The following is a 230,686-nucleotide window of genomic DNA, read 5'->3' as shown; positions in this document are numbered from 1 at the left end:
ACCGGGTCCTCCCTCGCCGGGCCGTCCCTTCCCCTGCCGTCCTGCGTCCCCCGGTCCTCCGGTCCGCCGCCGTCCGGGGCCGGTCCGCCCGTCGGGCCGAGCCGTACCGCACCGGCCTGGCGCTCCGCCCGGACGGACTCCCGGCGGAGGTCGTCGACCGCCCGGTTGCGGGCCGTGGTGATGATCCAGCCCGCCGGACTCGGCGGCACGCCGTCGGCCGGCCAGCGCTCCACCGCCCTGGTGAAGGCGTGCTGGACCGCCTCCTCGGCGAGGTCGATGTCGCCGAAGCGGCGGACCAGTACGGCCACCGCGCGGCCGTACTCCTGGCGGAAGACCCGCTCGATCTCGGCGACGGCGGCCGGCCCACCGGGACCGGGACGGGTACCGGCAGCGGGACCGGCTCCCGGACGAGGGGCAGGAGCAGCGGGGTCGGGGGCGCCGGGGTCGGGAGCGCCGGGCCGGGGGTGCGGCATCGCGGCGGTCAGCCCTCGGGTCCGTCCTGGAAGGGCCGGACCTCGATCGGCAGGGTGGTCGCCCGGGCCGCGCGGCGGCCCCATTCGAGCGCCGCGTCGAGGTCGGGCGCCCGGATCACCCAGAACCCCCCGAGGTGTTCCTTGCCCTCGGCGTACGGGCCGTCGGTGGTGAGCATCGCGCCGTCCCGGACCCGCACCACGGTGGCGGTGTCGGCGGGGTGCAGCCCGCCGGTGAAGACCCAGGCCCCGGCCGCCCTGATCTCCTGGTTGAGGACGTCGAGGTCGCGCATCACCCGGTCGAGCAGTTCGGGCGCGGGCAGCTCGCCGTCGGGCTGGTAGATGCTGAGCAGGTACTGCTTCACGGCTCCTCCTCCGGTTGCGGCGGCCGGCACCGTGCCGGCCTTCCACCCTCTACACGAACGGCCGGCACGCGGATCGACACCCGTCGGCAAGATTTTCCGCGGCAACCCGGTCGGCCCATCGGCGGCCGGCCGACCGGGCCGGTCCCGCGACCCGCCCCGCGCGCATCCGGCCGTCGACCGGCCGTCCGCCCGCCACCTCCCTGACCGTCCGCCACCCCGCCTCCGGTGCGGGTCCGGCCCCTCCGCTCCCGGCACCCGGCCCGTTCGCTAGCTTGTTCGCTGCACCGGCCGCGGACGAGCCGCCGGGCCCAGCCGGAACCGTACGGAGACCAGCCCTTCCATGGACGCCACGCACGTCACCCCGGGGTCGCAGACACCCGGGGCGCAGCCCGTCACCACCTGCTACCGGCATCCGTCCCGGGAGTCGTACATCAGGTGCACCCGCTGCGAGCGCCACATCTGCCCGGACTGCATGCTGGACGCACCGGTCGGCCACCAGTGCCCGGAGTGCGTGAAGGAGGGCCACCGGAGCATCCGTCAGGCCCGCACGGTGTTCGGCGGGAAGCCGATCGGCACGCCCTTCCTGACGTACGTCCTGATCGCCGTGAACGTGCTGGTCTACGTCCTCGAACTGATCCGTCCGGGTGTCGTCGGCCGGTTCGACAGCCTCGGCCGGGGTGTGGTCGGGCCGGACGGCCTGCGGTACGTCGTCGAGGGCGATCTGCTGCCGCCGGGGTTCCACGAGATCGGGATCGCGCACGGCGAGTGGTACCGGCTGGTCACCTCGGGTTTCCTGCACCTGCCGCCCACCCAGGGGCAGTTCGGCATCCTGCACATCCTGATGAACATGTACTCGCTGTGGCTCTTCGGACGGGTGGTGGAGGAGCAGCTGGGCCGGGTCCGGCTGCTGGCGCTCTATCTGGTGGGCCTGCTCGGCGGGTCGGTCCTGGGGTACCTGATCGCCCCGGACGAGGCGGCGGTCGGCGCGTCCGGCGCGATCTTCGGACTGGTCGGCACGTACTTCCTGATGACCAGGAAGATGCACCACGACCCCCTCGGCGGCGGCCGGCAGCTGGTGGGGGCGATCATCTGGCTGGTCGCCTCGGCCGGCTTCACCTTCTGGCAGGGCCATCTCGGCGGGCTGCTGGCGGGGTTCGCGGCCGGCTCGGTGCTGGTGTTCGCGCCACGCAGGGGCCGGGTGCCGGTCCAGGCGGCCGGGGTGCTGGCCGTCCTCGGGCTGCTGACGGCCCTGGTGTTCGTGCAGACCGCCGATCTCGCCGGGCGCAGCCTCTGGGGCTGACCCCCGCGCATCCCGCAGGCCGCAGGCCCGTGGGCGCCGAGGACCGGACGGCCGGTCCCGCGCCCGCGGGCCTGCTGCCGTTGCGTTCCGGGGTGGAAGCCGGGTCAGCGGGCCGGCCCGCCGGGCGCACCGGGGGCCGAGGTCCAGCCCTGCTCCCGGCGCCGTTCGAAGCCGTCCAGCAGGAGGTCCAGGGCGAACTCGAACTCGAACTGGTCGTCGCAGCCCCGGCCGACCACGGAGTCGTCGTCGTGGGCGGTGGCCCCGGCCAGCTCCGTGACGTACGGGTACCGCTGCGCCAGCTGCTGGAACGCCGCCGCCTGCTCACCGGCCCGCGCGTCCGGCGCGGCGTCCGGCGCGGCGCCGGGCACCGCGCCGGGCGGGGCGTCGAAGACCTCCTGGGTGAAGCCGAGGATGCGGCCGCCCAGGGCGTGCATCACGTGGTGGGTGAGGTCGACCGAGAAGCCCCCGGTCCGGAAGAGGCCGATCACCGCGTCCATGTGGGCCAGCAGGGCCGGGGTGGGGCCGCTCCGGGACCGGATCACCTGGGCGGCCCAGGGGTGGCTGCGCAGCGCCTCCCGGGCCGCCAGGACCCGCCCGCGGACGGCGGCGCGCCAGTCGGCGCCCGGGTCCGGCGGATGGATCCCGCCGACCACCGCGTCGACCATGCCGTCCAGCAGCTCCTCCTTGTTGGCGACGTGCTTGTAGAGCGCCATCGGGACCACGCCCAGCTCCTGGGCGAGCCGGCGCATGCTGAGCGCCTCGATCCCCGTCGCGTCGGCGAGCGCGACCGCCGCGCGCAGCACCCGGTCCCTGCTCAGGGGGGCCCGGCGGGCCGCGTCCGTCTGCTGGGCCATCTGCTGGACTCCCTCGGTTCGACTGCCGGAGCGGTGCACCGGCTTGACGAGTGTACGGCGTACGCCTACCGTGAGTCCCAGGTGTACGCCGTACACCTTTCGAGGGGAGTATCCGGATGAGACCGACCCGACGGACCGCGACGGTCGCGGGTGTCCTGTTCCTTGTCACCGAGGTCACCGCGATCGGCGGCCTCGTGCTGTACGGCCCCGTCCTCAAGGGCGCCGACTACGTGACCGGCTCCGGCGCGGACGGCCGGGTGTTCCTGGGGGCGCTCTTGGAGCTGCTCCTCGCGGCGGCGGTCGTCGGCACCGGGGTCACGCTGTACCCCGTCCTGCGGCGGCAGCACGAGGGGGCCGCGCTCGGCTACGCCTGCGCCCGCCTGCTGGAGGCCGCCGTCATCGTCGTCGGCATCGTGAGCGTCCTGTCCGTGGTGACCCTCCGGCAGGACTTCGCTTCCGGCGCCGCGGGCCCCGACGCCGCGTCGGTGCGCACGGTGGCCCGGGCCCTGGTGGCGGTCCACGACCGGGCCTTCCTCCTCGGCCCCAACTTCGTGCTCGGAGCCAACACCCTGGTGCTCGCCTGCCTGCTGTACCGCTCACGGCTGGTGCCGCGGTTCGTGGCGGTGCTCGGGCTGGTCGGCGGGCCACTGATCTGCGCCTCGGCGACGGCCGTGCTGTTCGGCGTCTACGAGCAGGTCTCGACCGCCGGGTCGCTGGCGGCCCTGCCGGTGTTCGCCTGGGAGGTGACGCTGGCCGTGCGGCTGGTCGCCAAGGGCTTCGACCCCGCCGCCCCCGCCACCTCGGCCGGCCGACCCGTCCCCGTGGCCGCCTGAACGGCCCGGTGACCTGACGGCCGGGTGGGCCCGGCGGCCGGGTGGGCCCGGCGGCCGGGTGGGCCCGGCGGCCGGGTGGGCCCACCCGGGGCGGGAAGCACCGCAGGGCCGGCGGTCAGCCGTCCTCGCGCGGTGTGCGGAAGCCCGCCAGCAGCTGCTCGGCCGCCAGCGTCGCGGTCAGCCGGCCGTCCCGGACCTGCTGCTCCAGCAGGGGGGTGAGGCGTCGGACCTCGGGGTGCTCGCGGAGCTGGGAGAGCAGCTGGTCGTGGACCATCGCCCAGGTCCAGTCGATCTGCTGGTCGCGCCGCTTGGCCTCCAGCGAGCCGGTCGCGTCGAGGATCTGCCGGTGCTGCCGCAGCCGCTCCCAGAGCTCGTCCAGCCCGGAGCCGTCGCGGCCGCTGCAGGTGAGGACCGGCGGGTTCCAGGCCGCGTCCGGGGCCTGGAGCAGCCGCAGCGCGCCGGCCAGTTCCCGGGCGGCGGCCTTGGCGTCCAGCTCGTGGGGGCCGTCCGCCTTGTTGACGGCGACGATGTCGGCGAGCTCCAGGACGCCCTTCTTGATGCCCTGGAGCTGGTCGCCGGTGCGGGCCAGGGTGAGCAGCAGGAAGGTGTCGACCATCCCCGCGACGGTGGTCTCGGACTGGCCGACGCCGACGGTCTCCACCAGCACGACGTCGTAGCCGGCGGCCTCCATCACGACCATGCTCTCGCGGGTCGCCCGGGCCACCCCGCCGAGAGTGCCCGAGGTCGGCGAGGGGCGCACGAAGGCCGCCGGGTCGACGGCGAGCTTCTCCATCCGGGTCTTGTCGCCCAGGATGGAGCCGCCCGTCCGGCTGGAGGAGGGGTCGACGGCGAGCACCGCGACCCGGTGGCCGAGGCCGGTGAGCATGGTGCCCAGGGCCTCGATGAAGGTGGACTTGCCGACGCCGGGGACGCCGGTGATGCCGACCCGCACCGCGTTGCCGCTGTGCGGGAGCAGCTCGACCAGCAGGCGCTGGGCGAGCGCCCGGTGGTCGGGCCGGGTGGACTCCACCAGGGTGATGGCCCGCGCGATGTACGCGCGCGAGCCGTCCCGCACCCCCTGGACGTAACTGTCGAGATCGATCGCCCTGGCCATCGGCGTCAGCGGCCTACAGCTCGTGGCCGAGCTCGGCGGCCAGCGACTTCAGCAGGTCGTACGCGGCGTCCGGGATCACCGTGCCCGGCGGGAAGACGGCGGCGGCGCCGGCCTCGTACAGGGCGTCGAAGTCCTGCGGGGGGATGACCCCGCCGACCACGATGGTGATGTCGTCGCGGCCCGCCTCGGCCAGCGCGGTGCGCAGCGCGGGCACCAGGGTGAGGTGGCCGGCGGCGAGCGAGGAGACGCCGACGATGTGCACGTCGGCCTCGACGGCCTGGCGGGCGACCTCCTCCGGGGTCTGGAAGAGCGGGCCGACGTCGACCACGAAGCCGAGGTCGGCGAAGGCGGTGGCGATCACCTTCTGGCCGCGGTCGTGGCCGTCCTGGCCCATCTTGGCCACCAGGATGCGCGGACGGCGGCCCTCGGCCTCCTCGAAGGCCTCGACCAGCGCGCGGGTGCGCTCGACCGCCGTGGAGGGGCCTGCTTCGTCTCGGTACACACCGGAGATGGTACGGATCTGGCCGGAGTGGCGGCCGTAGACCGCCTCCAGGGCGTCGGAGATCTCCCCGACGGTGGCCTTGGCGCGGGCCGCGTCCACCGCGAGGGCCAGCAGGTTGCCCTCCAGGCCGCCGCCGCTCTGCGGGCCGGCCTCGGCGGAGGCGGTGAGCGCGCGCAGCGCGGCCTGGCAGGCCGCCTCGTCACGCTCGGCGCGCAGCCGGCGCAGCTTCTCGACCTGCTGGGTGCGCACGGAGGAGTTGTCGACCTTGAGGACGTCGATCTGCTCGTCGGTGGCGACGCGGTACTTGTTGACGCCGATCACCGGCTGGCGGCCGGAGTCGATCCGGGCCTGGGTGCGGGCGGCGGCCTCCTCGACGCGCAGCTTGGGGATGCCGGCGTCGATGGCCTTGGCCATGCCGCCGGCCGCCTCGACCTCCTGGATGTGCTCCCAGGCGCGGCGGGCCAGGTCGTTGGTGAGCTTCTCGACGTAGGCGGATCCGCCCCAGGGGTCGATCACCCGGCAGGTGCCGGACTCCTGCTGCAGGAGCAGCTGGGTGTTGCGGGCGATCCGGGCCGAGAAGTCGGTCGGCAGGGCCAGCGCCTCGTCGAGGGCGTTGGTGTGCAGCGACTGGGTGTGGCCCTGGGTGGCGGCCATCGCCTCCACGCAGGTGCGCGTCACGTTGTTGAAGACGTCCTGGGCGGTCAGCGACCAGCCGGAGGTCTGCGAGTGGGTGCGCAGCGACAGCGACTTGGGGTTCTTCGGCTCGAACTGCTGGACCAGCTTGGCCCAGAGCAGGCGGGCCGCGCGGAGCTTGGCGACCTCCATGAAGAAGTTCATGCCGATGGCCCAGAAGAAGGACAGCCGGGGCGCGAAGGCGTCCACGTCCATGCCGGCCGCCAGGCCCGCGCGCAGGTACTCCACGCCGTCGGCCAGGGTGTAGGCCAGCTCCAGGTCGGCCGTGGCCCCGGCCTCCTGGATGTGGTAGCCGGAGATGGAGATGGAGTTGTAGCGCGGCATCTTCTGCGAGGTGTACGCGAAGATGTCGGAGATGATCCGCATGGACGGCTGCGGCGGGTAGATGTAGGTGTTGCGGACCATGAACTCTTTGAGGATGTCGTTCTGGATGGTCCCCGCGAGCTTCTCGGGCGCCACCCCCTGCTCCTCGGCGGCCACGATGTAGAGCGCCAGGACGGGCAGCACGGCACCGTTCATGGTCATCGACACCGACATCCGGTCCAGCGGGATGCCGTCGAAGAGCTGGCGCATGTCGTAGATCGAGTCGATCGCCACACCGGCCATGCCGACGTCGCCGGTCACCCGGGGGTGGTCGCTGTCGTAGCCGCGGTGGGTCGGCAGGTCGAAGGCGACCGAGAGGCCCTTCTGGCCGGCGGCCAGGTTGCGGCGGTAGAACGCGTTGGACTCCTCCGCGGTGGAGAAACCGGCGTACTGGCGCACCGTCCAGGGCTGGTTGACGTACATGGTGGGGTACGGCCCGCGCAGGTACGGCGCGATGCCCGGGTAGGTGGCCAGGAAGTCCAGGCCCGCCAGGTCCTCGCCGGTGTACAGCGGCTTGACGCCGATGCCCTCGGGGGTCTCCCAGACCAGGTCGTCGACGTCCTTGCCGGTGGCCTGCTGCCAGGCCTCCCGCCACTGCTCGCCGGTGCTGCCCGGGGTGCCGGGCTCGTCGTCCAGGCCGATCTCGGTGAAGTCGGGGATCACCGTGCCGCTCCGATCTCGTCGAGGACCGAGGTGAGGACGGCGACCGCGTCGCAGCCCGCGAAGACGTATCCGTCCACCCCGGCCTTTTGGTACGCCTCGCGGTGCTCGCCCGGCTTGCCGGCCAGCAGCACCCGCCGCGCGCCGGCGGCCTTCAGGGCCGAGGCGACGGCCTCGGCGTGCTCGGCGTACAGCTTGTCGCCGGAGCAGAGGCAGGCCACGCTCGCGCCGCTGGCGGTGAAGGCCTCGGCCAGCGCGTCCGCGCCGTCGCCCTCGCCGGTCACCGTGGCCAGGCCGCCGGCCTGGAAGAGGTTGGCGGCGAAGGAGGACCGGCCGGTGTGCACGGCCGCCGGGCCGATCGCGGCCAGGAAGACGGACGGGCGCGCGCCGGCCGCGGCCAGCCGCTCGTCGGAGCGGGTGCGCAGCGCCTCGAAGGCCTCCGCGCGCCGGACCTTCGGCAGGCCGCCGGCCGGCGCCGGGCCGCGGTCGGCGGCCTGCTCGCGGACCACCGGCTGCTCGCCGAGGTTGGGGAACTCGCTGACTCCGGTGATGGGTTCGCGCCGGTGCGCGAGGTCGACCGAGCGCTCGGCCCAGGTGGCGGCGACGGTCTCGCGGATCAGCCCGGAGGTCAGGGCGGCGCGCTGGCCGCCGGCCCGCTCGATCTCCTGGAACCAGGCCCAGGCGGCCCGGGCCAGCTCGTCGGTGAGCTGCTCGACGTACCAGGAGCCGCCGGCCGGGTCGATCACCCGGGCCAGGTGGGACTCCTCCAGCAGGATCGACTGGGTGTTGCGGGCGATCCGGCGGGCGAAGGCGTCCGGCAGGCCGAGGGCGTCGTCGAAGGGGAGCACGCTCACCGCGTCGGCGCCGCCGACGCCGGCGGCCAGGCAGGCCACCGTGGTGCGGAGCATGTTCACCCAGGGGTCGCGCTCGGTCATCATCACGCCGGAGGTGACGGCGTGCTGGCGCTGCGCGGCCGCTTCCGGCGCGGCGCCGGCCACCTGGGCGACCCGGGCCCAGAGCCTGCGCGCGGCACGGAACTTGGCGATGGTGAGGAACTGGTCGGCGGTGGCGGCGTAGCGGAACTCCAGCTGCCCGCAGGCCTGGTCGACCGTCAGTCCGGCCGCGGTCAGCTCCCGCAGGTAGGCCACGCCGGCGGCCAGCGAGGCGCCGAGCTCCTGGGCCGCCGAGGCACCGGCGTCGTGCAGGGCGAGGGCGTCCACGGTCAGCGCCCGCAGGCCCGGGTGGTCGCGCACGCAGTCGACGGCCAGCGCCACCGCGTCGGTGAGGTGGCGGTCGGTGTCCTCGTCGTTGCCGGTGCGGGCCAGCAGGCCCAGCGGGTCGGCGCCGAGGTTGCCCCGGGCCTCCTGGGGCGGCACCTCGCGCCGGGCGTACAGGGCGAGCAACTGCCCGGCGGCGGCGACGAAGTCGGCGCCCGGGTCGAGCACCACGGACGCCAGGTCCAGGTAGACGCCCGTCAGGACCTCGTCCAGGGAGTCGACCGGCACACCGCCGGCCCCGACGGCCAGCCAGATGCTGGTGACGCCGTTCTCCAGGTCCGCGAGCACCGCCTCGTTCGACCGCCGGGGGTCCGGATGGGCGTGGCGCTGCCGCACGTCCCAGCCGGAGAGGACCGATCCCTGGGCCCGGCCGCCGCGTACGAACGGCGGGAAGCCCGGATGTCCGGGATCGGCCGCCGTGTCGTCGGCGGTGTACAGCGGGCGGGCGCGAAGCCCGTCCTGAAGCTCGGTGGTGAGGGCGTCCTCGGCCTGTGCGCCTTCGACGTTCTGCGCGCCTGACTTGCGCAGGACGCCTTCGACGAGGAGCTGCCATTGCTCGCGGGTTGCGTCCGGGAACTCGGCGGCCAGAGGGAGCCCTTCGGGCGGGACCGTCATGAGGGAAGATTAAGGTCCGGCGGCTCCGGGCTGCAGGGCCAATCGGTGTGACGTTGCCCTCCATGCACTCTGTGCTGCGGAAAGTGTCTCCGGGGCCCCGCAAGTCAGGGGTCGGCATAGGGGTTGCGATAGGGGTTCCGGCGGCTCCCGACCCCCGTCGGGCGGCCGGCGCGGTGGCTCCGGGCGCTCCCGGCACCGCCCGGCGAACCGGGTGGCGGCCCGGGCGTGTCGCCTCCCCGCCGGCGACGGGACCGCCCCGGCGACCGTCAGCGCCCCGCCTTCACGGCGACCGACTCGATGACGCCCCGCCAGGCCCTGCGGTACCCCTCACGGAGCGGGCCGCCGACGAGGTCGAGGACCTCCGAGGCCGCGGCGGTGAGCGCCGCGTGCTCCCCCGAGACGCACAGCAGCCGGTGCCCTTCGAGCAGGGCGCCGCCGAGCTCCGGGTCGGCCGCCAGCAGGCGTCGCGGCAGCCACTTGCCGCCGCCGGTCCACGCCCGGTGGTGGTCCAGCAGCAGATCGGCGGCCCCTTCGAGGACCACGGCCGCGACGGCCAGACGCTCGAACGGGTCGGCGGCGTCCGCCAGGTCGTCCAGCGCGTCGGTCAGCCCGTACCGCTTGGTCCCGACCGCCTCCGGTGCCAGCGGCGGGGGCCCCTGCCGGAGGTCCGCCTCGGCCAGCGCCCGGGCCCGGGCGGCCTCGCCCTGCGGGTCGGTGAGCACCAGGCCGTCCCGGTACATGTCCTGGAGCACGGCGCGCCGGGTGGCGGCGTCCGCCGCGAAGAGCTCCGCCAGCCCGGCCCGGGTGTGGACGAAGAGTTCGACCAGCCGGCCCTCGAAGCGGAGGGTCTCGCGGCGGGTCCCGGCGCCGTCCCGGACCAGCACCGCGATGTCGAGGTCGCTGCCGGCGGTGGCCCGGCCCCGGGCGGTGGAGCCGGCCAGCACCGCCGCCAGCGCGTCCGGGAACAGCTCCCGGACGAGGCGCCGGGCCTGCTCGACGGGCGCCGGGTCGACCGGTGCCCGGTCGGCGGACTGCGGGGCGGCGGGCTGCAGGGCGGTGGCGCGCGGGGCGGTGGGCTGCGGATCCATGCCCGGCAGGGTTTCACGGGACGCCCGCGACGGGCGACGGGAATTCCGCCGGGCCGGGGCCGCGCGCAGGGGTGCCGGCCCCCTCCGGAAGCGGATCCCCGGGCCGCCGCCCGCCCCCGAAAAGGAGTGCCGACCCGCCCGCTGCCCTGACTATCCTTCACCGACCCGACGTGATCGACGTCTTGTCCACCCCGTGAGCCCGGGAGCCGCCGCATGACCACCCCGCCCCTGCCCGCCCCCGTGGAGGCCGCCGTCCGGCGGGCCGCCGAGCACTCCTTCCCGTACTCCTGCGAGCGGGTCGCCGGCGAGCTGCTCGCCGTGCTGGCCGCCGCCGTGCCGGCGGGCGGCCGGATCCTCGAACTCGGGACGGGAGCCGGCGTCGGGCTGGCCTGGATCACCCACGGCCTGGCCGGCCGCACCGACACCACCGTGCTGAGCGTCGAGCAGGACCCGGACACCGCCGCGCTCGCCGCGAGCGCCGGCCTGCCCTCCTGGGCGACCCTGACCACCGGCGACGCCGAGGCCCTGCTGCCCGGGCTCGGCCGGTTCGACCTGATCTTCGCCGACGCCGAGGGCGGCAAGTGGTCGGGCCTGGACCTCACCCTGCGGGCGCTGGCCGACGGCGGCGTCCTGCTGCTCGACGACATGGACCCGGCGCGCTACGAGCTGCCCGAGCACCACCGGGCGATAGCAGGCGTCCGCGCCACCCTGGCGGCGGACGACGGGCTGGTGCTGACCGACCTCCCGGTGGGCACCGGGATCATCATCGCCACCCGCCGGCCGCGCTGAACCGGAGGCCGCAGCGCCGTACGGCCCACGGCCGCCGGCCCGGCCACCGCCGGCCGCGCCGTCACGCCGCTGCCGCCCGGGGCCCCGGGCCCGGACGGCGACGCCGCCGTCCGGGTGCACCTCGGCCCGGACGGGCGATCGTCGGTAGCACAGGGCGATGAGATGACTACTCTGCGAGCACGGCCTCTCACGGTGGCCGGAGTGGAGCGGAGGAGGCCACGGATGCGGATCGCAGTATGTCAGAACAAAGGCGGGTCCGGGAAGTCGGCGATGGTGGTGAATCTGGCCGCCGCGCTGGCCGAGGCGGGTGAGCTGGTGGACGTCGCCGACGTGGACCCGCAGGGGAACGCCTCGCGGCGGCTGGCGGCGCGCCCTGCCGCCGACCAGATGACCATCAGCGAGGCGATCAAGTGCGACGCCCTGGGCGCCGCCCGGGACGCCTACGTGCCCTGCGGCTGGGGCGGTGTGTACAGCGAGCGGATCAGGGTGCTGCCGGCCAGGTTCGAGCTGGAGAACCGGATCTCCGAGGCCGGCACGGTCGGCGCGGTGAAACGGCTCAAGCGGGCCCTGGCCGGCTGCGACGACCGGCGGGTCACGCTGCTCGACTGTCCGCCGTCGCTGGGCCACCTGACCCAGCTCGCGATGGTCGCCGCCGATGTGGTGCTGATCGTGGCCGAGCCCGAGTTCGACGGGATCGAGGGCGCGGTGCGGGTGCTGAACTTCGTCCGGGACCACGCCGACGACCTCAACAACCCCCGGCTGCGGGTGGCCGGGGTGGTGCCCTCCCGGGTCCGCTCCGGGCTCGGCGTGCACGACTTCCAGATCGCCGGACTCGACGAGTGCTTCCCCGGCCTGGTCTGGGCGCCGCACATCCGGGAGCGGGCGGTGGTCAAGGCCGCCGCGGACTCGGTCGCCCCGCTCCGCTCGCTCCGCACGGCCCCCGCCCGGGAGGTCGCGGAGGACTTCGACAAGCTGGCCGCGCAGGTCAGGAAGCTCATGGAGGTCGCCGCATGAACGAGCGTCCACGGCTCCAGCGTCCCGACAGCGCCGCCAAGCTGGCCGGGCCCGAGACCCTGATGATCGGCAACCGGCCCGGGCGGCGGCACCCCGAGGCGGGCCCGGGGGCGGGCGCGTCCCTCGGCGCGGCGGGTCGGCCGGCCGGTTCGCTGGCCGGCTGCACGCTGGCCGAACTGGAGGAACGGGTCGCCGCCGCGCAGGACCGGGGGGTCGACGCGATCCGGCAGGCCGAGGCCCAGTTCGAGGCGGACAAGCAGGCCGCGCACACCAGGTTCGCGGCGGACGCCGGCCCCGCCCTGTGGGAGATCCACGACCGGCGGCTCTACCGGGCCAGCCACGCCACCTGGGAGGAGTACCTGACCGAGCGCTGGAACCTGTCGCGGTCCTACGCCCACCGGTTGCTGGAGATGATCCCGGTCCAGGCAGCGCTGTTGCCAAATCCGGCTTTTGGCAACATCGTGCTCCGCGAGTCGCAGGCCCGGGTGCTGGTCCCGGTGCTGCGCGAACGCGGGCCCGAGCAGGTACGGGAGGTGGTGGAGAAGGCGATGGCCGGCGGCGGGCGGCCGACCGCCAAGGCGCTGACGGCGGCCCGGACCGAACTCGGCTACGCGCCGGCGGCCGCGCTGCAGTGGGAGGAGGAGCCGGCCGCCCCGGCCGAGCCGCCCACCGTGGACCAGGAGGAGGGCCGGCTGGCGCTCGGGGACCTGGAACGGCTGGCCGGCGTGCTGCGGGCGGCCCTGCGGGACCTGCCCGACACGCTGCCCGCCACAGCCGCGCGGTCCTTCCCGGAGGAGACCGCGACGGCCGTGGCCGACCTGCGCAAACAGGTCCGCCGGGCGGCCCGGATCATCGGCGCCGACCTGGTGGCCGGCGCCGCCGCCCCGGACCGGCGCCGCTGACCACCCCGCCGGGAACCCCCTGACGGCCCGTCCGCGCGGTACGGTCGGGCCATGTCCAGTGCCGCCTCCGGTGCCAGCGCACCCGAATCCCCCCGGTCCCCCGTCACCGCGGACGACGTGGACCGCGCCGTACAGCTCGCCGTGGGCGTCCTTCGCGGGGCGCCCACGGCCGGCGACTGGGACGCCCCGGCCGGGTCCCTCACCTGGGACTGCTGGGAGACCGCCGAGCACCTCGCCGACGACCTCTTCGCCTACGCCGTCCAACTGGGCCCCCGGCAGCCGCCACTGACCGGCGAGGTGCCCTTCGTCTGGGAACGCCGCAGCCCCGCCGGCCCCGCGAACGCCGTGCACGCCGACCGGGCGGCCGGCCCCGAGGGCACCCTGCAGGTGCTGGAGGCGTGCGGCGCGCTGCTGGTCGCCATGGTGCGCACCGCGCCGGCCGAGGTCCGCGCCTACCACGGCTACGGGATCGCGGACCCGGAGGGCTTCGCCGCGATGGGCGTGGTGGAGACCCTGGTGCACACCCACGACCTGGCGGCGGGCCTGGGCCTGGTCTGGGCCCCGCCCCCCGAGCTCTGCGCCCGGGCCCTGGCCCGGTTGTTCCCCGACGTCCCCGGGGACGTCGACCCCTGGCCCGCCCTGCTCTGGGCCACCGGCCGGGCCGACCTGCCCGGCCGCGCCCGCCGGACCGGCTGGCGCTGGTACAGCAGCCCCCGCCCCGCGTAGCGCTTCGTCGGGGGCCGGCACCCCACCCGGTCGTGCCCGGGGCGGGGGTGCGCCCGGACGGGCGAGCTGGCGCGGCCGCCCCGGCTCGTGCGATCCGCAGTCAGCGGCGGGCCTCGTCCGGGGCCAGGAGGCCCAGGTCGACGGCGAAGGCGGAGAAGGCGGGTGACACCGTGCGCCAACTGCACAGCCGCGGGTCCGTCCAGAAGTCGCTGCCCACGACACGGGGGTCCGCCGGGTCGGTGCGGTAGTCCAGCGCCAGCGCGACGTCGTCCCCGGGGACGCGGTTCACCGCGATGAGGACCGCCTGCTCCACGTCCAGCCAGGGCAGTTCCACCGGCGTCGCGCGGGCGCTGCCGCGCGCCTCCCGGAAGAAGTCGTAGGACGGGTCGTCGGCGAACATGTCCATCGAACGGGACTCCCGCCCCATCGCCACCGCACCGGGCAGGAAGCTGAGCGGGCTCTCGAACCACGGCACGACCTCGGCCAGCGTGGCCTCACCCGGATGCCGCCACCGGCCCCGGCCGAGCAGGGAGGTCAGCAGCGCGGGCAGGGCCGGTCCACGAACCGTCACGTTCCCCATGCGGGACAGCGTCGCACAGCAGGGACTGCCGCCGGCCACCGCCCGGGATCCGGCGCGACCGGCGCACTCCGGCCGCAGCGACCTGCCGGCCTCACCAACCGTCCGGCCATCGACATATGGCGATCGTCGCTCTAAGCTCCTCGCATGACCGACCGTCAATTACAGGAGCCGACCAGGCTCGTACTCACCGCCCTGGCCGACGCCCCCCGGCACGGCTACGCGATCATCCAAGAGGTGCTGGCCATCTCGGGCGGCCACAGCCGCCTCAGCACCGGCACGCTCTACACCGCCCTGGACCGGCTGCTCCAGCAGGGCCTGGTGCGGATCGAGAGCGAGGAGGTGGTCAGCGGACGGCTGCGCCGCACCTTCGCCCTGACCGGCCAGGGGCAGGACGTGCTGGCGCAGGAGGCCAGGCGCCTCAGGGCCGCCGCCGCCGAGGCCGAACGCCGGCTGGGCGCCCTGCGACCACGGCCGACGGGAGCGACCTCATGAACGACGTCACGACCGGCCCCGGCGCCCCGCGGCCGGGCCGTCTGCTGATCGGCCTCTACCCCGCCCGGTACCGCTCCGCGCACGGCGACGACATCTGCAGCACCTTCGCCGAGGCCACCGAGGGCCGGCCACGGCGTGCGGTGCTCCGGGAGTACCGCGACCTCGCCACCCATGCCCTGCGGCTGCGGCTGCGGATCGGCCCCACCGACCCGGCCGGTCGCGTCCTGGCCGGTGCGGCACCGGTCGCGCTCGCGCTCGCGGCCGGCTGCGCCCTGGTCGTCCTGCTGCCCGAGCTGCGCGAGCTGGTCCACCGGATCCGGTACCCCTACCCGAACCTCGGCCTCGGCTACGCCGTGCTGACCGCGGTCTTCCAGGTGGCCCTCACCGTGCCGTGGCTGCTCGCCCTCGGGATCGCCGTGACCGGCCGTTGGCGGGCCGCCCGGATCGTGGGGGTGGCGGCCGCCCTGCTCGGTGCCGGCGTGCTGAGCCTGGGCGGGCTGTACCCGTACATGGCGGGGCAGATGGCCGGCACGGCCCTGGTCGGCACGGTGGTGCTGCTCGCACCGGCCGGACTGGTGGACGTCTCGCAGCGGGGTCGGTGGGAGATGGCCGGACTCGCGCTCGCCGTCGCCGTCCCCATGATCGCGGCCGGTCGGTACGCGGCCCAGTACATGCCGCTGACCATGCTGGGCCTGCTGCCGATCTGGCTCGGCACGGTGACGGCGCCGGTCCTGCTGAGCCGGCTGTCCGGCCGCCGGACCGACCTGCTCCGGGCCGTGGGCGTCGGGCTCGGGACACTGCCCTGGCTGATGCCCCTCATCACGGTCGCCGCCTTCGACCCGCCGGCGCGTCTGCGCCCCTTGCTCGAGTACGCGGGAGCCTGTGCGGCCCCGCTCGGCACGGCCCTGGCGGTGGCCGGGGCGGTCCGGCTCGCCCGCCGGGTCCGGACCACCGGCCCCTCCGACCCGGCCTGACCTCGGCCCGGGGCGCTCGCGTCCACGTCCGCCCCCTCCCCTCTCCCGAACGCCGGGTGAAGGGGAGGGGGCGGGCGTACGTGTGCGCGGGCGCCCCGGCCAGCACGCCCCCGGGCCCGCGCCGCCCGCCCCCACGCGTCAGCCGGCCAGGAAGTCCTCCAGCGCGGCCGCGAACGCGACCGGCACCTCGTACATCGGGTAGTGGCCGGAGCCCGCCAGCGTCTCCAGTTCCGCGTCCGGGTAGTGGGCCAGCCAGGTGGCCCGCATCACGGGCTCGCCCAGCGCCACGTCGTGCTCGCCCACGAAGACCTTCACGGGCAGCCTGCTGCCGGCCACCTTGGCGGCGAAGTCCAGCGTGGTCCAGTCGGCCAGGTAGGCCGCGAAGGCCTCCTTGCGGCTGGTCGCCAGGGACTGCGCGGTCATCCGGTCCAGCCAGACCGCGCCCGCCCGGTTGCCGGTGACCAGGTCGAGGATGGCCCGCCGGTTGGCCGGCCGCTCGGCGGCCCCGTGGAACAGGTCGTGGGCGTCGCCCTCCAGGGGGTACGCGGAGGCCGGCACTGGCGCGACGCCGACCAGCTTGCGCACCCGGTGCGGCGCCTCGGCCAGCACCCGCTGCGCCGCCTTGCCGCCCATCGAGTGCCCGACCAGCGAGAACCGCTCCCAGCCGAGCCGGTCCGCGAGCGCCAGGACGTCCCCGGCGATCTCGGCCAGCGTGTAGTCGCCGGCCACGTCCGCCCGCTCGCCGTACCCCCGGTAGTCGAGGAAGGCGTAGCTGAAGGCGGAGCCGTCCAGGTAGTCCAGGAACGGGCCCCAGCCCGCGCTGGTGCCGAACCAGTCGTGCAGGACGACGACCCGGTTCGGTCCGGTGCCGACGAGGCGGTGATCGACCGTCATGAGGCTTTTCCTCCGGTGGTGGTGGAGTGGGCTTGCCGCAGGGACCTCTCCCCCGCGGCGGCCCGCACCAACCGCCCGTCGTCGCCGGACGTACCGGCGGCACGACGGAACGTCACCACCGTCGCCACACCCGGCCGCCCACCACGCGGCCCCCGGCCGCCCGGCCGTCACAGGGACAGCAGAACGGGCGGACGGACGGGCGGACGCTCAGACCGCCGCGGCGACGACCGGCCGGCGGGCACCGATCCGCGCGGCGAACTGGGCCAGGGTGACCAGGACGGCGCCGAGCACGCCGGCCACCGCGAAGGCGGTGAAGCCCAGGTCCTGCCGGCCCCCCGCGACCAGGCTGCCCGCCAGCGAGGGCCCGACCACCGCGCCGAACCGGCCGACCCCGGTGACCCAGCCGAGGCCGGTGGCCCGCTTGTCCGAGCTGTAGATCGCGTTGGCGGCGGCGTAGACCATCGTCTGGGCGCTGAACAGCCAGACGCCGGTGACACCGACCATCACATAGGTGGCGGCCAGCGGCAGATGGGAGTTGAGCAGCACCACGCCGACGGCGGTGAAGGCGAAGAACAGACCGGAGATCCTGGCCGGGCCGAAGCGGTCGGCGATCCGGCCGGCGAACAGCATCCCGACGATCCCGCCCGCGTTGACCACCAGCAGGAAGGTCACCGAGTCGGTCAGGCCGTACCCCGAGGCACGCATCAGCTGCGGAAGCCAGGTGCTGACCCCGTAGACCAGCAGCAGCCCGCAGAAGGACGCCGCCCACAGCAGCGGCGTGGCCCAGCGGAACCCCGGGCCGAACAGCGCCAGGATCGACTCCCAGCGGCCCTTGGCACCGGTCGCCCGCGACTCGGGCGCCACCGGTCGGGCCAGCCCGTAGCGGTCGGCCACCGCGTCCGCCTCGGCGCGACGGCCGCCCGCCAGCAGCGCCGCCGGCGACTCGGGCAGGAAGCGCAGCAGCAGCGGCACCGCCACCAGGGCAGGGGCGGCACCCGCCGCGAACACCCAGCGCCAGCCGTGCGAGGGCGCGATCGACAGGCCCAGACCGGTGGCCGCCATCCCGCCCGAGTGGTACGAGGTCATCAGCACGCCGGTGGCCAGCGCGACCTTCCCCTTGGGCGCGAACTCCATCACCATCGCCAGGCAGAGCGGCATCAGCCCGCCGAGGCCGAGACCGGCCAGGAACCGGCCGGCCCCGAACATGGTCACGCCGTTCGCCAGCGCGCAGACCGCCGAGCCGGCGGAGAACAGCAGCACGCTGACGGTGAGCAGCGGGCGGCGCCCGAGCCAGTCCGTGACGCTGCCCGCGACGAGGGCGCCGATCAGCATCCCGAAGGTGGTCCAGCTGCCGATGGTGCCGGCCACGCCGGTGGTGAGGCCGAGGCCGTGGTCCTTGAGCATGTACGGCATCACGGCGCCGTAGATGTTGACGTCCATGCCGTCGAAGAAGACCGACAGCCAGCAGAGCGCGAGCACGGGAGCCACCACGCGGAAGCCGCCCGCCGCCGTGACGTCGGCTCTCGCACTGGTCTTGAGCTGGGAAGATGCCATCCGGCACGACCTCTCTCGGGTACGTGGCCGCACGCTGCAAGCGGCGCGCGCACCGCAGCGCGGGCCTCTGGGTGCCCGCTCACCACCAGAAGATGCCAAGGGCCGATATCGTCCGCGTTTCGCCGCGATTCCCCGGGCGCCGTCCGGCCCGCGAGGCGAGAATGGATCCATGGCGGCACGGCTCGGCGAGGTGAGCGCACCCGCCCGGGTGGCCGGGCCGGACGAGGGCGTCACCGTCGAGGAGCTCGCGCTGGCGGCCCGCAACCACGGGCTGCCGCTGGAGGCGCTGCGCTACGACGTCACCCCGCCCGGACTGCACTACGTGCTGACCCACTACGACATCCCCGCCACGGACGCCGACGGCTGGCGGCTGACCGTCGGCGGTGCGGTGCGCGAGCCGCTGGTACTGGACCTGGACGCCCTGCGGGCCCGGCCGGCGGTCACCCGGCGGGTCACCATGGAGTGCGCCGGCAACGGGCGGGCCCTGCTCTCCCCGCGCCCGGTGAGCCAGCCCTGGCTGGTCGAGGCGGTAGGCACGGCGGAGTGGACCGGGGTGCCGCTGCGACTGCTGCTGGCCGAGGCGGGCGTCCGGCCGGCGGCGGTGGAGGCGGTCTTCACCGGCGCCGACCACGGCGTCGAGCGCGGGGTCGAGCAGGACTACCGGCGCAGCCTCCCGCTGGCCGTGGCCACCGGTGACGATCCCGAGGTGCTGGTCGCGTACGCGATGAACGGCGCGCCGCTGCCGCCGCAGCACGGCCACCCGCTGCGGCTGGTCGTCCCGGGCTGGTACGGGATGGCGCACGTGAAGTGGCTGCGGGACGTCACGCTGGCCGACCGTCCGTTCACCGGCTTCCAGCAGGCGGTGGCCTACCGGCTCCGGCAGGCGTCCGAGGAGGCCGGCGAGCCGGTCACCCGGATCGCGCCCCGCGCCCTGCTGCTGCCGCCGGGCTTCCCGGACTTCATGTCCAGGGTCCGGGTGGTGCGGCCCGGCGAGGTTCGGCTGGAGGGCCGGGCGTGGTCCGGCCACGCCCCGGTGACGAGGGTGGAGGTGAGTGCGGACGGCGGCGGCAGCTGGCGGGAGGCCGAGCTGGACCCGCCGCAGGCCGGCCACCCGTGGGCCTGGCGGCACTGGCGGCACCGCTGGACGGCCGCCCCGGGCCGGCATGTGCTGAGCGCCCGGGCCACCGACGCCCGCGGCCGCACCCAGCCGCTCGAGCAGCCCTGGAACCGCGGCGGGTTCGCCGTCAACCTGGTGCAGCGGGTCGAGGTGCACTGCCTGGACGGCGCCGCCGGGGAGCCGGCGGGCCCCTGACGGCGCGGGTCTGTCGGTGGTCTCCCGCACCATGGCGGTATGAGACTTCCCCGCGTTCCCTGCCCGGTGTGCGGCCGCCCGATCGCCGTGGCGCCGGTCGAGGCGATCGGGCTGGGCGCCGTCGTCGACCACAAGCAGGAGTCCCGCCGGCTGGTGCTCTGCCCCGGGTCGATGCGGCGGGTGCCGCTGTCCTGGCCGCAGGGGCCGGGCGGGCAGGGCGCCCCGGGCGGGCCAACGGCCGTCCAGCAGGCGCTGTTCGAGTGACCCGTGCCCCGTGCCCCGTGGTCGTCCCGAACCGTCCCGGCCCCGTCGCGGGGCGGGCGGGATGGGACGGCGGGTCGGTGAAGGGCGCCCGGGTCAGCGCGGGGTGGTCTCGCCCAGCCAGCCGAGCGCGGCGACCTGGATACCGGCCTGGAAGCGGCTGCGCGCGTCCATCCGGACCATCAGGTCGGCCATCATCCGCCGGATGGTGCGAAGCGAGACGCCGAGGCGCTGGCCGGCCCGCTCGTCGGTGAGGCCCTCGGCGAGCAGGCGCAGCAGCTCGCGCTCCTGGGCGGTGAGCCCGTGCGGGCCGCGCTGGACGGGCTCGCCGAGCGGGCGGGCCTGGTCCCAGAGCTGCTCGAACAGGGCCCGCAGGGCGGCGATCACGCCCGGGCTGTGCAGCAGCACGGCGCCCTTGCGCGGATCCTCCGGGTCGATCGGCACGATGGCCGTGGCGTTGTCCACCAGGATCATCCGCAGCGGGAGGGTGGGCAGGGTGCGCACCGCGCCGCCGAGACCGTGCAGCCAGCGGGCGTACTGGACGGTGGCGGGGTCGTTGCGGACGCTGTCCTGGTAGACGGTGCGCATCCGGACGCCGCGCTCCAGGGTCTCCTGGTCCAGGGCCCGGCTGGCCTCCATCACCTGCGGCGGCTGCGGTCCGCCGGGGGCGAGCGAGAGCACCTCGACGGCGGCGTCGGAGGCGAGCTGGACCAGCCGGTCGCGGACGTCGCCCAGGCTGGAGATCAGCTCGATGCCCGACTGGTTGGCGGGTGCGTGGACGCTGGCGTACTCGGCGATCAGCCCGGCCATCGCGGCCCGGCTGCGTTCGATCTCCTGCTGGCGCCGGGCCGCTTCGGCCTCCTGGCGGGCGAGCAGGGTGGCCAGGCCGAGTTCGGGGTTGACCGCGCGCCAGCGGTCCTCGGCCCCCGTGGGTCTGGTGAGGGCCAGGTCGGCGAGGTGGTCGAGGGCGGCCCGTACCTCGGGCTCCGGTGCCTCCAACCGGTCGGCGATGCCCTGGGTGTCCAGCTCGGGGTGCAGGAGCATGGTCCGGTACACCGCTTCGCCGAACGGGTCGAGGCCGATCGGCTGAGGCCCGCTCAACAGTCCGCCACCAGAAGTGCGGGACACATCACACCCTCCCCGTGACCGGAATGCTACCGGTCGATCTGACTGGCGGTCAGCGTATCGTCACATCAGCGAACATAGAACAGTCTTGCGGACAATCGCGACGGTCCGATGGACGAACTGTGAAGAGGCCCTGACAGCGGGCCGACGACCGGGCGACACCCGCGCACCGCCTCCCCCGGGCCCCGGTGGCACCGCCCGTCACCCCCGTGCCACCCCCGGGACCGTCGTCGCGCCCCGCCCGGCGGCGCCGCGCGGGCGGCATCTTGCTGCCAGGCGGCGACCTGACACCACCCGCGACTCTACGAACAGCCGACGATCCGTCAGTCTTGCGGATGTGTATGCGATTCGCGTCCACCTGGAGACGACGGGCGGCAGGCCGCTGCCCGGGTCGCCGGGGGCGCCCGCGGTACGGGACGGACTGGAGCGAAGGCTCCGCGGGCCGGCCCGGCTCAGCCACGCACGGATCCTGGTGACGCCCGCGGCCGTCGACGCGATGGTGTTCGTGGCCGCCCGCACCCTGCTGGAGGCGGAGGACGGACTGCGCACCGCCTGGGCCGAACTCACCGACCCGGACGGGCCGCTCAGCGGCTGGCACCTTCTGCACTGCGAGGCCGACTCCCGGCTCGCCCTGGGCCTGCACGAGCTGCCCAGCCACCCCTGACCCACATCCGTGCAGGTCAGGGCCGTTCGAGCCACCCGCTCACGAGTCCGGACAGGGTGGCCGGAGCTGGCCTCAGGGTGTCACGGCACTCTGGTGCCAGCTCCAGGTGCTGACACGGACACCCCCCGACCGCCACTCTCATGGTGTCGGCAGGAACGACGGACCGGACACCGGGACAGCAGCCCCCCACAGGGGCCCGGAACCGACCATCCGCCCCCGCCGCCGCAGACCACCGCGCCCCGGAAGCAGCCCGGGGCACAGCCGAACGCGAGAGGATCGGGCACCCCCATGTCGCAGAAGGTCCGTTTCATCACGATTGTCGCCCTGGGTTTCAGCGTCCTGACCGGCACCGCCGCCACCGTCACCCTGGCCGGCCCGAGCCAGGCGCACGCCACCGTCCTCACCGCCGACGGCGCCACCGGCGGCACGCCCGCCACCGCCGGCCAGCCCGTCACGCCCGGCAACCAGCCCGCCGCCACCGCCACCCCGTCCCCGCTGCCCACCGGCCCGCAGGACACCTGGGGCTGGGGCTGATCGCACCGTCCCACCCGCTCGCCCGACACTTCAACGCCACCGAGGTAGCCGGATGACCACCCTCCTGGACCAACCCCTGTACCACCAGGCCACGGCCGCGGACCGCGGGACCGCCACGGTGAGCGTGCTGCTCGCCGACGGACACCAGCTGTTCCGCTCCGGGCTCGGCGCCCTGCTCGACCGGGAGGCCGACCTCGCCGTGGTCGCCGAGTCCCCGACCGCCGAGGAGGCCGCCGCCGAGGCCGCCAGGACCAGGCCGGCCGTCGCCGTCCTCGACCCGGACATGCCCGGGCCCGGCGGTCCGGCCACCGCCGCGATGATCCGCGAGCGGGCCCCGGGCACCGCGGTCCTCCTGCTCACCGCCCAGTCGCGGACCGCGGACCTGCAGCGGGCGGTCGCCGACGGGGTCGCCGGGGTCCTGCTCAAGGACGTACCGCCGGCCGCACTGATCGCCGCCGTCCGCGAACTGGCCCGGGGCGGACGGGTGTACGACCCCCGGTTGGTGATGGACGTGGTCCGGACGGGCGGGGTGCCGCTCACCCCGCGCGAGCTCACGGTGCTCGGGCACGTGGCCGACGGCGCCACCATCAACGAGGTCGCCGCCGCACTGTCGCTCTCCCCCGGGACGGTCCGCAACTACGTCTCGGCGGCGATCGCCAAGACCCGCAGCCGCAACCGCTGCGACGCGATCCGGATCGCCCGCGAACGCGGCTGGCTCTGAGGCGACCCGCCCGGATCCACCCGGACATGCCGGTGCCCCGCCACTCCACGGCGGGGCACCGGCATGTCCGCGGCACGCCACGTCCGGCGTGTCACGTCCTGTTCCGTCAATCGCGGTCCCGTCGGCCCGGCCGGGGTCAGACCTCCCGGGCCTGGGCCACCATGTCGGTGAACCGGTGCGCGGTGCGCGGCACGTCGGCCGGGCGGCTGCCGATCAGGAACTCGCCGACCGAGGACTCCGCCGTCCAGTCCAGGCCGAGCGCGCGCGCCGCCGCGTCGGTGTCGCCCGAGCCGAGCCCGCACGGCGCCAGCCCCATCGCCGTCGCGACCAGGTACAGCGTCTGGTACACCACGCCGACGTGCTTGAGCGTCAGCGCGTAGGCGATCTGGCTGTACTTCCAGGACAGCCGGCCGAACCGGGAGGTGACGGTCAGCAGGACCTGCGGGTCCACCGTGCAGCCGGTCGCTCGCCAGGCCGCCGTCATCAGCTCGCGGAACGCCGCCTCGTCGGCCGGGCCGGCGAACGGGCGCGGCCGCAGCCGGTGGGCCGCCGCGTCGTAGCGGTAGACGCCCGGCACCAGGCCGTCGCAGCGCACCACCGACAGGTAGACCTCCAGTTCGCCGGTCGCCCCGCCGGCCGGGTAGGGACGGTCCACGATGTCGTAGCCGTGCGGGTCGGACGGGTCCCCCGGGATGATCCGGCGGACCCTCGCCACCCGGTACAGCAGCTCGCCCAACTGGTCCAGGGTGACCGGGGTGTCGGCGTACGAGCGGACCGAGCGGCGGCCCTCCAGCACCTCGCTGAGCGCCGGGTCGCGGGCCAGCACCGCGTCCCAGTCGGGGACGGGCAGGTCGATGCCGGTGCCGTCCTCACGGGCGCCGGTGCCGGGGATCGCCGGCAACTGCTCGACCTCCGGATGGGCGAAGACACCGCCGCTCGGGTAGTCGTGCCGGCCGGGCCGGCTGCGGGCGTGGAACAGCAGGTCGTGGAAGTCCCAGAGCGGCGGCTCGCCGGTCGCGCCGTCGTCCAGGAACCCGGCGCCCGCCAGCAGCCCGGCCAGCGCCTGCCCGGCGGCCGGCCCGATCCCGGCCAGCAGCGCGGCCTCGGCCACCGAACGGGAGGCGGTCACCGCGGCGACGAACGCGCCCGCCGCCGGCTGGTGCAGGGTCAGCCGGAACGGCGCCGTCGGGGACTCCAGTACGCAGGCCCCGGCGTGCTCCTCCGGCAGCCGGCGCAGATAGGCGAAACGGGACAGCACCACGCTGGCGGGCGGGCGGACCACCCCGGGCAGTCCGGCCGAGCGGGCGATCGGCACCGCGCTCGCCAGCGGCTCGCCGAACGCGTCGGCGAGGGTGGTGGTGACCAGGTAGGGGAACCGCTGCAGCAGGTGGAACAACCTCCCGCTGCCCGCGAGTTCGTCGACGTCGAGGTGGCTGTGGGTGAGCGCGGCAAGCCGCTGGACGGTCTCGGAGCCGAGCGCGTGCACCCGCTGGCGGCCCCAGGGGTGGCTGAGCTCCAGGTCGTCACCCTGCGCGGTGACGACCACCTCGGGGCGCAGCCGCAGCAGCGTGCGCGGGGCCCCGCCCTCGGTGGCGAGGTCGGGAGGCAGCTGTTCGGTCACGGTCATCGGGTACCTCTTTCCGGGCTGGGCGGGCCGCCGCCGGCGGGGCGGCGGCCCGGCGCGTGGTCAGATGAAGATCGGGACGGGGTTGAGCTCCTCCTCCGGCGTCGGCGCGTCGAGCCAGCCGAGGGCCAGCGGCACGTCGTACAGCCGGCCGGGCGCGAAGCGGGCCCAGAAGTGCCGCATCCCGGGGACGATCACCTTCGCCACCGGCAGGCCGATGTCGGGGCGGGTCTGGTCGAGCACCAGGAACTCCATCCCCCGCTCCTCGACCAGGCGCTGGGCGAGGGCCACGTCCTCGGCGAGGTCGTCGCCGGCCAGCTTCGCCCAGCGGGCCGGGCCCGCCGGGCGGGCGGCGGGGTCGGGCAGCAGGTAGGGCTGGTTGGCCACGGTCGCCGTGGTCCACCACCGCTTCTGCTCCGGGTCGGCGCCCGCGTAGGTGACCCGGCCCTCGGCGTCGCCCGCGACCGGGCCGAGGAACTGGTTCATCTCGGTGAGCGCCCGGGTGAGGGCGATGTGCGGGTCGAGGTGCGCGCCGAAGGCGATCAGCACGTCCTCGGTGGGCTTGTCGGTCCGGCGGGAGAACGCGCCGACCACCGGGATGCCGAAGTCTGTGGTGAGGTCGAGCGCCCAGATCTCCCGGCGCAGCCCCCGGTAGACCTCGCGGAGCTGGTCGATGTACGGGTCGCCGAAGGCGTCCAGGTCGATCGCGGGCCGCTGCACCCGGTTGTACCACCAGAGGGCGACGGCGTCCCGCTCGACCAGCTCCAGGAAGCCCTGGAGGGTGGCGTCCTCGAAGGAGGTGCCGGCCGCGCAGCCGTTGGAGTCGCCGGCCGCGAAGAAGCCGTCCCGGTGCCGGTAGCCGTAGTAGAGGGACATGGTGGGCAGCCAGCGGGTGCGCTGCTGGGTGAGCGACCAGGCCGGCGACCAGTCGATCCGGTCGCTCTCGCGGAACCGCTCGGGGACGGTGTTGAACATCGACGGGCTGGCGTTCCAGCGGCCCCGCTCGGCGAACTGGCGCTCGCTGTAGAGGAGGCTGGCGGCGGGGTGGATCGCGGCGTCGCCCAGCTCGGCGAAGGTGGCCCGGCGCCGGGCCTCGTCGCCCTGGAAGACCCCGGAGTAGCGCTCCATCGCCTCGCCGAGGGCGCTGGCCCGGGCCTGGACGTCGGTGCGGCCCTTGCCGCAGCTGACCGAGCGCAGGCCGGTGCGCAGCTGGCGCAGGTCGCCGCTCTGCCGGGACAGGTTCTGCCCGGAGACGTACACCCGCAGGCCGGTGGGGGTGCGGGCGGCGGGCACCAGCGAGGTCACCACGCCGGTGACCGGGGAGAGCTGGGGGCGGTAGCGCTCCAGCATGTCCTCCGGCGAGGCGGAGCGGTGGCCGCCGTCGGCGGTGAAAACCTTGGGGCGGCTCTCGAACCGCACCGGGGCCAGCTGGCGCTCCGCCATGATGCCCTCGTCGCCGCAGGCCCCGCACTGCGGGCGGCGCACCAGGCGGTGGCGCTCGGTCTCCAGCAGGACGGTGTCCAGGGTGAGCACCACCGGCTCGGCCGGCCGGACCCCGGCCAGCCACTTGGCGGCCTCCAGGGCGGCGAGCTGGACGCCGGTGGCGAGGGTGGGTGCCAGGTGGGCGCCGGCGGTGCAGATCGGCTCGTCCTGGCCGAGCCGGTGCTGCAGGTAGCTGAGCGACTGCCGGTTGGCGGACAGGCGGTGCGAGAGGCAGTGCCAGCAGCCGGTGGCGGCGCTGTCGCCGGCCGGGCCGGGGACGAAGACCGGACCGACCCAGAGGATCGAGCCGACCGGGCGGGCCAGCAGCCAGGGGCGGCCGCTCTCCCGGGCCTGGCGGTCGCGCTCGGCGAGGCCGGGGTGCAGGTAGTCCTCGGTGAGGGCGACGGTGAACTCGGCGTCCGGGTCGGCGGTCACGCCGGCGGCGGCGAGCGCGGCGAGGAAGGGCCGCGGGTCCAGGTCGCCGTAGACCTCGACCCGGGCGCGGGCGGTGCGCAGCGCCCCGGTGGCGGCGTCGCCGTCCAGGCCGGCCATCTCGAAGTACGCGGCGCCGGCCCGGTCCTCGGGCCGGCCGGAGGGGGCCAGGTAGCCGCCGGCCAGCAGCCGGTCGACGGCGGTGGCCACCTTGTCGGCGGGGACGGTGCCGTGCAGGGCCTCGCCGATCTGCTCGGCGGTGCGGGTGCCGTCCAGCAGCGGGGCGAGGGCCTCGGCGAGCTTGCCGTCGACCACCGAGACACCGCGCTCGGAGACCAGGTAGACGGCCTCGCCGTCGACGACGTACGGGGTGTAGTGACGCTTGAAGCCGATCGTGGGTTTGTCGGACATGGCGGTCCCTCGGGTTCTGGTGCGGCGGTCAGCGCAGGGTGGCGAGCGGGGCGGTGGCGGGGTCGAGCAGGCGCAGCAGCAGCAGGCCGACGGCGGCCGAGCCGTCCAGCGCGCCGAGGTTGATCCGGTCGTCCGCGGCCCGGTCGGAGTACCAGCTGCCGGTGGCGTCGTGGCGGGCGATCAGCTCGCCGACCAGCAGGGCGGCGGCCTCCCGGCCGTCGTAGAACGGGCCGGGCAGGGCCGAGTCGGAGGCCTCGGGCAGGGTGTGCAGCAGCCCGGCCTCGGCGGCGGTGAGCGCCTCGCCGGCGGTGGCGACGAGGTCCCTGGTGGTCCGGCCGGTGATCTGCCGGGCCCCCACCGGCGGGGTGAGCGCGCCGAGTTCGGCGGGGTCGACGATGCCGGCGCCGAGCGCGACGGCGGTGTCCAGGCAGGCCAGACGCCCGGCCCGGGTGGCGGTGGCGAAGCGGTGGCCGCGCAGCCGCTCCCGGACGGCGTCGGCGCTGGCCAGCAGGGCGGGCGCCTCGGCGACCGTCCGGGCCAGGGCGGCGGCGACCGAGTCGGCACCGGACGGGACGAGGTCCAGGAAGCCGTTGTCGGCCTCGTTCTCGGCGTCGGCGCCCCGGTCGGCGATCAGGTGGTCGAGGGCGGTGGCGGCCAGGGTCCGGATGCCGTCCTCGGTGGGGGCGTGGCCGGGGCCGGTGGCCCGGCGCAGCCGGAGCAGGTTGAGCAGCAGCCCGGCGCTGCCGAGCGGGGTGTCCGGGTGCGGGGTGCGCACCGGACGGCCGGGCCGGGCCGGCGCGGCGGCCGCCACGCCGAGCGCGCCGGGCACCAGCGCCTGGGCGGAGGCGAGGAGTTCGGGCGAGCCGAGCAGGCTGCCGGCCCGGGCGAGGGCGTGGATGAGCGAGCCGGGTCCGGCGAAGCCGCCGGGGACGGGAGTGCCGCCGGCCAGCCGGGTGTCGGCGGCGAAGGCGAAGGCCCGCGGGGCGTCCGGGTCGATCAGCCGGGCCGCGGCGGTCAGGGTGCGGTGGGCGGCGCGGTGGAAGCGGGGCTCGCCGGTGGCGGCCCAGAGTTCGGCGAACAGCACGGCCAGGCCGGGGGTACCGGTGACCAGGTCGGCGCTGAGCACCTCGACCTGGCGCAGGCCGGTGCCGGGGTACCAGCTCTGGCCGAGCCAGCCGCTGCCGCGCCGGTCGGCGAGGATCCGGTCGCCGATCCGCACCGCGTGGTCGAGCAGGTCCGCGCCGGTGGGCACGGTGGCCCGGGCGGTGCGGGCGGCGGCGGGGGCGGGGCGTTCGCTGCCGGCCCGGGCCGCGTCCACGCAGCCGCTGAGGACGGCCAGGTGCGCGTCCAGGTCGAAGTCGTCGAGCTCGGCGACCCGCTGCTGCAGGCGCTGCCAGCCGGTGCCGCGGAAGTGGCCGGGGATCTCCCGGCCGTCGGCGGTGAAGACCGAGGAGGAGGAGGTCAGCGAGCGGAAGAACGGGATGTCCAGCAGCCGGAAGGAGTCGAGTTCGGCGAGCACCACCTCCAGCAGGTCACCGCGGTCGCCGTCGCCGGCCAGGGCGGTGGTGGCGCCCTGCAGCGCGCCGGCGATCACCGTCTCGCGGGTCGCGCCGCTGTCCAGCGCGAGCGGGCTGGTCGAGGCCGAGAGGATCTTGTAACCGTCCCAGGTGTGGCGCCAGATGTAGCGCACCCAGATCCCCCGGAAGGCCGCCAACGGGCCATCGGGAGATGCGAGTTCCCCGCGCAGCCGGTGCAGCGCCCGGTGCATCTCGCGGTAGCCCTCGACGACCTCGTCGGTGTACTCCCACGGGTCGGCGGCCTCGGTGGCACCGGCCTCGGTGCGCAGCACCGGGCGGTAGGGCGGCAGCGGCAGGGCGGGCACCCCGGGGGCGACCTCCAGGCCACCGATCCGGGACAGGCAGCCGATGTCCAGGGCGTGCTTCTGCTTGGCCGGGGTCCAGGGCTGGAAGGCCATCGCGGTCCGCACCACGGTGGACTCCAGGTCGTCCAGCAGGCCGTGGTGCTCGGGGCTGATCGCCGGCGGCGTCTGCACCCGCGGGTAAAGCAGGCACTCCAGGTCGATCAGCGCCGGGTGCTCGCCGTCCGCGAGCAGGTTGTCGGCCCACAGGTCGCGGCCCTCCAGCAGCTGCACCAGCCGGACGGTCATGCCGAGCCGGCGGTAGAACCGGGCGAAGCCGCCGCGGTCGGCCACCGGACGGTGCGGGACGAGCTCCTCCCAGCCGTAGTCGCTGTCGCAGTCGGCGGCCAGCGAGGCGGCGTGGCCGTCGTCCCCGCGGTCGCTGCGGACCAGCACCGTGCGCACCGGGAGGTCCAGCGACAGCTCGCCGTTGAGCCGGCGGACCAGGTCCAGGTAGGCGGTGGCGTGCCGCATGTCCTTCGGCTTGTAGACCACGGCCTGGCCGCCGGCGAAGTGCAGCAGCGACACCGAGCGCCCGCCGGCGTGCCGGTCGCCCGCGTCGCCGCGGACCGACTCCAGCGCGCCCGGGTCCTCGCCCTGCCACATCCGCTCGACCAGCAGCGAGCGGTCGGCGGCGAGCCGGGCGAACAGCTCGGTCTGCACGTGCTGCCACTGCCGGCAGACCGTGCCGACCAGGTAGGCCAGCGCGGGCAGCCGCTCCAGCCGGGCCAGCCAGCCCTCCTGGGAGGTGTCCAGGCCGCCGGCGGTGTCCCAGTCGGTGGCGCGCGGGCGGCCGGTGGCGGCCTGCAGCTCGTGGCAGAACGAGAGGTTGCAGGCCTCGGTGAGCCGGGCGACCAGGGTGCCGGCCAGATCGGCGCGGGCCCGCTCGGAGACCGGGACGCCCAGGATGCCGCCGTTGCCGTGCGGCAGCAGCGCGTCGGCGGCCGCGGCGAAGGCGGCGGTGAGGGCGCCGGGCCCGGCCGTCCCGGGGCCGGCGGCGACCGGCAGCGTCCGCAGGAACGCGGCCAGCACCAGCGCCCAGCCGGGCAGCTTCGCCGGGTCGGCGAGGACGACGCCGCGCAGGCCCTCACCGAGCGGGCGGCCGGTTTCGGCGAAGTGCTCCAGCAGCACCGCGGCGCCGCCGTGCTGGCCGCCGGCCCGGCGCAGCCAGGTGTCGACCGCGGCGCCGCGGGCGCGGCGGTCCTCGTCCGGGTCGGGGGCGAAGAAGGCGCTGCCGTCCGGGCGGGCGGCGGCCCGTTCGTCGAACGGGGCGGCGGCGGCGACCAGGGCGCGCAGCCGCTCGTCGCCGCGGGCCGGGCCGGGCAGCAGCCGCTCGGCGGCGGGGACCGGTTCGTCGGTGCCGGGGTGGCCGTCGGCCGGGGCGGTGGCGCCGTCGACGGGGCGGAGCCAGGTCTGCAGGTCGAGCGGCATCTCACATCTCCTGGAGTCGGGCGAGTCGGGTGAACAGCGGGTCGTGGCCGAGTAGTTCGTCGTAGGTGCCGGCGGCCGTCAGTCGGCCGCCGGAGAGCACGTGGATACGGTCGGCGGTACGGATGGTGCTCAGTCGGTGGGCGATCACCACGCGGGTGCGGTCCAGTCCCGCGACGGCCTCGGCGACCCGCAGCTGGGTCGCGTTGTCCAGGGCGGAGGTGGCCTCGTCCAGCAGCAGGACGGCCGGCCGTCGGACCAGGGCACGCGCCAGCAGCAGGCGCTGCACCTGACCGCCCGAGAAGCCCTGGGCGTCCTCCCCGACCCGGGTGCCGAGACCGAGCGGCAGCCGGCGCAGCTCCTCGGCGATGCCGGCCAGTTCGGCGGCCTCCCAGACCTGGTCCTCGGTGACGTCGGTGTCGGTGCCGGCGAGGTTCTCCAGCAGCGAGCCGCGCAGCATCCGGCCGTGCTGCAGGACGGCGCCCAGCTGGCGCCGCACCAGCCGGGCGTCCAGCCCGGCCAGGTCCCGCCCGTCGTAGCGGACGGCACCGGACTCCGGCCGCTCGAAGCCGAGCAGCAGCCGCACCAGGGTGGACTTGCCGGCCCCGGACGGGCCGACCACGGCGACCAGCTCGCCCGGCCCGGCGTGCAGCGAGACGCCGTCGAGCGCGGGCGCGGCCGTTCCCGGGTAGCGGAAGGTCACCTGGTCCAGGGCGACCGCCCCGCGCAGCTCGCCGGGGTCGGTGAGCTGCTGCGGGCCGTCCACCGGCCGGATCTCGGCCAGGATCGGCCGGACCCGGTCCAGCACCGGTGCGATGCCGTAGGCACTGGCCGCGGCATGGGTGACCTGGCCGAGCGCCATGGCGACCTGGCCGGCCGCCACACCGGCCGCCATCAGGTGCCCGGAGGGTGTCGAACCGGCGGCCGTCGCCCCCGCCAGCAGGACCGCCAGCAGCAGCGGCTGGAGGGCGGCGGTGAGGGCGCCGGCGGCGGCGTCGGCCCGTTGGGCGGCGGCGTCGGCCCGCTTCTGTTCGGCGAACGGCACCGCCCACCGGGCGAAGGCCTGGATCTCCCGGCCCGCCGTCTGGATCTTGTCGATGCCGAGCAGCAGCCCGTACAGCACGCCGTGCAGCCGGCCGTGCAGTTCGAAAACCGTGCTCTCGTGGCGCTGGCGGCGGCGACCGAGCAGGAGCAGCGCCCCGGTCACCGCCAGCACGGCGAGCAGCAGCAGCCCGCCGAGCCAGGGATCCACCAGCAGCAGCACGGTGAGCCCGGAGGTGGCGAACACCGCCCCCAGCACCGCGCCGACCAGCACCTCGGACAGCGCCTGCCGGGCCTGGGCGACCGCGTTGGCACGATGCACCAGGTCACCCGTGGTGTAGTCGCGGAAGAACCGGGCGTCGTGACCGAGCAGACGGTCCCAGACGGCCGGTTCCAGCGCGCTCTGCACCCGCCCGGTGAGCCGGACGGCGGCGGTGTTGCGGACGATCACCAGCAACCAGGACGCCAGCACCGCGGAGCCCAGCAGCACCGCCAGCCAGCGGACCGGGTGCCGGTCCGCCGCCAGCAGGGCGGGCAGCAGCACCCCCGTGCTCAGCGGGATCAGCAGCCCGAGCAGCGCGGACACCAGGCCGGCCACCGCCAGCCGGCCCAGGTCCAGCCGGGCCCCCGGGACCGAGAGCACGAAGCGGGCGAGATCCGCCGGTGCCAGGTCCCCCGCGGGCAGCGGCCGGTAGAGCAGCAGCGCCCCCGTCCGCAGGGTGGCCGGGCCGGCCCCGGCCCCCGCCGGGTCGACCCGGCGGTGTCCGCCGCCCGGGCGCGGCACCAGGGCGACCGGGTGGCCGTCCTCCGCCGCGAACCCCACCATCGGGCCGGCCGTCCCGGCCGGATCCCCGCCGCCGTCCGCCCCCACGGGCAGCGTCACCGGGCGGTACCGCACCCCGGCCGACCGCAGCAGTACGGTCAGCGGGTCACGGGAGTTCCGCACGGCGGGCGGGAGTTCGGCCCCCTCCTGGCCTGCCTCGCCGGCCAGGCCCAGCGCCAGCAGCACGGCGCGGGCCTGCTCGGCCGGGTGCGAGGGGGCCGGCCGGGCGGCGGACGCCCGCCCCCGGCCGGCGTGCAGCGCGCCCACGGCGGCCGCCAGGGCCGATCGGTTGGCCTCGGCGGTGGCGGCGGCGGTCGTCGCCACCGGGGTCACCGGCCGGGTCGCCGTGGCGCTCATGCGTTCTCCTCCTTCTTCTGCTCGACGGGACGTACGGTCGGATCCGCCGCCGGCGCCCTCTCGGCCAGCAGCGTGCGGTACGGGCCGGGCACGGCGGCCAGTTCGGCCGGGGTGCCCTGCTGGACGATCCGCCCGCCCGCCAGTACCAGCACCCGGTCGGCGGCCTGGATGGTGCTGAGGCGGTGGGCCAGCACCAGGCAGGTGGTGCCCCGGCGCCGGAGGTTCTCGTTGACGGCGGCCTCGGTGTGCGCGTCCAGCGCGGAGGTGGCCTCGTCCAGGACCAGCAGGGCCGGGTCGAGGGCGAGCGCGCGGGCCAGTTCGAGCCGTTGGCGCTCCCCGCCGGAGAGGTTGCGGGCGTCCTCCTCGATCCGGCCGCCGTCCAACCCGCCCCGGCGGGCCACCAGTTCGGCGGCCTCGGCGTCGTCCAGCGCGCGCCGCAGGGCGTCCTCGCCGGCGGCCGGGTTCCAGAGCGTGAGGTTCTCCCGGACGGTGCCCTCGAAGAGCCTCAACTGCTGTTCCACGTAAGCGACCTGGCCGGTCACCACGGCACGGTGCCAGTCGTCGCGCGGCCGGCCGTCCAGCAGTACCTCGCCGCCCCACGGGCGCAGCACCCCGGCCGCGATCCTGGCCACCGTCGACTTGCCGCTGCCGCTGCCGCCCACCACGGCCACCCACTCCCCCGGACGGATCCGCAGCGAGATCCCGGAGAGTGCGGGCGGGCGGTTGGGGTCGTAGCCGAAGGAGACCTCCCGCAGCTCCAACTCGCCGGTCAGTCCGGCCTCCTGGTCACCGGATTCGGGATCCGGGGCGTCCAGGACGGGCGTCAGGTACGGGTCCGGCTCGGTGCTCTCGACATCCTCCAGCAGTGCGTTCTGCGCCCTGGCCATCGAGAACTCCGAACCTGTGCCGACCAGTTGCCCGACCGGCAGGAGGAACCCGTTCAGCAGCAACAGGAAGGCCAGCAGAGTGCCGGCCGACAGCGAGCCGCCGATCAGCAGCGAGGTGCCCGCCACCACCACCGTCGCGGTGGCCGCCGAGTTGAGCGCGCCGGGCAGCGACAGCGGCACGATCACCGCCGAGGTCACCCGCTGCCCGGTCTCCATCGCCCGGGCCTGCCAGCCCGCCCAGGAGCGGAAGAACGAGTCCTCCGCACCCTCCGCCTTCAGCGTCTCGATCGCCGACACCCCGGCGAAGGCCACCCCGTCGCGCTTGTACTGCTCGGCGTGCATCCGGTGCACCAGCCCGCCGCGCCGCCGCTCGGCGACCCGCAGGGCCAGCACGTCCAGCACCGCCACCACCACCGGCACGGCCGCCAGCCGCGGCTCCAGCCAGACCAGCGCGCTCAGGTGCACGGCGGCCGAGGCCACCGAAGCGGCGGCGCCGGCCGAGCGGTGCGACAGCAGCATGGCCAGGCCGTCGTTCATCTGGACCCGGGTCACCAGGCCGCCGAGCTGGCGGCGGTGGAAGAACGATCCGGGAAGTCTCAGCATCCGCCACAGGAACCCCGCCGAGGAGCGGGCCGCCATCGCCTCCAGCACCCGGTTGACCAGGCTCTGCTGGAGCCAGGTGCCGAGCAGCACGGTGGCGGCGACCACGGTGGCGGTCAGGGTGAGCGGCAGAGCCCAGGCGGTCGATCCGCCCAGCACCACCGAGGCCAGGTAGGCCCGGAGCAGGAAGGCCGCCGCGACGCCCGGCACCGCGAGCAGCACCGCGAGCAGCACCGCCAGCAGCAGCGGCCCGGCGAACGGGCGCATCCGCGCGGTCAGCGCCCGCAGCAGCGGGAACCGCCGGCCGCCCGGCTCGAAGTCCGGCCCGGGCTCGAAGCCGACCGCGATCCCGGCGAAGGAGTCCCAGAACTCCGCCGGGGTAGCCGAATAGGTGCCCAGCGAAGGGTCGTTGACGTGCACCCGGCCGCGCTTGACACCCTCGAAGACCGCGAAGTGCGGGCCGGTGACCAGCACCATCGACGGCACCGGCACCTGCTCCAGCCCGAGCAGCCGTCCCTCGCCCCGGACCACCCGGCGTCCCCGCGCCAGCAGCCCGTACCGGCCGGCCGCCCGGGCGACCGCCGCCGCGCTCACACCGTCCCGGCTCACCCCGCAGGACCGCGAGGCCTCGTGCAGGGTGACCCGGCGGCCGAACGCGCCGAGCACCACCGCGAGGCAGGCCGCGCCGCAGTCCTGCTCCTCCATCTGCGGCACCACCGGGGTGCGCAGGTAGCGGCGGGCCCGCGGGCGCCGGGTCCGGTTCGGCCGCTCCGGCGCCGATTCGCGCGCAGCCTCCCCGGTCTTCCCGGACTTCGCCGCCTTCTCCGCGGCGGCGGGCGCCACGGTCTCCCGTACGTCGAGGCTCACCGCTTGGCCCCCGTTCCGAACACGGCCTGGTACGGGTGGCGGGCCCCGAGGTCGACGGAGACCGTCAGCGGCACCGGCCCGGCCGACGGGCTGTCCGCGTCCGGCAGCAGGGCGTAGGCCGTCCACACCGGTGCGTCCCCGGTGGGCAGGCCGGGCAGCGGGACGGAGAAGCTCCCGGCCAGCGAGTCGGCCCGGGCCGGCAGCGGGTCCACAGCGGTGACGGTCGCCCGGACGACACCCTTCCCGGGGACCGGGACGAGCACCGTCCGGCCCGGCACCAGTTGGCCGGCCTGCTTGAGCGTGGTGGCGAACAGCCTCAGCGTCCGGGGCTGTTCGCCCGCGTCCAGCGAGGCGACGGCGGCGCCGGGCGCCAGCTCCGCGCCGGGCGCGGAGAGCAGCGAGGTGACCGTCCCGCCCTCGGGCGCCGGCACCGTCACCTCGGTCCCGTCGGCGGTCCGGAGCACCGCCAGCGGCTGGCCCCGGGTCACCAGCTGCCCGGGCCCGACCCGGTAGGCGAGCAGCGCGCCCGCACGGTCGGCCCGGACGGTCTGCGGCGCCTTGCCGTGCGCGAGCAGCGCGGGAAGGGCCAGGGTGTGCGGCAGCGTGCCGAACAGCGCCCAGCCGGTGCCCGCGCCGACCACCAGCAGCAGCGCGGCGGCGGCGGCCCACAGCCGTGCGCCGACCAGTCCGACCGGGCGGTCCAGCCCGGGTTCCAGGACGGCGGCGCCGCGGGGGGCGGACGCGGGTGCGGCGCTGCTGCTGGTGGTGCCGGCTGTGGCGGTGGCGGCGTCACCGGCCCGCGGGCCCGCCACCTCGGTCGATACGCTCACGCTCCTACCGCCGTCCGATCTCCGTCGCGGGCCCGGCGTGCCGTCCCTCGGTATGTCGTGCTCGGGTGTGTCCTGCGCGGATGTGTCCTGCGCGGATGTGTTCGGGCTCGGGGTGGCGCCGTCCGCCGGGCGGTCGCCCGGCAGGGCCTGCGCGGGCGGACGGCCCGGTCGCTTCCTGGTCGCCGCGCCGCTCATCCGCGCACCGCCCCGGCCAGTCCGGCGGGCTCCGCGAGGCGGTCCGCCCCGAAGGCCGCGCGCCCGGCGGGCTCCGGCCGGCCGTCGGCCCTGGGCGGGCAGCGCAACGGCAGCTCCCGCATCCCGCCGAAGACGAACTGGGTGCTCCACGGCACGGTGGCCGGCGTCAGCGGTGTGCCCAGCTCGCGGGTCTCCCCCGCCCGCGCCAGGCCGCGCAGCACGGCGGCGCCCGCCATCAGCGACAGCGGCGCGCCGAGGCAGTGGTGCGGACCGTGGCCGAACGCCAGATGGCGCAGCTCGGCCCGGTCCGGGTCGAAACGGTCCGGCTCGGCGAACCGGCGCGGGTCGCGGTTGGCCGCCGCGTAGAGCAGCAGCGCCACCCGGCCGGCCGGGATCACCGTGCCGCCCACGGCGACCTCCGCGGTCAGGGCGCGGGCGCTGGCGCGCACCGGGCTGCCGAGCCGCTGGGCCTCGTCGAACACCGCCTCCGCGCGCTCGGGCCGGGCCCGGAGCAGCTCGGCGAGGGCCGGCTCCCGCAGGAGCTGCCAGACCGCCACGGCCAGGCCGGAGGTCAGCGTCTCCAGCCCGTTGGCGAGCAGCATCACCACGAAGGCGAGCAGATCCTCGTGGTCCAGCCGGCCGTCGGCCCGGGCCACCGTCAGCCGGCTGATCAGGTCGTCGCCGGGGGCGGCCGCGCGGGCCGCGCAGAGCTCCTCCACGTAGTCGCGGAACTCCTCGAACTCGGCGTCCAGTTCGGCGATGCGCGCCGGGTCCGCCTGCTCGCCGAAGTCGTCGAGCAGGGAGCGGGCGACCAGCTTCGCCCAGCCGGTGACGCGGTCCTGCTCGGAGTCGGGGATGTCGAGGATGGCGCAGGAGACGGCCACCGGCAGCGGCACGGCGAGGTCGGCGACCACGTCGAAGGAGCCGGCCGCGAGCAGCGGGTCCAGCATCCGGCCGGCGGTGGACTCGATGCGGGCCCGCATCTGCTCCAGCCGGCGCGCGCTGAAGGCCGTGGTCGCCAGGCGCTTCAGCCGGGTGTGGTCGGCGCCGTCGCGCATCGGGAGCATCCGGTTGACGATCCGGGCGAGGGCGGTGGATCCGGCCCTGGGCAGGCCGACGGCGGTCGGGTCGACGGCCGTCCCGGGGTGCGTGAGGACGGTGATGATCTCCTGGTAGCCGGAGACCACGTGGACCCGGCCGAGGTCGAGCACCGGCGCCTCGGCCAGCAGCCGGCGGTAGAGCGCGGGTGGGTCCTGCTGCGCGGCGGGCTGCTGGATGAACCGCGCGAGCTCGTGCCGGAGGCTCTCCATGGCCCGGCTCTCCTTAACTACTGGTCTTCGGAAGGTTGTCGGCGACCCGCCCGACGGGGTCGATGCCCGGCGCCCGATCGGCCGGGACCCGCCCCGGTTCGGTGCGGAGGCGGAAACAGGGGTGCCGCGATGGCCCCGCCTTGACGGAACCACCGCGGCACAGGACCCGTTACTCCGCGGCGGTCTCGGCGGCCGCGTTGGACACGGAGGAGAAGCTGGAGACGGGGCAGGCGGCGCAGGCCAGCGAGCTGACGCTGATGCCACCGTTGACGGTGTCCAGCTCCTCGATCTCGATGTCGAACTGCTCGTTCGAGGTGATCTCGTTGTCGGCCATGATGGTCTCCCTCCGGGTGAGGCGCCGGCCCCGGCGGGGCTGGTCACCTTCGGCGCCATTTCGCTTTCCGGCTTTTTCTCCGGCTCGCTGGTGGCGATGAGAAAACTATGCACCCGGGGCACAGGAGTTCGTCAGTACGGGATGTCAGGAATTCACCTCTACAAAATGCCACACCCTGATCCATGACATTTTGAACCCCCTCTGACATGCACTGATGCCCTCTCTTGCGTTCACCGGTGGGCGCAGGTCACGCTGTATTCCATGACACTCACCACAGGCCCGGGAATTCCCGGGACACCGGCCGTGGAGGTGCGGGACCTGCACCGCAGCTACGGCGAATACGAAGCCGTGCGGGGAATTTCCTTCACGGTCGCGCGGGGCGAGCTGTTCGCCCTGCTGGGGACCAACGGCGCCGGCAAGACGACCACCCTGGAGGTGCTGGAGGGGTACCGCCCGCCGAGCTCGGGCACCGTCCGGGTCCTGGGGACGGATCCGTACGCCCGGGGCACCCTGGTCCGGCGCCGGACCGGGGTGATGCTCCAGGAGGGCGGCTTCTTCAAGGAGTTGACCGTCGCGGAGACCGTCGACTCCTGGCGCTCCTTCCTGTCCGGGGCCCGGCCCGCCGCCGAGGTGCTCGGCCAGGTGGGGCTCACGGAACGGGCCGGCACCCGGGTCGCGCAGCTGTCCGGCGGCGAACGGCGCCGTCTGGACCTGGCGTTGGCGGTGCTGAACGCGCCGGAGCTGCTGTTCCTGGACGAGCCGACCACCGGCATGGACCCGGAGGCCCGCCGGATCACCTGGCGCCTGGTGCAGGACCTCCGGGCGGCCGGTACGACCGTCCTGCTGACCACCCACTACCTGGAGGAGGCCCAGCAGTTGGCCGACCGGGTGGCCATCATGGACCGGGGCCGGCTGGCCGCGGTCGGAACGGTCCAGGAGGTGCTCTCCGGGCACCGCACCCGGATCACCTTCCCCTTGCCGCCCGGCCTCACCGCCGCCCAACTCCCCACTGTGCTGGGCGAGTCACCGGTGGTCGAGGACGGCACGGTGGTCTACACGGCGGCCCGGACCGCGCCGGCCCTGGCCGTGCTGCACGGCTGGGCGGCGAGCAGGTCGGTGGAGCTGGACGGCATCGAGGCGCGCAACGCCTCCCTGGAGGACGTCTTCCTGGAGCTGGCACACGAGAGGGCGGGAACCCGATGAGCAGTGCGACCGACAGCAGCGTGATCCGCGGCGGGGCAGCCGGCGGGGCGACCGGCGGGACCGATGCGGCCGGCCCGACGGCCCGAGGGGCGGAGGAGCGCCCCGGCGCGTCCGCCGAACGGCACCGTGAACTCGGCTGGCCGCAGTACGCGCGCGGGCAGTTCCTGCTCTCCTGGCGGGTGTTCTGGCGCAACCGGCGCTCCACGTTCATCGGCTTCCTGCTGCCGGTGCTGCTGAACCTGGTGGTGGCGGCGCCGCTGCGGGACAAGGAGATCGGCGGGGTGAACGCGGCGGCGTACAGCACCGTCGGGTTCATCGGCTTCGCGCTGGTGACCTCGTTCATCAACCTGCTCAACGGCGTCGTCGCCCGCCGCGACGACCTGGTGCTCAAGCGGCTGCGCGGCACCGAGGTCCCGGCGACGGCGATCTTCGCCGGGCAGTTCGGCGCGGCCGGCGCGGTGGTGCTGCTGCAGGTCCTGCTGCTGGGCGGCCTCTCGGTGGGGTGGTTCGGGGCGCCGCTGCCGGCCGACCCGCTGCTGTTCGTGGTCACGCTGGTGGCCGGCTACCTGCTCTTCGCGGTGCTGGCGGTGGCGCTCTCCGGGCTGACCCCGAGCGCCGAGGCGGCGCCGATGGTCGCCACCCCGGTGCTACTGGTCTGCATGTTCGCCAGCGGCGTGGTGGCGCCGCTCAGCTCGATGCCGCAGTGGCTGCAGGGGCCGGCCCACAACCTGCCGCTGGCACCGGTGGTGGAGACGCTGCGGACGGCCTGGTTCGGCCGCCCGTTCGGCGCCGAGAGCTGGTCGGGCGGCGCGCCGGCGCGGATCGACCTGCTGCACGGCTGGCAGCACGCGGCCGGCTCGCTGCTGCTGGTCGCGGCCTGGACGGCCGGGGCGGCGGTGCTGGGGCGGCGGCTGTTCCGCTGGGAGCCGCGCCACGGATGAGACCCACGGCCGGCCCCGGTCGCCGATGTGCCCGCCCGGCCGGTCGAGCGGCCGGGCGGACCCGCCCGCGACCGGGGCCCCCGCACGTCCGGGGCCCCCGGTCCTGGTCCTGCGCCGCCCGGCCCGTCCTGTCCCGGCCGACCGGCCGCTCCGCACGGCCCGCCCGGTCCGAAGCGCCCGGGCTCAGCCGAGGGTCCGGGCCGCCAGTTGCGGCTGCGGCAGCTGCCAGCAGTCGAGTTCGGGCAGGGCGAGCAGGATCGGCAGGTCGAACGGGCAGAACCCGCGGGTCTCCAGGTCGACCTCGATCTCCTGCCCGGCCCGGACCGTCACCGGGCGGCTCGCCCCGATGAACAGCGGCCGGCGGTTCCAGGGCAGCGGCTCGACGTCGCGCATCCCGACCACCGCGGCCCGCAGGTGCCACACGCCCTCGGCGACGCCGTCCAGCCGGAAGGCTCCCGGCCCGTCCAGGACGTCGCAGGCGACCGGTTCGCCCTGGACGATCGGGTCGCTGAAGGCCGCCACGTAGATCCGGGTCGGCAGCCCCACGTCGGGGACGCCGACCACGCCCCGCACCGCGCACGGCCGGTGGGAGGCGGCCGACCGGAAGGCGCCCGGCTCCCGGGGCATGCCCGCTCTCGCCAGCGTCCGGTAGCGGCCCGGGGAGAGCCCGACGCTGCGGGTGAAGCGGCTGGTGAAGGTACCGAGACTGTTGTAACCCACCTGGTAGGAGATGTCGGTGACGCTCAGTGGGGTCCGGAGCAGCAGGTTCTTCGCCTTGTGCAGCCGGATCGCGGACAGGAAGCGTCCCGGCGAGGTGCCGGTGAGCGTCCGGAACACCCGGGAGAAGTAGAACTTGCTCAGAATGGCGGTGTCCGCGATGTCGTCCAGCGACAGCGGTTCCTCGTAGCGCTCCCACATCGTCGCGATGGCACGCTCGACAGCGGCTTGCAAGACATCTCTTCCTTCCGTGCGAATCCGGGGGTATCCGTACGAACAAGGTGCTGCCGGCGCTCCGGGCCGGCGGTCAGCCGTCCTGCTGCATCCACGCTCCGACCTGGCGGGCGGCCGTCAGGCTGGCCCAGGCCGTCAGCCCGACCAGCGCGCGGTCGCCCGGCTCACCGGCGGCCCGGCGGAAGTCGGCGATCACGGTCTCGTCCACGGTGTAGGAGGCGAGGGCGGTCAGCAGCACCAGCCGGGCCGCCGGACGCTCCTGGGGGACGAGGGCGGCGACGGCCTGGTCGGCCCAGCCCCGGCCGAGCCCGGGCGGGCGGCCGTCCCAGCGCGCGAGGGTGTCGTGCAGCAGCTCCTGGACGGCCTTCGGCACGTCCGCGCGCCCGGCCTCCTCGACGGCGGCAGCGGCCCGGGCGAAGGCCGAGGCGATCACCGGGTTGCCCTCGGCCCAGGCGAGGTCGGCGGGCAGCGGGGCGGGCGCCAGCAGGTCCAGCGAGACGCCGGGCGCCGGCTCCGAGCGGGCGGAGGAGCGGATCAGCCAGGTCAGCACCCGCAGTACCGGGCGCAGCGAGCTCTCCGGTGCGCCGGGCGGCAGCGGCACCCCGCCGAGGAAGACGTTCACCATCCGGTTGAGGTACTGCATGATGACGACGGTGCCGAGCAGTTCGGGCAGTTGCCCGGACGGGAAGGGCCGCGGGTTCGCGGCCGCCGTGTCGCGGACGGCGCCCAGCCGGGCCCACTCGGTGACCTCGTCGAACCGCCCGGCCCCGCAATCGGTGGCGCGGCCGGGTGTCAGGCTGTGCAGGACGGCGGTGTGCATCCGCTCGCAGAACGGGCACTCGTTGGCCACCGAGACGGCGCACGCCACCGCCTCCTTGGCCGGCCGCGGGGCGGCCCCCTCCACCAGCATGGTCTCCCGCAGCATCAGCCAGCTGGCGGCGAGCGGGCCGGTCGCGGGCGAGTGGAGGGCGATCGGCGGTGCGAGCACCCCGAAGTCCCGTTCCAGCTCCCGGTAGACCTGGGCGACGCCACCGCGCGCCCGGTCGAAGCCGACCGGCTTCACATGGCGCACCTGCATCAGCGACAGACCTCGCAAGCGGGACTGGACAAACTTTCTGCGCACGGAACTCTCCCCGGTTCGAACGGTCAGCGGTCGATTCACGGCTTGCGTGCCACGGCACACCACATCGCCGGAGCCCCGGCCTGTTCGGCCACCGGCTCCGGACGCCACTCCCCAGGCGCCACCACTCCCGGCGACGCCAGTTCCAGATCCTCACCCAGCAGCGCCGCGACCTCGGCCCGGTCCCGGCGCACCACCTGGGTGCCCCAGCCGGGCAGCAGCAGCTCCAGCGCGGCGTCCATCGGCCCGGCCAGCTCGTGCGGCGCCAGGTGCCCGAAGGCCACCCAGCTGCCGGACGGGACGGCGTCCACCAGCAGCCGCACCAGGCCCGCCGGGTCCTCCTCGCCGGGGACGAAGTGCAGCCCGCCGAAGAGCAGCAGGCCGACCGGGCGGGACAGGTCCAAGGTCGCCGCGGCGTCCCGCAGGACCTGGTCCGGATCGCCCAACTCCCCCTGCACGTAGGCCGTCGGGCTGCGCGGCTGCTGCCGGAGCAGCCGCCGCGCATGGTCGACCACACCGTCGTCCCGGCCCACGTAGACCACCCGGGTGTCCGGGGACACCCGCTGGGCCACCTGGTGGGTGCTGCCCATGGTCGGCAGGCCCGCGCCGATGTGCAGCAGCTGCCGCACGTCCGCCCCGCCGACCAGGTGGCCCACGATCCGGCCGAGCGCGGCACGGGCCGTCCGCAGCTCGGCCCGCAGGTCACCGGCCGGCCAGGCGGTGCAGGCCCGCTCGGCGGCCGTCCGGTCGGCCGGCCCGTTGGCCGCACCACCCAGCAGGTAGTCCACGGCCCGCGCCAGACTGGGGATGTCGAACTCGTCGGTCACACCATTCCTCAGCTGAACTGTCAGGGGATCGGGAAGAAGGCGCGCACGAACTTCTCGAAGAGCCGGTCTCCGATCGTCCAGCGCATCCGGGGAAGCAGCCGCGAGGGCACCCCGATCCGGTAGCGGATCTGCGGGTTGTCGCTGCTCACGGCCTTCTCGATGACCTTCGCCACGGTCTCCGCGCGAACGGCCATCCGGCCGCGCCCGGTCGGGTGGTCGGTCTCGCGGTAGGCGCCGTGCCAGTCGACGAAGTACTGCCAGAAGTCGTCGTACAGGCCGGTCTTCTCCTGCCCGGACATCCCGAGGTCGGCCACCGACATCGGCACGAAGCCGCCGAGCACCGGTGAGGGCTCGATCAGCACCACCTTGATGCCGAAGCCGGACACCTCGTGCCGCAGCGAGTCGCCGATCGCCTCCAGGGCGTGCTTGGTGGCCTGGTAGTAGCCGCGGCCCGGGGTGGCGAACTGGCCGAAGATGGAGGACATGATGACCACCCGGCCGCTGCCCTGGGCCCGCATCCCGGGGAGCACCAGCTGGGTGAGCCGGGAGAGCCCGAAGACGTTGGTCTCGAACTGCCGGCGCACCTCCTCGATCGGGGTCTCGCCGATGGTGCCGTTCAGGCTGTAGGCCGCGTTGTTGATGAGGGTGCCGACCGCGCCGTGCTCGGCGGTGATCTTGTCCACCGCGTCGATCATCGACTGTTCGTCCGTCACGTCCAGGTGGAGCACCTGGATCCCCTCGGCCGCCAGGCCCGCCAGCGCCTCCAGGTTGCGGCCGGTCGCGTAGACCGGCCAACCGGCGCGGTGCAGGCGCAGCGCCGCGGCCTGGCCGGTGCCGGAGGACATCCCGGTGCCGGAGGAGGCGCCGGTCAGCAGGACCGCCCGGGACGGCGTCATCACGCCGCCGTCCCGGCTCCGCCGTCCGCACCGGCATCGGTGTCGGTGTCGGACTGCCGGGAGATCCGGCTGCGGGTCATCGCGGTGCCCAGGCCGAAGCCGTCCACCAGCCGGTTGATGAAGGCGAAGAGCCCTGCGGTGAAGACCGCCTCCAGCATCTCCTCGTTGCTCCAGCCGGCGGCGGCGACCCGGTCCCAGTCCTCGTCGGTGATCCGGTAGGCGCCGGTGCAGACCTGGGTGACCAGCTCCATCAGCGCCAGGGTCCGCTCGTCGAGCGGGAGTTCACCGGGCTTGTCGGCGGTGGCGATCGCGTGGGTCAGCTCCTCGCTGCCGCCGAACTGCGAGAGGAACCAGTTGTGGGTCCCGACGCAGTAGGGGCAGCCGTTGACCTTGGAACTCCAGGCGGAGATCATCTCGCGGGTGGCCCGCGGCAGCACACCGTCGTTGAAGACGCCGGTGTACCCGGTGATGAGCACCTCCATCAGATCCGGCCGGGTGGAGACCAGCCGAAACATATCGGGTACGAATGGGAGACCGGTCCTGCTCTTGATCAGGTCGTAGAGTTCCGCGGTCCGGCCGGTCGCCTCGGACTCCTCGATCAGCGGAACACGTGCCGCCGGACCCTGCTGCTCACCCATGGAAGTGACTCCTTCGCGGTGGACGGGACATTCACGAGCAACCCGATGTTGTCAGGGGCGCGCAGAGCGGTTGTCTCCTAAATTGCCCTCTTCCTTCAACCGTCCGATTCCGAAGTCGCATTTGCCACAGGCCAATTCGCCTTGCCCACCGATCGGCGCCGGCTCCCCCCGCCGGCCCCGGGACGCGAACGGCTCCGGCCCCGGGCGCTGTTCGTGCGCCCGGGGCCGGAGCCGACGGGACGGAAGTGAGGGGGCACCGCGGACGGGCGATGCGCGCGGGCGCACCGGCCCCGCGGGTGGTGCGTGGCCGGCGGGCGCGGCCACGGTGCGGGCCCGCGCCCGCAGCACGGGCCCGCGACCGAGCCACAGGCCCGGTCCGGCGGTCCGGGCCCGGTCCGATGACCCCTAGCGGGGTGTCCCGGGGCGGTGGGCCTCCCGTTCGGCCGCCTCCGCGATGCGCTTGACGGTGGCGAGCCGGCGGTCCCAGTCGGCCGCGAGGGTGGCCATCCAGCGTGCGGTGGCGTCCAGCGCGGCCGGCTGCACCGAGTACCGCACCTCGCGTCCCACCCGGACGCCGGAGACCAGTCCGGCGGCGTCCAGGACGCTGAGGTGCTTGACCACCGCCTGCCTGGTCACCGGAAGGCTTCCGGCGAGGGTGGTCGCGGTGACCTCGCCCCGGGCGGCGAGCAGGTCGAGCAGGCGGCGGCGGGTGGGGTCGGCCAGCGCGGCGAGCACGCTGTCGACCCCCTCGGCGGCGCCGGCGGGTTTCTCCGTCACACGGACGACTTTTCGACGCGGACCCGGAGTCCCGGCCCGGCCACCCGGGACCGGACCGGCTCCGGCCGCGCCTCGAACAGGGCGTCGTGTTCGATCAGCCGGCCACCCATGAGAGGGCTCCTTCACTGCCGCCAATGGATACGACTCCATAGTCGCACATCGGCCCCCCAGGAGCAACCTGGGAGTTGCACTCCGGGCGCGAACGGATTCCGGCGGCCGCCCGCCGTACCTCCCCCGGACCAGCACCGACCTGCACCGAACTCCACCGACCTGCCCCGGCGGTCGCCCTCGACCCGCCCCGGACCGGCGCCCCTGCGGCCGCCCTCGGCCCGGCGCGGGCAGCCCCGGCCCGCCTCATCCGGCCGGGAACGCCGAGGAGCGCCGGGGGCCGTCCGTCCGACCGCTGCTCGCGGTCGGACGGACGGCCCCCGGCGCTCGGGCGCTCGGGCGGACGCCTCGGACGGGCCCGGGCTCAGCCGGACTCCACCAGCACCACCAGGCCCACGGCGACCAGCAGGCCGGCCACCGCGCCCAGCACCGCCCCCAGCGGGTGGTGCCGCACCCACCAGCCGATCCAGCCGCCGGCGAGCGGCAGCAGGACCGCCCCGGCCACCGCCGGGTACTGGGCGAGCCAGCCGGGCCGGCGCATCAGCTGGCGAACTTGTCCGTACCGTTCCACCAGTTCGTCCCGGCGGTGGCTGCGGCCTCGTTGTCGTACATGTCGTGGTGGCGCCACCAGTCCCAGGGCTGCTCCAGCTGCGCTTCCTGGCGCCCGAGCGGCGTCAGGTCCAGGTAGTTGTAGAAGTTCTTGAAGATGTCACCGCCCCGGTCGTAGATCGAGTAGGTGTGGAAGACGTCCGTCCCGTCGGTCATGAAGACGCTCACGCCCGGGAGTTCACCCTGCTCGGTGGTGACGTGGTAGTCCACGTTGAAGTCCGAGCCGAACGAGGACACCCAGGGGATGTCCCAGCCCATCCGGGCCTTGAAGGCCTCCAGCTTGGGCAGCTGGCCGCGCGAGACCATCACGAAGGTGGTCTCCCGGGCGTTGATGTGGGCCAGGTGCCCGACCGAGTCGGCCTGCATCGAGCAGCCGATGCAGCCCTCCTCCTGGTCCGGGCCGAACATGAAGTGGCGGACGATCAGCTGGCGCCGGCCCTGGAACAGGTCCAGCAGCGACAGCTCGCCCTGGGGGCCGTGGAAGACGTACTCCTTGTCGACCTTGACCATGGGCAGTTCCGGCCGGGCCGCGACGACCTCGTCGTGCAGCCGGGTGAGCTGCTTCTCCTTCTCCAGCAGCTCCTTGCGGGCCTGGAGCCACTCCTCGCGGGTTGCCACCTTGGGCAGGTTCATCGAACTCTCCTGGTTCTCGTGCTGGTTCTGGCGCTGGTTCGGTTCCGGTGCTGGCGCTGATCCTGGGCGCGAATACGCTTGCGAGCGGGGACGCGTGGCCTCCCGGGGGCACCCCCGGGGCCACCGGCTCAGCCGGCGCGCAGCCAGTCGGCCAGCCGCTCGCCGATCATGGTCGAGGTCAGGTTGGTGTTGCAGTTGACGATGCCCGGCATCACCGAGGCGTCCGCCAGGTAGAGGCCCTCGGTGCCGTGCACCTTCAGGTGCCCGTCGACCACCGCGCCCTCGTCCTCGGCCAAACCCATCCGGGCCGTGCCGACCGGGTGATAGGCACTGTCGAGACTGATCCGGGTGTACTGGCGGACCATCTCCTCGTTCTCGATCAGCTGGTCGTTGAGGACGATGAAGTCCTCGCCGAGGCTGCGGATGCCGGGGTGGTTGACCAGCTCCCAGCAGGTCCGCACGGCGTCGGCGAGCTTCTCCAGGTCGCGCTCGGTGGCGAGGAAGTTGAGGTCGATGTCGGGAGCGGCCGCCGGGTCGGCGGAGCTCAGCCGCAGGCGGCCGCGCGACTGGGGCTTCTGGTCGACCACCATCACGCCGAGGATCACGTTGCCGCCGGCCAGCATCTGCAGGTCGGGGAACATGGTCAGGTCGAAGTGGTTGACCATGTAGTACTGCAGGTCGTTGAAGTCGGACGAGCCCTTGGCCGTGGTGCGCACCATGGCCTGCAGGAAGGGCGCGCCGCGGTCGATCGCCCCGGGGGCCGGCTTCATGAAGACGCCGGTGCGCGGGTGGTCGATCAGGTTGGCGCCGACACCGGGCCGGTCCACCCGGACGTCGATGCCCAGGCGGCGCAGGTCCTCGGCCGGCCCGATGCCCGAGCGCAGCAGGATGGTGGGCGAGTTGACCGCGCCCGCGGAGAGCACCACCCGGCGCGAGCGCACCTCCTCGGCCACCCCGCCGCCGGCGGAGAGCTCCACCCCCACGGCGCGGACGCCCTCGAACAGCACCCGGTGGACGAGCACGCCCGACCGCACGGTCAGGTTCTCCCGCGACCGCACCTCGGGGGTGAGGTAGCCCAGCGCGGCGTTGACCCGGACCTCGGTGTCCCGGCGGTTCGACGGAATCGGCCCGATTCCGGTGGCCTCCGGATGATTGTGGTCGGCCACCTCGGGGAACCCGGCCCCCAGGCTCGCGTCGATGAATGCCGCCTGGGCGGGCGTCAGCTCGTCCGCCCGCCACCGCCGGATCGGTATCGGACCGCCCTTTCCGTGAATCTCCTCGTCGCCCCGGTCGAGGTCGTCCTCCAGCTTGCGGTAAAAGGGCAGCACCTCGGACCAGGACCATTCCGGGTTTCCGGCGCCGGCCCATTCGTCGAAATTCTCGGGAACGCCGCGCAGGGCGATCGTCGCCCCCACCGAGGACGATCCGCCGGACACCTTCCCACGGGGGAAGAGAATCCGGCGGCCGTCGCTGATCTCGGCCCTGAACTTCCAGTCGTGCGCGCTCAGGGACATCGCGTTGCCGTCCCGGATGTCGGCCGGGAGGTCGTCCTTCCCCGGGAAGTCGGGACCTGCTTCCAGCAGGAGCACCTTGCGTGCTGGGTCCTCGCTGAGCCGTGCGGCGATCGCCGCGCCGGCCGAGCCCGATCCGACAACGATGTCGTCATAAGTCTGCGTCATGGAACGTCCTCGGGGTCGCGGATTCCGATTGGAACAACCTTCTGTCCACGAGCTTCACAGCCGCCGGGTCGGCTGTCTTCTCCGAGCGTGCTCTCCCTCCTGACCGGGGCCGCAGAACCGGTGGGCAAGATGAGAGAAGCGTCACGGCAGGGGCTCATCCATGCTCAAAAACTATGACGGCCCACAAAGGGAGTTGAAGCGCCTATCCGGCCGAGCATCCATCACATTGTTATTCCTGCACGGAATGCCTGCATGGAGAGGGGAATGCGTTGTATCGCGAGCGAATTCGTAGACTGATTCCGGGAGTGGCGACGGTGGTGGTGGCCACCTCACTGTTCTTCGCCGTCAGGGACGGGGTGGCGGTGGCCGGGGGCGACGAGGTCGCCACCCAGTACAAGTTCCAGGAGATGCCCATCGCGCTGCCTCCCGGGTACGAGTCCCAGCCGATGAACACCGTCCGGGTGGTGAACCCGGCCTACCACAAGATCCGCTCCTGGATCTCGTCGGTCGGCGCCGGCATCGCCATCAACGACCTGACCGGGCACGGCCTGGCCGACGGCATGTGCATCGTCGACACCAGGACCGACCAGATCGTGGTGACGTACACCCCCACGGCCCGCCAGGCCGACCGCTTCACCCCGTTCGTGCTGGACGCCGCGCCGCTGCCGATGGACAAGGCGATGGCCCCGACCGGCTGCACCCCCGGCGACTTCAACGGCGACGGGCGGACCGACCTGCTCGCCACCTACTGGGGCCGCACCCCGGTGGTCTTCCTGGCCAACTCCGACGCCGGCACCCTCTCGCCCAGCAGCTACACGCCGCGCGAGGTCGTGTCCTCGCAGTCCCTCGACGGCCGGTACCACGGCCCCCGCTGGAACACCGACGCGGCCTACGTCGGCGACCTGGACGGCAGCGGCCACCCGTCGATCGTGATCGGGAACTACTTCCCCGACTCGGACGTGCTGGACCCGACCGGCCTGAACAACGTGGAGATGAACGAATCGCTCTCCAGCGCCAAGAACGCCGGCGGCGACCACGTGCTGCGCTGGGCCAAGGCCAGCGCCGGCCCCGAGCCGGACGTCGCCTTCGTCGAGGAGCGGGACGCCATCCCCTTCGACGCCTCCACCGGCTGGACGCTGGCCATCGCGGGCGCCGACCTCACCGGCCAGGGCCGCCCTGACCTCTACATCGCCAACGACTTCGGCCACGCGCACCTGCTGCACAACCAGTCCACGCCGGGCCGGATCAAGTTCATCGAGGCCACCGGCCGGCGGGACTCGACCACCCCCAAGTCCTTCGTGCTCGGCAAGGGCTCGTTCAAGGGCATGGGCGTCGACTTCGCCGACATCGACAACAACGGCAACTTCGACATGATGGTCAGCAACATCACCGCGGCCTGGGGCCTGGAGGAGTCCAACTTCCTCTGGGTGAACCGGGCCAAGGACAACGCCGACATGAAGCGGCAACTGGAGGACGGTGTCGCGCCGTTCACCCAGGAGGCGCGGGAGCACGGCGTGGCGTGGACCGGCTGGGGCTGGGACACCAAGATGGCCGACTTCCGCAACGACGGCAATCTCTCCATCCTCCAGGCCGACGGCTTCGTCAAGGGCAACATCGACCGGTGGCCGTGGCTGCAGGAGATGGCCATGACCAACGACGACCTGCTCTCCAACCCGGCGATGTGGCCCAACGTCCAGCCCGGCGACGACCTGGCCGGCGACGACGTGCTCGCCTTCTACGCCCGGACGCCGAGCGGCACCTTCGCCAACATCAGCAAGCAGCTGGGGCTGGCGGTGCCCACCCCGACCCGTGCCATCGCCACCGGTGACACCACCGGCAGCGGCCTGCTGGACTTCGCCGTCGCCCGCCAGTGGGGGCCGCCGGCCTTCTACGCCAACCAGGCGCCCAAGCCGGGCAACTTCCTCAACCTGCGGCTGTACCGCCCCTCCGGCGAGAGCACGGCCGGCCAGGGCATCACCAACACCGGCACCCCCGCGTACGGCGCCACCGTCAAGATCACCACGCCGGACGGCACCCGGGTCTCCCAGCTGGACGGCGGCAGCGGCCACGGCGGGTACCGCAGCTTCGACGTGCACTTCGGCCTCGCCGCCTACAACGGCCCGGTCACCGTCGAACTCTGCTGGCGGGACACCTCCGGCGCGATGCACGAGAAGACCGAGCAGCTGCAGCCCGGCACCCACTCGCTGCTGCTGACCAGTGACGTCCAGGAGGTTCCGAGCCGATGAGTCCCGTCACCCCGCGCACGGCCCCCAAGCCCGTGCCCGTCCCCGCCGCCGCACCCCCCGCCGCGAAGGACCCGCGCTACCTCGCGCTGCGCAACTTCGCGATCTCCATCTCCGTCTTCAACGCCTTCGGCTACACCCTGCTCGGCTTCGAGCAGCCCTGGCTCTGGCCGATCATCGCGGTGCTCAGTGCCTACTTCACCGAGATCGTCTTCGAGGTCCTCAGCGCCTGGGCGCAGCGCCGCACCCCGCGCTTCCTCGGCAACGGGATGCGCGGCATGTACGAGTTCCTGCTGCCCTCGCACATCACCGCGCTGGCCGCGAACATGCTGCTCTACGCGAACGACCAGCTCCTCCCGGTGCTCTTCGCCACCTTCGTCGGCGTGGCCGGCAAGCACGCGCTGCAGGCACCGGTCGCCGGCCGGATGCGGCACTTCATGAACCCGTCCAACTTCGGGATCACCGTCACCCTGGTCTGTTACGGCTCCTGGGTGAGCATCGCCCCGCCGTACGAGTTCACCGAGAACGCCAACACGTTCTTCCGGGTGGCCATCCCGCTGATCATCGTCACCTCCGGCACCGTGATCAACGCGCTGCTGACCAAGAAGGTCGCGCTGATCGTCGGCTGGCTCGGCGGGTTCGTGATCCAGGCCCTGATCCGGCACTGGGTCTGGGACGTCGCCATCTTCTCGGCGCTCGGCCCGATGAGCGGCGTGGCCTTCGTGCTGTTCACCAACTACATGATCAGCGACCCGGGCACCACCCCGTCCAAGCCCCGCAACCAGTTCATGTTCGGCTCCTGGGTCGCCATGGTCTACGGCGTCCTGATGCTCTTCAACGTCGTCTACACGCTGTTCTTCGCGGTCACCGTGGTCTGCGGGCTGCGCGGAGCCGGCTGGTGGGTGGCGCACCTGATCAAGCGGTCCCGAACCGCCAAGGCGAACGGGACCGGACTCGGCGACAGCATCGCCGCCGAGCTGGGCAAACCGACCGGATCCGAGGCGATGGCCGCATGACCACCAACCGCAACGAGCCGACGGGGATAGCCGTCGTCGGCATCGCCTGCCGCTACCCCGACGCGGACTCGCCGGACCAGCTCTGGCAGAACGTGCTCACCGGTCGCCGGGCCTTCCGCCGCCTGCCGGACGAGCGGATGCGGGCCGAGGACTACTACGACCCGGACCCGTCCGCGCCGGACAAGTTCTACTCCGCCAAGGCCGCGGTGATCGAGGGCTTCGAGTTCGACCGGGTCAAGCACCGGGTGGCCGGCTCGACCTTCCGCGCCACCGACATGACCCACTGGCTGGCACTGGACACCGCCGCCCGGGCCCTGGAGGACGCCGGGTTCCCGCTCGGCGCCGGACTGGCCGACGCCAACACCGGGGTCATCATCGGCAACACCCTCACCGGCGAGTTCAGCCGGGCCAACCTGATGCGGCTGCGCTGGCCGTACGTCCGGCGCACGGTCGGCGCCGCGCTGCGCGAGCAGGGCTGGGACGACGCCTCGCTCGCCGGGTTCCTGGAGGGGCTGGAGGAGCGCTACAAGAGCCCGTTCCCGCCGATCGGCGAGGACACCCTGGCCGGCGGGCTGGCCAACACCATCGCCGGCCGGATCTGCAACCACTTCGACTTCAAGGGCGGCGGGTTCACCGTCGACGGCGCGTGCTCGTCCTCGCTGCTGTCGGTCGCCACCGCCTGCGACGCGCTGGTCGACGGGCGGCTGGACGTCGCGATCGTCGGCGGCGTGGACCTCAGCATCGACCCCTTCGAGGTGATCGGCTTCGCCAAGACCGGCGCGCTGGCCACCGGCGAGATGAAGGTCTACGACAAGGGCTCCAACGGCTTCTGGCCCGGCGAGGGCTGCGGCATGCTCGTCCTGATGCGCGACGAGGAGGCCCGCCGGGAGGGCAGGTTCCGGTACGCGTCGATCGCCGGCTGGGGCTACTCCTCGGACGGCAAGGGCGGCATCACCCGCCCCGAGGCCAGCGGGCACCGGCTCGCCCTCCAGCGGGCCTACGCCACGGCCGGCTTCGGGATCGAGACGGTCTCGTACTTCGAGGGCCACGGCACCGGCACCGCGGTCGGGGACGCCACCGAGCTGCGCGCCTTCACCGAGGCCCGCCGCGCGGCCGACCCGGACGCGCCGCCCGCCGCGATCAGCACCGTCAAGGGCAACTTCGGGCACACCAAGGCGGCGGCCGGCGTGGCCGGCCTGCTCAAGGCCATCCTCGCGGTGCGCCACCAGGTGATCCCCCCGGCCACCAGCCACCACGACCCGCACCCGGAGCTGACCGGCGAGCGGCCCGCCCTGCGGGTGCCCGACCAGGCCGAACTGTGGCCGCAGGACGCGCCGATCCGGGCCGGTGTCTCCTCGATGGGCTTCGGCGGCATCAACGCGCACGTGGTGGTCGAGCACGCCGACGGGGTCCGCAAGACCGGCGTCGGGACCACCACCCGCCGGCTCGTCGCCTCCCGGCAGGACGTCGAACTCCTGCTCCTGGACGCCGACGGGATGGCCGAGCTGCGCGGCAAGGTGGCCACCCTCGCGGGGCTCACCCCCCGGCTGTCCTTCGCCGAGCTCGGCGACCTGGCCGCCACCCTGCAGGGCGACCTCGCCGACCGCCGGTTCCGTGCCGCCGTGGTCGTCGCCGACCCGGAGCAGGCGGAGCAGCGCTTCACCAAGCTGCTCTCCCTGCTGGACTCCGGCGCCCGCTCGGTGCTGGACCCGAACGGCGGGGTGTACCTCGGCAACGCGGGGCTCAACCCCCGGATCGGCTTCCTCTTCCCCGGCCAGGGCGCCGGGCGGCGCGGCGACGGCGGCGCGATCCGCCGGCGCTTCGCCACCGTGGACGAGCTGTACCGCACCCACGCCCAGCCGGCCGACGGCGACCTGGTCGCCACCGCCGTGGCGCAGCCGCGGATCGTCACCGCGTCCGTCGCCGGGCTGCGGGTGCTGTCCGCCCTCGGCATCGAGGCCGTCGGCGCCGCCGGGCACAGTCTGGGCGAGGTGACCGCCCTGCACTGGGCCGGCGCCATGGACGAGGCCGCGCTGCTGCGGACCGCCGCCGCCCGCGGCCGGATCATGGCGGACGCCAGTGACGGCGGCGGGACGATGGCGGGCATCGCCGCCGAGGCCGCGCTGGTCGAACCGCTGCTGGCGGGCGAGCCGGTGGTGATCGCGGGCTACAACAGCCCCGCGCAGACCGTCGTCTCCGGGCCGGTCGCGGCGGTGGAGCGGGTCTGCGCCAAGGCCGCCGCCGCCGGGCTCGGCACCGCCCGGATCAACGTGTCGCACGCCTTCCACTCGGAGGCGGTGGCCCCGGCCGCCGAAGGGCTCCGGGCGCACCTGGCGACCGAGGTCTTCGCCCCGCTGACCGGGCGGATGCTCTCCACCGTCACCGGCGACGAACTCCCGTCCGAGGTGGACGTGGTGGAGCTGCTCACCCGGCAGGTGCTGGACCCGGTGCGCTTCGACGAGGCCGTCCGGGCACTGGCCTCCGACGTCGACCTGCTGGTCGAGGTCGGTCCCGGGCGGGTGCTGCGCGGCCTGGCGGCCGAGATCGCGCCGTCGGTGCCGACCGTCTCGCTGGAGTCGGACAGCGCCTCGCTGGCCGGCCTGCTCGGCGCGGTGGCGGCGGCGTTCGCGCTGGGCGCGCCCGTCCGGCACGCGGAGCTGTTCCGCGACCGGTTCACCCGGCCGCTGCCGCTGGACAAGAAGTTCCGCTTCTTCGCCAGCCCCGCCGAGTCGGCCCCCGAGGGGGACTTCTCCTTCGCGGGCCTGCGGCGCGAGGACCTGCCCGCCGCGCCGGCAGCCGTCGCCACGGCGGCCGCCCCGGCCGGTGCCGCGGCCCAGGCCACGGCCACGGCCACCGCCGAGCCGGGCGCCGGCAGCCTGGAGGTCCTGCTGAAGCTGGCCGCCGACCGGGCCGAACTGCCCATCGAGGCGGTCAACCCGGGCATCAACCCGCTGGACGAGCTGCACCTGAGTTCCATCACCGTCGGCCAGATCATGAACCAGGCGGCGCAGGAGCTCGGCATCTCGGCCCCGATGGTCACCTCCGCCTTCGCGACCTCCACCCTCGGTGAACTCGCCGGGATGCTGGACGAGTTGGCCGAGACCGCGGACGGCCGCGAAGAGGCGCCGCGGATCGCGTCCGGCGTCGCGCCCTGGGTCCGGGCGTTCGCCGTCGACCTCGTCCCGGCCCCGGCGGCGGCCCCGGCCCGGCCCGGGCAGGCTCCGGGCCGCTGGCAGCTCTTCGCCCCGGAGCGGCACCCGCTGGCGGAGGCGCTGCGCCGCTCGCTGGACGCGGCCGGCCTGGGCGGCGGGGTACTGCTCTGCCTGCCGCGGGACTGCGGGCAGGAGCACGCGGCGCTGATGCTGAGCGCCGCCCGGGCCGCGCTGTCCACCGGCGGCGGCGGCCGGTTCGTCGCGGTCGGCGACCGCCGCGGTGCGGCGGGCCTGGCCAAGACCCTGCACCTGGAGGCGCCGGGGGTCACCACCACCCTGGTCACCCTGCCGCTGCCGGACGACCTGGCCGACGCCGCCGCGCGGGAGCTGGGCACGCGGATCGCCGCGGACGTGGCCGGGACCTCCGGCTTCGCCGAGATCCACTACGACCGGGAGGGCGTACGCCGGGTGCCGGTGCTCCGGCCGCTGGCGCCGGCCGCCGAAGGGGCCGGACACCCGGCCCTGGACGGCACCGACGTGCTGCTGGTGACCGGTGGCGGCAAGGGCATCACCGCCGAGTGCGCCCTGGAGCTCGCGCTCGACACCGGCGCCTCGATCGGCCTGCTGGGCCGCTCCGACCCGGCGCAGGACGCCGAGCTGGCGGCGAACCTGGAGCGGATGACGGCCGCCGGCGTGGCCTTCCACTACGCCCGGGCCGACGTCACCTCCGCCGACGAGGTCAAGGACGCGGTCAGCGAGATCCGCACCGCGCTCGGGCCGGTGACGGCCGTGCTGCACGGCGCCGGCCGCAACGAGCCGCACGGCCTCGCCAGCCTGGACGAGTCCTCGTTCCGGCGCACCCTGGCCACCAAGATCACCGGCCTGGAGAACGTGCTGGCCGCCACCGACCCGGCCTCGCTGCGGCTGCTGGTCACCTTCGGCTCCATCATCGGCCGGGCCGGCCTGCGCGGCGAGGCGGACTACGCCACCGCCAACGACTGGCTCACCGACCTGACCCTGCGGGTCCAGGAGGACTACCCGGACTGCCGCTGCCTGGCCCTGGAGTGGTCGGTGTGGTCGGGGGCCGGGATGGGCGAGCGGCTCGGCGTGCTGGAGGCGCTGATCCGCGAGGGCATCGAGCCGATCCCGACCGAGCAGGGCGTCGCCCTGCTGAAGCAGCTGCTCGCCGACCCGGCCGCGCCCACCGCGATGGTCGTGATGGGCCGGGCCGGCGGTCTGCCCACGCTCGACCTCGGCCGGCGCGAACTGCCGCTGCTGCGCTTCCTGGAGCGGCCGCAGGCGTACTACCCGGGCATCGAGCTGGTGGCCGACGCGGACCTCTCCGCTGCCGGCGACCCCTACCTCTCCGACCACCTGCTCGACGGGGACCTGCTCTTCCCCGCCGTCCTGGGCATGGAGGCGATGTCGCAGGCCGGCTCGGCCCTGCTCGGACTCCCGGGCGTGCCGACGCTGGAGGACATGGAGTTCCTGCGGCCGATCGTCGTCCCGGTCGGGGGCACCACCACCGTGCGGGTCGCGGTGCTGGCCAAGGAGGCCGGAACCGTCCAGGCGGTGATCCGCAGCAGCGAGACCGGCTTCCTGGCGGACCACTTCCGGGCCACCCTGCGCTTCGGCGGTCCGGCGCCCGAGGACGCCGGCCCCCGGCCGGTCGCCGAGGACGCCCCGCGGGTGCCGCTGGACCCGGCCCGTGACCTCTACGGCCCGGTGCTCTTCCAGGGCGGACGTTTCCAGCGCCTGCTCGGCTACCGGGAGCTGGCCGCCAAGGGCTGCGTCGCGGAGATCGCCACCGCCTCGACCGCACCCTGGTTCGCCGGCTACCTGCCGGACAGCATGGTGCTGGCCGACCCTGGCACCCGGGACGCGCTGATGCACTCGATCCAGGCCTGCGTCCCGGACGCGACCCTGCTGCCGGTCAGCGTCGCGCGGCTGCACCTGGCCGCGCCGGCGGGCGAGGACACCGACAAGCAGGTCACCCTGCACGCCGTCGAGCGCTCCCGCGACGGGGACACCTACCTGTACGACCTCGACGTGCGCGACCAGGAGGGCCTGCTGGTCGAGCGCTGGGAGGGCCTGGAACTACGGGCGGTGCGCAAGCAGGACGGCACCGGCCCCTGGCACCCCGCGCTGCTCGGCGGCTACCTGGAGCGCCGCGCCGAGACGCTGCTGGGCACGCCCGTGCGCGGGGTCGTCCTGCCGGACGGCTACCGGCCCGCGGAGGGGGTGGCGGAGCGGCGGGAACGGACCGCGGCCGCCGTCGCCTGGGCGCTCGGGCGGCAGACGCCGGTGCGCTACCGACCGGACGGCCGGCCGGAGATCGACGCCGGCCGGGTGTCCTCCTCGCACGGTGCGGGGGTCACCTTCACGGTGCTCGGGTCCGGCCCGGTGGGCTGTGACGTGGAGCCCGTGGCGGACCGCTCGGCGGCCGACTGGGCCGCGCTGCTCGGCCCGGACGGCTTCGCGCTGGCCGAACTGCTGGCCACCGAGCACGGCGAGCAGCTCTCCCCCGCGGCCGCCCGGGTCTGGGGCGCGACGGAGTGCCTGCGCAAGAACGGCCGCGCGCTGGCCGGCCTGACGCTGGCCGACGCCCCGGACGTCCCGGAGCGCTGGGTGCTGCTGCGGTCCGGCGACGCGCTGATCGCGACCTTCCCGACGGCCCTGCACGGGGTCGACGTACCGGTGATGTTCGCCCTGATGTCGGAGAGCGAGGACTGAACATGCAGCCGTTCTACGAGTACCGCCACCTCGTCGGTTTCGAGGAGACCAACCTGGTCGGCAATGTGTACTACGTCAACTACCTGCGCTGGCAGGGCCGTTGTCGGGAGATGTTCCTGCTGGAGCTGGCCCCGGAGGTGCTGGCCGACATCCGCGACGACCTGAAGCTGTTCACCCTCAAGGTGGACTGCGAGTTCTTCGCGGAGATCACCGCCTTCGACGAGCTGTCGATCCGGATGCGGCTGCAGGACCTCACCCAGACCCAGATCGGCTTCGCCTTCGACTACGTGAAGCTGACCCCCGGCGGTGGCGAGGAGCTGGTCGCCCGGGGGCAGCAGCGGGTCGCGTGCATGCGCGGGCCGAACAACGACACTCGGCCGACCAGGGTCCCGGAGCAGCTGCGCCAGGCCTTGGAGCCGTTCGCGGCGCAGCCCGCCGGCGCCGCGCGGGCCGCCGGGCAGCCCGTCCCCGTCCCGAGCGAGGCGTAGCCGATGACCTCGACGGACAGACTGCCCGCGGGCGGCCCGGCGGCCGCCCGGCCCGTCCAGCACCAGCGCCCCACCCACGACCGGAGCGAACTGCGCGGCGTGCTGGGGAGGTTCGCCACCGGCGTCACCGTGCTCACGGCCGGCCGGACCGCCCCTCGGGGCATGACGGCCAACTCCTTCACCTCGGTCTCGCTGGACCCGGCGGTGATCCTGGTCTGTGTGCTGCGGACGGCCGCCGTGCACGAGACCATCCTGGCCGAGCAGGCCTTCGCCGTCTCGGTGCTCTCGGGCGGCCAGGAGAAGGCGGCCCGGCACTTCGCGGACCGCCACCGCCCCCGCGGCACGCAGGAGTTCGAAGCCGTGGAGAGCGTTCCCGGCCGCTTCACCGGGGCCCCCGTGCTGGTCGGGGCCCAGGCCTGGCTGGAGTGCGAGCTGACCGCCGAGTACGACGGCGGCGACCACTCGATCTTCCTCGGCTCGGTGCTGGACATCGGCCGCGGGCCGGCCGACGACCCGCTGCTCTACTTCGCGGGCGGCTTCCACCGGTTGGACGACTGACCGACCGCCCCGCCCCTGAAGGAGCCCCCCGGCCGTGCACCCGGCCGGGGGGCTCCTTCATGGGCGGGACCGGTTCAGTCGACCGGGTGCACGGTCATCGGCAGACCGCCCTGGACCCGCAGGGTCAGCATCGGCTCCGGCCGGACCACATGGCCGGGGGCCTTCGCCAGCTTCAGCTCACGGACGACGGCCGCGATCACCACCGTCGCCTCCAGCAGACCCAGGCTGCTGCCCACGCAGTAGCGCGGGCCGGCGCCGAACGGGATGTAGCTGTACCGGTGCCGCCCACCCGCCCGGTCCGGCGCGAACCGCTCCGGGTCGAAGCGGTCCGGCGCCTCCCAGAAGTCGGGGTGGCGGTGCAGGGTGTACGGGCAGATCAGCACCTCGGCGCCGGCCGGCACGTGGAACCCGCCGATCTCGTCCTCCTGCTGGGCCTTGCGGGGCAGGATCCAGACCGGCGGATGGAGCCGCATCACCTCCTCCAGCACCATCGAGGTGTAGGTCAGCCGGTGCAGGTCCTCGGGCGTCGGCTGGCGGTCCCCGAGCACGCTCACCACCTCGTCGTGCACCTTCTGCCACACCAGCGGGTGCTGGTCGAGCTCGGTGAAGGTCCAGCTGAGGGTGGAGGCGGTGGTCTCGTGCCCGGCCAGCAGCAGGGTCACCAGCTCGTCGCGCATCCGCTGCCGGCGGACGGCCTCGTCCGGTTCGGCGGCGGTCGCCTCGATCAGGCGGGAGAGCACGTCGTCGCCGTCGTCGCCGGGATTCGCGGCGCGTTCGGCGGCCAGCGCCGCGGTGATCCGCTCCAGGTCGGCCCGGGCCCGGCGGAACTTGCGCTGCTGGGGCAGCGGCAGCCAGGACGGGACGGCGCTGAGCGACATCATCTCGAAGATCGCCTGGTCCTGGACGACCTCGAAGGACTCCCCGATGGACTCGTAGGCGCCCAGGTCCGCGTCGAGCAGGGTGCGGCCGAGGATGCCCAGGGTGAGCCCGGTCATCTCCTCCCGGATGTCGACCGGCCCGCGGCCGGCGTGCGCGCGCAGCCGGGCGACCAGCTTGGCCGCCTCCTCCGCGATCACGCCGGTCTGCCGGTTGATCCGCCGCGGCTGGAAGACCGGCTGGATGACCTTGCGCTGGGCGCGCCACAGATCACCCTCGCTGGTCAGCAGCCCGTCGCCGAGCGCCCGGCGGGCGTGCACCAGGCCGATGCCCTTGTGGTAGTTGGCCGCGTTGTCGGCCAGCACCCGCTTGGCGTGGTCCGGGTGGTTGAAGAAGAACAGCGTCTTGGGACCGAGCGGCAGCCGCACGGCGTCGCCGTAGCGCAGCGCCGCCGAGGTCATCACGGTGAGCCGGTCGCGCGCCATGCTGGCCAGCAGGGCCGGGGCCCGGCGGGCCGGCGGGCCGGGCGGGAGCCGCCGGGCGCGGGGGCGCGCGGCGTCGGGGGCGCTCATGCGACCACGTCGCCCTGGGCCACCAGCTGTTCGGCGATCCGGCGGCGCCACACCTCGTACGCGGGCACCGCGCCGTCCACCACCGGGACCGGCCGGGCCTTGTCGCACAGCGCGGCCGCCTGCTGCGGCGTCAGGTCGCAGAAGAACCGCGCCGCCAGTTCGGTGTGCGGGGTGACCAGGCCGGCCTCCACCCGCGCGGTGGCGGCGAAGGCGGAGGCCTGGGCGACCTGCGGGCGGTGCTTGCCGGCCCGCCGCAGGAAGACCCGCAGCTCGGACTCGTCGCCGCCGCCCGCGTACGTCGCGGCCAGCCCGGCGCCGCTGTAGAGGTCCTCCCGGCGGGACTCGGGGAACCGGTCGATCAGGTCGGCCACCACATCGGGGGCGGAGCCGCCGACGAACCACATGGCGCGGCCGATGCCCTGGTCGAGCGCGCGGTCCGAGTAGCCGGCGGGGCCGCCCTTCGGCCACGGGAAGCCGCGCTCCTGGTAGTGCTCGTGGACGTACTTGCGGGTGTGGAAGTACGCCTGGTGGAACCCGTAGCCGTCCAGCACCAGCCAGCGCAGCAGCGGGTCCGGGGGGCTGACCGCCGCCCAGCGGAACCGCGGCAGCCTGGCCATCGCCCAGCCCACGCCGACGTAGACCATGTAGCTGTGGTGGCGGCCGCGGCCGGCCAGCAGGTCGGCCACCTTGCGGCCGTTGCCGAGGCCGAAGCCGTCGAGCATCGCGGCGCCCATTCCGGCGCCCTCGTAGGCGAATCCCCGGAATTGCTCGGGAATCTCCTCCAGCCGCGTCTCGGCGTCGGCGACCGTCCGCGCCTCCATCACGTAGGCGTAGCCGGTGAGAAAGGTCGCGCCGACGGTCTCCAGGAGGTCCCGGGATTCCGCGCTCTTCTCGTGGAAGCCTCGCTTGGAAAGCAGTGTTTCGGAATGATCTGGGGTCAGAATGCGGCGCCTGAGCGCACGCCAAGAACCCGCCATGTTTTTCCTCCGGGGATCGGGGCTGCTATTGGGCGCAGCTCTCCAACCGAAATCCTTGCCGCCCGCCGGAAGGGCCGTCTACTTCGAACGTGCTCAGCCGAGAGCACGACGGAAGAAGACGTGGGGCCCACGGCCCCCCCAGAATCAAGCCGTCCCGCACCGCCCCTCCAGAGGAAGAACACCTACGTGAGTGATCTCAAGCGTGCGCCGGCGCCCGTCACCGAGGCCGCCCGTACCTCGCTCTTCGTCAGTGGGAGCTTTCCGCGCCGCCGCGGACTCCTGGTACTGCTGAGCGCCGCTTTCGCCCTGTTCCTCTCCTACGCCTGGTCCTCGAAACTGGTGGACACCGAGATCGGCGTCAACACGGCCAACGCCCTGCTCGGCCACGACGCCCACAAGACGCCGATCGCGGGCGTCGCGTCCGGCGTGCTGTTCGCGTTCGTGACCGGCCTGGCCGGCTCCTTCACCGCCTGCAACATCGCCGTGTTCGGCGCGGTGGGTCCGATGGTGGGCCGGGCCGGCTCGCGCCGGGAGAAGCTCCTGCAGACGGTACGGCCGCTGGCCTGGATGGCGGCGGGCATGATCCCGGTGTCGGCCGCGTACGGCGCGCTGGTCGGGTTCGTCGGCACCCGGATGCCGCAGTTCTCGACGGCCACGGCGGCGCCCGGCACCATCTCGGCGCGCAGCGCCCAGTCGATGATCGCCTTCGGTCTGATCGGGCTGGCCATGATCGTGCTGGGGCTGGCCGCGGCGGGCGTGGTGAAGGATCCGCTGGGGCCGGTGTCCCGGCGGTTCCCGAACGCGCCGATGGTGGTGCTGGGCGCGCTGGTGGGCGGATTCCTGATCGGGCGCCCGTACCCGCTGTTCCGGGACCTCTTCCGGCACGCGGCGACCACCCACAACCCGCTGTACGGCGCCGCGGCCTTCACCCTGCAGTCGCTGGGGAACATCCTGGTGATGTCGGTGCTGGTGGTCGCGCTGACGTACGGGCTGGGCGGGCGGCTGCAGCGCTGGCTGTCGGCCTCGCCCGGGCGGGTGGCGGCGGTGACGGCCGCGGCCTTCCTGGTGGCCGGCGTCTTCACGCTGGTGTACTGGGACGTGCGGATCCTGGGCCGGCTGGGCTACATCTGGTGGCCCACGGCGCCCTGGAACGCCGCCCACTGACCTCGGCGGCACCTCGGCGGACCTGGGCGCGGCGCGCTCAGGTCCGCCGTCCGCGTGCCCGCTCCAGCGATTCCAGGGTCTGCGCCGGGTCGGCGCCGGCGCCCATCAGCAGCCCGGCGACCTGGGCCTCGAAGCAGGTGTCCGCGTCGTTCGGCGGGATCAGGTAGCCGCCGAGTTCGAGGGTGACCAGCCCGTGCAGGGCGATCCACAGCTGGTGGGCCACGGACTGCGGGTCACCGGGGCGCAGCCGTCCGGTCTCCATGCAGCGGGCGACGGCGTGGATCAGGGTCTCCAGGGTGTACCGCCCGTGCTGGCGGTCCTCGTCGGCGAGCGAGAAGCTGCCGAGCACGGAGCCGCCGAACATCACGTTGTAGAGGTTGCGGTGCTCCAGGGCGTTGCGGCGGTAGGCCCAGCCGAGCACGGCCACGTCGGCGACCGGGTCCTCGCTCTCGCGGACCTCGGTGAGGCTGCGGTTGAGGTAGCTGAAGCCCTCCCGGACCATCGCCCGGACCAGGTCGCCCTTGCCGCCGAAGTGCGTGTAGACCGCCATCGTGGAGGTGCCCACCTCGGCGGCCAGCCGACGGGTCGACAGCGCCTTCGGGCCCTCCTCCGCGAGCAACCTCGCGGCGGTCTCCACGAGTTGCGGTCCTAGCGTGGGATCGATCTGACGTGGGCTCACCCTTGACATCCTCTCACGGCCGCGCGAACCTTGACACAACAGTGTTATATAACGTCGATATGCAAGGAGACGCCGGATGCCCACCGCCCACGCCCACACCACGTCGCACCTCCTGACCGGCGGATACCGGCCGGTCGGCGAGGAGACCACCGAGCACGGCCTGCCCGTCCGCGGCCAGCTCCCGCCCGAGCTCGACGGCACCCTGCTGCGGATCGGCGCCAACCCGCTCGGCGCCCACGACCCCGCGCTCGACCACGCCTTCGCCGGCGACGCGATGGTCCACGGCCTGCGGCTGCGCGGCGGCCGCGCCGAGTGGTACCGCAACCGCTGGCTGCGCAGCGACCGGGTCGCCCGCGCGCTGGGCGAGCTGCCCACCCCCGGCCCCCGCCGGGGCCTCGCCGACACCGTCAACGCCGGCCTGGTCCGGCACGCCGGCCGCACCCTCGCCCTCGGCGACGGCGGCGCGCTCCCGGTCCAGATCGGCGACGAGCTGCAGACGCTGGCCCGGATCGACCTCGACGGCACCCTGCCGGCCGGCTTCGCCGCCCACCCGGTCTGCGACCCGCTCACCGGCGAACTGCACGCCCTCGCCCACGACCACACCCTGCCGCACCTCACCCACCTCACCGTCGACTCGCTCGGCAAGGTCCGGCGGGCCGAACCGATCACCGTCAAGGGCACCCCGATGGTGCACGCCTTCTCACTGACCGACCGGCACGCGATCATCTACGACCTGCCGGTCACCTACGACCCGCAGGCGGCCGCCGCCGGCTCCCGCGTCCCCTACACCTGGGACGACAACCACGGCGCCCGGCTCGGACTGCTTCCCCGCGAGGGCTCGGACGCCGACGTGCTGTGGCTGGAGATCGACCCCTGCTTCGTCTTCCACCCGGTCAACGCCTACGAGGAGGGCGACCGGACGGTCGTCGACGTGATCCGCCACGAGCGGGTCTTCGACCGCGACCAGCTGCACCCCACCGAGTCCACCCCCACCCTGTGGCGCTGGACCGTCGACCGCCGCCACGGCACCGTGCGCGAGCACCGGCTCGACGGCCGGGCGCAGGAGTTCCCCCGGATCGACGAGCGCTTCGCCGGCTCCCGCCACCGCTACGCCTTCACCGTGGGCCTGCGGCCGGACGAGGGCTTCGCACTGGCCGGCCCGACCCTGTTGCGGCACGACCTGGCCGCCGGGGTGAGCGACACCCACGAGCTGGGCCCGGGCCGGGACGCCGGCGGGGCGGTCTTCGTCCCGCGCTCGGCGCACGCCCCCGAGGGGGACGGCTGGCTGCTCTCCCTGGTCCACGACGCCGGCACCGACCGCGGCGAGCTGATCGTGCTCGACACGGCCCGGTTCTCCGGCCCCCCGGTCGCGGTCGTCCCGCTTCCGGTCCGCGTCCCGCACGGATTCCACACCCAATGGGTTGCGTCCGCCCACGGATGATCCATTCCCGTCCCAAAAGGCACCGTTGCGCCCATCGGCCCCCCTCGCTAGGCTCAATCCGCCAATGCAGCAGCACAAATAGGGCATCCACCCCAGGGGAATGGAGAGCTTCCTTGCATGACGCTGTCGAGCGAGCCGTCGCGACGATGTGGGAACGGTTCGACGAACCATTGACACTGACCGATATCGCGGATACGGCAATATTGAGCAAGTTCTACTTCTCACGCGTATTCCGCACGTTGACCGGCACCTCGCCCAGCCGCTTCCTCTCCGCCGTCCGGCTCTGTATGGCCAAGAAGCTTCTGCTGGAGACCTCGGTGAGCGTCACCGACATCTCCATCATGGTCGGATACAACAGTTTAGGTACCTTCACCAGCCGCTTCACCCGCAGCGTCGGCGTCCCGCCGGCCCGGTTCCGACTGATGTGCCAGCTCGGCATGAGCGCCACCCCCAGTGCCCTGCGCCCCGGAAACCCCGCCGCCCACCGCGGATCCGTCCACGGCGAGGTGTACGTCCCCGAATCGCCCCACCCGATCCGCATCTATGTCGCCGCCTTCAAGGAATCGATCCCCGAGGGCCAGCCGAAGTCCTGCGACATCCTCGACGGCCCCGGCAGCTACCGGCTGATCGGCCTGCCGGACGGCCAGTGGTCCGTCCGGGTCGCCGTGGTGCCCAGGAGAGCCGTCGCCCCCGGCCCGATGGTCCGTCAGCCCCTGTTCATCGGGGCGGTCCAGAAGCCGGTGGTGATCTCCGGCGGCAAGGCCGTCGAGGCCGACATCATGACCCGCCCGCCGTGCAACCTCGACATCCCGATCCTGATCGCCCTGCCCGAACTCGACGGCTGGCAGCCGTTGGAGGCGGCGCTCCCGATCAGATCGGCCGAGGTGACCGCCTCCGTCGTCCCCGGCGCCTGACCGGCCGGGACGCGCCGGCCCCCGACGGGCGGGATGGTCAGCAGGGACCATCCCGCCGGGCCCTCAGTCGCCCGGCCGGCCGTCCGGAGCCCCCACGGCCTGCATCAGGACCGGCACCGCCTCGCCCTGGAAGTCCACCCCGGGGTCGAAGCTGTGGATCATCCCCTCCAGCACCAGCAGCGACAGCAGCGGGAAGGCGAACTCCGCCGCCGCGAAGATCCCGAACTTGCGCTGCAGCTTGAACAGCCGGGGCGCGAAGGCGGCCAGGTTGAAGTCCGCGGCGACCACCGCGGACGCGTCACCGACCAGCTGCTCGACCGCCGTCCGGAACGCCTCCTCGTCGAAGTCGTCGGGCACCCGGGCGGCACTCTCGATCACGATCTCCGCGCAGCGCCGGCCCTGGCCGAGCGCCATGCTGAGGAAGAACTCGCCGAAGTGCCGGCGCACCCGGTCGGGCAGCCGCACCACGAACCCCGCGTCCAGCATCACCACGTCGCCCGCCGCGTCCAGGCGCAGGTTGCCCGGGTGCAGGTCGCAGTGGACCAGACCGTCCAGGAACAGCATCTGGTACACCGTGCGCAGCACCCGCTGCATGGCGTCCCGGCGCTCCTGCGGGCTGTACGGCTCCGGACGGAAGTCCCGCAGGTCGTCCAGGAACTCCATCACCAGCACCTGGTCGCCGCCGAAGCCCTCCACCGGCGCCGGCAGCCGGACTCCCTTGACCCCCGCCAGGTTGGCCCGCAGCTGCGTCAACGAGGCCCGCTCCGCGGCGAGGTCGGCCTGCGCCAGCACCGCCGTACCGACCTGGCCGAGCATCTCCTCGGCCGGCAGCCGGCGCATCCCGGGCAGCTTCCCGGCCATCCGGGCCATCGCCCCGGCGAGCCGGAAGTCCCCGCTCATCACCGGGACGATGCCCGGCCGCCGGACCTTGACCGCGACCACCGTGCCGTCGTGCAGCTCCGCGCGGTGCACCGTGGCGATGCTCCCGCTGCCGACCGGCTCCCAGTCGAAGCTGCGGAACGGCCACTGCTCGGCGGGCCCGAACTCCTCGGTCAGCACGGCCGCCAGCTCCTCGCGGGACGGCGGCGGCACGGTGTCGGTCAGCCGCCCCAGCTCGCCGCACCAGCGCTCCGGCAGCAAGTCCCGCCGGGTGCTGAGAAGTTGGCCGACCTTGACGTAGAACGGGCCGAGTTCGGTCAGCATGGCCGGAGCCGCCACGGCGAGCCGGGCAGACACCGTGCCCTCCTCGCCCCGGCGGAACACCGCCCCGCCCACCGCCCGCCCCGCGTGCCGCAGGGCGATCGACCCGATCCTGACCGCCCGGCGGCCCAGGCCGGCCCCGCCGGCGTGCGCGTCACTCATGAGAGCCTCCATCGTCGACTGTGCGCGTCCCCGGTCCGGTTCGGATCGGCCCTACAGATGATCAGCACCCGCGGGCCGCCGGTCTTCTCCCAACGTGCCCGGTCCGTCCCCGGCCGGGCATCCGGGCCCGCGCCGGTGTCCGGGCACGCCGCGACCGGGCCTCGGGCCGGTCGCGGCGGAGGTCCGGTCGGGCGGGGTCCGGCCCGGCCCCGGCCGGGGCGACGGCCCGGCGCACGGCGGGACGGCCCGGTGCACGGCGGGACGGCCCGGCCGTCGGGTTCAACTACCGTCCGCCATAAGCTCGAACGGCTCCGCCGGCGGGTCGAACGGGGGCCAGGTGAAGGCGGGCAGCCACCGTTCGGGCGGCTCGCTCCAGTCCAGGCGGGCGATCTGCCCGAGCGTGCGCCGCCCGGTGAGCGAGCGGAAGAGGTCGTGCCGATGCCCGCGTACGGTGACGGCGGGCTCCCCCCGGCCCACCACCCAGGAGGCTCCCGGAGTTTCGAGGCGCAGCGCCGGCAGCCCCTGCTCGATCACGGTGAGACCCATGCCCAGCGTGACCAGGTCCAGCGAGGCGGGGTACGCGGGGTGGTCGGCGGGCACCGGCACGCCGAGCGCGTGCCGCAGGTCCAGCTCGTGGACAAGGATGTCCATCGTCATCTTGAACCCCAGCAGCCCCTCGAACGCGTCCGGCAGCTGCGCGGACCACCCGGTCCAGCGGTCGAGGAGTTCGGCGAGGCCGGCCTCGTCGTCCGGATCCGGGTGCTCCAGCGGCAGCCTCGGCACCCCGTTCACCACCCCCTGGCAGACGTCCAGGAGGTGCGCGAGCAGGTCCCGCACGGTCCACCCGGGGCAGGCCGGGACGGGGACGGCGGACAGCTCGGGCCTGCCGGCCAGCAGTCCGGTGATGTTCTCCCTGGTTCGCTCGTACCCGAGCCGCTCCGGCAGTCGCTCCCAGCGCTCCGGCGCCGCCGCGGCGGACTCCGTGATCATCCTCGTCCTCCCCCTCCCCCGGGTCCACCCGACGGCGTCCCGGCCTGGCGACCGGCCTGGCGACCGGTCAGGTACCTCTGCTCGTGGAGCCAGCGGACGGTGTCCGCCATCGTCTCGGCCACCGGCCGCGGCACGATGCCGTGCGGCGCGGCCCCCTCGGCCGGCACCGCGACCGCGCAGGTGTAGACGGCGCCGTACTCCGCCGGGATGTGCCAGGGCCAGACGTGCTGCACCACACCGGTCAGCAGCCCGAACGGCAGCATCGCGCGGGCGGGCAGGTACATCGCCGGCAGCAGCCGCCCGGTGACCTCCCGGACCGTCCGGACGTACTGGCGGGTGGTCAGGTAGTGCTGCGGGCCGAAGTGACGACTCGGACCGGCGGCCGGCGCGGTGACCAGCGCCGCGTGCATCGCGGCGGTGTCCCGGACGTCCCCCACGGGCAGCCCGCCGCCCGGCCAGAGCGGCATCAGCCCGCGCAGTTCGTTGCGCAGCCGGGAGTTCTGGTCCCCCAGGTGCGGGTCGTCCGGGCCCAGCAGGGCCGGCGGGTAGGTGATCACCACCGGCGCGCCCGCCGCCTGGTGGCGGCGGGCGACCTGCTCGGCCGCCGCCTTGGTCGCCAGGTACACCTCGCGGGGAGCGCCGACCGGCGAGTCCGTGCGGATCACCGGGCCCTCGGCCGGGAACAGCGCCCCGACGCTCGACACGTGCACCACCCGCGCCGCGCCGGCCGCCAGCGCGGCGGCCAGCACCAGCTCCGTGCCGCGGACGTTGGTCCGCCGCATCTCGTCGGCCCGCCGGCTGTCGAAGGAGTACACCGAGGCCGCGTGCAGCACCGCCTCGGCGCCGCCCACCGCCTTCGCCACCGCGTCCTCGTCGGTCACGTCGCCGACCACCGTCTCGACCGCGCCGGGACCGACGCCGAGCGGCCGTAGTGCCCGGCCCACCCCGGCCTCGTCCCGGACCAGCAGGCGCACCTGGCAGCCCGCCCGCAGCAGGGCCGCGACCGAATGGGCGCCGACGAACCCGGTGCCACCCGTCACGCACACCAGCATCCGGAACTCCTCTCTCCTGCGTCGACGGGCGCGCGTCCCGCCAGGCACGCCCGTCCGCTCCTCGGGTCCTGCGCGGGGCGGCGTCCGGCCCGGCAGGGGCGGACGCCCGAAGCCATCCTGGTGGCAGCGCGGCCGGCTTGGCTTCTCACAACGTGCCTCGCCGGGCGGGGGCGTCATGTGCCGGCGCGGCCGCGCCGGCGCCTCACCCCCCGGTGCGCACCCGTCGCCGCCTCACGCCCGCAGGTCCGGGTGCTCCGCGAACCGCCGCACCGCCCGGTCGCCGAGCGAGTCCAGCACCGGCCGGAGCAGCCGCGCCCCCGGCACCCGGAACCCGCCGAGCGAGCCGAACCGGGTGCCGTCGCCCTCCGGCGTCGCGGCCATCGCCCCGACCACGAAGCGGCTGCGCATCAGGCACCAGCCCGGACGCAGCACCACCTCGAAGTCGGCCCGCTGGCCCAGGGTGCCCACCGCCCGGGCCCACAGCCGGTCGCCCTCGGCACGGGTGATCGTGAAGGACTTCACCGTGGAGAGCAGGAGCGGCAGTTGGTTCTCCAGGTCGGAGGCCACCGCCCAGACCCGCTCCGGCGAAACCGGCAGCACGATCTCAGCGTGGTGCAGGGCGCCCGGCAGGGTCCGCGCCAGGACGCGCAGCCGCCGGACGGGGTCGAGTTCGGCCACCGGCATGTCACGGCTCATGACTGCGACACCTTGCTCATGACTCCCACACCTTCCGAAAGCTCTGCCGGGCCCGGTGGAGCCGCGACCGTACGGTGCCGGGCGGTACGGCCAGCACCGCGCTGGCCGTCGCCTCGTCCACCCCTTCCAGGTCACGCAGCACGAGCACCGCCCGGTGCTCGGCGGTCAGCCGCGCCAACACGTCACCGACGTCGGTGGCGAGTTGCTGGTCCGCGTCGCCGGCGACCTCCTCCAACCGGTCGCCCGAGGACCGCCGCGCCCGGACGGCGACCCGCACCGCCTCCCGTACCGCGATCGCCCTCACCCAGCCGAACAGGGCCGCGTGGTCGCGCAGCTGGCCGATGCTGCGGAGCACCACGATCAGCGTCTCCTGGGCGGCGTCCGGCCCGTCCTGAAGGGCGATCGGACCGCAGATCCGGCCGACGTAGGGCGCCAGCAGGTCCATCAGGTCGCCGAGCGCGATCGGGTCGCCGCGCTGCGCCGCGCGGACCAGCGCGGGATCCACCTGCGGACGAGGGTCCGTCCCGGTCATCGGCTCCCCCTGCTCACGCCCGGCCGAAGTGCTCGCGCGCCACCGCCGCGACGACCCCGGGGGCTTCCTCGGCCAGCAGATGGCCGCCGGGCACCACCCGCACGGTCAACGCCTCGGTGGACTCCTGCGCGCCGAGCAGCGGCTGCGGGCGCACCACCGGGTCGCGGTCGCCCAGCAGCACCAGGGTCGGCACCGTCAGCCGCTGCCCACGGAACCCGCCGCGGGCCAGCGCCGGAATGTCGTGCAGCACGAACTGCCACAGCAACTGCTCGGCCGCCCGGGCGCGTTGCGGCGCCGTCCAGGCCTGCGCGAACTCCCGCACGGCGCCCTCCTCCACCCCGGCGGACCGTCCCGCCCAGTACCGCAGCATGGCGCGGGTGAGCCCGGGCCAGTGCCGCAGCACCCGCCGTCCGACCCCGGGATACTCCCAGAGCGCGGTGTACCAGTACCGCCAGGCGTACAGCGGCAGCCCGAACCGGCGCCGCGGCCACGGGTGCGCGCTGTTCACCGCGAGGAAGGCGCTGAACCGGGCCGGCGCCGCCAGGCAGAGCCGGAACCCCAGCCAGCCGCCCGACTGGTGCCCCACCAGCCGCACCCGCTCCAGCCCGAGCGCGTCCAGCACCCCCAGGACGTCCTCCACCAGGCCGGCACTGTCGTACCCGTCCCCCGGGGCGTCGGACCACCCGCACCCCCGCAGGTCGATCGCGAACACCCGGTGGTCCCGGCCCAGCTCGGGCATCAGCCGCCGCCAGGCGTACCAGTGCTGGGGGAAGCCGTGCAGCAGCACCACGGGCTCCCCCGCCCCGGCCTGCGCGACGTGGAACCGCACCCCGCGCACGGTGACGAAGCGGTGGGTGACGCCCTCGACGACCGGGAGGGGACGCTCGGGCGTGACCCGGCCCCGGGCGCTCATGACGACTCCCCCGCGCCGCCCCCACCGCGCCGCCCGGGAACGGGCCGGCCCTCCTGCCCCCTGCGGCCGTCGTGCCCTCTGCGGCCGTCGGCCGTGGAACGAACCCTCATCGCTTCCCCTCCGTGCGATCCGGTGCGATCACTCTCGACAAGGAAGAGGGGGCGGGACTCCGGAATCACTCCCGTGACCCGCGTCACAGGACGGAGCGGGGCGGGCAGGCCGACCGACGCCGGGCGCCGAAGCCGCAGGAGCCACCGGCGGTCACAGAAAGGGACGGCCCGCCCGCCCGAAGCCGGCCCCCGACCCGGGGCTCTCCCCTGCCCCGGGGCCCTCCCCCGGCGGCGGGGCCGCCTCGGGGCAGGCGGCCTGTTCCCGGGCGTAGGCCTGGGCCAGCAGCGGGAGTTCGTACAGGGCCGCGTGGGCCGAGACCTCGGCGATCGGGCAGCTGAGCACGCACTGCTCGATCAGGCCCTCCAGGACCCGGCGGGCCACCTCCTCGCCGCAGCCCAGGGCCTCCACCGCCTCGGCCAGGGTGAACAGCGGCGCGGGCAGGCGGCCCAGCCGGCGGACCACCGTACGGACCAGCTCGGGCAGTTCGCACCACCAGCCGGCCAGCCGGGAGCGGACGGCCAGGTCGCCGGCGGCCAGCTCGTCCAGCAGGGAGGGGCTCTGCTCCAGCCGGGTCGCGTACTCGGCCGGGGTCAGCCGGCGCAGCACGGCGAGCTTGCTGCCGCTCACCCGGACGGCCAGCGGCAGCAGTCCGATCGCCGTGACGATCCGCTCCGCGGCGGCCCGGTCGGCGGGCACCCGGTCGTCGCCGACGATCCGGCCGAGCAGGTCCACCGCCTCGCCGAGCGGGTAGGGGCCCAGCTCCAGGCGGCGCAGCGGGCCGAGCCCGGCGAGCCCGGTGCGGCTGGTGATCAGCACCGAGCCGGCCCCCGCCCCGGGCAGCAGGTGGCGGATGCTGCCCTCGTCCGGGGCGTCGTCCAGCAGCACCAGCACCCGGCGGCCGGCCAGCCAGGACCGCCAGATCGCCGCGGCCTCCTCCTCGTCCTCCGGCACCGCGCCCAACAGGCCGGTGGCGCGACAGAGTTCGGCCAGGACGGAGCGCGGGTGGCGGGCCGAGCCGTCCTCCCGGCGCAGCCGGACGGCGATCCGGCCGTCCGGGAACCGCTCCGCCAGCCCGTGCGCGACGTGCACGGCCAGCGTGCTCTTGCCGACGCCGACGGGGCCGCTGAGCACCACCGTGCTGCCCTCACCGGTGAGGGCCTCGCGCAGTTCGGCGGCCTGTTCGCGGCGGCCGGTGAAGTCGGGCAGGTCGGCGGGCAGCACCGTGCGGGGCCGCTCCCGGCGGGCCGCCGCCGGATGCGGGGCCGGGGCGCCGGCGTGGGCCGGCCGGGTGCCGGCCGGTCCGTCGCGGCCTTCGAGCACCGCGCGGTAGAGCTTCTCCAGGGCCGGGCTGACCTGCAGACCGAGCTGGGACGCCAGGAGTTGGCGCAGGTCGTCGTAGGCGGCGAGGGCCTCGCTCTGCCGGCCGGAGCGGTGCAGGGCGGTCATCCAGGCGGCGCAGAGCCGCTCGCGCAGCGGGTGTTCGCGGACCACGTCCGCCAGCGCCTCGGCCACCGCGGGCGCGTGCCCGAGCTCCAGCTCCAGCTCGGCCCAGTCCTCGTGGACGGCCACCCGGCGGGCGGCCTGGCGCTCGGCCTCCGTGCGGACCGCCTCGGTGTGCGCGAGGTCCGCGAGCAGCGGCCCGCTCCAGAGTTCCAGTGCCTCGCGCAGCAGCCGGGCCGCGTGCGCCGCCGCGCCGAGGCGGACGGCCTGCCGCCCGGCCCGGGCGAGTTCGTCGAAGCGCATCAGGTCCAGCTCGCCGGGGTCGACCCGCAGGACGTATCCGGTCGGCCGGTGCACCAGCCGGTCCCGGCGGCCGGCCGGGCCCAGCAGTTTGCGCAGCGCCGAGACGTAGGCCTGGAGGTTCTTGCGGGCCGACCGCGGGGGTTCGTCGCCCCAGACCGCCTCGGTCAGCAGGTCGGTGGAGACCGTGGTGTTGGGACGGCAGAGCAGGGCGGCGAGCACCAGGCGCTGCTTGACCGGGCCGATCGGCACCGGCCGGCCGTCGATCTCCACCGACAGCTCGCCGAGGACCCGGAACCGGACGGTGCCACCGGGGCCCGGGCCGGCGGGCGCGTCGAGGGGCCGGAGGCCGCGCGTTCTCTCCAGGTGGTCCAGCATCACGTCCGCCCCCTTCGGGTCAGGTCTGCACGAGCCCGGTGCGCGCCGGGGCGCCGGGACGGTCACGGCCGGTCGGCGGCCGGGTCGAGGCGCGGCCGGTTCCGGCGGGCACGGGCCCCCGGCCCTGGACCGGGTCACGGCCAGCCGGGCACCCGCTGCCCCCGCGCGGGCTCCGAAAGGAGCTGACGGGCCCGGCGCAGGTGGACCCGGCGCCGCCCGTCCCGCAGCAGGGCCGGCACCGAGGCGGCGGCCAGTCCGAGGAGCAGCCCGCCGGCCAGGCCGGCCAGCACGGCCCGGCCCGGGGACCAGGCCGTGGTCCCGACGGCCGTCAGTGGCCCCATGCGGTGTCTTCGACGTCCATCTTGTGGCCACCGGCGTACCCTCCGCCGGCCGTGCCGGCACCATCGGTGCCGCCGGCGCCGTCGGTACCGGTACCGGTGGCGGTGGCGGTGGCGCCCGTCGGCACGGCCACGCCCTCCAGCACCGGGCCGCCGGTCCGGACGGCCGGCTCGGTGGTGTCCGCGTGGGCCGCCGCGACCGGCAGTACGCCGATGGCGAAGGCACTCGCGACGACGGTGACGACGGCACTGATCCGCTTCATTTGCTCCCCTTGGGTCGAAAGCCAGGCTCCCCGATTCCCCCGGGAGTCCCTGACACCTGAAGCCTGCCGTCCGCCGCGCCCCGGGCCAAGCGCCGGCCGGATGCAGCATGCTGCATGCAGCAACACACCTGCACCGCAAAACGGACAATCATCGGACAATAGCGGCGATCCGTCAGCCGTCCAGGCCCAGCCGGTCCGCCAGGAAGGCCAGGACGTCCGTGAAGAGGCCGGCCGTGGAGGCGGTGCCCCGGACGCCGTGCCCGACCCCGGACTCCTGCCGCAGCAGGACCGGCCCCGCGCCCGCCGAGTCGTGCTGCAGGGCGGCGCACATCTTCCGCGCGTGCAGCGGATCGACCCTGGTGTCCCCGTCCGCGACGCCGAACAGCACCGCCGGGTACCGCACACCGGGCCGCACCCGGTGGTACGGCGAGTACCCGAGCAGGGTCGCCAGCCCCGCCGGGTCCTCGGCGGAGCCGTACTCGTCCCGCCAGCTGCGGCCCATCCCGGAGCGCTCGTAGCGCACCATGTCGAGCAGCGGCGCGGCGCAGACCACCGCGGCGTACTTCTCCGGGTGCTGGGTGAAGGCCGCCGCGACGGTCAGGCCGCCGTTGGAGCTGCCGACCAGCCCCAGCCGGCCGGGGTCGGCCCAGCCCCCGGCCACCAGCGCGTCGGCCGCGGCGTCCAGGTCGTCGAAGGTGTTCTGCTTCCGCTCGCGGCGCCCGGCCCGGTGCCACTCCTCGCCCTCCTCGCCGCCGCCGCGCAGGCAGGCGAAGGCGTACACCCCGCCGGCCTCCGCCCAGGCCACCGCCTGGGCGGCGTAGCCGGGCAGCACCGAGGCGCCGAAGCCGCCGTAGCCGCTCAGCAGGGTGGGGCGCGGACGGTCCGGCCGGCCCGCCGGCGAGATGACGAACATCCGTACCGGGGTGCCGTCGTGGGAGCGGTAGACGATCCGGCTGGTGCGCACGGCGGTGTCCGGGGCCCCGGCCGGGGCCGCCCAGAGCGTGGTGCGGCCGGTGCGGGCGTCGTGGCGCAGGACCTGGGTCGGCGTGACGTGGTCGGTGTACCCGAACCAGGCTTCGTGGCCGGGCTCCCGGCGGACCCGCAGGCCGGTGACGGTGCCGCTGCCGGGGAGGGCCACCTCGCCGACCCGCTCGCCGGTCGCCAGGTCGTGCACGGCGATCTCGCCGATGGCGTGCCTGGTCCGGACGACCAGGGCGAGCGGGCGTTCCAGTCCGGGGCCGTCGAGAACGGCGAAGTCCTCCAGGACGGCCTCCGGATCCTGGGCGACGAGCACCCGGCGCAGCTCGCCCTCGGCCACCTCGACCCGGCCGCGCGGGGCCGACCGGTGGGTGCGCAGGTAGAGCACCCCGCCGCGCGGGCAGGGGATGGTGCGGGCGTCCACGCCCTCCTGGACCGGGCGCAGGACGGGGCGCTCCGGACTGCCCGCGGTCAGGTCGGCCAGCCAGACGTCGGTCCGGGGGGAGGCGCCGGCGGTCGCCGTGACGGTGAGCAGCGGGCCGTCGAGGTCGACGGCGTAGTACTGGTCCGCGGCCCGGCCGTCGCCGAAGACCAGGACGTCCTCGGCCGGGTCGGTGCCGACCCGGTGCAGCCAGACCCGCCGGTGGTAGCGCTCCTCGCCGGGGTGCAGTTCGGGCGGCAGCCGCCGGACGTAGTAGAAGGCGGTGGCGTCGGGCAGCCAGGCGACGGTGGAGCGGCGCAGCCGGTCGATCGGCCCGGACAGCAGCTCGCCGGTGGCCGTGTCCAGGACTCTCAGCACCGAGTCCTCGGTGCCCCCGGTGGAGGACTGGACGGCGACCCGGCTGCCGTCGGGGGCGGCGGACCACTCGTCGAGGACGGTCCCGCCCGCCGGGTCGAGGGCGGCGGGGTCGAAGAGCGTCCGGGTCGTGCCGTCCTCGGTCACCACCAGGGACGGCCGGTCCTCCCCCGGCAGCCGGCGGGTGTGGAAGTGACGGGCCCCGTGCACCTGCGGCACCGAGACCGCGCCGGTGTCGAGCAGGTCGCGGACCCGCTTGCCCAGAACGGCCCGCATCGGCCAGCCGGACCGGGCGCGCCGGTAGAGCTCGTCCTGGGCCGCGGACCAGGCCGCCGTCCGCGGGTCCTGCGGGTCCTCCAGGGTGCGGTAGGGGTCGGCGACCAGGTGGCCGTGCAGCCGTTCGGTCAGCTCGGTACGGGGGGCGGGCGGGTACTCGTGAGGTCCGGTCATGGCTCCTCGATCGGGGGGCTCCGGGTGTCCGGAGACGGCGGAACCGCCCCGACCCAGTGCCGGGGCGGCTGGGGTCGGGGCGGTGGGAGGGGTGGTGCGGCTGCGGGGTGGTGCGGTTGAGGTGGGTCGTGGGGCTGCGGGGTGGTGCGGTCGGGGCGGTTGCCGGGCCGGCCCGGTCCGGGTCGGGCGTCCCCGGGTCAGGCGGCCGCGGGTTCGGCGACGGCCGGTTCGGCGGCCGCGGGTTCGGCGGCCTTCGGCGCCGGGCCCAGGTCGCCGCCACGGAGCAGCGGCAGGGCCGCGACCACGGTCGCCGCCGCGACCAGGGCGGAGAGCAGCAGCCAGGTCGGCGGGATGCCGAAGCCCTCCAGCACCGCCCCGGCCAGCATCGGGCCGAGCGAGGCGAGACCCGCGATCACCAGGTCGGAGGCGGTGCTCACCCGGCCGAGCAACTCCCGCGGGGAGCGGCTGAGCAGGGCCTGCCCGACCACGATGCCGGCCGGCGGGGTGAGCAGGATCAGCAGGACCAGCAACGGCCCCAGCACCCAGGGCTGCTGGGTGCCGGCGAAGACCGCCAGGCCGGCGGACCACACCACGCCGATGACCAGGAAGAGCCGGCCCGGCGTGAGCAGCTTGATCACCCGCGGCGCGGCGAGTGAGCCGAGCACCGCGCCGACGCCGGCGCAGGCCATCACCAGACCGATCGAGGTGCCACCGGTGCCGGTGTCGCGCATCGTGACCACCATCGCCACCTCCGCCGACGCGCCGGCCAGGTTGAGCACCGCGCCGAACGCCAGGGCGCGCAGCAGCGCGGGCTGCCCGGTGAGCCAACGCAGTCCGGCCGTGGGGCGGTTGTCGCGGGGACCGCCCTCGGCGGGCGCCGGCGGCCGGGTGACCATCCGGAGCAGCAGGACGGCCGAGACGGCGTACGAGGCGGCGTCCAGGGCGAACGGCAGGATGCGGTCCACGGTGAAGAGCCACCCACCGAGGAACGGCCCGACCAGGGACGCGGCGGCCATCGCGGCCTGGTCCTTGGCGAGCGCGTCGTGGAGCTGGTCGTCGGGGACGACGTCCCGTACAGCGGTGGTGCTCGCGGGGGCGAAGACGGCGGTCGCGAGCCCCTCGACCACGGCCACCGCCAGCAGTTGGGGGTACGCCAGGTGGCCGAGCCCGGCCGCCACCGGGATGCTGGCGACCGTGCCGAGCCGGACCAGGTCGGCGCCGATCATCAGCTTGCGCCGGTCCGCCCGGTCGGCCAGCTGCCCGGCGGGGAGCCGGAAGAACATCCTGGTCACCAGCGAGCAGGTCGCCACCAGGCCCGCCTGCGCGGCGCCGCCGCCGAGCGACAGCACCAGCAGCGGGAAGGCGATCAACGACATCTGGGAGCCCAGCGTCGAGAGCGCCGAGCCGATCCAGAACCTCCGGAAATCCCGGTTGCTGCGAAGTACTCCGGCCTCTGCCATGGTCGACCTCCGAGACAGGCGGGACGTCAGAGCCGTCCGGCCGCGTTCAACCGGTCGAGCAGGGCTGCGTCGACCTCGTCCTGAAAGGCGGCCAGCGCCGCCGCGTTCTCGCCGTGCTGGTACTGGTCGTCGCAGGCGATCCACCGGCCCTCGGTCTCCTCCGCGGAGAGGTAGCCGTCGGCCAGGGTGCCGACCTCCCAGCCGGGCCGGCCCGCGGTCTCCCAGCAGCTCGACAGCACGCCGTCGGCGTTGACCACCGCGCCGTACCGGCCGTCCTTGTAGGAGCAGGCCTGGCAGCCGTTGTTGGCCTTCGGGCGGGAGACGGAGAAGCCGAGCTCCAGCGCCCGGGCGTGCCACCGGGCGAAGTCCGCGGCGAGCGAGCTGCCGTAGGAGAGGTCGTTGCCGTAACCCACGCCGACGTCCCCGATCAGGGCGAACTGCAGGCCGCAGCGGGCCGGGTCGAGCCGGTCGGCGAGCCGCTCCACCAGGTCGTCCATGCCGTGCCGGTTGAGGTGGGAGACGTTGACCCGCAGGTGCCAGTTGACCGAGGTGGCGGCCATCGCCTTGGCCACGTTGTTCACGATCATGTCGAAGGTGCCGCCGCCGGAGCGCTTGATCCGGATCGCGTCGTGCTCGTCGCGGTCACCGTCGAAGGTGATCTGGATCGAGGTGAGGCCGGCCGCGTTGAGCTCCTTGGCGATCAGCGGCGTGAGCAAGGTCCCGTTGGACACCATGCTGGCGTTCAGTTCGCCGAGTTCGGCTGCGCGGCGCAGGAGTTCGCGCGAGCCCCGCGGGTTGAGCAGGGGCTCGCCGCCGAACAGCATCAGCGAGAGCCGGCCCAGCTCGGCGGCCGCCATCCGCTCGCGGGTGAAGTCCAGGACGTTGGTGATCATTTCCGAGGTGAGCCGGGCGTGCTTGATCCGGGGCGGCCGGTGGCCGCCGCTCTCGTCCTGGCCGGTGTTCTGGAAGCAGTAGCCGCAGCCGAGGTTGCAGTCGGTGCTGGTCAGCACCGTCAGCGAGTAGGAGGAGAAGGCCTTCGACGTGTAGAGGCCCTGGTCGTGCAGGAAGCGCTCGGTGCCGGGCAGCAGGACGCCGTCCGGGCCGACCTGGGACGGCCGCAGCCGGGCGTAGCCGCCGTTGCCGAGGAACCACCAGCCGCCGCCGTCCGCCTTGATCAGGCGGCTCCGGTCGGCCTCGGGTACGGACTGCGTTGCGGGCACGGGATGCCTCCAATAGACGGTGCGGCGGCGGAAGTCGGGCGGGTGGGAGGGAGGGGACGGGGCCTGCCGGGGAGCGGCAGGCCCCGTGACCTGTCCTTGGTCAGCTGGTGCCGGTGTTGATGCCGCACCAGGGGGTGTCCTCGCCCGAGTGCGCCACCACGTCGGCACCCTCGTCCACGCTGGTACCCGTGTTGATGCCGCACCAGGGGGTGTCCTCGCCCGAGTGCGCCACGACCTCCGCCTCACCGTTCACGCTGGTACCCGTGTTGATGCCGCACCAGGGGGTGTCCTCGCCCGAGTGCGCCACCACGTCGGCGCCCTCGTCCACGCTGGTACCCGTGTTGATGCCGCACCACGGGGTGTCCTCACCCGAGTGCGCCACGACCTCCGCGTCACCGTTCACGCTGGTACCGGTGTTGATGCCGCACCACGGGGTGTCCTCGCCCGAGTGCGCCACGACCTCGGCGCCCTCGGTCTCCTCGCGGGTGGGCTCGTTGTTCTCAGCCATGGTGATCTCCAATCACAACGCGGTGGGCCGGGGCCGGACGTCGGGCCGCCGAAGCGGCCGGACGGCCGGACGGGCTCACCTGCTGGGTAGCGCCGGCGGTCGATCCCTCCGACACCGAGAACGCTAGGAATCCACGGTGCGGGAACGGTTCACTGCCGGTACACCGGCGGCGAACGCCCTGCTCAGCGGTGGTGCACCGGGGCCGGTGCGGGCACCGAGGGCCGGCCGGGGCGGGCCGCGCACCCGTGCCGACCTGCGGATGTACCGGATTCGGCGCGAGGTCGAACCGGTGGCCAACCGCCCGCCGCCAGAGTGGTCCACGGCCCCGCCACCCGGCCCCGCCACCCGGCCCGGGCGGAGGGGCCGGCCGGCCGGCCCGCCCCTCCCCTCGAGGCGGACGTGGGCCCTGTGCACCCGCCCGGGAGCACGGCCGGCGGCGGTCCCGCGGAGACCGAACTGCCCAGCGAGCGAGTACGGAGAGGTGTGAGTCGATGGACCTGGCCGAGCTGGTCGGGCTGCGCCCGACGCCGTGTGCCGGGCTGCTGGTCACCCTCACCCAGCGCTGTCCGCTGAGCTGCGCACACTGCTCGACCGCCTCCACGATGGCCGGCGACGAGCCGACCGCCCGCCAACTGCACGACTTCGTCGGCTCGTTCACCGTCGAGGACCGCCCCGAGCTGATGCTGCTGACCGGCGGCGAACCGCTCCTGCGGCCCGCCCTGGTGGTCGAACTGGCCGACCTGGCCCGGCGGTCCGGTACCCGGACCGCGCTGCTCAGCGGCATGTTCTTCGCCCGGCAGGCCCGGCTGCCGGACCGGATCCGGGCGGCCGTCACCGCCGTCGACCACTTCTCGGCGAGCATCGACGCCTTCCACGAGCGGGAGGTGCCCCGGGCCGACGTCTTCCGGGCCCTGCGCGCCGTGCTCGCCGAGGGCGTCCCGGTGAGCCTGCACGTCACCGGCGCCGGCCCGGCGGACCCGTATCTGGCCGACCTGACGGCGGACGTCCGGCGGACCTTCGGCGACCACGTCCCGATGCTGGTCAACGAGGTCCGGGCGGTCGGCCGCGCGGCCGGCTGGGCCGGCCCCGGTCGGGCCCCGGCGCCCGACGGACGGCCGCTGCCCTGCGCGATGGCCGCCTGGCCGGTGATCGCGCAGGACGGCGCCGTGCTGGCCTGCTGCAACCAGGACACCGTCGACCGCCGCCCCGTCCCCCCGCACCTGCTGCTCGGCCACATCGCTCGGGACGGCTGGGCCGACGTCCGCCGCCGCTCCCTCGCCGGGCCGGCCCTGCGGATGCTGCGCGCCGTCGGCCCGGGCCACCTGTACGCCCGCTACGGCGACCTCGCCGACTGCACCGGCTACTGCTCCGGGTGCCGAGCCCTCGGCGAGCACCCAGGGGTGCTCGCGGCGGCCGAGCGGGACGGCGCCGGACCGGTCGGCGAACTGCTCGACCTGCAGGCCGCCCACTCGCAGCGGGAGGCCGGGCCGGCCGCCCTCGTCCGCCGCTTCGGCAGCCCGCGCTACGCCGATCTGGTCTCCCTCCCCGGAAGTGCCCCGCGATGACCGCCACGCCGACCCGCAGCGCCGCGCTGCACCTCAAACTCGACCTCGCCGCACCCGCGTTGAATGCCGCGATGGCCGAACTCTGGCGCCCGGCCGGTCTCGTCGAACGGTACGGCCGCTACCTGCGCACCATGCACGAGGTGATCCGCGCCTCGGTGCCGCTGATGGAGCTGGCCGCCCGCCGCTGCGTCGAGCGGGGCCCGGCCGACCCGGTCGCCGGGCCGCTCGCCCGCTACCTGGAGCGGCACATCGAGGAGGAACGCGGCCACGACGACTGGCTGCTGGCCGACCTGGCCGCCGCCGGGCTGGACCCGGCGGAGCCGCTCCGGCGGCAGCCGCCCCCGGCGGTCGCCCGGCTGGTCGGCCCGCAGTACTACTGGATCGAGCACTTCCACCCGGTCTCGCTGCTCGGCTACATCACCGTGCTGGAGGGCAACGCCCCCGCCCCGTGGCTGGCGGCGCGACTGGCCGCCGACACCGGTCTGCCGGGGGCGGCCTTCCAGACGGTGAACCACCACGCGGTGCTGGACTGCGACCACAGCGCCGAGCTGGACCGGTTCCTCGACGGACTGCCGCTCGACCGGGCGCAGGAGACCGCCGTCGCGGTCAGCGCCCTGCACACCGCGGACGCCGCCACCGAACTCTTCGCCCGGCTCGCCCGCGGCGGCCCGCCCCTGCCTTCCCGACCCGAGAGGACACCCGACCGATGAGCGCACCCGACCCCCGGACGATCGCCGTACTGGCCGCCGCCGGCTTCCCCGTGGACGTACTGACCGACGAGCAGCTGGCGGTGTTCGGCTCGCTGAGCGAGGAGGAACTGGCGCTGCTGCTCGACATCAAGGCCCGGCTGAACGAGGTCGAGCCGGAGGTCCAGGCGCACGGCGCCGTGGCCGGCGGCGCACTCTTCTGATCCCCTGCCAGGAGGCAAGCCGTGAACTGCCCCTCGTGCGCGGGCCGACTGCCCGACACCGCCCGCTTCTGCCTGCACTGCGGCGCCCCGTGCGCCCCGGCCCCGGCCGGGGCACCGACCGCCGCACCCGCCGCCCGGCGCGCCGACGAGCGCCGGGTGGTCAGCGTGGTCTTCTGCGACCTGGTCGGCTCCACCGCGCTCTCCGGCCGGCTCGACCCGGAGGCGCTGCGCTCCGTCACGCTGCGCTACTTCGAGTTGATGACCTCGCGGATCGAGGCGCACGGCGGCACGGTGGAGAAGTTCATCGGCGACGCCGTGATGGCGGTGTTCGGCATTCCGGTGATGCACGAGGACGACGCCCGGCGCGCCCTGGCCGCCACCCTGGACATGCTCGCCGCCCTGGCCGAGCTCAACTCCGAGCTGACCGCCGCCCTCGGCATCCGGCTGGACGTCCGGATCGGCGTCAACACCGGTGAGGCGGTGGCGAATTCGGATGCCTCGGCCCGCCAGGCCCTGGTCTCCGGAGAGGTGGTCAACGTGGCCGCCCGGCTGGAGCAGAGCGCGGCCGCCGGGCAGATCCTGATCGGCCCCGACACCCTGCGGGCGGTGGGCGCGGCCGCCCTGGTGGAGGACGCCGGCCTGCTGGCGCTCAAGGGCAAGTCGGCCCCCGTCCGGGCGCACCGGCTGCTCGGCCTGCGGGGCGACGAGCCGGAACTGCTCCGGCGCTTCGACACCCCGTTCATCGGCCGTGCGAGCGAACTCGCGGCGCTGGAGGAGGCGTTGGACGAGGCGCTGGACGGGAGCGGCGGCGGCCTGGTCACCGTGTACGGCGAGGCCGGCCTGGGCAAGACCCGGCTGGTCCGGGAGTGGCTGGCCCGCACCGACCGCCGTCCGCCCGCCGCCGTCCGCCCGCACGCCGCGCACCGCCCGCACACCACCGACCACCCGCAATCCGCTGACCGCCCGCACGCCGCTGCAAGCCCGCGCACCGCCACCCGCTGGGGCGCCGGCCGCTGCCGCCCGTACGGGGAGAGCGGCAGCCTGGCGCCGCTGGCCGACGCCCTGCGGCACCTGCTGGACAGCGCCCCGGGCACCGAGGTCCCGAAGGTGCTGCGAGCGGGCCTGCTGCTGGACGGCACGCCCGACCCCTCCGTCGAGGACACCTGCGCCGCGCTCGTCCGGCTGCTCTCCGGCCTCGCCGCGAGCGGCCCGGTCGTCCTGGTGGTGGACGACTTCCACTGGGCCGGGGCGGTGCTGCGCGAGGTGCTGGAACGGCTGGCGGCCGGGCTCGCCGGCCGGCCCGTGCTGCTGGTCTGCGCGGCCCGGCTGGAGCTGCTGGAGCACTCCCCCGAATGGGGCGCCGGCACCCGGTCGGTCCTGCTGCCGGGCCTGTCCGGCGCCGAGAGCGCCCGGCTGGCGGCCGGGCTCGCCGAGGTCACCGCGCACGTCGGCGCCGGCGTGCCCGCCCAGGTGCTGGAGCGGGCCGGCGGCAACCCGCTGCACCTGGAGCAGCTGCTGGCCTTGGTCGCGGAGGACCGCGATCCGGACGAACTCCCGCCCACCGTGCAGGCGTTGCTAGGCGCTCGGCTGGACGCCCTGGAGGACTCCGAGCGGACCACCCTCGCCCTGGCCTCGGTGGTCGGCCGCGACTTCGGCCGCGAGGAGCTGACCGGCCTGGCCCGCAGCGGCCCCGAGGGCCGGCCCGGCGGCGAACTGCAGCCCGACGCCGCCGGCCTGGACGCCGTCCGGCCCGCGCTGCACCGGCTCTCCCGGCGGCGGCTGGTCGAACCGGACGGCCAGGAGTCCCGCTACCGCTTCAGCAGCGGCCTGGTGCAGGAGGTCTCGTACCAGGCGATGGCCAAGCGGGTCCGGGCCGACCGGCACGAGCGCGCCGCCGACCTGCTGGCCGGGCGCGGGGCACCGGACGGCGCGGTCGGCGGCCACCTCGCCAAGGCCCACCGCTACCGGGCCGAACTCGGCCTGATCGACCCGCACACCCAGGAGCTGCGCCGCCGGGCCGCCGACCGGCTGGCCGCCGCCGGCGCCCAGGCCCTGGCCCGGGCCGACCTGGGCTGGGCCGAGGAACTGCTGGACGGCGCCGTCACGCTGGCCCGCCCCGGGGAGGGCGCCTGGCTGGCAGCGGCCTGGCGGCTGGCCGAGGTGCGGCTCGCGACCGGCCGGACGGCCGACGGCAGGACGCTGCTCCAGCAGGTGGCCGGGGCCGGCGACCCGGTGGTGGCGGCGCACGCCCGGCTCGGCCTGGCCGTGCTGGACCCCGGCCCCGGCCTGGCGCACGCCGCCCGGACGGCCCGCGAGGTGCTGCCGCTCTTCGAGGCCGCCGGCGACGACCTCGGGACGGCGCGGGCCTGCCTGCGGCTCGCCCAGCGGCAGCAGGTGCTCGGCCGGCACGGCAGCGCCGAGGAGCTGCTCGGACGGGCGCTGGAGCACGCCGTACGGGCCGGGGCCGAGCCCGAACGGGCGGCCGCGCTCGGCGCGATCGGCGTCTCGCTCTGGATGGGCCCCACCCCGGTGCCAGCGGCCGTGGCCCGCTGCCGGGCGCTGCTCGCCGAGCACGGCACCGACCGCCGGGCCACCCGGGTCACCCTCAACTGCCCGCTCGCGGTGCTGCTGGCCCTGCGGGACGACCGCCCCGGCGCGCTGGCGCTGCTGGCCGAGGCGGACCGGCTCTGCCGTGAACTCGGCTTCGCCGAGGGCCTGGTGTTCATGCCGATCTTCCGGGCGACGGTGGAGGCCCTGGCCGACCGCACCGACCGGGCGGCCGCCCTGCTGCGGGAGGCCGGCGCGGCCTGCCGCGAGCTGGGCGCCACCGGACTGCTCGGCGCCGTGGCCCGCGATCTCGCCCGGGTCCTGCTGGACTCCGGCGACGGCCCGGGGGCCCGGGCCCATCTCGACCAGCTGCAGGAGCTGCTGCGGCCGGACGACCCCGACGACCCGGACCGGCTGCCGCTCGCCGACGCCGTGGAACTGCACGGCACGCTGGCCCGCCTGCACGCCGCCGGCGGGGCCCGCCCCGGGCAGGCCGCGGCGCTGGCGGCCCGGGCGGTGGACGAGGCGGACCGTACCGACTCGCCCGTCCTGCGGGCCACCGCGGCGCTGGACCGGGCGCACACCGAACTGATCCTCGGCCACCGTGGCGAAGCGGCCGCGGCGGCCGCGCTGGCCGGCGAGCGGTTCGCCGCCAAGGGCCACCTGGTCGGCGTCCGCCGGGCGCACGCCCTGGCCGCGGCCGCGGCGGCCCCCATCACAGAGGAACGGCATCCATGACGACGACTTCCCCACCACCCGAGCTGACCTGGAGCCTGCGCGGCCGGGCCCCGCACGACATCCCGGTCCTCGCCGCCGGCCAGGAGGTCACTCCCGAGTGGGCCTGGGGCGGCGCGACCGGTGCCGGGGTCAGGGTCTGCGTGGTGGACAGCGGCATCGAGCGGGACCACCCGCTGGTCGGCCGGGTCGACGGCTCCTACGTCGTGCTCAAGGACGAGGACGGCATCCGGGTCGAGCCCACCGCGACGGGCGACACCTGCGGCCACGGCACCGCCTGCGGCGGCATCGTGCGCCGCACCGCCCCGGACTGCGAGCTGTACAGCGTCCGGGTGCTGGGCGAGCGCTTCTCCGGCACCGGGGACGTCCTGCTGGCGGGGCTGCGCTGGGCCGTCGAGCAGCGCTTCGACGTGATCAACCTCAGCCTGTCCACCACCCGGGCCCAGTTCACCGACGCCCTGCGCACGCTGGCCGACGAGGCCTTCTTCGGCCGGTCGGTGATCGTCGCCTCGGCGCACAACACCCCCGTGGAGAGCTTCCCCTGGCGGTTCTCCTCGGTCCTCTCGGTGGGCAGCCACCAGGAGGAGGACCCGGACCTCTTCCTCTACAACCCCAACCCTCCGGTGGAGTTCTTCGCCCCCGGCCAGAACGTCACCGTGCCCTGGCTGGGCGGCAGGACCATCCGCACCACCGGCAACAGCTTCGCGACCCCGTACATGGCCGGCATGGCCGCCCGGGTGCTCTCCAAACACCCCCGGATGACGGCCTTCCAGCTGAAGTCCGTGCTCTACCTGGCCGCTTCCAACGTCACTGTCAGCAGAGGTGCCCGATGACCGAGACCCACAGCACTCCGACCGAGGTCGACCCAGTGGCGAGGGAGCTGCTGCAGTCGGTCGTCGACACCGCCCGCGCCATCTTCGGCGCCCAGGCGAGCTCGATCTTCCTGCTCGACCAGGAGAGCGACGAACTGGTCTTCCAGGCCGTCTCCGGCCGGGGCGAGGAGTTCCTGGTCGGGATGCGGTTCCCGGCCGGCCGGGGCATCGCGGGCTGGGTGGCGAGCACCGGCGAGCCGCTGGTGGTGGACGACCTGTCGCAGGAGGGCAGCTTCGCCCGGGACCTCGCCGAGTCGACCGAGTACGTGCCCGACGCCCTGATGGCGGCGCCGCTGATGCACTCCTCCGGTGTGCTGGGCGTGCTGGAGGTGCTCGACCCGGCCCCGCAGGCCCGCTCCGACCTCGGGGAGCTCGACCTGCTCACGCTGTTCGCCCGTCAGGCGGCCACGGCCCTGCGGGCGGTGCTGGACCGGCGCGCGGTGCGGGTCGACGCGGCCACCGCCGGAGCGGCGGCGCTGGCGGGGCTCGACCCGGCCGACCGCGCCGCCGGGCTGCGGGTGGTCGAGGCCGTCCGAGACCTGCTGCTGGTGCGCTGAGATGGCGAGCACCCCGGCCGGCCGCGCCGGCGTCCCCCGGCCCGCACCGCCCGCCGCCCCGGCCCGGGGCACCGAGGGCTCGCCGTTGGGCGGCGGCTTCCTGGCCCACCCGGACGAGGTGCTGGCCGGGCTGCGCGAGCGGTGCCCGGTGGCCCGGGTGACCACGCCCGCCGGCCGGCCGGTCTGGCTGGTCACCCGGGAGGCCGACGTCCGGGCCGCCTTCCTGGACCCCAGGCTGTCCCTGCGGAGCACCCCGCCGGCCCCCGGCCGCCCGCACCGGGCGATGGACCTGACCCTGGTCAACTACGACCCGCCGGACCACACCCGGATCCGCCGGCTCGCCGCACCGGCCTTCGCCCCCGGCCGGATCGCCGCCTACCGGCCCCGGGCGGCGGAGCTGGCCGACGAGCTGCTGGCCGCTCTGGGCAGCACCGGCGCGGTGGACCTGATCACCGGCTTCGCCGAGCCCTTCGCCTTCGCGGTGCTCCGCGAGGTCTTCGGCTTCGGCGACGAGACGGCGCCCCGGCTGCACCGCGCGGTCGGCGACCTGATCCGGCACACCGACGCCGAACGGGCGCTGGACGAGCTGGACGCGATCGTCCGGGCCCGGATCGCGGACTGCCGGGAGCACCCGGGCGAGGACGTCACCTCCTCGGTGCTGCGGGCCTGGGAGGCGAGCGGCCAGGTCACCGAGGCCGAGCTGGTCGACCTGCTGGCGATGCTCGTCCTGGCGGGCTTCGACAGCACGGTGCAGATGCTCGGGATGGCCGTGCTGGCCCTGCTCGGCCACCCGGCGGAGCTGGCCCGGCTGCGCGCCGCCCCCGAGCTGCTGCCGGGCGCGGTCGACGAGCTGCTGCGCTGGGACACCCCCGGGCCGTTCGGCACCCGGCGGGTCGCGCTCGCCGACGTGGAGATCGGCGGCACGGTGGTCCCGGCCGGCAGCGGCGTCCTGCTCTCGGTCGCGGCCGCCAACCGCGACCCCCGCAGCCACCCGGACCCGGACCGGCTGGACCTCACCCGTCCGGACGCCGCCCGCCACCTGACCTTCGGCGCCGGTCCGCACTACTGCCCGGGGGCGCCGCTGGCCCGGTTGGAGCTGACGGTGGCGCTGGCCGCCCTGCTCCGGCACTGGCCCGACGTCCGGCTCGCCGTCCCGGTGACGGAGCTGGCCTGGGGCGGCGGGTTCCAGCACCGCCGGCTGGAGGCGCTGCCGCTGCTGCTCGGGACGGGCCGGGCGGGCCCGGAGGCGGCCTGAGCGTGCTCCGTGGCCCGGGCTCCGGGCTCCGTGTGACGGGCCACGGGCCACGGGCTATCCGGGTTCGGCGAGTTCGCCCCGGGCGCGGGCCAGGTAGCCGGCCTGGAAGCGGCTGCTGGCCCCGAGCGTCTCCATGCTCTCGGCGATGTGCTTGCGGCAGGTGCGCAGCGACATGCCCAGGCGCCGGGCGATCATCTCGTCCTTCATCCCCTCGGCGAGCAACCGGACGATCGCCTGCTTGATCTCGTCGAGCGAGCTGTCGGCCTGGGCCTGGGTGGCGGGGGCGTAGGGGTCGGCCAGCGTCCAGGAGTGGTCGAAGACCGCCACCAGGTAGGCCACCGTGGACTGGTCCCGGATCACCACCGCGCCGTCGTAGGCGTCGTGGTGCGGAATGATCGCGGTCTCCCGGTCGAAGGCGATCATCCGGCCGAAAAGCGCCGTCAGGGTCCGGACCTCGGCCCCGGCCGCGCTGATCCGGCGGACGTACTCCTGCGTCGGCGCGTGCCGGCGCGAGGTGTGCTGGTAGAGGGTCCGCATCCGGACCCCGCGGCGGATCATCTCCAGGTCCCGGGCGAAGGCCTGCTCCAGCAGGTGCGGGGCGCGCGGCCCGCCGGGCTGGCAGGTCAGCACCTCGGTGCGGCAACGCGCGGTGAGCGTGCTGATCACGTCGATGACGGTGTTCAGGTCGACGATCTCGTCCAGCGGCTCGGCCTTGCGGACGGCGCCGGCCGGTGCGTAGAGCGGTGTCAGCAGGGCCAGTTCGGCCCGGACCCGCTCGGCGTCCGCGAGTTGCCGGCGCAGCTCCGCCTCGGCCGGTGCCAGCAGGCTGGCCGCCGCGAGTTCGGGCGGGACGGCCACCAGGCCGCGCTCGCCGTCCGGCCCGCCGGGCAGCCGCCGCAGCAGGTGCAAGCGCTCCAGCACCTGGGCCGACCGCTGCACCTCGGCCTCGGAGAGGCCGAGTTCGGCGGCGGCCTGCGGGGCGAGCCGGCCGTGTCCGGCGGCCCATTGGAAGACCCGGAGATCCTGTTCGGACAGGGTGGGAAACGACGTCATCAGTCCCTCCCCCAGGCTGCTGACCAGTGCCGATCGTGCAAAAGGTGATAGTAAGCCCTCAATGTGACGCGTGGGGCGTCTTCACATCCGGATGGCACGGATCCGGCCGGAGGGTGCCGGCGCCCGGCCGGGCGGCGGTCCGCACCCGGTGTGCCCCGACGCACCGGAAGGGCCCGCCCGCACCGGTCCGAGCACCGGACACCCGGCCCCGAGCTGTGGCACGATCGCTGGGGTGAGCACCAAGGGCGCCGCGGCGCAGCACCTGAGCGACCTCGCGCGGCTGCGCCGGGTCCGTGACCGGATCGACCGGGAGTACGCCCAGCCGCTGGACGTCGAGGCGCTGGCCCGCGGCGCGAACATGTCGGCCGGGCACCTCAGCCGCGAGTTCCGGCTCGCCTACGGCGAATCGCCGTACAGCTACCTCATGACCCGGCGGATCGAGCGCGCGATGACCCTGCTGCGACGCGGCGACCTCAGCGTCACCGACGTCTGCTTCGCGGTGGGCTGCTCCTCGCTCGGCACCTTCAGCACCCGCTTCACCGAACTGGTCGGCATGCCGCCCAGCACCTACCGGCGGCTGGCCGCGGACGCCACCGAGGGGATCCCGTCCTGCGTGGCGAAGCAGGTGACCAGACCGGTCAGGAATCAAGAAGCGAGGCCCCGGGCCCGCGATTAGCGTGATCGTCATGGACCTCACCATTCACTGGACCTTCCTCCCCCACAACGACCCGGAGGCCTCGCTGGCCTTCTACCGGGACAGCCTCGGGTTCGAGGTGCGCAACGACGTCGGCTACGGCGGGATGCGCTGGCTGACCGTCGGTCCCGCCGACCAGCCCGGCACGTCCATCGTCCTGGAGCCGCCGGCCGCGGACCCGGGCGTCACCGAGGACGAGCGCCGCACCGTCACCGAGATGATGGCCAAGGGCAGCTACGCCCGCATCGTCCTGGCGACCGCCGACCTCGACGGCACCTTCGACCGGCTGAAGGCCGCCGGCGCCGAGGTCGTCCAGGAGCCGACCGAGCAGCCGTACGGGGTGCGTGACTGCGCCTTCCGCGACCCCGCGGGCAACCTCGTCCGGATCAACGAGGCGAACTGAGCCCTCCGGCCGCCCGGCGTCCCCGGGGCGGGGTGCCCCGCGCCGGTCCCGGGGCGCCGGTGGCGGCGAACCCGCCCCGCCGGCATGGGCGGCGTGGATACCTTGGTCCCCGCGCCGGGCACGGCCCCGCCCGGCGCGGGGGCTGATGCCCGCGGGCCGGACGCAGCGCCCCGGACGACGCCGGCGGAGCCCGTCCAGGGACCCGCCCGAGAGAGGGAGACAGATGAGCAAGGCCACCAGGACGCCGTCGCGGCCCGCCGAGCCGCACGCCGCCGACAGCCACGACCTGATCCGCGTGCACGGCGCGCGGGTGAACAACCTCAAGGACGTCAGCGTCGAGATCCCCAAGCGCCGGCTGACGGTGTTCACCGGCGTGTCCGGCTCGGGCAAGAGCTCCCTGGTGTTCAACACGATCGCGGCCGAGTCGCAGCGGCTGATCAACGAGACGTACAGCGCCTTCGTGCAGGGCTTCATGCCGACCCTGTCGCGGCCCGAGGTCGACGTCCTCGACGGGCTGACCACCGTGATCACCGTCGACCAGCAGCGGCTGGGCGCCGACCCGCGCTCCACGGTCGGCACCGCCACCGACGCCAACGCCATGCTGCGCATCCTCTTCAGCCGGCTGGGCGAGCCGCACATCGGCCCGCCCAGCGCGTACGCCTTCAACGTGCCCTCGGTCCGGGCCAGCGGGGCGATCACCGTCGAGCGCGGGGCGAAACGGACGGTGAAGGCGACCTTCAACCGCACCGGCGGCATGTGCCCCCGCTGCGAGGGCCGCGGCGCGGTCTCCGACATCGACCTCACCCAGCTCTACGACGACTCCAAGTCGCTCGCCGAGGGCGCGTTCACCATCCCCGGCTGGAAGTCGGACAGCTTCTGGACGGTGCGGGTGTACGCCGAGTCGGGCTTCCTCGACCCGGACAAGCCGATCCGCAGGTTCACCAAGAAGGAGATGCACGACTTCCTCTACCGGGAGCCGACCAAGGTGAAGGTCGAGGGGGTGAACCTCACCTACGAGGGGCTGATCCCCAAGATCCAGAAGTCGTTCCTGGCCAAGGACAAGGAGGCCCTGCAGCCGCACATCCGGGCCTTCGTGGAGCGGGCGGTCACCTTCACCACCTGTCCCGAGTGCGACGGCACCCGGCTCGGCGAGGGCGCCCGGTCGTCGCGGATCAGGCGGATCAGCATCGCGGACGCCTGCGCGATGCAGATCAGCGACCTGGCGGACTGGGTCCGCGGCCTCGACGAGCCTTCGGTGGCGCCGCTGCTCGACGCCCTGCGGCAGAGCCTGGACGCCTTCGGGGAGATCGGGCTGGGCTACCTCTCGCTGGACCGGCCCTCGGGGACGCTGTCGGGCGGCGAGGCGCAGCGGGTCAAGATGATCCGCCACCTCGGCTCCTCCCTCACCGACATCACCTACGTCTTCGACGAGCCCACCATCGGCCTGCACCCCCACGACATCCAGCGGATGAACGACCTGCTGCTGCGGCTGCGGGACAAGGGCAACACGGTGCTGGTGGTGGAGCACAAGCCGGAGACCATCGCCATCGCCGACCACGTCGTCGACCTCGGCCCCGGGGCCGGTTCGGGGGGCGGCACCGTCTGCTTCGAGGGCACCGTCGACGGACTGCGCGGCGGCGGCACCGTCACCGGCCGCCACTTCGACGACCGTGCCGCCGTCAAGGAGTCGGTGCGCAGGCCGACCGGCGTGCTGGAGATCCGCGGCGCGACGGCGAACAACCTGCGCGACGTCGACGTCGACATCCCGCTCGGGGTGCTGGCCGTGATCACCGGCGTCGCCGGCTCCGGCAAGAGCTCGCTGGTGCAAGGGTCGCTGGTGAAGGGCCCGGGGGCCGCCGAGCACGGGGTGGTGTCGATCGACCAGAGCGCGATCCGCGGCTCGCGGCGGAGCAACCCGGCGACGTACACCGGGCTGCTCGACCCGATCCGCAAGGCCTTCGCGAAGGCCAACGGGGTGAAGCCGGCGCTGTTCTCCGCCAACTCCGAGGGGGCCTGCCCGACCTGCAACGGCGCGGGCGTGGTCTACACCGACCTGGCGATGATGGCCGGCGTGGCCAGCGTCTGCGAGGAGTGCGAGGGCAAGCGCTTCGAGGCCTCGGTGCTCGACCACCACCTGGGCGGGCGCGACATCAGCGAGGTGCTGGCGATGTCGGTGATCGAGGCCGAGGAGTTCTTCGGCGCGGGCGAGGCGCACACCCCGGCGGCCCACCGCATCCTCGAACGGCTCGCCGACGTCGGGCTCGGTTACCTCAGCCTCGGCCAGCCGCTCACCACGCTGTCCGGCGGCGAGCGGCAGCGGCTCAAGCTGGCCACCCTCCCCCAGCTTTCGGCCGGGGGGACCCCCAAGGGCGAGAAGGGCGGCATCATCGTGCTCGACGAGCCGACCACCGGCCTGCACCTCGCCGACGTCGAGCAGCTGCTGGGCCTGCTGGACCGGCTGGTCGACTCGGGCCGGTCGGTGGTGGTCGTCGAGCACCACCAGGCGGTGATGGCGCACGCCGACTGGATCATCGACCTGGGGCCCGGCGCGGGACACGACGGCGGGCGGGTCGTCTTCGAGGGCACGCCCGCCGACCTGGTCGCCGCGCGCTCCACCCTGACCGGCGAGCACCTGGCGGCGTACGTGGGCGGCTGACCCGGGGGGCGGCCCGACCCCGGAGCGGCGCCCACCCGCCGCTCGGCCCGGGGCCGGCCGCACCGGCCGTCAGCACCGGCCGGCCACCCGCGCCGGGCGGCCCGCCCTTGTTGCACAATATGTGCAACTACTTAATCAGTGCGACAAAGGGTGGGCGAGGCTTCGATGACGGGATCGCCGGTGGTGCTGGGGATCGAATCCTCCTGCGACGAGACCGGGGCGGGGCTGGTCCGGGACGGCGTGCTGCTCGGGCAGGCGGTGGCCTCCAGCATGGACGAGCACGCCCGCTACGGCGGCGTGGTGCCGGAGATCGCCGCCCGGGCCCATCTCCAGTCGATGGCGCCGGTGGTCGGGGAGGCGTTGAACCGGGCCGGCCTCACCCTGGCCGACATCGGCGCCGTCGCCGTGACCGCCGGCCCGGGCCTGTCCGGCGCCCTCCAGGTGGGCGTCGCCGCCGCCAAGGCCTACGCCTTCTCGCTCGGCGTGCCGCTGCACGGGGTCCACCATCTCGCCGGGCACGTCGCCGCGGCGACGCTGGACGGCGGACCGCTGCCCGACCCGTGCGTGGTGCTCGTCGTCTCCGGCGGCCACACCTCGCTGCTGCTGGTCCGCGACCTGGCCCGGGACCGGATCGTCCACCTCGGGGACACCCTGGACGACGCCGCCGGGGAGTGCTTCGACAAGGTCGCCCGGATCCTGCGCCTGCCCTACCCCGGCGGTCCGGCGGTCGACCGGGCCGCCCGGGCCGGCGACCCGGGGGCCGTCCGCCTCCCGCGGCCGCTGAGCGGACCGAACGATCCCCCGTACGCCTTCTCCTTCTCGGGCCTGAAGACGGCCGCCGCCCGCTGGATCGAGGCGCAGCGCGCCGACGGCCGGGAACCGCACGTCCCGGACGCCGCCGCGGCCCTGCAGGAGGCCATCGCCGACACCCTCACCCGCAAGGCCGTCCGGGCCTGCACCGAGCACGGCATCGGCACCCTGGTCGTGGTCGGCGGCGTGGCCGCGAACTCCCGCGTCCGCGCCCTCACCGAGCAGCGATGCGCCGCCGCCGGGATCGCCCTGCGGGTGCCGCCGCTGCCCCTGTGCACCGACAACGGCGCGATGGTCGCCGCCGTCGGCGACCTGCTGGTCAGGGCCGGCGCCGAGCCCGCGCCGCCGGACCTCGCCGTCGACCCGTCCGCACCGCTTGAGTACGCCCGGCTGGCGCCCTCCGCGCACCGCCGGGCCCGGGCGGCCTGAACCCGCCGCCGCACCGGGGCGGACCTGGTGCGAGGGCCGGGGCCGGCCCGCCCGCCCGTGGGCGTCGGGCCGGCCCCGGCCCTCCCGTCAGCCGCCCAGCTCCGCCCGCGCCAGGCGGGCCGCCTCGACCAGGTGGTCGAGGGAGGCCCGGGTCTCGGCCCAGCCCCGGGTCTTCAGGCCGCAGTCCGGGTTGACCCAGAGGCGTTCGGCGGGGATGGCGGCGAGCCCCTCGCGCAGCAGGGCGGCGGCCTCCCCGGCGCTCGGCACCCGGGGCGAGTGGATGTCGTAGACGCCCGGGCCGACCTCGCGGGGGTAACCGGCCCCGGCCAGCTCGTGCGCCACCCGCATGTGCGAGCGGGCCGCCTCCAGGCTGATCACGTCCGCGTCCAACTCGTCGATCGCGGCCATGATCTCGCCGAACTCGGCGTAGCACATGTGGGTGTGCACCTGGGTGTCGGCCCGGACCCCGGAGGTGGTCAGCCGGAACGCCTCGGTGGCCCAGGCCAGGTAGCCGGGGCGGTCGGCGGCGCGCAGCGGGAGCGTCTCGCGCAGGGCCGGCTCGTCCACCTGGACGACCGCGGCGCCGGCCGCCTCCAGGTCGGTGACCTCGTCGCGCAGGGCGAGGGCGACCTGGCGGGCGGTGTCGGCGAGCGGCTGGTCGTCGCGGACGAAGGACCAAGCGAGCATGGTGACCGGACCGGTCAGCATCCCCTTGACCGGGCGGTCGGTGAGGTCCTGGGCGTAGCGGAACCAGTCGACGGTCATCGGGCGGGGGCGGGAGACGTCGCCGGCCAGCACGGGCGGGCGGACGTAGCGGGTGCCGTAGGACTGCACCCAGCCGTGCCGGGTGGCGAGGTAGCCGGTGAGCTGCTCCGCGAAGTACTGGACCATGTCGTTGCGTTCGGGTTCGCCGTGCACCAGGACGTCCAGCCCGGCCTTCTCCTGGTAGGCGATGACCTCACGGACCTCGGCCGCCATCCGCTCCCGGTAGCCGGCCCGGTCCAGGCGTCCGGCGCGCAGGTCGGCGCGGGCGGTGCGCAGTTCGGTGGTCTGCGGGAAGGAGCCGATGGTGGTGGTCGGCAGCAGTGGCAGCTTCAGCCGGGCGCGCTGGGCCTCGGCGCGTTCGGGGTAGGCCTGCGCGCGGCGGGCGTCCTCGGCGGTGGTGGCGGCGGCCCTGGCGCGGACGGCCGGATCGTGGGTGAGGGCGGAGGCGGCCCGGGAGGCCAGGTCGGCCCGGTTGGCGGCGAGTTCGGCGCCGATCGCGTGGGTGCCCTCGCGCAGTCCGCGGGCGAGGGTGGTGATCTCGGCGGTCTTCTGCCGGGCGAAGGCGAGCCAGCGGGCGATCTGCGGGTCCAGGTCGCGTTCGCGGGCGGCGTCGAGCGGGACGTGCAGCAGCGAGCAGGACGGTGCCACGTCGACCTGCCCGGCCAGGCCGAGCAGGGTGGCCAGGGTCGCCAGCGACTTCTCCAGGTCGTTGATCCAGATGTTGCGGCCGTCCACCACGCCCGCGACCAGCCGCTTGCCGGGCAGGCCGCCGACGGCGGCCAGGTCGTCGAGGTTGCCGGCGGCGGGGCCGGTGAAGTCCAGGCCGACGCCTTCGACCGGGGCCTCGGCCAGCACCGGCAGGGCCGCGCCGGCCCGGTCGAAGTAGGTCGCGACCAGGATCCTGGGCCGCTCGGTGAGGGCGCCGAGGTCGCGGTAGGCCCGGGCGGCGGCGTTGAGTTCGGCCGCGGTGCGGTCCTGCACGAGGGCGGGCTCGTCCAGTTGCACCCAGCCGGCGCCGGCGGCGCGCAGGCCGGCGAGGAGTTCGGCGTAGACGGGCAGCAGGCGGTCGAGCAGCGTGAGCGGCTGGAAGCCGGGGTCGACGCCGGGCGCGGGCTTGGCGAGCAGCAGGTAGGTCAGCGGGCCGACCAGGACCGGACGGGCGCGGTGGCCGAGCAGGAGGGCCTCACGCAGTTCCTGGACCGACTTGGCGGAGTTCGCCGAGAAGACCGTGTCCGGCCCCAACTCGGGCACCAGATAGTGGTAGTTGGTGTCGAACCACTTGGTCATCTCCAGCGGCGCCACGTCCTGGGTGCCGCGCGCCATGGCGAAGTACCCGTCCAGCGGGTCGGCGTCGACGGCGGCGCGGTGCCGGGCCGGGATCGCGCCGACCGCCACGGTGGTGTCCAGTACGTGGTCGTACAACGAGAAGTCGCCGGTGGGGACTTCGGTGACGCCGGCCTCGGCGAGGCGCCGCCAGGTGTCGCGGCGCAGACCGGCGGCGGTGGCATGCAGGCCGGCGGCGGTGACCCGGCCGGCCCAGTAGCCCTCGATCGCCTTCTTCAGCTCCCGGTCCGGGCCCTGACGGGGGCAGCCGTACACGGTGGCCTGCGGGGTGGTGGAACTCGGTGACACGGAACTCTCCTTCGCGAGTCGCGCTGCGATCCCGGGAGAGCACGTGCGCGCGAAGGTACGACAGCGGGGGCGCGGCACGTCGAGGTGCCCGCCCGCTCCGCCGACCCACCCCCGGCCTTCGGCCGGGCGGTACCCACCCACGAGGTCACCGGGATCACCGCGTGCGGTCGCACGCGGGCAGTGGCAGGTCTTCGGACTCGCGAGCACACCGGGCCTGACGGCCCGGCACCTAGTGGCCGTCGCTTCCCGGGCCGCCTGGGCCCAGTGCATGTGACGGCGGTCGTTCCCACTCACCGCTGCGGGGCAGTCCCGGATTCCCACCGGGTTCCCTCTTGCGACGCGCCTGCCTGGCTGGCAGGGCGAACCGACTGCAGGCCACAGCCTAGGCCCACCGGCGTCCCGCCGGCGGAATTCGTCCGCATGCCGGATGTCGCGGTGGGACGCGGGGCCGAGCGCCGGGGCCCGGGCGCCGGGGCCCGGGCCGGCGCGGCGGACCGGTGCGCGCGGCACCGGTCCGCGCGCGGACGGCGGCTACGGACGCAGCTCCAGCGTGCAGCACTTGACGCTGCCTCCGGCCCGCAGCAGCTCCGTCAGGTCGACGCCGATCGGCTCGAAGCCGCGCTCGCGGAGCTGGCGGTGGAGCCCGACGGCGGCCTCCGGCAGCAGCACGTGGCGCCCGTCGGAGAGCGCGTTGAGGCCGAAGACCTCGGCGTCCTCGGCGGTGGCGAGGACGGCGTCCGGGAAGAGCTCGCGCAGGACGGCCCGGCTGCCGGGGCTGAACGCCTCGGGGTAGTACATGACCTCGTCGTCGGAGAGCACCGCGAGGGCGGTGTCCAGGTGGTAGAACTTCGGGTCCACCAGCGTCAGGCCGATCACCGGCAGGCCGAAGAACTCCTGAGCCTCGGCGTGCGAGCGGGGGTCGGTGCGGAAGCCGCTGCCGGCCAGGATCCTGCGGCCGACGGCCAGCAGGTCGCCCTCGCCCTCGTTGATGTGCTCGGGCCAGTACACGTCCCGGTAGCCGCGGGCGGTGAACCAGTCCAGGTAGGCCGGGCCCTCGGCGGTGCGCTCGACGTGGCGGAACCGCGCCCCGAACACCCGGCCGTCGACCACGGTGGCGCCGTTGGCCGCGAAGACCATGTCGGGCAGGCACGGCAACGGCTCGATCACCTCGACGGTGTGGCCGAGCGAGAGGTAGAGGTCGCGCAGGGAGGTCCACTGGGCGAGCGCCAGGCCGCCGTCGACCGGCTTGGCCGGGTCCATCCACGGGTTGATCGAGTACGTCACGTCGAAGTGCCGGGGCGCGCACATCAGGAAGCGGCGGGGGGTGGCCACCCGGGCCTCCCGGAGCGGGGCGGCGGCCGCCGAGCTGATGGTGTCCGTGGCGGGCATGGAGGTCCTCCGGTCGGGATGCGGTTCTGCTGCGGCGCGGGATCGCCACGGCGCAACGCCCTGGGCCGGCGGGATTGCCTTGGCCCGGGCGGGAACTGAGCGACGGGCAGGGCGGCCGGCGACGGCGGCCGCGGATCCGCGGGGGAGCCGCGCGGCGCTTGCGGACCGGGGGACGAAGAGTTGCCCCCGGGACCACCCCACTCGATGTGGTTAGGCTAACCTTACCGCAGCACTTCGTGTGCGCGTTCGGCCGATCTGAACCTCGACCCACCCGGAGAGCCCACCATGCCGCCCACCGCCGGCCGTGTCGCCGCCACGGCGACCCCTCAGCACACCAGCGGGCGACCAGCGAGCCCCGGCCCGGCGGGCCCGGCCGGGCCCGCCGCCGGAACGACCACCGGACCGACCGTCAGAACGGAGGCCTGACCGTGGCCGACCCCACCACCGAGTTCGCCGGCCGGGTCGCCCTGGTGACCGGCGCGGGCCGCGGTATCGGCGCCGCCGTCGCCCGGATGCTGGCCGAGCGCGGGGCCGAAGTGATCGCCTCCGACCTCCACGCCCCCGACGACTCCGTACACCGGCTCGACGTCACCGACGGCGCGGCCGTCGAGGCCCTGGTCGACCGGATCGAGCGCGAGCGCGGCCCGATCGACGTCCTGGTCAACGTGGCCGGCGTGCTGACCGCCGCCCCCGTGCTGGAGACCACCGACGAGAACTGGGCACGCACCTTCGCCGTCAACACCACCGGTGTCTTCCACACCTGCCGCGCCGTCGGCCGCCGGATGGCCGGGCGCGGACGCGGCAGCATCGTCACCGTCGGCTCCAACGCGGCCGGGGTGCCCCGCACCGGCATGGCGGCCTACGCCGCCTCCAAGGCCGCGACCACCATGTTCGTCCGCTGCCTCGGACTCGAACTCGCCCGCTCCGGCGTCCGCTGCAACCTGGTCTCCCCCGGGTCCACCGACACCGACATGCAACGCGCCCTGTGGACGGACGACGCCGCCGAACAGCGGGTCATCGACGGCGACCCGGCCACCTACCGGGTGGGCATCCCGCTCGGCCGGATCGCCGCCCCCGAGGACGTCGCCGAGGCCGTCGCCTTCCTGGCCGGCGACCGCGCCCGGCACATCACCATGCACGACCTGTACGTCGACGGCGGCGCGACGCTGCGGGCCTGAGCCCGTACCGGCCCTGCCCCACGCCCACCCGCCGGCCGGCCCGGCCCGCCGACCGATCCGAGTCCCAGCGTCCCGGTGCCCGTACGCACCGGCAGAACGGAGCACCATGACCACGGCTTTCCAGGCCCAGGACGCCCCCTCGGCGGCGTCGCCCGCGGGCGGCACGCTGCTGGCCGCCTACCGGCCGGGGCCGGCGAGGGCGTTCTTCGCCGGCCCCGGCGGCACCCTGCTGGCCGAGGGCCTGCGCCGGGCCGTACCCGATCCGGCCTCGGCCGGACGCCTGCTGGCCGAGGCCCGCACCGCGCAGGAGGACAATCCCGTCGTGGTCGGGGCGATACCGTTCGCCCCCGGCCGGGACGCCCAGCTGTTCATCCCCGCCGCGGTCCGCCGGGCCGGCGCCGTCCGCGAGAGCGCAGTCCCCCGCCCGCCGCTCGCCCCGGCCGCCGGGCGGGCCTGGAGCCAGCGCCCGGTGCCGGCCCCGGAGGCGTACCGCACGGCCGTCGCCGAGGCCGTGCGGCTGATGAACGAGGACCCGGAGCTGTCCAAGGTCGTGCTGGCCCGCACCCTCGAACTCACCGCGCCCGGCGGCGCGGACCTCACCACCATGCTGCACCGCCTGATCCACCGTGACCCGAACGGCCACACCTTCGCGGTGCCGGCCGGCGGCGCGGCCACCCTGGTCGGCGCCAGCCCCGAACTGCTGGTCTCCCGTCGCGGCCGCTCGGTGGTCTCCAACCCGCTGGCCGGCTCGGCCGCCCGCAGCGCCGACCCCGTCGAGGACATGCGGCGCGCCGCCGCCCTGACCGAGTCCTCCAAGGACCTGGCGGAGCACGCCTTCGTGGTGGACGCCGTCCGCCGCACGCTGGAGCCGTACTGCGCGGACCTGGTGGTGCCCGCGCGGCCCTCGCTGATCCGCACCGCCGCGATGTGGCACCTGTCCACCACCGTCACCGGCACCCTGCGCGACGCCGCCACCAGCGCGCTCGACCTGGCCCTGGCCCTGCACCCCACACCGGCCGTCTGCGGGACGCCCACCGACCGGGCCCGCGAGCTGATCGGCGCCCTGGAGCCCTTCGACCGCGGCCTCTACACCGGCGTGGTCGGCTGGGGCGACGCGGCGGGCGACGGCGAGTGGGTGGTCACCCTGCGCTGCGCCGAGGCCGAGGGGGAGCGCCTGCGGCTGTTCGCCGGCGCGGGCGTGGTGGCCGCCTCCGTCCCGGAGCACGAACTCGCCGAGACCGGGGCCAAGTTCCGCACCTTCCTGCACGCCGTCGGACTGGAGGACGCCAAGTGACGCTGTGGCCCGAGGACTTCGCCGACCGCTACCGCGCGGCCGGGTACTGGACCGGCGAGACGCTGGACACCATGATCCGCCGGCACGCCGACACCCATCCCGGCCGGATCGCCGTCACCGACGGCGACCGCCACTGGAGCTACGCCGAACTCGACCGCCGGGCCGACGTCCTGGCCGCCGGGCTGCTCGCCCGGGGCCTGCGCAAGGGCGACCGGGTGGTCCTCCAACTGCCCAACGTCGCCGAGTTCTTCGAGGTCTTCTTCGGCGCCCTGCGGGCCGGCGTGGTGACGGTGATGGCGCTGCCCGCGCACCGCCGGGCCGAGATCTCGTACTTCTGCGAGTTCGCCGGGGCCCGGGCGCTGATCGTGGCGGACCGCCACGCCGGCTTCGACCACCGCGAACTGGCCCTGGAGGTCACCCGGGCGGTGCCGGCGCTCGGCGAGGTGATCGTGCTCGGCGACCCCGGCCCCTTCACCCCGCTGGATGAGCTGCGGCAGGCCGGGGCCGCCGCACCGGCCGACCCGCCCGGCGCCGGCGACCTGGCCTTCCTGCAGCTCTCCGGCGGCAGCACCGGCCTGCCCAAGCTGATCCCCCGCAGCCACGACGACTATCTGTACAGCGTGCGCGAGTCGGCCGTGATCTGCGGGCTGACGCCGCGGTCCGTCTACCTGTGCGCGCTGCCCGCCGCCCACAACTTCCCGCTCAGCTCCCCCGGCACGCTCGGCACCCTGCACGCCGGCGGCCGGGTGGTGCTCGCCCCGGACCCGAGCCCGGCCACCGCCCTCGCCCTGATCGAGCGGGAGAAGGTCACCCTCACCGGTCTGGTCCCGCCGCTGGCCCTGGCCTGGGCCCAGGCCGCCCCCGCCGCCGGCCGCGACCTGTCCAGCCTGGAACTCCTGCAGGTCGGCGGCGCCAAGCTGAGCGAGGAGGCGGCCCGCCGGCTCGGCCCCGCCCTCGGCTGCCGCCTCCAGCAGGTCTTCGGCATGGCCGAGGGGCTGGTCAACTACACCCGGGCCGACGACCCGGAGGAGACCGTGCTGACCACCCAGGGCCGGCCGATCTCCCCCGACGACGAGGTCAGGATCGTCGACGACGAGGACCAGGACCTGCCCGAGGGCGCCACCGGCCACCTGCTGACCCGCGGCCCGTACACCATCCGCGGCTACTGGCGGGCCCCCGAGCACAACGCCGTGGCCTTCACCGCCGACGGCTTCTACCGCACCGGTGACGTGGTCCGCCGCACCCCCACCGGTCACCTGGTGGTCGAGGGCCGGGCCAAGGACCAGATCAACCGCGGCGGCGAGAAGGTGGCCGCCGAGGAGGTCGAGAACGTCCTGCTGCGCCACCCCGCCGTGCACGACGTGTCGGTGGTGGCCACCCCCGACGAGTACCTCGGCGAGCGCAGCTGCGCGTACGTGATCCTGCGCCCGGGCGCCCGACGACCCCGCCCGGTCGACCTGAAATCCTTCGTCCGGGCCGGCGGGCTCGCCGACTACAAGGTGCCCGACCGCGTCGAGTTCGTCACCGCCTTCCCCCAGACCGGCATCGGCAAGGTCAGCAAGAAGGACCTCCGCTCCGCCCCGCGCTAGAGAGACCCCGTCACATGGCCCTTCCCGCCATCGCCCCGTACGAGCTGCCCGGCCCCGAGCGCTACCCCGCGCCCAAGGTGACGTGGCAGGTGGACCCCGCGCGCGCCGCCGTGCTCGTCCACGACCTGCAGAACTACTTCCTCGGCGCGTTCCCCGCCGACGGGCCGCCGCTCGCCCCCGCGCTGGCCAACAGCGCCCGGGTGCTGGCGCATGCCCGCGCGCACGGCATGCCCGTCCTCTACTCGCACCAGCGCGGCGGCCAGACGCCCGCCGAGCGCGGCCTCCAGCTGGACTTCTGGGGCCCCGGCCTGCCCGCCGACGAGCACGCCCAGGGCGTCCCCGCGATCGTCGCCCCGGCGGACGGCGACACCATGCTGCTGAAGTGGAAGTACAGCGCGTTCGCCCGCACCGAGCTCGCCGAACTGCTCGCCGCGGCCGGCCGCGACCAGCTCGTCATCGTCGGCGTGTACGCCCACATCGGCGTGATGATGACCGCCTGCGACGCCTGGTCCCGCGACATCCAGGCCTTCGTGGTCTCCGACGCGGTCGCCGACTTCTCCGCCGAGAAGCACCTCGAAGCACTACGCTGGGCGGCCGAGAAATGCGCCGTCGTCCTCACCACCGACCAGCTCCTGGAGACGAAGTGACCACGCCCCCGGGCCGGTTGTACGCCGAGGACGTCACCCTGACATACGGTGACCGGGCCATCGCCACCGAGCTGTCCGTCGGTGTGCCGGACGGCTCGTTCACCGTGATCGTCGGGCCCAACGCCTGCGGCAAGTCGACCCTGCTGCGGGCCTTCGCCCGGCTGCTGAAGCCCGCCGCCGGGCGGGTGCTGCTGGACGGCGAGCAGATCGGCGCGCTGCCCGCGAAGGAACTCGCCCGCCGGCTGGGCCTGCTGCCGCAGAGCTCCACCGCACCGGACGGGATCACCGTGGCCGACCTGGTCGCCCGCGGCCGCTACCCCCACCAGGGGCTGTTCCGCCAGTGGTCCCGCGAGGACGACCGGGTGGTCGCCGAGTCGATGGCGGCCACCGACGTGACCGGCCTGGCCGACCGATTCGTCGACGAGCTCTCCGGCGGCCAGCGCCAGCGCGTCTGGCTGGCCATGGCGATCGCCCAGCAGACCCCGCTGCTGCTGCTCGACGAGCCGACCACCTTCCTCGACATCGCCCACCAGGTCGAGGTGCTCGACCTGTGCGCCCGGCTGCACCTGGAGCAGCAGCGCACCCTGGTCGCGGTGCTGCACGACCTCAACCAGGCCACCCGCTACGCGACCCACCTGATCGCCATGCGGGACGGCGCCGTGGTCGCCGAGGGCGCGCCGTCCGAGATCGTCACCGCCGACCTGGTCGAGCGGGTCTTCGACCTGTGCCCTGCCAGGTGATCGAGGATCCGCAGACGGGCACCCCGCTGGTGGTGCCGATGGCCCCCCGGCACCGGGCCGCCGTCCGGTGAGAGGAATCCTGCACCCGGCCCCGGTCCGCACCGCGACCGGGGCGGACGCCGAGGCCCTGTACGCGCTCTCCGCGCCGTTCATGCGCAGCGGCGCGCTGCGCCCGCGCACGGTGGCGGACTACCGCCGGGCCGGGGAGCACTTCCTGGTGGTACCGGGCGTGGGCCCCGACGGCAGTCTGGACGGCTGTGTCGCCCTGCGGGCGCTGCCGCCCGAGCCGGAGCACCCGGCGACCGGCCTGCTGCACAACTTCTGCGTCCGCGACGGCCGCCAGGGCGCGGGCCTCGGCTCCCGGCTGCTGGCGGCCCTGCTCGCGGAGGCCGCCCGGTGCGGCCTGCGGACGCTCGTCACCGCCAGCACCGGCGACGGCGCGCTGTTCCTGCGAGGCGGCTTCCGGGAGATCCCGGTGGCGCTGGCCCCGCGCGGCTGGGCGGCCGGACTGGACCCGGCCCGCGGCTCCCGGGTCTTCACCCTGAACCTCGCCGCGGAGGGCTGACGATCCACCGGCCCGTAGCAGGCCCCGCCCCCGAGGAATCCGGGGGCGGGGCCTTCGTGCGGGGCGGGTGCGGCGGCGGCCGCCGGGGAGCCCTCAGGCCCGGTCGCCCCGCCACCGGCGGACGATCAGCCAGATCAGGAAGCACCCGCCGACCACGCCGGTGAGCACCCCCACCGGCAGCTGGGTCGGGGCCAGCAACCGCTGCGCCGCCAGGTCGCTGAGCGCCAGCAGCAGGGCGCCGGTCAGCGCCGATCCGAGCAGGTTGGGCCCGGTGGCCCGGGTCAGCCGCCGGACGGCCTGCGGGGCGATCAGCGCGACGAACGGGATCGGCCCGGCGGCGGCGGTGGCGGCCGCGGTGAGCCCGACGCCGATCAGCACCAGCCGGATCCGCACCCCCTCGGTGCGCACCCCGAGCGAGGACGCGACGTCGTCGCCCATCTCCAGCATCCGCAACGGCCGGCCGAGCAGCAGCGCCGCGGGCAGCAGCAGGGCCAGCGCGAGGGCCATCGGGCCGCAGTGCTCCCAGCCCCGGGCGTTGAGGCTGCCGGTGAGCCAGACCGCGGCGCTCTGCGCGTCGCTGAACGAGGCGCGGGCGATCAGGTAGGCGTTGAGCGAGGCCAGCAGCGAGCTGACGCCGATGCCGACCAGGACGAGCCGGTAGCCCTGGGTGCCACCGCGCCGGGCCAGCAGGTACACCAGCGCCGAGGTGAGCAGGCCGCCCGCCACCGCGCCGCCCGCGACGGCCGCGGCACCGCCGCCGATGACCAGGATGACGGCCAGCGCGCCGGTGGCCGAGCCGACCGTGAAGCCGATCACGTCCGGGCTGCCGAGCGGGTTGCGGGCCAGGGTCTGGAAGAGCGAGCCGGCCAGGCCGAGCGCGGCGCCCACCAGCAGGGCGGTCAGCAGCCTGGGCAGCCGGACCTCCATCACCACGTACCGGTCGGCGCGGGCGCCGCCACCGGTGAGGACGTCGACGACGTCGGCGACCGGCAGCGGGTAGTCGCCGGCGGTCAGGGCCCCGATGACGGCCCCGAGCAGGGCCAGCACCAGCAGGCCGCCGACCAGGGTGGCCCGCGGGTGCCAGCGCAGCGACCCCCCGGCGGGCAGCCGGACGGCGCGCAGCGGTACCGGCGCGAGAGCGGGCCCCGGGCCGGCGGGCGGCTCCGCCGTGGGAGCGGCGGCGGGCGGCGTGGGCAGCGTGGCGGACGGGTCGACCGCGGTGGGGCCGTTCACAGTTGGGCGATCCTCCGGCCGCGGACGAGGGCGATGAAGAGCGGGGCGCCGATGAAGGCGGTGACGACGCCGACCTGGAGTTCGGCCGGGTGCAGCGCGAGCCGGCCGATGATGTCCGACCCGAGCAGCAGGACGGGGGCGAGCACCGCCGACAGCAGCATGATCCAGCGCTGGTCCGGCCCGCAGACGTGGCGGGCCAGGTGCGGCACGGCGAGGCCGACGAAGGCGATCGGGCCGACCGCCGCGGTGGCCGCGCCGCACAGCAGGGTGACGGCGAGCAGGCTGAACAGCCTGGTCCGGGTCGGGTTGGCGCCGAGCGCGTGCCCGGCGTCGTCGCCGAGCGCGAGGGCGTTCAGCGGGCGGCCCAGCAGCAGGGCGAGCAGTCCGCCGGCCGCCAGGAAGGGCAGCACCTGGCCGAGCACGGCGGAGTCCACCCCGGCCAGCGTGCCGACCTGCCAGAACCGGAACCGGTTCAGGGTCAGCGGGTCGAGCAGGATCAGCCCGTTGACGAAGGCGGTGAGCACGGCGGTGACGGCGGTGCCGGCCAGCGCGAGCCGGGCCGGGGTGGCCGAGGCCCGCCCGCCCCCGCCGAGGATCTGCACCACCAAAGCGGCGACGGCGGCGCCCGCGAGCGCGAACCAGACGAAGGAGCCGAAGGTGCGCAGGTCCAGCAGGGCCGTCCCGGCGGCGACCGCCGCGGCCGCACCGCCGTTGACGCCGAGCAGGCCGGGGTCGGCCAGCGGGTTGCGGGTGAGCGCCTGCATCATGGCGCCGGCGATGCCGAGCGCGGCGCCCACCGCGATGCCGAGCAGGGTGCGCGGGATCCGCGCGTGGTGCACCACGATCCAGTCCTCGGAGGCGGGTTCACGGTGCAGCAGGACGTGCAGGACCTGGCCGGGCGGGATGTAGCGGGCGCCGACGGCGATGCCCGCGAGCGTGAGCACGGCGAGCAGCAGCAGCGCCCCGGACAGCCAGGCGAGGCGGCGGGCCGTCCCGGTCCGGCCGGGCGCCGCGGGCGCGGGGCCGGGGACGGCCGGCGCCGGCTTCGCCAGGATCTCGGCGGTCATGCGTGCTCGTGGTGGTCGTCCTCGTGGTGGTCGTGGTTGGCGACCCCGCGCTTCCAGTAGCCGTCCACGTCGACCTGCTCCTTGGCCAGGCCGCGCTCGGTCCGCAGGTGACGGCGGATCGGCTTGAGCGTGTTGGCCTCGCCGGCGATCCAGGCGAAGCCGGTTCCGGGCGGGAACTCGGCCGCGCGGATGGCGCGTTCGAGCAGGTCACCGGTGCCGGACGGGTTGTCGCCGCGGTGCAGCCAGGTGAGCCGCAGGTCGGTGGCGGTGGTCAGCTGCTGCTCGTCCTGCGGCCCGGACACCTCGACGAAGGCCAGCACCTTGACCCCGGCGGGCAGCATCTCCAGCCAGCGGGCGAGCGCGGGCAGCGCGGTCTCCTCGGCGGCGAGCAGGTACCAGTCGTGGACGAAGGGGATCTCCTCGGAGCCGCGCGGGCCGAAGACGCCCAGCCGCATGCCCGGTTCGGCGGCCGCGGCCCAGCCGGAGCCGACCCCGGTGCCGTGCAGGACCATGTCGATGTCGAGTTCCCGCTCGGCCCGCCGGTAGTGCCGGATCGTGTAGTCGCGGGTGACGGGCTCGACCGGGGCGTCCATCCAGGTGTCGTTCTCCACCACCGGCTCGACCGGCAGTTCGGCGCCGGGCTCGGCGAAGCAGAGCTTCACGTGGTCGGTCGGCGCCTGCTCGCAGAAGCCCTCCAGAGCCTCGCCGCCGAGGGTCACCCGCACCGTGCCGGGCGTCACCCGGACAACCCGCTTGACCTCCAGCAGACGGTACTTGAGCGGATGGCGGACGATCCGCATGCGCGGTGGAGCCGTGTCGGTGTTCATCGTTCAGCCCAATCCGGTGGGAGGTGTGCGCGCAGGCCCGGACGTCCCTGTGCCGCCGTCCCGACGGGGCCGGGGCGGCGGCACAGGGCAATCCTGTCATTTAGGTTAGCCTAACCTGCACACTGGGGACCAGTCATCGTCCCCCGTTCAGGCCTCCACCTGCCGGTTCGTCAACGAGCAGCCGCCCGCCGTCCAGCCGGACCACCCGCGGCATCCGGGCGATGGTGGCCGGGCGGTGCGCGATCACCACCAGGGTGCAGTCGGCACGCAACTCGTCCAGCGCGTGCTCCAGCCGGGCCGCCGTCACCGGGTCGATGTCGGCGGTGGCCTCGTCCAGCACCAGGACGGCCGGGTCGGCGAGCACCGCGCGCACCAGGCCGAGGATCTGTCGCTCGCCGGCCGACAGGTTGCCGCCGCGCTGGCCGACCTCGGCGTCCAGGCCGCCGGGCAGGTCCTCCGTCCAGTCGCGCAGGCCCAGTTGGTCGACGGTCCGTTCGATCCGGGCCCGGTCGGGGGCGCCCTGGACCAGCGCCAGGTTGTCCGCGATCGTGCCCGACACCATCCGCACCTCCTGCGGCACCAGGACGATCCGGCGGCGCAGCTCGGCCTCCGGGAGGTCGGCCAGGTCGGTACCGGCGAAGGTGACCGCGCCGCTGTCGGGGCGGTAGAGGCCGCAGAGCAGCTTGGACAGCGTGGTCTTGCCCGAGCCCGTCTCCCCCACGACGCCGGTCCGGCTGCCCTCGGGGAAGTCCAGCGAGATGCCGTGCAGGGTCCGGCCGTCGGCGCGGTAGGCGTACTCCACGTCGACGCAGCGCAGGTCGCCGCGGGCCGGCAGGCCGGCCGGCGCCTGCGCGGCGGCGCCCTGCGGCCGGGTGGCCGCCAGCAGGTCCAGCAGCCGGGCGAGGCCGGTCCTGGCCGTCTGCACCTCGCCGACCAGCTGGGAGAGCTCGGCGAAGGAGTCGAAGAGGTTGCGGCCGGCGACCACGAAGACCACCACGGTGCCGAGGCTGACGCTGTCGCGGTCGACCAGCCAGCCGCCGGCCAGCAGCAGCACCACCAGGGCGGCGCCCTCGATCAGGCTGACCAGGTCGATCCGGTTCTCCACCCGGACGGCCCGCCGGGCGGCGCCCACCGCGTGGGTGTTCTCCCGCTCGAAGCGCAGGGTCCAGCCGGCGAGGCCGCGCGAGGTCTGCAGCGCCTCACGGGCGGTCAGCGTCTCGGAGAAGGTCGCCGCGACGGTCGCCTCGGCACCCGCCTTGCCGCCGAACGCCGCGCCGGCGTCCCGCTGGAACCAGCGGGTGACCAGCAGGGTCAGCGGCAGGAAGACGGCCAGTTGCACCAGCAGCAGCAACCAGGAGTAGCCCGCCAGCATCACCAGGGTGAAGACCAGGGTCGCCGCCGAGGCGACCATGTTGCGCAGGTGCAGCCGGACGAAGGCGGCCAGCGCCGCGACCTCGCCGGTGGCCCGGCGCAGCAGCTCGCCGCCGCGGTGGGTCTCCAGGAAGCGCAGCGGCGCGGTGGCCAGGTTCTCCACGGCCTGCTCACGCAGGGTCCGGACGACCTGCTCGCCGCCCTTGATCAGCAGGAGTTCGCCGACCCGGGCCAGCACCAGCTGCGCCGCCGCGAGCGCCACCAGCAGGGCAACGGCCAGGCCCAGCCCGCCGCGGTCGCCGTCGTCCAGCGAGTCGGCGGCCAGGCCGATCAGCGGGGCGACGGCCACCAAGGCCGCGGAGTCGGCCAGGCCGACACCGAGGGCCACGGCCAGGCGGCCGCGGTGGGGGCGCAGGTACGGCGCGGCGCGGCGCAGTACCGCCCGCTGGTCGGCCTCGTCCTGGAGCAGGGGCTGCTCAGCCACGGGCCACCTCCACGGCGGTCGGGGTCACGGGGGCGGGCCTTTCGGTGGTGCGGGCCGGGGTTCCGGGCGCCGCGGTGGGCCGGGGGCCGAGGACGGCCACCCGGTCGGCGGCGTCCAGGACGGCGGAGCGGTGGGTGGCGAAGACGACGGTGCGGCCGGCCGCCCACCGCCTCAGCCGGTCCAGCACCAGCTTCTCGGTGCCGGTGTCCAGGGCGGAGGTCGAGTCGTCGAGCAGCAGGACGCGCGGGTCGCCGAGCAGCGCCCGGGCGATGGCGAGGCGCTGGACCTGGCCGCCGGACAGGGCGGTGCCGCCCTCGCCGAGTTCGGTGTCGTAGCCGCCCGGCATCGCGGCGAGCTGCTCGTGGATGCCGGCGGTGCGGCAGGCCTCGTGCAGGGCCTCGTCGTCGAGGTCGCGGCCGAGCCGGAGGTTGTCGGCGACGGTGCCGGAGAGCAGGACGGGCCGCTGGGCGACGTAGGCGATCCGGGTGCGGACCTCGTCGAGGCGGGCCTCGCGCAGGTCGGTGCCGCCGTAGCGGACGCTGCCGGCGTCCGGGTCGTCCAGCCGGACGCCGAGCCGCAGCAGGGTGCTCTTGCCGGAGCCGGTGGCGCCGCGGACGGCGACGAACTCGCCGTGCGCCACCTCCAGGTCGAACGGGCCGAGCACGGTCCGCCCGTCCCGGACGGCGGTGACGCCGGCGAAGGTGAGTGCGCCCTCGGCGGGCAACGCCTCGGCCAGGCCGGCCTCCGGTTCGGTGACGACCGGCAGGATGGACAGCGCCTCGTCGATCCGGGCGGCCGCGACGTCGGCCTGGCCGCGCTCCAGCAGGCGGTCGACCAGGACGCGGGTGGCCAGTGTGACGATCGCCATCCAGGAGGTGAAGGCCACCAGCCCGCCGAGGCTGAGCCGGCCGTCGAGGACGGCGAGGCCGCCGATGCCGACGCCCGCGGCGACCGCGAGGCGGGGGACGAAGGGGGCGACGGCGGCCCAGCCGGCCTCGATCCGGGCGGCGGTGACGGTCCGCTCGGTGACCTCGGCACTGGCGCGGTGGTGGCGCTCCACCAGCGGACGGTGGCCGCCGGTGCCGCGCAGTCCGGTGCCGACCTGGAGCAGGTCGGCGACGGCGTCGGCGCGTTCGCCGTGGACCCGGGCGAGTTCACCGCTGGCGGCGGCGAAGCGCTTCGGGAAGTACAGGTTCACCCAGACCAGGAACGGCAGGGTGCCCAGGGTGACCAGCAGCAGGCTGAGGTCGAGGACGGCGAGGGCGGGGAGCACCACCACGAAGGTGGTCGCCAGCACCACCCAGACGGCCAGGCCGTGCACCCATTCGCGGACCAGGTCGGTGTCGCGGGTGGCGCGCATGGCGAGGTCGCCGTGGCCGCGGGAGGCGAGGGCGGCGCGGTCGAGCCCGGAGAGGTGGCGCAGCAGCCGGGCGCGCAGGTCGGCGCCGACCTTGGCATCGGCGAAGCCGGCCCAGTACTGCCAGCCGTAGAGGCCGGCGAACTGGACCAGGGCGGTGGCGGCGGTGGCGGCGGACCAGAGCAGCAGAGCCTGGTCGTCGTGCTTCCGGAGGCCTTCGTCGAGCGCCTTCTGGACGCACCAGGGCACCGCGAGCAGGGCCACCTGCCGGATCGCCGCGGCGATCATGGCGGCGGCCACGGTCGCGCGGTGCGGCCGCAGGGAGCCGCGCAGCAGCGCCCGGGCGCGCCGGCGCCGCTCCGGGGAGAGCGCGCCTGGCTCCAGGCCCTCGTCGGCCAGCTGCTCGGCGGTCAGACCGTCAGTGGGTCCGGCGGCGGGGTCGGCGGCGGGGTCGGACTGTCGGGTGCTCACGTCGATCGGTCATCCGTCTGGTCGCGGCGGTCGGGTGGGAGCGGGCGGGCCCTCGGGGGGCGGCTTCGGGCGGGCCCGGGGGGACGGCCGGGGCCGTCCCCCCGACGGGCGGTCAGGACGCCACGGCCTCCGTGCGGGCGATCAGGCTCGCCGGGCGCATGTCGGTCCAGTGGGTGTCGACGTACTCGGTGCAGGCCTGCCGGGTGTCCTCGCCGTGCACGGCGGTCCAGCCGGCCGGGATCTCCGCGAAGGCCGGCCACAGCGAGTGCTGGTTCTCGGCGTTGACCAGCACGAAGTAGCGGGCGTCGTCGTCCTCGAAGGGGTTGGTGGCACTCATGTCGTCTCCTCGGGTGGCTCTGCGTCGGATCGGGTGGTTGTCGGGGCCGGTTCGGGGGTGGCCGTCGGGGCCGGTTCGGGGTCGGTCGGGTCTGGGGCCGGTCAGTCGGAGCAGGGCGCCGCCTCGTCCGCCGACTCGCCGAGGGCGGCCTGGACCGTTCGGTCGACCAGGAACTCGGCGAGCGCGGCGACGGTGGGCCGGGCCAGCAGGTCGGCCAGGCACAGTTCGCCCGCGAAGGCGGCCCGCAGGTGCTGGAGCAGCGACATCGCGAGCAGCGAGTGCCCGCCGAGCTCGAAGAAGTTCTCGTCGATCCCGAGTGCGGGCAGGCCCAGCACCTCGGCGAACGCGGAGTGCACCGCCTTCTCGCTCGGGTACCGCGGGCCGCGCAGCGGTCCTGACGCCGTGAAGTCGGCGGCGCCGGGAGCGGGCAGGGCCTTGCGGTCGAGCTTGCCGTTGACGGTGAGCGGCAGTTCGGGGAGGACCACGAACGCCGACGGCACCATGTGGTCGGGCAGACGCCCGGCCAGCATACGCCGGACCGAGGCGGCCTCGATAAGGGTACCCTCACCTGACACCAGGTAGGCGACGAGGCGCTTGACTCCGGGGGTGTCCTCGCGGACCACCACGGCGGCCTGGGCCACGTCCGGGTGCAGGGCGACGGCGTCCTCGATCTCCCCGGGCTCGACGCGGTAGCCGCGGATCTTCACCTGGTCGTCCACCCGGCCCAGGAAGTCCAGCAGACCGTCCTGACGCCAGCGCACCACGTCACCCGTCCGGTACATCCGCGCCCCCGGCTCACCGAACGGGTCCGCCACGAACCGCTCCGCCGTCAGACCCGGCCGGTTCAGATAACCCCGCGCCAGACCCACCCCGGAGACGTACAACTCGCCCGCCACCCCGACCGGCACCGGACGCAGGTGGCCGTCCAGCACATGGGCACGGGTGTTCCAGATCGGCCGGCCCACCGTCGCCGTCGCCGAGTCCAGCGTGCCGCCACCCAGCGTGTTGATCGTGTACTCGGTCGGCCCGTACAGGTTGTAACCCAGCACCCCGGGGGTGTCCCGCAGCTTCGACCACAGCGTCTCCGCCACCGCCTCACCACCCAGCAGCACCAGCACCGGACGATGCCGCCCCTCGTCCAGCAGACCGCACTCCACCAGCGCCTGCGCGTAGGACGGCGTCACGTTGACGACGTCGACCTCCAGCTCGGCGCAGTAGTCCGCCAGGCCCTGGGCGTCGCGGCGCAGCGCCTCGTCCATCACATGGACCTCGTGGCCCTCGACCAACCAGAGCAGCTCCTCCCAGGACATGTCGAAGGAGAACGAGACGGTGTGCGCGATCCGCAGCCGCCGCCCGCCCGCCGAGGCCACCACCGGATCGAAGATCGCCTCCCGGTGGTTCAACTGCATGTTGGTCAGACCCCGGTACGGCGTCACCACACCCTTCGGCCGGCCCGTCGACCCCGAGGTGAAGATCACGTACGCCGGCGCGTCCTGGTCCACGGTGAGGCCGAGCGGGGTCGCCGGCAGGGCGGCCAGTTCGGCCGCCACCTCCGGCGAGTCCAGCAGCAGCCGGGTCACACCGGGGGCATCCGGCATCCGGGCCTCGGCGGTGGAGTCGGTGACCAGGCAGACCGGCGCGGTGTCCTCCACCATGAACGCCAGCCGGTCCACCGGGTAGTCCAGCTCCAACGGCAGGTACGCCGCCCCCGACCGCAGCACCGCGAACAACGCCGCCACCATCTCCAACGACCGCGGCAACCCCAGCGCCACCACCCGCTCCGGCCCCGCACCACGCGCCACGAACAACCGCGCCAACCGGTTCACCCGCGCATCCAGCTCCGCATACGTCCACGAAGCCGCACCGAACACCAACGCCGTCTCACCCGGCACCGACGCCGCACGCTCCGCCAGCAGATCCGCCACCGACGCCCCCGGCAACTCCCGCGCCGTCGCCGCCCACTCCCCCAGCACCAACCCACGCTCACGCACCGTCAGCACGTCGAGGGTGCCGATGCGGCGGCGCGGGTCGGCGGCGACCTGCTCCAGCACCGCCAGCAGGCGCTCGACCAGGGCCTCGGCGGTGGAGCGGTCGTACAGGTCGGCGGCGTACTCGAAGGCGATGTCGATCTCCTCCGCCGAGGGGGTCTCCTCGAAGTTGAAGTCGAGTTCGAACTTCGCCGCGCCCAGCTCGAAGGGCAGGATCCGGCTCTCCAGGCCGAGCAGCCGCCCGGCCTGGCCGTCGTTGTGCTGGTAGCCGAGCATCACCTGGAACAGCGGGTGCCGCCCGGGCACCCGCGGCGGGTTGACGGCCTCCACCAGCCGGTCGAACGGCAGGTCCTGGTGGGCGAAGGCGGCCAGGTCGGTGTCCCGGGTGCGGGTCAGCAGCTCGGCGAAGGTCGGGTCGCCGGACAGGTCGTTGCGCAGCACCAGGGTGTTGACGAAGAAGCCGACCAGGCCGTCCAGGGCGGCGTCCGAGCGACCGGCCACCGGTGCGCCGAGGGCGATGTCGGTGCCCGCGCCGAGCCGGTGCAGCAGGGTCGCCACGGCGGCCTGCAGCACCATGAAGGTGGTGCTGCCGGTGGCCCGGGCGGCCTCGCGCAGGCCGCGGTAGACGGCCGGCGGCACCTGGGCCCGCACGGTGTCGCCGCGGTGGCCGGCCACCGGGACGCGCGGGTGGTCGATCGGCAGCGGCAGCTCCTGCGGCAGTCCGGCCAGCGCCTCCCGCCAGTACCGGACCTGGCGGGCGTGCAGGCTGTCGGCGTCGGCGGCGTCGCCCAGCAGCTCCTTCTGCCAGAGCGTGTAGTCGGCGTACTGGACGGGCAGCGGCGTCCAGGCGGGCGCCGCACCGGCCGCGTGCGCGGTGTAGGCGGTGGTGAGGTCCTCGATGAAGGGGAGCATCGACCACTCGTCGCCGGCGATGTGGTGGAAGAGCAGCACGACGGCGTGGTCCTGCGGGGCGATCTCCAGCACGGTGACCCGCAGCGGCGCCTCGGCGGAGAGGTCGAAGCCGTGCCGGACCGCCTCCTCGACGTCGACCGCGAGGCGGTGCTCGCCGGACGCGACGACGTGGACGGTGCCGGCCGCCCCGGGGACGTCCAGGATCTGCTGGAAGACGGCGCCGTCGCGCTCGGTGAAGACGGTGCGCAGGCTCTCGTGGCGCTCCGTCACCGAGCGGACGGCGGCGCGCAGGGCGCCCAGGTCCAGCTCCCCGGCGACCCGGACCACCAGCGGCACGTTGTAGGTGGCGCCCGAGTCGTCCAGGTTCTGCAGGAACCACATCCGGCGCTGCGCGTGCGACAGCGGCAGGTCGGCCGGGCGCTCGCGGCGGGCGAGCGCGGGGCGCGGCTCGCCCTCGGCGGCGGTCCGGTGGGCCAGGCCGGCCGGGGTGGGCGCCTCGAACAGGTCGCGCACGGTCAGCCGGCTGCCCAGCAGGGTGCGGATCCGGCCGACCAGGCGGGTGGCGAGCAGGGAGTGCCCGCCCAGGTCGAAGAAGTGGTCCTCCGGGCCGACCTCGGCGAGGCCGAGCACCTCGGCGAAGGCACCGCAGAGGATCTCCTCGCGGGCGTCGCGCGGGGCGCGGCCGGCGGCGGTGGCGTCGGGGACGGGCAGGGCCTTGCGGTCGAGCTTGCCGTTGACGGTGAGCGGCAGTTCGGGGAGGACCACGAGCGCCGACGGCACCATGTACTCGGGCAGGCGCCGGGCGAGGTCGCTGCGCACCCCGGCCACGTCGACGCCGGGTCCGGCGGGCACGAGGTAGGCGACGAGGCGCTTGACTCCGGGGGTGTCCTCGCGGACCACCACGGCGGCCTGGGCCACGTCCGGGTGCAGGGCGACGGCGTCCTCGATCTCCCCGGGCTCGACGCGGTAGCCGCGGATCTTCACCTGGTCGTCCACCCGGCCCAGGAAGTCCAGCAGACCGTCCTGACGCCAGCGCACCACGTCACCCGTCCGGTACATCCGCGCCCCGGGCTCACCGAACGGGTCCGCCACGAACCGCTCCGCCGTCAGACCCGGCCGGTTCAGATAACCCCGCGCCAGACCCACCCCGGAGACGTACAACTCGCCCGCCACCCCGACCGGCACCGGACGCAGGTGGCCGTCCAGCACATGGGCACGGGTGTTCCAGATCGGCCGGCCCACCGTCGCCGTCGCCGAGTCCAGCGTGCCGCCACCCAGCGTGTTGATCGTGTACTCGGTCGGCCCGTACAGGTTGTAACCCAGCACCCCGGGGGTGTCCCGCAGCTTCGACCACAGCGTCTCCGCCACCGCCTCACCACCCAGCAGCACCAGCACCGGACGATGCCGCCCCTCGTCCAGCAGACCGCACTCCACCAGCGCCTGCGCGTAGGACGGCGTCACGTTGACGACGTCGACCTCCAGCTCGGCGCAGTAGTCCGCCAGGCCCTGGGCGTCGCGGCGCAGCGCCTCGTCGAGGACGTGCACCTCGTGGCCCTCGACCAACCAGAGCAGCTCCTCCCAGGACATGTCGAAGGAGAACGAGACGGTGTGCGCGATCCGCAGCCGCCGCCCGCCCGCCGAGGCCACCACCGGATCGAAGATCGCCTCCCGGTGGTTCAACTGCATGTTGGTCAGACCCCGGTACGGCGTCACCACACCCTTCGGCCGGCCCGTCGACCCCGAGGTGAAGATCACGTACGCCGGCGCGTCCGGCGAGTAGCCGGCCCGGTACGGGGTGGCGGGCAGCGCCGCCAGCTCCGCGCGGACGGTGTCCGCGTCGAGCAGCAGGGTGGCAGGGTGCGCGGGCATCAGCGCGGCCGCGGTGGAGTCGGTGACCAGGCAGACCGGCGCGGTGTCCTCCACCATGAACGCCAGCCGGTCCACCGGGTAGTCCAGCTCCAACGGCAGGTACGCCGCCCCCGACCGCAGCACCGCGAACAACGCCGCCACCATCTCCAACGACCGCGGCAACCCCAGCGCCACCACCCGCTCCGGCCCCGCACCACGCGCCGCGAACAACCGCGCCAACCGGTTCACCCGCGCATCCAGCTCCGCATACGTCCACGAAGCCGCACCGAACACCAACGCCGTCTCACCCGGCACCGACGCCGCACGCTCCGCCAGCAGATCCGCCACCGACGCCCCCGGCAACTCCCGCGCCGTCGCCGCCCACTCCCCCAGCACCAACCCACGCTCACGCACCGTCAGCACGTCGAGTTCGCGGACCAGCAGGCCGGGGCGGTCGACGAGCTGGCCGAGCAGGGCCACCAGCCGCTCGGCGTGCTCCTCGACGGTGGCGCGCTCGAAGACGTCCGGGCGGAACTTCCACTCGAAGGAGAGCGCCTCGCCGGGATTGGTGATGAAGATCAGCGGGAAGTGCGTGGCGTCCACGTCCACCACCTGCTGCACGCCCAGGCTCTCCCGGATCCGGTCCCGCACGCCCTGGTCGGCCGGGGTGTTGCGGAGCACCTGGAGGGTGTCGAAGAGACGGCCGAAGCCGGTGCCGCGCTGGATCTCGCCCAGGCTGACCTGGTGGTGCGCCAGCAGTGCAGTCTGCTCCTCCTGGAGGCGGACGAGGAAGGCGGCGACGCTCTCGGAGCCGTCCAGCCGGGCCCGGACCGGCACGGTGTTGAGGAACATGCCGATGGTGGCGTCGATCCCGGCCAGCTCGGCCGGCCGGCCGGAGACGGTGGCGCCGAACACCACGTCCTCGCGGGCCGTCAGGCCGGCCAGCAGCAGGCCCCAGGCGCCGGACAGCACGGTGTTCAGGGTCAGGCCGTGCTCGCGGGCGAACGCGGCGATCCGCCCGGTCAGCTCGGCCGAGATGCCGGCGGTGACCTCCTGCGGCAGCAGCGCGGCCCGCTCCCGGGCCTGCGGGGCCAGCAGGGTGGGCTCGTCCAGCCCGGCCAGCGCCTCGCGCCAGGCCGCCCGGCCCTGCTCCTGGTCCTGCGCGCCCAGCCAGCCCAGGAAGTCCCGGTAGGGCAGGCCGAGGGCGGGGGCCGGCTGTCCGGCGCAGTGGGTCAGCAGCTCCTGCAGGAAGAGGCCGGCGGACCAGCCGTCCCAGAGCAGGGCGTGGTTGGTGATCAGGATCCGCTGCCCGCCGCCGGGGGCGAGCACCGAGACCATGCGCAGCAGCGGCGGGGCGGTCAGGTCGAACCGGGTGGCGGCCTCCCGCTCGGTCAGCCGGGCCAGCTCGGCCTCGAAGGCGGCCGGGGCCAGGTCGCCGAGGTCGATCTCGGTCAGCGGCACGTCCACCGCGCGCGGCAGGAACTGCACCGGGCGCTCCAGCCCCTCCTGGAGGAAGCCGACCCGCAGGTTGGGGTGGCGCTCCAGGACGGCGGCGACGGCGGCGCGCAGGACCGGGCCGGGCACCCGGGCGGTCAGCGTGACCACGTCGCGCGAGGTGTAGACGTCCAGCGCCTGGTCGTCGTAGCCCGCCTCGAAGAGCAGGCCCTCCTGAAGGGGCGAGACCGGCCAGAGGTCCTCGATCTCCAGCTCGGGGGCGGCGGCCCGCACCACGGCCAGCTCGGCCTCGGTGGCGGCCGGCAGTTCGGCGGGTGCGGGAGCCGGACCGGCGGCGCCGCGCTCGTCGGCGAGGGCGGCCAGGGCGGCGGGGGTGCGGCGCTCGAAGACGTCGCGCGGGCTGAGGACCAGGCCCTCGGCGCGGGCGGCGCCGATCAGCCGGATGGAGGAGATGCTGTCGCCGCCGAGGCGGAAGAAGTCGTCCTCCGCGCCGGTCGCGGGCAGGCCCAGGACCTCCGTGTACAGCTCGCAGAGCAGTTCCTCGGTCGCGGTCGCGGCGGCCCGGCCGGCGGTCGCGCCGGCGAAGTCGAGCCCGTCCTCGGGCAGCGCGGCCCGGTCCAGCTTGCCGTTCACGGTCAGCGGCAGCGCGTCGAGCACGGCGTAGGCCGAGGGCACCATGTACTCGGGCAGGCGGGCCGCGAGGGCCTGGTGCAGGGCCTCGGTGTCGAGCACCGCGCCGGCCGCCGGCACCACGTACGCGACGACGCGCTTGACGGCGCCGGAGCGGACCAGCACCGCGCTGTGCGCGACGCCGGGCAGGGCGGCGAGCGCCGCCTCGATCTCGCCGAGCTCGATCCGGTGGCCGCGGATCTTCACCTGGTCGTCGATCCGGCCGAGGTAGTCCAGGGTGCCGTCGGCGCGTCGGCGCACCAGGTCCCCGGTGCGGTACATCCTCCCCCCGCCTTCGGCCGGGGCTGCCCCCATGCCGTCGGCGACGAACGGGTCGGCGACGAACCGCTCCGCGGTCAGGCCCGGACGGCCCAGGTAGCCGCGGGCCAGCTGGTCGCCGGCCAGGTACAGCTCGCCGCGCCCGCCGGCCGGGACGGGTCGCAGCAGCGGGTCCAGGACGTAGGCGCGGCCGTTGCGCAGCGGCCGGCCGACGCTCGGCGTGGTGCTGTCGGCGAGGTCGGCGAGCAGCGCGTCGACGGTGAACTCGGTCGGGCCGTAGTAGTTCAGGACGGTCAGGCCGGGCTCGGCGCGCAGCCTGGTCCACAGGCCCTCGGGCAGCGCCTCGCCGCCGAGCAGCAGCAGCGACGGGCGGTGCGCACCGTCCAGCAGGCCGCTGTCCAGGAGCTGCTGGGCGTAGGTGGGGGTGAGGTCCAGGACGTCGATCCGGTGCTCCCGGACGTGCGCCACCACGGCCTCGGCGTCCCGGCGTTCGCTGTCGCCGAGCACGTGCAGCTCGTGGCCGCCGACCAGCCAGAGCAGCTGGTCCCAGGAGGAGTCGAAGGCGAACGAGGCGGTGCTCAGGGCGCGCAGCCGGCGGCCGGCGGCGGCCTCGGCGAAGGTGCCGCCGAGGTGGTCGTGGGCCAGGTTGGCGAGGCCGGCGTGCGGGATCAGCACGCCCTTCGGGCGGCCGGTGGATCCGGAGGTGTGGATGACGTAGGCGGCCTGGCCGGGGTGCACCGGCCCGCCGCGCTCGGTGTCGGTGAGCGGGCCGCCGGGCAGGGCGGTGAGCGCCGCCGCCACCGCCGGGTCGTCCAGCAGCAGGGTGACGGCGCCGGGCACCTCGGGCAGCCGCCCGGCCACCTCACGGGTGGTCAGCACGACTGCCGGGCGGACGTCGTCGAGCAGCATGGCGAGGCGCTCGTCCGGGTGGTCGAGGTCCAGCGGCAGGTAGGCGCCGCCGGCGGCGAGCACGGCGAAGATCGCGGTCACCGACTCGGCGGAGCGCGGCAGCGCCAGGGCGGCGACCCGCTCGGCGCCGAGGCCGCGGCGGAGCAGCAGGCGGGCCAGCCGGTCGACGCCGTCCGCCAGGGCGGCGAAGGTCAGCTCGGTGCTCCGCCCGGCCAGGTCGGGGGCGACCAGCGCGACGGCGGCCGGGGTGCGGGCCGCGGAGGCGGCGAACAGGTCGTGCACGGTCCCCGCGGGGACGGGCTCGACCGGGCCGGCGACGGCGGCCGGGAGGGCGGCGCGCTCGGCCGCACCCAGCAGGTCCAGGCGGGCCAGCGGGGTGTCCGGGTCGGCGGCGAAGGTGGCGAGCAGGGCCAGGAAGCGGTCGGTCAGCCGCTCGGCCTCGGCCGGCTCGAACAGGTCGGGGCGGTACTCCAGCTCGACCCGCAGCTCCGCGCCGGGCAGCACGGTCAGGCCGAGCGGGTAGTGGGTGGCGTCGCGGGCGCCCAGACCCGTGACGGCCGGACCCGTGACGGCCGGGCCCTGCGCGCTGTCCAGCGCCTCGCGCAGCGCGTCCCCGCCGCCCTGGTAGTTCTCCACCACCAGCAGGGTGTCGAAGAGGCTGCCGCCGACCTCGCTGCGACGCTGGATCGCGCCCAGGCCCAGGTGCTGGTGGGCCAGCAGCTCGGCCTGCTCGCGCTGCACGTCGGCGGCGGCGCCGGCCAGGGTGGCGCCGGGCCGCAGCCGCACCCGGACCGGCACCGTGTTGATGAACAGGCCGACCATCGACTCGGCGCCCGGCAGGTCGTCCGGGCGGCCGGAGACGGTGGTGCCGAAGACCACGTCGGAGGTGCCGGTCAGCGAGCCCACCAGGACGCCCCAGAGGGTGTTGGCGACGTTGCCGAGGGTCAGGCCGCGCCCGCGGGCGGCCGCGGCGATCCCGGCCGACAGCTCCGCGTCGGCGAAGCGGGTGATCAGGCCGGGCTCGGCGGCGGTGGCGGTGGCTGCGCCGGGCGCCACCGGGTGGGCCTCCTCGAAGCCGGCCAGCGCGGCGCTCCAGGCCGCCTCGGCGGCGGCGGTGTCGCGGGTGGCGAGCAGCGCCAGGTGGTCCTTGTACGGGCGGACGGCGGGCAGCACCGACGGGTCGCCGGCGGAGCCGTACAGCGCCAGCAGCTCGCGGAAGATGATCGGCATCGACCAGCCGTCCAGCAGCAGGTGGTGGCAGGTGACGACGAGCCGGGAGCGCTCGGCGTCCAGGCGCAGCAGGGCGAGGCGCAGCAGCGGCGGGGTGTCCAGCTCGAAGCGGGCGTGCCGGTCCTCGTCCATGGCGGCGGCGACCGCCGCGTCCTGGGCCGGCCCGGCCTGCGCGGTCAGGTCGACCTCGCGCAGCGGGGTCTCCACCGTGCGCTGGACGAACTGGACGACCGCCTCCGGGTCCTCGTACCAGAAGCCGGCCCGCAGGTTGGCGTGCCGGGCGAGCAGCGCGTCCACGGCGGCGGCCAGCCGTGCCGTCACGACCGGGCCGGACAGGTCCAGGTACGACTGGACGACGTAGACGTCGCGGGCGTCCTGGTCGTACAGGGCGTGGAAGAGCAGCCCCTCCTGGAGCGAGGAGAGCGGGTAGACGTCCTCCAGGGCCGACGCGGCCGGGCCCTCGGGCTGGGAGTCGTCGATCGGGGCGGTGGAGTCGTTCATCACGGTCTTCTCGGTCCTGGGGGTGGTGGGGAGGTGGTCGGTCGGGTCGGGGAGGTGTCCGGCGGCGGTCATCGGCGGCGGCGCCCGCGCAGCCGGGACTCCAGCCGGTCGATCTGGGCCTGCTTCAGCGAGACGAGGCTCAGGTCGGACGGGGTGACCCCGCCGGCCCGACCGCCCGCGGTGTGCCGGGCCAGGGCGTCCAGGGCGGCGAACCAGGCGTCGGCGAGCGCCGCGACCTCGGCCTCGGTGAGCAGGGCCTGCGGCCAGCTCCACCCGACGGCGAGCTCGGGCCGCCCGTCGGCGTCGGCCCGCACCACCGCGTCGATCTCCAGCGGGTAGCCGGCCGCCATCGCCGGGTCCGGGCCGGCGCCCGCCGCGACGGCGTCGCGCTCGGCCTGCGGGGCGAGCGGCCAGCCGCCGAGCGGGCCGGCGGGCCCGTCGGTGCGCCCCCGGTAGTTGAAGAGCACCGGTGAGCGCGGCGCGCCGGCCAGCACGGCCGCGGTCTGCGGGTTGAGGTGCCGCAGCAGGCCGTGCCCGAGGCCCCGGTCGGGGGCGGCCCGCAGTTGCTCCTTGACCTGCTTCAGCACCTGGCCGGCGGCCTCGCCGCCGGCCAGCGCGGCCGCCGGGTCGAGGCCCGCGAGGTCCAGCCGGACGGGGTGCACGGTGGTGAACCAGCCCACCGTGCGGGCGAGGTCGGGGGCGAAGCCGCCGGCGCCGCCGCGGCCGTGCCCCTCCAGGTCGACCTGGACGGCGGGCGCGGCACCCGGGCGGGCGGTGGCGACGCCGAGGGCGAGGCCGGCCAGCAGCACGTCGTCGACGCCGGCGCCGAAGGCCTTCGGGACGTCCGCCAGCAGCGGCGCCGTCCGGTCGGCGGGCAGGGTGCGGCGCAGGGTGCGGACGGTGGCGACGGTGTCCCGCGCCGGGTCGGCGGCCAGCGCGGCGAGCGGCCCGGCCGGGCCGGCCAGGGCGTCCCGCCAGTACGCCGTCTCGGCGACCCGGGAACGCTCCTGGGCGTGCGCCAGCAGCCGCTCGGACCAGGCGCGCAGGGTGTGCGCCTCCGGTTCGAGGGCCGGGCGGGCGCCGCGGGCCAGCGCGGCGTACGCGGTGGCGAGGCCGGGCAGCAGGGCCCGCCAGGAGACGCCGTCCACGGCGAGGTGGTGGACGGTCAGCAGCAGCCGGCCGTCCTGGCCGGGGCCGGCGTCGAACCAGACGGCGCGCAGCACCCGGCCGCTCGCCGGGTCGAGGGCGGCGGCCGCCGCGTCGGCCTCCCGGGTGAGCAGGGCGGTGAGGCCGGCTCCCCCGGCGTCGACCCGGCGCAGGGTGGCCGGGTCGGTGACGGCGGGTGCCCGGCCGGCGGGCAGGATCTCCTGGGTCCACAGGCCGTCGGTGCGGTCCAGCCGCAGCCGCAGGGCCGGGTGGTTGCCGGCCAGCGCGGCCAGCGCCTCGCGCAGCGGCTGCTCGCGCAGGTCGCCGGGGACGGTCACCAGCACGGACTGGTTGAACCGGTCCACCGGCCCGCCGCGCTCGCGCAGCCAGTGCACCACCGGCAGCGCGGGCAGTTCGCCGTCCACCGGGACGGGCGCGGCGGCGGCCGCCGGGGCGGTGGCGGACGGGGACGACAGGCCCTTGGCGGCGGCCAGCGCGGCCGGGGTGGGGTGCTGGAAGATGTCCTTCGCGGCCACGTCGAAGCCCGCCCTGCGGGCCCGGCTGACCAGCTGGATGGAGACGATGCTGTCGCCGCCCAGGGCGAAGAAGTTCTCCTCCTCGCCGACTTCGGGCAGCCCGAGCACCTCGGCGAAGACCCTGGCCAGCGCGCGGCCCGGGGAGTGCCCGGCGGCCCCGGCGGCCGGCTCCGCGCGGCGGCCGGGGGCCGGCAGCGCCTTGCGGTCGAGCTTGCCGTTGACGCTCAGCGGCAGCGCGTCCAGCACCGTCACCACGGCCGGCACCATGTGCTCGGGCAGCACCGCGGCCACCGCGGCGCGCACCGCCTCGGCGCCGACCGAGGCACCGGCCCGCGGGACGACGTAGCCGAGCAGCTGGCGGGCGCCGCCCTCGGTCAGCGCCCGGGCCGTGACCGCGGCCCGGCCGACGCCGGGCACGGAGGCGAGCGCCGACTCCACCTCGCCGAGCTCGATCCGGAACCCGCGGACCTTCACCTGGTCGTCGGTGCGTCCGAGGTACTCGATCTCGCCGTCGACCCGGCGGCGCACCAGGTCGCCGGTGCGGTACAGCCGGGAGCCGTCGGTCGCGAACGGGTCCGCGACGAAGCGACCGGCGGTCAGGCCGGGGCGGCCGAGGTAGCCGCGGGCCAGCTGGACGCCGGCCAGGTACAGCTCACCGGGCACCCCGACCGGCACCTGCCGCAGCCGGGCGTCCAGCACGTACAGCCGGGTGTTCCAGACCGGGCGGCCGATCGGCACCACGCCGGAGCCGGCCCACGCGCGGTGGTAGGTGACGTCGACCGCGGCCTCGGTCGGCCCGTACAGGTTGTGCAGCTCGATCTGCGGCCACAGCGCGGCGAACCGGTCCACGGCGGCGGCGGGCAGCGCCTCGCCGGAGCAGAACACCCGGCGCACCCCGGCGAAGGCCCGGCGGACCGCGTCGTCCTGCTCGGCCGCGCCGGTGAAGGCGGTGAGCATGGACGGCACGAAGTGGCAGGTGGTGACGGAGCCCCGGTCGGCGAGCTCGGCCAGGTACTCGGGCTCGCGGTGCCCGCCGGGGCGGGCCAGGACCACCGCGGCGCCGGTCACCAGCGGCAGGAAGAACTCCCAGACCGAGACGTCGAAGCTGGCCGGGGTCTTCTGCAGGACGCGGTCCTGCGCGGTGATGCCGTAGACCTCGCGCATCCAGTCGAGCCGGTTCACGATCGCCCGGTGGGTGACCACGACACCCTTGGGGCGGCCGGTGGAGCCGGAGGTGAAGATGACGTACGCGGCGTGGTCGGGGCCGGGGGCGGCCGGCTCGGTCTGCGGGCCGTCGGCGTCCACGGTGAGGACCGGCACCCCGGGCACCCGGGGCAGGGCGCCGGCCTGCCCGTCGGTGGTCAGCACGCAGACCGGGGCGGCGTCCTCCAGCATGGCCGTCAGCCGCTCCGCCGGGTACTCGGTGTCCAGCGGCAGGTAGCCGGCGCCGGACTTGAGGACGGCGAGCAACGCCACCATCAGCTCGGCCGAGCGGGGCACCGCGACGGCGACCAGGCGGTCCGGCGCGGCGCCGGCGCCGGCGAGCACCCGGGCGAGGCGCCCGGCCCGCTCGTCCAGCTCGCGGTAGGTCAGCCCGGTGCCCTCGAAGACCACCGCGACGGCGTCGGGGGTGGCGGCGGTGCGCTCGGCGATCCGGGTGAGCAGGGTGCCCTCGCGGACCTCCAGCGCGGTGGCGTTCCACTCGCCCGCCAGGCCCCGCCGCTCCTGGGCGGCCGTCAGCTCGATCCGGGAGACCGGGCGGTCCGGCGCCGCCAGCGCCTGCTCCAGGACCCGCAGCAGGCGGGCCCCGAACAGCCGGGCGGTGGCGCGCTCGTACAGGTCCTCGGCGTGGATGACGGTGAGGTCGGTGCGGGCCCCGTCGGCGGACTCCACGAAGGTGAAGGCGAGGTCGAAGCGGGCCGCGTGCACCGGGTCGGGCAGCAGCGCGGTGCGGGCGCCGAACAGGCCGTCCAGGCCCCCGGCCTCCCGGCGGTGCTGGACCATCACCTGGAACAGCGGGTGGCGGCCGAGCGAGCGCTCCGGGTTGACGATCTCGACCAGCCGGTCGAACGGCAGGTCCTGGTGGGCCAGGGCGCCGAGGACGGTCTCCCGGGAGCGGGCGACCAGGTCGTCGAAGCTCAGGTCGCCGGCGTTCCCCTCGGCGGCCAGGTCGTGCCGCAGCACCAGGGTGTTGACGAAGAAGCCGACCACCGGTTCCAGCACCTCGTCGGACCGGCCCGCGACCGGGGTGCCGATCGCCACGTCCGTGGTGCCGGCCAGCCCGCCGAGCAGCAGCGCGGCGGCCGCCTGGGTCACCATGAACGGGGTGGCGCCGGTGCGCCGGGCGTAGCCGCGCAGGTCCTGGTGCAGCTCGTCCGGCAGCCGCAGCCGTACCTGTCCGCCGCGGCCGCTCGCCTCGGCCGGCCGGGCCCGGTCGGTGGGCAGGTTCAGCTCGGCGGGCAGCGCGTCCAGGCGCCGCGTCCAGTACGCGCTCTGGCCGGCGGCCGGGCCGTCCTGCCCGGCGAGCAGCTCGCCCTGCCACAGCGCGTGGTCGGCGTACTGCAGCGGCAGCGGGGCGAACACCGGCGCGGCGCCGGCCAACCGGGCGGCGTACGCGTGGTCGAGGTCGCGCAGCAGCACTCCCTCCGACCACTCGTCGCCGGCGATGTGGTGCAGCGCCAGGCTGAGGACGTGCCGGGTCGGACCGGCCGTCAGCAGGGTGGCCCGGACGGGGATCTCCTCGGCCAGCTCGAAGGCGTACGCGCCGGCGGCGGCCGCCGCGGTGTCCAGCCGCTGGACGGTCACCTCCTCGACGGTGAAGGGCGCACCGGCCGCCTCCGGGTCGAGGATCCGCTGGTACGGCCGGCCCTCGTGGTCCGGGAAGACCGTGCGCAGCGCCTCGTGGCGGGCCAGCACGTCGCCGAAGGCGGCGCGCAGCGCGTCCTGGTCGAGCGCGCCGTCGATCCGCACCGCGCACGGGATGGTGTACGCGGTGCTCGGACCCTCCAGGCGGTACAGGAACCAGAGCCGGGCCTGCGCGGCGGACAGCGGCACCAGGTCGGGACGCGGGCGGGCCGAGGGGCCGGGGCGGCCGGCCGCGGCGCCGGCGAGCCGGGCGGCGAAGGCGGCGGGGGTGCGGGTCTCGAAGAGGTCGCGGACGGCCGCGTCCACCCCTAGGGCCGCGCGGACCCGGCCGATCACCCGGGTGGCGAGCAGCGAGTGCCCGCCCAGCGCGAAGAAGTCGTCGTCGACGCCGACCGCGGGCAGGCCCAGCACGTCGGCGTAGACGCCGCAGAGCACGGCCTCCCGCTCGTCGCGTGGGGCGCGGCCGGCCGGGGCGGCGAACGCGGCGGCCTCCGGCTCGGGCAGCGCCTGGCGGTCGAGCTTGCCGTTGACGTTCAGCGGCAGCGCGTCCAGCGGCACGATCGCGGCCGGGACCATGTACTCGGGCAGCGCGTCGGCGAGTGCCTTGCGCAGCAGCGCCGGGTCGGCGACGGCACCGGGCGCGGGGACGACCCAGCCGATCAGCCGCTTGACGCCGGTGGCGGCCGGGCGGGCCAGCACGGCGGCCCGGGCTACGCCGGGCAGGGCGGCGAGCGCCGCCTCGACCTCGCCGGGCTCGACCCGGAAGCCGCGGATCTTCACCTGGTCGTCGTCGCGGCCGAGGTAGTCCAGGCTGCCGTCGGCGCGGTGGCGCACCAGGTCGCCGCTGCGGTACATGCGGGAGCCGTCACCGGCGAACGGGTCGGCGACGAAACGGCTCGCGGTGAGCGCGGGCCGGTTGCCGTAGCCGCGGGCGAGGCCCGGGCCGGCGATGTACAGCTCACCGGGCACGCCGGCGGGGACGGGCCGCAGCCGGGCGTCCAGCACGTACACCCGGGTGTTGCCGATCGGGCGGCCGACGAACGGGGTCGGGCTCTCGTCCAGGGCGGCGCCCAGGGTGTCGACGGTGTACTCGGTGGGGCCGTAGAAGTTGTGGCCGAGCACACCCTCGGTCTCCCGGATGCGGGTCCACAGCGCCTCGTCGACGGCCTCGCCGCCGACCAGGAAGAGCAGCGGGCGGTGCTCCGCGGAGTCCAGCAGGCCCCACTCCACGAGCTGCCGGCCGAACGACGGCGTGACGTCCAGGGTGTCGATCCGGTCCGCGAGCAGGCGGGCCACCAGGGCCTGCGGGTCCCGGCGCAGGTCCTCGCCGTAGACGTGCAGCTCGTGGCCGCCGATCAGCCAGAGCAGCTGCTCCCACGAGGAGTCGAAGGAGAAGGAGGCGGTGTGCGCGGCGCGCAGCCGGCGCCCGCCGGCCGCCGCCACGGCCCGGGCGAAGACGGTGTTGCCGTGGTGCTCCAGCATGTTGGCCAGGCCCCGGTGCGGCACCTGGACGCCCTTGGGGCGCCCCGTGGAGCCGGAGGTGTGGATGACGTACGCCAGGTCGTCGGCGTGCGGGCGGACCGGCTCGGCGTCCAGCGAGCCCAGCTCGGCGAGGGTGACGACGCCCAGGCCGTGCCCGGCGAGCACCGGGTGGCGCCCGGCCACCTCCGGCGTGCTCAGGGTGAGCAGCGGATCGGCGTCCTGCAGCATCAGCGCGATCCGCTCGTCCGGGTGGTCGAGGTCGATCGGCAGGTAGGCGGCGCCGGACGCGAGGACGCCCAGCAGGGCGGCGACCAGGTCGGCGGAGCGCGGCAGGGCCAGCCCGACGGTCCGGCCGGGGCCGGCGCCGAGGGCGGCGAGGTGGCGGGCCGTCCGGTCGACCCGGGCGGCCAGCTCGGCATAGTCCAGCCGCTGCTCGCCGAAGACCACGGCGGTGTCGCCGGGGGTGGCGGCGACCCGGGCCGCGAAGGCGTCGACCACGGTGCCGGCGGGCACCGGGCGGGCGGTGTCGTTCCAGGTCCGCAGCACGGTGGCGCGCTCCTCGGCGGAGAGCACCTCCAGGGCGCCGACCGGGGTGGCCTGGGCGGTGGCGATGGCGGTGAGCAGCCGCAGCAGGCGGGTGCCGACGGCGCCGGCCTGCTCGGCGGTGAACACGTCGGGGCGGTACTCGACGGTCAGCTGCGGGGCCTCGCCGGGCAGGGTGAGGACGGTCAGCGGGTAGTGGGTGGCGCCCCGGTTGCCGATGCCCGCGACCCGCAGGCCGCGGGCGCTGAGGCGGTCCGGGTCCACCGGGTAGTTCTCGAAGACCAGCAGGGTGTCGAAGAGGGTGCCGTGCCCGGCCAGGGCCTGGATGTCGGCGAGACCCAGGTACTGGTGGTCGAGCAGGGCGGACTGCTGGGTCTGCAGCCGGGCCAGCGCCGCGGCGACCGGCTCCTCGTCCGAGGGCTCGAAGCGGACCGGGACGGTGTTGCTGAACAGGCCGACCATCGACTCCACGCCGGGCAGGTCGCCCGGGCGGCCGGAGACGGTGGCGCCGAACACCACGTCGGTGCGGCCGGTGAGGCGGCCCAGCAGGATCGCCCAGGCGCCCTGCACCAGGGTGTTGAGGGTGAGGCCGTGCTCGCGGGCGGTGGCGGTGAGCACGGCGGACAGCTCGGCCGGGATCGGCAGGTCGAGTTGGCGGCCGGCGGCGGCCGGCCCCGAGGCGGGCGTGCCGAGGCTGTCGGCGAGCAGGGTGGGTGCCTCCAGGCCGGCCAGCGCGCGACGCCAGGCGGCGGTGTCGGCGGCCGCGTCCCGCCCGGCGAGCCAGGCCAGGTGGTCGGCGTACGGGGCGGCGGCGGGCAGCGCGGCGGCCTCGCCGTCCCCGTACGCGGCGATCAGCTCGCGCAGCAGGACGGGCGTGGACCAGCCGTCCATGACGATGTGGTGCCGGGTCAGCACCAGCCGGTGGTGCTCGGCGCCGAGGGTGACCAGGGCGCAGCGCACCAGCGGGGGCCGGGCCAGGTCGAAGCGGCGGGACGCCTCCTCGTCCTCGATCCGGCCGATCCCGGCGGCCCGGTCGGCCGCCGGCACGGCGGTCAGGTCGTGTTCCGTCCACGGCACGGCGACCCGGTCGGCGACCAGCTGGAGCGGGCGCCGGAGCCCGGCGCCGACGAAGCCGGCCCGCAGCGCGGTGTGCCGGTTGACGACCGCGTCGACGGCCCGGACCAGCGCGGCGCGGTCCAGCGGCCCGCGCAGGTCGAGCGAGGTGAGCGAGGTGTAGAGGTCGTCGGCGCCGTCCTCGCGCTGGTACAGGGCGTGGAACAGCAGGCCGTCCTGGAGCGGGGAGAGCGGCAGCACGTCCCCGGTGCCGGGGTGCTCGGCGGCCAGCCGGTCCAGCTCGGACTGGGTGACGGCGGCCAGCGGCACGTCCGAGGGGGTGAGGCCGCCGGCGCCCGGGGCGGCGGCGTAGCGGGCCAGCGCGTCGAGGGCCTCGAACCAGCGCTCGGCGAGCGCGCGGACGGCGTCCTCGGCGAGGACGCCCTGCGGCCAGGACAGGTTGACGGTCAGTTCGGCGCCGTGCGGGCCGTCGTGGACGAAGGCGCCGACCTCCAGCGCGTGGGCGGCGGGCAGGGCGTCGTCGGCGCCGGCGGCGACGGCGTCGCCGGCCTCGGGGGCGGCGGTCCACGCGTCGCCGGTGGCGGTGAAGCGGCCGAGGTAGTTGAAGAGCAGCTGGGGGGCGTCGGCGTCGGCGAGCGCGGGCCCGGACACCGGGTCCAGGTGGCGCAGCAGGCCGTAGCCGGCGCCGGCGTTGGGCAGGGCCCGGAGCTGCTCCTTGACCAGGGCGAGGGCGCGGCCGGCGGCGGGCCCGCCGGCCAGCGCGTCCTCCAGGTCGACCCCGGAGAGGTCGAGGCGGGCCGGGAACTCGCTGGTCAGCCAGCCGGCGGTGCGGGTGGTGTCGGCGCCGGGCACCAGGTGGTCCTCGCGACCGTGGCCCTCCAGGCGCAGCAGCAGGTCGGCCCGGGCGTCGGCGCCCAGGCGGGCGCGGCGGCGGCCGACCAGGGCGAGCGCCAGGCCGGTCAGCAGGACGTGGTCGACGCCGGCGCGGTGGGCGGCGGGGACGGCGCCGAGCAGCGGCGCGGTGCGGCCGGCGGGGAGGGTCAGCCGCAGCCGGCGGGTGGTCGCGGCGGTGTCGCGGGCCGGGTCGAGCGGGCGGTCGCCCAGCAGCGGGCCGGCACCGTCGGCCAGCACGGCCTGCCAGAGCGGGAGTTCGGCACGGACGGCGTCGCCGACGGCGGCCTCGGCGAGGCCGAGCGCCCAGGCCCGAAGCGGGGTGGTGACCGGGTCGAGGGCGCGGCCCTCGTAGGCGGCCCGCAGGTCGGGCAGCAGGATGCGCCAGGAGACGCCGTCGACGGCGAGGTGGTGCGCGGCGAGCACGAGCAGGCCGGGGGTGTCAGGTCCGGCGTCCAGGTGGACGGCCTGCAGGACGACGCCCTGCTCGGGGTCGAGCCGGTCGGCGGCCGCCTCGCGCTGCTCCGCGGCGGCGGTGTGCAGCTGGTCGGCGGCGACGGCGATCCGGCGCAGCCGGGCGGCGGCGGGCGCGCTGCCGGCCGGGCGGACCTCCTGCGTCCAGCCGCCGTCCGCGGCGACGTGCAGGCGCAGCCGCAGGGCGTCGTGGTGGTCGGTCAGGGTGTCCAGGGCGGCGGTCAGCCGGGCCCGGTCGAGGCCGGCGGGCACGGTGAGGACGGTGTGCTGGCTGAACCGGGCGACCGGACCGCCGCGCGAGCGCAGCCAGGCGCCGACCGGGGTGGCGGGCAGCGTGCCGACGGCCGCCACGGCCGCCACCGCGGGCCGGTCGGCGGGGCGCAGGCCCTCGGCGACGGCGGCGATCCGGGCGACGGTGCGCCGCTCGAACACCACCCGTGGGGTGATCGCGAAACCGGCCCGGCGGGCGCGGCTGCCCAGCTGGATGGCGGAGATGCTGTCGCCGCCGAGGGAGAAGAAGTTGTCGTCGACGCCGACCTCGGGCAGGCCGAGCACCTCGGCGACCAGGCCGGCGAGCACCCGCTCGGCCTCGGTGCGGGGGGCGCGGCCGCCGTCGCCGGCGGGCGTCGGGGCGGGCAGCGCCTTGCGGTCGAGCTTGCCGTTGAGGCTGAGCGGCAGCGCGTCCAGGCCGACCAGTACGGCGGGCACCATGTGCTCGGGCAGGGTGCGGGCGAGGGCGGTGCGCAGCGCCTCCGGGTCGGCGGGCGCGGGGACGACGTAGCCGACCAGTTGGCGGGCGCCGCCGGGGGTGAGCTCGCGGGCGGTCACGGCCGCCTGCAGGACCTCCGGCCGGGCCTCCAGGGCGGCCTCGATCTCGCCGAGTTCGATCCGGAAGCCGCGGACCTTGACCTGGTCGTCGGTGCGGCCGAGGTACTCGACGCTGCCGTCGGCGGCCCACCGGACCAGGTCTCCGGTGCGGTACAGCCGGGAGCCGTCGGCGGCGAACGGGTCGGCGACGAAGCGCTCGGCGGTCAGGCCGGGGCGGCCGAGGTAGCCGCGGGCCAGCTGCACCCCGGCCAGGTACAGCTCGCCGGGCACGCCGACGGGCGCGGGGCGCAGCGCGGCGTCGAGGACGTACAGCCGGGTGTTCCAGACCGGGCGGCCGATCGGCACCACGCCGGCGGCGGGCTCGGTGCGGTGGTGGGTGACGTCGACGGCGGCCTCGGTGGGCCCGTAGAGGTTGTGCAGCGGGACGGCCGGCAGGGTGGCGTACCAGCGGTCGACGACGTCGCCGGGCAGCGCCTCGCCGGAGCAGAAGGCCCGGCGCAGGCCGGCGCAGCGCTCGGCGACGGAGCCGTCCTCCAGGAAGGCGCGCAGCATCGAGGGCACGAAGTGCAGGGTGGTGACCCGCTCCTCGGCGATCAGGGCGCTGAGGTAGGCCGGGTCCTTGTGGCCCTCGGGGCGGGCCAGCACGACGGCGGCGCCCTCGCACAGGGCCCAGAAGAACTCCCAGACGGAGACGTCGAAGCTGGCCGGCGTCTTCTGCAGCACCCGGTCGTCGGCGCCGAGCCGGTAGGCGTGCTGCATCCAGGCCAGCCGGTTCACGATGGCGCGGTGGGTGACGACCACGCCCTTGGGGCGGCCGGTGGATCCGGAGGTGTAGATGACGTACGCGGCGTGGTCGGGCGCGACGGCGGGCAGCTCGACGTCCGGGCCGGCGCCGGCCGCTGCGGTGGCGGCCGCTGCGGCGTCGTCCACCGTGACGGCGACCGCGCGGGCCGCCCCGGGCAGCCGCTCCAGCAGCTCGGGCACGGTGACGACGCGCACGGGCGCGGCGTCCTCGACCATCTGGGCGAGGCGCTCGACCGGGTAGTCGGCGTCCAGCGGGAGGTAGGCGGCGCCGGACTTGAGGACGCCCAGCAGGGCGACCATCAGCTCGGCGGAGCGCGGCACGGCGACGCCCACCACGCGGTCCGGGCCGGCGCCGGCCGCGCGCAGGGTGCGGGCCAGCGCGTCGGAGCGCTCGGCGAGCGCGCGGTAGGTCAGCGCGCGGCCGTCGGCGACCACGGCGGTGGCGTCCGGGGTGGCGGCGGCGCGCTCGGCGATCCGGCTGACCAGGGTGCCCTCGCGGACCTCGCGGGCGGTGTCGTTCCAGCCGTGCAGCACCGCGTCGAGTTCCGCGTCGGCGAGCAGCCGGAGCTCGGCCAGCGGCCGCTCGGGGTGGGCGGCGAGGCGGGCCAGCAGTCCGCCGCAGCGCTCGGCGTGACCGGCCAGCTCGGACTCCGTGTACAGCGCCGGGTTGGCGTCGAACTCCAGCACCAGCCGGTCGTCCGGGGTCTTGGTGACGGAGAGGGCGAGGTCCTCGACCGGGCCGGAGGCCAGGTTGACGGTGCGGCCGGGGCTGCCGGCGAAGTCCAGGTCGAGGTCGAAGGGCTTGAGGTTGAGCAGCGGGCCGTGCAGGCGGTCGTCGCCGCCGACCAGGCCCAGCTCGCGGCGGATCTCCTCGCCGCGGTGCAGCTGGTGACGGCGGGTGGCCTTGAGCTCGCCGACCGCCCGGCGCAGCAGGGTGTCGAAGGTGTCGGCGCCGGTCACCGGGACCCGCACCGGCAGGATGTTCACGGCCATGCCGGGGACCCGCAGGGTGCCGGGGGCGTGCCGGGCCATGAAGTGCATGCCGAGCACGGCGTCGCCGGTGCCGGTCATCCGGTGCAGGTAGGCGGCCAGGGCGGCGGTGGCGGCCTCGCCCCAGGTCGCCCGGGCGGCCCGGGCGGCGGCGAGCACGGCGGCGGAGTCGGCGGCGGTCAGCTCCACGCGCCGGCGCAGCCCGGTGGGGCCGGCCTGCGCGGTGCGCTCGGTGAGGCCGACCACGGCCGGACGGTCCGCGAAGCGGTCCTGCCAGTGGGCGCGGTCGGCCCCGGCCCGGTCCGAGGCCAGGTAGGCACGCTCCGCCTCGACCAGGACGGACACCGGGCGGAACGGGCTCGCGGGCGGCTCGGCGCCGGCGGCGAGGGCGGAGTACACCTCGGCGACCCGGCGGCTGAACAGCGCCACGCCGTAACCGTCGATCACCAGGTGGTGGAACCACTGGAACCAGAGGTGGCTGCGCTCTCCGGTGCGGACCAGCAGGGCGCCGGTGAGCGGGGCCGCCGGGTCGCCGTCCAGCTCGGTCGGGACGGCCAGCTGGCCGCGGACCAGGTCGGTGGCGGCGGCGACCGGGTCGGCGGCGCCCCGGGTGTCGAGGCGGGGCAGCTGCCAGCCGTCCGGGTCGAAGCCGGTGGGGATCTGCACCGTCCGCCCGTCCAGCTCGGCGAGCCGTACGTGCAGGCCCTCGGCCTCGGCCAGGGTGCGGCGCAGCGCCGCCTCCAGCAGCTCCGGGTCGAACGGGCCGTCGATCTCGACGTACTGGCCGACGTTGTACGCCGGGTTCTCGGGGTCGATCCGTTGCGCGGCGAGGACGCCCTCCTGAGCCGCGGTCAGCTCCTGGGGAGCGTTCCGCTCGGCCTGCGTCATGGTGGTGTCCGCGTCTGGCATGGTCGGCCCTTCCCGGTTCTGCGGCCCCGCCGACCGTGCCAGCCCGGGGCGCTCGTGCGCTGTCGTGCGAAGTGGTGCGGCGTACGGGGTGGTGCGTTCGTCGTGCGAGGTGGCTCGTCGTACGAGGTGGCTCGTCGTACGAGGTTCGGCGTGCGAGGTGGCTCGTCGTACGAGGTGGTTCGTCGTACGGGGCGTTGGTGTCCGCCCCGGGCGGCCGGCCGTGTGCGGCGGCCGCCCGGGCGGCGGGCTAGAGGCCCTTGAGGATGGTCTCGACCTGGTTCAGGACGTCGGTCGAGGTGCCGTACCGGTCGGTGGTGGCGTAGGTGACCGGGAGGACCTTGCCGGCTTGGACGGCCTTGAGGTTCTTCCACGACGGCTGCTTGTCGAGGTCCTTGGTGTCCTGCGGGACCTCGCCGGTGGCGGCCGTCCTCGGGATCAGGATGATGTCGGCGTCGGCGAGCACGTCGAGCTTCTCGGTGGAGTAGGTCACCTCGTGCTCGGCCGGGTCGGCCGAGGCCTGGGCGAACGTGGCGCCGGCGTCGGCCAGCACGCGGCCGACCCAGGAGCTGCTGGTGTCGACGAGGAACTCGCCGCCGCCGTACGAGGAGGCGATGGTCCACTTGACGGTGTTGAGCTTGGCCGCGTAGTCGGCCTTGATCTTCGCGGCCTTGCCGTCGTAGTCCGCCTTGAGCTTCTTGAACTCGGCGTCCTTGCCGACGGCGGTGGCGATCTTCTCCTGCGCGGTCAGCAGGTCGACCGGCTTGTCGATGCCGAAGTACAGGGTGGGGGCGATGCCTTCGAGCTTCTTGACGCCCCAGTCGAACGCGGTGGCGCCCTCGACCACGATCAGATCGGGCTTGAGCGAGGCGACCTTCTCGATGTTGATCTCGATGCCGGAGCCGATCGGCTCGATCTTCTTGGCGGCCTCGGTCTGCGAGGGCAGCAGCTCCATCGGGTTGTTCTCGTCGATGGTGCTGGTGCCGACCGGCTGCACGCCGAGGTCGAGCAGCGCGCCGGTGGCGTACGAGATGCTGACGATCCGCTTGACGCCCGCGGGGACGGTGATCCTGCCGTTGGTGGCCTCGACGACCACGGGGCCCGCCGCCGTGGCCGCGCCGGCCGAGGGGGCTCCGGCGGCGTCCTTGCTGTCGCCGTTCGAGCCGCAGGCCGCGAGGGTCAGCGCGGCGGTGGCCGCGACGGCGGCGACTCTCAGGCTGCGGGACGTCAGGACACGGGTGTTCATGGTTCTCCTCGGAGGTGGCACAGGGTTTCGCACGACGGCTCGCGGCGACGGGAGCCGGGCAGGTGTGAGGGGCCGGGCAGCGGGAGCGGGGGCTCCCCGGGGTCAGTGCCCGGCCAGGTAGGCGGACCAGGTCCGGACGGTGGGGGCGGCACCGAGGTCGGCCAGCTCGGCGAACTCCGCCTTGGCGCCGCGGGCCCGCCAGATCTCGACCAGGTGCATCAGCCGCATGGAGTCGAGGCCGAGGTCGCGCAGGTCGTCGTCGTCCCCGATGTCCTCGGGACGCTCGCCGAGGATGTCGGCCAGGTCGGCCCGGACGCTGTGCGGGTCCAGGCCGGCCGGGCCGCCGGGCGTCGTGGTGCTGTCGGTCATGCTGGTGATCCGTTCGGTTCCGGTGGTCGGGGCGCGCCGGGGGCGCGGCGGGACGGGCCGGCGGGCGGGCCGGCCGGCCGGGTCGTGCGTCGCCGGCCGGGGCCGGCACCGATGCCGTCACAGCACGCCGAGCCGGCCGTCCTCGGCGCGCAGCTGGCGCCCGGTGTGACGGAGCAGCAGCGAGTCGCAGATCTCCCCGGAGCGGACCGCCAGGGTCGACAGCAGCGAGGAGGTGATGCCGTGGGTGTGCTCGGTGCCGCCCTGCAGGTAGACCCCGACGTCGACGTGGTCGTCCGTCAGCACCCGGTGGTCCCGGTCGACCTTCAGCCGGCCCTGCTCGTCGGTGCGGCAGGCCTCGAAGAACTCGCCGAGCAGCTCGCGCGGGTCCACGTGGGTGTAGCCGGTGGCGAGGACCACCGCGTCGGACTCCAGCAGCAGCTCCTCCCCCGTGGTGAGCGAGCGGACGGCGGCCCGGGCGCCGTCGGCGGTGTGCTCGACGCCGGTCAGCCGGCTGGCGTTGAGGATCCGCAGCCGCTCACGGCCGGCGACCTTCTCCTGGTAGACGGTGCGGTAGAGCTGCTCGATCAGATCGCCGTCGACCACCGAGTAGTTGGTGTTGGCGTGGTAGCCGAGCAGTGCGCGCTTGGCCTCGTCGGAGGCCGCGTAGAACTCGTCGACGGCCGACGGGTCGAAGATCCGGTTCGCGAACGGGCTGTCGTCGGCGGGGCTGTAGCCGTAGCGGGTCAGCACGGCGCAGATCTCGGCGTCGGGGAAGGTGCGGTGCAGGTACTCGACGGCCTCCGCGGCGGACTGCCCGGCACCGACCACGGTGAAGCGGCGGTGGCGCAGGCCGTCCTGGCGGGCGGCCAGCCCGGGCGCCCGGAAGAGCAGGTCTCTGGTGTGCCAGACGCGCTCGCCGGCGGTGACGCCCTCCGGCAGGCGCGGCGTCAGGCCGGTGCCGACGGCGATGTTGCGGGCGAGGCGGACCTCGCGGTCGGCCGGGTCGGACACCGACCGGGAGACGATCTCCACCAGTTCGATCCGGCCGTCGTTGCGGACCGGCCGGACCTCGGTGACCTGGCGGCCGTAGCCCGTCCAGCCGCCGAACTCGGCGGCGCACCACTCGAAGTAGTCGTGGAACTCCTGGCGGGTCGGGTAGAAGGACTTCAGGTTGATGAAGTCGGCCAGCCGGCCGCGCTCCTGGAGGTACGTCAGGAAGGTGAAGCGGCTGCGCGGGTCGCGCATGGTGACGAGGTCCTTGAGGAACGACACCTGCATGGTGGCGCCGTCGAGCAGCATGCCGCGGTGCCAGCCGAAGCGCTCCTGCCGCTCCAGGAAGCGGACCCGGAGGGCCTGCTCCGGGTCGCGCCGGTTGTGGTCGTCGATCGCGATGGCCAGGGCCAGATTGGCGGGACCGAAACCTATGCCGACCAGGTCGTCGGCATGGTCACCTCGGTCGATTGCGCCGTTCTCGCGCGACATGCTCGTCCTTCCGTCGACTGCTTGCTTGCTCGTCCCGGGGCGTCCCCCCGCCGGTTTCCGCGGCCCGGCACTTGCGCCCCGAGGCCAAGGTAAGGCTTGCCTAAGTTCTCTCATGGCGGCCGGTGAGTCAAATTCACTCCGTGCCCGCACCAATACCCGGGGCCTGCGCGATTCCCCGCGACCCGGCCGGCGGGCCGGGCCGCGCGCGCCGTCCGGATCAGGGCGCGCCCGCCGCGACCAGCACCCGATCCGCATCGCGCGCCGGGCCGGACCGCCCCGCCGGCCCCGGTCCGCGCCGCTCGGCGACCGGCTCCACCGGGACGTCCGGGACGACCTCCGTGCCCACCACCGGGCCGGCGAACGCGCGCAGCAGCCCGTGCCGGACCCGGCCGTCCAGCACCCGGGCGCTGCGCACCCCGGAGCGCACCGCGCGCAGGCAGCCCTCCATCTTCGGCAGCATGCCGCCGGCCAGACCCGGGATCAGCTCGGCCAGTTCGCCGGCCGTCAGCCGCCGGATCACCTCGTCGGAGGTCGGCCACTCCCGGTACAGGCCCTCCACATCGGTGAGCATCATCAGCGTCTCCGCCCCCAGCGCGCCCGCCAGGGCAGCAGCAGCGGTGTCCGCGTTGACGTTGTAGACCTGCCCGTCGGCGCCCCGGGCGATCGAGGAGACCACCGGGACCCGGCCGTCCGCCAGCAGCGCCCGCACCAGCGAGGGGTCGATCGCCGCGACGTCCCCGACCTGGCCGATGTCCACCTGCTCGCCGTCCACCACGGCGAACCGCTTGACGGCCGTCATGGTGTGCGCGTCCTCACCGGTCAGCCCGACCGCGAACGGGCCGTGCTCGTTGACCAGGCCGACCAGCTCCCGCTGGACCTGACCCGCCAGCACCATCCGCACCACGTCCATGGTCTCGGGAGTGGTGACCCGCAGGCCGTCGGTGAAGGAGGACACCAGCCCCAGCCGGTCCAGCTGCGCGTTGATCTGCGGGCCGCCGCCGTGCACCACGACCGGGTGCAGTCCGGCGTAGCGCAGGAAGACCACGTCCTGGGCGAAGGCCGCCTTGAGCTCGGCGTCCACCATCGCGTTCCCGCCGAACTTGATCACCACGGTGCTGCCGCGGAAGCGCTCCAGCCAGGGCAGCGCCTCCAGCAGGCCCACCGCCCGCCCGCCCCCGGCCTGCCGCCCCCGGCCCGACCGCCCGGCCATCCAACTGCTCACTGCTCCCCCTGGGTCCAGGATGTCCGAACAACGGCGCAGCACCTGCGCCGCAGCCCCGGCCGCACCCGCCCCCGAGAGAACGGGCGGCGGAGGCCATCCCCCCAGGGCCATTTAGGCAAGGTTTACCTTACATAGTCGGCGCCGCCCCGTCACCACCCGGGCGCGGATCCGCGTGATCCACCGGCCGGGCGGCCCGCACACCCGGGGGCCGAGCATCAGGGGAGGCGGTCGACCGCGGCCGCCGAGCCGGGCGGCCACCTCGCCGGCGTCCGGCGACCACGGCCGAACCGCCCGTACGCTGGACAGTTCGCTGCAGTACATTCATGCCGACGGACGACTCTCTCGACTGCGGCTCTGGGGACCTGGTGGCTGATCAAGGACTTCTCGCGCATCAGCGCCGTGCGCTGATCATGGAGGCGATCCGGCGCGACGGCGCCGTCCGCGTCTCGGAGCTGGTGGAACAGCTCGGCGTCTCCGACATGACCGTCCGGCGCGACCTGGACACCCTCGCCCGCAGCGGCGACGTGGAGAAGGTGCACGGCGGCGCCGTCGGACTCGTCGGCCACGGCGGCAACGAGGTCGGCTTCGACACCAAGAGCGGGCTCCAGCAGTCCGCCAAGCAGGCCATCGCGGAGGCCGCGGCCCTGCTGGTGACGCCCGGCAGCGTGGTCGCGCTGGGCGGCGGCACCACGGTGCACGCCGTGGCGACCCGGCTGGTGAACGTCCCGGGGCTGACCGTGGTGACCAACTCGCTGCCGATCGCCCAACTGCTGGAGTCCGAAGGCGTGAAGAGCCCGACCTCACCGTCGGTCCTGCTCACCGGCGGCGCGCCGACCCCGTCCAAGGTGCTGGTCGGCCCGCTCGCCGACACCGTCATCGGTTCGCTGCACGTGGACCTGCTGATCCTCGGGACGCACGGCGCCTCCACCCGGGCCGGCCTGACCACCCCGAACCTCGCCGAGGCACAGACCAACCAGGCCCTGATCAAGTGCGCCCACCGGGTCGCCGTGGTCGCCGACCACACCAAGTGGGGCGTCACCGGACTGAGCAGCTTCGCCCGGCTGCACGAGCTGGACCACTTCATCACCGACGCCGGCCTCCCCCGGGCGGAGCGCTCCGCCCTCGCCGAGGCGGTCGGCGAACTGGTGGTCGCCGACGACCCCGGGACGGCGGCGGAGCGCGGCTCGGTCTGAGCGCCCGCCCGGAACGTGCCGGCCGGACGGCCCGGCCGGTCGAGCATCACCTCGACGTGCCGGAAGCGTGATCGGGAACAGCCCGGGGGAGCGCGACGGCCGGCCCGGCCGGGCAGGCCAGGGGGCGAGAGGGCGAGGCGCCCCCGCCCCAGGTCCGGTGGGCGGTCCCCGGCCGCCAACTCCCCTCCCACGGCGGCCGAGGGGCGCCCGCCGGGCGTCGTCAGTAGACGTCGCGGGCGTAGCGCTTGTCGGTGGACATCTGCTTCACGTAGGCGGCGGCGTCGTCCTCGTCGAGCCCGCCGTGGGTGACCACGATGTCCCGCAGGGCCTGGTCGACGTCCTTGGCCATCCGGCTGGCGTCGCCGCAGACGTAGAAGTGGGCGCCGTCCTGGAGCCAGGACCACAGCTGGGCGCCGTGTTCGCGCATCCTGTCCTGGACGTAGACCTTGTTGCGCTGATCGCGGGAGAAGGCGAGGTCGAGCCGGGAGAGGGTGCCGTGGCGGTGCAGCTCCGCCAGCTCGTCCTGGTAGTAGAAGTCGGTGGCCCGGCGCTGCTCGCCGAAGAAGAGCCAGTTGCCGGCCTGGTGGCCGAGGGCCCGGCGCTGGTCGAGGAAGCCCATGAAGGGGGCGACACCCGTGCCGGGGCCGATCATGACGGCGGGGGTCATGGGGTCGGCGGGCGGCCGGAAGTGCGCCGAGCGCTGCACGAACAGCGGGACCCGGGTGCCGGGTCCGGCGTCGGCGAGGAAGGCCGAGGCGACGCCCTTGCGCCGGTCGCCGCGCGGGCCCTCGTAGCGCAGTACCGAGACGGTGAGACTGACCTTGCCGGGGGTGGCGAGCGGGCTGGAGGAGATGGAGTACAGCCGCGGCTGAAGGCGCTTGAGGGTGTCGGTCCACTCCTGGGCGCCGAGCCGGACGGGGTACTCGGCCAGGACGTCCACCGCCTGGCGGCCCCAGTTCCAGCGCGCCAGGCCGTCCTTGTTGTCCGGCCGGAGCATCTGCTTCAGCTCGCGGTCGCCGGTGTGCTCGACGGCCAGCCGCAGCAGGTCGGGGGTGACCCGGGTGATGTCGAGGTGCTCGGTGAGCGCCTTGGCGAAGGTGGTGGTCCTGGTGCCGGCCAGGACGACCTCGGCGGCCGGGTCGGTACCGGTGACGGCCAGCCATTCGGTCACCAGCTGAGGGCAGTTGGTGGCGCGGACGCCGAGGGCGTCGCCGGCCTCGTACTCGACGCCGTCGCCGATGTCGAAGGTGAAGCGGCGGACTTCCTTGCCGGCGCCCGGCCGGCTGAGCAGCTGGTTGCCGCAGAGCGTGGCCGGGTAGGGGTCGTTCTTGGTCGGGCGGCCGGGTGCCGGGGCCGGGCCGCCGGCGGGGGTCGCCGGCGCCGCGGGGGCGCCCTTCCGGCCGGCCGCGGCGGGGGCGGCCAGGCTGCCGAGGACGACCCTGAGCCAGGCGTCGGCGCCCTCCTCGAAGTCCGGCTCGCAGTCGGTGCGGGGGTGCAACCGGGTCGCCCCCAACTCCGCCAACCGGTCGTCCAGCCGCCGCCCGTGACCGCAGAAGTCGTCGTAGCTGGAGTCGCCGAACGCCAGCACGGAGTACCGCACACCCTCCAGCCGCCCCGCCTCGGCCGCACTCAGGCCCTGCCAGAAGTCCGCACCGTTGTCGGGCGCCTCACCGTCCCCGAACGTACTGGAGATGACCAGCAGATCGGCCTCGGCGGGCAGGCTCGCGACCGGGCAGTCCGCCATGCTGCGGACGGAGGGGGTGCGGCCCGCCTCGGCCAGCCGGGATCCGACGGTGGCGGCGAACTCCTCGGCGTTGCCGGTCTGGGACGCCCAGAGCACGATCAACTCCCTGGCAGGGGTGCTCTCCTGGGCGTCGGCGGCGGGGGCGGCCAGGCTGCCGAGGACGGCCCCGAGCCAGGCGTCGGCGCCCTCCTCGAAGTCCGGCTCGCAGTCGGTGCGGGGGTGCAACCGGGTCGCCCCCAACTCCGCCAACCGGTCGTCCAGCCGCCGCCCGTGACCGCAGAAGTCGTCGTAGCTGGAGTCGCCGAACGCCAGCACGGAGTACCGCACACCCTCCAGCCGTCCCGCCTCGGCCGTGCTGAGCGCCTGCCAGAAGTCCGCACCGTTGTCGGGGGCCTCACCGTCGCCGAAGGTGCTGGTGACGAGGAGCAGGTCGGTGTCGCCGGTGAGGTCGGCCAGGCCCGCGTCCGCCATGGCGAGCAGCACGGGTGCCCGACCGGCCTCCGCGAGACGGGAGTTGAGGGTCGCCGCGTACTCCTCGGCGTTGCCGGTCTGCGAGGCCCAGAGCACCAGCAGGCGGCGGGCCGGCACGGCCGGGGCGGCGGGAGCGGCCGGGAGGAGTCCGCCGCTGATCACCGGCGCGGTGGCGGGCGCGGTGGTGCGGGAGAACATGCCGGCCAGGACGCCGTCCACCCACAGGGCCGTCCCCCGGTCGAACGGGGCGGCGGGCGGCAGGGCCGGGACGCCCTCGGCGGGCGGGGCCAGCGTGACGCCGGCGAGGTAGCCGGATAGGTAGCGGCGCTCGTGCTCGGCGAGCGGGGGCGGGGTGAGGTCGGCCAGGCCGAGCAGCGCGGCCAGCGCGGGCAGTGCGGCCGGCGCGGGCGGTGCGGCCACGGCCGGACCGGGCTGGGCCGGTGCGGGGGTCATGGCGGTTCCCTCCTGGTGGACGGGCGCTGCGGCGGCGGCCCGGGGCACGACGGTGGGCGTGGCCGGGTCGGCGGCGGGTCGGAGCACGGGCACCGGGGCGGTGGTACGGGTGAGTTTCACCGCGCAGGCCTTGAACTCGGGTTGGAAGGAGAGCGGGTCGACGGCGTCATTGGTGACGGCGTTGACGGCGAGGTACTCGCCGAAGAGGTCGTTCCAGTGGAAGGGCGCGAAGCAGTCGCCGGGGCGGACCCGGTCGGTGACCACGGCGGGCAGCACGGCGCGCCCGCGCCGGGAGGCGACCTCGACGTGGTCCCCCTCGGCGATGCCGAGCCGCCGGGCGTCCTCGGGGTGCAGTTCGACGAAGGGGCCGGGGTTGAGCTTGTTGAGCCTGGCGACCTTGCCGGTCCTGGTGAGGGTGTGCCACTGGTGCTGCAGACGGCCGGTGTTGAGGACGAAGGGGTGGTCGTCGTCGGGGAGTTCGGCGGCGGGCAGGTGCGGGCGGGCGAAGAACCGGGCCCGGCCGCTGGGCGTGGGGAACACCAGCCGCGGCCGGCTGCCGTCCGGGCGCTCGACGAGGGCCTGGCTGACACCGTCGTTGAGGTAGCGGATCGGGTTGCGGTCCGGGCCGCCGGGCGCCGCCGGCCACTGCACCGGCACCTCGCGCAGCCGCTCGTACGTCACCCCGCGCAGGTCCCAGCCCGTGCTGGGGTTCCAGGCCCGGCGCAGCTCGTCGAAGACCTCCTCGGCGGAGCCGTGACTGAAGGCCTCGGCGAAGCCCATCTCGCAGGCGACCCGGGCGATCAGCTGCCAGTCCGGGGTGGCCTGACCGGGCGGATCGATCACGCCGGGCACCAGGGTGAGGTTCCGCTCCGAGTTGACCATCACGCCCTCGGACTCCGCCCACAGCGTCCCCGGCAGGACCACGTCGGCGTAGGCGTTGGTCTCGGTGTCGGCGAACACGTCCTGGGTGACGACCAGTTCGGCGGCCTCCAGACCCGCGATGACGGTACGGCGGTTGGCGACCGAGGCGACCGGGTTGGTGCAGATGATCCAGCAGGCCTTGATGTCCCCGGCGGCCATCCGCTCGAACATCTCCACCGTGCCGCGCCCGACGTCCGTGCGCAGGGCGCCGCTCTCCAACCCCCAGAGGTCCTCGACGAAGGCGCGGTCCGCGTCGACCAGCACGGAGCGCTGGCCGGGCAGACCCGGACCCATGTAGCCCATCTCCCGGCCGCCCATGGCGTTGGGCTGCCCGGTCAGGGAGAGCGGCCCGGACCCGGGACGGCAGATCGCCCCGGTGGCCAGGTGCAGATTGACCAGCGCGTTGGTGTTCCAGGTGCCGTGGGTGGACTGGTTGAGGCCCATCGTCCAGCAACTCGTCCACTCACCGGCCTCGCCGATCCAGCGCGCCGCCAGCCGGATGTCCGCCTCCGCCAGACCGGTGATCTCCGCCACCCGCGCCGGCGGGTAGTCCGCCAGGAACGCCGGCATCGCCTCCCAGCCCTCGGTGAACTCCGCGACGAACCCCGGATCGGTGTGCCCGCCCTCCACCAGCAGGTGCAGCAGACCGTTCAGCAACGCCAGATCCGTACCCGGCCTGATCTGCAGGAACAGATCCGCCTTCTCCGCGGTGGCGTTGCGCCGCGGATCCACCACGATCAGCTTCGCCCCCGCCGACCGCACCCGCTCCATCATCCGCAGGAACAGGATCGGATGGCAGTCCGCCATGTTCGCACCGATCACCAGGAACGCGTCCGCGCCCTCGAAATCCCCGTACGACCCCGGCGGCCCGTCCGCCCCCAACGACAACTTGTAACCCGTACCCGCCGACGCCATGCACAGCCGCGAGTTCGACTCGATCTGATTCGTCCGCACGAAACCCTTGGCCAACTTGTTCGCCAGGTACTGCGCCTCGATCGACATCTGCCCCGAGACGTAGAACGACAACGCGTCCGGCCCGTGCTCCTCCAGGATCCCCCGCAACCGCCGCGCGACCGCGCTCACGGCCGCGTCCACGTCGGTGGGCACCGCCGGTTCGTCCCGCGCGGCGCGTACCAGCGCCGTCCCCAGCCGGCCCGGCGCGGCCAGCATGTCCGCACTGGTGGCGCCCTTCGTGCAGAGCCGGCCGCCGTTCGCCGGGTGGGCCCTGTCACCCGAGACCTTGGCGACGCTCCGGCGGCCGTCCGCGTCGCGCTTCAGGTCGAGCACGATCCCGCAGCCGACACCGCAGTACGAGCAGACCGTCCGCGCCTGACCGCCGTCCGTCCCCGTCACGGGTTCCCCCTCTGCCCTCGCAGGGCCAGGGGCCCCGTCCGTCGCGCGTCCACCGGTGCTGCCACCGGACGCCCCGCCGGAGACCCAACGTAGGCAGCACGTGTTGCGCGGGACGGCGAAGATCGCGTCACCGCCGTTACGCGGCCTTCACCGCCCCCGGGCGCGGCTGTGAGGAACCGCCGTCGATCTCCCGGGCGCCCACCCGGCCGGGCGGCGGCAGCGGGGGCGGCAGCGGGCCGGCTCACCCCACCGGTCCGGCGGCGGACCGCGTGTAGGCTCCGGGGATGCCCAAAGTGACGCGCGACGACGTGGCCAGGCTCGCCGGGGCCTCCACCGCGGTCGTCAGCTACGTCGTCAACGACGGGCCGCGCCCGGTGGCGCGGGCGACGCGCGAGAAGGTCCTCGCCGCGATCGCCGAACTGGGCTACCGGCCGGACCGCGTCGCCCAGGCGATGGCCCGCAAGCGCACCGACCTCATCGGCATGGTCGTCCCCGACACCCGCCAGCCGTTCTTCGGGGCCCTCGCCCACGCCGTCGAACAGGTGGTGACCGAGCGGGGCAGGCTGCTGCTCATCGGGAACTCCGACTACGCCGACAGCCGCGAGCACCACTACGTCCGGGCCTTCCTCGGCATGCAGGTGGACGGGCTGATCCTGGTCAGCCAGAACGCCTCCACCCCCGCCCTGTCCAGCTTCGAGGCGGACGGCCGGACACCGATGGTGATGCTGCACCACCAGGTCGCCCCCGGCCACGGTGCGGCCGTCGTCACCGACGACCGCGGCGGCGCCGCGCTCGCCGTCGACCACCTGCTGGCCCACGGGCACCGCCGGGTGCACTGCTTCGGCGCGGCCCACCACCTGGGCCCGCACGACCCGGTCGCCGGCCGGGTCGCGGGCTGGGCCGAGGCCATGGCGCGGGCCGGCCTCGACACCCACGGGCAGCTGACGCACGCCCCCTTCGACCGCGTCCGCGCCCACGCGGTCGCCCGCGGACTGCTGTCCGGTCCGGACCGCCCGACGGCGGTCTTCTGCGTCACCGACGACCAGGCGATCGGGCTGCTGCGCGCCGCGACGGAGCTGGGCCTGCGCGTCCCGGAGGAGCTGGCCGTCATCGGTTTCGACGGCATCCCGGAGACCGCGATCAGCTATCCGCCGCTCACCACCGTGGCCTCGGACCAGCGGGGGATGGCCAGGGCGGCCGTCGAACTCGTCCTCGACCGCAAGGACGCGGAGCCGGACGGCGACGTCCCGCAGTTGCGGCGGTTCCCGGTGGAACTGGCGGTCCGGGCCTCGTGCGGCTGCGGCCGGTGACCCCGGCGGGGTTCTGACCCCTCGCCCGTGCGGGACGAGGATCCAGGAGCGGGGCCCCCGACGGTGCTCCCCGCTGTCCGATCATCCAGCCGCCCGGCGCCCGGCTGGTACGCGCCACCACTCGGCCGCACGGTCGCTCGGCTTCTTGAATCGAGTCGCGCCCCCACGAGGTCGGGAATCCGCAGTGGATCCGCGCATGTGGTGGGGGACCCGTACGACCAGGTCTGTTCCTCAAGCGGGGCTGGCCGTACGGTTCCCTCCACCGCGGACGGGCCGCCTCGGGTGTGGCTCCCAGCGGCGGTATGGCCGTCCGTCCCCCTCCTCCCCCGCCCCCGCTCCCCCCGTTCTGCCCCGGTTTTCCGCTTCCCCGCGCCGCCCGGCTACGACCGGGAGCCGAGGCGGCCGGCGACCCGCAGGACGCTCTTGCCCTGGGTGGCGCCCTCACGCAGCCGCCCGACCGCGAGGCCGAGGTCCGCCGGGTCGTACTCGGCGGTGACGTCGACCCGGATCAGGCCCCGGGCGAGCAGGTCGAGCGCGCGGCGGGCGGAGCCGGCCAGCCGCTCGGGACGGGTCCGGCTCAGCAGGTTGCTGTTCCAGGTGATCAGCGACCTGCCGCTGTCGAGCAGCTCGTCGGCGTCGGCGAGGACGGGTTCGCCGCTCTCGATGCTGCCGTAGGCCACCAGCCGTCCGTGCGGTGCGAGCGCCCGCAGGCTCTCCTGCCGGGTCCGGCCGCCGACCGGGTCCAGCACCACGTCGAACCGCTCGGCGCCGAGCCCGGCCGGGAACTCCCCGCGCAGCAGGACCCGGTCGAAGCCGAAGGCGGCCGCGTACTCGGCCCGGTCCGGGCTGCCGGCCACCCCGACGACCCGGCCGGCCCGGGCCAGGCCGACGAACTGGGCCGCGAGCGTGCCGACGGCGCCGGCGGCGCCGTGGATCAGCACGCTCTCGCCCTCGCCGACCCGGGCCGCGGTGTTGACCAGGTCGTAGGCGGTCGGCGTGCCCCAGCCGAAGCCCGCCGCCGCGGGCAGCGGGACGCCGGCGGCGGTCAGGGCGAGGACGGCGGGCACCACGACCACCTCGGCGAAGGCACCGCCGAAGGCGAGGGCGGCCACGGGCTCGCCGATCCGGCTCTCGTCCACCCCCTCGCCGACCGCGACGATGTGCCCGGAGGCCTCGAAGCCCGGGACGAAGGGGCGCGGCACGGGGAAGCTTCCGTCCTCGACCATCGTGTCGCCCCACTGGATGCCGGCGTAGGCCACCCGGATCGCGACCTCCCCGGGCCCGGGTGCGGGCTCGTCGAGTTCGGTGACGCGGTAGGTGTCGTCGACGTCGAGAATGATCGCGCGCATGAATGCAGCCTCCTGTGCTGACTCAGTACCCTGTGTCAGCAGGAGACGTTAGACATCACAGGTACCTGAGTCAACACATGAAGCTGTGTATTGGAGTGAGGACGTGACGGACATCCCGGTCGAGGAGTACCTCTGCACCCGGATCAGGCGCGCGGAGCAGGCGCTGATGGCTCACCACGAGGCCGTCCTGCGCGGCCACGGGCTGACCATGACCCAGTACACCGTGCTGCTCACCCTCTCCCGGGAGGGCGGCATGTCCGCCGCCCAGGTCGCCCGGGCCTGCGGGGTGACCCAGCAGAGCATGGCCAGCGTCCTCAGCACCATGGAGGGCAAGGCGCTCATCCGCCGCGACCCGTCCCCCGTGCACGCCAAGGTGCAGATCGCCACGCCCACCGAGGACGGCCGGGCGGTGCTCGACCTCGCCTACCAGGAGGTGAACGTCCTTGAGCGCGCCCTCACCGCCGCGTTCGCGCCGGACGAGCACGCAGCGCTCTGCGCCCTGCTGGAACGCGCCACGGCCGTCCTGGTCGAGCAGACGCCGCCCGCCCGCACCCGCTGAAGCCCGGCCCTCGGGCCGGCACCCGGGCAGCGCGGTGGCGGGAAACACGACACCGTCCCGTCCGGCGGGTGCCGGGCGGGACGGTGCGGGGGAGGAACTGCTGGGCGGGGCGCCGCCACCCGGCGGGGCGGGTCAGGCGGCCGAGCCGGCGGAGTCGGGACGCGGCGCGGCCGGGGCCGCGGGTGCGGGCGGTGCGGCCGGTCGGCTGCCGAAGAGGCCGAGGAAGATCGCCAGGGTCGGGACCAGGTAGGCCGCCCAGACGGCGAGCTGCAGGACCGTGGGGTCGGGCTGGAAGTTGAACACGCCCTTGAGCAGGGTCCCGTACCAGCTGTCCTTGGGGACGGTGGCGCTGATGTCGAAGGCCTGGTTGTGCAGGCCCGGGATCCAGCCGGCCTCCTGGAGGTCGTGCACCCCGTAGGCGAGCACACCGGCCGCCACGACCACCAGCATGGCGCCCGTCCAGGTGAAGAACTTCGCCAGGTTGATCCGCAGCGCGCCCCGGTAGAACAGCCAGCCGAGCACCACCGAGGTCAGCAGGCCCAGCGCCGCGCCGACCAGCGGGTTCCACCCGTCGTTCGTGGCCTGGACCGCCGACCAGATGAACAGCGCCGTCTCCAGCCCCTCCCGGCCCACCGCCAGGAACGCGGTGCTGACCAGCGCGAAGGTGCCCATCGCGATCGCCGCGTCCAACTTGCCGTGCAACTCGGCCTTCAGGTGCCGGGCGGTACGCCGCATCCAGAACACCATCCAGGTGACCAGCCCCACGGCGATCACCGACAGGCTCCCGCCGAGCGCCTCCTGGGCCTCGAAGGTCAGCTGGGTCGAGCCGAACTGCAGGACGGCGCCGAAGGCCATGCTCAGCCCCACGGCGGCGCCGATGCCGGTCCACACCGGCGCGAGCTTCTCCCGGCGGCCGGTCTTCACCAGATAGGCGATCAGGATGCAGACGACCAGGCTGGCTTCGAGGCCTTCGCGCAGGCCGATCAGGTAGTTGCCGAACACGCGGGCTCCCGAGGGGTTGAAGGGTTACGTACGGATCGCGGAGGTCTCAGCCGAACAGGGCCTGACCCCACCACTCACCGGGCTTGCGGACGCCCGCCGGACAGGCGAAGTGCGCCGAACCGACGTGCTGGATGTACTCGTTCAACGCGTCACCGCCCGCCAACCGCTGCTGCAACGGCACGAACGCCTTCCGGGTGTCACGCTGGTACGCCAGGAAGAACAGACCCGCCTCCAACCGCCCCAGACCGTCCGTCCCGTCCGTGAACGAGAACCCCCGACGCAGGATCATCAACCCGTCGTTGCTGTCCGGATGCGCCAACCGCACGTGCGAATCCTCCGGCATCGCCTTCAGATCCGGCGCGTCCCTCTCCTTCACCTTCCCGAACGGCGCACCCTCCCCCTTGCTCCGCCCGAAGATGTCCTCCTGCTCCTTCAACGGAGTCCGGTCCCAGGTCTCGATGTGCATCCGGATCCGCCGCGCCACCAGGTACGACCCACCCGTCATCCACTCCGGACCCTCACCCGGCCCCACCCACACGTGCTCCGCCAACGCCCCCGCGTCCGACCCCGCGATGTTGTGCGTCCCGTCCTTGAAACCCATCAGGTTCCGCGGCGTCTGCGCCTCCGGCGTCGTCGAGGACGTCTTCCCGAACCCCAGCTGCGACCACCGGACGTTCACCACACCCATCCCGATCCGCGCCAGGTTACGGATCGCGTGCACCGCCACCTGCGGATCGTCCGCACACGCCTGCACACACAGATCACCACCACTGCGCGCCGGATCCAGAGCGTCACCCCGGAACTTCGGCAGGTCGATCAACGCCTCCGGACGCCGCGCCCGCAGACCGAACCGGTCCACCCCGTCCTTCTCGAACAACGACGGCCCGAACCCGACCGTCAACGTCAACCGCGACGCCGGCAGACCCAACGCCTCACCCGTGTCGTCCGGCGGCGCCTGCGGCAGACCACTCGCCGCACCGCTGCCCACCTCACGGCCACCGGTCATCGCCGCCGCCGCCTTCGTCCACTCCTTCAACACCCGCACCAACGACTCACGCGTCGCCGTCGCCGACACGTCGAACGCCGCGAAATGCAACCGGTCCTGCACCGGCGTCGCGATCCCCGACTGATGCTCCCCGAAGAACGGAACCTCCCCGCTCGCCGCCGCGGCCGCCGGCACCGCACCACCCGACCCGGTCGCCACCGCCACCGAACCCACCGCAGCCGCACCCAACGCGACACCCGCACCCGCCCAACCGATCACCGCACGCCGACTGACCGGGACACGCCCACCCGGCACCGCACCGGCGGTGGAGGGTGTTCCGTCCTGCTGGGGGCTCTCGGGGCTCTCGGCGTCCTTGGGTGTGTCGGCGGACGAACGGCGGGAGGACATCGGGGCTCCAGGCGACGGGAGGGCAGGATCGAGCCACCGCCGGGCAGACCCGTACAGTTAGCTTAGGCGTACCTTAATGAAAGAAGACCCGAACGTCTACAGTGCCGTAGTCGCCACCTGGGGGTGACCGCACGGGACACGACGGGCCATCACGAACGGAGCGGCGTAGATGTCCGAGGTCAGCGACCCCAGGCGGCCGCACGGCGAACTCGTGGCCGACGTGCTCGCCGTGCTCTGGGCGGCGCCGGGGCCGCTCACACCCGGTCAGGTCAGGGACGCCCTCGGCGGGCGGCTCGCCAGGACCACCGTGACGACCATCCTCACCCGGCTGCACGAGAAGGGGACGCTGGAGCGCGAACGCGGCGGACGCGGCTTCGCCTACTCCCCCGTGCACGACGCACCCGGCCTGACCGCCAGTCGGATGCACCGCGAGCTGCACCGGGACCCGCACCGGGACCTCGTGCTGGAACGTTTCGTCTCCGCCCTCTCCCCCGACGACGAGGACGTGCTGCGCCGCCTGCTGCGCACCGCCGAGGAGGGCCGGCAGTGAGCGCCCTGGTGGCCGTACTGCTGGTCCTGGCCCTGGTCTGGCCCTGGGCGGCCGCGCCCGCGGCGCGACGGCTGGCCGACCTGCTGCCGCCGAAGGCCGCCGCCCTCACCCTGGTCGGCTCGGCCGTGGCACTGGCCGCCGGCACGGTGTGGGCGCTCGGGGGCCTCGTCGCCGGCGGGCTGCTCCACCTGATGCTGCTCGCGGAGGAGGGCGGCACCCCCGCCGGTCCGTCCGCCGCCGTCCCGCTCGCCGTGGCCGGCGGGGCCGCCCTGCTGCTCGTCGCGGGCCTGGCCGGGCGCCTCTGGCACCGGCAGCGGCAGTTGCTCGCACGGACCTGGCGAAGCGTGGGCGGGCACCCGGACGGCGACGGACTCGTGGTCGTCCCGGACGGGCCCGCGGACGCCTTCGCGCTGCCCGCCCACCGCGGCCGGCCGGGCCGGATCGTGGTGACCGCCGAGATGCTGCGCACCCTGGACGTCGACGGGCGGGACGTGCTGTTCGCCCATGAGCGGGCCCACCTCGGCGGCCGCCACCACCTGCTCGCCCGGACCGTCGAGCTCGCCTCGGCCGCGCACCCGGCCGTCCGCGGGCTGGCCCCCGCGACCTCCTTCCAGCTGGAACGCTGGGCGGACGAGGAGGCCGCCGCCGCGGTCGGCGACCGCCGGCTCACCGCCGCGGCCGTCGCCAGGGCCGCCCTGGCCTCGGCCGCCTCCGGCCGGCGTCCCAGCCTGCTGCCGGCGATCGGCACCGGCCCCGTCCCCCGCCGGGTGGGCGCCCTGCTGGACGCCCCGCCCGCACCCCCGCGCGGACGGGCCCTGCGCACGACGGCCGTCGCCCTGCTCGCCGTCGTCGCCCTCTCGCTCACCCTGAGCTTCGGCTCCGCCTACGGCCTGCACGAGTACATCGAGCAGGTGCAGGAGATCGCCCGCCCGTAGCCCCGGCCGCCCGCCACGATCCAGGCCCACGGCCCGGCGCCCCGGCCCGGCACCCCGGCACCCGGCCGGGTGCCGGCGCAGGGAGGTCCGGCCGGCCCTGCTCGCCGCCGCCCCGCTCGTCTACACTTCGGTAGACGGTGCGCCCAGCCGTGCCCCTGCGCGGCCTGCCCCACGGGCGCGCGACGCACCTCGACCTCGGCGGCGGGACGGACGGCACGGCGGTCCGGCCGCACCCTGGCGAGGCGGACCTCAGGGCAGCCCCCGGTGCGGATGGAGCGCAGATGTACGACGGCCGCAAGGGATCACCGAGCCCGCTCCAGCAGGCCATCCACCTGTTGCCGCTGGCCGGCGAGGCCGCCGAACTGCGGCTGACGCAACGGCTCGCGGAGCGCGGCATGACCCGGGCGCACCTGACGATGCTGGCCGCGCTCGCCGAGCACGGGCCGCACGCCAAGCCGGATCTGGCCGCCCGCTGCGGGCTCTCCCTCACCGACGCGCTGCCGGTCGTGGCAAGCCTGCTGGCCGGCCGGCTCGTCGAGGCCTTCCCCGTCCACATCGACCGCCGCCACGAGGTGGTGATGGTGAACGCCGCCGGCCGGGAGGCCCTGGACCTGCTGCACGCCGAGGCCGCCGCCGCCCAGGACGACCTGTTGCGCCCGCTCACCAGGGGCGAGCGGGCGCAGCTGAACGCCCTGCTGCGCCGGGTCTGCGCGGCGGCCGACCGGACGACGGGGGCCGGCGCGCCCCGGACCGAGGCCGTAGCGCAGAGCTGACCGGCGCGGGGCCTCCCGCCCGCCGAACCCCACGAGCCGGGCCGGCCCGGTGGTGCGGGCCGGCCCGGTGGTGCGTCAGGAGGTGACGGAGACCTGGTCCACCGTCCAGAACGCGCTGTTGGTGCCGGTGTAGCGGAACTGGAGCTGCGCGGTGGTGGCGCCGGCCGGGACGGTGACCGGGAGCTTCTCGACACTGTTGAGGTCGCTGCGGTAGGACTTCACCAGCTGCGGGGTGCCGGAACCGAAGACGATGTACAGGTCGCCGGTCTGCGGGCCGTCCACCTTGTAGTTGTTGGCGAAGGAGACGGTGGCCTGGGTCCCGCTGACCGGGAAGCTCGGGCTGATCAGCGTGGAGTCGAACTGCCCGGTGCCGTGCGACTTGTCGTCCCACTCGTCGGAGTCGGCCACCGCGAAGACGTTGCGGGCGCGGACGTTGGTCTCCCGGGACTGGCCGAGCTGGGCGGCGGTCCAGAACTCGTCCGTGGCGAAGGCCCAGCCGCGCCACTCGGTCACGCCGCCGCTCGGCATCCGGGAGTTGTCGATGGTCCAGCCCGCCGGCGGGGTGTGGGTGAAGCCCTTGGTGGCGGCGGGGACGCCGGTCTCGTCCACCCGGGTCTGCAGGCTCGGGCGGAGCGCGTCGAAGGCGTCCGGGACGATCTCGTCGATCGGCTTGCCGTCGAGCTGCCAGGCCGGCTGGACGGTGACGCCCTCGTGCTTGAGCACGGTGGGCGCGATGTCCACCGGCTTGACGTCGTAGCGGGTCGAACCGGCCGTGTACCCGGCCCCGTTGACGACCTGGAAGGTCTGCCGCTCCACGGCGCTGTTCCCGCCGTGGCCGCCCGCGTCGGTGTGGCCGTGGTCGGTGGTGACCACGATCAGCCAGTCCTCGGAGGCGTAGGTCGGACGGTTGTGCACCGCCTGGACGACCTGCCCGACCAGCGCGTCCACCGAGTGGATCGCGGCGGCGTACTGGCTGCTGGTGCCGCCGTAGCTGTGACCGGCCTCGTCGACCTCGTCGAAGTGCAGGAAGGTCGTGTCGGGGTTGCCGTTGGCGAGGTAGTCGGCGGCGTCCGAGGCGGTCTTGACGTCGTTCTCGCTCTCGTCGATCCGCAGGTCCGCCGTGCCGTTGAAGACGTTGTCGGCGATCGGGTTCCAGGAGGCGACGACCAGGGTGGAGGCGCTCGGCGCGGCCGTCTCCAGCCGGGTGGCGAGGTCCGGGTAGAGGTTGAAGCGCGAGCCGGCGAAGGTGTTGTCCTTCACGCCGTGCTTGTCGGGCCAGACGCCGGTGGCGATGGTCGACCAGCCCGGCCCGGAGAGCGTCGGGGCCAGCGGGTTGGCGTAGAGGTTGCTGGTGGCGGTCAGCCCCGAGGCCATCAGCGCCTTGATGTTCGGCGCGTCGGCGGTCAGCAGCTTGTCGTAGCGGGTGCCGTCGACACCGATCACCAGCGTCTTGGCCGTCTTGGTGCCGTTCGGCAGGCCCTTGTACGGACCGGTGGCGGCCGAGGCCTGGACACCGGTGAGGGGCAGCAGCGCCGCGGTGAGCGTGGCGGTGGCGAGGACGGCCCGAACGGGACGGGACATGCGCACAGGAGCTCCCAGGGGAGGCGGAGGGAGGTGCAGGACGGGCGGCCCGGGGACGAAGCACGATCCCCTCGGCCGCCGCTGAAGAGCCTGGAGCCGCACGGCGATCCCCCGGCCTCGCTCAAGGCACGGCTGTATGAACAACTCCCGAACTTAGGTTCAGACCGGTTATCTTCTCGTGATCATTTGGGGACGGTCCATCCGCGGCCGTCCGCCGGGGCCCGCCCCCGGGCGGCCCGCCCGCCCGAAAGACCACGGGCGAACCCCCGGGGAGCGAGGAGGAGCCCGGTCCGGGCCGCCCCCAGCCGGCTCCAGGCCGCTCCGAGCCGGCTTCAGGCCGGCTTGAGCTCGCCCCCGGGGGCCGCCACGCCGCCGCCCGGGCGACCGTCGACGACGAGTCCGCCGCTGACCGCCTCCAGATACTCGGCAACCGAATCCCGGTTGCGGATCAGGCAGTTGATGCGTTCGGTCATCCGGTCGCGCTCGCGGGTGAGGGTGGCGAGCATCTCGGGCGTGGCATCCGGGAAGTGGATGGTCCGGGGCTTGTCGAGGCAGGGAAGGATCTGTTTGATGATCCTGGTCGGGAGCCCGGCGTCGAGCAGCCCCCGGATCTGCATCACCCGGTCCACGAAGCGCTCGTCGTACTCGCGATAGCCGTTGGGCGAGCGGGTGGAGACGATCAGCTGCTGCTCCTCGTAGTAGCGGAGCAGACGGCGGGACGTGTCGGTGCGTTCCGACAGTTCTCCGATGCGCATGTGACCGACCTCACAGCTGGTCCGATTGACCCTCACATATATGTGAAGGTTCAAACATAGCCGCCATGAGCACCCAGTTACCAGTGGACGGCGTCCAGGCCGGACCCGATGACGACGAACAGGCGGAGAACCGGAAGCTGCCCGTCCCGGCGCTGCTGGCCCTGGCCACGGCCGTCTTCATCACCTGCCTGACCGAGACGCTCCCGGCAGGCGTACTGCCCGCGATGAGCGCCGATCTCGGGGTCAGCGAGTCGGCCATGGGGCAGTCGGTGACGATCTACGCGATCGGGACGGCGCTCACCGCGATCCCGCTGACCGTTGCCACCGCCGCGTGGCGCCGCAAGCGGCTGCTGCTGACGGCGATGGCGGCCTTCGCCGTCGCCAACACCGTCACGGCGCTGTCGGACGACTACACGCTGACCATGGCGGGCCGGTTCGTCGCCGGGGTGGCCGCCGGGCTGGCGTGGGCCCTGCTGGCCGGGTACGCCCGCCGGCTGGCACCGGTCCCGCTGCAGGGCAAGGCGATCGCGATCGTGATGACCGGCATCCCGGTCGCACTGTCGCTGGGGGTGCCCGCCGGCACCTTCCTGGGCAAGGAGTTCGGCTGGGGCGTCGCGTTCCTGGTGATGTCGGCACTCGCCCTGATCGTGATCGGGTGGATCGCCGCGACCGTGCCGGACCACCCCGGGCAGCGGCCCGAGGGCAGGACCCGCGTCCTGGCGGCGCTCTCCGTCCCCGGCGTCACGCCGGTGCTGTTCGTGACCCTGGTCTTCGTGCTGGCCCACACCATCCTCTACGCCTACGTCGCGACCTTCCTGGACCACCTCGGCATGGGCCGCTCGACCGACCTGGTGCTGCTGGTCTTCGGCGTCGCCTCGATGGTGAGCATCTGGATCGTGGGCGGACAGATCCAGCACCGGCTACGGGCCCTGACGATCGGCAGTTCCCTGCTGGTCGCGGTGGCGGCGGCCGGGCTGGGACTGCTGTCCGGCAGCCACCCGCCGGTCTACCTGGCCGCGGCGCTCTGGGGCCTCGGCTGGGGCGGCGTCCCCACCCTGCTGCAGACCGCCGTGGGCGACGCGGGCGGCGAACAGGCGGACGCCGCCCAGGCGATGCTGGTCACCCTGTGGAACGTGGCGATGGCGGCCGGCGGGGCGATCGGCGGCGTGCTGCTGGGCGTGCTCGGCGCCGGGTCCTTCCCGTGGAGCGTGCTGATTCTGATGGCCCCGGTGCTGGCCGTGGTGGTCGCCGCCCGGAAGCACGGGTTCCCGCTCCGGCGCGGATGAGCGCCGACCGGTGAACCGGTGAGCACGATCACTCCCGCTCCCCTGCGGGCCGGTGGCGGGCGGCGGCCCGCGAAGCCCCGGCCCGCAGGGGCCACCGTCCCGCGACGGCGGACCGCGACCGGACCGCGACCGGCCTCGGCCGTTTCCGATGCTGGGCCGTTCCGACGCCCGGCCGTCCCGATGCTCAGCCCTTCCGATGCTCAGCCCTTCCGACGCACCGAGGTTCCGTTGCTCCGATGTTCCGAGCGGTTCGCCGCCGACCCGTACCGGATGTTCCGCTGACCCCACCGTCCCAGGAGGCCGCCTGCCGTGCCCGTGAAACAGATCCATCTCGCCGCTCAACTCCCCAGCGTCCAGCACACCGTGGTCTGGTCGGACCCGAGCTCGGGCAGCCAGATCGCCTTCGACTCCTTCGCCCGGCTGGCCCGGACCGCCGAGCGCGGCAAGTTCGACTTCTTCTTCCTCTCCGAGGGCCTGCGGCTGCGCGAGCACAAGGGCCGCGTGCACGACCTCGACGTGGCGGGCCGGCCCGAGGCGCTGACCGTGCTGAGCGCGCTCTCCGCCGTCACCACGCACCTCGGGCTGGCCGCGACGGTCAACTCCACGTTCAACGAGCCCTACGACGTCGCCCGGCGGGTGGCCACCCTGGACCACCTGAGCGGGGGCCGGGCCGCCTGGAACGTGGTGACCAGCTACGACGCGTTCACCGGCGAGAACTTCCGGCGCGGCGGCTTCCTCGACGAGGCCGACCGCTACACCCGGGCCGCCGAGTTCCTGCACACCGCGCGGGAGCTGTGGGACAGCTGGCGGCCCGGCGACTTCCGGGCGGACGCCGCCGCCGGCGAGTTCATCCGGGCCGGGGCCGGCCGCTTCACCCACCGGGGACGGCACTTCGACATCTCCGGCCGGTTCAGCACGCCGCCCGGCCCGCAGGGGCACCCGGTGATCATCCAGGCGGGGGACTCCCCCGAGGGACGCGAGTTCGCGGCCGCGGACGCCGACGTCGTCTTCAGCAGGCACAGCGACCTGGCGAGCGGCCGCGCCGCCTACCGGGACGTCAAGGCGCGGCTCGCCAAGTACGGCCGCTCCCCGGCGGACCTGAAGATCATCCCGTCGGTCAGCTACGTCCTGGGTGACACTCCCGCGGAGGCCGCCGAGCGCGCGGAGGAGGTCGCCCGCGCCCAGGTCGGCCCGGAGACCGCGCTGATGCTGATGGAGGCGGCCTGGGGCCGCGACCTGTCCGGCCACGACCCGGACGGACCGCTGCCGGAGGTCGACCCCGTCCCGGACAGCGTCGTCACCAAGGGGCACAACCTCTACCGCAGCAGGGGCCGCGACGAGACCGTCCGCCACTGGCGGAGGATCGCGGAGGAACGCGGGCTGAGCATCCGGGAGCTGATCACCGAGGTCACCGCGCGGCCCACCTTCGTCGGCACGCCGCGCCAGGTCGCCGACGCCATGAACGAGTTCGTGCAGAGCGACGCCGCCGACGGCTTCGTCTTCTCCCCGAACGTGGTGCCCGGCGGGCTGGACGAGCTCGTCGACCGGGTGGTGCCGCTGCTCCAGGAGATGGGCGTCCACCGTGCCGAGTACACCGGCGGCACCCTCCGCGACCACCTCGGGCTGCGCCCGGCCCGGCACCACCACTCCGAGGAGACCTTGTGACGCAGCTCCACCTCGCGGTCGCGCTGGACGGCACCGGCTGGCACCCCGCGTCCTGGCGGGAGCCGGACGCCAGGCCCGCCGGGATCCTCACCGCCCGGTACTGGGCCGACCTGGTCACCGAGGCCGAACGCGGCCTGCTCGACTTCGTGACCTTCGAGGACGCCCTCGGCCTGCAGACCTCCGCCTTCCACCTGCCGGACGACCGGACCGACCACGTCCGGGGCCGGCTCGACGCCGTCCTGCTGGCGGCCGCCCTCGCCCCGCTGACCAGGCACATCGGACTCGTCCCGACCACCAACGTCACCCACACCGAGCCGTTCCACCTCGCCATCGGCATCGCCTCGCTGGACCACGCCAGCCTGGGCCGGGCGGGCTGGCGCCCGCAGATCACCTCCCGCGCCGCCGACGCCGCGCACTTCGGCCGCCGGACCACCCCGCAACTGACCGACGAGGACGTCCGGGACTCGGAGCTGATCGCCGCGCGGCTGCGCGAACTGTTCGGCGAGGCCCACGAGGTGGTGGAGGTGGTCCGCCGGCTCTGGGACAGCTGGGAGGACGACGCGGAGATCCGGGACGCCTCGACCGGGCGCTACCTCGACCGCGACAAGGTGCACCACATCGACTTCGTCGGCGCGCACTTCAGCGTCCGCGGCCCCTCGATCACCCCGCGCCCGCCGCAGGGCCAACCGGTGGTGGCCGTCCTCGCGCACGCCGGCACTCCCTACGAACTGGCCGCCGCCGGGGCCGACGTCGTGTTCGTCACCCCGCAGTCCCGCGCGGACGCCGTGACCAGGCTCGGCGCGTTCGAGCAGGCGCGGCAGCGGTCCGGGCGCCCGGCCGGGGACCGGATCAGGGCCTTCGCCGACCTGGTGGTCTTCCTGGACGACGAACCGGGCCGGGCCGCAGGGCGCAAGCGCCGGCTGGACGAACTGGACGGCAGCACGTTCGGCTCGGACGCGGCGGTCTTCACCGGTACCCCGGGCGAGTTGGCCGACCTGCTGCTGGAGTGGCAGGCGGTCGGGCTGGACGGGTTCCGGCTGCGGCCGGGCACGCTGCCGCACGACCTCACCGCCGTCACCGGTGGCCTGGTGCCGGAACTCCAGCGGCGCGCGGCGTTCCGGACCGCCTACGAGGCCGACACCCTGCGCGGGCTGCTCGGGCTGCCCCGTCCCGCCAACCGCCATGCGCGGGCCGCGTCCGCGGAAGCCGGGCGGTGATCCGGGGCCGGCGGGCCTGTCGTCTCCGACAGACCCGCCGGCCCCCTACGTCACGTCGACAGGGTGCGAACCTGCGTCCCGCCGGCCCCTCAGGCCCGGGTGCTCCCGGCCGCCGTCGCTCAGTTCGCCCCGTCGTAGTGGCGGTGCACGGTCACGCTCGGGCCCGACTTCGCCGACCGGGCCGCCGCCCCGCTGCCGGCGGCGGCGGACGCCTCGCGGTCGAGGAGCGCCTTGACCTGGGCGGCCAGGTCGTCCGCGCGCTGTTTGACGACCGCGACCGGGTCGTTCGAGGTGTCCAGGGCGTCCAGCCGGCGGTGGACGGCGGCCAGTTGGGTCCTGGCCGCCGGGCTGAGCGCGAACGGCTGCGCGGTGGAGACGATGAACTGGTAGGCGCCGGCCAGGGTCTGGCAGCCGGGGCACTGCTCGTTGACCGCCCGGCCGAGGTTGGTGGCGTTGAGCCGGACGTCGTCCCCGGCCATGGTGACGATCTGGAACGACAGCGCGATCGACCGGCACGGGTGCTGCGACGAACAGCCGGCCGAGACGGCGGTGGCCCGGTTGTTCGCGGCGACGCTGAACACGGTGCCGAGTTCGTGGACGGTGAACGAGTCCTCGTACTGGTCCGGGTGGACGCGGCCGGCGTGCGTGGTCGCGCGGTCCGCGAACGCCGCGACGCCGCGGCCGGGACGGGAGGAGAACGGGACGGCGTCGGCGGGGGCGGCGACGGCGAGTGCGGCGAGGCAGACGCCGCTCAGCACGCCGAGGCGTCGGGCCGTCCGGCCGATGGTCGAACTCCGGCGCGCGATGCGGTGTTTCACGAAGACCTCCTGAGGGTGCGCACGGGCTCCGGCCGTTGTCCGGCCGGGGCGTGCGGGGCGGTTGGCTTGGAGCGGTGCGGTGCCGCGTGCGCCCGTCGCCGCGAGACCGGGCGGACGAGGATCCGGCGGAGCAGCCTGGTCACGGCCCGGGCCGCGAGGTAGCCGCCGCCGACCAGCGGGCACAGCAGGGTGAAGGTCCCGATGACGCCGACCGCCCCGGCGGCGAACTCCCCGTCCGAGAAGGCGGCGAGGGTGTCGGCGGCCTGCGCGGAGAGCGAGCGCACGGCCGTGGTGAGGATCCTCGGCAGGTGCCACAGGACGTAGCCGAGCTCGCCGGCGAGCAGCGGGACCATGATCAGCACCCACCCGGTGACCACCGAACGGGCGGACTTCTTGAGGTCGGCGACCTCGGGCCTGACCGGGCGTCCGGGCAGCATGCTCAGCAGCGTCGGCCGGATCTTGCCGAACAGGTCGGGGACGCCGGCGAGGTCACCGAGGATGAAGTACCCGTCCAGGCGGACGACCGGCATCAGCTGTTCGACGATCTCGACGTGCGCGACCAGCACCGCGGCCAGGAAGAGCGGCCGGCCGGTGAGGGCGTAGCCCCCGGCCAGGCCCAGTATGAAGACCACGTTGAAGTAGACGCCGCCGAGGTCGGTGCGCAGCCGGCCGGCCCGGCCGATCCGGTACACGTCGGTGACGTCGGTGTAGAGCGAGGGCCACAGCACGTACAGGCCGCAGCCGATCGGGCCCGGCCGCGCTCCCCCGTAGTGACAGGCCGACGCGTGTCCGAACTCGTGGAACAGCAGCGAGGCGACCGTGAGGCCGAACACCGCGAGCAGGAGCACGGGTTGGTCCAGCACCTGCAGCACGGGGCCCATCGCTCCGTGGAGGGCGAACAGCCAGACGTCCAGGGCGAGGGCGGCCGTCAGGACGGCGGCCACCACCCACGGGCGGTGCAGCCAGGCCAGTGACCGTGCGATCCGGTCGACCTGGCGCTCGCGCAGCAGGACACGGCGTCCGGCCAGGGCCAGCAGCAGGTCCGAGCGAGGGGCGCCGACCGGGTGGCCGTCGCCGCCGGGCGGTGCGGTGATCCCCATCGGCCGGAGCTTGCGCTCGATGAGGTGGTCGACGTTGTCCGCGCTGACCTCGCGTCCGTAGCGGACGCTGACCCGCTGCGCGATGGCCCCGGTGTCCCGGACGCCGTCGATCGATCCGGCCACCAGGTGCAGCAGCAGGGTCAGTTGCACCACCTGGCCGTCTCCCCGGCGGGCGAGGTAGCGGGGCTCGGTGAACCCGCCGCCCTGGTACTCGCCGTACAGCAGCAGGCCGGTGGTCAGCCGCGGCACCGGGAGCGGCGCCGCAGGCCGGCGGTCGTCGGCCGCCGTCGGTTGGTCTCCAGCCACGCTGGACCCGTCCTTCCTCGTGGGCGGACCGCGCCGCAGGGCGCGGTCCGCTCACGTGCGGGAGTGTTACCGCTGGTAGACGTTGATCGACTGCGCCGCCTCGGACTGCGCGACCGCGAGCGGCGAGTAGTCGTTCACGGCCCACGACTCGTTGTGCGCGTGGACGAAGGCGACGTTGGCGTGGACCTTCACGAACTTCAGCCGTCCCAGCGCCTCGCGGCTCGGCAGCAGCTCCACGGTCTCGGCGTCGAGCTCGGTGACGTTCATGCTCATGGCAGTGCCTCTCTGTCGGGGCCGGGGAGGCTCCCCGGCTCCTGTCCATTCAGATCGGACGTTCTGTCCGACGAGATTGGACGCTAGTCGCTCCCCGGGGGGAACTGCAAGTACAGACACGAACACGGCGCGTCACCACCGCTCGATGGAGGGAAATCGGCTGGTGGGATGCGTGATCGCATGGACGGCGCGCCGTACGCCCGTAGAATCGGGGCCACCCGGACACGTTCCACCGGCTCCGACAGCAGGGAGCACACCATCCCGTGGACAACGCACTGCAGCGAATGATGAGGCGGCAACTGGACGCGCAGGGCTGGTCCTACGGCGACGTCGCCCGTCGCGGCGGCCTCCCCCGCTCCACCGTCCACCACCTCGCCACCACCGAGCGCCTGGTGCGGATGCCACAGCCCACGACACTCGAACGCCTCGCCGTCGGCCTGGAGTTGCCACTGGAAGCGGTACGGCGCGCGGCCGCCGAGACCTGCGGGATCCACCTGTACGCGGAGGGCGAGCCCGGAGCCGGCACCGATCCCGAGGTCGCCACCCTGATCGCCAGCCTGCAGCAACTGTCGGCCGCCGACCGAAAGCACGTGGCCGCACTCGTGGACTCCCTGCTGCGGCGAGGCCCGCGGCCGGAGTAGCGCCGGCGGGTCCATGCCGGGCGGAGTGACATGCACCCGCCCTGCCATGAACTCGGGCAAGACATACCGCTGTTAGAGGGTCGAAAAGGATAAAAATCGGGAGATCGGGGCTATCGTCTTCTCCTACCCGAGGCTGTGAGCCGCACGAGCCTCCGGCACGTGCTGCGTGCTCGTCGGACACGGAGGCGATGTTGCTTGTCGTCCACGGAGGCTCGAACACCGCGATCGTCCGCGACAGGTCGGGCCGGCCCGTCGTCCTGCTGTCGGGCCCCCGCCCCGAGGCCCTCACCTCGGCCATACTGACCGGCCTGCGCGACCTGGCCGCCGCCGTGCTGACCCCGGGCGAGACCGAGCGACTCGAACACTGCCTCGCCGCCCTGCGCCGCGGCGACCGCATCAAGCACAGCCGCATGGAGGTCGAGGGTGTGGTCCTCACCCTCTACGGCGAGGTCTGAACGCCGGGGTGGCGGGAGCCGCCTGTTCGAAGGCGGCGTCCTGCGCCGGCCGCCGCTGACCGCGAACCGCCGCTGGCCGAACGGTACCGGCGGACCGGACCGCCCGACGGACGAGCGGGCACCGACGTCACCCCGGGCCCGCGCACCGGCCCAACGCACAGCGCGGGCGGAGGTGGCCGACAAGCGAACGGAGATACAGGAGAAGACCCGTCAGGGCGTGCGCGCTCGCGCTGACACCGTACGACCCGTGCGGAACGCGTGGCCCCGCAGACTGTCGGGCTCGCAGTCGGCCCACAACGCGCCACACCAGGCCATGTGCACCCCGTGATCCCCCGATGCGCCCTTGATCCGCTGTGCTGATCAGCGGACTGTCAGACCCTGAGGTCGTTCACAGGACTACCGACCGGGGGATTCGCATGTCCGACGCAAACTCCGTCAGCCCGTGGGCAAGTACCGTCTTCGGGGCGCTCGCTGCCGAGGTCACAGCGATCGTGCCCGCATGCGTCGTCCGAGCGCACGAACGCGCCCAAGGCGGCCACGAAGGGGTGCACACCCAGACGCTCGAAGCGTACGGACATGGACTTTACGCCGCGCAGTACGAGGAACTGGCGGCCGGCCTCTCAGAACTTCCTGGAACGGAGCTGGTCCGTCTCCAAGCGAGAACGATCGCCGTCGTCGGGGACCACGCCGTGTATCCGATCCGCTACGCCAAGAAGGACGTACCGGTCACCGGCGCCAGACTCCGCAGCGCCTCGGGGCTCCGCGCGGACCTCATCCGCCGACACGGACCCGACCCCCGGCAGGGAGAGCTGGACCTCGGTATCGAGCTCCCGGTCGAGGACGAACCCCACGCGGACCTCGCACGCCTCTCCCCAAGTACCCAGCTCGTACTGGTCGCCTACGCATGCTCACTGACTGACGGCGTGATCCGCCTGGAATGGGGGTCCGCAGAGCTCCGCCGCGAAGACCGATCACTTCTCTGGCACCACCATGGACCGCTGCCTATCCCAAGGCAGCGCTGACGCTCGGCCGCCCCAGGGAACCACTGCTTCGTCAGCTCGTTCGACGCCTCGGGCAGATTCAGCGAAGTCGCGTGCTCCTCCGAGCCGCACCGCGCCGGCAGCCTCCCTCGCCCTCCTCTGCCAACGATACGGCTCGGAGTACTGGGTTGCGTTGGTCCGCGCAGGTGCTGCGGCGTCAGCTTTTCCTCCGTCTCGCTGACCACTGAGCGCGGCATCGTTAGCATGACGGAGCACGCGAAGGATGCCGAGACTGGCCCCTGCGGGACACCCCACTCTGCGCGATCGTGCCCGGCAGCGAGTCACCGGCCGCGGCAACCGACCACCTGCCGGCGATGCCGCCATCGAAGGACCTGGAATGGCCAATCAACCTGCCTCGTCCCCGTACTGGCCTCCCGCGCCGGAGCCCGAAGCGCCGCTCCTGCGGTGGATACGGCGCAACCCGTGGCCGACCGCCGCGGCAGCGACCGCACTGCTCGTGCTGGTGGCCGTGGTCGCCGGTGCTGCGTCCTCGGACGCCTCCGACCTGACCGAGTACGACGCGAACGGCGACGTGATGGGAGTGACCTGCAAGAGCAACGTTGAACGCACCGCCGGCATTCTCACCGAGTGGACCGGGTGCACCGCAAGCATCCACAACACCACCGGCCGCCTGCAGGCGTACACGCTCAACCTCAATTGCCGAAACTTCGCCGGCTACGGACCGGGCGCGGTACACGATCTCCAATACGTCGCCCCGGACCCGAACCCGAGCAGTCAGTTCGTCCAGCTGAGCCGGTTGGCGAGCCAGGCCACCTATGGGCCGCAGAATTGCACATTCGTATCGGCGACACGACGCAACGTCCGGGCTGGCGAACTCTAGCGAGTGGCCTGCTCGGCCACCGGCCCGGCGGACGAAACGCCGATTCGTGTCCCGGGGCAGCTCGGTCATAGCCGGCTGGACGGCCGCGCCATTAGCTGCCGGTGGAGGACGACCAGATCACCCAGGTAGCAACTGCGGCGCAAGAGCCCCTGGTCCCGAACTGGTCCCGCGGGACTCCCCCGGCCGTCACCTGCCGCTCATCCGCCGGCCTTGATGCAGAAACGGCAAAAGCCCCGCTGGCCTGGACTTCCGTCCAGTCAGCGGGGCTCCGACATCACTGTCGGGACGACAGGATTTGAACCTGCGACCCCTTGACCCCCAGAGGATGGGATCGGGAATCTCCGCAGGTCGGCAGCCTTCTCGCACACGAAAGCTCGTGCAGTCAAGCTCCCATTGCGCACCCCCGTGCACAGCGTGTGGTCCCCAGCTGGTCCCCAGCCACCCATCTTCTTACCCGAGTGACCACCAACCGGATGTGGCAACACTTCAGCTCGGCCCCGTGCACCGGCCTCGGGAAAAACGCCTGCTTTGTAAGGCTTGGCGTGCGCCACCCGCCCTGACCTGCGCCCCGCCCGACCTGGCCACCTGGCCACGTTCGCGCCACCAGCGACCGCAATGCACCGCCATGTACCACCCGATCTGGCACGCCTGTGGCACGCGCGAGGTGTCACCCATAACGGCTCAATCGAGAAGGATCTCCTCGGGCCTTCGGTTGAGGACTTCCAGTGATCGACTGCTCAACAGGTCTTCGACGCAGGTCATGAGATCGCCGCCGTGGTCCTTGCCCGCGATCTCGTGCAGCTCCTTGATCAGATCCTGCCCGTTGATCAGCACTACCGGGTATTGGTCCTCGACCATCTCCAACTGCGCCGGCTCCGAGTACGACCCCGTGGTGACGTACACGCCGATCCACCCGCGCCTGAGTCGAGCGACCACCCGTGCAATCTGCTCGGCCGACACCAGGGTCCCCGGCTTGATGCATTTCGCCTGCCCAAGAACGACCAGTTTCGTGCCGGCCAGACCACTGCCCAGGTCCAACCGACCGACGAAGTCGGCGCCGCCGTCTCCCGAGCGACGGGTGAGCCAGCCTTCGTCATAACTGTGCCCGGATGCCCGCATCACCTTCGCCGCCACGATCGCGGCGAGCACCTCGAACGCGTGCTTGTCGTCGTCGAACCGCTTGTAGACCGTCTGCAGATCGGATTCGATCTTGCTCCCGGTCGCGGGCTTCTGGTCTCGCACCTTGACCACCTGTGCGCGTGCTACCCGCCGGCGCACCTTCGGCAGCACCGACTGCCCGTGCTTAACCCACTCGCGCCATGCCGCGGGGGCCAACTTCAACACTTCGGCATCCGACCGAGCAGGGTCACGCCGAGCGGTGACCCAGTCCCAGTCCAACTTGTCGTCCTCTGCGGTGAGGTCGACCACCACGAGGTCGAAGACATAGTTGGTGAACGTCGTCCGGTCCGGCCCTCCCCACTGAAGCACCCGCTCCGCACGTTCGATCAGGCCAACCCCGCAGAACTCGACATGGCCCTTGACCTTGCCGTTCTTCGACACGGAGCGGAACAGCAGCAGAGGCGCCGCAGCAGCTCGCCCGACGGCCGTGGGTGCCTGGTGACTGTCGAACGCCTCCAGCAGCGCGGCATTGCCCGTGGTGCTACCGACCGGCTTCGTCGTGTCGGGCTTGTGGTCGCCGAAGTAACGGACATGCCCATTGGTCACGTCGAAGACGTCGTGCCACGGAGTCTGTTCGGACCCTGCCTTCCACGGGCTCGACCGGATCATCACTGCCGGCCGCCGCATACCCTCCCCTGTCTTGACCTTGGCCATGGCATTGATACCGGCTTCGAGCAGTGCGCGCTTCTGACCAGGACTGTCGGTAACGAAATAGAAGTTGCCGAAGCCGTCGATGGCCGCCGGCGCGGTGTCTTTCGCAGCCGTGTACCGGAGCACATCACCCACACGCAACGAACGCCCCACAACGCCCCCTTAAACAGACGGACTGGTCCGCCCGCGATCCTGACACGCCGGTACGACACCACGAGCCACCCACCCTGAATCGACATGGCCAGCAGATCTGAAGTCTGACGCTTGCTCCACCGCCAGCATTGTTAGCCCGTAGCCAAACGCAGCGGGACGGCATGCAGAGGCCCCACCGGGCTCGCTCCGATGGGGCCTCTGTACAACTAGGGGTCGGAACTTAACAGGGCGGCCTCTTCGCCCCGAAGCAACTCGGACGCTCGGTGTACCTGGGGGAGGATGACTGCTGACCTGCACATCCAGTCCGCAAGTGTCCGTGGTGGTGCGCCGAAGTACGGCTCCGTTTTAGCGCAGTTAGACACTCACGGTTGAACCCTCCTGGCTGGCTTGCCCCCAAGCGTCGATGAGGCCCTAGTCACTGGCCTCTGTCCGGCCAAGACGCAAGGCCGAGACCGTCTGATTGAGCCCGGACCTCTCCAGCTGAGCAAGTACGTCATCGAGCGTCTGAGCTGGGTTCCGTCGACCCAAAGCGATCTCTTGCACGCAGGCGTACACGACACGATCGTCCAACCCGATGAGATCCATGATGAAGTCGTCGGCACTCTTCCGCTCGATGCCAAACGTGTCGAGGTAGTGCTGGGGGAAGTCCTTACGGTTCTCCGTGACGATTACTTGGGCGCTGGAGCGAATCGCAGCGGCCACCACGTGCCTGTCGTCGGGGTCGGGGAGTTTGAGCCCGTCGATGAGGGGCTCATATCCTGTGACCAGACAATCACGGATGGCATTATTCATGAGCCGCCGACGGCGTTGCAGCTTCTCCGCAGGAATCTCAAGATCCTTTAAGAGATTGCGATCAACCTCATCGAGGATGGCGTCCGTCCAGCGCGCTCGGACAAGCCCCCTAAGGGCAACACGTATGAGCAGATCCCGCAGCGTGTTGGGATAGAGCACACACGCGTCATAGACGACGACGAAGGCCATGTCAGAGCAGTCCTAGCTCCTGATCCAGTTGCATGAGTTCGTCGGCCGCATCCTTCCGGGCTGCGTCGTCCTCGCGCAGGTATTGGTGCAGATCGGCAAAACGGATGCGCCGGTGGCGCCCTACGAGTCTGAATGGGATCTGCTCAGAGTCAAGCAGCCCGATCAGGTAGGGACGCGACACGTTCAGCATGTCCGCGGCTTGCTGAGTCGTGAGCTCGGCATTGACCGGGATTATCTGGATGCCTTGCCCCTTGGCGAGGGCGGCGAGCATCGAGGCGAACATCTCCACCACCGGGCGGGGAAGGACGAGGGCTTCGTCCTGCGCACCCGTTTCGAGATGGACCTGGATGTCCTCATCACTCCGGGCTGTACTTGAGAGGTAGTTGTTGATCCGCTTGAGTGCACGCTTGGCGTCACCAGCGTCGACGGTGCCTGGTTCGATCTTCCTGCCTGTGACAGTTCCCATGGCTTCCCTCCACTGTCTTACTCGAATTATTCGCAACAACCGAAGCAAACGCAAGTCATCTTGCTTAGATCGTTTGCCCTGGCAGGCTGGACTGGGGCATGTCGGAGAACTGTCAACACCTACCTCAGCTCTGACCAGCCCGGCGGAGCTCTAGGGACTGGCAATGCATCCCTTGGTCGTGGCTGCAGCTGGTGACAGGGGCACTGAACAGGAGTGATGCAATCTTTGGGCCGATGGCGACCGGGGTTTGGGGGGCGTTTGCCCGGTTCGGAGCCAGCGATTCGCGCCGCCGGCAGGCTCCTCACCGAGCGGGGTGGTTCCCTCCTCGATCGGGCAGCTTCGCCGCACCCGGGTTCTCCAGGGGCCGCCAAGGCTCACGTCGTGACGCTTGCGCTTGGCCTTGGCGGCCCCTGGGGGTTCCGGGTACGCCCTTGGGTGTCCGGTCGAGGAGGGGGCCGTCCCGCGACCCACCACGATCACCACATTGACGGTGCACCTTCGCGCCTGCCGGACACCCCCTCCGAGGAGGGCCGGGGTTTGGGGCAGAGCCCCACTTCTCTCTGCCGCCACTCGCGGCACCGCCGGCCGCCGCCGGAGCGGGGCGTAGACAGGAGCGACGGCGAGCGGCCGGGCGAGTGCCGCGCGGCGCTCGGCGCCGCGCCTTGAACCCGTAGAGAAGGTTTTTACGCATCCCTCCTCCCGTCCACGATCCCGGTCCCGCTCCCTTGGGCACCGGCCCTGGCTTGGCTGATCGCGTTCTTGTCATCACCACCTTGGGCGTGCTGATCTCGTATCAGGGGACGCGCGCTTGGAGGGGGCAACATGGAGGAACTGACTGTTGGGCCGTGGCGCAGGGCAGGCAAGGATCGCTTGTACGTCAACCGCCCGGGGGCGAAGGGCGCGTCGGTTGCGTGGCTGGACTGCCAAACGGGCGTGGTGACGATCACCAATTGGGAGTACGAAGCCGCGGCTCTCGCCAAGATCGAGGACTGGTGCCGGACCTGCGGTCGGGCGATTCCGCCGCGAACCGTGAAGCCGAAGGCTGGCACGACACGGCAGCCGGCCCGCCCGCCACAGTCACCATCACAGTCGCCACCACAGCCGGCGGCTCTACCTGTCCTGCCTCCGTTGACCTCTGAGGACGACCTCGCCCGGAACCGCCCCGGTGCTGGCTTGCAGTCGATGATCAGAGCTGACGAGCAGCGTCACAAGTGGCTGGTGCGGGTCGCCGCAAAACTCGTTGGGGACTCGCTGGGGGGCGAGCAGCGACTCAAGGGGCTTGAGGGGGAAGAGATCGTCGGTGGTCTCCTGGAGGGCCTCAAGCCCGCCGGCTGGGAGGTGCTGCACGGTATCCCGCTGCCCACCGGATCAGACATCGATCACGTAGTCATCGGACCGCCGGGCGTCTTCACCGTCAATGCAAAGCACCATCCCGACGCTTCGGTGTGGGTCGGCGACGGTGCAGTGAAGATCAACCGAAGCAGCCACCCCTACCTCCAGAACTCCGAGTTCGAAGCTGATCGCACGGCCCGGCTGCTCTCACAGTGGTGCGGGTTCGACGTCCCCGTTCACCCAGTGATCGCGGTGGTAGGCGCGCGCAAGATCACCCATGGCGCGACCTCCCATCGGGTGGACGTCCTCGACGCCGTGCTGATCGCGACGACCCTCTCAGCCCGGCCAGCTCTCCTGTCCCTGACTCGGCAAGAACAGATCTACCGGGTGGCTCGGCACCGATACGTGTGGAGCCAAATAGGCAAGCGAGGCGCCCGGAGCCGGTGACTCAGCTGGCCTCGGGCAGGTCGATCAGGCTCCGGCCGTCGTGGTTACGAATGTGGGGAACCGCGTTCCCCTGGAGAGCGTCGAGCAGGCGCACCGCGTAGACCTCGCCCATCTGCTCGGCCACTTCTTCCGGTGTCAGCCATGCGACGGCCGTCGACTCCTCGGAAAGCTGTTCGCTCCCACCCTCGGGGTGGCACCGGAAAACCAGGGCGACGACACCCCGGTTCACGTTCTTGTAGACGCCGGTCAGCCGCTCCACGGCGACCTTGATGCCGGTCTCCTCGAATACCTCGCGGCGTACCCCGTCCTCGACGGTCTCCGTCAGCTCAAGTACTCCGCCCGGGGGCTCCCAGGTGCCGTTGTCGGCTCGGCGGATCGCCAGTAGCCGGCCGTCCTCGCGCACCACAGCTCCGGCTACGGACACGGAGTGCAGGGGCGTTGACGTGGCTTGCTGAGCGCTGTTACTCATGTACAGGAGGATAGGAGATAATGCAGGACTATGGCGAGCGACCCGGCCTCGACGGCCAAGCCGAAGTACCTCCAGATCGCAGATGACCTAGCGACACAGATCCGCTCGGGCGTCCTGGCTCCTGGTGATGCAGTACCCAGTGAAGCTGAGCTGATGGAGCGGTACGGCGTCGCTTCCGGCACGGTGCGCAAGGCCGTGGCCGAGCTGCGGACGACGCAGTTGATCGAGACCCACCACGGGCGGGGCTCGTACGTCCGCTCCCGGCCTCCGGTCCAGCGCAAGTCGTCCGACCGCTTCCGGCGGGCTCACCGTCTGGCGGGCAAGGCTGCGTACCTGGCGGAGGCCGAGCAGTCGGGCGGTGTCCCGTCCGTCAACGTGCTCTTCGTCGGTCCGGTGGATGCCCCGGCAGAGATCGCGGAGCGGCTCAACGTTCCGGCCGGCTCGAAGGTCCTCGCGCGAAAGCGCCGGTACTTCCGGGATGGGACGCCAACGGAAGAGGCGACGTCCTACCTGCCGTGGGACGTGGTGAAGGACATCCCGGAGATGTTCGCCGAGAACCCTGGCGGCGGCGGGATCTACGCCCGCCTGGAAGAGCGCGGGCACGTGCTCTCCGAGTTCACTGAGACCGTTCGCGCGCGGCTGGCCACGAAGGCCGAGACGGGCGCACTCGCGCTGAGCCCCGGTGCGCCGGTGATCCATCTCGTCCGGAACGCCACGACCACCGCCGGCATCGTCGTGGAGGTCTGCGACACCGTCATGGCCGCTGACCAGTTCGTTTTGGACTACCGCTTCGCCGCCCGCGACTGACGTCAGATCAACTCCTGCAACCCGCCGCGAGATTCTTCTCGCGGCGGGTTGACTCATGTACAGGAGTGATGCACTCTTCTATCCATCAGCTCATGTACATGAGTGCATGAGATCGACTCCTTTAGAGGAGCTGTACGATGGCTGTCTTCAAGATCGATACTTCGACCGCGTTCGTGTTCGTCGTGGTCCCGCCGGCGCTGAAGCTGGTGAACAAGCAGACGGGCGAGATCGCCATGGACCGGGAGACCGGGGCCCGACTGCTGACCGTGGGCCTGACGATCGCGGACGACGGTGAGGCGAACCTCTACACGGTGACGGTGCCGGAGACCGGCGTTTCGGACGGTCTGGCGGTCGGGATGCCGGTCGCGGTGACCGGCCTCAAGGCCCGGGACTGGGAGAACGAGTTCAACGGCCAGAAGCGGCACGGGATCTCGTTCCGCGCGATGGCAATCACCTCCCTCGTACCGGCCCCGGCGAAGGGCTGAGCGCCGTGTCCGAGCTGCTGACTCTGGCGGAGGTGGCCGGTCCGCTGGCCGCTGTCACCGGTGGCGCCGCGTACGCCCGGGTGAAGGCTCCGGCGGTGTACTGGTCGGCGGTCGGCCTGCCGGCCACGGCGGTCCGGTTCTCCGCGACGTACGGCAGCACCATGGACGCCTGCGGGCTCACGGTGGCGCCGTCGCGGCTGCGGGTGCTGGTCACTCGGGCGACCACCCGCCGGGAGATCCGCCCGGTCCCGCCGAGGATCCGCCGGGTCCGTCCGACCTCGACGGGCCTTCGGGTCCGGCTTCGGCTGGCGCCCGGTCAGGAGCCGGCGGACGTGGCGGCCTCGGCGGAGCGTCTTCGCCACGCCTGGGGCGTCCACGCCGTCCACGTCACCATCGTGAAGCCCGGTGTGGTGGAGCTGCGGATGACCGGCTTCGACGTGCTCCGCAAGGTGCGGATGCCGCGCCGCCTGCCTGCCGGTGACCTGTTGGTGCCGGTCGCGCTGCGGGACGACGGTACGGCCTTCGTCCGGGACTACCGGGCCATCCCGCACTGCCTGACCCTCGGCGCGACGCTGACCGGCAAGTCCGTCTACATGCGCAACCTGATCACCGGTCTCGCCCGGCGCAACGTCGCGCTGGTCGGCATCGACTGCAAGCTCGGCGTCGAACAGGCACCCTTCGCCCCGCGGCTGTCCGCGCTGGCCACCGACCCGCAGCAGGCGAGTGCCCTGCTGGATCGGCTGGTCGAGGAGATGGAGGCCCGCTACGACCTGATCCGCGACCACCAAGGCGTACCGGGTTCGGTGGCGGACGAGGAGATCACCTCGGACGTGTGGGGGCTGCCGGCGAAGCTGCGGCCGGTGCCGCTGGTCCTGATCGTGGACGAGGTCGCGGAGCTGTTCCTCGTCGCGACCCGCAAGGACGAGGACCGGCGGGACCACATGGTCACCCAGCTGATCCGCCTCGCCCAACTGGGCCGCGCCGCCGGGATGTTCCTGGAGGTCTGCGGCCAGCGCTTCGGCTCGGAGCTGGGCAAGGGCGCCACGATGCTCCGCGCTCAGCTCACCGGCCGCGTCGTCCACCGGGTCAACGACAAGCCGACCGCCGAGATGGGGCTCGGCGACATCTCCCCGGAGGCGGTCCTCGCCGCCACGCAGATCGCCCCCGAGATGCCCGGCGTGGCGGTGGCCGGCGACTCCTCCGGCGGCTGGTCCCGCATCCGCACCCCCCCACCTGTCCCTCGCCGACGCCGCCCGCGTCTGCCGCGAAACCGCGCACCTGACGCCCGACCTGCCCGCCCTCGCGGCCTTCCGGCCCGCCGTCGCGACCGTGCCCGCCCCGGCCGGCGGCCCGTCCCTGGTCAAGCCCCGCCCCGTCACGAACTGACCCACCCCGCCCCCGGCCGGCGCCGCCGCTCTGGCGCCACGTCCCTACCCCGCCATGCCCGACCCCGGAAGGAACACCCGTGAGCGACCCGCAGAACAACGACCAGCAGCAGGACCCGCAGGGCGACACCCACGGCGACCGGTGCTACGGCGCCCACCGGGACCCGGACGGCGAGTACCGCGACTGCGACGGCCGCCTCATCTGACCACCGCCCACACGAGGAGTGCCTGTGCCCGCCACCCGCAAGCGCCCTGCCCGCGCCCCCGCCCTGCCGAAGTGCCCGGCCTGTGCCGGTGCGGGCTGGGTCAAGGAGACCCACACCGTCGGCCGGGGCAAGAAGGCCCGTCCCGCCGGTGAGGTCGAGGTCCTGTGCCCGACCTGCCTCGGCTCCGGCACCACCGCCCAGTAACCCCCTGATCGCCGGCACCGGGCGCACGCCCGCCCCTGGCCCGCCCGGTGCTGGCCCCAACCACTTGGAAGGAGGACCCATCCGATGCGCCTGCTCCGCCCGGACGCCGTGCTCGTGCAAGCCGCCATCGCCGGCGCCCTGTCCTTCGCCCACCTCCACGACCTCGCCGCCGCAGCCGGACAGAACGGCTGGAAGGCCTGGGCCTACCCCGTCTCCGTCGACCTGCTGCTCGTCGCCGCCTGGCACCGCATGCGGACCCTGCGCGCCGCTGGCACCCCGGCCCCGGCCGCCTGGACCTGGTTCGCCATCGCCCTGACCGCCTCCCTCGGCGCGAACGTCGCCACCGCCGGACTCCTCGACCTCGGCCACGTCCCGCCGTGGCTGCGGATCCTCGTCGCCGGCTGGCCCGCCCTCGCCTTCTTCGGCGGCACCCTCCTCGCCCACACCACCACCGCCACCGACCGTCCCGCGCAACCCGAGACCACCCCGGAGGCGGACCTGCCGCCCTACAAGCCCGCGCCGCCAGTCGCCCCGGTGATCGAGCCCGAACCGCCGGCCGTCAAAGCCCCCGAAACGGTCCCGGCTCTTCCGCCCGCCCCGACACCCGTCCCGGTCCCGGCTCCGCCGGTGGCGGTGCCCGCCGCCCTGATCGACCACGCCCGCAAGGTCGCCGACGACCACCACGCCCGCACCGGCACCCCGATCGACCCGGACACCCTGCGCGTCCGCCTCGGCGTCCCCGCGCACTTCGCCGACGCCATCGCCGCCCAACTCACCTGACCGGAGGAACCGCCGTGCCCCGCCCGATCCGCCCCCGCAACAGCATCCGCATCGGCCCCGTCCAGGTCGCCAGCTACTACGACGGCCGGGGCCGTGAGAAGCACACCGCCGTCTGCACCGCCCCGCGCTGCGGCTTCTCCGCCGACTACGACTCCCGCCCCGCCGCCGAGATCGCCGCCCGCACCCACCGCTGCACCGTCCGCTGACAGGAGACCCCTCCCGTGAACGTCACCCTGCCCCTGGTCGTCGTCCTCGGCGCCGCCACCTGGACCGCCGTCAAGCTCCTCGGCATCCGCCTGTGGGTCGCCGCCCTCATCGCCCTCTTCGGCTTCTACCTCGCCGGCACCTTCCTCGCCCCCGTCATCGAGGAAACCACCCGATCCGGCGTCAACGCCGTCACCACGAAGTGAACGGAGCACCCGCCATGACCACCGACCTCCTGACGCTCCCTCCGCTCCGCCTCACCCCGGACGCCTCCGGCCTGATCGCCGAGATCGAGGCCTACCTCGCCTCCCTCCCCACCCCGGCCCGCCGCACCGTCCCGTACGTCTGCCCGCTCGGCTCCACCGTCCAGCCCTGGAACGCCGGCCACCCCGTGCCGCACCCGACCCTGCTCGACCGGCTCGCCCGCCGCCCGGCCCGACCCGTCCCGGTGACCGCCGCCGATCACCTGCTGCTCGCCTCCCGCTACATCGCCGCCTTCGGCTGGGTGCAGGGCGCCCTGTGGGACACCTCCGGCCGGGTCTGCCTCCTCGGCGCACAGGCCGCCGTCCTCGCCCATGGCTACGGCACCCCGGGCACCGTCACCACCGCCCGCGTCCAGGTGATGGAGATCCTGCACGCCACCGGACGCCCGGTCAGCTCCCTGGACGACTACAACGACCGCCCCACCACCCGGCAGGCGGACATTCACCAGCTGCTCGACCGGGCCTCGGCCCGCGCGCTCTCCCTCGGTCTCTGACCGGCCCCCGGGGCGGCCCGACACCGCCAAGCATCCCGCCGCCCCCGGGGCCGCAACCCGCACCGGAAGGACCTCGCACCATGGACCTCGCCCCGATCCTCGCCGCCGCCGGCGTCCCCCTGGTCGGCTGGAGCACCCACGGAACCTGGCTTTACCGCCGCCTCGCCACCGCCCGCCGCGACCCGCTCACCGGCCTGCACACCCGCGACGGCTTCACCGCCCGCGCCGAGCGCCTGATCCGCTCCCACCCCGAGCGCACCACGGTCCTGCTCGTGGACCTGGACGACTTCAAAGCCGTCAACGACACCCACGGCCACGCCGCCGGCGACACCGTCCTTGCGACCACCGCGAACCGGCTCTCCACCTGGTGCGCGCCCCACGGCCTCGCCGCCCGCCTCGGCGGGGACGAATTCGCCGTCGTTGTCCTGGACGCCACCGCCGACCGCCTGGAACAGCTCAACGCTGCTCTTACAAAGCAGATGTTGCTGGTTGACCAGCAGATCCCCGTCGGCGCCTCCGTCGGCGTCTGCCACCTCGCGAACCTTCCGGTCCCCTCACTCACGGACGCGCTCGCCGCCGCCGACCGCGACATGTACTCCCACAAGCCCGACGGCCGGACCTCCCGCCGCCGCTAGCAAGACCGGTCCCCGGGGCGGCTCGACACCGCCAAGCATCCCGCCGCCCCGGAGACCGCAACCCCTCCCCGAACCGAAGCCCACGAAGGAGACCTTCATCATGCCCCAGCACACCCACGCCCAGACCCGGATCTGCCCCGACTGCTCCGGCTTCGCCGCCGTGGCCATCGCCACCGGCCTGCGCCTGAGCGACGGCACCCGCCACACCGTCCCGGTCACCTGCCCCACCTGCCACGGCACCGGCACCGTCCTGCGGCTCCTGGCCACCGCCGGCGCCCGGACGGCCTGACCGATGGCCCTCCTCGACTGGCGCGACTCCCGCCACTGGTCCCCGAAACCGGAACCCTGCGGCGTCTGCGAGAAGCACACCAACCTGCGCTCCGACCGGGGCAAGCCCGTCCACAAGGTGTGCGCCGAGCAGTGGATCGACCAGCACCCCAAGCCCACCAACGACCGGTCCTGACCAGCCGGCCCCGGAGTCACCCAGCGCCCGACTCCGGGGCCCTCCCCGAAGGGAGGAACCGCCGTGAACCGCCACATCATCGACCTGTTCGCCGGCCCCGGCGGCTGGTCCGAAGCACTCCGCCGACTCGGCCACACCGACACAGGCCTCGAACTCGACCCCGCCGCCTGCGCCACCCGCGCCGCCGCCGGCCACTGCACCGTCCGCGCGGACGTCGCCGCCTTCCCCACCGCCCAGCTCCGCGGCAAGGTCTCCGGCCTCATCGGCTCCCCGCCCTGCCAGACCTTCTCCGCCGCCGGACTCCAGGCCGGGGCCGATGACATCGCCCTGTGCCACCAGGCCCTGGACGACCTCGCCGCCGGCCACGACACCCGCACCGCCCTGCGCGCCGCCTGTACCGACCCCCGCTCCCTGCTCGTGGTCGAACCCCTGCGCTTCGCCCTCGACACCCGCCCCGACTGGATCGCCCTGGAGGAAGTACCCGCCGTGGAGCCCCTCTTCGCCCACACCGCCCGCATCCTGCGAACCATCGGCTACTCGACCTGGGTCGGCATCCTCAACGCCGCCGACCACGGCATCCCCCAGACCCGCCGCCGCACCCTCCTCATCGCCTCCCGCACCCGACAGACCGCCCCGCCCACACCCACCCACGCCAAGACCCCCGAACCGGACACCCTCTTCGGCCCCGGCCGCGCCCCCTGGGTCACCATGGCCGACGCCCTCGCCCTGCCCTCCGGCGACATCGTCACCCGCGGCGAGCACCGCACCGGCGGCAACCGCTTCACCACCACCGGCCCCAGTTGGGCCCTCACCGGTCGCGCCCGCTCCTGGACCCTGCGCACCGGCGACCTGCCCGGCGACCGCCGCGAACTCGACATCGCCGAAGCCTCCGTCCTCCAGGACTTCCCCGCCCACTACCCCTGGCAGGGCTCGCGGACCAAGCAGTTCGAACAGATCGGCAACGCCGTCCCCCCGGGCCTCGCCGCAGCCGTCCTCGGCAGCGTCCTGGAGCCCGCCCGTATGCCCCGGGCGGTGGCCGCCTGATGACCACCACCGCGCCGCCCCCGGTCGCTGACCTGCTCAGCATCGCCCAACTCGGTACCATGCCCGCCCTCATGCGCCAGCTCTCCGGACTCGCCGGCTGCACCACCCCCATCCGCCTCGACGGCTGGCGCACCGAGATCAACGAGACCACCGGGCAGGTCCTGCACCACCTCGAATCCGCCGACCTGCCCGCCGGCAACCTCCTGATCCGCTGCGGCAACCGGCGCGTCACCCGCTGCCCGTCCTGCGCCGAGACCTACCGCCGCGACACCTACCACCTGATCACCGCCGGACTCACCGGCGGCAAAGGCACCCCCGAGACGGTCGCCACCCACCCCCGGGTCTTCGCCACCTTCACCGCCCCCAGCTTCGGCCCCGTCCACAACCGCCCCACCGCCGGCCGCTGCCGCTGCGGCACCACCCACCCCACCGGCGACCCGCTGCTCGGCACGCCCCTCAACCCAGACACCTACGACTACGAAGCCGCCGTCCTCTGGAACGCCCACGCCGGGAAGATCTGGGCCCGCTTCTCCATCCACCTGCGCCGCGAAGTCGCCAAACGGGCGGGCCTGACCCAGCGGGAGTTCAAGGACTTCGCCCGGATCTCCTTCGGCAAGGTCGCCGAGTACCAGAAACGCGGCGCCATCCACTTCCACGCCGTCATCCGCCTCGACGGCCCCGACGGCGGCGACACACCCCCGCCGGCCTGGGCGTCCGCCGAACTGCTCACCGACGCGATCCGCGCCGCCGCCCGCCGCACCGAGATCCCCGGCCCCCTCCGGGGCGGCCGGGAGCACCGCTTCGCCTTCGGCACCCAACTCGACATCCGCACCATCCGAAGCGCCGACTTCACCGGCCCCGTGCAGATCACCGAACGGGCCGTCGCCGCCTACATCGCCAAGTACGCGACCAAGGGAGCCGAGACCGCCACCGGCGCCCTCGACCGCCCCGTTCGCTTCCTCGCCGAGATCGGACACCTCGACATCCCCGACCACGCCCGCCGCCTCATCCGCACCTGCTGGACCCTCGGCACCGACCCCGAACTGGAAGACCTCCGGCTGCGGGCCTGGGCCCACATGCTCGGCTTCCGCGGCCACTTCTCCACCAAGACCCGCAAGTACTCCACCACCCTCGGCGCCCTCCGCAACGCCCGCGCCGCCTGGCGCCGAGCCCAGACTCTCGAACACCTCAACGGCCCCGACACCCCCGACACCGAGGAGGAGACCACCCTCGTCCTCGCCCACTGGGTATTCGCCGGCATCGGCCTCACCCCCGGCGAGACCTGGCTCACCGCCGCACTACAACCCGCACCCGGAACGGAAGGAGAACCCACCAATGCCTGAGACTCTGCTGACAGTTGCGCAAGTCGCCGAGCTTCTTGAATCGGTCAGTCGCTCAGGACCGCCCTCGAAGAACGATGCTTCTGGCCTCTTGGACGGAGGGTGGTTCTCGACCGAGGACGTGGCCGCCGTCATAGGGGTGGATCCGTCGACGCTGAGGCGCTGGCGAACGTCGACTCCCCCGCAGGGCCCGCCCTTCGTGCGGCTCACGTCGCGGGTCACCATGTACAGCGTGCCGGACGTCCATGCTTGGCTGCGATCGCGTCGCGTCGACCCGTCGCAGGCGGCGTGATGGCTGAACACTTCCTCCCCCTCGGCATCAAGTTGTCGTCGGACGTGGAACACCGGCCCGACCGGGCAACGCCCTTCCGTGCCCGCGTGCGGTGGACCGATCCTCGGACGAAGAAGCGGCCGTCCCGTTCCGAGGCGTTCGAGACCGAAGAGGACGCGCTCGGCTGGATCGAGCGGATGCGGAAGGCCGCTTCCCGTGGCATCGACCCGGCCGCGGCCACGATGACGTTGGCCGAGTACGGCAATGCCAACTGGGAGTTGGCGATGCGGGGCCTTGAGCCCAAGACCCTGGACCCGTACCGGGCCGGCTGGCGGCTGCGCGTGGTGCCGGCCCTCGGTCACCTTGGTGTCGCCACCATCACGAACGGCCTGGCCGACCGCGCGGTTTACGGATGGATCGCGGACGAGTGCAGCAGATCCACCGTGAAGTCGAGCCTCGCGGTGATGGTCCGGGTCATGGAACAGGCGGTCCGGGACGGCCTCATGGACGTCAACCCGGCCCGGGTGGTCGGTTGGCAGCAGGAGTACAAGCGGGCCGAGGACGAGTTGGACAACCCTCGCTCTCTCGCGCTGCGCAACTGGGCGGCCCTGGATCAACTCGCCACGGCCTTGGTCGAACGGTCCGCCGACCAGTACCCGGGGTGGGGCGACGTCGTGAGGTTCGCGGCCTGCACCGCCACACGCATCGGGGAAGTCTCCGGCGTCCGCGCCAAGGACATCAACCGGACGACCTGGATGTGGGACCTCTGCCGGCAGACCACACCCGGCCCCGGCGGGCTGTTGGACAAGGGCACCAAGGGCAAGCGCCGGAGGACAGTCCCGCTCATCCCCGAGATCCGCGCACTGGTGGAACAGCGCCTCGACGCCGTCGGACACGACCCGATGGCCAGGCTGTTCACCGGTCCACGGGGCGGGCGGATCACCACTGCTGTCCTTCGCGACGCGACGCACTGGGACGAGGTGGTGCTTCGGCTCGGGTACGAGTACCTGCGCCGCCACGACCTCCGGCACACCGGGCTCACGTGGATGGCTGATGCCGGGGTCCCGCTGCATGTCCTGCGGAAGATCGCTGGGCATGGATCGCTCACCACAACGCAGCGGTACCTGCATCCCGATCTGCAGTCGATCGAGCTGGCGGGCCAAGCGCTGAGCGCGCACCTCGCGGCCGGCCGGGAGACGGTTGGTCCCCAGCTGGTCCCCACGGAGCCGGGCGCGCGGCGCCTTCGCCTCGTCAGGTGAACATCGGCATCAACGCGAAGAAGCCCGCTGACCTGGATATATCCAGATCGGCGGGCTTCCGACATCACTGTCGGGACGACAGGATTTGAACCTGCGACCCCTTGACCCCCAGTCAAGTGCGCTACCAAGCTGCGCCACGTCCCGTGGTCTCGGATCCTCGTCGCCGGGCCTTGCGGTTCGGCTTCTCGGTTTCTCGACCTTGTCCCCGGTGACCCGGTGACGTGGAAAACAATACAGCACGTGGAGGGGTGCTCGCTGCCAGGTTTCCGGGGGCGGCGTGGCTGGTGGGAGCGGGGGTCTGCCGGGGGCGGGTGACGGGGTGGTGCAGGTCAGGGGGTGGGGTGGCGGGCGTCGTAGCGGAGGAAGGCCGGGCGGCGGGCGGCGAGCAGGAGGATGGCGGCCACGCAGGCGAGGCCGCCGGTGACGACGGAGACCGCGGGTGAGGTCAGGGAGGCGACGGCGCCGGATTCGAAGTCGCCCAGGCGGGGGCCGCCGGCGACGACCACGATGAAGATGCCCTGGAGGCGGCCGCGCATCTCGTCCGGGGCGGCGACCTGCATCATCGTGTTGCGGAAGATCATGCTGACGGTGTCGGCGCAGCCTGCCAGGGCGAGCATGAAGAGGCCGAGCCAGAGGTTGTGGAGCAGGCCGAAGGCCGCGATGGCCAGGCCCCAGGCGGCGACGGCGGCCAGGACGGCGGCGCCCTGGCGGTGGACCCGGCTGATCCAGCCGGAGAACAGGGCGCCGATCAGGGCGCCGACCGCCGGGGCGGAGACCAGCAGGCCGACCGTGCGGGCGTCGCCGCCGTAGAAGCCGACGGCGATGGCGGGGAAGAGGGCGCGCGGCATGCCGAAGATCATGGCGGCCAGGTCGGCCAGGAAGCTGGTGCGCAGGTTGGGCTGTTCCCGGAGGAAGCGCAGTCCGTCCAGGACGGAGGCGCGGCCCTTGCGTTCGCCGAGCGGGCGCATCGCGGGCAGCCGCCACATCGCGTAGAGGGTGGCGGCGAAGGCGACGGTGTCGACCAGGTAGGCGGCCTGGGCGCCGTAGGCGCCGATCAGGACGCCGCCGATCATCGGGCCGACGGTGAGGCCGAGGTTCATGCTCACCGTGTTGAGGGCGTTGGCGGCCGGCAGCTGATGGGTCGGTACCAGCCGGGGGACCATCGCGGAGCGGGCGGGCGAGCTGATCGCGAAGAATCCGGCCTGGACGGCCACGGCCGCGTACAGGACCAGGACCTGTCCGAGGTCGGCGAGCGCCTGGCCGGCCAGGACGGCGGAGACCATGGCCAGGCCGGCCGCGCCGATCAGGCCGAGGCGGCGGCGGTCGACGGTGTCGGCGATCGCCCCGCCGTACAGGCCGAAGGCGACCAGGGGGAACAGCGAGCAGAGTCCGACCAGGCCGGTGGCGAAGCTGGATCCGGTGAGGTCGTAGACCTGGACGGAGACCGCGACGGCCGTCATCTGCTGGCCGATGGAGGAGACGGCCTGGCCGAACCAGAGGCGGCGGTAGTCGGCGTTCTCCCGCAGCGGGCTCAGGTCGGCGAAGGCGCCGCGCGCGGCTCGGCGGTACCAGGGCGCGGCGCCGGCGGGTCCGGCGGGCACCGCGGTGACGGAGTCCTGGACGACGGGCCCGGCGGTCACGGGGTGGTCGGGGGCCGGGTCGCCGCCCGGGGCGTCGGGCCGGGACCGGCCGGCTGATGGGCTGGGGGATTGCGTCGGGGACTCGCCCGCTGGGGATTGATTCGTCGGCACAGCATTCATCGTCGACTGCCTGTTCGAACCGCCGTCCACCGGGGTGGGTGGCGGCCCGCCCGGGGACGGCCCCCGGCAGCCGTGAACCGGCGAGGACCTTCCGTAGGGAACGGCGGGCGAGGGGCGGGGCCGGCTAGCGCGTCAGGACGTGCTTCTCCCCCGCCTCCACCGCGATGGCGAAGCGGTTGCCCGGCGGCGGGAAGGGGCAGATGAAGTGGTCCGCGAAGGCGCAGGGCGGCAGGTGGGCCCGGTTGAGGTCGAGCACGGTGCGGCCGTCCGCGTCGGGGGCGGGGAGGGTGATGAAGCGGAAGCGGTAGGTGTCCTTGTCGCTCGTCGCGTCGGCGATGACCCCGCTGAGTCCGGCGCCGGAGCGGCTGACCGTCAGGGTGTGGTGCTCGCCGGCCAGGGTGAAGGTGATCCGGCCGGTCACGGTCAGCGGCCGCTCCCGGCCGTCGGCGTTCGGCACCACCAGCGGGCGCTCGGCCTCGAAGGGGGTGAAGACCGCCGGGACGGCCCACTCGGGCGAGTACGGGTAGGCGGCGATGCCCGCGAACGCGAGGCGCGCCGGCGCGGCCGGGTCGAACACCCGCAGGGCGATCTCCCCCTCGCGCTCGATCGGGACGAGGCGCAGGTCGCCGAGGACGGCGGTGTCGGCCGCCGGGTCGGTGTCGGGGCGGAGCAGCACCTCGCCGTCCACCGGGGCGTCCGGGCTGCCCCTGCCGTCGAGCACGATGCCGTCCTGGGCCTTGGCGCGCAGCCGGACGCCTTCGGTGTCGCTCCACCAGAGACCGGGCAGGCCGGGTACGGCGCCTGGATCCGGCTCCAGCCAGTGCGTTCCCGTGAGCGCGAGCTGGCCGTGCGGCGAACTCACCGTTGCCGCTCGGCCGTCGCTCCAGTGCTTCCACGCCTCTGCGGCAGTCTCGGTCATCGAAACGCTCCAGTCCGACAGGCACCGGCTCACCCGGTCTCAACACCCTCAACGCTCGGTCCGGGGGCGGAACATTCCCCGCAGGTCAGCCATGCCCCGCCGGCGGGCCCACCCCGGGCGGGTGCCGGCGGGTCGGCCGGCCGGGCCGGCGGCGGGGCCGCGGCGTGGCGACGGCGGCGGCTACTCCGGCAGCGGGCGGAAGAGGCCCTCCTGCACCACCGAGACCACCAGCTGGCCGCTTCGGTCGTAGATCTGGCCCCGGGCGAGGCCGCGGGCGCCGTGCGCGACGGGTGACTCCTGCTGGTAGAGCAGCCATTCGTCGGCGCGGAACGGGCGGTGGAACCACATCGCGTGGTCGAGCGAGGCCATGTCGAAGTGCCGCCGCCCCCACAGGGGCTCGACCGGGGCGCGGACGGCGTCCAGCAGGGTCATGTCGCTCGCGTAGGTGAGGGCGCAGACGTGGATCAGCGGATCGTCCGGCAGGGCGCCGTTGGTCCTCAGCCAGACACCGCTGCGCGGCTCGACCCCGGCCAGCTCCTCCTTCGACCAGCGCAGCCGGTCGACGTAGCGGATGTCGAAGGGCTGGCGGCGGCTGATGAACGGCGGCAGCTCGCCGAGTCTGGCGCCGACCTCCTCCAGGGCGCTGGGCAGGTCCTCGGGGGCGGGCACCTCGGGCATCGTGTTCTGGTGCTCGATGCCGCCCTGCTCTGGGACGTGGAAGTCGGCGGTGAGCGCGAAGATCGAGCGGCCCTGCTGGATGCCGAGCACCCGTCGGGTGGTGAAGGAACGGCCGTCCCGGATCCGGTCGACCTGGTAGACGATGGGCACTCCGGGGACACCTGGGCGCAGGAAGTAGGCGTGCAGGGAGTGCACGGGGCGGTCGCCCTCCACCGTGCGCCCGGCCGCGACCAGCGCCTGCCCGGCGACCTGGCCGCCGAAGGTGCGTTGCAGCTCCTCCTCGGGGCTGCGGCCGCGGAAGATGTTCAGTTCGATCTGCTCCAGGTCGAGCAGTTCGACCAGCTGGTCGACGGGGCTTCCCATGGGTGTGTTTCCTCTCCCGGGCGGCCCGGGGGAGGTCCTCCGCCCGGCTACCGCCTTCGTCCAGTCGAATTCTCCAGCGGCCCGGCAAATTCCCGCGCCCGGGGGTGGTGGCGACGCCGGCCGGGCCCGGCGGGGCGACACTCCGGGCCCGGCTGCACTCAGGGGCACGGGGCGACCACGGCGGCCCCGTGCAGATCAGGTACAGCCCCGTCCGGTCACGGCGTGGGCGCCGGACGTACGGGCGCGGGCGCAGCCGCCGGGGGAACTCCGCCCCGGTGCGGCGCGCGGTCGCTTCCGTGCGCCCGCGTGCGGTCCTGCCCGCGCACCCGCCCGTGGCCGGGATCCGGGTCGGGGACCTGGCCGGGAGCCGCTTCGTTCTGCGGGCCGTTCCAGGGGGCCTGCACCGGCTCGGAGCCGGCGGAAGGGTCGGGAGCCGGCCCCGGGTCCTGACCGCCGTCCGGGTCCAGGGCCGGGTCGGGGTCGAAGCCAGGGTCGGGGTCGGGGCCAGGGTCAAGGCCGAGGTCATGGCCTGGTTCCGGCTCCGGCTCCGGCTCGATGTTCGTGGCACCGATCTCGCGGGAGCAGACGGGCCAGGCCCCCCAGCCCTGCATCCGGAGGATCTGCTCCGCGACGACGATCTGCTCACGCCGCGTCGCGTGGTCCGGGCGGTCGGCGAAAGCGGGTCCGCCGGCCTCCGCCCAGGTGGGTGGCCAGATCTGCAGGCCGCCGTAGTAGCCGTTGCCGGTGTCGGCCCGCCAGTCGCCGCTGCTCTCGCACTGCGCGAGTTCGTCCCAGACCGCGTCGTGGACGGCGGGCCGGACCGGCGCAGCGGGCACCCTGGCCGCGGCCGGCGGCAGGTCCACGGCAGGCGGAGGGTTCGCGGCAGGCGGCAGGAGCCCGGCCGGTGGTCGCCTCGCGCCGGGCGCACCGGACATACCGGGATTACCGGGCACGCCGGGACGGACGGGGTGCCGTGGCGCGGCACGGTCCGGAGGCGGGTCCGCCGACCGCCCGGGCCACGTGACCGGGCTCTGGGCGGCCGGTACCGGTTCGCCGGTGGGCGTGGCGGGCGCGGCGGCCGGGGCAACGGGCGCCCCGGCCGCGTGGGGGACCGCCGGCGCGACGGGGGCGCGCGGGCCGGACCCGTCGAGCTGCGCGGCCGCGGTGGCCGGGCGCAGCACGGCGCCCGACACCGGCACGGCCAGCCAGAGCGCCACCGCGCCGATTAAGAATGCTTGTCGCTTAGTCCCAGGAAGGCACAGCAGTCGAGCGTAGGCGGCCGCCACCGCCACCGGCCGTGACACGCCGCCGGTGCCTGCCATCCGGCGTAGCGGGCCGCGCGGCCCGCTACGCCCGTCAGGGCGCCCGCGCGGCAGCGTCCGCCTGCGTCGATGCCGACCACGCCGGAGACGCCGGAGACGCCCGACACCCCGGACACGCCGCACGGCCGCTCCCCCGAAGGGGAGCGGCCGTGCGGCGTGCGCCGGAGGTACCCGGACCGGATCAGACGGTGAGGGTCTGGCCGGGGAAGATCAGGTCGGCGTTGCCACCGATGACCTGGGCGTTGTTGGCGTACAGGGCGTGCCAGTCGAGGCCCTGGGCGGCGGCGATGCTGCTCAGGGTGTCGCCGGCCTTGACGGTGTAGTTGCCGTCGGTGCTCTTCTTGGCCGGAGCGGACTTCCACGACTTCGCGGAGTCGGAGCTCCAGTTCTTGGCCGGCTCCGACGCCTTCGGCGCCGGGGCGGCCTTCGCGGCGGGGGCCGCGTCCGAGGAGGTGGCGGGCTTGGCCGGGGCGGCGGGCTTCGCCGGGGCGGCCGGGGCGGCGGGCTTGGCGGCCGGGGCGGCGGTGTCCACGGCGGCGGGGGCGCCGCCCTTGGTCAGGCCGGCCTTGACGGAGCAGACGGGCCAGGCGCCGGGACCCTGCGAGGCGAGCACCTTCTCGGCGATGGCGATCTGCTGCGCCTTGGTCGCCAGGTTGGCCTGCGGGGCGTAGGCGGTGCCACCGAAGGCGGCCCAGGTGCTGGAGGTGAACTGCAGGCCGCCGTAGAAGCCGTTGCCGGTGTTGATGCTCCAGTTGCCGGTGCTCTCGCACTGGGCGACGGCGTCCCAGGTGGCAACCGACGCGGCGGAGGCCGAGTGGGCCGTGACGAGGCCGGCCACCGGCAGGGCGGCGACAGCGCCGGCCATGACGACCATCCGCACGCGGTTGCGCTTGGCGGAGGTGGTGGTGGCAGCGGCGGTCTCGTTACGGAAGGTCATGAGGTTCCTCTCGACAGCCCCGGGCGGGCATGCGGAACCAGACCCTGGACGGGCCGTGTCTCACTCGCCTCACTCGATGAGCGGCCGGGCACGTATGGGACGTGCCGCGCCGCCCCGGCAGCCCTCCGTCACACCGCGGACCTGTTCGAGCCGGTCGCTGCGGCGGGCACGTCCCGGGCCGGGGTGAGCCGGCGGGCCGTGCGGCGGGGGGTGAACCCGGGTGGTGCTCGTTGCACCGGGAATGAAGCTACGAGTCGTCCACCCGGGAAACCAAACAGTTCGAGGACTTCCCAGCTCAGCGAAGTGTTACCAGCGGTAATGATCTCGGATTCATGTCCCAAATGCACCATTTAGCCATTATTTCCTAGATCAAACCTCGTTCGACCGTGACTCAGGTCATAGGTCAACCGATCCCGATTCGCACTCGGGATCGACATATTGCGACCGGTGAATCACCCTCCGTCATCAGGAATGCGGCAATTCACGTCAGGTCCCGGACCCACCCGTGACCCCTGACACAGGGGTCCGTTGGTAATGGCGGCCGGGGGCGCCCCCGTCACCCCCGCAACAACCCGAGGAGTCTTCGTGCCGCACATGCTCGATGTCAGCGACGAGGTTCGATCCGAGATCGGCGACGACGAGGCCGACCGCCTGCTCGGCGGGGCCCACGCGCCCGACACCTACGAATGCACGTCCTGCCGGACACCGGGCGACACCCTGACGGAGCCCACCAGCACCGTGCTCTTCATCGGCGACGAGACGGCGGTGCTCGCCTTCGCGCACTCCCGCTGCATCCCGTCCCAGGTGGTGCCGGTGTCCGAGGAGCAGCTGCTCGGCGCCGTCCGGAGCATCAGCCAGGCCCAGGAGCCGGTGGCCGCACAGCCGCCGGTCGCCGCACCCCGGCAGCCCTCCTACACCGTCCCGGCCCAGGAACCCGCCCCGGCGGCGGCCCCGGCCCCGGAGGCTCCGCTCCCCGCCCCGGCCGCCGCCGGGCAGGCCGCCGTCCTCGGCATCACCTGCGGGCTGGTGATGCACGGCGGCACCGGTCACGCCGCCCTGGTCGTCGAGCCCACCGGTCCGGTCGGCCGGCCGGGCAACACCTCGGGCACGGACGAGTTCCTCAGCCTGTTGCAGGACGCCGGGTTCCAGCCGCTGGCGGACGTGGACGTGACGCCCGGCCAGCTGTCCGGCTGGTCGGTGCTGATGGTGATGGGGCAGTTGCACGCGATCCTGCAGCCCGCCGCGGCCGGCGGCAGCACCGGGTGGTGGCAGGCCCACCAGCCGCTGCAGGTCACGGACGCCTGGCGGGTGGCGGCCGGCAAGCAGGCCGAGGTCACCATGTACGCGGTGCCGGCCGGTACGATCGGCCGCCAGCCGCGTGAGGACCTGCTGCGGCTCGCGTTGGAGCGGGCCGCCGCCCAGGGCCAGGTGGTGGCCGCCTCGCTCCCGCTCGCGGGCACCTGAGCGGCCGCGGCGGGCACCCGCGCCGTCGCGCGCCCCGCACCGAGCGGGCAGGCGGGCAAGCGGTCAGGCGGGCAAGCGGGCACCTGAGCCGTCAGCCCGGACGCGGGGCCGTCAGCCCCGGCGCGGCGGCCGGCACGGCAGACCCCGGGGCCGGCGGGCCCGGCCCGCCGGCCGGCCCGGGGGCCCCTCCTCGAAGGCCCGGGGTGAGCGCCCCGGACCCGCATCCCCTGCCGTTCTCGCTCGTTGGCTCCTACGTGTACAGCTACGACGTCGCCGCAGCCCACCGTCAGCCCACCACCGTCACCAGCCGCCCGATCCCGGGCATGCGCCCGTCGTACGACGCGGAGCACCCCCACTCCACGACGCCGATCTACGACGAGCTGTACTCCGAGTACCGGCGGCTGTTCCGGGCCCTGCCCGGGGACCGCTCGGGCGAGGAGGACCTCCGCTTCGCCGGGTTCGCCGTCCGGGAGCCGTACCCGAGCCGGTCCGAGGCCCGGTCGTACCCTCCGCAGCAGCAGGCCTTCCTCACGTACGCGGGGCAGGCCCTCGGGGCCCCGCAGTTCATGCCGGGTCAGCAGAACGGCCAGCAGGGGCAGGAGGGCGGCACCGCCGGCGGCCCGGCCGGCGGGCAGCCGGAGGAGCGGACGGACGGTCAGAGCGGGCAGCCGGCCGGCCTGCGGGCCGGGTCGCAGGCGGGTTCGCACGGCGGGCAGCTCGGGAACGGGCAGGGCTGGGTGGCCGCCGGTTACCTCGGCCCGGTGCAGGCCGCGGGCGCCGGGGTGGGCGGGCGGCACCGCAACCGGCTGTCACTGCCGCCGGGCCGGAGTTCCGGCGAGTCCTGAGCGCCCGGTGGCCCAGGCCCACCGGCCACCGACGGCCGGACCCGCTCACGGCGAGGAGCCCTGCGCGGGACGACGGCCCGGGCCCGAACGGCAGGAGGCCCTGGCACCCACGGGTGCCAGGGCCTCCTTGTCCGCTCGAACTGTCCGCACGGACTGTCCGCTCAGCCGGTTCGCTGGGCGTGTCCGGTGAGCGTGTCCGGTGAGCGTGTCCGGTGAGCGGCGGACGCACCGCCCGCCGCTCACCGGGGTGTCACTTGCGGCGGCGCTTCTCGCGCACCCGCACGGAGATCGAGATCGGCGTGCCGACGAAGCCGAACTCCTCACGCAGGCGGCGCTCCACGAAGCGGCGGTAGCCGGCCTCCAGGAACCCGGAGGCGAAGAGGACGAACCGCGGCGGACGGATGCCGGCCTGGGTCCCGAACAGGATGCGCGGCTGCTTGCCGCCCCGGATCGGGTGCGGGTGGGCGGCGACCAGCTCGCCGAGGAAGGCGTTGAGACGCGCGGTCGTGATCCGGGTCTCCCAGCCGGCCAGCGCGGTCTCGATCGCCGGGACGAGCTTCTCCATGTGGCGGCCGGTCAGCGCGGAGACGTTGACCCGGGGGGCCCACTGCACCTGGACGAGATCCTTCTCGATCTCCCGCTCCAGGTAGAAGCGGCGCTCCTCGTCCATCTGGTCCCACTTGTTGTAGGCGATGACGACGGCGCGGCCGGCCTCGACGGCCATCGAGATGATCCGGGTGTCCTGCTCGGCGAGGGTCTCGCTGGCGTCCACCAGCACGACGGCGACCTCGGCCTTCTCCAGCGCCGACGAGGTGCGCAGCGAGGCGTAGAAGTCGGCGCCGGCGGTGAGGTGGACCCGGCGGCGGATACCGGCGGTGTCGATGAACTTCCAGGTCTTGCCGCCGAGCTCGATCAGCTCGTCGACCGGGTCACGGGTGGTGCCGGCCAGCTCGTTGACGACCACCCGGTCCTCGCCCGCGACCTTGTTCAGCAGGCTCGACTTGCCGACGTTCGGGCGGCCGATCAGCGCGACCCGGCGCGGGCCGCCGGGGGCGACGCCGAAGGTCTGCGGCGGCGCCTCGGGCAGCGCGGCCATCACGGCGTCCAGCAGATCGCCGGAGCCACGGCCGTGCAGGGCCGAGACGGGGTACGGCTCGCCGAGGCCCAGCGACCAGAGGTACGCGGCCTCGGCCTCGGTGGACTGGCCGTCCACCTTGTTGGCGCAGAGCACGGTGGGCTTGCCGGCCCGCCGGATGAGCTTGATCAGGGCCTCGTCGGTGTCGGTCGCGCCGACGGTGGCGTCCACCACGAAGAGCACCGCGTCGGCGCTCTCGATGCCGAGCTCGGCCTGCGCGGCGACCATGGCGTCGATGCCGAGGACGTCCAGCTCCCAGCCGCCGGTGTCGACCAGCTTGAAGCGGCGGCCGTTCCAGGTCGCCTCGTAGGACACCCGGTCGCGGGTGACGCCCGGCTTGTCCTCGACGACGGCCTCGCGGCGGCCGATGATGCGGTTCACCAGGGTCGACTTGCCGACGTTCGGCCGGCCGACGACGGCCAGCACCGGCAGCGGGGCGTGCGCGCCCTCGCCGTCCAGCTCCTCGCCGTCGAAGCCCTCCTCGGCCGCGAGGGCCATGAACTCGGCGTAGTCGGCGGCGTCCAGCTCACCGGAGCCGGTGGCGGTGTCTTCGGTCATCTTCGTTTTTCCATTTCCCGGCGCAGCCCTTCCCAGGGACGTGCCGTGCGTACCTGCCCTCGACACGGGGCAGCGCGAAAAATCAGGGGTGGTGCGAAACATCAGGGGTGATGCGTTCGGACTGCTTCCGGCGGGGGCCGTCCGGGTCGGACGGGCGCGCCGGTTGGGGCGAGTGGTGCCGGCGGGTGGTGCCGGCGGGGGTCAGACCGCCGACAGGCCGGCCCGCTCCTCGACCAACGCGGCGATCGTGGAGATCACCTGGTCGAGGGTCAGCTCGCTGGTGTCGACCAGGACGGCGTCGGCCGCCTGGGCGAGCGGTGCCGTCTCCCGGGAGGAGTCGGCGGCGTCCCGGCGGGCGAGGTCGGCCGCCATCGCGGTGATGGTGGCCTCGTCGACGCCCTTGGCCCGCAGTTCGGCGGCCCGGCGCCCGGCGCGGGCCGTCTCGGAGGCGGTCAGGAAGATCTTGACGGTGGCGTCCGGGAACACCACGCTGCCCATGTCCCGGCCCTCGGCGACGATGCCGCGCTCGGCGACCCGGGCGCAGCGCTGCTGCAGCTCCACCAGCCGCGCCCGCACCTGCGGGACGGCGGCGACGGCGCTGACCTGGGCGGTGACCTCGGGGCCGCGGATCGGGCCGGAGACGTCCTGGCCGTCGACGGTGATGGTCGGGCCGGCCGCGTCGGTGCCGGAGACGACCACCGGCTTGGCGCAGGCGACCGCGACGGCCTCGGCGTCGTCGACGTCCACCTCGTTGGCCAGCATCCACCAGGTCATCGCGCGGTACATCGCGCCGGTGTCCAGGAAGCTGAGTCCGAGCCGGGCGGCGACCGCGCGGGAAACGGTCGACTTGCCGGAGCCGGAGGGTCCGTCGATGGCGACGACGACCGGGGCGTGCGCTCGGTCGGCAGTGTCCACGGGGCGAACCTCTCTCTAAACCTGGGGATGTCTCCCTCAAGGTTAGACGACCGGCGCGGAACCCCCGCCCGCTGCGGCCGTCACCCGCCCGGCCCAACGTCCCACGGGCTCCGGACGCGGCGCCCGGACGCAGGTGCGCGCCCCGTCCGCCGTCACCCTCCGTCCCCGTCCGACCGCCCTCCGGGACGTCCGGGAGTCCCCTGCGCCCGTCCCGGAGGACCGGCCGTCCCCGGATGACCGGCCGTCCCCGAGCACCGGCCGCGCGGAAGACCGCCCGCGCACCCGGGGGCCCGTCAGTCCCGGACGCTCCAGCCACGCTCCCGCAGCGCCGCCGTCAGCGGCTTGACCGCGCCCGGTGCCACCGAGAGCTGGACGAAGCCGACCTGCTGCCCGCTGGAGTGCTCGATCACGACGTCCTCGATGTTCACCCCGGCCGCGCCGACCTCGCCGAACAGCCGGCCCAGCTCGCCGGGCTGGTCGCCGAGCACCACGGCGACCGTCTCGTAGCGGGTGGGCGGCGCACCGTGCTTGCCGGGGATCCGGGCCTGGCCGTGGTTGCCGCGCCGCATCACCGCCTCGATGCCGGCCGCGCCGGCCAGCCGCTCGCCCTCGTCGGCGGCCTGCATGGACCGCAGCGCGGTGACGGTCTCGCCGAGGTCGGTGGCGAGGTCCTCCAGCACGTCCGCGACCACACCGGCGTTGGCGGAGAGGATGTCCACCCACAGGGCGGGGCTGGAGGCGGCGATCCGGGTGACGTCCCGGACACCCTGGCCGGAGAGCCGGACGGCGGTCTCGTCGGCGTGCTCCAGCCGGGCGGCGACCAGCGAGGAGAGCAGCTGCGGGGCGTGCGAGACGAGCGCGACGGCCCGGTCGTGCGCGGCGGCGTCCATCACGATCGGCATCGCGCCGCAGAGCGCGATCACCTCCAGCACCGCGTTGAGCGTCCCGGTGTCGGTGTCGGGGGTGGGGGTGAGCACCCAGGGCCGGCCCTCGAAGAGGTCGGCGCGGGCGGCCAGCGGGCCGGAGCGCTCGCGGCCGGCCATCGGGTGGCTGCCGATGTAGTGGACGGTGTCCAGCCCCAGCGCGGCCACCTCGGCCCGGGGGCCGTCCTTGACGCTGGCGACGTCCGTGTACCAGCGGGCCAGGCCGCGGCGCTGGCAGTCGGCGAGGACCTTGCCGACCAGCGCGGGCGGCACCGCGATGATCGCCAGGTCGACCGGGCCGTCCGCCGGCTCGGTGGTCCCGGCGCCGAGCGAGGCGGCGGTGCGCGCGGCGTCCGGGTCGGCGTCCTCCAGGTGGACGGTGAGCCCGCGGCCGGTGAGGGCGAGCGCGGCGGAGGTGCCGATCAGTCCGGTGCCGACGACGGCGACAGTGCGCATGGCTGGTACGTCTCCTGACGGGCGGGCCTGGTGGCGGTGCCCGCCCATCCTCTCGCACCCGCGCGCCCCCTCGCCCGCCCGGGTCCGGGCCCGGCCGCCGACCGGCGCCCGGCGCCCGTGGGTCGTGGTCCGCGCCCCGCGCCGCGACCGGCACACGCCCGTCGGCGGGCAAATCCGGGGACAGCGGGCCCGGCGGGCGGCAGACTGTGCGCCCGGAGCGGCGCAACGGACGAAGGGACATCGGGGTGGCGGCTGAAGCGGGCGGCAGCACGGACGGGAACGGCACGGCGGACGGGGGCGGGGCCGGGCGAGGAGCCACCGACGGCGGCGCGGGGAGCTGGGAGTCGGCCCTCGAATCGGTGGTGGTGTACGCGGTGGGGGCGGTGTGCCGCAGACGGGCGCGCGGGGCGGTGCCGGCCGGGCGGCGGGTCCGGCTGACCGGCCTGCCCCAGGTGCTGGACGGACGGTCGCTACGGGCCTCGGTGGTCGGCGGCGCGCCCGGCTGGAGCGTGATCGAGGCCCGGCTGGAGCCCCGCGCCGAGCTGCGGGACCAGGCCGAGCTGCCGGAGCGGCGGCGCCGGCTGGACGAGGCCCGCGAGCGCGAGAGCGCCGTCCGGGAGCGCCATGCGCTGGTCCGGGCCCGGATCGACGAGACGGCCGCGCTGCGCGCCGTACCGCCGCCCCGGCGCCGCGAGGAGCCGCACCGCCGGACCCCGGCCGACGCCTGGCTGGAACTCGCGGACTTCGTGGACGAGCGGCTCGCCGCGCTGCACGCCCGCGCCGAGGAACTGGACCAGGAGCTGCGGCTGGCCGAGCACGAGACCGAGGTCCTGACCGACCTGGTGGACCGCTCCTCGACCGCCGGCCCGAGCCGCCCGGTGGAGACCGGCGCCACCGTCCTGCTGACGCTGGCCGGTCCGCCCGCCGCCGGGGCGGAGGAGGCGCCGGTCACCGGCGTGCCCGGCCCAGAGCTGGAGATCGAGCTGGAGTACGGCGTACCGGGTGCCCGCTGGGTCCCCGCCTACCGGCTGGACTACCGCCGGGGCGCCGGCAGCGGCAGCCTGCTGCTGCGCGCCTCCGTGGTGCAGCGCACCGGCGAGGACTGGACGGGCGTGCGCCTGGCCCTGTCCAGCGCAGACCTGGAGCGCCGCACCGAGCTGCCCCGGCTGCGTTCGCTGCGGATCGGCCGCAGCCAGCCGGCCCCGCCGCCCACCGGCTGGCGCGAGCCGCCGAGCGGCCTGGCGGAGCTCTTCAGCGGCTACGACGCCGCCGGCCCGCGCCCGGCCGGCCGGCAGCCGCTACCGGTGGCCGCCGCGGCCCGGCCGGTGGCGGCGCGCCCCCGCGGCGGCACGCTGGAGGCCGGTGGTCCGCCGGTACCGCCGCCAGCGCCCTTCCTGCCGGCCCTGGCGCCGTCCGCCGCGCCGCCGTCCGCCCCCGGCGGCTACGGCGCCCCGCCGCCTCCGCAGGCCGGTTACGGCGCGCCGCAGGCCTCGGCCGGGTTCGGCGGCGCCGCCCCGGCGCCGCAGCCGGTCGCCCGGGCCCGCAAGGCCGACCTGTCGCGGTCGGCCGACGTCTCCCCCGGCGGTCCACCGCCCGGCGCCCGGGAGGCGGGGGCGCCGGCCGGGCCGCCCGCACCGGACCAGGCCCTGCTCGACTACCCCGCTCTGCGGCTCTCCGGCCCGGAGCCGGGCTCCGGCCGACGGGGCGAGCTGCGGCCGGCGCCGGCCGACCCGGCGGGCCGGTCGGACACGGCGGCGCGCGGCCGGGCCGAGCGGGTGGCGGCGCTACCGCTGCCCCGCCACGCCGTCCCGCCGCGCAGGTCGGCCGGTTCCTTCGACCACCGCTTCGACGCCGCCGCGCCCGCCGACATCCCCTCCGACGGCACCTGGCACACCGTCACGGTCGGCGAGGTCGAGGTGGGCCTGCGGCCGGAGTACATCTGCGTGCCGTCCGTCGAGGAGCGGGTCTACGGCACCCTGGTGATCACCAACGACTCGGCGCAGGCCCTGCTGGCCGGGCCGGTCGAGGTGACCGTGGACGGGGACTACCTGCTGACCGCGGGGCTGTCCTCGCTGGCGCGCGGGGGCACCCGGCGGCTGGGGCTCGGGGTGACCGAGAGCATCGAGGTGGCCCGGCGGACCGAGCTGCGCGAGTCCACCGCGGGCATGCTGAACAGCAGCACGGTGCTGGACCACCGGGTCCACGTCGAGCTGGCCAACCGGCTCGGCCACCCGGTCACGGTGGAGGTTCGCGAGCGGGTCCCGGTGCCGTCCGAGGCGGACATCAGGATCGAGGAGCGGGCCGGCTGGCAGGCGCCGCAGGACGCGGCGGACGGCCTCCCGGCGAGCAGCCGGCTGTGGCGGGTCGAGGTGCCGGCCGGCGGCCGGGCCGAACTCGACGGCGGCTACGAGATCCGAATCCCGGCCGGCAAGGCCATCGTCGGCGGAAACCGGAGGAACTGACCCATGGCCCCCCTCACCCCCGTCCCGCCGCTGCCCTTCCCGGTCACCGCGGTCACCTGCCTGGAGGACCGCGCCCAGGTCGAGCGCTCCGCCACCGTCGAGCTGACGACGGGCGTCCAGCGCCTGCGACTGGGCCCGGTCACCGCCCTGACCGCCGACCGGACCCTGCGCGCCGAGACCGACCGGCCCGGCGTCCGCGTCCTGGACGCCCGGGTGGTGCGCGCCTGGACACCGCGGGCCCCGCTGGCGCCGGGGCCGGAGGACTCCCGGCTCAGCCACCGCCTGCACGAACTCGACGGGCTGGTCCGCGAGAACGGCCGGCTGCGGGACCGGCTGGACGCCCGGCTGGCCCTGCTCGCCCAGCTCGCCGCGGACCTGCTCCGCGAGATCGGCGAGGGCGCCGGCCTCGGCGAGGTCGAACGCGCCCGCTGGACCCGCGAACTGGACCGGGTGGACGCCGACCGCGAGCGCTACGGCGAGGAGCTGCGCGCCGCCCGCTCCCGGCTGCGGGTGCTGGAGCAGGAGCGCGAGGAGGCCGGCCGCGCGCTCGAAGCGGCCGAGGAGGAGCCCGCCGAGCTGGTCGCCCACCTCGAACTCACCGTGGAGGCGGACCGGGCCGGCCCGGCCGGCCTGACGGTGAGCCACCTCGTCCCGTGCGCGCTCTGGCGGCCCTCCTACCGGGCGACGCTGGTGGACGGCGCCCTGCGGCTGGAGTCCGAGGCGGTGGTCTGGCAGCGCACCGGCGAGGACTGGACGGGCGTGCGGCTCACCCTGTCCACCGCCCGCTCGGCGCTGGCCACCGACCCGCCGCAGATCGCCGAGGACCGCCTGACGCTGCGCGAGCGCAGCGCCGAGGAGCGCCGCACGGTCGAGGTGGAGCTGCGCGAGGAGGCGATCAGCACCCTCGGCCCGACCGCGGCCGTCCCGGGCGTGGACGACGGCGGCGAGGTCCGGGTGCTGCCCGCGCCCGCCCCGGCCACCGTCCCCGCGGACGGCCGGGCGCACCGGGTGCCGCTGGGGGCTTTCACCGCCCCCGCGAGCAGCGAGTACGCCTGCGCTCCCGAGCTGTCGCCGCTGGTGACCCAGGTGGTGCGGTTCCGCAACGGGGCCGGTCACGCCCTGCTGGCGGGCCCGGTGGAGCTGGTGCGCGGCAGCGGCTTCACCGGCCGCGGCGAGCTGGGTTTCACCGCGCCGGGGGCCGACGCCGAGCTGGCCTTCGGCAGTTCGGACGACTACCGGGTGGTGCGCGAGACGGAGGAGCAGGACTCCACCGCCGGGATCACCCAGCGCAACGTCTCCACCCGGACGGTCCGGCTGTTCGTCTCGCGCTTCTCCGGTCCGGAGGAGCGCGACGAGCGGGTGGTGACGGTCCGCGAGCGGGTGCCGGTCTCGGAGGTCTCCGCGGTGGAGGTGAAGTTGCGCAAGGAGCGCTGCGCGCCCGCGCCGGACGCCTTCGACTCCGAGGGCATCGTCCGCTGGGACCTCGTCCTGGCGCCCGGCGCCCGGCGGACCGTCACGCTGGTCTACGAGGTGTCCTCCTCGGCCAAGGTCGCGGGTCTCTGAGCCCGCCGCTCGCCGCCCGCCCGGTGACCGGTGACCGCCCCGCCCGCCCCCGCCGCCGGGCGGGGCGGCGGGCGCGGGACGGACGGGCGGCGCCGGTGGGGTTGTGACACCCCGGGGCAAAGGCCGCCCGCGAGTGGCCGATGTGACGGCGATTCGGGGTAGAACAGGAGAATGATCCTGCACCTCGCCCCCTTGGACGACTGGCTCACCGACCCCGGGCGGCCGTACGCCACCGCCTCGCTGCTGACCGACGGGTTCATCCACTGCTCGGCGGACGAGCGGACGGCGCTCGCGGTGGCCAACGCCTTCTTCGCCGACTCCCCCGGCCCGCTGATGGTGCTGCTGATCGAGGAGTCCCTGGTGGAGCCGATGGTCAAGTGGGAGGCCGCGGACGGCGGGCCGGTGCCGGGCGCCACCCCGGGCGTCCTGTACCCGCACATCTACGGGCGGCTGAACCGCAGCGCGGTGGTCGGCCTGGAGAAGGTGGAGCGCGGGCCGGACAAGCGCTGGGCCAGCCTCTCCCCCTGGAGCTGAGCCGGGCCGCTGCGGGCGGCCCTGGGGCCCGGCCGGTGCCCCGGCCGGCGCGGGAGCCTGCTCACGAGCCCTCGGCGCCGGGGGCGCCCAGCTCACAGCCAGCCGCGCTCCCGGGCCGCCATACCGGCCTGGAACCGGGTGGTGGCGCCCAGTTCGCGCATCAGGCTCTGCAGCCGGCGCTGGGTGGTGCGGGCGCTCCAGCCGAGCGAGCGGGCGATCGACTCGTCGGTGAGGCCGGCGGCGAGCAGCCCGAGCAGCTTGCGGTGGTCGGCCTCGGGCTCCAGCGAGTCCTCGCCGGAGCCGATCGCGGCCTGGAGCTGGACGGCCCGTTCCCACTCGGCCTCGAACAGCGTGTCCAGGGCCTGCAGCAGCGCGGAGGGGTGGATCACGTAGGCGGCGTCCAGAACGCTGTCGCCGACGCTGATCGGGACGATCGCCATCCGGTCGTCGGACATGATCATCTTCATCGGGAGGACCGGCCGCACCCGGGCCTCCTCGCCGTCCTCCACCCCGACCAGGATGTTCTTCTCCAGCCGGCCGGGCCAGGCGACCGCCTCCCGGTCGTAGATGGTCCGCAGCCGCAGACCCTCCTTGAGCCGCCGGCGCTGGACCGGGTTGTCGGCCACCGGGTCCTGGATGTACGGCGGGCAGTCGAAGCCGCGCACCTGGTACTGGCTGGTCTCGGTGATGTGCTCCAGCCGCTGGGCGATCGCCTCGCCGCCGGTCAGCACCTCGACCGAGTGCGCCGGGTCGGTGTAGCGGGAGGCCTCCCGGAAGGCGTCCATCAGCCGGTGCATCTCGGCGCGGGCATGCCGCAGTTCTGCCTCACGGTGGCCGATCAGGGTGCCGATCGCGACGTCGGGGGCGACCGGCAGGAACCGCTGCCGGTCGACCGGGGCGCGGGTGGCCATGCCGTGCTGGGCCAGCCGGTCCAGCGCCCGGCCGCTCTGCTGCAGCGTCAGCCCGCACTGCTCGGCCAGGTCCTCCGCGGTCGACTGCGGATTGGCCACCAGCGCCGAGTAGACCTGTCCGTCCGGCTCGGCCAGTCCCAACGCGCTGAGTGCTTCGGACACGACGTTCCTCCCCCGTTCGCCTCTGTGCTCCGGTAGTGGCGCACTCCCGCCACACGGCGGGTCGATGTCAGGTGGCAATCCTCTGCCACAGATCATCCGGCTGACAAGGCGGTGCGGCCAGGTTCACATCCCGCCGCCGGACGGCGAGAGGGCCTCCCCGCCGAACGGCGGGGAGGCCCTCATCAGCAGGTAGGAGACTCCTGCGGTGACGCTGTCCTAAGGTGTGGCACCCGCCTACAGGCCGACCTCGTTCATCAGCTGGCCGACCTCGGGGTTGGTGAGGCGGCGCAGCCAGCCCGACTTCTGGTCGCCCAGGGCGATCGGGCCGAAGTGGGTGCGGACCAGCTTCTCGACCGGGTAGCCCGCCTCGGCGAGCATCCGGCGGACGATGTGCTTGCGGCCCTCGTGCAGGGTCACCTCGACCAGGTAGTTCTTGCCCACGTTCGAGAGCACCTTGAAGCTGTCGGCGCGGGCGAAGCCGTCCTCCAGCTCGATGCCCTGGGCGAGGATCTTGCCCAGGTCGCGCGGGATCGGGCCCTGGATCGCGGCCATGTACGTCTTGGTGACGCCGTACTTGGGGTGGGTGAGACGGTGGGCCAGCTCGCCGTGGTTGGTGAGCAGGATGATGCCCTCGGTCTCGGTGTCCAGGCGGCCGACGTGGAACAGCCGGGTCTCCCGGTTGGTCACGTAGTCGCCGAGGCACTGGCGCCCGTCGGGGTCCTCCATGGTGGAGACGACGCCGGCCGGCTTGTTGAGCGCGAAGAACAGGTACGACTGGGTGGCGACGGTCAGGCCGTCCACCTTGATCTCGTCGTGCTGCGCGTCGACCCGCTTGCCCTGCTCGGTCACCAGCTTGCCGTTGACCATGACGCGGCCCTGGGTCACCAGTTCCTCGCACGCCCGGCGGCTGCCCATGCCGGCCCGCGCCAGCACCTTCTGCAGGCGCTCGCCCTCGGGCTCGTCGAAGGTCTTCGGCAGCTTCACGGCCGGCTTGTCGTGCCGGGCCAGCACCGCGTCCTCGATCTTGGCCTGCAGCTCACGCGAGCGCTGCGGCTGACGACGCGGGTCGCCCGGGGCGCCCTGGCCCTCCTTGCGCGGGGCCTGGGTGCGGGGGCGCTGGCTCTGCGGCAGCGCCTTGCGGGCGCCGTAGTGCCCGCCGGAGCCGAACTCCGGACGGTCGTACTTGCGCTCCTCGGGGCGCAGCGGACGGTCCGGGTACTGCCGGCGGTCGTCCCTGCGGTCGTCGCGCCGGTCGTCCCTGCGCTCGTACGAGCCGCCGCCGGAGCCACCGCGCGAACCGCCCGAGCCACCCGAGCCGCCCCCGTAGGAACCGCCACGGCTGCCGCCGCCGGAGCCGCCGCCGTACGAGCCACCACCGGAGCCGCCACGCGAACCGCCGCCGTACGAACCGCCGCCGGAGCCGCCCCCGTAGGAACCGCCGCCCGACCCGCCACGCGAACCGCCGCCGTACGAGCCGCCGCCGGACCCACCACGCGAACCGCCCGAGCCGCCGCCGTAGGAACCCCCACCGGAGCCGCCACGCGAACCGCCGCCGTACGAACCGCCGCCGGACCCACCGCCGTACGAGCCACCACCGGAGCCGCCACGCGAACCGCCGCCGGAGCCGCCGCCGTACGAGCCACCACCGGAGCCGCCACGCGAACCGCCGCCGTACGAGCCGCCGCCGGAGCCGCCGCGCGAGCCGCCCGAGCCTCCGCCGTACGAGCCGCCGCCCTGCTGGCCGCCACGGCCGCCGCCGTAGGAACCCCCGCCGGAGGAGCTTCCGCCCCGGGCCCCACCCTGTCCGCCACGGCTGCCGCTGCCGCCGCCGCTGCTGTTCCTGCCGTTACCACTGCTACGCATCAAAAAGTCCGTACGTCGATTCCGTCTGGGATGTGCAAGTCGTCTCGGCCGACCTCACCGCCCCCTACCGATCAGACGCAGCCCGATCGGTCTCACCGCTGCGGACCGCAGATTGCGCGGTAGCGGCGGCGACCGCATCCGCGATCATCGTGCCCTCCAGGGACTCCGCTTCCACGTCGTCGACCTCGGGCAGGAAGGGCGCGAGCTCCGGCAGCTCGTCCAAGCCGCGCAGCCCCATCCGTTCCAGGAAGTAGTTCGTCGTCCGATACAGGATCGCACCTGTTTCGGGCTCGGACCCGGTTTCTTCCACCAGTCCTCGCTGTACCAGGGTACGCATCACACCGTCGCAGTTCACACCACGGACGGCCGATACCCGCGATCTGGACACCGGCTGCCGGTACGCGACCACCGCCAGCGTCTCCAGCGCGGCCTGGGTCAGCCGGGCCTGCCGGCCGTCCAGGACGAACCGGTCGACGGCCGGCGCGCAGTCGGCCCGGGTGTAGAAACGCCAGCCCCCGGCCACCAGCCGCAGGTCGAAGCCCCGGCCCTGCGCGGTGTACTCGGCGGCCAGGTCGCGCAGCGCGGCCGCCACCTCGGCGCGCGGGCGCTCCAGCACGTCGGCCAGGTGGGCCTCGCCGGCCGGCTCGTCGACGACCATCAGGATCGCCTCCAGCGCCGGCCGCAGTGCCACCACCGGCCCGGTACCGACCCCGGCCTCCACCGCGGCGTCCGCGCCCGGGCCCGCAGCCGTGCCTGCCCCGGCGGACCGGGGGGCGCGGACGGGCGGCGCCGGTGCGACCGGCTCGGCCTGATGGGGCAGCCGGGCGCCTTCCTCCGCCGCCGGCGCGGGCGGCTCGGAGGGCGCCGGCAGCGCGGACGGCCGGGGTGCGAGCGCCGATTCGCGCTCCGGGGCCGCCGTCACGCCCTCCAGTACGCCCGTCCCGGGGTTGTGGGCGGGCTCCTGCCACTCCTCGGCGCGCGGGCGACCCGGGACCCCGAGCGGGCGCCGCGCGGGCCTGCGGGCCCCCGGGAGGGCCGCGTCGCCGGGCGCGGCGGGCCGGTCGGCGGGCTGCTCGGTCCGGGCGCCCTCGGCCCCGTGGTCGTCGGCCGCGGTCATCGCGGATCACCGTCCTCGCGGGTTCTGCCGGTGCTGACTGTCGTCCGGGTACGCCGGGCCGGGCCGGAGCCGGGCGAGCCCGGGCCCGCGGCCCCGGCGTCCGGCTCCGCCTCGCGCTCGGGCTCACCCGGCGGGCGGTCGAACTCGTCCGTCACCTCGACCACCGCCCGGTCCGCCTCGGCCACCCAGCGCACCAGGAGGTCCCCGAGCGCCTCCGGCTGCTCGAAGGCGAGCACCCGCTCGCGGTACAGCTCCAGCAGGGCGAGGAAGCGGGCGACCACCACCAGGTTGTCCGGGGCGTCCGCGACCAGTTGCGCGAAGGTGGCCTCGCCCAGGGAGCCGAGCAGCCCCACCACCAGGGCGGCCTGCTCCCGCACGCTGACCTGCGGGGCGTGGATGTGGTCGATGTGGACGACCGGCGCCGGCCTGGGGGTCATCGCCCTCGCCGCCAGCCGCGCGAAGTCCTCGGGGCCGAGGGTGATCACCACCTCGGGCAGCAGCGCCGCGTGCTGCGGCTCCAGGCCGGCCGTACGGGGGGCCCGCAGCAGTTCGGCGGCCCAGTGCTCGCCGAAGATCGCGGCGGCCCGCTTGTACGCCCGGTACTGCAGCAGCCGGCGAGAGTTGTACGCCCGGTACTGCAGCAGCCGGGCGAAGAGCAGGTCGCGGGCCTCCAGCAGGGCGAGGTCCTCCTCGTCCTCGACCTCGGCGGCGGGCAGCAGCCGGGCGGCCTTGAGGTCGAGCAGGGTGGACGCGACGACCAGGAACTCGGTCGCGGCGTCGAGGTCCCAGTCCGGGCCCATCGCGCGGATGTGGGCGATGAACTCGTCGGTGACCTTGGAGAGCGCCACCTCGGTGACGTCCATCCGGTGCTTGGCGATCAGGCCGAGCAGCAGGTCGAACGGGCCCTCGAAGTTGTCCAGCCGCACCTGGAAGCCCCCGCGCTGCTGCGGCCCGGCGGGTGGGGCGTGATCAGCGGTGGTGGCGGCAACCGGGGTCTCGTTCGTGCTCGGCATGACGGTCCATCTTCACCCGGACCCGCCGCACCGCCCGACCCGGGGGCGCCGACACGCCGCCCCGGCGCCGCCCGGCGCCTCAGCGCCCGCGCAGCCGCCGGACCAGGATGCTGGCCTCGCCCCGCTGTTCCAGGTCCGCCAGGACGACCGCGATGGCCTCCCGGACGATCCGGCCGCGGTCGACCGCCAGGCCGTGCTCGCCCCGCAGCACCAGCCGGGTGTGCTCGAGGTCCATCAGCTCCTCGGCGGACACGTACACGGTGATCTTCTCGTCGTGCCGCTCACGGCCGCTGGGGCGGCGCGGCGCCCGGCCGCGCGGCCGGGCCCGGCGGGCGGGGTCGCCCGCGCCCGTCTCGTCCTCTGCGGCGCCGTGCTGGCGGCCCTGCCCCGCGCCCTGGGCCGGCATGCCCGCGCCCGGCTGGCCCGCCTGCCCTCCGGACCCCGGCTGGCCGTGCGACGGCGCCGGGACGGTGGGCCGCTCGCCCTGGCGCTCGGCACCTGGGCGGCCGGTACGGGGGTCCCGCCCGGCCTCCTCGGCGCCGGCGGCCCGTGCGGTCTCCGTCTTGGGCGCCTCGGCCGGCCGGCTCAGGGAGGGCGACAGCGCCATCCCGCCGGTGGTCCGGAACAGTTCGTCGGCACCCGGGAGACTCACTCGGCGGGGCGGCACCGGTCGAGCACCTCCCTGGCGAGCTGGCGGTAGGCGGCGGCGCCGACCGAGTTGGTCGCGTACGTGGTGATCGGCTCGCCGGCGACGGTGGTCTCCGGGAAGCGCACGGTGCGGCCGATGACGGTGTGGAAGACGTGCTCCCCGAAGGCCTCGACCACCCGCGCGAGCACCTCACGGCTGTGCACCGTGCGGGAGTCGTACATGGTGGCCAGGATGCCGTCCAGCCGCAGCTCGGGGTTGAGCCGCTCGCAGACCTTCTCGATGGTCTCGGTGAGCAGCGCGACACCGCGCAGCGCGAAGAACTCGCACTCCAGCGGGACGATGACGCTGTGAGCGGCCGTCAGGGCATTGACCGTCAGCAGGCCCAGCGAGGGCTGGCAGTCGATGATGACGAAGTCGTAGTCGGGCAGCAGCGGCTTGAGCGCGCGTGCCAGCGCCGACTCCCGCGCCACCTCGCTGACCAGCTGGACCTCGGCGGCCGACAGGTCGATGTTGGAGGGCAGCAGGTCCATCCCGGGCACCGCGGTCTTGAGCAGCACCTCATCGGCCGTCAGGCCGCGCTCCATGAGCAGGTTGTAGACCGTGACGTCGAGTTCCATCGGGTTGACCCCGAGGCCGACGGAGAGCGCGCCCTGCGGGTCGAAGTCGACCAGCAGCACGCGGCGGCCGTACTCGGCGAGGGCGGCGCCCAGGTTGATGGTCGACGTGGTCTTGCCGACGCCGCCCTTCTGGTTGCACATCGCGATGATCTGCGCGGGGCCGTGCTCGGCCAGCGGCGCGGGGATCGGGAAGTACGGCAGCGGCCGGCCGGTGGGGCCGACCCGCTCGCGGCGCTGGCGCGCGGCGTCGGGGGCCAGGGTGGCGGCGTACTCGGGGTCGGGCTCGTACTCGGCGTCCGGGTCGTCGTAGGCGCCGTAGGCGAACTCGCCGTAGGCCAGGCCGTGTGACGGCAGGTCGGCGTCCAGGTCGATGACCGGCGCGGTGGCCTGGCGGGCCTCGAAGGTGCGGACCGCGACCGAGCCGACCTCGGCCGAGCCCACGGTGGCCTGCCGGGCCCCGGGCCCCTCACTCGGCTGTCCGGCGGTGTGCCCCGCCAGTCCTGGCTGACCACCCCCGGGAGCAAATGTCGACTCATTCACAAGTCGTCTTACCTCCTTGGGCATCCAGGACTCTATGTCGATTCGTCAGCGTGGCAGCATGCCGACGGTTTGCGACTCTAGGCCGTTTAAGGCGTTCGCAGCAACACAATCCACGGTAGTGGGCAGGATGTGTCGACTATCGGGCCACCCGCTGTCAAGGGATGGGCGGGCCCTTGACCCTAACGTTTCTGCGGTCGGGTGACGCGACCCACAGAAATTGACGACACTCGCGCGGTGCCCCGACGGTGAACGATCCGTGACCGCACGGTGTCCTTGCGGCGACTGCGCGCGGACGCCTCCCGGGCGTGCCGACGGACGCCCGGGAGGCGTCCGCGGGGCCCGACGGGCTGCCGCCCGGCGCCGCGGGCGGCCGTTCGCGGGCATGCCGAAGCCCCCGGCCCGAGGGGAGCGGGCCGGGGGCCGGCAGCCCGCCCCCGAGCGGGGGCGGGCCTGGCTGAGGGGGCGTCAGGCGAGCACGCTCTCCAGGGAGACGGACTCCAGGCCGAAGGCCTCGGCCACACCCGCGTAGGTGATCTGGCCCTCGTGCGCGTTCAGGCCCTTGGCCAGCGCGGCGTCCCGACGCAGGGCGTCCTTCCAGCCGCGGTTGGCCAGCTCCACGATGTAGGGCAGCGTGGCGTTGGTCAGCGCGTAGGTGGAGGTGTTCGGGACGGCGCCCGGCATGTTCGCGACGCAGTAGAAGACCGAGTCGTGGACCTGGAAGGTCGGGTTGTCGTGCGTGGTGGCGCGCGAGTCCTCGAAGCAGCCGCCCTGGTCGATCGCGATGTCGACGAGCACGGAGCCCGGCTTCATCCGGGAGACCAGCTCGTTGGTGACGAGCTTGGGGGCCTTGGCGCCCGGGATCAGGACGGCGCCGATCACCAGGTCGGCGTCGAGGACGGCCTTCTCCAGCTCGAACGCGTTGGAGGCGATGGCCTTGATCCTCGTACCGAAGATCTTGTCGGCCTCGCGCAGCTTGTTGATGTCGCGGTCGAGCAGGGTCACGTCGTAGCCCATGCCGATGGCGATGGTGGCCGCGTGCCAGCCGGAGACGCCACCGCCGATGACGACGGCCTTCGCCGGGTGGGTGCCGGGCACACCGCCGGGCAGGGTGCCACGGCCGCCGGCCGGACGCATCAGGTGGTACGAGCCGACCTGCGGGGCCAGCCGGCCCGCGACCTCGGACATCGGGGCGAGCAGCGGCAGCGCGCCGTTGGCGAGCTGCACCGTCTCGTACGCGATGGCGGTGGTGCCGGACGCGAGCAGCGCGTCGGTGCCGGCCCGGTCGGCCGCCAGGTGCAGGTAGGTGAAGAGGGTCTGGCCCTTGCGCAGGCGGTGGTACTCCTGCGCGATCGGCTCCTTGACCTTCAGCAGCAGGTCGGCCGTGGCCCACACCTCGTCGGCGGTGGGGAGGATGGTCGCACCGGCGGCCACGTACTCCTCGTTGGGGATCGAGGAGCCGACGCCGGCGTTGTCCTCGATGTAGACCTCGTGTCCGTTACGGACCAGCTCATGCACGCCGGCGGGCGTGATGGCCACGCGGTACTCGTGGTTCTTGACCTCGCGGGGGATGCCGACCTTGGTCACGGCTAAACACGTCCCTCTTGCCTGTGGTCCCAGCCGGGGGAAGACCGGTGGGCGACGCGCGCGGAAGCCTCCGGAAGACACCGGGGCACAGTTCGCTGCGCGACTAGGTTCGAGTGTAATGAAGCCCAGGCGGCGTGTCAGCCTTCCAAACTGACTAAATCAGCCGGACACATTGGCAGGTTCGTAGGCTTGCTAGGCCACTTCCCCGCCAAAATCGAGCAAAAACGGCATCTGCGACATTACTCCGAAGCCGATCGTCACCAACCGCCATCGACCTGCTCGCGCAGCCGCTGTACGGCAGCCGTGACGGCCTCCCTGCCCTGCTCGTCCCCCAGCCTGCGCAGCACCGCGAGGGACGCCCGGTACTCCCGCTCGGCCTCCTCGAACCGCCGCTGGGCGACGTGCGCCTCCGCGACCCTGGCGAGCAGCCGGGCCTCGGCCGGCTGGTCCCCCAGGGTCTGCCGCAGGGCCAGGGCCCGCCCGTACGCGTCGGCGGCGCGGACCGCGTCGCCCAGCGCGCGGTGGCAGCCGGCCGCGCCCTCCAGGGCCCGCGCGCAGGCCGGCTCGTCCGCCGCCTCGCGGGCCGCTCCGAGAGCCGCGCGGAAGCGCTCCGCCGCCTGCTCCCAGTGCCCGGCCGCGACGTGCAGGTCGGCCAGGTTGAGCAGGGCTGCCGCCGCCCGCCTGGGGGCGCCGTGCCGCTCGGCCACCCGCAGCACCATCTCGTGCAGTTGGTGCAGGTCGGCCGGGGCGGCGGCGCCGGTCAGCGGCAGGGCGCGCAGCAGCGCGGTCACCAGCCGGCCGGCCGAGCCGTCCAGGTCACCCTGGCCGATGGCGTCCGCCACCGCGCCCAGCAGCAGGTCCCGCTCGCCGAGCAGCCACTGGCGGGCCTGGACGGCGCTGCGCAGCCGCAGCGGCCCGGGCAGCGGCTCGGGCGCCGGCCCGCCGGCCGGGTCCAGCAGGGCGCGCGCCGAGTCCACCAGCCGGACCAGCCGCTCCAGCAGCCGGGCCCGGGCGAGTTCGGTCTCGGTCGGGCGGTCGACGGCCTCCCGCAGCTGGACCAGCCTGGGGTGCAGCCGGCCGGGCACCCGGTAGCGGGGCGTGCCGTCGGCGGCGGGGGGCTCCTCGCCGAGCAGTTCGTGGGCGGCCAGCGCCGCGAGAGCGGCAGCCGCCTCCGGGGCCGGGCAGCCGACCAGCGCGGAGGCGGTCCGGAGGTCGGCGATCTGGGCCGGGGCGAGGGTCAGGGTCCGCAGCATCCGCGCCTGGGCCGGCGGCAGCGTGCCGTAGAGCAGGGTGAAGGCGCCGATCAGCGGGTCGTTGTCCGGTACCGGGACCGGCTCGGCCGTGCCCGGCGGCAGCACGGCCGGGGGCCGTTCGGCGGCGTCCCCGGCCGCGGCCGCGGCGGCGGCCGTCCCGGCCGTGGTCCCGGCGGCCGGCCCGGTGCCGGGTGCCACCGGTGGGGTCCGCAGCGCGTGGCCGGCCGCGGGGGCCGGGCGGCCCGCTGGGGCCCGGCCCTTGCGTCCCTTGCCGGCCCGGCCCGCCGCCGGCCGGGTGTCCGGCGCACCGGCCGCCCCCGCGGGCGCGGCGGCGCCCTTGCCCGGCGCGCCGCCGGCGGGCGTCCCGTCCACCGGCTTCCCGCCCACGAGCGGCGTGCCCGGCGGCGTCGGACCGGCCGGCGTCACACCCCCGGGCGTCCCACCGACGGGCAGGGCGTCCGCGCGTCCCCGGTTGACGCCTGCCCCGCCGGCCTGGGCCGCGTCGGCGCTCTTCGTCCCTCCCGGCGTGACCGCGACGGCGGCCGGCCCGGCCGTGTTCCGCACCGCCGCGCCGTTCACCCCGCCGGACTTCGCGGTACCGCCCTTCGCGGACCCGCCCTTCACCGCACCGGCCTTCACCGCACCGGCCTTCACCGCACCGGCCTTGGCGGCGCCGCCGACCGTCCCGGTCACACTGACCAGCTCACGCGCCGCGTCCGTGACGGCCGCCTTGGGGTTGGCCCGCAGCCAGCCGGCCATCAGCCGCAGCGCGGCCGGCCGCGAGGCGCAGGCCTCGGCCAGGTCCGCGCCGCCGACCGGGTCGCAGCTGATCCGGTTCCCGCCGACCAGCTCACCGAGCAGGCCGACCGCCGTGGGCTGCTCCAGACCGCCGAGGATGCACGGGTCGATGTCCTCGATGCCGGTGAGCGGGCCGGCCGTGGTGGCGACCACCAGGCAGCCGGGTTCGTCCGCGAGCAGCGGCCAGAGCTGGCCGGCGTCCTTGACGTCGTCCAGCAGCAGCAGCACCCGGCGGCCGGCCAGCGCGGCGCGCAGCCGGACGCAGGCCGGGTCGTCGCGGCCCTCCTCGCCGGCGCCGGGCAGCAGCATCGCGTCCACCGGCGCGCCGAGCTGTTCCAGCAGCCGGCGGGCGACCTGGCCGGGCGCCGCCCGGCCGCCGTCGGGGGCGGAGAGCCGGGCGAAGAGCACGCCGTCGGGGTAGTCGGCGGCGACGTCGCGGGCGAAGCGGACGGCCAGCGTGGTGCGGCCGGAGCCGGGGCGCCCGGCCAGCACCAGGACGGGGCTGCGGCCGTCCGCGGGCCGGGCCGCGGCGGCCCGCAGGGCGGCGAGTTCGGTGCGGCGCCCGGCGAACACGGCGGGCCCGGCGGGCAACTGGTCCGCGGCTCCGTCCGGGGCCGGCCGTGCGTCCATCGTCGCCGTCTTCCTCGCCACCAGCGCCACTCCCGACCTGTCACTCAGCGAAGCCGGCCCGTCCAGGGCCCTGTTTGCGAAGCGTAGTTCGAGCGCGGTCCGGCGGGGGGCACCGCGGGGCCGGGATCCGGTCGTACGAACCGGTAAATCACCCCCGTGGATCAACGGCCCGGCGGGCGGGCGGCCGGGCCGGTCAGCCGTGCTCGAACGGCCGGGCCGGCCAGGGCGATCCGGCCGGGCGCAGCGCGGCCGTCCCGCCGGGGGCGGCCAGCGCGGCCCGCAGCGCGAGCACGCCGGTGACCAGGGTGGGGTTGTGCAGCTCGCCGGCCAGGACCAGCGCGACCAGCTCGTCCAGCGGCACCCGGGCCAGCTCGATCTCCAGTTCCTCGCCGTGCGCGGCGTAGCGCTCCTCCTGCGCCTCGGCGAGGTCGGTGGCGAGGAAGAGCCGCAGGGCCTCGTCGGTGCCGCCGGGGGAGGTGTAGAAATCGACCAGGACCTTCCACTCCCCCGCCTTGCAGTGGGCCTCCTCGTACAGCTCGCGCTGGGCGGCGTGCAGCGGGTTCTCGCCGGGGACGTCGAGCAGGCCGGCGGGCAGCTCCCAGAGCCGCTGGCGGACCGGGTGGCGGTACTGGCGCACCAGCAGCACCCGTTGCCGGGTGTCGAGGGCGAGGACGGCGACCGAGCCGGGGTGGATCTGGTAGTCGCGGCGCGCGACGGAGCCGTCCGGCATCTCGACCTGGTCGCTCCGTACCCCGGTGACCCGGCCGCGGAACGGCGTCTCGGTGCTGAGCACCCGCCACTGCTCGGCCTCGTCCCGGATCGGCTGCGTTGCGTGCGTCATCGCTCTTCTCCCCTTTTCGTCAGTACGACGCTAATGTACGCGGAACGGCGGCCGCGCGGGTGTCCGCGCGGCCGCCGTCCGATGGAGCGGGGACCGACTACTCGCCGCCGGTCTTGATCTTGATGGCGGCGGCCACCAGACCCGCGAACAGCGGGTGCGGGCGGGTCGGGCGGGACTTCAGCTCCGGGTGGGCCTGGGTGGCCACCAGGTAGGGGTGCACCTCGCGCGGGTACTCCACGTACTCGACCAGGTCACCCTTCGGGGAGAGGCCGGAGAACTGCAGGCCGGTCTTCTCCAGGTCGGCGCGGTACGCGTTGTTGACCTCGTAGCGGTGGCGGTGGCGCTCGTCCACGTACTGCTCGCCGCCGTAGACCTCACGGACGATCGAGCCCTCGGCGAGCTTCGCCGGGTAGAGGCCCAGGCGCATGGTGCCGCCCAGGTCGCCCTTGCCGTCGACGATGGCCAGCTGCTCGGCCATGGTGGAGATCACCGGGTACTTGGCGGCGGCGTCGAACTCCGTCGAGTTCGCCTCCGGCAGGCCGGCCAGGTTGCGGGCCGCCTCGATGACCACGCACTGCAGGCCCAGGCAGAGGCCCAGCAGCGGCACCTTGTTCTCACGGGCGAAGGTGATCGCGCCGACCTTGCCGTCCACACCGCGGTCGCCGAAGCCACCGGGGATGCAGATCGCGTCCACGTCGCCCAGCTGCTCCTGCGCCCCCTCGGGGGTGGCGCAGTTGTCGGAGGTCACCCACTTGATCTCGACCCGGGCGTTGTTGGCGAACCCGCCGGCCCGCAGCGCCTCGGTGACCGAGAGGTAGGCGTCGGGCAGGTCGATGTACTTGCCGACCAGCGCCACCTTGACGATGTGCTGGGGCTCGTGGACCCGGCGCAGCAGGTCGTCCCAGGTGGTCCAGTCGACGTCGCGGAACGGGAGGTCCAGGCGGCGCACCACGTACGCGTCCAGGCCCTCGCCGTGCAGCACCTTGGGGATGTCGTAGATCGACTTGGCGTCGATGGCCGCGACCACGGCCTCCTCGTCCACGTCGCACATCAGCGAGATCTTGCGCTTGATGGCCTGCGGGACCTCACGGTCGGCGCGCAGCACGATCGCGTCCGGCTGGATGCCGATGTTGCGCAGGGCCGCGACCGAGTGCTGGGTCGGCTTGGTCTTGAGCTCGCCCGAGGGGCCGATGTACGGCAGCAGGGAGACGTGCACGAAGAAGACGTTGTCCCGGCCGACCTCGTGGCGGACCTGGCGGACGGCCTCCAGGAAGGGCAGCGACTCGATGTCGCCGACGGTGCCGCCGACCTCGGTGATCACCACGTCGACGTCGTCGGTCGCCATCCGGCGGATCCGGGACTTGATCTCGTTGGTGATGTGCGGGATGACCTGGACGGTGTCGCCCAGGTACTCGCCGCGGCGCTCCTTGGCGATGACCGTGGAGTAGACCTGGCCGGTGGTGACGTTCGCCGAGCCGTGCAGGTTGGTGTCGAGGAAGCGCTCGTAGTGGCCGACGTCCAGGTCGGTCTCCGCACCGTCGTCGGTGACGAACACCTCACCGTGCTGGAACGGGTTCATCGTGCCCGGGTCGACGTTCAGGTACGGGTCGAGCTTCTGCATCGTCACGCGCAGCCCGCGGGCCTTGAGCAGGGCTCCGAGGCTGGAGGCGGTGAGGCCCTTGCCGAGCGAAGAGGCGACACCCCCGGTGACGAAGAGGTGCTTGGTCGTCACGGCGCGGCCGTTCAATGCCTTGCCGGAATGGGGCTGTGCCAAGAGGGGGCTCCCGTGGGTCGCGTGTCGATGTGACTAGGGGCGGGGGCCCTCGGCTCGCCTCGCGACGCGGAGCAGGTGCTCGGTGAGCGTGCTCGGCCGGGTCTCTGGAGGAGCTCCGGCGGGGTCGTCGGTCGGCTGGTCCGGGGCGTTTGACCCCACCAGTCCACGGGATACCAGGGTATCAGTGAGCCGGACCGGCTGCCTTCCGGCCCGTCCCCGGGTGCGCCGGAGCGGCCCCGACCGGGCCACGGGAACCGGCCCGGAAGGATCACCTCCGCATGGCCCATCAGGATGATCCTCCGACCGGACCCGCCGAAGAACGGCATTTCGGCCGGAATATGCCGCCACACGGGCCACTGTGCATGTGCTCAGCCCCACCTGCCCGACGTAAGCTGCACGGACGCATCGCCGACAGCAGAGCACGCGGAGGGCGAGGGAGGGCCAGCACACCCCTCGGTCCCCGATGCGCGACCGGACCTCCCCGTCACCCCGTTCCTCCCCGCCCCGCGGGGGCCCACCTCAGCCCCTCGCGAAACACCCGCCGGCCCCGCCACCACCGCGGCAGGTCCGCCGAGGTGCCAGGCGGGGTCGGACCGGGATCGCTCCCGCTCGCTCCAAGCCGTCGCCGTACGCGTCGTGCCCACCTTGCGAACTGGAGATCCACGTGGCCGGCCGTATCGAGGACTACGCACTCATCGGGGACATGCAGACCGCCGCCCTGGTCAGCAGGGACGGGGCGGTGGACTGGCTGTGTCTGCCCAGATTCGACTCCCCGGCCGTCTTCGCCGGGCTGCTGGGCACCGATGAACACGGGTTCTGGCGGATCGGCCCGGCCGAGGCCGTCGCCGCCCCGGCCGCCCCCAGCACACCGGCGCCGCGCAACCCGTTCACCGAAACGGGTGAACTCCGGATCCCGCCGCCGACCGCCGCGGCCCCCGCCCTGCCCGCCGACCGCCGGCGCTACCGCGGCGACTCGCTGATCCTGGAGCAGGAGTGGGACTCCCAGGGCGGCAAGGTCCGGGTGATCGACTTCATGCCGCCCCGGCCGCTGGCCGGCCGCGACTCGGTGCCGCAGATGATCCGGATCGTCGAGGGCCTGGAGGGCAAGGTCCGGATGCGCTCCGCCCTGCGGATGCGGTTCAGCTACGGCCGGGTCGTCCCCTGGGTGCACCGGGTCGAGCAGGCCGACGGCGGCCACCGCACCGTCGCCGTCGCCGGCCCCGACTCGGTCTGGCTGGACGGCGAGGCCGAGACCTACGGGCGCGACCTCACCACCTACGCCGACTTCACCGTCCGGGCCGGCGAGCGGATCGCCTTCGCCCTCACCTGGCAGGCCTCGCACCTGGACGCCCCCAGCCCGCCGGACGCCGAGGAGATGCTCGCCGCCACCGAGGACTTCTGGCGCGACTGGGCGGGCCAGTGCACCTACCAGGGCCCCTACCGCGAGGCCGTGGTCCGCTCCCTGATCACCCTCAAGGGCCTCACCTACGCCCCGACCGGCGGCATCGTCGCCGCGCCCACCACCTCGCTGCCCGAGGACATCGGTGGCGAGCGCAACTGGGACTACCGCTACACCTGGCTGCGGGACGCCGCGATCACCCTCTCCTCGCTGCTGCGCACCGGCTACCGGGACGAGGCCCGGGCCTGGCGCGAGTGGCTGCTGCGGGCCGTCGCCGGCGACCCGGAGAACCTGCAGATCATGTACGGCATCGCGGGCGAGCGCGAGCTCACCGAGTCCTCGCTGGACTGGCTGCCCGGCTACGAGGGCTCCCTGCCCGTCCGGGTCGGCAACGGCGCGGCCGGCCAGCTCCAGCTGGACGTCTACGGCGAGGTCGTCGAAGCCCTGCACCTGGCCCACATGACCGGGCTCACCCGCAACGACCACGCCCACCACCTCCAGCTCAAGCTGATCAGCTACCTGGAGGAGCACTGGACCGAGCCCGACGAGGGCATCTGGGAGGTCCGCGGGCCGCGCCGGCACTTCGTGCACTCCAAGGTGATGGCCTGGGTCGCCGTCGACCGCACCATCAAGCTGCTGGAGCAGGCCCCGGCCGACGCGCCGGACGACGGCTCGCTGGAGCGCTGGCGGGAGCTGCGGGAGACCATCCACCGGGACGTCTGCGAGAAGGGCTACGACCCGGAGCGCAACACCTTCACCCAGTACTACGGCGGCCGGGAGCTGGACGCCTCGCTGCTGCTGATCCCCCAGGTCGGCTTCCTGCCGGCGGACGACAAGCGGGTCATCGGCACCATCGAGGCGATCCAGCGCGAGCTGTCCACCGAGGACGGCTTCGTCCTGCGCTACCCGACGCACGACGGGGAGGGCAACAACGTCGACGGGCTGTCCGGGCACGAGGGTGCGTTCCTGGCCTGCTCCTTCTGGCTCGCGGACGACCTGGCGATGATCGGGCGGGTCACCGAGGCGCGGGAGCTGTTCGACAAGCTGCTGTCGCTGCGCAACGACATCGGGCTGCTCGCCGAGGAGTGGGACCCGCGGCTCAAGCGCCAGGTCGGCAACTTCCCGCAGGCTTTCAGCCACGTGCCGCTGATCGACACCGCGCTGCGGCTGACCGCCTGCGGCGGGGCCTACCTGTCGGCCCAGCCGGCCGGCCACGCGGACGGGCCGGCGGCGGCCGACCTCGGGGAGCAGGCCACCATCTGAGCCCGGCGGCCGGCCCCGGCGCCCCCGCCCGGGGCGCGCCCGGGGTCAGCCGCGCTGCACCAGTTCGTCGTACGTGCTGAGCACCTGGGCCACCGTGGCGGCCTCGTCCGGCCAGGTGCCGGACTGCTGGCGGCCGGCCTCGGCCAGCAGGCCCCGGCGGTCCGGGTCGGCCAGCAGACCGCGCACCGCGGCGCCCAGCGCGGGGGCGTCCCCCGCCGGGACCAGCACGGCGGCGTCGCCGACCAGCTCGGGGATCCCTCCGACGGCCGTGGAGACCACCGGGACACCGGCCCGCATCGCCTCCTGGACCACCAGCGAGCGGGCCTCCCAGCGGCTGCTGACCACCACCAGGTCGGCGGCCGCCAGCAGGTCGGGGACGTCCGTGCGGTAACCGAGCAGCTCGACCGGCAGGCGCTCGGCGGCCACCCGCTCACGCAGTGCCGGGCCCTCCGCACCCTCGCCCGCGATCAGCACCAGCGGCCTGGGGTCCAGACCCGACAGCTCCCGGGCGGCGTCCAGCAGCTGCCCGAAGGCCTTCTGCGGGACGAGACGCCCGATCGCCAGTACCAGCGGGCGGTCGGGGCCGCCGCCCAGCACGGCGGCCCGGGCGGCGGAGCGGTCCAGGGAGCCCGGCGGCATCGGCGGGGCCGCGACCGGGCCGAGCCGGGCGTCGGTGGCGCCCAGCTCGCGGGCCCGGGCGACCAGGTCCGAGGAGGCGCCGAGCACCAGGTCGGCGGCCCTCGCCACCCGGCGCTCCATCAGCCGCTGGAGCCGGCGCTCCATCCCGGTGGCCAGCATCGCCTGGTGCGAGGTGACCACCAGCGGGGTCTCCGGGCGCAGGCCCGGGAACCGGCCCGCCGTACGCAGCGCCAGGTCGGAGAGCAGCCCGGCCCGCAGGCCGTGGGCGTGCACCACGTCGGCGCCGGTGAAGGCGCGGCGCAGCTCGCCGATCGCGGCGGCGTCGCTGCGGGCGCCGGCCGTGGGCGTGATGTCGACCAGGTGGAACCTGGCGCCGGTCCGGGAGAAGCCGAACAGCGCGTCCGCCCCGGCGGGCGCGCAGACGGTCACGGTCACTCCGTGCGCGACCAGGCCCTGTGCCAGGGAGCGCACGTGCGCGCCGATGCCACCGGTACCGGCGGACAGGACGAGTACCACGTGCAGCTGCCCCGGTTCGGGGGCGGCCGCCGAGGTCCGGGCAGCGGATGTGTCCACGTCGTCTCGCTCCGACTCGATCAGGTACTGATCGCCGCTTCCGGGTCCCGCTCCTCCCGGTGTTGTGGCCGGGGAGGCGCCCCCTCGCCCGTGGTGGTGGGCAGGGAGCCGGTGGGGCCCGCGAGCGGCGCTCGGGACTGGAAGGCCAGTGTCCAGGCGCCACGATGCCAGGTCGGCGGGCTTCTTGGACAGTCGGCACCACGATGGGGTGCGTCCTGGCCACCGCCGGGGCGGCGGTGGCCACGACGGCCGCGGGCCGGTCAGCGGCCGCGCGGGGCGCGGGCGGCGGCCAGCAGTTCCTCGGCGTGGGCGCGGCCCAGCTCGGAGTCCTCCAGGCCGGCCAGCATCCGGGACAGCTCCCGGACCCGCTCCTCGTCGTCGAGCACCTTGACGCCGCTGCGGGTCACGGTGCCGTCGTTGGTCTTCTCGACCACCAGGTGCCGGTCGGCGAAGGCCGCGACCTGCGGCAGGTGGGTGACCACCACGACCTGCGCGCTCTGCGCCAGCTTGGCCAGCCGGCGGCCGATCTCCACCGCCGCCTTGCCGCCGACGCCCGCGTCGACCTCGTCGAAGAGGTACGTCGGCACCGGGTCCGCGCCGGCGAACACCACCTCGACGGCCAGCATCACCCGGGACAGCTCGCCCCCCGAGGCGCCCTTGGCGATCGGGCGCGGCGAGGCGCCCGGGTGCGGGGCGAGCAGCACCTCGACCTCGTCCACGCCGTGCGAACCGTAGGCGACGGTCCGGCCGTCGACCTCCAGCCCGGCCGGGTCGTCCGTCCGGCTGATCCGGAAGGTCACCCGGGCGTGCGGCATGGCCAGCTCGGCGAGTTCGGCCGAGACGGCCTCGGCGAAGCGTCCGGCGGCCGCCTCGCGGGCGGCCGACACCTCGGCGGCGAGCCGGGCCAGCTCGCCTCGCAGTTCGCCCTCGCGGGCGGCCAGCTCGTCGATCCGCTCGTCGTCGCCGTCCAGCTCGGCGAGCCGGGCGGCGCCGGCCTCGGCCCAGGCCAGCACCTCGGCCAGGGTGTTCTCCGGGCCGCCGTACTTGCGCAGCAGGTGGGCGAGCACCGAGCGGCGCTCCTCCACCGCGGCCAGCCGGACGGGGTCGGCGTCCAGGTCGTCCGCGTAGCCGGCCAGGTCGCCGGCGACGTCGGCCAGCAGGTAGCCGACCTCGTTGAGCCGGTCCGCCAGCGGGGCGAGCCGCTCGTCGTGCGCCCGGACGCCGTCCAGCGCCCGGCGGGCCTGGGCGAGCAGGGTGCCCGCGTCCAGCGAGTCGGGCTCGGCCGGGTCCCCGGCCAGGGCGGCGTGGGCCAGCGTGGCGGCGGAGGACAGCGCGTCCGCGTGGCCCAGGCGCTCGGCCTCGGCGGACAGCTCGGTGTCCTCGCCGGCCACCGGTTCGGCGGCGGCGACCTCGTCCAGGCCGAAGCGGAGCAGGTCGGCCTCCTGGGCGCGCTCGCGGGCCCGGGTGGTCAGCTCCTCCAGGGTCGCGGAGACCTCCCGCAGGTCGCGGTAGACCTCCCGGTAGCGCTCCAGCGGCCCGGTCAGGTTCTCGCCCGCGTAGCGGTCCAGCGCGCCGCGCTGGCGCGAGGGGCGCAGCAGCCGCTGCTGGTCGGTCTGGCCGTGCACGGCGATCAGGTCCTCGCCGAGTTCGGCGAGCACCCCGACCGGCACGGCCCGCCCGCCGACGAACGCCCGGGAGCGGCCCTCGGCCGAGACGGTACGGCTGATCAGCAGCGCGCCGTCGTCGAGTTCGGCGCCCGCCTCCAGGGCGCGGGCGGCCGCCGGGGAGCCGGCGGGCAGCTCGATCCTGCCCTCGACCACGGCCCGGGCCGCGCCGCCGCGCACCAGGCCCGGGTCGGCCCGGCCGCCGAGCAGCAGGCCGAGGCTGGTCACCACCATGGTCTTGCCGGCGCCGGTCTCGCCGGTCACGGCGGTGAACCCCGGTGCCAGCTCGACCACGGCGTCGTCGATGACACCAAGATCTCGTATCCGCATCTCGTCCAACACGGAGACGACCTTACGAGGTTCCACCCCCGCCGCGCGACGAGCGACGGCCCCGCGGCCCCAAGTTCATCAGTTCCGGGGCACCGCGGTGACCTCGCCGGCGGCCGTCGTACCGGCCGGGGCACCGACCCGGGAGGGCGGCCCGGCGGGCCGCTCGGGCAGGCCGGGGGCGGCCGGTTCGGACACGGCCGGCGTCACGGCGCAGTGGCGCAGGAAGAACTGCGCCAGCGGGCCGATGGCCAGCGCGTACGCGACGGTGCCGATCCCGGCGGTGCCGCCGAGCAGGATGCCGACGAGCAGCACGGTCAGTTCGATACCGGTCCGGATCAGCCGCAGGGAGCGGCCGGTACGCCGGTGCAGGCCGGTCATCAGGCCGTCCCGGGGGCCGGGGCCGAGCCGGGCGCCGATGTAGAGGCCGGTGGCCAGGCCGTTGAGGACGATGCCGAGGGCGAGCAGCGCGATCCGGGCGGGCAGCGGGCCGGGGGTGCCGACCGTCCGCAGGGTGACGTCCATGGCCAGGCCGAGCAGCAGCACGTTGCCGACGGTGCCGACGCCGGGCCGCTGGCGCAGCGGGATCCAGAGCAGCAGGACGGCGGCGCCGGTGATGGTCACCCAGGCGCCCATCGAGAGTCCCAGGTGGCGCTGGAGGCCCTGGTGCAGGACGTCCCAGGGGTTGACGCCGAGGGTGGCGCGCATCATCAGGGCCATGCTGGAGCCGTAGAGCAGCAGTCCGGCCAGCAGTTGCGGGACGCGGCGGCCGAGGGCCCGGCCGGCCAGGGTCGCGGGGGCTCGTTCGGGTGCGGCGACGACGGCCATCGGGTGTCTCCTTGCGGTGCTGCGGGGGCGGCGCGGGTGCTTCGGGTGCGCTGCGGCGCGACGGACCGGTGCAGCCGGTCCACTGGCGGGCTCGATGGCCGCAGTGCCATGATGACCAGGCCACCTGGGCCGATCCCAGGGCCAATCACGAGCAAGTGGACTGATTCCCGTGGCCGAATGGCACAGCACCGTCACCCCCGCCGCCCTCGCCCGGCTGCTGGGGGCCGCCCGGCTGCCCGAGCCGGCCGGGCATCGCCCCGCGTACCGCACGCTGGCCGACCAGGTCCGCACGCTGGTCTCGGCCGGCCGGCTGCCGGTCGGCGCACGGCTGCCCGCCGAGCGGGAACTGGCCCTCGCGCTCGCGGTGAGCCGCACCACCGTCGCCACCGCCTACGAGACCCTGCGCGGCGAGGGCTACCTGCACAGCCGGCGGGGCGCCGGCAGCTGGACGGCGCTGCCCGCGGGCGCGCCGCCGCCCAGCGACGCCATGCACCCCGTCCCGCCGGACGAGCAGGGCCGGGTGCTGGACCTCGGGGTCGCGGCGCTGCCCGCCCCGCAGCCCTACCTCGGCGAGGCCGCCGCCCGGGCGCTGGAGCAGCTGCCCGCGTACGCGGCCGGACACGGCTGCTACCCCACCGGCCTGCCGGTCCTCCAGGAGGCCGTGGCCCGCCGGTTCACCGCGCGTGGCCTGCCGACCACCCCCGACCAGATCCTGATCACCACCGGCGCGATGAGCGCCCTGCACCTGCTGCAGCGGACCCTGCTCGGGCGCGGCGACCGGGTCGCGGTCGAATCACCGAGCTACGCGCACACCCTGCAGGCGCTGCGGCTGAACGGCTCCCGCCTGGTGCCGGTGCCGCACGCCTGGCCCGGAGGCCCCGACCGGCTGCCGCTCTGGGACCTCCCCGAGTGGCGCCGGGTGCTGCGCGGCGCGGCGCCGAAGGCCGCCTACGTCATCCCCGACTTCCACAACCCGACCGGCGCGCTGATCGACGAGGAGCAGCGCCGCGAGCTGCTGGCGGCCGCCCGGGCCGCCGGGACGGTGGTGCTGGCCGACGAGACCACCGCCGAGCTGGGCTGGGGGATCGAGGACGAGAGCCTGCTGCCGCGCCCGACCGCCGCGCTGGACCGCGCCGCCCAGGTGGTCACCGTCGGCTCGGCCAGCAAGCTGCTCTGGGGCGGCCTGCGGATCGGCTGGGTCCGGGCGGCGCCCGCGCTGGTGCGCCAGCTGGCCACCGACCGGGTCTACACCGACCTGGGCACGCCCGTCCTGGACCAGCTGATCGCCGCCGTGATGCTCGGCGATCAGCTGGCGGACGTGCGCGCGCACCAGCTGCGGCAGCTGCGCGCCACCGCCGCGGCCCTGACGGCCGGGCTGCGCGAGCGGCTGCCGCACTGGCGGTTCGCCGAGCCGCCCGGCGGGCTCAGCCTCTGGCTGGCCACCGACGGGGTCTCGGGCGCCGCGCTCGCCCGGGCCGGGGAGCGCGGCAGCGTGCGGATCGCGGCCGGCACCCGGTTCGGCGCCGACGGCGCCTTCGAGAACTTCCTCCGGATCCCGCTCACGGTGCCCGCCGCGGCCGTCCCGGACGCGGTGGAGCGGCTGGCCGCCGTGGCCTCGCTGGCCGAGTCCGGCGACCGCTGGTCGGCCGCCGACGGGCGCCAGCCGCTGGCGGTCTGAGGCCGGGGCGCCGCCGACGCGGACGGGAGCGGGAGGGACCCCGGGGCCTCAGACCCGTTCGAGCGGCAGTGGCGGCCCGTCCGGGAGCTCGACCCGGACGGTGTCGCCGGGGCGGACCTCGCCGCCGGCCAGCACGACGCCCATGATCCCCGCCCTGCGGACCACGTTGCCCGCCTCGTCCCGGCCGACCACCTGCTTCAGCAGGCCGCCCTGGAACGCCTCGATCTGCAGGCAGGGGTTGCGCAGCCCGGTCACCTCGACCACCGCCTCCGCGCCCAGGTGCAGCCTGGTGCCGCGGGGCAGGCCCAGCAGGTCGAGCCCGCGGGTGGTGATGTTCTCCCCCAGCTCGCCGGCCGCCACCGGGTGTCCCGCCAGCCGCAGTTCGTCGTGCAACTCGGCGTGCATCAGGTGCACCTGACGGAGGTTCGGCTGCGTCGGGTCCTGCGCGACCCGCGAGCGGTGCTGGACGGTCACCCCCAGGTGGGCGTCGCCCTCCACGCCGAGCCCCGCGAGCAGCCGTACGCTCGGCCGGTTCGGCTTGCTGAACCCGTGCCCCGTGCCGCGGCTGACCGCCGCTATCGTCCCGTTCATCGCCACTCCCCTTTCACCGCGCCCGCCCGGGGCGCCTGCGGCCGGGGCCCGTGCGATGGTCCCCGGCCATGCCTGCCGTCCGTACCGGAAGGTCCTCGAAGCCTCAGCAGGCTCCGCCGCGCCCGCGCCACCCGGTCACCGGGAGGGCGAACTTGGCCACCAGCCGGTCGGTGAACGGCGCCCGGTGCAGCCGCGCCAGCCGGACCGGCGTCTGGCCTCGGCGGACCTCCACCCGCGCGCCGGCGGGCAGTTCGACCGAACGGCGGCCGTCGCACCAGAGCACCCCGTGCGGGGTCTTGGGCTGCACCTCGACCGCCAGCACCGAGTGCGGCGAGGTGACCAGCGGCCGGGCGAACAGCGCGTGCGCGCTGATCGGCACCATCAGCAGCGCCTCCACCTCCGGCCACACCACCGGGCCGCCGCCCGAGAAGGCGTACGCGGTCGAGCCGGTCGGCGTCGCGCAGACCACCCCGTCGCAGCCGAAGTTGGAGACCGGGCGGCCGTCCACCTCGGTCACCACCTCCAGCATCCGCTCCCGCGAGGCCTTCTCGATGGACGCCTCGTTCAGCGCCCAGTCCTGGTGGATCACGTCGCCGTTGGTGCGCACCAGCACGTCGAGGGTCATCCGCTCCTCGACCTCGTAGTCGGCGTCGACCACCCGCTCCACGACCACCGCGAGGTCGTCCCGCTCGGCCTCCGCGAGGAAGCCGACCCGGCCGAGGTTGATGCCGAGCATCGGCAGCCCGTGCTCGCGGGCCAGCTCGGCGCCGCGCAGCAGCGTGCCGTCCCCGCCGGCCACCAGGATCAGCTCGCAGCCGTCCGCCGCGCCCTCCCCGCCGGCGACCCGCTCCACCCCGTCCGGGAGGTCCAGGTCGACCGCCTCGGCGGCCAGCAGCCGGATCCGGATCCCCGCCTTCAGCAGGCCGTGCACCAGTCCTTCGACACTGCGCAGCGCGGTCTCGCGACCGGTGTGCGCGATCAGGAAGACCGTACGTTCCTCAGTCATGCTGCCCTCTCCCTACGCCTGCCGGGTCGCCTGTCGGGGGCTCGGGTCGCCCTCGGCCCGGTGCGGCCGCCACTCGGCATGGCGGCCGGACGTCCGCAGAGCACCCTATCCGGGGCCCTCCGCGACGGCCCGGTCCGCCTCGGCCGGGTCCAGCTCCGCGGCGTCCCGGCGCAGCCACAGGAAGTACTCGACGTTCCCGGACGGGCCGGGCAGCGGGCTGGCGGTGACCGCCCGCACCCCCAGCCCGAGGGCCCAGGCCTGGGCGGCCACCCGGCGGACCATCTCGGCCCGCAGCTCCGGACTGCGGACCACCCCGCCGCTGCCGAGCCGCTCCTTGCCGATCTCGAACTGCGGCTTGACCATCAGCACCAGGTCGGCGTCCTCGGCGCTGCAGGCCGCCAGCGCCGGCAGCACCAGCCCGAGCGAGATGAAGGACAGGTCGCCGACGACCAGGTCGACGGGCCTGCCGCCGATCTGCTCCAGGTTCAGCTCTCGCACATTGGTGCGGTCCATCACGGTGACCCGCTCGTCGCTCTGCAGCGACCAGGCGAGCTGCCCGTAGCCGACGTCCACCGCCAGGACGTGCGCGGCGCCGGCCCGCAGCAGGACGTCGGTGAAGCCGCCGGTGGACGCGCCGGCGTCCAGCGCCCTGCGGCCCGCCACCACGAGGCCCTGCGGGCCGAAGGCCGCGAAGGCGCCCGCCAGCTTGTGCCCGCCGCGCGAGACGTAGTCGGGGTCGTTCTCGTCCTTGGCGACCACCACGGCCGCCGCGGTCTCGACCTGGGTCGCCGGCTTGGTCGCGGTGGTGCCGCCGACGGTCACCCGGCCGGCCGCGATCAGCTCGGACGCGTGCTCGCGCGACCGGGCCAGCTTGCGGCGGACCAGCTCCGCGTCGAGTCGGCGTCGTGCCACTGCCACTGGGTTTCAGCTCCTACCGCTGCCTGCCGCCGCCCACCGCGCCGTCCACCGCGGTGTGCTGCTGCCAGGTGTCGCCTGCTTGAACGGACTGCCTTGTAACTGCCTTGAACGGACTGCTCGAACTCACTGCTCGAACGGACTGCTCGGACGGACTGCTCGGAGAACTGCCCGTGCCGGACGGCCGAGGGGACGGCCGGGCCGCCGCGATCCGGGCCCGTGGCCGGCCTCAGGACCGGTCGAGCGCGGCGAGGGTCTCCCCCAGCCGCTGATGAACATCTTCGTACACCGGGAGGTGCCCCTCGGTCGGGACCCCGTCCAGCGCCTCCAGCCGGCCCAGCGCCGCGTCCACCGCCGGATCGCCGGTCGGGGTGAACTCGACGCCGAGCGGACGCGCCTCGGCGTCCCGGCCGGCCGTCGCGGCTGGGGCGGGCGACCCGGCTGCGGGAGCGGGAACGGCCTCGGGTGCGGTCCCGGGGAGCGCGGCGGGGTCAGGCATCGGGGCCCTTGCTGCTGGTCGTCCGGCGTACGGTCGTCCGCTTGGTCGCCGCCCGCTTGGTCGCGCCGGCCGCCGGAGTCGCCTTCTTCGCCGTCGGCTGGCCGGCCGACGCCGTCCTGGTGACCGTGGTCTTCTTGCCCGCGGCCTTCTTCGCGGCCGGCTTCTTCGCGGCGGCGGCCTTCTTCGCCGGGGCCGCCTTGTCCGGCGTGGCGCCCCCGGCCGCCGGGCCCTTGCCCGACGCCTGCTTGGCGGGCGTCCCCTTCGCCGGCGTCCCCTTGGCGGGCGTCCCCTTGGCGGTTGCCTGCTTCGCGGGGGCCTGCTTCGCGGGCGCCGTCCTCGCCGCCGGACGCCCGGCCGCGGCCGCGCCGCCCGTCCCGGCCTTGGCCGCCGGCTTCCCGGGCGTCTTCCGGGCGGCCTTCCCGGCCGCCGCGCGCTTCGCCGGCGCCGTCGGGGCCGGCGGCTGCGGGGCCTCCGCCCCCTCCGGGGTCCAGGCCTCGCCGGTCCGGTCCTCGCCGGCCGGCTCCGGCGACCCGCCGTCGTCCACCGGCACCCGCTCGGCCACTATCGGCTCGCCCGGCCGGCCGCCGGTGTCCGACGACCCGCCGCCCTGCTCCCAGCCGTGGCCGAACAGCCCGTCCGCCCGCGCCGCGGCCGCGCCGTTCTTGTCGGCCGGCCGCGCCGCCGGGGCGTCGTCCTCCTCGACGTCCCGCAGTCTGCTCTCCAGGTAGGCCAGCACGACGCCGACCTTGGTCACCTGGTCACCGACCTTCTCGAAGGCCTTCTCCACCTCGCTGCGGGCCACTCCGGTGGCGAGGTCGAAACCGGCGCGGCCGGCGGTGACGGCCTCCTCCGCCAGGGTCTGCAGCGACTTGACCGAGGGCGGGAACTGGCCGGCCGCGCGTGCCTTCCGCTCGACCTCGGCCAGATCGATCCCACTGCGTTCCAGCAGTTCGGCGGCGGTCAGCACGACCCGCTTGCCGGCCTCCTCGGCCAGCCCGGAGGCGACCGTGACAAATCCCCGCACCGTGTCCCGAAGCATCCGGGCGCCTCCTTCGAGCATCACTCCGTCATGGAAGACCCCGGACCGGACCGGCGCCCACTGACGACGCTACCGCCAAGGTGCCCCGGCCCGCTGCAGGCGATCCCCCCACCGGGCTGCGATAGCGTGAGGCTCCCGGAACCGCAGAAGCAGGAGTGGACAGCAGCCATGGCCAACGCCGAGGAGTGCCGCGAGGCATTGGAGCAGCTCAGCCGGAACATGGCGAACTCCACCGGCGACGTCCGCAAGGCGGCCGCCCTCGACCGCTCCCTGACCTGCTGGATCACCGATCTCGACATCACCTTCCACGGCCGGCTGCGCGAGGGCCGGATCCAGGACGTCACCGAGGCTCCCGGGAGGCCCGCCGAGCGGGCCGAGATCCGGCTCGCGATGTCCGGCGACGACCTGGTCGCCCTGGTCGGCGGCCGGCTGAACTTCGCCTCGGCCTGGGCCGGCGGCCGGGTCAAGCTGGAGGCCGGCTTCCGCGACCTGCTCCGGCTGCGCACCCTGCTCTGAGCCCACGGGTCTGAGCCCACGGGCCGCCGCGCCCCGGCAGCCGCTGCCAGGAACGGGCCGGCCGGCTGCCCGCCCTGCCGGGAACGCGAACGCCCGGCGGTCCCCGGTCCCCCGAGCCCCGCCGGGCATCCTGCGACAAGCGGCCCGCGGACTCAGAACCCGAGGTCCGCCAGGGCCTTGCGCCCGTCCGGCACACCGGCGCCGCCGTCCAGCGCCGTCCAGGCCGCCGCGCACAGCGCCCGCAGCCCGTCGTAGCGGTCCTCGCCGACCCCGTCGAGCCGCAGCAGGCCCTCCGCGACCGAGGCCGTCCACCCGCCGCAGGCGAAGCCGCCGCCGTCCGCCGGCTCCACCGCCGACTGGGCGAGCAGCAGGCCGCGCAGGTCCTCGGCCAGGTAGGTGGGCCGGTGCTCGACCGGCGCGGTCAGCAGCTGCGCGGGGGTGGTGACACCGGTGAAGACCAGCAGGCTGTCCACCCCGCCGTTGTGGGCGCCCTCGATGTCGGTGTCGAGGCGGTCGCCGACCACCAACGGCCGCTCCGCGCCCGTCCGCAGCACCGTCTCCCGGTGCATCGGCGGCATCGGCTTGCCCGCCACCTCCGGCTCGACCCCGGTCGCGGCCCGGACGGCCGCCACCAGCGTCCCGTTGCCCGGAGCGATGCCGCGGGCCGTCGGGATGGTCAGGTCGGTGTTGGACGCGACCCACGGCAGCCCCTGCTGCACCGCGTAGGAGGCCTCCGCGAGCTGCGCCCAGCCCACCGACGGGTCGTACCCCTGCACCACCGCGGCAGGCTCCTCGTCCAGCGAACGGACGGCGACCAGCCCGCGCTCGGCCACCGCCTCGACCAGCCCGGCGCCACCGATCACCAGCACCTTGGAGCCGGCCGGCACCTTGTCCGCCACCAGCCGGGCCGCCGCCTGCGCCGAGTTGATCACGTCCCCGGCCTCGGCCGGCACCCCCAGCTCGGTCAGGTGGCCGGCCACCACCTGCGGCGGACGGGAGGCGTTGTTGGTGACGTAGGCCAGGCGCATCCCGGCCGCCCGGGCCGCGTCCAGCGACTCCACCGCGTGCGCGATCGCGTGCGGGCCGGCGTACACCACCCCGTCGAGGTCGAGCAGGGCGGTGTCGTACGCCTCGGTCAGCGGGCGGTCACTGCCGGCCGGTACGGTGCGCCGGGCGGTGGTTGCCGTGTCGTTCATTCGTGCTCTTCCTCGTCGTCCGTCAGCTCCGCGTCGCCCGCGCCATTGCCGGCCTTGTCCGTGCCCTGGCCCGTGCCCGCCGCGGCCCCGCCGCCCGGAGCGTCCGGAGCGTCCAGCTGGACGGCCTCGGCTCCGGCTTCGGTTCCGGCCTCGGCTCCCGGGTAGCCGGGCGCCCCGGGCAGCAGGGGCCCGTAGGCCCCCGCCCGGGCCGCCAGCGTCGCCCGGGTCTGCTTGAGCGCGGCCCGGTAGTGGGCCGTTCCGGGGCTCATCGCCACCGCCAGCGCCAGGTGCTTGGCGGAGGTCTCGAAGTCGCCCAGCCGGGCGGCCGAGATGCCCCAGCCGAACCGAGCGTAGTCGTCCGACGGGTCGGCCATCGCCACCGCCCGGAAGTTCTCCAGCGCGGCCGCGTACGAACCCGCGTCGAACTGCGCCCTGGCCAGCGCCTCGCGGATGCTGTGCGACTGCGGCTCGGCCGCCGCCGCCCGGGACAGCAACTGCACCGCGGCCCCGGGATGGCCCTCCGCCAGCAGCTTGGCACCACGCCGGTACCAGTCGTACACATCGCCCGTCGGCTCGCCCGGCCGCCCCTGCTCGGGCGCCCCGCCCCCGCCGTCGGTGGGTCCGCCGCCGCCGACCCGCTCCTGCCCGTCGCTCATCCCGTACCTCGCTCCCGGTCCGTCCCACTCCCCGACCTGCCGGTCGGCCGGGTGTTCCGATCTCTCAACAACGCGTACCCGATTACGATGCCCAGAATGAGTGCACCCAGTGCAGAAAGCGGAGCGGAGTCTCCGCAGGGCGGCCCCGGCGATCCCGGGCACGTCGCCACCGCAGGGCTGTCCCTGTCCCCCTTCCGCGGCCTGCGGTACGACCCCGACCGGGTCGGCACGCTCGCCGCCGTCACCTCACCCCCGTACGACGTGGTCGATCCCGGCCGCCGGCTCGACCTGGAGACGGCCGACCCGCACAACGTCGTACGGCTGATCCTGCCGCGTCCCGAGCCCGACGACGCCGGCGACCGGCCCGACCGCGACACCCGCTACCGCCACGCGGCGAGACTGCTGCGGGCCTGGCGGCGCGAAGGCGTGCTGGTGCCCGACCCCGCGCCCGCTCTGTACGTCTACGAGCAGCGGGCGGGCGACGACGGCACCGGCCCGGGGCGGGTGCAGCGCGGCCTGATCGGCGCGCTGGCGGTCAGCGGCCCGGAGGGCGGGGTCGTGCTGCCGCACGAGGACGTGATGCCCAAACCCGTCGCCGACCGGGTCGGCCTGATGCGCACCACCCGCGCCAACCTCGAACCGCTGCTGCTCACCTACCGGGGCAACGGCGGCGCGGCCGGTGTGATCGAACGCGCGGTGCTCGGCGAACCGCTGCTCACCACGACCACCACCGACGGCACCCATCACCGACTGTGGGCGGTCACCGCGCCGGCCGACCTCGCCGAGGTCTCCCGCGACCTGGCCACCTGCCGGGCGCTGATCGCCGACGGCCACCACCGCTGGGAGATGTACCTGCGACTCCAGCGCGAGCACCGGCACCTGCCCCGCAGCCCATGGGACCGCGGGCTGGTGCTGCTGGTCGACACCGCCCGCTACCCGCTGCGGGTCCGCGCGATCCACCGGGTGCTCTACCGCCTGCCGGTCACCGAGGCGCTGGAGCTCCTGGGCGACCACTGGCAGGTCAAGGAGGTCGCGGGGCCGCTGACCGGCGCCCTGGAGGCCCTCACGGAACTCAAGCGGCACGGCGGCAACGGCTTCGTCCTGACCGGCGGGGACGGGCAGTTCTGGCTGATCGGCGAGCCGGACGAGGCCCTGCTGGACGCGACCGTGCCGCAGGACAAGCCGCAGGAGTGGCGTCACCTGGACGCGACGGTCCTGCACTCCACCCTGCTGGAGCACATCTGGCAGGTCCCCGACGGCCCGGACGACATCGGCTACCTGCACACCGCCGCCGGCGCCGAGCGGGAGGCCGCCCGTACCGGCGGGACGGCCGTCCTGCTGCACCCGGTCAAGGAGAGCGTGGTGCGGCGGCTGGCCGAGCAGGGCGTCACGATGCCCCGCAAGTCCACCTCCTTCGGCCCGAAGCCGGCCACCGGGCTGGTGATCCGCAGCCTCGAACTGGGCTGAGCGGGGGGCGGGCAACCGCCGGGCGGCCTGCGCACGCCGGGGCGGGCATTGCGGCCCCGCCCCGGAACGACGAGAAGCCCTGCCGCACCCCGAGTGGGGTGCGGCAGGGCTTCTCGTCAGATCCGCCCGGTCAGCGCTCGTCGCGCTCGTCCGCCTGCTCCGCGCGCTGGGGGGCGCGGCCGTCGAAGTCCTCGTCGATCTCCAGGTCGTCCTCGTCGTAGTACTCCTCGACGTCTTCCTCGTCCTCGAAGATCTCCCGCTCGTCCGGCACGCCGCCCGCGGGGGCCTTGCCGCGCGACCGGGCAGGAGCCTCGTCCTCGGCCTGCGCCTCGTCCTCGGACTCCTCGCCCTCCTCGACGTCCAGGTCGGGGTCGAGGGCGTCGACGAACTCCAGGCCGTCGATCTCGGCCAGCCGCTCGGAGGCGTTGGTCGAACCGTCGGTGTCCGCGTCGGCCGCCTTGGCGAACCAGTCGCGGGCCTCGTCGGCCCGGCCGGCCGCGATCAGGGCCTCGGCATAGGCGTACCGCAGCCGGGCGCTCCACGGGTGCACCGAGTTGGAGGCCAGCTCGGGGCTCTGCAGGGTGACCACGGCGGCGTCGAACTGCTCCATGTCGCCACGGGCACCGGCGGCGACCAGGCGCATCTCGACCTGGCCGGCCTTGTCCAGCTGCTTCACCTCGGGCTCGCCGGCCATCGCCAGCGCGCGCTCGGGGCGGCCCAGACCGCGCTCGCAGTCGGCCATCACCGGCCACAGGTCCACCCGGCCGGTCATCCGGCGGGAGGCGCGGAACTCGGTCAGCGCCTCGGAGTAACGCTGCGTCATGTACGAGGCGAACCCGGCCGCCTCACGCACGGCGGCGACGCGGGACGCGAGCCGCAGCGCGACGCGGGAGTACTGGTAGGCCTCCTCCGGCTCGGTGTCGAGCAGGCGGGCCACCATCACCAGGTTGCGGGCGACGTCGTCCGCCAGCGTCTTGGGCAGGCTCTTGAGCTCCTGGCGCACGTCGGCGTCGATCTCGAAGCCGGTGACGTCCTCGGGGATCGGCAGCCGCTTGACGGGCTCGTAGTTGCCACGACGGTCGTCGTAGCCCCCACGGTCGTCGCGGCGGTACTCCTCCCGGCGCCCCTCGAAGCGCCCGCCCCCGCGGCTCTCGCCACGGTTCTCGTACGGCCGGCCGCCACGGTCGTCGCGGTTGAAGCCGCCACCCGAGGGGCGGTCGTCGCGACGGAAGCCGCCGCCGGAGGGACGGTCGTCACGGCGGGGGCCGCGGTCGTCACGGTCACGGTTGAAGCCGGAGGGGCGGTCGTCACGGTTGAAACCGCCACCCGAGGGGCGGTCGTCGCGACGGAAGCCACCACCGGACGGACGGTCGTCACGACGCGGACCACGGTCATCACGGTTGAAGCCACCGCCCGAGGGGCGGTCGTCGCGACGGAAGCCACCACCGGACGGACGGTCGTCACGACGCGGACCACGGTCATCACGGTTGAAGCCACCGCCCGAGGGACGGTTGAAACCGCCACCGGACGGACGGTCGTCACGGCGGAAGCCGCCACGGTCGTCACGGTCACGGTTGTAGCCGCCGCCGGAGGGACGGTCGTCACGGCGCGGGCCGCGGTCGTCACGGTCACGGTTGAAGCCGGAGGGGCGGTCGTCACGGTCACGGTTGAAGCCGGAGGGGCGGTCGTCACGGTTGAAACCGCCACCCGAGGGGCGGTCGTCGCGACGGAAGCCACCACCGGACGGGCGGTCGTCACGGCGCGGACCACGGTCATCACGGTTGAAACCGCCGCCCGAGGGACGGTTGAAACCGCCACCGGACGGACGGTCGTCACGGCGGAAGCCGCCACGGTCGTCACGGTCACGGTTGAACCCGCCACCCGACGGACGGTCATCCCGGCGCGGGCCACGGTCGTCACGGTTGAAACCGCCGCCGGACGGACGGTTGTAGCCGCCGCCGGAGGGACGGTCGTCACGGCGGGGGCCGCGGTCGTCACGGTCACGGTTGAAGCCGGAGGGGCGGTCGTCACGGTTGAAACCGCCACCCGAGGGACGGTCGTCGCGACGGAAACCGCCACCGGACGGACGGTCGTCACGACGGAAACCGCCGCCGGAGGGACGGTCATCCCGGCGCGGGCCACGGTCGTCACGGTTGAAGCCACCGCCCGAGGGACGGTCATCGCGACGCGGGCCACGGTCATCACGGTTGAAGCCACCGCCCGAGGGACGGTCATCGCGACGCGGGCCACGGTCATCACGGTTGAAACCGCCGCCGGACGGACGGTTGTAGCCGCCACCCGAGGGACGGTCATCGCGACGCGGGCCACGGTCATCACGGTTGAAGCCACCGCCCGAGGGACGGTCATCGCGACGCGGGCCACGGTCATCACGGTTGAAACCGCCGCCGGACGGACGGTTGTAGCCGCCACCCGAGGGACGGTCATCGCGACGCGGGCCACGGTCATCACGGTTGAAACCGCCGCCGGACGGACGGTTGTAGCCGCCACCCGAGGGACGGTCATCCCGGCGCGGGCCACGGTCGTCACGGTTGAAGCCACCGCCCGAGGGACGGTCATCGCGACGCGGGCCACGGTCATCACGGTTGAAGCCACCGCGGGACCGGGGCTCGTAGCCGCGGCCGTCGTCCGGGCGGCGATCGGGTCGGTCCTGGGGCGGGTTCGGCATCGTGGTGACTCCTTCTGCTACTTCAGCTCCACCGCTACCTCGGGCGACACCAGCGCCCGGAGCGGTTCGATGCCGGCCTCGTGGCCGCGCACCATCTCCATTGTCCGGCATCCGGGACGACCCCGCGTCTGGGCGGAGGTCCCGAGGAGCCGGATTACCTGCGTTCGAGAAAAACAAAAAGGCCGTGGCCCCAGCGAATCGCTGGGGCCACGGCCTTTGAATGATTGTTCGGCGGCGTCCTACTCTCCCACAGGGTCCCCCCTGCAGTACCATCGGCGCAACGAGGCTTAGCTTCCGGGTTCGGAATGTAACCGGGCGTTTCCCTCGTGCTATGACCACCGAAACCCTATCGGGTATTCAGCGAAACACACTTTTTAGTTAAGAGGTGTCTCTTTATCGTGGTTGGACCGATACTTCGGTCCGTCACCGGCGATAGCTGTTCGCTACCCGGGAACCACACAGTGAACGCGAGCGTCTGAGGACAAGCCCTCGGCCTATTAGTACCGGTCAGCTCCACCCCTTACAGGGCTTCCACATCCGGCCTATCAACCCAGTCGTCTACTGGGAGCCTTACCCTCTCAAGGAGGTGGGAATACTCATCTCGAAGCAGGCTTCCCGCTTAGATGCTTTCAGCGGTTATCCCTCCCGAACGTAGCCAACCAGCCATGCCCTTGGCAGGACAACTGGCACACCAGAGGTTCGTCCGTCCCGGTCCTCTCGTACTAGGGACAGCCCTTCTCAATATTCCTACGCGCACAGCGGATAGGGACCGAACTGTCTCACGACGTTCTAAACCCAGCTCGCGTACCGCTTTAATGGGCGAACAGCCCAACCCTTGGGACCTACTCCAGCCCCAGGATGCGACGAGCCGACATCGAGGTGCCAAACCATCCCGTCGATATGGACTCTTGGGGAAGATCAGCCTGTTATCCCCGGGGTACCTTTTATCCGTTGAGCGACGGCGCTTCCACAAGCCACCGCCGGATCACTAGTCCCTGCTTTCGCACCTGCTCGACCCGTCGGTCTCACAGTCAAGCTCCCTTGTGCACTTACACTCAACACCTGATTGCCAACCAGGCTGAGGGAACCTTTGGGCGCCTCCGTTACTCTTTAGGAGGCAACCGCCCCAGTTAAACTACCCACCAGACACTGTCCCTGATCCGGATCACGGACCCAGGTTAGACATCCAGCACGACCAGAGTGGTATTTCAACGTCGACTCCACAACCACTGGCGTGGCTGCTTCAAAGTCTCCCACCTATCCTACACAAGCCGAACCGAACACCAATATCAAGCTATAGTAAAGGTCCCGGGGTCTTTCCGTCCTGCTGCGCGAAACGAGCATCTTTACTCGTAATGCAATTTCACCGGGCCTATGGTTGAGACAGTCGAGAAGTCGTTACGCCATTCGTGCAGGTCGGAACTTACCCGACAAGGAATTTCGCTACCTTAGGATGGTTATAGTTACCACCGCCGTTTACTGGCGCTTAAGTTCTCAGCTTCGCCGAGACGAATCTCGACTAACCGGTCCCCTTAACGTTCCAGCACCGGGCAGGCGTCAGTCCGTATACATCGCCTTACGGCTTCGCACGGACCTGTGTTTTTAGTAAACAGTCGCTTCTCGCTGGTCTCTGCGGCCGGCCCCAGCTCACGGAGTAAATCCGATCACCAGTTCCGGCCCCCCTTCTCCCGAAGTTACGGGGGCATTTTGCCGAGTTCCTTAACCATAGTTCACCCGAACGCCTCGGTATTCTCTACCTGACCACCTGAGTCGGTTTGGGGTACGGGCCGCCATGAAACTCGCTAGAGGCTTTTCTCGACAGCATAGGATCATCCACTTCACCACAATCGGCTCGGCATCAGGTCTCAGACTATGTGTTGCGCGGATTTGCCTACGCAACGTCCTACACCCTTACCCCGGGACAACCACCGCCCGGGCTGGACTACCTTCCTGCGTCACCCCATCGCTCACCTACTACCCTGTTGGGTCAGCGGCTCCACCACGTCCCATTGTCCGAAGACTCCGGGCCGGCTTCGCGGCTTTAGCATTCAGAGGTTCGACGTTGGCGCTTCAAAGCGGGTACGGGAATATCAACCCGTTGTCCATCGACTACGCCTGTCGGCCTCGCCTTAGGTCCCGACTTACCCTGGGCAGATCAGCTTGACCCAGGAACCCTTGGTCAATCGGCGCAAGAGTTTCTCACTCTTGTATCGCTACTCATGCCTGCATTCTCACTCGTGTCCCGTCCACAACTGGATTCCTCCGCTGCTTCACCCGGAACACGACGCTCCCCTACCCATCACAGCAGGCGTTGGCCCTGTTGCTGCAATGACACGACTTCGGTGGTGTGCTTGAGCCCCGCTACATTGTCGGCGCGGAATCACTTGACCAGTGAGCTATTACGCACTCTTTCAAGGGTGGCTGCTTCTAAGCCAACCTCCTGGTTGTCTCTGCGACTCCACATCCTTTCCCACTTAGCACACGCTTAGGGACCTTAGTCGGTGTTCTGGGCTGTTTCCCTCTCGACCATGGAGCTTATCCCCCACAGTCTCACTGCCACGCTCTCACTTACCGGCATTCGGAGTTTGGCTAAGGTCAGTAACCCGGTGAGGCCCATCGCCTATCCAGTGCTCTACCTCCGGCAAGAAACACGTGACGCTGCACCTAAATGCATTTCGGGGAGAACCAGCTATCACGGAGTTTGATTGGCCTTTCACCCCTAACCACAGGTCATCCCCCAGGTTTTCAACCCTGGTGGGTTCGGTCCTCCACGAAGTCTTACCTCCGCTTCAACCTGCCCATGGCTAGATCACTCCGCTTCGGGTCTTGGGCATGCAACTGAAACGCCCTATTCGGACTCGCTTTCGCTACGGCTACCCCACACGGGTTAACCTCGCTACACACCGCAAACTCGCAGGCTCATTCTTCAAAAGGCACGCAGTCACGAGACAGCAGGCAAGCCCACTGTCCGACGCTCCCACGGCTTGTAGGCACACGGTTTCAGGTACTATTTCACTCCGCTCCCGCGGTACTTTTCACCATTCCCTCACGGTACTATCCGCTATCGGTCACCAGGGAATATTTAGGCTTAGCGGGTGGTCCCGCCAGATTCACACGGAATTTCTCGGGCTCCGTGCTACTTGGGAGAAGCTCAAGTGAGCCGCTGATGTTTCGTCTACGGGGGTCTTACCCTCTACGCCGGACCTTTCGCATGTCCTTCGACTACACCAACGGTTTCTGACTCACCCAGCCGCCGGCAGACGACTGAAGAACTTTCCCACGACCCCTCATACGCAACCCCTGCCGGGTATCACACGTATCAGGTTTAGCCTCATCCGGTTTCGCTCGCCACTACTCCCGGAATCACGGTTGTTTTCT

Annotated in this window: 176 protein-coding genes, 2 tRNA genes, 2 rRNA genes, 3 pseudogenes and 1 riboswitch (2 of these 184 only partly in view); of the genes and pseudogenes, 78 read left to right on the top strand and 105 right to left on the bottom strand. The window is 74.3% G+C overall.

Features of this window, described 5'->3' with window-relative positions; genetic code table 11:
* Together J2S46_RS30175 and J2S46_RS30170 are read right to left on the bottom strand one after the other, a co-directional pair.
* On the bottom strand, nucleotides 1–308 hold the 5' portion of the coding sequence (locus tag J2S46_RS30175) for an RNA polymerase sigma factor (RefSeq protein WP_229912898.1). Its footprint begins 916 nt before the window's first position; the window shows 308 of its 1,224 coding nt (coding positions 1–308); the start codon lies at nucleotides 306–308; the stop codon falls past the left edge of the window.
* Between the two features lie 173 nt (nucleotides 309–481).
* Nucleotides 482–835 (bottom strand): YciI family protein, encoded by a 354-nt coding sequence (locus tag J2S46_RS30170; RefSeq protein ID WP_191291242.1) that lies wholly within the window; start codon nucleotides 833–835, stop codon nucleotides 482–484.
* A 340-nt stretch (nucleotides 836–1,175) separates the two neighbouring features.
* On the opposite strand from J2S46_RS30170, the gene J2S46_RS30165 reads away from it, so the two are divergent.
* Nucleotides 1,176–2,135 (top strand): rhomboid family intramembrane serine protease, encoded by a 960-nt coding sequence (locus J2S46_RS30165; protein WP_191291243.1) that lies wholly within the window; start codon nucleotides 1,176–1,178, stop codon nucleotides 2,133–2,135.
* A gap of 104 nt (nucleotides 2,136–2,239) precedes the next feature.
* On the opposite strand, the gene J2S46_RS30160 is transcribed toward J2S46_RS30165, so the two are convergent.
* Nucleotides 2,240–2,989, bottom strand: coding sequence for a TetR/AcrR family transcriptional regulator (locus J2S46_RS30160; protein ID WP_191291244.1), 750 nt, complete (start codon nucleotides 2,987–2,989; stop codon nucleotides 2,240–2,242).
* Between the two features lie 116 nt (nucleotides 2,990–3,105).
* Between J2S46_RS30160 and J2S46_RS30155 the strand changes: the two genes are divergently transcribed.
* Nucleotides 3,106–3,822: a DUF4386 domain-containing protein gene (locus J2S46_RS30155; RefSeq protein WP_191291245.1), complete on the top strand. Its 717-nt coding sequence runs from the start codon at nucleotides 3,106–3,108 to the stop codon at nucleotides 3,820–3,822.
* Between the two features lie 115 nt (nucleotides 3,823–3,937).
* Here J2S46_RS30155 and meaB read toward each other — a convergent pair whose 3' ends face one another.
* The 4 genes from meaB to J2S46_RS30135 all read right to left on the bottom strand — a co-directional run bounded on the left by meaB (nucleotide 3,938) and on the right by J2S46_RS30135 (nucleotide 10,134).
* Complete coding sequence (meaB, locus tag J2S46_RS30150; RefSeq protein ID WP_191291246.1) at nucleotides 3,938–4,936, bottom strand: methylmalonyl Co-A mutase-associated GTPase MeaB; 999 nt, start codon at nucleotides 4,934–4,936, stop codon at nucleotides 3,938–3,940.
* A 13-nt stretch (nucleotides 4,937–4,949) separates the two neighbouring features.
* Nucleotides 4,950–7,154: a methylmalonyl-CoA mutase gene (scpA, locus tag J2S46_RS30145; protein WP_191291323.1), complete on the bottom strand. Its 2,205-nt coding sequence runs from the start codon at nucleotides 7,152–7,154 to the stop codon at nucleotides 4,950–4,952.
* Nucleotides 7,154–9,046, bottom strand: a complete 1,893-nt coding sequence (gene mutA / locus J2S46_RS30140) for a methylmalonyl-CoA mutase small subunit (RefSeq protein WP_191291247.1) — start codon at nucleotides 9,044–9,046, stop codon at nucleotides 7,154–7,156. Before mutA ends, scpA begins: the two co-directional genes overlap by 1 nt.
* Before the next feature lie 266 nt (nucleotides 9,047–9,312).
* Entirely contained in the window at nucleotides 9,313–10,134 is an 822-nt protein-coding gene (locus J2S46_RS30135) for a nucleotidyltransferase domain-containing protein (protein ID WP_191291248.1), read from the bottom strand.
* A gap of 213 nt (nucleotides 10,135–10,347) precedes the next feature.
* Here J2S46_RS30135 and J2S46_RS30130 point away from each other — a divergent pair, with 213 nt between their 5' ends.
* The 4 genes from J2S46_RS30130 to J2S46_RS30115 all read left to right on the top strand — a co-directional run bounded on the left by J2S46_RS30130 (nucleotide 10,348) and on the right by J2S46_RS30115 (nucleotide 13,565).
* Nucleotides 10,348–10,923: an O-methyltransferase gene (locus tag J2S46_RS30130; RefSeq protein ID WP_191291249.1), complete on the top strand. Its 576-nt coding sequence runs from the start codon at nucleotides 10,348–10,350 to the stop codon at nucleotides 10,921–10,923.
* Between the two features lie 162 nt (nucleotides 10,924–11,085).
* Nucleotides 11,086–11,937 carry a ParA family protein gene (locus J2S46_RS30125; protein ID WP_307351730.1) on the top strand — a complete coding sequence of 284 codons (852 nt, stop codon included), beginning with the start codon at nucleotides 11,086–11,088 and terminating at the stop codon, nucleotides 11,935–11,937.
* Nucleotides 11,934–12,839, top strand: coding sequence for a hypothetical protein (locus J2S46_RS30120; RefSeq protein ID WP_191291250.1), 906 nt, complete (start codon nucleotides 11,934–11,936; stop codon nucleotides 12,837–12,839). The genes J2S46_RS30125 and J2S46_RS30120 overlap by 4 nt, the downstream gene beginning before the upstream one ends.
* Nucleotides 12,840–12,890: 51 nt before the next feature.
* The gene (locus J2S46_RS30115; RefSeq protein ID WP_191291251.1) at nucleotides 12,891–13,565 is read left to right on the top strand and encodes a hypothetical protein; all 675 of its coding nucleotides are present in this window, start codon (nucleotides 12,891–12,893) and stop codon (nucleotides 13,563–13,565) included.
* A gap of 100 nt (nucleotides 13,566–13,665) precedes the next feature.
* On the opposite strand, the gene J2S46_RS30110 is transcribed toward J2S46_RS30115, so the two are convergent.
* Entirely contained in the window at nucleotides 13,666–14,145 is a 480-nt protein-coding gene (locus J2S46_RS30110; protein ID WP_191291334.1) for a hypothetical protein, read from the bottom strand.
* A 144-nt stretch (nucleotides 14,146–14,289) separates the two neighbouring features.
* On the opposite strand from J2S46_RS30110, the gene J2S46_RS30105 reads away from it, so the two are divergent.
* Nucleotides 14,290–14,637 carry a PadR family transcriptional regulator gene (locus tag J2S46_RS30105; RefSeq protein ID WP_191291252.1) on the top strand — a complete coding sequence of 116 codons (348 nt, stop codon included), beginning with the start codon at nucleotides 14,290–14,292 and terminating at the stop codon, nucleotides 14,635–14,637.
* Nucleotides 14,634–15,611 (top strand): hypothetical protein, encoded by a 978-nt coding sequence (locus J2S46_RS30100; protein WP_191291253.1) that lies wholly within the window; start codon nucleotides 14,634–14,636, stop codon nucleotides 15,609–15,611. Before J2S46_RS30105 ends, J2S46_RS30100 begins: the two co-directional genes overlap by 4 nt.
* A gap of 138 nt (nucleotides 15,612–15,749) precedes the next feature.
* Here J2S46_RS30100 and J2S46_RS30095 read toward each other — a convergent pair whose 3' ends face one another.
* Nucleotides 15,750–16,505, bottom strand: a complete 756-nt coding sequence (locus tag J2S46_RS30095) for an alpha/beta fold hydrolase (RefSeq protein WP_191291254.1) — start codon at nucleotides 16,503–16,505, stop codon at nucleotides 15,750–15,752.
* A 207-nt stretch (nucleotides 16,506–16,712) separates the two neighbouring features.
* Complete coding sequence (locus J2S46_RS30090; protein WP_191291255.1) at nucleotides 16,713–18,059, bottom strand: MFS transporter; 1,347 nt, start codon at nucleotides 18,057–18,059, stop codon at nucleotides 16,713–16,715.
* A gap of 169 nt (nucleotides 18,060–18,228) precedes the next feature.
* On the opposite strand from J2S46_RS30090, the gene J2S46_RS30085 reads away from it, so the two are divergent.
* Together J2S46_RS30085 and J2S46_RS30080 are read left to right on the top strand one after the other, a co-directional pair.
* Nucleotides 18,229–19,371, top strand: a complete 1,143-nt coding sequence (locus tag J2S46_RS30085) for a sulfite oxidase (protein ID WP_191291256.1) — start codon at nucleotides 18,229–18,231, stop codon at nucleotides 19,369–19,371.
* A gap of 39 nt (nucleotides 19,372–19,410) precedes the next feature.
* Nucleotides 19,411–19,635: a hypothetical protein gene (locus tag J2S46_RS30080; protein ID WP_191291257.1), complete on the top strand. Its 225-nt coding sequence runs from the start codon at nucleotides 19,411–19,413 to the stop codon at nucleotides 19,633–19,635.
* Between the two features lie 93 nt (nucleotides 19,636–19,728).
* Here J2S46_RS30080 and J2S46_RS30075 read toward each other — a convergent pair whose 3' ends face one another.
* Nucleotides 19,729–20,733 (bottom strand): LuxR C-terminal-related transcriptional regulator, encoded by a 1,005-nt coding sequence (locus J2S46_RS30075; protein ID WP_229912900.1) that lies wholly within the window; start codon nucleotides 20,731–20,733, stop codon nucleotides 19,729–19,731.
* A 361-nt stretch (nucleotides 20,734–21,094) separates the two neighbouring features.
* Here J2S46_RS30075 and J2S46_RS30070 point away from each other — a divergent pair, with 361 nt between their 5' ends.
* From J2S46_RS30070 to J2S46_RS30060, 3 genes are all read left to right on the top strand, one after another.
* Entirely contained in the window at nucleotides 21,095–21,421 is a 327-nt protein-coding gene (locus tag J2S46_RS30070) for a hypothetical protein (protein WP_191291258.1), read from the top strand.
* Nucleotides 21,422–21,709: 288 nt separating this feature from the next.
* Entirely contained in the window at nucleotides 21,710–21,955 is a 246-nt protein-coding gene (locus tag J2S46_RS30065; RefSeq protein WP_073922856.1) for a hypothetical protein, read from the top strand.
* Between the two features lie 52 nt (nucleotides 21,956–22,007).
* Nucleotides 22,008–22,676 (top strand): response regulator transcription factor, encoded by a 669-nt coding sequence (locus J2S46_RS30060; protein ID WP_191291259.1) that lies wholly within the window; start codon nucleotides 22,008–22,010, stop codon nucleotides 22,674–22,676.
* A 136-nt stretch (nucleotides 22,677–22,812) separates the two neighbouring features.
* Here the strand turns inward: J2S46_RS30060 and J2S46_RS30055 are convergent, their stop codons facing one another.
* From J2S46_RS30055 to J2S46_RS30020, 8 genes are all read right to left on the bottom strand, one after another.
* Nucleotides 22,813–24,303: a SagB/ThcOx family dehydrogenase gene (locus J2S46_RS30055; RefSeq protein WP_191291260.1), complete on the bottom strand. Its 1,491-nt coding sequence runs from the start codon at nucleotides 24,301–24,303 to the stop codon at nucleotides 22,813–22,815.
* 60 nt (nucleotides 24,304–24,363) lie between these two features.
* Nucleotides 24,364–26,625 (bottom strand): TOMM precursor leader peptide-binding protein, encoded by a 2,262-nt coding sequence (locus J2S46_RS30050; protein ID WP_191291261.1) that lies wholly within the window; start codon nucleotides 26,623–26,625, stop codon nucleotides 24,364–24,366.
* A 28-nt stretch (nucleotides 26,626–26,653) separates the two neighbouring features.
* A complete protein-coding gene (locus J2S46_RS30045; RefSeq protein ID WP_191291262.1) occupies nucleotides 26,654–29,974 on the bottom strand; it encodes a DUF4135 domain-containing protein in 3,321 nt (1,106 codons plus the stop codon).
* 1 nt (nucleotide 29,975) lies between these two features.
* Entirely contained in the window at nucleotides 29,976–32,192 is a 2,217-nt protein-coding gene (locus J2S46_RS30040; protein ID WP_307351721.1) for an ATP-binding cassette domain-containing protein, read from the bottom strand.
* Nucleotides 32,189–34,546, bottom strand: coding sequence for an ATP-binding cassette domain-containing protein (locus J2S46_RS30035; protein WP_191291264.1), 2,358 nt, complete (start codon nucleotides 34,544–34,546; stop codon nucleotides 32,189–32,191). The genes J2S46_RS30040 and J2S46_RS30035 overlap by 4 nt, the downstream gene beginning before the upstream one ends.
* Nucleotides 34,543–35,376 carry a biotin/lipoyl-containing protein gene (locus tag J2S46_RS30030; RefSeq protein ID WP_191291265.1) on the bottom strand — a complete coding sequence of 278 codons (834 nt, stop codon included), beginning with the start codon at nucleotides 35,374–35,376 and terminating at the stop codon, nucleotides 34,543–34,545. The genes J2S46_RS30035 and J2S46_RS30030 overlap by 4 nt, the downstream gene beginning before the upstream one ends.
* Nucleotides 35,377–35,567: 191 nt before the next feature.
* Nucleotides 35,568–36,881, bottom strand: coding sequence for a cytochrome P450 (locus J2S46_RS30025; protein WP_191291266.1), 1,314 nt, complete (start codon nucleotides 36,879–36,881; stop codon nucleotides 35,568–35,570).
* Between the two features lie 169 nt (nucleotides 36,882–37,050).
* Nucleotides 37,051–37,215: a hypothetical protein gene (locus J2S46_RS30020; RefSeq protein ID WP_190211860.1), complete on the bottom strand. Its 165-nt coding sequence runs from the start codon at nucleotides 37,213–37,215 to the stop codon at nucleotides 37,051–37,053.
* 261 nt (nucleotides 37,216–37,476) lie between these two features.
* On the opposite strand from J2S46_RS30020, the gene J2S46_RS30015 reads away from it, so the two are divergent.
* Complete coding sequence (locus tag J2S46_RS30015) at nucleotides 37,477–38,418, top strand: ABC transporter ATP-binding protein (RefSeq protein ID WP_191291267.1); 942 nt, start codon at nucleotides 37,477–37,479, stop codon at nucleotides 38,416–38,418.
* Entirely contained in the window at nucleotides 38,415–39,359 is a 945-nt protein-coding gene (locus tag J2S46_RS30010) for an ABC transporter permease (RefSeq protein WP_191291268.1), read from the top strand. The genes J2S46_RS30015 and J2S46_RS30010 overlap by 4 nt, the downstream gene beginning before the upstream one ends.
* A 183-nt stretch (nucleotides 39,360–39,542) precedes the next feature.
* On the opposite strand, the gene J2S46_RS30005 is transcribed toward J2S46_RS30010, so the two are convergent.
* From J2S46_RS30005 to J2S46_RS29965, 9 genes are all read right to left on the bottom strand, one after another.
* Nucleotides 39,543–40,310 carry a helix-turn-helix transcriptional regulator gene (locus tag J2S46_RS30005; RefSeq protein WP_079197519.1) on the bottom strand — a complete coding sequence of 256 codons (768 nt, stop codon included), beginning with the start codon at nucleotides 40,308–40,310 and terminating at the stop codon, nucleotides 39,543–39,545.
* Between the two features lie 73 nt (nucleotides 40,311–40,383).
* Nucleotides 40,384–41,433, bottom strand: coding sequence for a carboxymuconolactone decarboxylase family protein (locus J2S46_RS30000; protein ID WP_191291269.1), 1,050 nt, complete (start codon nucleotides 41,431–41,433; stop codon nucleotides 40,384–40,386).
* Nucleotides 41,434–41,468: 35 nt separating this feature from the next.
* Nucleotides 41,469–42,257 (bottom strand): SAM-dependent methyltransferase, encoded by a 789-nt coding sequence (locus tag J2S46_RS29995; RefSeq protein WP_191291270.1) that lies wholly within the window; start codon nucleotides 42,255–42,257, stop codon nucleotides 41,469–41,471.
* Nucleotides 42,258–42,277: 20 nt separating this feature from the next.
* Nucleotides 42,278–43,153, bottom strand: coding sequence for an SDR family NAD(P)-dependent oxidoreductase (locus tag J2S46_RS29990; protein ID WP_191291324.1), 876 nt, complete (start codon nucleotides 43,151–43,153; stop codon nucleotides 42,278–42,280).
* Nucleotides 43,153–43,791, bottom strand: a complete 639-nt coding sequence (locus J2S46_RS29985; RefSeq protein WP_191291271.1) for a carboxymuconolactone decarboxylase family protein — start codon at nucleotides 43,789–43,791, stop codon at nucleotides 43,153–43,155. The genes J2S46_RS29990 and J2S46_RS29985 overlap by 1 nt, the downstream gene beginning before the upstream one ends.
* Before the next feature lie 405 nt (nucleotides 43,792–44,196).
* Nucleotides 44,197–44,568, bottom strand: a complete 372-nt coding sequence (locus tag J2S46_RS29980; RefSeq protein ID WP_191291272.1) for an ArsR/SmtB family transcription factor — start codon at nucleotides 44,566–44,568, stop codon at nucleotides 44,197–44,199.
* A 472-nt stretch (nucleotides 44,569–45,040) separates the two neighbouring features.
* Nucleotides 45,041–45,247 carry a hypothetical protein gene (locus J2S46_RS29975; protein WP_191291273.1) on the bottom strand — a complete coding sequence of 69 codons (207 nt, stop codon included), beginning with the start codon at nucleotides 45,245–45,247 and terminating at the stop codon, nucleotides 45,041–45,043.
* A complete protein-coding gene (locus tag J2S46_RS29970) occupies nucleotides 45,217–45,918 on the bottom strand; it encodes a DUF899 domain-containing protein (protein WP_191291274.1) in 702 nt (233 codons plus the stop codon). The genes J2S46_RS29975 and J2S46_RS29970 overlap by 31 nt, the downstream gene beginning before the upstream one ends.
* A gap of 128 nt (nucleotides 45,919–46,046) precedes the next feature.
* A complete protein-coding gene (locus J2S46_RS29965; RefSeq protein ID WP_191291275.1) occupies nucleotides 46,047–47,597 on the bottom strand; it encodes a GMC family oxidoreductase in 1,551 nt (516 codons plus the stop codon).
* A gap of 305 nt (nucleotides 47,598–47,902) precedes the next feature.
* On the opposite strand from J2S46_RS29965, the gene J2S46_RS29960 reads away from it, so the two are divergent.
* The 5 genes from J2S46_RS29960 to J2S46_RS29940 are packed head-to-tail and all read left to right on the top strand — an operon-like array spanning nucleotide 47,903 to nucleotide 57,787.
* Nucleotides 47,903–49,843 (top strand): CRTAC1 family protein, encoded by a 1,941-nt coding sequence (locus J2S46_RS29960; protein ID WP_229912901.1) that lies wholly within the window; start codon nucleotides 47,903–47,905, stop codon nucleotides 49,841–49,843.
* On the top strand, nucleotides 49,840–50,856 hold the full coding sequence (locus J2S46_RS29955) for an enediyne biosynthesis protein (protein ID WP_229912902.1): 1,017 nt from the start codon (nucleotides 49,840–49,842) through the stop codon (nucleotides 50,854–50,856). The genes J2S46_RS29960 and J2S46_RS29955 overlap by 4 nt, the downstream gene beginning before the upstream one ends.
* Nucleotides 50,853–56,741: a type I polyketide synthase gene (locus tag J2S46_RS29950; RefSeq protein ID WP_191291276.1), complete on the top strand. Its 5,889-nt coding sequence runs from the start codon at nucleotides 50,853–50,855 to the stop codon at nucleotides 56,739–56,741. Before J2S46_RS29955 ends, J2S46_RS29950 begins: the two co-directional genes overlap by 4 nt.
* Nucleotides 56,742–56,743: 2 nt before the next feature.
* Nucleotides 56,744–57,229 (top strand): acyl-CoA thioesterase, encoded by a 486-nt coding sequence (locus tag J2S46_RS29945; RefSeq protein ID WP_191291277.1) that lies wholly within the window; start codon nucleotides 56,744–56,746, stop codon nucleotides 57,227–57,229.
* Nucleotides 57,230–57,232: 3 nt separating this feature from the next.
* Nucleotides 57,233–57,787 (top strand): flavin reductase family protein, encoded by a 555-nt coding sequence (locus J2S46_RS29940; protein ID WP_191291278.1) that lies wholly within the window; start codon nucleotides 57,233–57,235, stop codon nucleotides 57,785–57,787.
* 74 nt (nucleotides 57,788–57,861) lie between these two features.
* Here J2S46_RS29940 and J2S46_RS29935 read toward each other — a convergent pair whose 3' ends face one another.
* Nucleotides 57,862–59,235, bottom strand: a complete 1,374-nt coding sequence (locus tag J2S46_RS29935) for a cytochrome P450 (protein ID WP_191291279.1) — start codon at nucleotides 59,233–59,235, stop codon at nucleotides 57,862–57,864.
* On the bottom strand, nucleotides 59,232–60,212 hold the full coding sequence (locus tag J2S46_RS29930) for a DUF1702 family protein (RefSeq protein ID WP_191291280.1): 981 nt from the start codon (nucleotides 60,210–60,212) through the stop codon (nucleotides 59,232–59,234). Before J2S46_RS29930 ends, J2S46_RS29935 begins: the two co-directional genes overlap by 4 nt.
* A gap of 186 nt (nucleotides 60,213–60,398) precedes the next feature.
* Here J2S46_RS29930 and J2S46_RS29925 point away from each other — a divergent pair, with 186 nt between their 5' ends.
* On the top strand, nucleotides 60,399–61,376 hold the full coding sequence (locus J2S46_RS29925) for a hypothetical protein (protein ID WP_191291281.1): 978 nt from the start codon (nucleotides 60,399–60,401) through the stop codon (nucleotides 61,374–61,376).
* A 37-nt stretch (nucleotides 61,377–61,413) separates the two neighbouring features.
* Here J2S46_RS29925 and J2S46_RS29920 read toward each other — a convergent pair whose 3' ends face one another.
* Nucleotides 61,414–62,055 carry a TetR/AcrR family transcriptional regulator gene (locus J2S46_RS29920; protein WP_191291282.1) on the bottom strand — a complete coding sequence of 214 codons (642 nt, stop codon included), beginning with the start codon at nucleotides 62,053–62,055 and terminating at the stop codon, nucleotides 61,414–61,416.
* 76 nt (nucleotides 62,056–62,131) lie between these two features.
* On the opposite strand from J2S46_RS29920, the gene J2S46_RS29915 reads away from it, so the two are divergent.
* A complete protein-coding gene (locus J2S46_RS29915) occupies nucleotides 62,132–63,496 on the top strand; it encodes a carotenoid oxygenase family protein (RefSeq protein WP_191291283.1) in 1,365 nt (454 codons plus the stop codon).
* A 146-nt stretch (nucleotides 63,497–63,642) separates the two neighbouring features.
* Entirely contained in the window at nucleotides 63,643–64,410 is a 768-nt protein-coding gene (locus tag J2S46_RS29910; protein WP_268255702.1) for a helix-turn-helix transcriptional regulator, read from the top strand.
* A 63-nt stretch (nucleotides 64,411–64,473) separates the two neighbouring features.
* Here the strand turns inward: J2S46_RS29910 and J2S46_RS29905 are convergent, their stop codons facing one another.
* From J2S46_RS29905 to J2S46_RS29845, 13 genes are all read right to left on the bottom strand, one after another.
* Nucleotides 64,474–65,772: an ABC1 kinase family protein gene (locus J2S46_RS29905; protein WP_191291285.1), complete on the bottom strand. Its 1,299-nt coding sequence runs from the start codon at nucleotides 65,770–65,772 to the stop codon at nucleotides 64,474–64,476.
* Between the two features lie 279 nt (nucleotides 65,773–66,051).
* The gene (locus J2S46_RS29900) at nucleotides 66,052–66,762 is read right to left on the bottom strand and encodes a maleylpyruvate isomerase family mycothiol-dependent enzyme (RefSeq protein WP_191291286.1); all 711 of its coding nucleotides are present in this window, start codon (nucleotides 66,760–66,762) and stop codon (nucleotides 66,052–66,054) included.
* Nucleotides 66,759–67,814: an NAD-dependent epimerase/dehydratase family protein gene (locus J2S46_RS29895; protein WP_191291287.1), complete on the bottom strand. Its 1,056-nt coding sequence runs from the start codon at nucleotides 67,812–67,814 to the stop codon at nucleotides 66,759–66,761. The genes J2S46_RS29900 and J2S46_RS29895 overlap by 4 nt, the downstream gene beginning before the upstream one ends.
* A gap of 231 nt (nucleotides 67,815–68,045) precedes the next feature.
* Nucleotides 68,046–68,510, bottom strand: a complete 465-nt coding sequence (locus J2S46_RS29890; protein WP_191291288.1) for an SRPBCC family protein — start codon at nucleotides 68,508–68,510, stop codon at nucleotides 68,046–68,048.
* Between the two features lie 16 nt (nucleotides 68,511–68,526).
* Complete coding sequence (locus tag J2S46_RS29885) at nucleotides 68,527–69,042, bottom strand: RNA polymerase sigma factor (protein WP_191291289.1); 516 nt, start codon at nucleotides 69,040–69,042, stop codon at nucleotides 68,527–68,529.
* Nucleotides 69,043–69,055: 13 nt separating this feature from the next.
* Complete coding sequence (locus J2S46_RS29880; RefSeq protein ID WP_191291290.1) at nucleotides 69,056–69,955, bottom strand: alpha/beta fold hydrolase; 900 nt, start codon at nucleotides 69,953–69,955, stop codon at nucleotides 69,056–69,058.
* Between the two features lie 261 nt (nucleotides 69,956–70,216).
* On the bottom strand, nucleotides 70,217–72,184 hold the full coding sequence (locus J2S46_RS29875; RefSeq protein ID WP_191291326.1) for an AfsR/SARP family transcriptional regulator: 1,968 nt from the start codon (nucleotides 72,182–72,184) through the stop codon (nucleotides 70,217–70,219).
* A 134-nt stretch (nucleotides 72,185–72,318) separates the two neighbouring features.
* Nucleotides 72,319–72,525 (bottom strand): hypothetical protein, encoded by a 207-nt coding sequence (locus J2S46_RS29870; protein ID WP_191291291.1) that lies wholly within the window; start codon nucleotides 72,523–72,525, stop codon nucleotides 72,319–72,321.
* On the bottom strand, nucleotides 72,513–72,785 hold the full coding sequence (locus J2S46_RS29865; RefSeq protein WP_191291292.1) for a hypothetical protein: 273 nt from the start codon (nucleotides 72,783–72,785) through the stop codon (nucleotides 72,513–72,515). The genes J2S46_RS29870 and J2S46_RS29865 overlap by 13 nt, the downstream gene beginning before the upstream one ends.
* Before the next feature lie 172 nt (nucleotides 72,786–72,957).
* Complete coding sequence (locus J2S46_RS29860) at nucleotides 72,958–75,009, bottom strand: prolyl oligopeptidase family serine peptidase (RefSeq protein ID WP_191291293.1); 2,052 nt, start codon at nucleotides 75,007–75,009, stop codon at nucleotides 72,958–72,960.
* Between the two features lie 197 nt (nucleotides 75,010–75,206).
* Complete coding sequence (locus J2S46_RS29855; RefSeq protein ID WP_191291294.1) at nucleotides 75,207–76,469, bottom strand: MFS transporter; 1,263 nt, start codon at nucleotides 76,467–76,469, stop codon at nucleotides 75,207–75,209.
* Between the two features lie 26 nt (nucleotides 76,470–76,495).
* Entirely contained in the window at nucleotides 76,496–77,689 is a 1,194-nt protein-coding gene (locus tag J2S46_RS29850; RefSeq protein WP_191291295.1) for a radical SAM protein, read from the bottom strand.
* A gap of 100 nt (nucleotides 77,690–77,789) precedes the next feature.
* Nucleotides 77,790–78,197, bottom strand: coding sequence for a hypothetical protein (locus J2S46_RS29845; protein WP_191291296.1), 408 nt, complete (start codon nucleotides 78,195–78,197; stop codon nucleotides 77,790–77,792).
* Nucleotides 78,198–78,688: 491 nt separating this feature from the next.
* Between J2S46_RS29845 and J2S46_RS29840 the strand changes: the two genes are divergently transcribed.
* From J2S46_RS29840 to J2S46_RS29810, 7 genes are read left to right on the top strand one after another with little or no spacing between them, the layout of a single operon-like run.
* Entirely contained in the window at nucleotides 78,689–79,762 is a 1,074-nt protein-coding gene (locus tag J2S46_RS29840; protein ID WP_191291297.1) for a radical SAM protein, read from the top strand.
* A complete protein-coding gene (locus J2S46_RS29835; RefSeq protein WP_191291298.1) occupies nucleotides 79,759–80,472 on the top strand; it encodes an iron-containing redox enzyme family protein in 714 nt (237 codons plus the stop codon). The genes J2S46_RS29840 and J2S46_RS29835 overlap by 4 nt, the downstream gene beginning before the upstream one ends.
* Entirely contained in the window at nucleotides 80,469–80,672 is a 204-nt protein-coding gene (locus J2S46_RS29830) for an aroma-sacti cluster domain-containing protein (protein ID WP_191291299.1), read from the top strand. Before J2S46_RS29835 ends, J2S46_RS29830 begins: the two co-directional genes overlap by 4 nt.
* A gap of 21 nt (nucleotides 80,673–80,693) precedes the next feature.
* A complete protein-coding gene (locus tag J2S46_RS29825) occupies nucleotides 80,694–83,957 on the top strand; it encodes an adenylate/guanylate cyclase domain-containing protein (protein WP_191291300.1) in 3,264 nt (1,087 codons plus the stop codon).
* Entirely contained in the window at nucleotides 83,954–84,787 is an 834-nt protein-coding gene (locus J2S46_RS29820) for a S8 family peptidase (protein WP_191291301.1), read from the top strand. The genes J2S46_RS29825 and J2S46_RS29820 overlap by 4 nt, the downstream gene beginning before the upstream one ends.
* Nucleotides 84,784–85,383, top strand: a complete 600-nt coding sequence (locus J2S46_RS29815) for a GAF domain-containing protein (RefSeq protein WP_191291302.1) — start codon at nucleotides 84,784–84,786, stop codon at nucleotides 85,381–85,383. Before J2S46_RS29820 ends, J2S46_RS29815 begins: the two co-directional genes overlap by 4 nt.
* A 1-nt stretch (nucleotide 85,384) precedes the next feature.
* Complete coding sequence (locus tag J2S46_RS29810; protein ID WP_191291303.1) at nucleotides 85,385–86,638, top strand: cytochrome P450 family protein; 1,254 nt, start codon at nucleotides 85,385–85,387, stop codon at nucleotides 86,636–86,638.
* Nucleotides 86,639–86,692: 54 nt separating this feature from the next.
* On the opposite strand, the gene J2S46_RS29805 is transcribed toward J2S46_RS29810, so the two are convergent.
* A complete protein-coding gene (locus J2S46_RS29805; protein ID WP_191291304.1) occupies nucleotides 86,693–87,691 on the bottom strand; it encodes a helix-turn-helix transcriptional regulator in 999 nt (332 codons plus the stop codon).
* 232 nt (nucleotides 87,692–87,923) lie between these two features.
* On the opposite strand from J2S46_RS29805, the gene J2S46_RS29800 reads away from it, so the two are divergent.
* The 4 genes from J2S46_RS29800 to tsaD all read left to right on the top strand — a co-directional run bounded on the left by J2S46_RS29800 (nucleotide 87,924) and on the right by tsaD (nucleotide 92,683).
* A complete protein-coding gene (locus tag J2S46_RS29800) occupies nucleotides 87,924–88,367 on the top strand; it encodes a helix-turn-helix transcriptional regulator (RefSeq protein WP_191291305.1) in 444 nt (147 codons plus the stop codon).
* A gap of 10 nt (nucleotides 88,368–88,377) precedes the next feature.
* Nucleotides 88,378–88,788: a VOC family protein gene (locus J2S46_RS29795; RefSeq protein ID WP_191291306.1), complete on the top strand. Its 411-nt coding sequence runs from the start codon at nucleotides 88,378–88,380 to the stop codon at nucleotides 88,786–88,788.
* 223 nt (nucleotides 88,789–89,011) lie between these two features.
* A complete protein-coding gene (locus J2S46_RS29790) occupies nucleotides 89,012–91,444 on the top strand; it encodes an ATP-binding cassette domain-containing protein (protein ID WP_191291307.1) in 2,433 nt (810 codons plus the stop codon).
* Nucleotides 91,445–91,609: 165 nt separating this feature from the next.
* Nucleotides 91,610–92,683, top strand: coding sequence for a tRNA (adenosine(37)-N6)-threonylcarbamoyltransferase complex transferase subunit TsaD (gene tsaD, locus J2S46_RS29785; protein WP_191291308.1), 1,074 nt, complete (start codon nucleotides 91,610–91,612; stop codon nucleotides 92,681–92,683).
* Nucleotides 92,684–92,770: 87 nt separating this feature from the next.
* Here the strand turns inward: tsaD and metE are convergent, their stop codons facing one another.
* Together metE and ddaH are read right to left on the bottom strand one after the other, a co-directional pair.
* Nucleotides 92,771–95,080: a 5-methyltetrahydropteroyltriglutamate--homocysteine S-methyltransferase gene (gene metE, locus J2S46_RS29780; RefSeq protein ID WP_191291309.1), complete on the bottom strand. Its 2,310-nt coding sequence runs from the start codon at nucleotides 95,078–95,080 to the stop codon at nucleotides 92,771–92,773.
* A gap of 165 nt (nucleotides 95,081–95,245) precedes the next feature.
* A riboswitch (cobalamin riboswitch) is annotated at nucleotides 95,246–95,465 on the bottom strand.
* A gap of 146 nt (nucleotides 95,466–95,611) precedes the next feature.
* Nucleotides 95,612–96,469, bottom strand: a complete 858-nt coding sequence (ddaH, locus tag J2S46_RS29775; RefSeq protein WP_191291310.1) for a dimethylargininase — start codon at nucleotides 96,467–96,469, stop codon at nucleotides 95,612–95,614.
* 428 nt (nucleotides 96,470–96,897) lie between these two features.
* On the opposite strand from ddaH, the gene dhbA reads away from it, so the two are divergent.
* The 6 genes and pseudogenes from dhbA to J2S46_RS29745 all read left to right on the top strand — a co-directional run bounded on the left by dhbA (nucleotide 96,898) and on the right by J2S46_RS29745 (nucleotide 102,482).
* The gene (gene dhbA, locus J2S46_RS29770) at nucleotides 96,898–97,647 is read left to right on the top strand and encodes a 2,3-dihydro-2,3-dihydroxybenzoate dehydrogenase (protein WP_229912904.1); all 750 of its coding nucleotides are present in this window, start codon (nucleotides 96,898–96,900) and stop codon (nucleotides 97,645–97,647) included.
* Between the two features lie 106 nt (nucleotides 97,648–97,753).
* Nucleotides 97,754–98,941 (top strand): isochorismate synthase, encoded by a 1,188-nt coding sequence (locus J2S46_RS29765; RefSeq protein WP_191291311.1) that lies wholly within the window; start codon nucleotides 97,754–97,756, stop codon nucleotides 98,939–98,941.
* Nucleotides 98,938–100,530 carry a (2,3-dihydroxybenzoyl)adenylate synthase gene (locus tag J2S46_RS29760; protein ID WP_191291312.1) on the top strand — a complete coding sequence of 531 codons (1,593 nt, stop codon included), beginning with the start codon at nucleotides 98,938–98,940 and terminating at the stop codon, nucleotides 100,528–100,530. The genes J2S46_RS29765 and J2S46_RS29760 overlap by 4 nt, the downstream gene beginning before the upstream one ends.
* Before the next feature lie 14 nt (nucleotides 100,531–100,544).
* Entirely contained in the window at nucleotides 100,545–101,177 is a 633-nt protein-coding gene (locus J2S46_RS29755) for an isochorismatase family protein (RefSeq protein WP_191291313.1), read from the top strand.
* Nucleotides 101,132–101,988, top strand: a pseudogene (locus J2S46_RS29750) (ABC transporter ATP-binding protein). Before J2S46_RS29755 ends, J2S46_RS29750 begins: the two are co-directional and overlap by 46 nt.
* Nucleotides 101,985–102,482, top strand: a complete 498-nt coding sequence (locus tag J2S46_RS29745) for a GNAT family N-acetyltransferase (protein WP_229912905.1) — start codon at nucleotides 101,985–101,987, stop codon at nucleotides 102,480–102,482. Before J2S46_RS29750 ends, J2S46_RS29745 begins: the two are co-directional and overlap by 4 nt.
* Nucleotides 102,483–102,575: 93 nt before the next feature.
* On the opposite strand, the gene J2S46_RS29740 is transcribed toward J2S46_RS29745, so the two are convergent.
* From J2S46_RS29740 to argB, 12 genes are all read right to left on the bottom strand, one after another.
* On the bottom strand, nucleotides 102,576–103,715 hold the full coding sequence (locus J2S46_RS29740; protein ID WP_307351693.1) for a FecCD family ABC transporter permease: 1,140 nt from the start codon (nucleotides 103,713–103,715) through the stop codon (nucleotides 102,576–102,578).
* Entirely contained in the window at nucleotides 103,712–104,782 is a 1,071-nt protein-coding gene (locus J2S46_RS29735; RefSeq protein WP_191291314.1) for a FecCD family ABC transporter permease, read from the bottom strand. Before J2S46_RS29735 ends, J2S46_RS29740 begins: the two co-directional genes overlap by 4 nt.
* Nucleotides 104,779–105,609, bottom strand: coding sequence for a siderophore-interacting protein (locus tag J2S46_RS29730; RefSeq protein WP_229912906.1), 831 nt, complete (start codon nucleotides 105,607–105,609; stop codon nucleotides 104,779–104,781). Before J2S46_RS29730 ends, J2S46_RS29735 begins: the two co-directional genes overlap by 4 nt.
* Nucleotides 105,610–105,742: 133 nt before the next feature.
* Nucleotides 105,743–107,464 carry an ABC transporter ATP-binding protein gene (locus tag J2S46_RS29725; RefSeq protein ID WP_191291315.1) on the bottom strand — a complete coding sequence of 574 codons (1,722 nt, stop codon included), beginning with the start codon at nucleotides 107,462–107,464 and terminating at the stop codon, nucleotides 105,743–105,745.
* The gene (locus J2S46_RS29720; RefSeq protein ID WP_191291316.1) at nucleotides 107,457–109,292 is read right to left on the bottom strand and encodes an ABC transporter ATP-binding protein; all 1,836 of its coding nucleotides are present in this window, start codon (nucleotides 109,290–109,292) and stop codon (nucleotides 107,457–107,459) included. Before J2S46_RS29720 ends, J2S46_RS29725 begins: the two co-directional genes overlap by 8 nt.
* A gap of 112 nt (nucleotides 109,293–109,404) precedes the next feature.
* A complete protein-coding gene (locus tag J2S46_RS29715) occupies nucleotides 109,405–109,629 on the bottom strand; it encodes an MbtH family protein (RefSeq protein WP_073922912.1) in 225 nt (74 codons plus the stop codon).
* A 101-nt stretch (nucleotides 109,630–109,730) separates the two neighbouring features.
* The gene (locus tag J2S46_RS29710) at nucleotides 109,731–119,492 is read right to left on the bottom strand and encodes a non-ribosomal peptide synthetase (RefSeq protein ID WP_307351688.1); all 9,762 of its coding nucleotides are present in this window, start codon (nucleotides 119,490–119,492) and stop codon (nucleotides 109,731–109,733) included.
* A complete protein-coding gene (locus J2S46_RS29705) occupies nucleotides 119,489–131,962 on the bottom strand; it encodes a non-ribosomal peptide synthetase (RefSeq protein WP_191291318.1) in 12,474 nt (4,157 codons plus the stop codon). Before J2S46_RS29705 ends, J2S46_RS29710 begins: the two co-directional genes overlap by 4 nt.
* Before the next feature lie 247 nt (nucleotides 131,963–132,209).
* Complete coding sequence (locus tag J2S46_RS29700) at nucleotides 132,210–133,205, bottom strand: ABC transporter substrate-binding protein (protein WP_191291319.1); 996 nt, start codon at nucleotides 133,203–133,205, stop codon at nucleotides 132,210–132,212.
* A gap of 102 nt (nucleotides 133,206–133,307) precedes the next feature.
* On the bottom strand, nucleotides 133,308–133,574 hold the full coding sequence (locus tag J2S46_RS29695; protein ID WP_191291320.1) for a phosphopantetheine-binding protein: 267 nt from the start codon (nucleotides 133,572–133,574) through the stop codon (nucleotides 133,308–133,310).
* A gap of 117 nt (nucleotides 133,575–133,691) precedes the next feature.
* Nucleotides 133,692–135,056 (bottom strand): lysine N(6)-hydroxylase/L-ornithine N(5)-oxygenase family protein, encoded by a 1,365-nt coding sequence (locus tag J2S46_RS29690; protein WP_191291321.1) that lies wholly within the window; start codon nucleotides 135,054–135,056, stop codon nucleotides 133,692–133,694.
* Nucleotides 135,057–135,273: 217 nt separating this feature from the next.
* A complete protein-coding gene (gene argB, locus J2S46_RS29685; protein ID WP_191291331.1) occupies nucleotides 135,274–136,266 on the bottom strand; it encodes an acetylglutamate kinase in 993 nt (330 codons plus the stop codon).
* Nucleotides 136,267–136,601: 335 nt separating this feature from the next.
* Here argB and J2S46_RS29680 point away from each other — a divergent pair, with 335 nt between their 5' ends.
* Nucleotides 136,602–137,471, top strand: a complete 870-nt coding sequence (locus tag J2S46_RS29680; RefSeq protein ID WP_229912907.1) for a DeoR/GlpR family DNA-binding transcription regulator — start codon at nucleotides 136,602–136,604, stop codon at nucleotides 137,469–137,471.
* A 220-nt stretch (nucleotides 137,472–137,691) separates the two neighbouring features.
* Here J2S46_RS29680 and J2S46_RS29675 read toward each other — a convergent pair whose 3' ends face one another.
* Entirely contained in the window at nucleotides 137,692–142,413 is a 4,722-nt protein-coding gene (locus J2S46_RS29675) for a flavodoxin domain-containing protein (RefSeq protein ID WP_307351683.1), read from the bottom strand.
* Nucleotides 142,414–142,697: 284 nt separating this feature from the next.
* On the opposite strand from J2S46_RS29675, the gene J2S46_RS29670 reads away from it, so the two are divergent.
* A complete protein-coding gene (locus J2S46_RS29670; RefSeq protein ID WP_191294857.1) occupies nucleotides 142,698–143,723 on the top strand; it encodes a LacI family DNA-binding transcriptional regulator in 1,026 nt (341 codons plus the stop codon).
* 380 nt (nucleotides 143,724–144,103) lie between these two features.
* Here J2S46_RS29670 and J2S46_RS29665 read toward each other — a convergent pair whose 3' ends face one another.
* A complete protein-coding gene (locus tag J2S46_RS29665) occupies nucleotides 144,104–145,072 on the bottom strand; it encodes a quinone oxidoreductase family protein (protein ID WP_191294858.1) in 969 nt (322 codons plus the stop codon).
* Nucleotides 145,073–145,175: 103 nt separating this feature from the next.
* Between J2S46_RS29665 and J2S46_RS29660 the strand changes: the two genes are divergently transcribed.
* Nucleotides 145,176–145,631, top strand: a complete 456-nt coding sequence (locus J2S46_RS29660; protein ID WP_229913461.1) for a MarR family winged helix-turn-helix transcriptional regulator — start codon at nucleotides 145,176–145,178, stop codon at nucleotides 145,629–145,631.
* A 132-nt stretch (nucleotides 145,632–145,763) separates the two neighbouring features.
* Here J2S46_RS29660 and efeU read toward each other — a convergent pair whose 3' ends face one another.
* Complete coding sequence (efeU, locus tag J2S46_RS29655) at nucleotides 145,764–146,633, bottom strand: iron uptake transporter permease EfeU (protein ID WP_307351679.1); 870 nt, start codon at nucleotides 146,631–146,633, stop codon at nucleotides 145,764–145,766.
* A gap of 46 nt (nucleotides 146,634–146,679) precedes the next feature.
* Complete coding sequence (efeB, locus tag J2S46_RS29650; protein ID WP_307351676.1) at nucleotides 146,680–148,026, bottom strand: iron uptake transporter deferrochelatase/peroxidase subunit; 1,347 nt, start codon at nucleotides 148,024–148,026, stop codon at nucleotides 146,680–146,682.
* Nucleotides 148,027–148,195: 169 nt separating this feature from the next.
* On the opposite strand from efeB, the gene J2S46_RS29645 reads away from it, so the two are divergent.
* The 3 genes from J2S46_RS29645 to J2S46_RS29635 all read left to right on the top strand — a co-directional run bounded on the left by J2S46_RS29645 (nucleotide 148,196) and on the right by J2S46_RS29635 (nucleotide 150,284).
* The gene (locus J2S46_RS29645) at nucleotides 148,196–148,576 is read left to right on the top strand and encodes a BlaI/MecI/CopY family transcriptional regulator (protein WP_191293085.1); all 381 of its coding nucleotides are present in this window, start codon (nucleotides 148,196–148,198) and stop codon (nucleotides 148,574–148,576) included.
* Complete coding sequence (locus J2S46_RS29640) at nucleotides 148,573–149,511, top strand: M48 family metalloprotease (protein WP_229913197.1); 939 nt, start codon at nucleotides 148,573–148,575, stop codon at nucleotides 149,509–149,511. The genes J2S46_RS29645 and J2S46_RS29640 overlap by 4 nt, the downstream gene beginning before the upstream one ends.
* Before the next feature lie 281 nt (nucleotides 149,512–149,792).
* Entirely contained in the window at nucleotides 149,793–150,284 is a 492-nt protein-coding gene (locus tag J2S46_RS29635) for a MarR family winged helix-turn-helix transcriptional regulator (RefSeq protein WP_307351673.1), read from the top strand.
* Between the two features lie 75 nt (nucleotides 150,285–150,359).
* On the opposite strand, the gene J2S46_RS29630 is transcribed toward J2S46_RS29635, so the two are convergent.
* Nucleotides 150,360–151,865, bottom strand: a complete 1,506-nt coding sequence (locus J2S46_RS29630; protein WP_191293087.1) for an alkaline phosphatase family protein — start codon at nucleotides 151,863–151,865, stop codon at nucleotides 150,360–150,362.
* Between the two features lie 332 nt (nucleotides 151,866–152,197).
* Nucleotides 152,198–152,620 carry a MerR family transcriptional regulator gene (locus J2S46_RS29625; RefSeq protein ID WP_191293088.1) on the bottom strand — a complete coding sequence of 141 codons (423 nt, stop codon included), beginning with the start codon at nucleotides 152,618–152,620 and terminating at the stop codon, nucleotides 152,198–152,200.
* 65 nt (nucleotides 152,621–152,685) lie between these two features.
* On the opposite strand from J2S46_RS29625, the gene J2S46_RS29620 reads away from it, so the two are divergent.
* From J2S46_RS29620 to J2S46_RS29610, 3 genes are all read left to right on the top strand, one after another.
* Entirely contained in the window at nucleotides 152,686–153,906 is a 1,221-nt protein-coding gene (locus J2S46_RS29620) for an MFS transporter (RefSeq protein ID WP_191293089.1), read from the top strand.
* Nucleotides 153,907–154,221: 315 nt separating this feature from the next.
* Complete coding sequence (locus J2S46_RS29615) at nucleotides 154,222–155,571, top strand: NtaA/DmoA family FMN-dependent monooxygenase (RefSeq protein WP_229913204.1); 1,350 nt, start codon at nucleotides 154,222–154,224, stop codon at nucleotides 155,569–155,571.
* Nucleotides 155,568–156,788 (top strand): LLM class flavin-dependent oxidoreductase, encoded by a 1,221-nt coding sequence (locus tag J2S46_RS29610; protein WP_191293091.1) that lies wholly within the window; start codon nucleotides 155,568–155,570, stop codon nucleotides 156,786–156,788. The genes J2S46_RS29615 and J2S46_RS29610 overlap by 4 nt, the downstream gene beginning before the upstream one ends.
* Before the next feature lie 119 nt (nucleotides 156,789–156,907).
* Here J2S46_RS29610 and J2S46_RS29605 read toward each other — a convergent pair whose 3' ends face one another.
* From J2S46_RS29605 to J2S46_RS29595, 3 genes are all read right to left on the bottom strand, one after another.
* Complete coding sequence (locus J2S46_RS29605) at nucleotides 156,908–157,606, bottom strand: hypothetical protein (RefSeq protein ID WP_229913198.1); 699 nt, start codon at nucleotides 157,604–157,606, stop codon at nucleotides 156,908–156,910.
* Nucleotides 157,603–159,012, bottom strand: a complete 1,410-nt coding sequence (locus J2S46_RS29600; RefSeq protein WP_191293092.1) for a hypothetical protein — start codon at nucleotides 159,010–159,012, stop codon at nucleotides 157,603–157,605. Before J2S46_RS29600 ends, J2S46_RS29605 begins: the two co-directional genes overlap by 4 nt.
* 66 nt (nucleotides 159,013–159,078) lie before the next feature.
* Complete coding sequence (locus tag J2S46_RS29595; protein WP_073923695.1) at nucleotides 159,079–159,279, bottom strand: hypothetical protein; 201 nt, start codon at nucleotides 159,277–159,279, stop codon at nucleotides 159,079–159,081.
* 269 nt (nucleotides 159,280–159,548) lie between these two features.
* On the opposite strand from J2S46_RS29595, the gene J2S46_RS29590 reads away from it, so the two are divergent.
* The 4 genes from J2S46_RS29590 to J2S46_RS29575 all read left to right on the top strand — a co-directional run bounded on the left by J2S46_RS29590 (nucleotide 159,549) and on the right by J2S46_RS29575 (nucleotide 162,262).
* Nucleotides 159,549–159,926, top strand: coding sequence for a helix-turn-helix domain-containing protein (locus J2S46_RS29590; RefSeq protein WP_191293093.1), 378 nt, complete (start codon nucleotides 159,549–159,551; stop codon nucleotides 159,924–159,926).
* Between the two features lie 188 nt (nucleotides 159,927–160,114).
* Nucleotides 160,115–160,381 (top strand): hypothetical protein, encoded by a 267-nt coding sequence (locus J2S46_RS29585; RefSeq protein ID WP_191293094.1) that lies wholly within the window; start codon nucleotides 160,115–160,117, stop codon nucleotides 160,379–160,381.
* A gap of 416 nt (nucleotides 160,382–160,797) precedes the next feature.
* Nucleotides 160,798–161,403, top strand: coding sequence for a hypothetical protein (locus tag J2S46_RS29580; RefSeq protein WP_229913199.1), 606 nt, complete (start codon nucleotides 160,798–160,800; stop codon nucleotides 161,401–161,403).
* Nucleotides 161,404–161,758: 355 nt separating this feature from the next.
* Nucleotides 161,759–162,262, top strand: a complete 504-nt coding sequence (locus J2S46_RS29575) for a hypothetical protein (RefSeq protein ID WP_191293095.1) — start codon at nucleotides 161,759–161,761, stop codon at nucleotides 162,260–162,262.
* Between the two features lie 280 nt (nucleotides 162,263–162,542).
* On the opposite strand, the gene J2S46_RS29570 is transcribed toward J2S46_RS29575, so the two are convergent.
* The 4 genes from J2S46_RS29570 to J2S46_RS29555 form a co-directional block, all read right to left on the bottom strand.
* Nucleotides 162,543–162,668: transfer RNA gene (locus J2S46_RS29570), tRNA-Leu, on the bottom strand.
* A gap of 275 nt (nucleotides 162,669–162,943) precedes the next feature.
* The gene (locus J2S46_RS29565; RefSeq protein WP_229913200.1) at nucleotides 162,944–164,245 is read right to left on the bottom strand and encodes a restriction endonuclease; all 1,302 of its coding nucleotides are present in this window, start codon (nucleotides 164,243–164,245) and stop codon (nucleotides 162,944–162,946) included.
* A gap of 411 nt (nucleotides 164,246–164,656) precedes the next feature.
* Nucleotides 164,657–165,226, bottom strand: coding sequence for a PIN domain-containing protein (locus tag J2S46_RS29560; protein WP_191293096.1), 570 nt, complete (start codon nucleotides 165,224–165,226; stop codon nucleotides 164,657–164,659).
* A gap of 1 nt (nucleotide 165,227) precedes the next feature.
* Complete coding sequence (locus J2S46_RS29555) at nucleotides 165,228–165,692, bottom strand: excisionase family DNA-binding protein (protein ID WP_191293097.1); 465 nt, start codon at nucleotides 165,690–165,692, stop codon at nucleotides 165,228–165,230.
* A gap of 822 nt (nucleotides 165,693–166,514) precedes the next feature.
* Between J2S46_RS29555 and J2S46_RS29550 the strand changes: the two genes are divergently transcribed.
* On the top strand, nucleotides 166,515–167,471 hold the full coding sequence (locus tag J2S46_RS29550) for a nuclease-related domain-containing protein (RefSeq protein WP_191293098.1): 957 nt from the start codon (nucleotides 166,515–166,517) through the stop codon (nucleotides 167,469–167,471).
* Nucleotide 167,472: 1 nt separating this feature from the next.
* Here J2S46_RS29550 and J2S46_RS29545 read toward each other — a convergent pair whose 3' ends face one another.
* Complete coding sequence (locus tag J2S46_RS29545) at nucleotides 167,473–167,952, bottom strand: NUDIX hydrolase (protein ID WP_191293143.1); 480 nt, start codon at nucleotides 167,950–167,952, stop codon at nucleotides 167,473–167,475.
* Nucleotides 167,953–167,970: 18 nt separating this feature from the next.
* Here J2S46_RS29545 and J2S46_RS29540 point away from each other — a divergent pair, with 18 nt between their 5' ends.
* The 15 genes and pseudogenes from J2S46_RS29540 to J2S46_RS29470 all read left to right on the top strand — a co-directional run bounded on the left by J2S46_RS29540 (nucleotide 167,971) and on the right by J2S46_RS29470 (nucleotide 177,780).
* Nucleotides 167,971–168,747 carry a GntR family transcriptional regulator gene (locus tag J2S46_RS29540; RefSeq protein ID WP_191293099.1) on the top strand — a complete coding sequence of 259 codons (777 nt, stop codon included), beginning with the start codon at nucleotides 167,971–167,973 and terminating at the stop codon, nucleotides 168,745–168,747.
* 137 nt (nucleotides 168,748–168,884) lie between these two features.
* Nucleotides 168,885–169,232 (top strand): SCO3933 family regulatory protein, encoded by a 348-nt coding sequence (locus tag J2S46_RS29535; protein ID WP_191293100.1) that lies wholly within the window; start codon nucleotides 168,885–168,887, stop codon nucleotides 169,230–169,232.
* A gap of 5 nt (nucleotides 169,233–169,237) precedes the next feature.
* Nucleotides 169,238–170,618, top strand: a pseudogene (locus J2S46_RS29530) (FtsK/SpoIIIE domain-containing protein).
* Nucleotides 170,619–170,697: 79 nt separating this feature from the next.
* Entirely contained in the window at nucleotides 170,698–170,823 is a 126-nt protein-coding gene (locus J2S46_RS29525; RefSeq protein WP_268255728.1) for a hypothetical protein, read from the top strand.
* Between the two features lie 24 nt (nucleotides 170,824–170,847).
* Entirely contained in the window at nucleotides 170,848–171,027 is a 180-nt protein-coding gene (locus tag J2S46_RS29520; RefSeq protein ID WP_191293101.1) for a hypothetical protein, read from the top strand.
* An 84-nt stretch (nucleotides 171,028–171,111) separates the two neighbouring features.
* Entirely contained in the window at nucleotides 171,112–171,807 is a 696-nt protein-coding gene (locus tag J2S46_RS29515; protein WP_191293102.1) for a DUF2637 domain-containing protein, read from the top strand.
* A gap of 14 nt (nucleotides 171,808–171,821) precedes the next feature.
* Complete coding sequence (locus J2S46_RS29510; RefSeq protein ID WP_191293103.1) at nucleotides 171,822–172,013, top strand: mobile element transfer protein; 192 nt, start codon at nucleotides 171,822–171,824, stop codon at nucleotides 172,011–172,013.
* Between the two features lie 15 nt (nucleotides 172,014–172,028).
* On the top strand, nucleotides 172,029–172,217 hold the full coding sequence (locus J2S46_RS29505) for a hypothetical protein (RefSeq protein ID WP_191293104.1): 189 nt from the start codon (nucleotides 172,029–172,031) through the stop codon (nucleotides 172,215–172,217).
* 14 nt (nucleotides 172,218–172,231) lie between these two features.
* Nucleotides 172,232–172,768: a DUF6197 family protein gene (locus J2S46_RS29500; protein WP_191293105.1), complete on the top strand. Its 537-nt coding sequence runs from the start codon at nucleotides 172,232–172,234 to the stop codon at nucleotides 172,766–172,768.
* Nucleotides 172,769–172,848: 80 nt separating this feature from the next.
* Nucleotides 172,849–173,403, top strand: coding sequence for a GGDEF domain-containing protein (locus tag J2S46_RS29495; protein WP_191293106.1), 555 nt, complete (start codon nucleotides 172,849–172,851; stop codon nucleotides 173,401–173,403).
* 100 nt (nucleotides 173,404–173,503) lie between these two features.
* Nucleotides 173,504–173,692: a hypothetical protein gene (locus J2S46_RS29490; protein WP_191293107.1), complete on the top strand. Its 189-nt coding sequence runs from the start codon at nucleotides 173,504–173,506 to the stop codon at nucleotides 173,690–173,692.
* A 3-nt stretch (nucleotides 173,693–173,695) separates the two neighbouring features.
* Nucleotides 173,696–173,866 carry a hypothetical protein gene (locus J2S46_RS29485; protein ID WP_191293108.1) on the top strand — a complete coding sequence of 57 codons (171 nt, stop codon included), beginning with the start codon at nucleotides 173,696–173,698 and terminating at the stop codon, nucleotides 173,864–173,866.
* A gap of 63 nt (nucleotides 173,867–173,929) precedes the next feature.
* Nucleotides 173,930–174,910, top strand: a complete 981-nt coding sequence (locus J2S46_RS29480; RefSeq protein WP_191293109.1) for a DNA cytosine methyltransferase — start codon at nucleotides 173,930–173,932, stop codon at nucleotides 174,908–174,910.
* Nucleotides 174,910–176,253 (top strand): replication initiator, encoded by a 1,344-nt coding sequence (locus J2S46_RS29475; protein WP_191293110.1) that lies wholly within the window; start codon nucleotides 174,910–174,912, stop codon nucleotides 176,251–176,253. Before J2S46_RS29480 ends, J2S46_RS29475 begins: the two co-directional genes overlap by 1 nt.
* A gap of 246 nt (nucleotides 176,254–176,499) precedes the next feature.
* The gene (locus J2S46_RS29470; protein ID WP_307351665.1) at nucleotides 176,500–177,780 is read left to right on the top strand and encodes a tyrosine-type recombinase/integrase; all 1,281 of its coding nucleotides are present in this window, start codon (nucleotides 176,500–176,502) and stop codon (nucleotides 177,778–177,780) included.
* 70 nt (nucleotides 177,781–177,850) lie between these two features.
* Here the strand turns inward: J2S46_RS29470 and J2S46_RS29465 are convergent.
* From J2S46_RS29465 to J2S46_RS29440, 6 genes are all read right to left on the bottom strand, one after another.
* A tRNA-Pro gene (locus tag J2S46_RS29465) sits at nucleotides 177,851–177,924 on the bottom strand.
* Nucleotides 177,925–178,109: 185 nt separating this feature from the next.
* Nucleotides 178,110–179,420, bottom strand: coding sequence for an MFS transporter (locus J2S46_RS29460; protein ID WP_370882260.1), 1,311 nt, complete (start codon nucleotides 179,418–179,420; stop codon nucleotides 178,110–178,112).
* A 244-nt stretch (nucleotides 179,421–179,664) separates the two neighbouring features.
* On the bottom strand, nucleotides 179,665–180,459 hold the full coding sequence (locus J2S46_RS29455; RefSeq protein WP_191293113.1) for a DUF1684 domain-containing protein: 795 nt from the start codon (nucleotides 180,457–180,459) through the stop codon (nucleotides 179,665–179,667).
* 180 nt (nucleotides 180,460–180,639) lie between these two features.
* Nucleotides 180,640–181,500, bottom strand: coding sequence for an acyl-CoA thioesterase (locus J2S46_RS29450; protein ID WP_191293114.1), 861 nt, complete (start codon nucleotides 181,498–181,500; stop codon nucleotides 180,640–180,642).
* A 215-nt stretch (nucleotides 181,501–181,715) separates the two neighbouring features.
* Nucleotides 181,716–182,363, bottom strand: a complete 648-nt coding sequence (locus J2S46_RS29445) for a transglycosylase family protein (protein ID WP_268255729.1) — start codon at nucleotides 182,361–182,363, stop codon at nucleotides 181,716–181,718.
* Between the two features lie 640 nt (nucleotides 182,364–183,003).
* Nucleotides 183,004–183,759, bottom strand: a complete 756-nt coding sequence (locus tag J2S46_RS29440) for a LysM peptidoglycan-binding domain-containing protein (protein WP_191293116.1) — start codon at nucleotides 183,757–183,759, stop codon at nucleotides 183,004–183,006.
* Between the two features lie 585 nt (nucleotides 183,760–184,344).
* Between J2S46_RS29440 and J2S46_RS29435 the strand changes: the two genes are divergently transcribed.
* Entirely contained in the window at nucleotides 184,345–185,223 is an 879-nt protein-coding gene (locus J2S46_RS29435; RefSeq protein WP_191293117.1) for a DUF8842 C-terminal domain-containing protein, read from the top strand.
* A 203-nt stretch (nucleotides 185,224–185,426) separates the two neighbouring features.
* Nucleotides 185,427–186,068, top strand: a complete 642-nt coding sequence (locus tag J2S46_RS29430) for a hypothetical protein (RefSeq protein ID WP_191293152.1) — start codon at nucleotides 185,427–185,429, stop codon at nucleotides 186,066–186,068.
* A gap of 250 nt (nucleotides 186,069–186,318) precedes the next feature.
* On the opposite strand, the gene der is transcribed toward J2S46_RS29430, so the two are convergent.
* From der to J2S46_RS29415, 3 genes are all read right to left on the bottom strand, one after another.
* Nucleotides 186,319–187,761, bottom strand: a complete 1,443-nt coding sequence (gene der / locus J2S46_RS29425) for a ribosome biogenesis GTPase Der (protein WP_191293118.1) — start codon at nucleotides 187,759–187,761, stop codon at nucleotides 186,319–186,321.
* A gap of 201 nt (nucleotides 187,762–187,962) precedes the next feature.
* A complete protein-coding gene (gene cmk / locus J2S46_RS29420) occupies nucleotides 187,963–188,676 on the bottom strand; it encodes a (d)CMP kinase (RefSeq protein ID WP_191293119.1) in 714 nt (237 codons plus the stop codon).
* 293 nt (nucleotides 188,677–188,969) lie between these two features.
* Entirely contained in the window at nucleotides 188,970–190,055 is a 1,086-nt protein-coding gene (locus J2S46_RS29415) for a prephenate dehydrogenase (RefSeq protein WP_191293120.1), read from the bottom strand.
* A gap of 245 nt (nucleotides 190,056–190,300) precedes the next feature.
* Between J2S46_RS29415 and J2S46_RS29410 the strand changes: the two genes are divergently transcribed.
* The 3 genes from J2S46_RS29410 (at nucleotide 190,301) to J2S46_RS29400 (ending at nucleotide 194,614) form a co-directional block, all read left to right on the top strand.
* The gene (locus J2S46_RS29410) at nucleotides 190,301–192,517 is read left to right on the top strand and encodes a DUF4139 domain-containing protein (RefSeq protein ID WP_307351662.1); all 2,217 of its coding nucleotides are present in this window, start codon (nucleotides 190,301–190,303) and stop codon (nucleotides 192,515–192,517) included.
* A 3-nt stretch (nucleotides 192,518–192,520) separates the two neighbouring features.
* Nucleotides 192,521–194,080, top strand: coding sequence for a mucoidy inhibitor MuiA family protein (locus J2S46_RS29405; RefSeq protein WP_191293121.1), 1,560 nt, complete (start codon nucleotides 192,521–192,523; stop codon nucleotides 194,078–194,080).
* A 171-nt stretch (nucleotides 194,081–194,251) separates the two neighbouring features.
* Nucleotides 194,252–194,614 (top strand): DUF952 domain-containing protein, encoded by a 363-nt coding sequence (locus J2S46_RS29400; protein ID WP_191293122.1) that lies wholly within the window; start codon nucleotides 194,252–194,254, stop codon nucleotides 194,612–194,614.
* Nucleotides 194,615–194,706: 92 nt separating this feature from the next.
* Here the strand turns inward: J2S46_RS29400 and J2S46_RS29395 are convergent, their stop codons facing one another.
* The 10 genes from J2S46_RS29395 to pyrG form a co-directional block, all read right to left on the bottom strand.
* Nucleotides 194,707–195,687: a helix-turn-helix domain-containing protein gene (locus J2S46_RS29395; RefSeq protein ID WP_190214067.1), complete on the bottom strand. Its 981-nt coding sequence runs from the start codon at nucleotides 195,685–195,687 to the stop codon at nucleotides 194,707–194,709.
* 234 nt (nucleotides 195,688–195,921) lie between these two features.
* Nucleotides 195,922–197,550 (bottom strand): pseudouridine synthase, encoded by a 1,629-nt coding sequence (locus J2S46_RS29390; RefSeq protein ID WP_191293123.1) that lies wholly within the window; start codon nucleotides 197,548–197,550, stop codon nucleotides 195,922–195,924.
* A 64-nt stretch (nucleotides 197,551–197,614) separates the two neighbouring features.
* Nucleotides 197,615–198,208, bottom strand: coding sequence for an SMC-Scp complex subunit ScpB (scpB, locus tag J2S46_RS29385; RefSeq protein ID WP_229913206.1), 594 nt, complete (start codon nucleotides 198,206–198,208; stop codon nucleotides 197,615–197,617).
* Nucleotides 198,209–198,663: 455 nt separating this feature from the next.
* A complete protein-coding gene (locus tag J2S46_RS29380) occupies nucleotides 198,664–199,680 on the bottom strand; it encodes a segregation and condensation protein A (RefSeq protein ID WP_307351659.1) in 1,017 nt (338 codons plus the stop codon).
* A 79-nt stretch (nucleotides 199,681–199,759) separates the two neighbouring features.
* Nucleotides 199,760–200,332, bottom strand: a complete 573-nt coding sequence (locus J2S46_RS29375; protein WP_229913201.1) for a hypothetical protein — start codon at nucleotides 200,330–200,332, stop codon at nucleotides 199,760–199,762.
* Nucleotides 200,329–201,387, bottom strand: coding sequence for a ParA family protein (locus tag J2S46_RS29370; protein WP_191293125.1), 1,059 nt, complete (start codon nucleotides 201,385–201,387; stop codon nucleotides 200,329–200,331). Before J2S46_RS29370 ends, J2S46_RS29375 begins: the two co-directional genes overlap by 4 nt.
* A gap of 564 nt (nucleotides 201,388–201,951) precedes the next feature.
* Entirely contained in the window at nucleotides 201,952–203,070 is a 1,119-nt protein-coding gene (ald, locus tag J2S46_RS29365; protein WP_191293126.1) for an alanine dehydrogenase, read from the bottom strand.
* Between the two features lie 257 nt (nucleotides 203,071–203,327).
* Nucleotides 203,328–205,751, bottom strand: a complete 2,424-nt coding sequence (locus tag J2S46_RS29360) for an AAA family ATPase (RefSeq protein ID WP_191293127.1) — start codon at nucleotides 205,749–205,751, stop codon at nucleotides 203,328–203,330.
* A gap of 193 nt (nucleotides 205,752–205,944) precedes the next feature.
* On the bottom strand, nucleotides 205,945–206,592 hold the full coding sequence (locus J2S46_RS29355) for an NUDIX domain-containing protein (RefSeq protein ID WP_191293128.1): 648 nt from the start codon (nucleotides 206,590–206,592) through the stop codon (nucleotides 205,945–205,947).
* Between the two features lie 97 nt (nucleotides 206,593–206,689).
* Nucleotides 206,690–208,366: a CTP synthase gene (gene pyrG / locus J2S46_RS29350; protein ID WP_370882259.1), complete on the bottom strand. Its 1,677-nt coding sequence runs from the start codon at nucleotides 208,364–208,366 to the stop codon at nucleotides 206,690–206,692.
* A 664-nt stretch (nucleotides 208,367–209,030) separates the two neighbouring features.
* Between pyrG and J2S46_RS29345 the strand changes: the two are divergent.
* A pseudogene (locus J2S46_RS29345) lies at nucleotides 209,031–210,947 on the top strand (glycoside hydrolase family 15 protein); the annotation flags it as partial.
* 126 nt (nucleotides 210,948–211,073) lie between these two features.
* Here the strand turns inward: J2S46_RS29345 and J2S46_RS29340 are convergent.
* The 3 genes from J2S46_RS29340 to yczE all read right to left on the bottom strand — a co-directional run bounded on the left by J2S46_RS29340 (nucleotide 211,074) and on the right by yczE (nucleotide 215,059).
* Nucleotides 211,074–212,240: a glycosyltransferase family 4 protein gene (locus J2S46_RS29340; protein WP_191293130.1), complete on the bottom strand. Its 1,167-nt coding sequence runs from the start codon at nucleotides 212,238–212,240 to the stop codon at nucleotides 211,074–211,076.
* A gap of 260 nt (nucleotides 212,241–212,500) precedes the next feature.
* A complete protein-coding gene (gene recN, locus J2S46_RS29335) occupies nucleotides 212,501–214,234 on the bottom strand; it encodes a DNA repair protein RecN (protein WP_191293148.1) in 1,734 nt (577 codons plus the stop codon).
* Nucleotides 214,235–214,312: 78 nt separating this feature from the next.
* Nucleotides 214,313–215,059, bottom strand: coding sequence for a membrane protein YczE (gene yczE / locus J2S46_RS29330; RefSeq protein WP_191293131.1), 747 nt, complete (start codon nucleotides 215,057–215,059; stop codon nucleotides 214,313–214,315).
* A 169-nt stretch (nucleotides 215,060–215,228) separates the two neighbouring features.
* Between yczE and yczR the strand changes: the two genes are divergently transcribed.
* Complete coding sequence (gene yczR / locus J2S46_RS29325) at nucleotides 215,229–216,737, top strand: MocR-like transcription factor YczR (protein ID WP_191293132.1); 1,509 nt, start codon at nucleotides 215,229–215,231, stop codon at nucleotides 216,735–216,737.
* Between the two features lie 48 nt (nucleotides 216,738–216,785).
* Here the strand turns inward: yczR and J2S46_RS29320 are convergent, their stop codons facing one another.
* From J2S46_RS29320 to J2S46_RS29300, 5 genes are all read right to left on the bottom strand, one after another.
* On the bottom strand, nucleotides 216,786–217,328 hold the full coding sequence (locus J2S46_RS29320) for an MOSC domain-containing protein (protein WP_191293133.1): 543 nt from the start codon (nucleotides 217,326–217,328) through the stop codon (nucleotides 216,786–216,788).
* Between the two features lie 103 nt (nucleotides 217,329–217,431).
* Entirely contained in the window at nucleotides 217,432–218,334 is a 903-nt protein-coding gene (locus J2S46_RS29315) for an NAD kinase (protein WP_073923553.1), read from the bottom strand.
* A 105-nt stretch (nucleotides 218,335–218,439) separates the two neighbouring features.
* Nucleotides 218,440–219,246, bottom strand: a complete 807-nt coding sequence (locus J2S46_RS29310) for a TlyA family RNA methyltransferase (protein ID WP_191293149.1) — start codon at nucleotides 219,244–219,246, stop codon at nucleotides 218,440–218,442.
* Between the two features lie 232 nt (nucleotides 219,247–219,478).
* Nucleotides 219,479–219,748 (bottom strand): hypothetical protein, encoded by a 270-nt coding sequence (locus J2S46_RS29305; protein WP_191293134.1) that lies wholly within the window; start codon nucleotides 219,746–219,748, stop codon nucleotides 219,479–219,481.
* Nucleotides 219,741–220,787 carry a hypothetical protein gene (locus J2S46_RS29300; RefSeq protein ID WP_191293135.1) on the bottom strand — a complete coding sequence of 349 codons (1,047 nt, stop codon included), beginning with the start codon at nucleotides 220,785–220,787 and terminating at the stop codon, nucleotides 219,741–219,743. Before J2S46_RS29300 ends, J2S46_RS29305 begins: the two co-directional genes overlap by 8 nt.
* A gap of 168 nt (nucleotides 220,788–220,955) precedes the next feature.
* On the opposite strand from J2S46_RS29300, the gene J2S46_RS29295 reads away from it, so the two are divergent.
* Nucleotides 220,956–221,303, top strand: a complete 348-nt coding sequence (locus J2S46_RS29295; RefSeq protein WP_191293150.1) for a sterol-binding protein — start codon at nucleotides 220,956–220,958, stop codon at nucleotides 221,301–221,303.
* A gap of 152 nt (nucleotides 221,304–221,455) precedes the next feature.
* On the opposite strand, the gene J2S46_RS29290 is transcribed toward J2S46_RS29295, so the two are convergent.
* Together J2S46_RS29290 and J2S46_RS29285 are read right to left on the bottom strand one after the other, a co-directional pair.
* Nucleotides 221,456–222,499, bottom strand: a complete 1,044-nt coding sequence (locus J2S46_RS29290) for an HAD-IIA family hydrolase (RefSeq protein ID WP_191293136.1) — start codon at nucleotides 222,497–222,499, stop codon at nucleotides 221,456–221,458.
* Nucleotides 222,496–223,155 carry a tetratricopeptide repeat protein gene (locus J2S46_RS29285; RefSeq protein ID WP_191293137.1) on the bottom strand — a complete coding sequence of 220 codons (660 nt, stop codon included), beginning with the start codon at nucleotides 223,153–223,155 and terminating at the stop codon, nucleotides 222,496–222,498. Before J2S46_RS29285 ends, J2S46_RS29290 begins: the two co-directional genes overlap by 4 nt.
* A 96-nt stretch (nucleotides 223,156–223,251) precedes the next feature.
* On the opposite strand from J2S46_RS29285, the gene J2S46_RS29280 reads away from it, so the two are divergent.
* A complete protein-coding gene (locus J2S46_RS29280; protein ID WP_191293138.1) occupies nucleotides 223,252–224,622 on the top strand; it encodes a DUF1015 family protein in 1,371 nt (456 codons plus the stop codon).
* 130 nt (nucleotides 224,623–224,752) lie between these two features.
* Here the strand turns inward: J2S46_RS29280 and J2S46_RS40930 are convergent, their stop codons facing one another.
* From J2S46_RS40930 to J2S46_RS29260, 3 genes are all read right to left on the bottom strand, one after another.
* Nucleotides 224,753–227,308: a tetratricopeptide repeat protein gene (locus J2S46_RS40930; RefSeq protein WP_370882258.1), complete on the bottom strand. Its 2,556-nt coding sequence runs from the start codon at nucleotides 227,306–227,308 to the stop codon at nucleotides 224,753–224,755.
* Nucleotides 227,309–227,534: 226 nt separating this feature from the next.
* Nucleotides 227,535–227,651 (bottom strand): 5S ribosomal RNA (gene rrf / locus J2S46_RS29265).
* 134 nt (nucleotides 227,652–227,785) lie between these two features.
* Nucleotides 227,786–230,686 (bottom strand): 23S ribosomal RNA (locus tag J2S46_RS29260) (it continues 221 nt past the right edge of the window).

This window comes from Kitasatospora herbaricolor, assembly GCF_030813695.1.
GTDB classification, from domain to species: domain Bacteria; phylum Actinomycetota; class Actinomycetes; order Streptomycetales; family Streptomycetaceae; genus Kitasatospora; species Kitasatospora herbaricolor.
Note: the sequence above shows the minus strand (reverse complement) of the source record. Positions and strands in the feature narration are given on the sequence as shown.

What these genes read in the sequence shown, in the direction of transcription:
- J2S46_RS30165 (WP_191291243.1), top strand. Translation starts at nt 1,176, where the DNA reads ATGGACGCCACGCACGTCACCCCGGGGTCGCAGACACCCGGGGCGCAG.
- J2S46_RS30160 (WP_191291244.1), bottom strand. Translation starts at nt 2,989, where the DNA reads ATGGCCCAGCAGACGGACGCGGCCCGCCGGGCCCCCCTGAGCAGGGAC.
- J2S46_RS30155 (WP_191291245.1), top strand. Translation starts at nt 3,106, where the DNA reads ATGAGACCGACCCGACGGACCGCGACGGTCGCGGGTGTCCTGTTCCTT.
- meaB (WP_191291246.1), bottom strand. Translation starts at nt 4,936, where the DNA reads ATGGCCAGGGCGATCGATCTCGACAGTTACGTCCAGGGGGTGCGGGAC.
- mutA (WP_191291247.1), bottom strand. Translation starts at nt 9,046, where the DNA reads ATGACGGTCCCGCCCGAAGGGCTCCCTCTGGCCGCCGAGTTCCCGGAC.
- J2S46_RS30135 (WP_191291248.1), bottom strand. Translation starts at nt 10,134, where the DNA reads ATGGATCCGCAGCCCACCGCCCCGCGCGCCACCGCCCTGCAGCCCGCC.
- J2S46_RS30130 (WP_191291249.1), top strand. Translation starts at nt 10,348, where the DNA reads ATGACCACCCCGCCCCTGCCCGCCCCCGTGGAGGCCGCCGTCCGGCGG.
- J2S46_RS30125 (WP_307351730.1), top strand. Translation starts at nt 11,086, where the DNA reads ATGACTACTCTGCGAGCACGGCCTCTCACGGTGGCCGGAGTGGAGCGG.
- J2S46_RS30120 (WP_191291250.1), top strand. Translation starts at nt 11,934, where the DNA reads ATGAACGAGCGTCCACGGCTCCAGCGTCCCGACAGCGCCGCCAAGCTG.
- J2S46_RS30115 (WP_191291251.1), top strand. Translation starts at nt 12,891, where the DNA reads ATGTCCAGTGCCGCCTCCGGTGCCAGCGCACCCGAATCCCCCCGGTCC.
- J2S46_RS30110 (WP_191291334.1), bottom strand. Translation starts at nt 14,145, where the DNA reads ATGGGGAACGTGACGGTTCGTGGACCGGCCCTGCCCGCGCTGCTGACC.
- J2S46_RS30105 (WP_191291252.1), top strand. Translation starts at nt 14,290, where the DNA reads ATGACCGACCGTCAATTACAGGAGCCGACCAGGCTCGTACTCACCGCC.
- J2S46_RS30100 (WP_191291253.1), top strand. Translation starts at nt 14,634, where the DNA reads ATGAACGACGTCACGACCGGCCCCGGCGCCCCGCGGCCGGGCCGTCTG.
- J2S46_RS30095 (WP_191291254.1), bottom strand. Translation starts at nt 16,505, where the DNA reads ATGACGGTCGATCACCGCCTCGTCGGCACCGGACCGAACCGGGTCGTC.
- J2S46_RS30090 (WP_191291255.1), bottom strand. Translation starts at nt 18,059, where the DNA reads ATGGCATCTTCCCAGCTCAAGACCAGTGCGAGAGCCGACGTCACGGCG.
- J2S46_RS30085 (WP_191291256.1), top strand. Translation starts at nt 18,229, where the DNA reads ATGGCGGCACGGCTCGGCGAGGTGAGCGCACCCGCCCGGGTGGCCGGG.
- J2S46_RS30080 (WP_191291257.1), top strand. Translation starts at nt 19,411, where the DNA reads ATGAGACTTCCCCGCGTTCCCTGCCCGGTGTGCGGCCGCCCGATCGCC.
- J2S46_RS30065 (WP_073922856.1), top strand. Translation starts at nt 21,710, where the DNA reads ATGTCGCAGAAGGTCCGTTTCATCACGATTGTCGCCCTGGGTTTCAGC.
- J2S46_RS30060 (WP_191291259.1), top strand. Translation starts at nt 22,008, where the DNA reads ATGACCACCCTCCTGGACCAACCCCTGTACCACCAGGCCACGGCCGCG.
- J2S46_RS30055 (WP_191291260.1), bottom strand. Translation starts at nt 24,303, where the DNA reads ATGACCGTGACCGAACAGCTGCCTCCCGACCTCGCCACCGAGGGCGGG.
- J2S46_RS30050 (WP_191291261.1), bottom strand. Translation starts at nt 26,625, where the DNA reads ATGTCCGACAAACCCACGATCGGCTTCAAGCGTCACTACACCCCGTAC.
- J2S46_RS30045 (WP_191291262.1), bottom strand. Translation starts at nt 29,974, where the DNA reads ATGCCGCTCGACCTGCAGACCTGGCTCCGCCCCGTCGACGGCGCCACC.
- J2S46_RS30040 (WP_307351721.1), bottom strand. Translation starts at nt 32,192, where the DNA reads ATGAGCGCCACGGCGACCCGGCCGGTGACCCCGGTGGCGACGACCGCC.
- J2S46_RS30025 (WP_191291266.1), bottom strand. Translation starts at nt 36,881, where the DNA reads ATGGAGAGCCTCCGGCACGAGCTCGCGCGGTTCATCCAGCAGCCCGCC.
- J2S46_RS30020 (WP_190211860.1), bottom strand. Translation starts at nt 37,215, where the DNA reads ATGGCCGACAACGAGATCACCTCGAACGAGCAGTTCGACATCGAGATC.
- J2S46_RS30015 (WP_191291267.1), top strand. Translation starts at nt 37,477, where the DNA reads ATGACACTCACCACAGGCCCGGGAATTCCCGGGACACCGGCCGTGGAG.
- J2S46_RS30010 (WP_191291268.1), top strand. Translation starts at nt 38,415, where the DNA reads ATGAGCAGTGCGACCGACAGCAGCGTGATCCGCGGCGGGGCAGCCGGC.
- J2S46_RS29990 (WP_191291324.1), bottom strand. Translation starts at nt 43,153, where the DNA reads ATGACGCCGTCCCGGGCGGTCCTGCTGACCGGCGCCTCCTCCGGCACC.
- J2S46_RS29985 (WP_191291271.1), bottom strand. Translation starts at nt 43,791, where the DNA reads ATGGGTGAGCAGCAGGGTCCGGCGGCACGTGTTCCGCTGATCGAGGAG.
- J2S46_RS29970 (WP_191291274.1), bottom strand. Translation starts at nt 45,918, where the DNA reads ATGAACCTGCCCAAGGTGGCAACCCGCGAGGAGTGGCTCCAGGCCCGC.
- J2S46_RS29965 (WP_191291275.1), bottom strand. Translation starts at nt 47,597, where the DNA reads ATGACGCAGACTTATGACGACATCGTTGTCGGATCGGGCTCGGCCGGC.
- J2S46_RS29955 (WP_229912902.1), top strand. Translation starts at nt 49,840, where the DNA reads ATGAGTCCCGTCACCCCGCGCACGGCCCCCAAGCCCGTGCCCGTCCCC.
- J2S46_RS29950 (WP_191291276.1), top strand. Translation starts at nt 50,853, where the DNA reads ATGACCACCAACCGCAACGAGCCGACGGGGATAGCCGTCGTCGGCATC.
- J2S46_RS29945 (WP_191291277.1), top strand. Translation starts at nt 56,744, where the DNA reads ATGCAGCCGTTCTACGAGTACCGCCACCTCGTCGGTTTCGAGGAGACC.
- J2S46_RS29940 (WP_191291278.1), top strand. Translation starts at nt 57,233, where the DNA reads ATGACCTCGACGGACAGACTGCCCGCGGGCGGCCCGGCGGCCGCCCGG.
- J2S46_RS29935 (WP_191291279.1), bottom strand. Translation starts at nt 59,235, where the DNA reads ATGAGCGCCCCCGACGCCGCGCGCCCCCGCGCCCGGCGGCTCCCGCCC.
- J2S46_RS29930 (WP_191291280.1), bottom strand. Translation starts at nt 60,212, where the DNA reads ATGGCGGGTTCTTGGCGTGCGCTCAGGCGCCGCATTCTGACCCCAGAT.
- J2S46_RS29915 (WP_191291283.1), top strand. Translation starts at nt 62,132, where the DNA reads ATGCCCACCGCCCACGCCCACACCACGTCGCACCTCCTGACCGGCGGA.
- J2S46_RS29910 (WP_268255702.1), top strand. Translation starts at nt 63,643, where the DNA reads ATGTGGGAACGGTTCGACGAACCATTGACACTGACCGATATCGCGGAT.
- J2S46_RS29905 (WP_191291285.1), bottom strand. Translation starts at nt 65,772, where the DNA reads ATGAGTGACGCGCACGCCGGCGGGGCCGGCCTGGGCCGCCGGGCGGTC.
- J2S46_RS29900 (WP_191291286.1), bottom strand. Translation starts at nt 66,762, where the DNA reads ATGATCACGGAGTCCGCCGCGGCGGCGCCGGAGCGCTGGGAGCGACTG.
- J2S46_RS29895 (WP_191291287.1), bottom strand. Translation starts at nt 67,814, where the DNA reads ATGCTGGTGTGCGTGACGGGTGGCACCGGGTTCGTCGGCGCCCATTCG.
- J2S46_RS29890 (WP_191291288.1), bottom strand. Translation starts at nt 68,510, where the DNA reads ATGAGCCGTGACATGCCGGTGGCCGAACTCGACCCCGTCCGGCGGCTG.
- J2S46_RS29885 (WP_191291289.1), bottom strand. Translation starts at nt 69,042, where the DNA reads ATGACCGGGACGGACCCTCGTCCGCAGGTGGATCCCGCGCTGGTCCGC.
- J2S46_RS29880 (WP_191291290.1), bottom strand. Translation starts at nt 69,955, where the DNA reads ATGAGCGCCCGGGGCCGGGTCACGCCCGAGCGTCCCCTCCCGGTCGTC.
- J2S46_RS29875 (WP_191291326.1), bottom strand. Translation starts at nt 72,184, where the DNA reads ATGCTGGACCACCTGGAGAGAACGCGCGGCCTCCGGCCCCTCGACGCG.
- J2S46_RS29870 (WP_191291291.1), bottom strand. Translation starts at nt 72,525, where the DNA reads ATGGGGCCACTGACGGCCGTCGGGACCACGGCCTGGTCCCCGGGCCGG.
- J2S46_RS29865 (WP_191291292.1), bottom strand. Translation starts at nt 72,785, where the DNA reads ATGAAGCGGATCAGTGCCGTCGTCACCGTCGTCGCGAGTGCCTTCGCC.
- J2S46_RS29860 (WP_191291293.1), bottom strand. Translation starts at nt 75,009, where the DNA reads ATGACCGGACCTCACGAGTACCCGCCCGCCCCCCGTACCGAGCTGACC.
- J2S46_RS29855 (WP_191291294.1), bottom strand. Translation starts at nt 76,469, where the DNA reads ATGGCAGAGGCCGGAGTACTTCGCAGCAACCGGGATTTCCGGAGGTTC.
- J2S46_RS29845 (WP_191291296.1), bottom strand. Translation starts at nt 78,197, where the DNA reads ATGGCTGAGAACAACGAGCCCACCCGCGAGGAGACCGAGGGCGCCGAG.
- J2S46_RS29840 (WP_191291297.1), top strand. Translation starts at nt 78,689, where the DNA reads ATGGACCTGGCCGAGCTGGTCGGGCTGCGCCCGACGCCGTGTGCCGGG.
- J2S46_RS29835 (WP_191291298.1), top strand. Translation starts at nt 79,759, where the DNA reads ATGACCGCCACGCCGACCCGCAGCGCCGCGCTGCACCTCAAACTCGAC.
- J2S46_RS29830 (WP_191291299.1), top strand. Translation starts at nt 80,469, where the DNA reads ATGAGCGCACCCGACCCCCGGACGATCGCCGTACTGGCCGCCGCCGGC.
- J2S46_RS29820 (WP_191291301.1), top strand. Translation starts at nt 83,954, where the DNA reads ATGACGACGACTTCCCCACCACCCGAGCTGACCTGGAGCCTGCGCGGC.
- J2S46_RS29815 (WP_191291302.1), top strand. Translation starts at nt 84,784, where the DNA reads ATGACCGAGACCCACAGCACTCCGACCGAGGTCGACCCAGTGGCGAGG.
- J2S46_RS29810 (WP_191291303.1), top strand. Translation starts at nt 85,385, where the DNA reads ATGGCGAGCACCCCGGCCGGCCGCGCCGGCGTCCCCCGGCCCGCACCG.
- J2S46_RS29805 (WP_191291304.1), bottom strand. Translation starts at nt 87,691, where the DNA reads ATGACGTCGTTTCCCACCCTGTCCGAACAGGATCTCCGGGTCTTCCAA.
- J2S46_RS29795 (WP_191291306.1), top strand. Translation starts at nt 88,378, where the DNA reads ATGGACCTCACCATTCACTGGACCTTCCTCCCCCACAACGACCCGGAG.
- J2S46_RS29790 (WP_191291307.1), top strand. Translation starts at nt 89,012, where the DNA reads ATGAGCAAGGCCACCAGGACGCCGTCGCGGCCCGCCGAGCCGCACGCC.
- tsaD (WP_191291308.1), top strand. Translation starts at nt 91,610, where the DNA reads ATGACGGGATCGCCGGTGGTGCTGGGGATCGAATCCTCCTGCGACGAG.
- ddaH (WP_191291310.1), bottom strand. Translation starts at nt 96,469, where the DNA reads ATGCCCGCCACGGACACCATCAGCTCGGCGGCCGCCGCCCCGCTCCGG.
- J2S46_RS29765 (WP_191291311.1), top strand. Translation starts at nt 97,754, where the DNA reads ATGACCACGGCTTTCCAGGCCCAGGACGCCCCCTCGGCGGCGTCGCCC.
- J2S46_RS29755 (WP_191291313.1), top strand. Translation starts at nt 100,545, where the DNA reads ATGGCCCTTCCCGCCATCGCCCCGTACGAGCTGCCCGGCCCCGAGCGC.
- J2S46_RS29735 (WP_191291314.1), bottom strand. Translation starts at nt 104,782, where the DNA reads ATGACCGCCGAGATCCTGGCGAAGCCGGCGCCGGCCGTCCCCGGCCCC.
- J2S46_RS29730 (WP_229912906.1), bottom strand. Translation starts at nt 105,609, where the DNA reads ATGAACACCGACACGGCTCCACCGCGCATGCGGATCGTCCGCCATCCG.
- J2S46_RS29715 (WP_073922912.1), bottom strand. Translation starts at nt 109,629, where the DNA reads ATGAGTGCCACCAACCCCTTCGAGGACGACGACGCCCGCTACTTCGTG.
- J2S46_RS29710 (WP_307351688.1), bottom strand. Translation starts at nt 119,492, where the DNA reads ATGACCGCCGCCGGACACCTCCCCGACCCGACCGACCACCTCCCCACC.
- J2S46_RS29705 (WP_191291318.1), bottom strand. Translation starts at nt 131,962, where the DNA reads ATGCCAGACGCGGACACCACCATGACGCAGGCCGAGCGGAACGCTCCC.
- J2S46_RS29700 (WP_191291319.1), bottom strand. Translation starts at nt 133,205, where the DNA reads ATGAACACCCGTGTCCTGACGTCCCGCAGCCTGAGAGTCGCCGCCGTC.
- J2S46_RS29695 (WP_191291320.1), bottom strand. Translation starts at nt 133,574, where the DNA reads ATGACCGACAGCACCACGACGCCCGGCGGCCCGGCCGGCCTGGACCCG.
- J2S46_RS29690 (WP_191291321.1), bottom strand. Translation starts at nt 135,056, where the DNA reads ATGTCGCGCGAGAACGGCGCAATCGACCGAGGTGACCATGCCGACGAC.
- argB (WP_191291331.1), bottom strand. Translation starts at nt 136,266, where the DNA reads ATGGCCGGGCGGTCGGGCCGGGGGCGGCAGGCCGGGGGCGGGCGGGCG.
- J2S46_RS29680 (WP_229912907.1), top strand. Translation starts at nt 136,602, where the DNA reads ATGCCGACGGACGACTCTCTCGACTGCGGCTCTGGGGACCTGGTGGCT.
- J2S46_RS29670 (WP_191294857.1), top strand. Translation starts at nt 142,698, where the DNA reads ATGCCCAAAGTGACGCGCGACGACGTGGCCAGGCTCGCCGGGGCCTCC.
- J2S46_RS29665 (WP_191294858.1), bottom strand. Translation starts at nt 145,072, where the DNA reads ATGCGCGCGATCATTCTCGACGTCGACGACACCTACCGCGTCACCGAA.
- efeB (WP_307351676.1), bottom strand. Translation starts at nt 148,026, where the DNA reads ATGTCCTCCCGCCGTTCGTCCGCCGACACACCCAAGGACGCCGAGAGC.
- J2S46_RS29645 (WP_191293085.1), top strand. Translation starts at nt 148,196, where the DNA reads ATGTCCGAGGTCAGCGACCCCAGGCGGCCGCACGGCGAACTCGTGGCC.
- J2S46_RS29635 (WP_307351673.1), top strand. Translation starts at nt 149,793, where the DNA reads ATGTACGACGGCCGCAAGGGATCACCGAGCCCGCTCCAGCAGGCCATC.
- J2S46_RS29630 (WP_191293087.1), bottom strand. Translation starts at nt 151,865, where the DNA reads ATGTCCCGTCCCGTTCGGGCCGTCCTCGCCACCGCCACGCTCACCGCG.
- J2S46_RS29625 (WP_191293088.1), bottom strand. Translation starts at nt 152,620, where the DNA reads ATGCGCATCGGAGAACTGTCGGAACGCACCGACACGTCCCGCCGTCTG.
- J2S46_RS29620 (WP_191293089.1), top strand. Translation starts at nt 152,686, where the DNA reads ATGAGCACCCAGTTACCAGTGGACGGCGTCCAGGCCGGACCCGATGAC.
- J2S46_RS29595 (WP_073923695.1), bottom strand. Translation starts at nt 159,279, where the DNA reads ATGAACGTCACCGAGCTCGACGCCGAGACCGTGGAGCTGCTGCCGAGC.
- J2S46_RS29585 (WP_191293094.1), top strand. Translation starts at nt 160,115, where the DNA reads ATGTTGCTTGTCGTCCACGGAGGCTCGAACACCGCGATCGTCCGCGAC.
- J2S46_RS29580 (WP_229913199.1), top strand. Translation starts at nt 160,798, where the DNA reads ATGTCCGACGCAAACTCCGTCAGCCCGTGGGCAAGTACCGTCTTCGGG.
- J2S46_RS29575 (WP_191293095.1), top strand. Translation starts at nt 161,759, where the DNA reads ATGGCCAATCAACCTGCCTCGTCCCCGTACTGGCCTCCCGCGCCGGAG.
- J2S46_RS29560 (WP_191293096.1), bottom strand. Translation starts at nt 165,226, where the DNA reads ATGGCCTTCGTCGTCGTCTATGACGCGTGTGTGCTCTATCCCAACACG.
- J2S46_RS29555 (WP_191293097.1), bottom strand. Translation starts at nt 165,692, where the DNA reads ATGGGAACTGTCACAGGCAGGAAGATCGAACCAGGCACCGTCGACGCT.
- J2S46_RS29550 (WP_191293098.1), top strand. Translation starts at nt 166,515, where the DNA reads ATGGAGGAACTGACTGTTGGGCCGTGGCGCAGGGCAGGCAAGGATCGC.
- J2S46_RS29540 (WP_191293099.1), top strand. Translation starts at nt 167,971, where the DNA reads ATGGCGAGCGACCCGGCCTCGACGGCCAAGCCGAAGTACCTCCAGATC.
- J2S46_RS29535 (WP_191293100.1), top strand. Translation starts at nt 168,885, where the DNA reads ATGGCTGTCTTCAAGATCGATACTTCGACCGCGTTCGTGTTCGTCGTG.
- J2S46_RS29515 (WP_191293102.1), top strand. Translation starts at nt 171,112, where the DNA reads ATGCGCCTGCTCCGCCCGGACGCCGTGCTCGTGCAAGCCGCCATCGCC.
- J2S46_RS29500 (WP_191293105.1), top strand. Translation starts at nt 172,232, where the DNA reads ATGACCACCGACCTCCTGACGCTCCCTCCGCTCCGCCTCACCCCGGAC.
- J2S46_RS29495 (WP_191293106.1), top strand. Translation starts at nt 172,849, where the DNA reads ATGGACCTCGCCCCGATCCTCGCCGCCGCCGGCGTCCCCCTGGTCGGC.
- J2S46_RS29490 (WP_191293107.1), top strand. Translation starts at nt 173,504, where the DNA reads ATGCCCCAGCACACCCACGCCCAGACCCGGATCTGCCCCGACTGCTCC.
- J2S46_RS29485 (WP_191293108.1), top strand. Translation starts at nt 173,696, where the DNA reads ATGGCCCTCCTCGACTGGCGCGACTCCCGCCACTGGTCCCCGAAACCG.
- J2S46_RS29475 (WP_191293110.1), top strand. Translation starts at nt 174,910, where the DNA reads ATGACCACCACCGCGCCGCCCCCGGTCGCTGACCTGCTCAGCATCGCC.
- J2S46_RS29455 (WP_191293113.1), bottom strand. Translation starts at nt 180,459, where the DNA reads ATGACCGAGACTGCCGCAGAGGCGTGGAAGCACTGGAGCGACGGCCGA.
- J2S46_RS29450 (WP_191293114.1), bottom strand. Translation starts at nt 181,500, where the DNA reads ATGGGAAGCCCCGTCGACCAGCTGGTCGAACTGCTCGACCTGGAGCAG.
- J2S46_RS29440 (WP_191293116.1), bottom strand. Translation starts at nt 183,759, where the DNA reads ATGACCTTCCGTAACGAGACCGCCGCTGCCACCACCACCTCCGCCAAG.
- der (WP_191293118.1), bottom strand. Translation starts at nt 187,761, where the DNA reads ATGACCGAAGACACCGCCACCGGCTCCGGTGAGCTGGACGCCGCCGAC.
- J2S46_RS29415 (WP_191293120.1), bottom strand. Translation starts at nt 190,055, where the DNA reads ATGCGCACTGTCGCCGTCGTCGGCACCGGACTGATCGGCACCTCCGCC.
- J2S46_RS29405 (WP_191293121.1), top strand. Translation starts at nt 192,521, where the DNA reads ATGGCCCCCCTCACCCCCGTCCCGCCGCTGCCCTTCCCGGTCACCGCG.
- J2S46_RS29400 (WP_191293122.1), top strand. Translation starts at nt 194,252, where the DNA reads ATGATCCTGCACCTCGCCCCCTTGGACGACTGGCTCACCGACCCCGGG.
- J2S46_RS29390 (WP_191293123.1), bottom strand. Translation starts at nt 197,550, where the DNA reads ATGCGTAGCAGTGGTAACGGCAGGAACAGCAGCGGCGGCGGCAGCGGC.
- scpB (WP_229913206.1), bottom strand. Translation starts at nt 198,208, where the DNA reads ATGGTCGTCGACGAGCCGGCCGGCGAGGCCCACCTGGCCGACGTGCTG.
- J2S46_RS29380 (WP_307351659.1), bottom strand. Translation starts at nt 199,680, where the DNA reads ATGCCGAGCACGAACGAGACCCCGGTTGCCGCCACCACCGCTGATCAC.
- J2S46_RS29360 (WP_191293127.1), bottom strand. Translation starts at nt 205,751, where the DNA reads ATGGACGCACGGCCGGCCCCGGACGGAGCCGCGGACCAGTTGCCCGCC.
- J2S46_RS29355 (WP_191293128.1), bottom strand. Translation starts at nt 206,592, where the DNA reads ATGACGCACGCAACGCAGCCGATCCGGGACGAGGCCGAGCAGTGGCGG.
- recN (WP_191293148.1), bottom strand. Translation starts at nt 214,234, where the DNA reads ATGCGGATACGAGATCTTGGTGTCATCGACGACGCCGTGGTCGAGCTG.
- yczE (WP_191293131.1), bottom strand. Translation starts at nt 215,059, where the DNA reads ATGGCCGTCGTCGCCGCACCCGAACGAGCCCCCGCGACCCTGGCCGGC.
- J2S46_RS29320 (WP_191293133.1), bottom strand. Translation starts at nt 217,328, where the DNA reads ATGAACGGGACGATAGCGGCGGTCAGCCGCGGCACGGGGCACGGGTTC.
- J2S46_RS29315 (WP_073923553.1), bottom strand. Translation starts at nt 218,334, where the DNA reads ATGACTGAGGAACGTACGGTCTTCCTGATCGCGCACACCGGTCGCGAG.
- J2S46_RS29305 (WP_191293134.1), bottom strand. Translation starts at nt 219,748, where the DNA reads ATGCCTGACCCCGCCGCGCTCCCCGGGACCGCACCCGAGGCCGTTCCC.
- J2S46_RS29300 (WP_191293135.1), bottom strand. Translation starts at nt 220,787, where the DNA reads ATGCTTCGGGACACGGTGCGGGGATTTGTCACGGTCGCCTCCGGGCTG.
- J2S46_RS29295 (WP_191293150.1), top strand. Translation starts at nt 220,956, where the DNA reads ATGGCCAACGCCGAGGAGTGCCGCGAGGCATTGGAGCAGCTCAGCCGG.
- J2S46_RS29290 (WP_191293136.1), bottom strand. Translation starts at nt 222,499, where the DNA reads ATGAACGACACGGCAACCACCGCCCGGCGCACCGTACCGGCCGGCAGT.
- J2S46_RS29285 (WP_191293137.1), bottom strand. Translation starts at nt 223,155, where the DNA reads ATGAGCGACGGGCAGGAGCGGGTCGGCGGCGGCGGACCCACCGACGGC.
- J2S46_RS29280 (WP_191293138.1), top strand. Translation starts at nt 223,252, where the DNA reads ATGAGTGCACCCAGTGCAGAAAGCGGAGCGGAGTCTCCGCAGGGCGGC.
- J2S46_RS40930 (WP_370882258.1), bottom strand. Translation starts at nt 227,308, where the DNA reads ATGCCGAACCCGCCCCAGGACCGACCCGATCGCCGCCCGGACGACGGC.